We start from the raw sequence: 230,686 nt of genomic DNA on the forward strand, positions 1-230,686 counted from the left end.
GGGAGAGGACCAAGAGAGTCGTATGCGTTTCCGACAGTCCTCTTGGCAATTTTGCGGTTGGCCATCGTGCCCAGCACCGCACCGATACCAAACGGCAGAATTTTGCCAATCCATGCCGAACGGAAACGCTTGCTTACTTCCTTCACTGCGTAGCGCATCAGTCGGCCGTTGACTTCCATCAAGCCACCGATATTAAACCGGGAAATCGCAATGCCCGGCGCGTGGTTTTTCTTGGATAAATCACCGACGCCTGCGTCAACAATGGCTTTGCCTGCGGTGCCCAGTAGAACCACCAAAATCAAACCACGTCGGCGTTCAGGATGGCGGATGTCGATGCCACGCAGGTGCGCGGATGCCATGGTGTAAAACGCAGCAGCATCCAAAAACACCAAAGATTCAGCACCAACGGCAAGAGCACCCGTGACAAAGCCAATGCCTGGCACGGCCGCAGCCATGCCCACACCAGCGCCAGAGCCGGTAGCAAGGCGCATAAAATGCTTGTCGACGAGTACCTGCAGCTGCGCCGGTGTTTTCTCCGGATTGTGCTTCCGAAGCCAAGAAATGTATCCCTCGATGGCACCTGTTTGCATATGAGCTGCCTTGTCCAGGGCACGGATTAGGTACTTTCCGCTGAACCCGGCGTTGTCTTCTAAAACAGCGGGGTCGGAATGTACTGCATCCGTGATGATGGCGTTGTGTTCAGCCATGTGGTGCCTCCTAAAAATAGGATAGGGGAGAGAAATTTACTTGGAGAACTCCTCCGCAGCAATGATCTGCTCGTTGGTTGGAAGAACTCCGGTATAGAGGTGGAACTGCTCTGCTGCCTGAAGAGCGGCAACTTCTCCGCCGTCGATGGTTTGCTTACCCTTTTCCTTGGCCAACTTAATCAGTGGGGTCTCGACGGGGAATGCTACGCAGTCAAAGATTACGTCGGCTCGGTCTACTTCATCCTCACCAAAAGATACAACGTCTTGGTCAGGTCCATTCATTCCCATTGGGGTGACATTAACCAAAATTTTTGCGTCTTCCGGAACAGTTGCGGAGTATTCCCAACCGTAACGGGAAGCTAGCGCAGAACCGGTGGTGTGGTTGCGGGCAACGACGGTGCCACTCAGACCATAATCAGCAAGAGCTGCAACAACAGCATTGGCCATGCCGCCGGATCCCTTGATAGCTACTCGTGCATTGGGGTCCACGCGGTGTTCTTCAAGGAGGTGGTACACAGCAGTGTAGTCGGTGTTGTATCCGACAAGGTGTCCGTCATTGTTGACGATGGTGTTAACAGAACGGATGCGCTCTGCGGAAGGATCCAACTCATCGATGAGTGGGATGACATCGCTCTTGTATGGCATGGAGACACCTGCGCCGCGAATGTTCAGACCACGGATACCTGCGACTGCAGCGGTGATATCTGCTGGGGCAACAGCCTTGTACAGGTAGTTCAATCCAAGTTCAGCGTAAAGCCAGTTGTGGAAACGAACACCATGGTTGGATGGACGAGCAGCGAGAGAGATGCACAGGGTTGTTTCCCTGTCGACGTAGTTGACCATGACAGTGATTTTATACTCATGCGGAGCAAAGGAAGAGCAAATGCCTGATTGTGTGGGATATGGCTTGATTATTGGTGGAAGTTTTCGGGAAATTCCTGCCCATTTGTGTGCGGTTGGTTTTTGAAAATCCTGTAGATGTCCGGATAGCTGTGGATTTGCCGAGCCGACAGATTGGCGACGATCCTTGCGCGCATAACTGCATATTCATCAAAGCGTTGCCGGTCACCTGCTTCGTGCCTAGCCTGGGAGGCATGAATAGTTCGACGTGGACACCTCGTTACTCACCGCATATGGCTAACAGTGCAGCGGGTTCGGTGTTGGCGGATGAGATGGTGGTTCCCACCTCAACAGGGTTTGTTAAAGGCGTCAAAGGACCAGGGCTTAAAACCTGGAGGGGAATTCCCTACGGCCGAAACACTGGCGGAAAATATCGCTTCCGGGCACCCCGGCCCGCCAAGAAATGGGACGGCGTGCGCGATTGCTCAATGTTCGGTGAAGTAGCCTCTCAGCCAACGTACTCCTGGACAGATAAGATTCGCGGTTCAGAAGACTGCCTTAACCTCGATGTCGTGCGGCCTGATTCCGAAGAAAAGCTTCCTGTTGTGGTGTATCTCCACGGCGGTTCCTTCATCATGGGCTCATCAAGCGAAAAAGCGCTGCGCGGATATAACCTCGTCACAAACATGAACGTGGTCTACGTGTCCGTTAATTTCCGCCTCGGCGCTTTGGGCTATCTAGATCTGCGTTCCGTGGGGGAGGATTGCGTAGCCAACCCCGCGCTCCACGATCAGCTCCTGGCCCTGCAGTGGGTCAGCCGTAATATCGAAGCATTCGGTGGGGATCCTGACAACGTCACCCTCATGGGCGAATCCGCGGGCGCTGCAGCAGTGGTTGCACTCATGTGTGTGCCCGCTGCAGGAGGACTATTCCACCGCGCCATCGCCCAATCCGCGCCGGTCATCTCTGTGCACTCATCTACCCAAGCAAAATTCTGGGCACGTGAACTGATCTACCGCATGGCATTGCCCAGGGAAACGACCTTGGATGAACTGCGCCAAGAATCCGCCGATGATCTAGTGCGTGCCGGGCAGTCGATGATGTGGCGCTCCGGCGAACTGCTCCAACTCAACTCTTGTTACGGGCCCACGGTGGATGGTTCCTTGCTACCCGAGCACCCGCTCACCATGTTTGAACAGGGAAGACAACACCGCATTCCCTTCATGATCGGTACTAATAACGGAGAAACTTCTTTCTCCAAAGCCTTTTATTTAAGAAGCTCTGCCCGACGTCGCTCTGCCTTACGCATGCTGTCTGTGTATGATCCCCACAATGCAGAACGCGTGGTTAGCGCCTATGGCGGAGGCGAGGCACGCACAGACTTTTCTGAACTACTCGCTGACGCGCTGTTCTGGGCACCGTCGGTTAGATTGGCGCAGTCGCACGCCTCCCAAGATGAAGACACCTGGATGTACCGCTTCGATTACGCCCCACAATCCATGCGGAAACTTGGCCTCGGCGCGATTCACTCTTTCGAACTCAACGCTGTCTTTGGCGATCATGAATCTTCTCGCTCCATGAACCTCGCGAAAATTGCCGGCGGCATGGATCATTTGGATAAAGTCACCGAACTTGTCCAAGAGCATTGGAAGCAATTCATCTACTTCGGCAGGCCCGGTGAAGGGTGGAAGGCTTACCGCGGCCGCAGCGATACCGAACCGGGCCGTGCTACATTTGTCATCGATATCAACTCCCGAATCGCGTGGGATCCACGCCAGGACAAACGCACGGCGTGGGAAAATTACGACATGCTCGAATGGGGCACAGGCCGCCCAGATCTAGCCAACGAACTTGATTTCATCGAGCCGGAAGAGACAGAAGAAGAGCAGCAATTGAAGTGGCTTAGTCTTATGCAGTTTTTTGGAAGTAGATAAATGAGCATCTGGAAACGTCTGTTAGTGCAGTACCCGCGCTTCGCCGACACCCTCACAGCCGGCCAACCCATCACGCTCGAGGAATTAGCAACCCGGGAAGTGATCTTAGAAGCGGTTGCTAAAGGCCAAGAAATTTTCGGCATCGAGCAGCCAAAACACGCAGCACAACTCTGGTTTCACTCCCTGTGCACCGCAATTGTCGGCCCCGCCGTCACCGCCATGGTGGAATTCGATGTCATCCCCAGCCTCGACATACGTCGAGGTCAGCTGCATAACATCGACGGTTACTGGTTCGGCTTCAGGCCGGAGGAGATGCTTGTCGACGCCTCCCTCCACCTGTCGGGCACCCAATTCGGCGAGAGTATCCGCGTGGTGATTGATGCATTATGCGCTGCCACGGATCTGCGACCGGCACCCCTGTGGGCGGTTGCCTCAGATGCGTTGGGAATCGCAGCTAGCGGCGCAGGTGTCGAGGCCTTTGAAGAAGAACATGCCCGCGAGGTGGCGGAAGCCCTCATTGAAGGAATGAATAGTGTGAACTCAGTTCCATCGCCGCGGTTTAACGACGACGATTATTTCATCCGAGCTGGATGCTGCATGATTTTCCACTCACCACGAGCTGATTTTTGCACGTCGTGCCCACAGAAGAGGTGAAAGGCTAGGCGCGGATTCGTTGTGGACGCTAGGCTTGTCGGCAGTGTCTTTGGGGGACGTCCCCAGCACAAACCAGATGGAAGGTCATCAGAACATGAGCTTTTTTGAGGACATCGCGGCTGGACTTGATAGTGACGGTATCGAGTCCCGCGTAAACGGCGACACAATGTTCGTTCCGATCACCTCTGACTTGGAAATCCAGTTCGTGGAGATCGATTCCCTCCTACCTGCAGCAAACGTTTATATCGCTGCAGCCAATGTTGATGAAGACGATGATGAGTTCGAGGCAGTTCTCGTTTCGGTGGTGTTCTCTGTTGAGGATGCTGTCGCTGCTGTCGCAAAGCATGTTGCTACTGATCAGGTGGTGACTGTGCTGCGTGATCTACTTGAAGGAACTGATGAACGCATCCAGGATTTGGAGTTTTTCCAGGATGCAGTGAATGCAAATTTGGTTCGTGCGGAAGTCGGCCAGAATTCTGAGCTTCAGGTTTTGGTCGAGGTTGAAGACGGCGTCCCAACCGCAACGGTCAATTTCATCGCGATCGGTGAGTCCTTTGAAGATCTGATTGATCAGGCCATTGAAGAATTGTGGGAATCCGACGGCGACGCAGTTCTATCGGATGAAGATCGCCAGCGCATGTTCGCTGATTTGACCTCCGAGTTGGAATTTGTCACTGACGAGGTTCTTGATTTGGGCACCTTCACTGATTTTGATCGACTTTTCGATATCCTTTCCCTCGCCGATGACCAGGCTGAGGATTGGGAAGCACAGCTCGTTCCTTTTGAGGACGAGGAATTTGATGAGCCGGATGTTTATGACCTTTTCGTCGATGACTCTGAAGAAGACGACGATGAGGATGACGACGACCTCGATGATGACGAGGACGATGAGGATGATGACGAAGACTAGATTTTAGCCTTTGTCGCGGTGCCCTGGATTCTTGGAATCCAGGGTTTCGTCATTTTCTAGGCTGCACTTTTGGAATATTCGAAAAGGAAGGAAGGGGAACGCACCGGATCAAAGTGGGCGTCGACAAGCCAGCAAAACGTCGGTGCCGGCTCATCGGTGAGCTGGTGGACAGTGCCGCTGTGCGCGGTGCTGAGAATTGCGCGGATCCAGCCTTCGGCGAGGCGGGTGGATACTTTGAAGCCCTCTGGGCTGGTGATGCGGATGGTGATGAGATAGGCGGGTTCACGTTGCTCACCGAACTCGCGGATGATTTGGCGGGCGGCGGGGCCTGCGCGGTGACGTGACAAGGTGAGGGTGAGGGGATCTTCGCCGGGAAGTGACGGTAGTGGGAGGCTCGGCGGGCGCCACGTGGGTATGGCTCTGGCCAGTGATCGAGGGTGGCGCATCATGGATTGAATGTCATCCAGGGCGGTGGGGAAGACGCTTTTGAAGTGGGCGGCGTAGCGAGTTGCGGAGTAGATGGAAGACATTAGGCGGTTTCGGTGTTTGATCATAGTGGGAAGTGTAGAGCACCCAAGCGACATTGTTCGATAATATGTTCTATTATTGGTATTAATACTGGTCAGCTAGATATAAAAGGGGTGCAGGGCTAGCCTTGGGTGTGAAATGTTAACTCAAAAAATAGAATTAGAGGCTAAACCAAAAATCCCAGAGCAGATCTGGGTGCTGGTTGTGGCTGCGTTTATTATTGCGCTGGGCTATGGCCTGATTGCGCCGATTTTGCCACAGTTTGTGGTCGGTTTTGATGTAAGTTTTGCAGCTGCCAGTGCGGTGGTGTCCATCTTTGCGGGCGCCCGGTTGTTGTTTGCGCCGATGTCGGGAAGTTTGATCGATAAGATCGGTTCCCGTCGTGTGTATCTCACTGGTTTACTTACCGTGGCTATCACCACGGGGCTTGTTGCGTTGGCGCAGGAATACTGGCAGATTCTGCTGCTTCGTGGCATCGCAGGTATTGGTTCCACCATGTTTACGGTCTCTGCCATGGGCCTGATCGTGAAGATGGCGCCGGTGGAGATCCGTGGGCGGTGTTCGTCGGTATATGCCAGTTCGTTCCTGTTTGGCAATATTATTGGCCCGGTTGTGGGTGCTGCGATGTCCGGTTTGGGCATGCGGTGGCCGTTCGCGATTTATGGTGCTTCCGTTGGCTTAGCTGCACTTGTTGTGTGGTGGCGGATGCCGAAAACCAACGATTCACTTCGGAAGGCTGATAGCAATAGTGTGCCGGCGTTGCGCTTTGCTGAGGCAATTAAGGATTCTGCCTACCGCTCGGCGTTGTTTAGTGCTTTTGCCAATGGTTGGTCGAACTTTGGTGTGCGTGTGGCGGTTCTTCCACTGTTTGCCGCAGCTGCATTTAGCAATGGCGGAGCTATTGCGGGTTTTGCCATGGCTGCGTTCGCCGCTGGAAATGCTGTGTGTTTGCAATTCGCGGGCGATCTCTCAGATCGCATTGGCCGTAAACCGATGATTATTTCCGGGCTGATCGTCAATGCAGTGTTCACGGCAATGATCGGATTCGGCACAGAAGTGTGGATCCTGATCATGGTATCTGCGTTGGCAGGTGCTGGTGCGGGCTTGCTTAATCCAAGTCAGCAGGCGGTGCTCGCTGATGTTATAGATTCCCGCCCCGGCGGAAAAGTCTTAGCGAATTTCCAAATGGCGCAGGATTTCGGTGCGATTGTTGGCCCGATTCTCGTAGGCATGATCGCAGAACAGGCAGGCTTCCAAATCGGATTCATGCTGTGTGGTGTGATCAGTTTGCTGGCTGCGGTCGCATGGATCTTCGGCCGGGAGACGCTGCCAACGGCGAAAGTCGAGCAGGTATAAATGACGCCGATTGTGGAGTCCAGGGCGTGGAAAGCTCTGGGTGCTTTAAGTGTTGGGCTGTTTCTCACACTGCTTGACCAATCGTTGGTGGCTGTCGCGCTGCCAAAGATTCAAGAGGATTTGGGTGCGAGCCTGAACCAAGCGGTGTGGGTGTCAGCGGTTTATTTGCTCACTTTTGCGGTGCCACTGTTGATTACTGGGCGCTTGGGTGATCGTTATGGACAGCGAAATATTTATCTTGCCGGCATGGCTGTGTTTACTCTCGCGGCGTTGGCCTGTGTATTTGCACCAAGCATCGAATGGTTGATTGCTGCTCGCGCGATGCAGGGCCTGGGCGGATCTCTTCTTAATCCGCAGCCCCTGAGCATCATTCACAAGATTTTCGCGCATGATCGTAGGGGAGCCGCCACCGGGGTGTGGAGTGCTGTTGCCTCATCAGCTGGACTTTTCGGGCCAGTTATCGGTGGTGTTCTGGTGGGGTGGATCAGCTGGCGTGCTGTGTTCTTGGTTTATGTGCCGCTCGGATTGATCTCCCTATTTATGGTGGCGCGTTATGTGCCTAAACTTCCCACGGGAACCTCGAAGATCGATTGGCTCTCGGGTGCGGTCTCACTTGTTGCTGTACTTGGTGTGGTTCTTGCCTTGCAGCAGGGGCCAGAACTTGGGTGGGGAACACTGATTTGGGTGTCCCTTGCCGTTGGTATTGCTGCAGCTGTGCTCTTTATATGGATGCAAACAAGATCCAAGGCGCCACTGATGCCGTTGAGGATTTTCAAGACGCGCAACTTCGCGATCGGTGCATTTTCGATCTTCAGCCTGGGCTTTACGGTGTATTCCGTTAATTTGCCCATCATGTTGTATCTGCAAACAGCTCAGGGAATGTCGTCGCAGTTGGCCGGTTTGATGTTGGTTCCGATGGGCATCATCTCTGTGGTGATGTCACCAGTAATTGGACGATTGGTGGATCGCCTGGCGCCAGGAATGATTTCTAAGTTCGGCTTTGGCGCGCTGATTTTCTCGATGGCGTTGATGGCTGTCTTTATGATCGCCAACCTATCGCCGTTGTGGCTGCTCATCCCGATTATTTTGTTCGGTAGCTCCAACGCGATGAGTTTTGCACCGAACTCTGCGATTGCTCTGCGTGATGTTCCGCAGGATTTAGTGGGCTCTGCTTCTGGTTTTTACAACACCTCACGCCAGGTGGGCGCTGTTTTGGGCGCCGCTACCTTGGGCGCTGTGATGCAAATAGGAGTGGGCACGGTGTCCTTCGGTGTTGCCATGGGTGCGGCAATCCTGGTGACACTCGTGCCCTTAATCTTTGGGTTCCTAGCGGTAACCCAATTTAGATAGTTGCTCCGATTTTCTCACGAGCCTGCTTAGCGGACTCAACGAGAACCTTTAGGGAAGCTTCCACTTCTGGCCATCCACGGGTCTTCAGACCACAGTCTGGGTTGACCCACAGCTGGCGAGGATCCACGGACTGCAGTGCAGCCTCGAGGAGACCGTCCACTTCCTGCGCGGAAGGAACGCGCGGGGAGTGGATATCCCACACACCAGGTCCGACGCCGAGCTCGAAGCCGGAAGATTTCAGAGCAGCGAGGACCTGCATGTCGGAACGTGCTGCTTCGATGGTGGTGACATCGGCATCCAACGCGATGACCGAGGAGATCACTTCGTTGAACTCGGAGTAGCACATGTGGGTGTGGATTTGGACGTCGTCGGGTGCGCCGGCAGTCGCCAGGCGGAAGGAGTCCACGGACCACTGCAGGTAGGCAGGCTTATCGACGTCTCGTAGCGGCAACAGTTCACGAATCGCAGGCTCATCCACCTGGATGATCTTCGCGCCAGCCTCGATGAGATCGTTAATTTCATCGCGCAGTGCCAGTGCAACCTGGTCAGCAGTGGTAGCCAGCGGCTGATCATCGCGAACGAAAGACCATGCAAGGATGGTGACTGGACCGGTGAGCATTCCCTTGACATGCTTCTGGGTCAGGCTCTGTGCGTACTGGAACCACTTGACAGTCATTGGCGCTGGGCGGGAAACGTTTCCGAACAACACTGGAGGACGAACACAGCGGGAGCCGTAGCTTTGGACCCAGCCGTTGGCGGTTGAGAGGAAACCGTCGAGAAGTTCAGAGAAGTACTGAACCATGTCGTTGCGCTCTGGCTCACCGTGAACCAACACATCAAGACCAAGTTCTTCCTGCTTGGCGATGACCAGATCGATTTCTTCGCGCATTGCCTCTTCGTACTGCTCCAAAGTGATGGATTCCTTGCGCAGACGAGCGCGAGCAGAACGAATGGATGGGGTCTGTGGGAAAGAACCAATGGTGGTGGTTGGCAGAGCTGGAAGCTCCAGTGACTTCTCCTGCAGCGTAACACGAGTGTCGAAGGATCCACGGCTACGGCCAGGGAGTTCCTGCGTGATTGGTGCGGTGCGTGGGGAGGTGCGTCGAGAAGCAATTGCTGCGGACGCCGCATCGAACGCAGCCGCGTCGATGTTGCCGGCTAGGGCGTCGGCAAGCAGCTTGACCTCGGTGATCTTCTCCGAGCCGAAGGCGAGCCAGTCGCGGACCTCAGGCTCAATGTTCTCAGCCTCGAGGGTGTAAGGAACGTGCAGCAGTGAACAAGAGGTAGACACTGCGATAGGGCCGCGAGCTGCCAGGCGCTTCAGGGAAGCAAGAGCAGCACACAGGTCGGTGCGCCAAATGTTACGACCATCAACGATGCCCGCAACCAGCAGCTCCTCACCCTTCCACGCAGCAAGCTCAGTGACGCCATGGGTGACCAAGTCAACGCCAATCGCGCCAAGGCCAATACCCGCAAGAGTGTTCAGCGCCTGATCGCCAGAGCCGAAGTAAGTATTGACAAACACGCCACCGCGCTTAGCCAAAGTGGTGTAACCAGCGCGGACCTGCTCCAAAACCTCAGGAGCAACATCGGTGACCAACGCAGGCTCATCGATCTGAACCCACTCAGTATCGAAAGACTTGATGAGGCGCTCGTAGACCTCAAACAGTGCAGGCAGGTGATCCAAAGGATTGGAACCATCAGTGGTGCGAGCAAGGGAAAGGAAAGTCAGTGGACCAACCAGAACAGGGCGGGCATTAACGCCACGAACCTGCTGGCAACGGAGATCCTCAATCAACGCTGACGCATCCAAAACGAAACGTGTATCCGCAGACAACTCCGGCACGAGGTAGTGGTAGTTGGTATCAAACCACTTGGTCATTGCCTGTGCAGGCAGGGTCTCAGTACCGCGAGCAGCGCCGAAGTAGCGGTCAATCCACAGTGGGAGACCATCGTTTTCATGATCAGCGATGTCATCAAAACGCTCCGGCAGCACACCCAAAATAGCGGCGGTATCGAGCATTGCGTCGTAGTAGGAACGTCCTGCAAACGGAACGGAATCCAATCCAGACAAAGAATCCGATGCAGTGTTAACCAATTGGCGGGCGGTCTGCGCAAGTTCGCGACCTTCAATTGATCCATTCCAGAAGCCTTCGAGCGCGAACTTCAGTTCACGCTTCGCTCCGATGCGAGGAAGACCAGCGACAGTGGAAGAAAAGTTGGAAGTCATGTGAGTTAAAGACTTTCTGCTTGAGCCGAACGTGCGGATCCCGGCTAGGACGCACGGCAATCTTCTGACGATGCTTCAAGGTTCGCGAAATCACCGGGTGGCAGACAGCTGCCCCGGGGGTTTCCTCGCCTTTTTGTAATCGAGGTCGTCCCACTTAACGCTTAAAATTTCCATTCAGAAACCTTTGGCGTTCCTCATCATCCGGGGCTCCAGGGAGAGGATTAAAAGTGAACCGATTGCGTTTTCAACCAAACCCTAGACTGCTCGGTCTGTCAAGAAGTTCCGGGGAATTAAATTCATGGTGCCGTTTTGGGCTCCCGTTGTCTGCGTCGGGTGGGGAAGTGGCGTAAAGGTGTGCAACCTCATAGTCAAGTTTTCGAGGGAGGGGAGATCGCATTTTACCCCCGCTGTTTTTGGTGAAGTTGTTTTGACCTGGGCTTTTGCAAAATGCAACGCGGTGATGTGTGTTTACACCCGTTGATGGTTGGGTGGTGGGTCACAGTTTAGAAAAAGTGACTTCAAATCACGTCGAAAAGAAATTGAAAGTACTTAAGAAACATGTCACGCTAGGAGACGTGATAATCATTGCAAGCGTTGTTTTCCTCCTCGTTGGCGCAATGTTGGCGAATGCTGCCGCTGCGCTCTTTAGTGCCAGCGAGCCATTCGGACGAATTTCCTACCTCATTGGCCTACCTAACGAAGACGACTTCGTGCCGTACTCACTACGGTTCGTGGCCTTTTTCCCACTGATGCTCTCCGCATCGATGGCAGCATCCTTCTTCGGGGTGTGGGCAGTACTAATCATTCCTTTCGGTTACTTCCCATCACTGATGATGGTTCATAAGCACAACAAGCAGGTACAGCGAACCTGGGATTCCGTCACCGTTGCTGACTTCTACGAGGATTCCACCCCTCTGGTCTAATTTCTTTTTCTTCATAATCAAATTGGCCGCTTTCCACTCATGTTTTTTGAGCGGGAGGCGGCTTTTTGATGTCTTGGGGTGGGTTTCTGGGGTTTTATTTGAGGTTTTGGGTTCGAAACGGGCTGTGGGAGTGCATTTCGATGCCTCGAAAGGGGGATGCGAGGGCGGGGTTCTTGCGCAACCAAACCACAGTGCCCACGGAACTCGAAAATGCGTTTCGTGGGCACTGTGGTTTGTTTTATCGCCCTCGATACCGGCCACAGATGCCCAAGTTTTGGATTTGAGGGGTTCGTGGGCACGCCTGTCTGGTGCCCACGAAGCGGGGTAAGTTGCGAGCTCGCGCCTAAAAACTTTGCCCTCTCAGAATCGCTTCTAAGCGCCGTTCATGGCTGTGTCCTTACAAGCGCACATTCAGAAAATTGAGGCCCTTAAAACGCCATACAGCACCTCTCTCGAAATGCGCAACCACGGCAAAACAAGCAATCGACAATAAAAAAGTAAAACTTATTTAGAATCCCACTAAAATTCCCAAAATCCCGCAACAACCAGCAAATTTACATAAACCGCATGACTGATTAAATAGGTGTTAAATATTAAGAACTAGCGAGCCCTGAATTGATCTGTTAAGGTCCTACATGGACTTCAGTTAGTTGAGGCTGAAGTTTTTGACATGTATGTCTCGTCCGAGTTCGCCGCCATCCAGGTGGTGCACCGAGGTGGATTCATGGTGAATCCTTAATCGAGTGAGGCCCCAGACCAGGGAAGCCTGCCGCATTAAGTGAGTTCCTGATGGCTTCGGGTGGAGGATGTAAAACTTTTTGTACATGGTCTGTGGCACGCATTGTTTCGTTTGCCCTGCCATGTTGGTGTTTTAAGTGAAGGCCGCCTTTTGCGGAATGGGTATAGGAGGCATTCATGGAGATGGTTGTGAAGAATAAGCGCGTTGCGATTATTGGTGCAGGTCCGAGTGGTATCGCTCAGTTGAGGGCGTTTGAGTCTGCTGAAAAGCAGGGTCATGAGATCCCTGAGCTGGTGTGTTTTGAAAAGCAGGATACCTGGGGTGGGCAGTGGAATTATTCTTGGCGCACGGGAACAGACTCTTATGGTGAGCCTGTGCACTCAAGTATGTACCGAAACCTGTGGTCAAACGGTCCGAAGGAAGTTCTCGAATTTGCTGAGTACAGCTTCGATGAGCACTTCGGAAAGCCAATTTCTTCTTACCCTCCACGTGAAGTGTTGTGGGATTACATTGCAGGTCGTGCAAAGAAGTCGAACGTTGAGAAGTACATCAAGTTCGCGCATGTTGTTCGCTGGGTGAGTTTTGATGAGGCCACCAAGCTGTTCACCGTGACGGTGGAGAACCTCCGCACCGGTGAGACCAGCAGTGATACTTATGACAACGTGATTGTTGGCGCTGGACACTTCAGCTTCCCGAACGTCCCTCACTTTGATGGTGTGGAGACTTTCCCAGGTCAGATCTTGCATGCTCACGAGTTCCGTGGTGCAGAGGCTGTTGCTGACAAGGATATTTTGTTGATTGGTGCAAGTTATTCTGCGGAAGATATCGGTACCCAGGCGTACAAGATGGGTGCTCGTTCGGTGACTTTCTCTTACCGCTCAAAACCAATGGGGTATGAGTGGCCTGAAGAGATGACTGAGCTTCCTTTGGTTGAGCGTTTCGACGGCTCCGAGGTTCACTTTGTCAATGGTGAAAAGCGCAAGGTTGACATCGTGGTGTTCTGTACTGGTTACTTACACCATTACCCATTTATGCCGTCTGAGCTGACTTTAAGCTCACCAAACAACCTGTACCCGGATACGCTTTATCGTGGCGTGGTGTCCGAGGCTAATAACCAGCTGTTCTGGTTGGGTGCTCAGGATCAGTGGCTGACGTTCAACATGTTTGATGCTCAGGCTTGGTATGTTCGCGATGTCATTTTGGGCCGCGTGGCTCTTCCTTCCAAGGAGGCGCAGCGCAATCACATGGATCAGTGGCTGTCACATTTCGAGGGCCTGAAGTCTAAGAATGATCAGATTGATTTCCAGTGCGATTACGTCGAGGATCTTATCGATCAGACCGATTATCCTTCGTTTGATCTGAAGGAAGTTGCGAACATCTTGAAGGGCTGGGTGAAGTCGAAGAAGGAGGATATCCTCAACTACCGTGATTACACCTATACTTCCGTGATGACGGGCACCACCTCTGTTGAACACCACACTCCGTGGATGATTGAGTTGGATGATTCTTTGAAGCGTTACCTCAGTGAGCCACAGGAAAATGAAGCTCGTCAGGTTTACCGTGGCAAGAAAGTCCGCGATAAAGCCTAAGGAAAAGGCCTAAGCATCCCTTGCATAAAATAGCGGTGTGCTGTCAGAATTAGCGCATGACAATCATAGCGAGTGTTGTGTTCCTCATTGCGGGGACTATTCTCGCAGCCATCGCCACCGCCCGTTGGAGCATGCTCGAACCCTATGGATTGATTCCGTATTTCATAGGTCACGATATTGATTTCGAGCAAAAAGGCCAGTTCTTGGTCTATTTTCTCCGCGCGGCGGGCTTTTTCGTTTTGATTGTCGCAGCGGCGTTTGCGCAGCCTTTCTTTGGGCTGTGGGCACTGTTGCTTCTGGTGGTGGGTGGGTTTCCTTCGGGGATGATGGTGCGTCAACACAATCGTCGGGTGCGTGCGATGTGGCGGCCCCGCGAGACATAGATTAAGGACTACTCTCGAACACATGCCTCAAATCCCTGCCCAGAATTTTGATGATGTTGCGTTGATCATTGAGGGCGGTGGAACCCGAAATTCTTATACTGCTGCGGTGATTGATCAGTTGATCGCCAACAATATTCATTTCGGTTGGGTCGGAGGAGTCTCAGCGGGCGCGTCGCATACGGTGAATTATCTTTCGGCGGATCGTTTCCGCACGGTGTCGAGTTTCGTGGAGTTCGCGGCTGATCGCCGTTATTCAGGAATTCAGCCATTGGTGCGCGGTCGGGGCTATTTCAATGCGTTGGATATTTATGAGACCTCCACGCAACCTGACCAGGAATTTCCTTTCGATTTTGACACTTTTTCAGCCGACCCCACGCCGTTTCAACTCTCTGCGGTGCGTGCCGATACCGGCGAGACCGTTTTTTGGGGCAGGGAAGACACCCCGGATTTGAGCGCTCTGATGAAGCGGGTTCGCGCGTCGTCGACCATGCCTGGTTTCATGCCGATCACCTACATCGACGGCAATCCATATGTCGATGGCGCGGTCGGGGAGACCGGCGGTTTGATGCTACAGCCGGCCATCGATGCGGGCTTCACCCGCTTTTTCGTTATCGCCTCCCGCCCGCGCGATTATTGGCGCAAGGAGATCGGGCGCCCGGGTTTCATCAAAGCTGCTTTACGACGTTTCCCCACAATCGCCGACCTCACCATCGCGCGTCCTGCACTGTATAACTCGGTAAAGCAACAGATCCTCGACCTAGAGAAACAAGGCAGCGCCTACGTGTTCTTTGCGGACAACATGAACATCCAGAACACGGAAATCAATTTGAAGAAACTCCGCGCATCTTTCGATGCAGGCATGCAGCAGACCCGCAAAGATTGGCCGGAGATCATGAGCTTCCTGAACCAAACCAGATAATGAAGGTTTTTAGTCCAACCGCAGGTCATCGCGAAGGTGTTGTGGCCACCGCGCGACTTCCGCTGGGGTGGTGGCGATGCGGAGTTGGGCGTTTGGCATGAGGCGGGTTAGTTCGATTGCTGTGGATACGGGGTGTCCGGGGTCATCGATCCAGCTCAAGATGGTGGTGGGGACTGCTATTTTGGTGATTTCTTCCTTGGAGGGTAGGTCGCTTTGGGCGGCACCTCTGTAAGCCCAGGAGAGAAGTTCGGCGGATATGTCGGGGACTGTGTCGGGGGTTCCTACTGTTGCTGGTGGTTGGGCGTGGAGTTTTTCGGCGTTGAGGAAGGCGTCCATGCCGTGGGTTTCTAAGAATTCTGCGCGGGATAAGTATTCGGAGGCTTGGGCTTTTCGGGATTCCCAGGCAGTGGGTGGGAGCATGAGTGTGAAGCCGCAGAATCGGTCGGGGTTTAATACGGCGGCTTTGAGGAGGGTGGCGCAACCCATGGAGGGGCCGACGCCGTGGACTTGTTCGTGGGGGAAGTGGGCGTCGAGAAGCATTAAAAGGTCACCCGCTAGGGTGTCCCACTGGTAATCAGTGGAGGCAGCGCGGCCGGTGGAGGTGCCGTGGCCACGGGCGTCGTAACGCAAAAGGCGCGTGCCGGAAAGGCCACGGCCGAGGTCGAGGTCAAGGAGGCGGTCGCGTTGGCGGGATGAGGTGAGGCCGTGGAGTTGGATGACGGCTTGGCCGTGTTCGTCGCTGTAGGAAGTGGAGAGTTGCGCGCCGGGGACGGGGAAGGTGCTGTGTTGGAGGGGAGTGTTCATGGAAACTTCCTAAATTATTTTCTATTAATCTATAGATACTAGGGCTATTATAGTGCCATGAGACTGACACATGTAGATCAATTAAACCTTCCGTTTGGTACGTTGAGCAGCTATCACCCTTATGCATCGGCTCCGGGTGAGGCGGTGCCGGTCTCCTTTGATCAGCAACGACACGTGGGCGCCGGGGAGCGTCCGGGCAGCTGGATGGCGATTAGTGTTTCTATGCCCAAGGCAGTCAGCCGTGAGGAATTGGAGCGCGCGTGGCTTGAGGTGATTGCACGGCACGGCACCTTGCGCACAGTATTTAGCACGGGAATGGGTGGGGAGGTGCAGCAACACCGCATTGATGTGGGCCCGGGGAAATGGATTGATCATGCCGTTGCGCCTGGTGAGAGTATTAATGAGGCACTGCGGGCGGAGTTGAATCGGCAGTGTTCGCCATACTCGAGGCCAGCGCATAGTTTGTGCATTATTGATGCGCATCCGCGTCCCACGGTGATTATTGGCAGTGATCATTCGCATGTGGATATGTGGTCCATGCTGGTTATTGTGCGCGATTTGTTGGCTGCGCTCGATATGGAACTTCCTGTTGAGCCACCGTTGGCGTTCGAATCGCACACAGCGGAACTGCTAGCGGCCCCGCCCGCACCGGAGCAGATTCATCAGCGGTGGCGCGAAATTTTAGAAGCGGGCGGCGGCAAAATGCCTCAGTTCCCGCTACCGCTTGGCGATGCCATCTCCATGCCTGAACGCGTTGAAGTCCGCGACATTTTCGGGGTCAATGGCTTGGCGATTTACTCGGCACGTGCCCGCGCACAACAGGTAAGCTCCCTGGCCTTGACTATTTCAGTGATGGCTGATGTTACAGCGGCACTGGCGGACCTTCCGTTGCGTGCTGTATTCCCAGTCCATAGCCGTTTCGATCAGCGCTGGCACGATAGTGTCGGGTGGTTTATCACCAATTCGGTCATTGAGGTGCCAGATTCCGATCCTCACACTGCAGCCCAGGCTGTTCGCGAGGCTGTTTCTTTGGGGAGCTACCCGTTGGCTGAGCTGCTTGAACCGTGGGGAGGGATGCCTGAAACGCCGGGAATGTTTGCCATTTCTTGGCTTGACCTGCGCCGACTCCCAGTGAGCATTGACGATATTGGCCTCGAAGCCCAGTATGTCAGTGCCTCACTGCGCACCGATGGTGTGATGCTGTGGTTTATTTTGGATCGCTCCGGCGCGCACCTTCGCTGTCGTTATCCTGACTCTTTGGTGGCGCGGGAAAATGTGGGCCGCTGGATTGATGCGATTGTTGCTCGAATGCGTGCCGAGGCCGGGACTGTAAATCTGCAGGCTGGCGGGGAACAGCTGACACTTCGGCATGGAACTCGCGCCGATATTTCCGAGATCGCCCCGCTGCTTGCCCGAAACGCAGCCGACCCTTGTGAGCTGGTGGATCTTGAACATGCCCTTGACCTGCTGACACACGAGTCTTCGCATTTCCTGGCGGTGGTTCGAAACGCTCGTGGCAGGATGATCGCAGCGATGCAGCTAACTATTGTTCCGGAGTTTTCCCGCGGTGGTGCGCTTCATCTTCACATCGAGGGGCCGTTCATCATTCCGGAATATCGCACCACCGATTTGGATAAAAAGCTGCGCGCCTGGGCTGTGGAGCATGGGCGTGCGCGAGGGGTGAAGGTTGAGGAGGTGGTGGGGTAGTTCGGTTCTTGGCGCCTTGTTGTGGAAGGCGATTTAAGGGGTTGAGCTATCCCAAATGGGTCTGTGTCTGGGTTGATGTTGTTTGAGGCCTTAAACGTGATTCTAGGAGGCCGACATTTTGGGACCAGTGGGGCAGATGTGAAACCTGGGTGTTTGCTGGTCAAGGACTCACCACAAACAGGCCTGGCCCTTTCTGTTTAGCTGAATGTGAAGCAGTCAAAACCAGCTAAGGAGACAATCCATCATGACCGTGAACATTCCCACCGTCGACACAGCAGAGCTCACCCCGGAGCAAAAACGAGACCACGTCATCGCCTACCTCTCCCGCCCCCACGGCACGAAAGGTAGATACCTCGCCCAGCACAACCTGTCAGCATCAACGATTGCGACATGGCGCAGGGGCCTGGCCGATGGTGATCTTGAACGTGGGCTGATTCCACGCCAGACTGGACGCATGACCTTCAAGGAAGTCCGCGAAAACATCGCACTGCGCGCCCAGCTCGAAGAAATGCAAGCCAAGCTCGACGCCTCTGAGGCGCGGAATAATTCTTCCGACACAACGATTGCGAAACTGAAGAAAAACAATGAGGAGCTCCACACCGCAATTGATGCGTTGGGAAAAGCTATCGCGATAATGCACAAGGATGGCGCGGAATAAGACGAGGAGGCGCAACACTATCCACATCACAGCGCAGCATGTATCAGAGCAACCTTGATCTTGAAGAGCACCTGATTAGCTGTCTACGCCGAAGCGGGTATTCCAAAAAGAATGCACTTGCTGTTCTAGGGCTATCGGAATCTAGTTACTACTACCGACACCATCCCAGGTCGCGGGTGAAAAACCCGATCCCGCATACTAAGCGCAGTGGGTCTAAACGCATCAGTGATGCTGACCGCGCCCAGATCGCCGTGCTGCTGTCTGCCGGGTTTGAGCAGGGGTTGAGTGTGCGACAAATCTATTACCAGCATCTTGATAGTGGCGAGCGGCTTTTAGCTGGTGAGCGGATGTTTTACCGGATTGCGCAGACCTTGCGTGATCCGGTGGTTAAACCTGCGCGACGTACTCGTGAACCAGCAACTGTGCCGACGGTGACAGCGACAGGTCCTGGTCAGGTGTTTGTGTGGGATGTGACGTGGGTGAAGGGATCACATACGCGGGTGTTGTATGCCTTGCATGTGGTGATGGATTTGTTTTCCCGCAAGATTGTGGGGTGGACGTTGCAGTCACGTGAAGACAAAAATGTGGCTGTCATGTTGATCGAGGAGACGATCAAGCAGGAAGGTTTAGGTCGTGTTGAGGTGGTGCATTCCGATAACGGTTCAATTATGACGAGCAAGGATATGGCTAGGATGCTTGAGCGTTATGGGGTGGAGCAGTCGTTGATTCGGCCTGGGGTTAGCAATGATAATCCGCATTGTGAGTCGGTGAATCATACGATTAAGCATCATCGTTTGGGGTTGGAGGTTTATGATTCGATCACTGATGCTGATGAGAGTTTGGGGTTGGTGATTTCGGCGTATAACACCACGGATTATCACAGTGGGATTGCGAATTTCATTCCGGAGCAGGTCTTTGATGGCAGTTGGGTGTCTACCGCGCAGCAGCGTCGGGGTGTGTTGCGGCGTTATTATGCGGCTCATCCGGAGAGGTTTCATCGTCCACCGAGGGTGAAGGTGCCGGCGCGGAAGGTGAGTATTAATGCGAGTCGGGTCGGTGATGAGTATCTGTTGATTGAGTGATCAGTATCTGAGAAATCCTACGTCATTCTTCACATTTACTTGACAGGCCGCGTGGAAAGTAAAAATCGAACAGATTTTTGCACATTCCGGGGGCTAAGTTGCAAAAATCAACCACAGAAGGATGGAAATCTCGAATCTGTGGTGGATATTCGCACATTCTTTCCCCTATGACCTAAGTCGACAACGGCCACCGACTAACATCATTCTGGTCAGAAGACAGCGGGGCAAAATTACCTCACATGCCTCACAATCACCACGGTGCGCCTAGCCCTTTTACCTGGGAGCTCATCGGAGGCCAGCATAGACAAGATTTCAGAGGAGCCTGCAGTGTCGAGGTGCTCGGTGGGTTCATCCAAAAGCAGAATTGGTGCATCACTTAGTAGTACGCGGGCAAGGAGCAGGCGGCGGCGCTGACCTCCCGAGAGACTATCGGCACCTGAATCAAGGACAGTGCCAAGACCATCGGGTAAACCTTGAACCCACTCTGACAAACCAACATGTCCCAGGATCGATGTCATTTCCGCGTCGGTTGCTTCCGGTGCTCCGAGTGCTAGGTTATCTCGGACCGTGGTGGCAAAAATGTGGGCATCTTCTGGACTGAACAGCACGGCGTTTTTCAACTCGGAAGGATTGGTGCCGTCGATAAGCACTTGGCCTCCACGAGGTTCCAACAGTCCTGCAAGTGTGAGCAGCAGGGTCGTTTTGCCAGTTCCAGAGGGCGCGATGATTTCATGTCGTGAACCAAAGGTGAGATCCAGGTTGCTCGTGCCTAGGTCGCTGTCCCATCCATAAACTAGATTCTCGGCGCGTAATACGGGCTGGTCAGAGGCCGTGCGAAGCTCAAGAGAGACAGATTCTGGCAGCGCCGAGATTTCCGCAAGCCTCCTGGTGGCATCTGCGGCGCGGGTACGAGCAATCGCAGCATCGGGGAGAACAGAGACAGCCTCGAAAGCTGCGAGTGAAAGCAGCACCAACACACCAAACCACTGCGGTGAATGGCTTCCATCTGCATACAGTGACGCGGAAACCATGAGCACACCAATGACAGTGAAACCGTGAATCCACAGGGAACTCGCTGCGCCAATGGCAGTGTCTTTCGCGCCTGCCTCCAGTGAAGAAGAATAGGAACGCGCAGCCACATCCGCCTTGGACAGAGCGGCCGGCATTTCACCACGAACACGAAGCGCCGCCTGGTTGGACAGCACCTGATCCAAGGAACTCAAGTAGGCTTCGCTGGATTCAGCGCGCCGGGCTTCGGCTGTTTTAACTCCGCGGACAGCAAGCAGAGGAGGGATAATCGCAGCAGCAATCAAACCAATAGCCAGGACAAGTGCTGTTGCGGGGCTGAGGATCGCGGTGAAGATGATCGCGAAAACTCCGGTGAGCAGGGCAACTCCGGCAGGGATGATGGCGCGGACGATGACATCGGCAACCGAATCGATATCCGCACCGAGGCGGCTAAGCAGTTCGCCGCGGCGCATCGTCAACGCAGAGTTTGGCGACGAAGCCAGGCGTTGATATGCACTCGAACGGGCTCGGCTGGCTGCCTTCAACGCCAAGTCATGCGAAACGATTCTCTCTATATAACGGAACACCGCACGGCTAATGCCCAGGGCGCGCACAGCGGTGACCGCCACGGTCAGATCCATCACTGGCGGCATTTCCCAAGCTTTGGTGATCAGCCAGGCCGACACCACCGTCAGGGTGATGGAGGCGATCATCGTCACGCTACCTGCAACAACGGCGGGAATTAGCTCGCGGAAACGAAGTTTTACCAGGGTGTTCATTTGACCTCCACCACTTCATCGGCAGCCGCACGCAGCAACGGATCGTGCGAGACTGCTAACACAGTGGTGCCGCGGCGGGCTTCATCCTGCAATTGCTCGATCATGATCGCAGCGTTGTCTGGATCCAGGTGCGCGGTCGGCTCATCCAACAGGAGCAATTGCGCCCCAATCTCACGTTTCAGCGCAAGCCGTTGGCGCTGCCCAAGCGAAAGTTCCGCATAATCACTGACACTTTCCGGATCAATGACCGGCCGCTGCGGCAAATATGCGCAGTGCTCCCACAATGCGCTGTCCTTAAATTCCTGGCCAGAGGCATCCTTGACGGAAACCTCTCCAGTGATGCCTTCCGTCGCCAAGCCCAACACCGCTAGCAAGGCCGTGGATTTGCCGCTGCCGTTTGGCCCCCACAGCACCGTCAACTGCCCAGGCTTTGCGGTGAACGACAAATCAGCAGGCCTCGGCCCATCGCGTCCATCAGCGCGAAGCTTTTCGACGCTCACCTCCAGCCCGCCTGCAACGTCGCGGGGTGTGTGGGTAGGCGCGTCGACAAGCGAAGAAACGCTGAGTAATTTTAGGATCTCATCGGTGGCAACCAGGCCGTCTTGGGCGTCGTGGAAGCGGGTGCCGACTTCGCGGATCGGCGCGTAGACCTCTGGGATGATGATCAGTACGGTCAGGCCGATGGCGAGGGTGAGATCGCCCGCAAGCAGGCGAAATCCGATGCCAACCGCTACCAATGCGACCGATAGTGTGGCCAAAAATTCCAACACAAAGCTGGAAAGGAACGCGATTTTCAGCACGCTCAACGTGGAGCTTGCATGTTGGGAGGATAGTCGCGTGACCTGAGCTGCCATGTCTTGGTGGCGCCTGAATGCTCGCAAGGTGGGCAAGCCTGCGATGAGATCAAGCAGCTGACCTCCCAAAATGGCTAGGTCGCTGAGGCGTTGTTCGGTGCGACCTGCGGTGAGTGTTCCCACCAGCCACATGAACACCGGAATGAGGGGGAGCGTGATGATCGCGATGACCATGGACCCAACATCCAGCCAACCCACGACTGCGAGCATGACCGGGGTGGCAATGATCGTGGCGGCCAGTGCCGGCAAAAATCCGGTGAGGTAAGGCCCCAAACCATCAAGGCCAGAGGTCAAACGGGTGCGCCACAAGGCTTGATCGATGGTGCGGGGATCGCTTTGTGCCAGGTGCCGCAGGGTTTTCTCCCGAAGATCCACAGTCACCTGGGACGATGCCCGTTCCGCGAACCGGTTCTGTGCCCACGCAAGAAGTCCGCGCACAACCACCGTGATGGCGAGCGCGATGAGTTCCATTCGGGGCAAAGAACTTCCCGAAACCTCAATGATGCCCGCTGCCATCTGTCCGATGAGCAAGCCCATTGCGACTGTCGCGAGGGTTTTCAACGCGGTGAGAACACCTGCGATTATCACCCAACGGCGGGTAGCGGGGGATAGGCGCAAAAGCCGCGGATCGACGGGGCCTGTGCGGCGACTAGCCGGAGCGTCAGATCTAGTACTCAATTTTTCCAACTTTTAGGCAGACACTGGCTCGGCGTGAAGTCGTTTGCGGAACACCCAGTAGGTCCAGCCTTGGTAGAGGACAACCAGCGGTGCGATCACAGCGGCGGTCCAGGTCAGGATAGTAAATGCGTAGTCGCTTGCGGAGGCGTTCCAAATATCCAGGCTCACGCCATCGGCAAGCGTTGTTGGCATGACGTTGGGGAATAGGGAACTAAACAGCAGTGCAACTACACCGATGACAGCGACGGAAGTGGACAGGAAGCTTAATCCATCGCGGTCTTTGATCAGTGCGAAAGCTCCACCGAGAACCGCTGCGATGATCAGCACTGCGAGGATCCAGGACCAGGAACGGCCGTATGCGATGGCAGCCCACAACACGAAAGGTCCACCAGTCACCGCAGCGAGAAGTGCGACGACTGGAGCTGCCTTCGCCGCATCGGTGCGCACCCGACCAGCAGTTTTCAGGCGGATGAATGCGAGACCATGAAGGGCGAACAGTGCGGTGAACGCAAGTGCACCCAGAATGGCGAAGACGTTGACCATGCCAGGAAGGGCTGCCGCAGCATTGATGGTGTGATCCGCCTTGATGGGCATGCCACGCAAAATATTGGCGAAGATGAATCCCCACATCAGCGGTGGAGTCCAAGAGCCAATGAAAATAGCCCGGTCAGACCACTTTTGCCAACGAGGATCATCGACTTTTTTGCGCCATTCAAGGCCCACCACGCGAATAATCAAGGACACAAGCACGAGGAACAGCGGCAGATACATTCCGGAGAACATCGTTGCGTACCACTCAGGGAATGCAGCAAACAAGGCGCCACCTGCCACGATCAGCCACACTTCATTTCCGTCCCAGACAGGGCCGATGGTGCGGATGATCGTGTTTTTAGCGGCGGGATCTTTGCCGATGATGGGCGCTAAGATTCCGACGCCGAAGTCGAATCCTTCGAGGAGAAAGTATCCCGCAAACAAAAATGCGATGAGAATAAACCAAAAGGTATTGAGATCCATGGTTATTCCTTTTCACCTGTGGTTGGGGCAGCGGCAGTAAATTGCAGCGGTGTCATGGGCATATCTGAACCAATTGGAGTTGCTGGTCCAGTCTTTGCCTCCACGGATGGAGCGCCTTCCTCTGGTGGTCCGATCAAAACTGCGCGGCGAATCAGCCACACCCACACCACGAACAAAATGAGATAGAGAATCGTGAAGCCAATGAGAGTCAGCCAGACTTGCCATGGCGCATGATCAGAAACACCCATATCAACAGTCATCCGGATCATCTCTGTTCGGGCATCGCCGGCAGATTCAGGATTCGGGTGCACCACCCATGGCTGGCGGCCCATCTCAGTGAAGATCCAACCAGCAGAGTTAGCCAAGAATGGGAACGGAATGGCAATGAGGCTGCCGATCTGGAACAGACGAGCAATCTTTCCAGTTGGTGTGCGCTTCTTACGCAGCAACAGCCACGCAATCGCAGCGATAGCCAAAGAACCAAGCATCAGGCCGATCATTGCGCGGAATGACCAGTAGGTGACAAACAAGTTAGGGGAGTAGTTGCCAGGACCGTATGCTTGCTCCGCTGCAGCTTGGAGCTGGTTTACACCCTGCAAAGTCACACCGGTGAATTTTCCTTCAGCCAAGAATGGAAGCACAAACGGAACATCGATCAGGTGGGTTACCGTATCGCAGTTGTTGTGCGTACCAATTGTCAGAATGGAGAAGTTTGGATCTGTGGCGGTTTCACACAAGGATTCCGCCGACGCCATCTTCATCGGCTGCTGCACGAACATGAGCTTCGCCTGGATATCGCCAGTGATGAACAGTGCCACGGAAGAGACAACTGTGGTCCACCAACCAACCCACAACGCCGGCCTGTGCATCGAATGCTTCGACTCGATTTCCGACTCAGCCTTCTTCGCCTGGCGGTGCGCACGAATAATCCACCAACCCGAAATTCCGAGGACGAAAGTTCCAGCTGTTAAAAAACCACCGGCAACAGCATGCGGGAATGCAGCCAGCGCGGTGGAGTTTGTGAGAAGAGCCCAGAAATCAGTAAGCTCCGCCCGACCAGTCTCAGGGTTATACTCAGCACCCACCGGATGCTGCATAAACGAGTTGGCCACGATGATGAAATAGGCAGAAATATTCGTCGCAATAGCAACGATCCAAATGGACGCAGTATGCAGCCATCCGGGAATCTTCCCCCATCCGAAAATCCACAGACCTAAGAACACAGACTCAAGGAAGAACGCGACGAGCCCCTCTAAAGCCAGCGGTCCGCCGAAAACATCACCGACGAAACGCGAGTACTCCGACCAGTTCATACCGAACTGGAACTCCTGCACAATGCCTGTTGCGACACCAACCGCGAAGTTGATGAGCAGCACAGTGCCAAAAAATCTTGTGGCCCGATACCAGTGCTCTTTGCCGGTAACTTGCCAAAACGTTTGCATGATCGCGACCAGCGGCGCTAAGCCAATGGTCAGTGGGACAAAAATGAAGTGATAGACGGTGGTAATTCCGAATTGCCACCGTGCGATGTCGACGACATCCACGCTAGGTACACTTCCTCTTCCATTGCAGGTTGACAGGAACAGCCTTATTAAGCCAGGAAACCGATTGTATTTATCGATACAAAACGAAGAACCAATAAGAGCTTCTTAAAGGTTGTCGTTGAAGTTTATTCCTAAGTTCCCGCTCACAGCTTAACTTTATAAAGGTTAACCCCGATTGTGGTCAACCTTTTCCTGTCAATGACTGATTTTACTCCCCCTTGTTGACAAGTCACCAAAAAAGCGTCGAAAAGATTTTGCTTTTCGACGCTTGGTTGCGGTGGGGCCTACTTTATATGGGCGGGGCAGTGTTAGGGGCTAAGGTCTTTTGGGTGCAAAAGTATGAGAACTTTTGAATTTATTGGATAGATTTTCAATTTCGACTAGACAAGAGATCTAGATAGTGGTTATATATTGGCTATATAACCGATATGTAGCCTAAGTAAGGGGTTTGCAGTGGTTGAAGAGTCGAAGAAGCAACGCTTCAGACGCCTCGCTAAAAGTCGTGGAGATCGGTTACTTAAAGAGATCAATCTTTTGGGAAATTTGGCGAACAAAAAGAATTATGAATACGACCAACCGGATGTAGACGCACTGTTTTCTGCAATTGAGGCAGAACTGTGGGAGACGAAATCCAAGTTTGATCCAGGGGTCAAATCCGAAAGAAGGGTAGAGTTTGATGGCTAAAAGCGATTATGGTTTTCTTTTCGAGAAAGCAGGACGTTCAAGAGCTTATGGTGCAACGTCCTCCGATGAGGAACATTTCAAGGGCACTTCAATTGCTGAGTCCTTGGTGAGGGAGCTCGGACAGAACTCTCTAGATGCAGTCGATCCAGATGGTGACGGAGTGGTTCGACTGGAATTTGAACTCGCTGAAGTTGAGACTTCCACCATCCCTGATGTAGAGAACTTGCGCCAACACATCATCGCGGCTGATGAATCCACTCGATCCATCGACAAGAGAAATACACGACTGAAGGATGCTGCAGAGGCAATCCAACAAAAGTCCCTCATGGTTCTGCGTGTTGGAGATTATGGAACCCGTGGACTAACTGGATCCGAACGAAGGGACGGAAAGGGTCCTTCTCCTTTGGCCGCACTAACCCGCGGTGCGGGCATTAGTGCTGACAAAGATGGTGGCGGAGGAAGCTTTGGTGTTGGCTCATCTGTGGGTACCTTGGCTTCAGACGTCCACACTGTATTTTGGACTTCCCTTCCAAAGGGTGTTTCTGAAGTTGTCTTCGCTGGTTATAGTCAGTTGGCGACACATCGACTTCCGGGTGGCGAGGATCTGCAGCCTGACGGATTCTTCATCGATCGCAAGATTGAAGATGATTTTAAGTACCTCAGGTCACCGAGCTCACTGGGACCATTCGAGACCAGAGATAAATTTGGAACCGACGTATACATCTTGGGGTATGCAGCAACGGATGAAGATAGGAATCTTGAAGACATCCGCAATGCAATCATCAAGAACTTTTTGGTAGCCATTCACCGCGGAAAATTGGTCGTTTCAGGCAAGACCAGTGGCGGAAATTGGACTCTGGATCAAGAATCACTGCCTATGTATGTCAAGAGCTTAGAAAAAGTATACCCCTTCTACCAGGCGTTATTAGATCCAGAACCCTATGTCAGGACTATTAAAGGCTTGGGCGAACTGAAGCTTTATGTCGAGGTCAATGACAATTTTCCAGAAAAGTACCACACGATTGGTATTAGAAAACCACTGATGATGATCACTGAGTTTCGCCACACCTCGATTCGCATGAGGTACGCCGCAATTATGGAGTGCTCGAATGATGAAGGAAATGAAGTACTTCGTGCTCTGGAATCACCTCGACATGACAAGTGGGAGGCTTCCCGGCAAAGAGGTGGTAGCGCAGCCATCAAAAAGGTCAAGGACTTCATTCGCGATGGATTGAAAGAAAGAATGGACGAGGTCGTCGGAGATACCGTCGAGATTAAAGGCTTGGAAAAATACCTGCCCACGACGGTTGATGTAGAGCAGCTTGGAACATTTGAAGCCAAAACTGTTACTGCCCCCAAGAATGGAGAAGGCACCACAACTGAATCAACTTCTACCCAGGGCACCCCTGATGGTGAAACAGAGAAAAAGCCAGTTACTCGAAGGAAATCTGTTTCGGTAAAGATCCAAAAGAATGGGGAACCAGGGGGAGATATGCCTGGCACTGAGGGCAAAGATCGCGGTGGCTCCTCCGAACGGAAGAGCTCTGGTGGCGACATTCCAGGAAATGCTTCACCAGGTGACGGAAATTCGAAGATTCCGGCAGGTGATCTAAGGGCTCGTGGCTGGTTCACCAGTGAAGTTGAGAAATCTGTATTTAATTTGCGCCTGTCCTCCCCGAACCCGGAGTTTGGAAATATTAGCCTTCGAGCGTTGGGTCCAGGTGGAGAAGTAGACGACAATTTTGTACTACCTATTAAAAAAGTTGTTCTCAAAACCGTGACTGGTGATAAAGAACTTGAATTTGAGGGAAACATGGTAAAAGGCGTAGACATAGCTGGAACGCCGGCTTCTGCAAAGCTGAGCATTGAATTCCTGGAAGACCGACGATTCTCCGTGGCGGTGGTCTAATTGGCAACTATTGTTGGATCTTACCCACATCCAGTTCTTGGAAACCAAGATGATGTCAGTTCAAATTTTCAACTGCAGAATGCGCAATTTAAGCCTGATGTAGATGATATTGAGATCAGTTTTCGAGTTGCTAGTGATGATCCTGACCTGACAAGGATGCTCAAGTCCGGAGAAGCAGAGCTTATGGCTCGTTGGGATTGTCCAGTGACTATGAGTAATGGTTATCTCGAACTTGACGTTGTTCGCCAGCATGCTGATGGTACATCGTTCAAAGGCTGGCTTGATCAGCGGGAAGTTCGAGAGGACGTACGGATTGACATCTTCGTAGTAGCGTCTAAAACGATTTCAGAGTTTTCTTGGCAGAATCAGCATGAAGACTACGCACAAGACAAATTTGAAATCAGAAAAGGCGATCTTCTAGCCAACGGTGGATTTTTCACGATAAAGGTTGGAAAGCTCTACGATCCGATGGATCCGCCAGTAGGGTCTTGTTTCCGCATCACTGTTGATCCAATCCAAAAACGTGAGATCAAGGTCAATTTTGATGATGACGAACAGGTAGTCATTCTGATGTCAAAAGAAATGGCTAGTGGATTTCAGGAGCTTTCATTTCGTCCCGATCTGCAAATCTCTCTTGTCATTCTTCCCGCTCTTATGGAGACAATCAGCTTTATTCAGAAAAATCAGAGCGATGATAGCGAAGAAGACTTAAGCGATAAGACTTGGTTCCAGACTGTTAGTAGTCTTCTGCGTTCAATTGATTCGGAGACGTCTCCGATTGCCATCGCACAGCAGCTTTTGGGCGATGTTGTTACCAAGGTCTTAACAGTTTCACTATTCACCGAGGAGGACTAAATGGAAACTCTAACTGTTCAAAATATCTTCAACTTATCTGCATTAGACATCTTGAGTGAGCGCTTGAAAACAGCTGCCACCTCTAAAGATTTTTTTGCTGAAGTTGATGAGATTGCATCAAACCCTGAATTATTGCTACCACTGCCAGCACCAATTGAGTTTCCATTTCAGCTAAACTCCGAAAAAGCAGGAGACAGCGGAAGTGCCATTACTTTATTGGAAGCAGTTGGACCCCTGAATCCCGCCGACGCGGCCGATCCTCGACTTTGGAGTTACCTTGCACTGGTGACACTCAGATCGTATATGGAGTCTCGATGGCCTGTCGAAGGAGAAGAGAAATGGCAGAATAAAGTAAAAGAACGGTGGCTTCTGGGTAAACCAAGTCGTCGTCGCCTAATACGTCATGGCATTTCGAGGCTTTGGTGGGTCGCGTCTTTGACCCACGATGCTGATCTTGAGTACCAAGCCAGCAGAGAGTCAAATGATGAATTTGCATACGTCAAATGGGCATTTGAAAATCAAAACCGAATTCAATCGATTTTTGAACGACAATTGGGATCGAATAAGAGAGTGCGCTGGGCGCTTCTTGAAGCGATGCAAAAGTCGAAGGCCAAAGATCAAAGCAAAGAAATCAAGCGGATTACCAAAGAAATGAACTTGGAATCTGGGTTCAGGCAATTGGATGTACTGGATTCCGATGAGCTGGAAGCCCTGATTAGAGTCGAGGTGTAGTAGTAACGGGGCAAGGCTGTTTTTACAGCGTTGCCCCGCAGCATTTTGTAGCCTTCTAGGCTAAAAGAAGCGCGGAATCGACACGTTGACGGCTGATTACTCGATGCTGCGATAGAAGAGTGAGCCGTTAGGAAGCTTTAAGTTTGGAACCCATATTGGCGAAGATGACCAACCTAAGCTCTGATCGATTCGATAAAGAGTGAGGACTGGATCCAAGGTAATAGCATCGCCTGACTTGCGGTCATTCTCAGATAACAGGCTACCTGTTCCTTGTTTTACTTTGCGTCCTCTGCGAATGAACAACCAGCTTTGATCTGCGGGATTCTTATTGAGTCTATCAGAGAGAATTCCGATAAAAGCCTTTAATGGAAAATCGTTGTGGTCCGCTTCAAACTGCTTAAGAATGGTTGAAACCTGACGGGTACTAATTTTCAGATCAGTATCTTGTGTGGAAAATTTGTCGAGAATCTCGTCTAAGTTCTTCATGTCTGGAACAACCGGATCTGTTGAAAAATAGTTGACTCCACCTACAAGAGTTTTTAGATAGTCATTATTCAACACGGTGCGTCGCGTTGGTCGGACGCTTGAGTCCAAATCAATATTGATTTCATCGATATTAGGATTATTGGATAGCTGACGTTTGATCGCTTCATTGCCTTTATGGACTTCGTGAAAGGTTTTTAATACGTCGCCGGGCATGAAAATTCGGAGGAATTCGAGACGCCGATCATATCCAAACATGCGCGCATGCTGCCAAAGAGTGTCTGCTTGTGGCGACTTGGATGTTCGAGAATAGAACACTGTCTGTAGTTTCGGGATGGTGAGCCCTCGTCCGAGAGAGTCGCCGCCGATAACTACATTGAAGCCGGTCTTTAGTGCATCGTCCTCTTCAATTTTGTTGTCAGAATTGACGATGACAGTTTTAGGCTCGGTATTCTGTAAGAAATCGTGGAGCAGCTCAACAATTGAATCGACTGAATTGTTCAATTTACAAAGAGGCTGTAATTCAGACTTCCAAATGTTGGATATTAAGGCTTTGGTCTCTTCTGTATCGAGGGTCTTTCGGAACTCGGAGATTGCATCTTCGACAGTTTCTGCCGCGGAATCGTGGAACTCACGCTGGCGACTGTTGTGGATAAGCATATTGCAGCCGGATTCACCCAGGTCTTTTAGCAAAGCGGAAGTTATGAGGAAAGTAACGATGGCATCGTTGAGCGTTTTGCTCTCAGCATGTTCGCCTGATGCGAAGCCTCTGACATTTGGATTCGGAATGTCGTTAAATAGTTGGGTACCACCGATGTAGCTGTCACCTGGTCCAAAGGAGAGAATTGAATCTGGACGCCATCCGTCCAATTTCGCCTGAAGAAGATTAGCTTGTGGTGTGCCGGTCACCTGCAAATAGATACATGACGGTGCAAAGTTTCGAATTTCTTCTAGAACCTTATTGATTGCCGTCTGTTGGCCTTGGTTCACTTTTGCATTTAGGCTCGCCGCATCGGCCTCATCGTCAATGATCAAGAGGGGCTTACCATGAATGGCTGAAGTTGTTTCGAATATCTTCTTCCATCGATTTAGCACCGCTTTGTTCTTATTTAGGACAACCAAGACTGGTTGGTCATTTTTATGATTTTTGACAGTGCTGCGAAAACGTAGATCATCATTGCCATTACATACTGAGACTGATGGAAAGGCTCCAAGAATACGCTCAAAAGTTTGATCAACTAGTCGTGTGTTGTCGGAAGTGAGAAACAGCGCAAAACGGATTCCCTCGTCAAATGCCCGTCCAATGATTCCGAGGACATGAGAGGTTTTTCCGCTTTGGACATCTCCGTACATGAGACATTGGCGGAATGAAACCCAGTCGAATTCATCGAGAATCTTCTCATAGAAAGTGTCGGTGGTTTCCGATATTGCTTTCGCATAAGTGGGTTGATCAATTTGCGAAAGATAGCGATCGAAATATTCGGTATTAGCCATTTGCTACTCCAGTCCTAAAATCCATAACCCAGCGCTTCGTTTCTTCAAAGTACATAAAGTCAACTGTTGAGCGACCGTATTTTTCCAAGACTTCAGCAGTCACTTTTTCGCCAGGTTTTAACAGACCATTCGCTTCAAGGTGGCCCTTTAAATAAGCACCCAGAATGGATAGGGACCCAGATGAGCGTAGGTTCTTATTGCCGTCTTGACCATTCACATTGCACTTAAACTTGAAACCGTTGTCAGTGACAACATCGAACTCGGCTTTGTTTTGAGGGTAATTCTTGTTTCGGGTAATCGCAGTTCCCGGAATGAGTTCAGCTTCGTACCAAGGGCGGGAAAGAGTTCTCCCTGTGGCTTTGTGTTCGCGACCCTTCCCGAAAAACACATTCAGGTTGCTCTTCTCGGTGGCCTTGATCGGGATAGCAAATTTGTATGTCGGAGTCAGTTCCCGAACTAGCTCGGCCGGAACGCTTTCCTCAGTTTTCTCGACGGTATCCATTTTTTCTAACGGAGACTTGAGAACCCTATTTGTAGGCTTGATTTCGAGTTCTTTAAGAGGGGTTCCAAGTCTAAAGAGAGTGGACTGGATGTAGTCAACAATTGGCCTACTACCTTCAGAAACTAAGACTCCTGCTTCATATGTTGAAGAGTAACTTGGTGAAATAGAGCTTAGATTTCCGCTGCCTACATAGACGCATTCGCTGGGCGAATTGGCTCCAAACGAGTACAACTTGCCGTGATAATGAACCCGAGTGGAAATCAGTATGTTTCCGAGCTGCTCCTCAAGGAGTCTATCGGCTAATGCGTTAAGTGCTGACAGTTGAGGAACGGTAAAACCCTCGAAATATTGCATTCCAACTAAGAGGTTTAGTTGGATTTTTGAATTCTCTTCAATGTATGAATTTAGTTCCACTAAGGAAGCTACATCTACATATCCAACCGCGATGTCAAGCCGATTAGTTTGACTAGCGAGTGTCCAAAAGCGATCTCGAAAAGGCTTAAATGGTGACTTTGGATTTGGAGAATCTGCAATAAACTCGAGGGGCATTAATCTAATCTACTTCCATCTCAGCATCTTTGATGCGTTCTGCGATGGACATTGCCTGAAGACGAGCAACTTCAGCAGTTAGATCTACCGGAGTGTAGTCACCAGTAAATACCTTCATCAATCTCTCTGCCAATGCTTGAACGCCACGTGGCGGAACCGCATTGCCAATCTGACGTCGAACTTCCGTCGGTGAACCCAAGAATTCATAGGTGTCGGGGAAGGATTGAAGACGAGCTCGTTCACGGTTGGTCAGGGCGCGTGGTTCAGGGTAGTGGTATCCCCAAGTGCCACCGCCACCAGCAGCAATGATTGTCTTTGCAGGCTCGTCGCGGTGAATGCGACGGTAAACGTGGCTGATCATTCCTTTGACGTAAAGGGGGTGGTCTTTTGGAATATCAGTGAAGTTGCCACCCTCCGGAATCAAATCAATGATTTGCTTCGTGCGTGGCATTTGCTTATGCAGAGTGTTGTTGAAAGGTACCTTTTCAACTCCTTCCAATGCCTGACCAGCGGTTACATAGGGAGTTCCTTCGCTTCGAGGGCCGTGGGTTGGCTTTGGGTGTTTGAAATTGAACCCAGTATCGAGTCGAATACCGACAATGAGTACACGTTCGCGGAACTGGGGAACTCCGTACTCTGCGAAGTTGTAAAGGCGTGGCTTCACCATATAGCCGGGTGCCACTGCTTCAAGATCTTCAACAATTGTCTTGATTGCCATTTTTTTATTTGCTGTGAGAAGACCTTTTACATTCTCTGCAACGAAGACCTTAGGCTGCTTTGCGGCAACGAAGTCGCGGAAGTTTTTGTAGAGGCCTCCACGTGAACCGTCAAGACCAGGGCGTTTCCAGATGACTGAGAAGTCTTGGCATGGGAATCCGCCAGTGACTACATCGGCGTCGGGAATGGTCTCGTCGGTAAAAGGGTCAATTTCCGTAATATCACCGTGGACAATGTGGTCGCCTAGGTTGTGGCGGTAGGACTTGCATGCGAGCTCGTTGAAATCGTTGGCCCAGACAGTCTCGAAACCTTCTTCTTCGAAACCGATGTCAAGGCCACCACAACCAGTGAATGTGGAAACAACTTTTGGTTTGTTAGTCATGTAAACGATTACTCCTTCGGGAATTCGATTGAAGACCCGTTCTAAAACTCGAATGATGTTGATGAACGTACTTTGAGGGGACGACATCAACCATAGCCACATTAGAAAATGTGTTTGATTTGGGTGGGAAGTGTTCTCCGGAAAGAACCGCAATTAAAGCACTTCTCAGAAGGTTCAAGTCTATGTCATGCGCAGAAAATTCCATGCATGGGATTCCAGATGATGAGTTTATTTAAGTTGAGGGCGGAATATGACTCGTTTAACAAATAAGTAGGGCCTGAACGAAAGTTCAGGCCCTACTTATTTGGAAAAGGATTAATCGCGTCGCGGATCTAATTCTTCATAGTTGATCGGAGCGATCGCTTTTGGTCGGCCTGTGGCGTAGTAAAGGATTGTCATCAGGACAAGGAATCCAACGCCGACGGCGAGTGGCAGGTGGTAGTTGTCGTACCAGACCATGATGCCGAAGGTGAAGGCGATAAATAGGATCGCGAAGTATTGTCCGAAGGGGTAGAAGGGGACAGGGAACTTCAGGGACTTGACCTCGTCGGCCGGCATGTTTCGGCGGGATCCCACCTGTGCGAGCAGGATCATCAGCCAGACGTAAACTGTGGCGAAGGTTGCTAGGGAAGCGACGATCTCGAAGACGCGCTCAGGAAGCACTGCGTTGAGGATTACTCCCACGATCAAGACGATGATCATGATGGTGGTGGTCATGACTGGAACGCCGTTCTTGGCGATCTTGCCCATGGCCTTTGGTGCGAGGTTCTCCTTCGCAAGACCAGTGAGAACGCGGCCAGCCCCGAAGAGGTCAGCGTTGATGGCAGACAGTGCAGCGGTGATGACCACGGCGTTGAGGAGACCAGCAGCCCAGTTGACGCCGAGGGTGTCGAAAATCTGGACGAATGGGGATTCTTCGCCGGTGATGGAAGGCCAAGGATTAAGGGCAAGGATCACCAGGATGGCACCCACATAGAAGAGGAGGATGCGTACTGGGACAGTATTAACAGCCTTGGGGATGGACTTCTCAGGATCTTCAGCTTCAGAGCCTGCAACACCGATGATTTCGGTGCCACCGAATGCGAAGAGAACAAGGATGAAGGCTGCGATCATGCCTTCAACACCGTTGGGGAAGAATCCGCCGTGTTCCCAGAGGTTGGATACGCCGGCAACTTCAGCGTTGGCGCCGAGACCGAATGCGAGGATGGCTGCGCCGCCGACGATCATGGCGACAACTGCGGTGACCTTAATGATGGTGAAGATGAACTCGAGCTCACCGAACCAACGCACTGATGCGAGGTTTGCGCCACCGACAACAAGAAGGGTGGCTACCACCCAAGTCCATTGTGGGGTGCCGGGGAACCAGAAGTTCATATAGATGCCGATGGCTGTGAGGTCAGCCAGGCAGACGATGAGCATCTCAAACGCGAACATCCAGCCGGTGATGTAGCCTGCCCATCCGCCTAGGTGTGCGCGGGTGTAAACGGCAAAGGAGCCACGGACTGGGTGGTGGACAGCCATCTCGCCGAGTGCGCGCAGCATGAAGTACACGACGGCGCCACCGAGAAGGTAGACCAAGAGTACTGATGGACCAGCTGCTTGGATTGCGCCAGCGGAACCGTAGAACAAGCCGGTGCCGATCGCGGAACCCAGCGCGATGAAGTGAATGTGTCGAGCCCGCAATCCTTTAAAAGATCGGGTTGGGGCAGGGGAGGCATTCATCGAGATGCTGACCTCGTTTCGGGTGAATAGCGGACATTTTTTGACGCAGATCACCTTACTCTGAAGGATAAGGATTCTTAGTGTCGGTGCACTTTTACTGATGTTTCACTGTGGAGGTCAACGACTCAAAGTCGAGAATTGGTGGCGCGTGTCACTGGGATTGACGCGTGAATGGGGTGGAAGTGGACGTCGAAAAGCATTTTTGAGACGTTTATGTGAGCAATGTCCCATTTTCCCTGCTCACCTGTATGGGCACCCGCGGCGGAAGTGGAATTGCATATGGAGTTTTGATGATATTTAGCGTAACTTAAAGGAACAATGAGTAATACCGAGAACGTCAACGGCGACGTAGAACAGCCGAATAACGTCATTTCGTCGGAATCTCAGGAAACCCCGCAGGGTGACTCAGCATCAGCTGACTTCGCTCTCGAAACCCCAACCAACACTGTTGAAGATGCACCAGCATCTGAGGGTAGCGAAGAGATCACCAGGGTTGCGGATACTTCTGAGGACGCCGACTCTGCAGATGCAGACAACGCGAGCAATGTAATCAATGAGAATGAGGACTCCTCGGAAGGTGCTAACCAGCCTTCAAACGAGTCATCCTCTACGGAAGCCAAGTCCGGCTTCGATGCACTCGGACTGCCAGAGCGTGTTCTTGACGCTGTGCGCAAGGTGGGTTACGAAACTCCTTCCCCAATTCAGGCACAAACCATCCCAATCCTCATGGAGGGCCAGGATGTTGTTGGTCTAGCACAGACCGGTACCGGTAAGACCGCAGCTTTCGCGCTGCCAATCCTTTCCCGTATTGACAAGTCCGTGCGCAGCCCACAGGCACTTGTGCTTGCCCCTACCCGTGAGCTGGCACTTCAGGTTGCTGACTCCTTCCAGTCCTTCGCTGACCACGTCGGTGGCCTGAACGTTCTGCCAATCTATGGTGGACAGGCTTACGGCATTCAGCTCTCTGGTCTGCGTCGTGGCGCTCACATCGTCGTGGGTACCCCAGGCCGAATCATTGACCACCTCGAAAAGGGCTCCCTGGATATCTCCGGACTGCGCTTCCTCGTGCTCGATGAAGCAGACGAGATGCTGAACATGGGCTTCCAGGAAGATGTCGAGCGCATCCTCGAGGACACCCCAGACGAGAAGCAAGTTGCACTATTCTCCGCAACGATGCCAAACGGCATTCGTCGCCTGTCCAAGCAGTACCTGAACAACCCTGCTGAAATCACCGTTAAGTCCGAGACCAGGACTAACACCAACATCACCCAGCGCTTCCTCAACGTTGCACACCGCAACAAGATGGATGCACTGACCCGTATTCTCGAGGTCACCGAGTTTGAAGCAATGATCATGTTCGTGCGCACCAAGCACGAAACTGAAGAAGTTGCTGAAAAGCTCCGTGCACGCGGATTCTCCGCAGCAGCCATCAACGGTGACATTGCTCAGGCACAGCGTGAGCGCACCGTCGACCAGCTGAAGGACGGCCGCCTGGACATCCTCGTTGCAACCGACGTTGCAGCCCGTGGTCTTGACGTTGAGCGCATCTCCCACGTGCTTAACTTCGACATTCCAAACGACACCGAGTCCTACGTTCACCGCATCGGCCGCACCGGCCGTGCAGGTCGTACCGGCGAGGCAATCCTGTTCGTGACCCCACGTGAGCGTCGTATGCTTCGCTCCATCGAGCGCGCAACCAACGCACCACTGCACGAAATGGAACTGCCAACCGTCGATCAGGTCAACGACTTCCGCAAGGTCAAGTTTGCTGACTCCATCACCAAGTCCCTCGAGGACAAGCAGATGGACCTGTTCCGCACCCTGGTCAAGGAATACTCCCAGGCCAACGACGTTCCTCTAGAGGACATCGCAGCGGCACTGGCAACCCAGGCACAGTCCGGCGACTTCCTGCTCAAGGAGCTCCCACCAGAGCGCCGCGAGCGCAACGACCGCCGTCGTGACCGTGACTTCGACGACCGTGGTGGACGTGGACGCGACCGTGACCGTGGCGGCCGCGGAGATCGTGGCTCACGCTTCGACCGCGACGACGAGAACCTGGCAACCTACCGCCTCGCAGTGGGCAAGCGCCAGCACATCCGCCCAGGCGCAATCGTTGGTGCACTCGCCAACGAAGGTGGCCTGAACTCCAAGGACTTCGGCCGCATCACCATCGCAGCCGACCACACCCTGGTTGAACTGCCAAAGGACCTCCCACAGAGCGTTCTTGACAACCTGCGCGACACCCGCATCTCCGGCCAGCTCATCAACATCGAACGCGACTCCGGTGGACGCCCACCACGCCGCTTCGAGCGCGATGACCGTGGCGGACGCGGCGGATTCCGCGGCGACCGTGATGACCGCGGTGGACGTGGACGCGACCGTGACGATCGTGGAAGCCGTGGAGGTTTCCGCGGTGGACGTGACCGTGACGATCGTGGCGGACGCGGTGGATTCCGTGGACGCGACGACCGCGGAGACCGTGGTGGCCGTGGCGGTTACCGTGGCGGACGCGATTAAGAGTTCGCTTTAGCTTCAGCTCAGGTTTTCGCCTGAGTCTGGTGCTTAGCTAGAAAAATCCGTTGCTCTCTCTTTGTTGAGAGGGCAACGGATTTTTTCTTATGAGGGGCGGGATGGGCGACTCACAACAGGATTCTTCCGTGTAGCGTGCTCGTTTTCTTGATGTGGGAAGTGCTGATATGGGGCAGCGTGCCTAGTTGAAGAGTACTTAGTGATTAGGCCTAAAACTGCTGGGTTTTAAGCTGCACTCGGTTGGCAGCAGAGCAGTCTTCGGATCTGAGCAGCAAAAAACCACCAAGAAAAAGTTCTTGGTGGTTTTGGCAATTTGAGATGTGTTAGATGAACATCAGCACAGCGATGATGACCCACAGCAGAGCCCAGATGCCGCCGAACATGGACAGCTGGCTCTTCGCCTTGTCCCAGTTTTCGATCTCGTAAGTCTTTGCAGCCTGCTCGTCGTCCTCCAGGAGGCCGAGAGCGCCCATCATCTTCTTCTGGCGTGGGAAGATGACGAAGAGAAGCAGCGCCCAGGTGATAACACTGAGAGCGATTGCTGCGTGGAACTGGCCTTCAGACTTGTAGAAGGACCAATCGAGAAGCATGATGGCGATACCCAGCAAAGGCACGAGCAGGGACAGCATGCCGTAGGACTGGGAGATCTTGAAAAGGGTTTTTGCGGAGCCAGCGGCTTGGGTGTTGCCGTTGTGTGCATCGAATGCGCGGACGTGGAACTGAGAGTTAGCTACTGTTGCTGGTCCTAGGAACAGGATTGCTGCAATAGCGTGAATAGCGATCATGATGGTGGTCACGGGCTGGTGGACCTTTCAATTATGGTTGTGCAAAAAGAAAAATGCTTGATATATACACTAACTAGATCACCAAGGTTTGGCGAACCCGCACTGTTTTCGGCTAACCCGAATGTCGTCTTCTGGTAGGGGAAGTTCGTAGGCATTAGCGACGGCGAAAAGGCGTTCCACATACCAACATCGTGCGTGTCGATCAGAGGGGAGCCACTCGCTGGGAAGCTGATCGGATTTTTCTTGGTTTTCAGCTTTTGAGACGAGCACGAGGTTGAGGGGGTCGTTGGCAAAGCTGATTCTCTCGCCAGCGCTCCACCGGTGTGCGCCTAGATCCCAGGCGGCGCTGAGCGGGAGAATATGATCCACCTCGGCACTAGAGAGGTCTAATCGATTCCCGGAGTATGGATCAGTGTCGCCGGCTTCATCCACGATGCCTTCGCGCACGCCACCCAACCATCCGCCAAACATGGAGGCTCTGTCATAGCCTAGGACTGTGGCTCGTTGGGGGATTGCTGTAACTGGTGCAAGGTCTCCAGGACCTCGGCCAATGTGAGGAGCAACGGTATATATACAGAGGAAAACACTAAAGGCGATGAGTACCCGAATAAAGTTCTTCATACTCGGGTTAGACTCATCACCTTGGCGTTTGGTTCCCTCTAAGGCTTAACTTTCTTTCGAAAGCTTCTTAGCTGCGTCAGCGAAATCAACATCCTCGTTTGATTCCACAGCGGCAGCCAGATCCTTGGCGGTTTCAAACTCGTTGAGGATTTCTTCGGAGGGTTCCTTTGTCAGGAGGGAAACAACGACCATCACGATGGTTGCCAAGGCGAAACCTGGGATGATTTCATACAACGTATCGCTTAGTGGGGACATACCCCACGCGATGGAGACAATAGCACCAGTAATCATGCCGGAGATAGCGCCGGCGGCGTTGAGACGCTTCCAATAAAGGCTAGCAAGTATGATCGGACCAAATGCAGAGCCGAATCCTGCCCACGCAAATCCCACCAATCCGAGGATGGAATCAGACGGGTTAATAGCCATGGCTGCTGCAATGATCGCCAGAATGATGACTGTGGCACGAGACAGCATGATCAGGGTGCGTTCGCTCAGCGAGTCCTTTTTAACTACCTTCAGCAGGTCCTCAATCAGGGAAGATGCGGTGACCAGCAGCTGTGACGACATGGTAGACATGATGGCCGCGAGAACAGCAGACAGAATAAGTCCAGCGATCAATGGGTGGAACAGCATCCGGGCAAGATCTAGGAAGATGGACTCATAAGCCCTTGTGTCAGTGATGTTGGCGTCGGGGTTTTGTACAAAGAAAACTGTGGAGATAATTGCGGTAAAGGTTGCACCAATCAGGCAGATTATCATCCAGGAAATACCGATGCGACGACCTTGCTTTGCTTCAGCTGGTGTGCGAAGTGCCATGAAACGAACCACAATGTGTGGCTGGCCGAAGTATCCAAGACCCCAACCTAAGTTACCAATGATTGCTGCTGCAGAAATGCCACTGATCATGGAGAAGTAGGTGGGATTGCCAATTCCATCGGTGTGCGGGCCGTAATCATTAGAGCTTGCAAAGCTCCAAATATCCATGGGGTTCGCTAGTGCGAAATATGCCAGGATTGGCACGATGATCAACGAGAAGAACATGATAGTCCCCTGAACTGCGTCTGTATAAGACACAGCAAGGAATCCTCCAATGAAGGTATACAGCACTGTCACACCTGCGACAATGGCCATACCGAGTAGATAATCTCCACCAAACGTGGACTCCCAATACACTCCACCAGCAACCATGCCTGAAGAAATGTAGAAGGTGAAGAACACAATGATAATTAGTGCTGCAACGATGCGAAGCGCGCGAGATTTATCGCGAAGTCGGTTCTCAAAGAATGAAGGCAGGGTGATTGAGTTGGCCGAGATTTCGGAATAAGAACGAAGACGAGGTGCCACCCACATCCAGTTCGCCCATGCACCAATGGTGAGTCCGACTGCGATCCACAACTCGGACATGCCGGTGACAAACAGCGCGCCGGGCAGACCCATGAGCAGCCAACCTGACATATCTGAGGCACCTGCGGACATTGCGGCGACAAAAGGGTTGAGCCCGCGGCCGGCGAGCATGTAGTCGTCGTATTTTTCTGTCTTGCGGTAACTCCAATAGCCGATGAGCACCATGACCAACATGTAGATGACGATGGCTATGATGAACCATGTGTTATCACTCATTAGGTTTCTCCTTTTGGGTAGGGGACAAACGTGCAAAGATACAAATAAAAAATAAGCACTGTGAACTACAACGCTAATCGACGTGGGTGTCTGAATATACACAAGCATGAAAATCACCCCTATCTGCGCGGGTGGCGCGCAACCCGGGCCGGGGCGGGTGAGGGGTGGCGTCGACAAGCAAAATCTTTTAAGCAGTGGTGATTTTTCAAATAACCGGTAGGCTGGAGTACTTGTCCAATGGTTTCGCACAAGGTTACGAGAAACCACTCTTCAACATAGGTGAAATGAATTCATGACTTCTCACTTGCTTCACGGTCTCTGGATCAAAGATCGCGGTCTGCAACTGTGGATTGAGCAGGTCGAAGGGCACCGAATTGTGCTTCCAGAGGCGGTGGAAAAAGGCACGTTCCCGCCGGTAGTGGAGCAAATCCTTGACGGGAAAACCTTCCGCGCGCGCATGAATGTGCATCTGCGCACTCCGAAAGGGCGCCATGTTGAGCTGCCCACGCCAACAGCAGCTTTTACCCCTGAAGAAGCAGTCACGGTTTTCTCACAATTAAGTTTTTTGAAAGCAGAAACCCCTGCCGCCACCCGAGCGCAACGTGACTCCATTGCGCCCGATCTGTGGTGGCTGATTGCCATGTATCAAGGCCTGGCGCGTTTTGTGCAGGCCGGCCGCGTCACGCTTCGCACGGTGATGATGGATAATGCCTGGTGGCCGCAGTGGCAACTATCTGCCAGCCTGTCGGAGCGTGGGTGGCTCGCGGAAATGAACCATGCCGCGCCGGGTATTTTGCGGATTAATGGTGGCCGAGATTTGGCCGGAAGCATGTCCAATGAGCTTCCGCACTGGATCGCCAACGCCATTTTGCGTGATTACCGCGATGAAACCATGCCGTATGCGCGCCATGAGTTTGTTGAGGCGTTGCTGTTTAACCATTCGCTGCGCAAGGGCTCGACCATGCTCACCCATGCGCTGAATCAGTGGAAAAACACCATTACATCTGCGTCTTTGCAGCTGGTGATTTTGGTGGAGGAGCCCCCTGCGGAATCGGATTATGAAGATCCGATGGATTCCGTGTGGCCGGTGCGTTTGATGGTGCGCACGGGCGTGGATGCGCCACAGGCGATTCAAAAAGGATCGATTGATAGCGGGGGAATGGAGAAACTGCGCTCCCAATACGAAACCGCAAAAACCACCTCCATGCTGCTGGATCCTGCGCGCGAAGACGCGATGCTGGGGCATATGGTGGACATCGCCCAAAACGGTGACTGGGATATTTTCTTAACCACCGAGGAGATCGTCAACTTTATCTCCCACGATGTAGCCAAGCTGCGCAAAGCCGGCATTCCCGTCATGCTGCCCAAAGCCTGGAGCACCTATGAAACCCGCGCGCAGGTGGAAGCGCGCACGCCGAATGATGCCGCGGACTCTTCAACCAAGGCAATCATTGGCCTTGACCAGCTCGTGGAATACAACTGGCGCATCAGCGTCGGCGATATTCAGCTGTCCGACGAAGAGATGCGCGAACTCATCGATTCCAAGACAGGCCTCATCCGCCTGCGCGGCGATTGGGTCATGGCGGACCAAGACGCGTTGCGACGCATCACCAGCTACATGGAGGAACTATCAAAGTCCTCCGAAAAACGCGCGCGCACCGAAATGGAAAAAGTGGCCATGCAGGCCAAACTCGCCGAAGCAAACGGCGAAGAAGGTTGGCAACTCCTGGCTGCCAAGGCTGAAACTCTCCGCAAGGAATTCAATGAGAAATTCAGTGGCGATGGACAAGGCGAAGTAACCCTTGCTGAACTGCGCGAAATCGCACTGAAAGCCGCCGAAAACGAACCAGTGGAATTCACCGGCTCGCAATGGTTCAACTCCTTGCTCGGCGGCACCGAAACACCCGCGCCGGTGCGCGTCGACATCCCCGACACGGTCCTTGCTGACCTGCGCGAATACCAGCGACGTGGCGTGGACTGGCTGTACTGGATGTCCGCAAATAATTTAGGTGCAGTGCTTGCCGACGACATGGGCTTGGGAAAAACCCTCCAGTTGTTGTCCCTTTTGGCAGTCGAGCGCGCAGAAAACCCAGAGTTGGAACGCGGCCCGACGCTCGTGGTGTGCCCAACATCTGTGGTGGGAAACTGGGCAGCCGAGGCGGCTAAATTTGTGCCTTCACTAAAGGTATTGATGCATCACGGCCCGCAGCGTTTGAATGATGCCGATTTCCTGAGTCAATCCAAGGGCATGGACTTGATTATCACCTCATACGGTGTGATCACCCGCGATTTCAAACTCATGGGCCAGGTAGGTTTTGAACGCGTCGTGCTCGATGAAGCGCAGGCAATTAAAAACTCTTCCACACGCGTATCAAAGGCAGTGCGCTCGTTGCCTTCCCGCCACCGCGTTGCACTGACTGGCACGCCCGTGGAAAACCGCCTGTCTGAAATGCGCTCCATCTTGGACTTCTGCAACCCCGGCGTGCTGGGTTCTGCATCGTTTTTCCGCAACCACTTTGCCAAGGCCATTGAGCGTGAACAAGACGACACCATGACTGAGCGCCTCCGCCAGCTCACCGCACCGTTTATTTTGCGACGCCTCAAAACCGACCCGAATATCATCGACGATCTGCCTGAGAAAACCGAACAGATCATCCGCGTGGATATGACCACCGAACAGGCATCTCTGTACAAAGCGCTGGTTGAAGATGTGCAGAAACAACTCGATGAACGCCAAGGAATGTCACGTAAAGGCCTGGTCCTGGCGACCATCACGCGCATCAAGCAGATCTGTAACCACCCAGCGCACTTCCTTGGCGACGGCTCAGAGGTGACACTGAAAGGTAAACACCGTTCCGGCAAGGTGGAAGCGCTCATGGAACTGATCGATACGGCAGTAAAAGAAGAGCGCCGCATGCTGATCTTCACCCAGTACGCAGCCTTTGGCCGTATTTTGGCGCCGTACCTGTCTGATCGATTGGGAACGAATATCCCATTCCTGCACGGCGGCGTGACCAAACCAGGACGCGACCGCATGGTGGCGGAATTCCAATCCGAAGACGGACCACCGGCAATGATCCTGTCTTTGAAAGCCGGCGGTACTGGCTTGAACCTGACAGCTGCATCCATCGTGGTCCACATGGATAGATGGTGGAACCCAGCCGTGGAAAACCAAGCAACTGACCGTGCCTTCCGCATCGGCCAGCGCAAAAACGTTGATGTATACAAGATGATCACAGTCGGAACCATGGAGGAATCCATCCAAGATATCCTCGATGGAAAAACACACCTGGCCAGCGCCATCGTGGGCGAGGGCGAAGGCTGGATCACCGAACTCAACCCAGAAGAATTGGCTATGCTGATGAGTTACCGCGAAAAGGAGGGTGCAGATGACTGAATCACGCCGCGTGAAAATGGATAACGTTATTTACGCCAATTTTGGCAGCAAACAGCGCGTATCTACTCCTGATGACCGCACCCAGGTGATTAATAAATCACGACACAAACAATTCAGCCCAGCGGGTACTCGTACCGTGATGTTGACGGAGAAAAACGCCGACAGCGGACGACGGTCCCGCGGTGAGCAGTACTACCGAAACGGCAATGTCACCGGCATGACTGTGCTGGAAGGCCGCGTGGAATGCACTGTCGCGGGCTCCCAAAACGAGCCGTTTGTTACCACAGTGACCTTCCCATACCGAAGCTCGGAAAAACTCCGCGAAGCCTACGCAGCTATTGCGGATACTCCCAATGGCCTGCGGCTTGTGCGTGATGGGCATCTGACCTCCTCCATGCTGGATCACTTGGTGGGAAGTCCTGATGAGTCGATTTATTTTGACTGCACCTGCCCCGACCGATCGCTTGTGTGTAAACATGCCGTTGCCAGCGCGTATCACGTTGCCGAGAAGATGACCGCGGACCCCGGTCTGATCTTGGATATTCGTGGTCAAGGGATGGCTGGATTAGAAGCACTTATTCGGACCTATCACACCAAGGTTGAAACTGAACCTGAAGACAATGACAGTTTTTGGAACGGCAGGGAACTTCCTGCTTTGCCTGATCCAAAGATTGCCCCTGCTATCGACGATTCCGATATCAACTACCTCCACAAGGCTTTAAGGATGGTCTCATACACCTCCCTGGAGCAGCTTCGTGCGGTCAGTGATATTGAAGATATGTACGAGATTTTGGTAGCCAACCACCCTGATAACCAGCAAGTGTATGAGGAAGAAGACACTGATTAACCAGGGCTTATGGTTGTGGGCTACCCCCGAATAGGAAACCATGTCCACCGTGCATGATGAGATGGGCGTTATGAATACAACAGTAAAGTTTTTACACTCCTCGGACCTACAAATAGGCATGACACGGTGGTTCTTATCCGATGAAGCCCAGGCCCGTTTTGACGATGACCGGATTAGGGCCATCGAAAAGATGGGCAAGATCGCACGGAAAAATCAGTGCGAGTTCATTGTGCTCGCCGGCGACGTCTTCGAGCACAACTCTTTAGAACAACGCACCACTGGACGTGCCTTAGAAGCCTTACGATCCTTAAAGCTGCCGGTTTATCTGCTGCCGGGTAACCATGATCCTTTAACAGCGGATTCGTTGTTTTACCGCGCCAAAGATATTGATGGCGTGACAATCTTGTCGGACACCACCGTGCATGGGGTGGCCTCTGGGGTGGAAATTATTGGAGCACCCTTGCTGCACAAGATGGCTACTTCAGATCTAGTGGCAGAAGCATTGAAAGATTTGGAACCAACCTCCAACATCCGTATCGCTGTGGGGCACGGCCAAGCAGAAGCTCGCACCACTGACCACCGGGCTGACTTAATCGATCTGAACACTGTTGAAGCCAAATTGGCTGACGGTACGATTGATTACCTCGCTCTCGGCGATACCCACTCGGCTCAGCCAGTAGGTACCAGTGGAAAAGTCTGGTTTTCTGGAGCTCCAGAGACCACAGACTTCCATGACTTAGATCCAGACCGCGTGGGCGGTGAGGTGAACTCTGGCAAAGTTCTCATTGTCAGCGCCTCAAAGGGTGACGTTTCAGTCGAAGAAGTCGAGGTGGGGAAGTGGACCTTCCACGCTTTATCTAAAGAAATCACCTCGGGTACCGATGTGGAAGATTTCTTGGATACCTTGCAGGCATACCCTGATAAATCTCGAACAGTCATCAAATATGGTCTCCGCGGAACCATCACCCTGGAACAAAACAGGCGTTTGGAAGAAGGCATCGCTGGGTTAGAAGACGTCTTTGCCTCACTCAAGCCTCGGGAACGCACCACTGACCTCGTGCTGGAGCCAGGGGAGGAAGAATTAGCCAATCTCGATGCCACAGGTTACGCCGCTGAAGTATTGCGAGAGCTCGCTGACTCTGTGGTCAATGGTGCAGCGTCGGAACAAGACCGCGATGCGCTCAACCTATTGTTCCGACTAAGCCGGGAGGTCTAAGACATGCGTATTCATGAAATCATCATTGACAATTTCCGAGCCATCGAACATCTAGAACTTCGTGACATCCCTGACCAGGGCGTTATCGTGATCCACGGTGACAATGAGCAAGGCAAATCTTCAATCCTTGAAGCCATAAAAACAGTTCTGAATAGTAAACACAGAACCACCAGCAAGACGATCAAGGCCATTCAGCCTGTTGATCGTGATGTTCCCATCAGCATCACCCTCGAGGCAACCGTAGGCACGGTTCGATTCCGCATACACAAACGCTTCCTAAAATCCACAGCCGCAGAACTGCAAGTCATCGAGCCACGTCCATCCAACCACCGTGGACTAGAAGCCGAAGCTGCACTGGCGGAAATACTGGAAAGCCATTTGGACACCTCTTTGCTTGACGCATTGTTTATGAAACAGGGTGAAGTAGAAGCAGGTATCAGCGCTGTAGGAATTCCTACCCTGACCAGCGCTTTGAACGCTCAAAATGGCAATACCGAAGATGCCACCGAAGACACCGCACTCATGGAGGCTGTAGAAAAGGAATACCTAAAGTTCTACACCAACTCCGGAAAGGCGAATACGAGGTTCCTACAGTTTTCCAAACAGGTGGAAACCCTTCGTGCTGATTTGGATCAGGCAAACGCTGAAGTAGCAAAGCTCTCCTCCCATGTTGACCGAGTTAAACGATTGGAAATTGATCGGGATCAGGCCACAGCACAGTTACCCAAGGCAGAGGAAGAACTCGCAGGGAGGAAAGCAGAACTGGAGGAAGCCCAAAAGGTTAAAGCTCAAGCCACGGAAATCCTTGCGCAGTTTTCCCGGGCGGAAGAACAGTTAGAGCAGGCAACAGGAGCTCAGAAACGACGTAAAGAACTCCGCAATAAGCTGGAATTAGCACAGACAGAAGTCGAAAAGGCTGAAGCAGGGCAAGAGAACCTGGCGCAAGAAGCTTCCCGTGAAGCAGAAGAATTCCTAGCCTTAAGTGAAAAGTTCGAGGCAGCGCGCGCAGCTGAAACTCTGGCCGTTGAAAAGGTGAAAGCAGCACGTCAATCGGTTGCTGGAATCAAAAACCGTGACCGTAAAGAACACCTCACGGTTATGCTTGGTGAACTTGATCGAATTGGGCAGCGCCTCTACGAATTGCGCAGCGTCCAGCACTCATCGGTGCGTGTGAGCCAGCGTGATATTGATGCTCTGCAAAAGGCGATCACCGAGGTCGATATCCAAAGGACGCTTGTTGAAGCGCAGCAGGGAAGTATTACCCTCAGTGCTTCCACACCCACCGACATTCAACTAGGTGATGACACCGTTTCAGCTACCGACGCTGGAACCACAGTTGCCCTCGACCGAGAACTCACCGTCGTGGTCGGCGATGTCACCTTGGTGATTAACCCAGGAAAAACAGCAGCGGAAAGTCGCACCGATTTTGAATCCGCCGAGGCAGCATTGGCGGAGCTGCTTGATCAACTCGACGTCTCAGACTTGGACCAGCTCAGGGAACGTTTCACTGCCCAAGAGCAACGAGACGCGGATATTGCAGAACTGGTTCGCGAACAACAGCGCATGAGCGGTGGGACAGAAACAACAGTTTTACGTGCCGAGCTAGAAGGCCTGCACGTCCCAGAGGATCTAGACCCATCAATTTCTGTGGATGATGCGCAAACTCAGTTGAATGAGGCAGAAGAATCCAGAGAGCTCGCTGCGGAGGCGCATAAACACGCAAATGCAGCACTTGATGGATTGCGTTCGCGTCCCGTAGATAAAGCTCTGACAGTTTTCAACGCTCAGCTCGCAGCACTGCAGAGAAACCTCTCTTCCACACAAGTTGAATTAGACCGTGCAGTGGCAGAAACCTCGGATGACGAAGTTGATGCTGCTGTACAGCGGTGCGCTGAAGCTCTAGCTAGGGTGCGGGTACAGAAGCAGGAGATTGAACAGGTCTTGGCAAAAACCAACCCAGACATGGCTCAACGCTTGTGTGATGCTGCTGAAGCAAATGTGCGATCGTATAAAACGGCAGTGTCTGATGCCACCACAGAGTTGGTGCGCCTGGAAGGCCTCATCGGTGTAGCTGCAGGTGCGAAAGAACGACTAGATAAAGTTAAGTCTGCGCTGACAGCAGCTGAAAACCGGTTTGAATCAGAACAGCGTCGCGCCCACGCTGCACGTCGTCTCTTTGACCTCATGGTGTTCTACCGAGATGAATCCCGAAAGCGCTACGCAGCACCCTTCGCGGACAAACTATCCAGGCTGGCAGCATCCGTATTTGGAGAATCAGCAGACTTTGATCTTGATGATGAGCTGAAGATCTCCAGTCGTTCCATAGGACCACGAACAGTGGACCTTGCCAATCTTTCTGGCGGCGCAAAGGAACAGCTGGCAATCCTCACCCGCTTTGCTATCGCCGAATTGGTAGCAGAATCCTCCGCGCAAGATGCTGTGCCTGTGTTTATTGATGATGCATTGGGAAGCACAGACCCAGAGCGACTGACCCGCATATCTACTCTGTTTAGTGATGCAGGCAAGGACTCTCAGGTGTTTGTTCTCACCTGTGTTCCAGACCGGTACAACTATGTAGAGGTCACCCAAAAGCACAGCATCGAGTCATTGAAAACTGCCAACGCTCTGCTGTAGCTGAGCAAAAAGCCAAGCAAATAGCCAAGCAAGTAGCTGATCAAGTAACCAACCCCTGCAGCCACTCATGCAGCGAAACGGAGCATTTCCCATGAGTCTTCATCCAGAACCCAGCATTTTGTTTAGCTCATCTCTAAAGCTCCTGATCTGGATACGAGGACTCCTGCGGAAAACCGTGTGGCTAGTGAAGCTACCCGGCATCTCATGGGGGAGAAGACTCCTGTTGCGTATGTTCACGATGTTCTGATCAAGGGCGTGCCAGTGCGGATATACAGTCCGCACCCCAACGACGGGCCGCTTCCTGTCTTTATCTACTTCCATGGTGGCGGATGGGTTTTGGGGGACCTTGAATCAGTGGATTCCACCGTGCGCGATATCGCCGTTGCTTCAGGCGCCCTGTGTATCAGTGTAGATTATCGCCGTGCACCGGAACATCCTTTTCCCGCTGCATTGGATGATTGCCAAGTAGTCACGGAAGCTGTCCTCAATGGTGAACTCGCCAGTGCTAACCAGCAGCTAGTGACAGTCGGCGGGGACAGCGCCGGTGGCAATATTGCGGCGGTCATCGCTCAACAGCTGCGCGATCAGATCACCCACCAAGTTCTTGTGTATCCGGTGATGGACGTAATCTTGCTGGTGATTTGTTCTATCATTACCACTGGTTTTGCGCTGCGCATGCATCCAAAGAGCAAGGACAAGACGGAGACGATTTCTGATGAATTCCGCGTTCGACCCCTGCTGAAAAAGCCAATGCGAGCCGCTGGATCATGTACTTCGTTGGCGGAATTGGCCTGCTCTACAGCGTGTTCAGCCTGTGGACAGGTGGCGTAACCGGACTGACGTTGAACTCCTTCAACTTCCTGTTCCTGTCACTCGGCATGGTGCTCACCGCTAATTACGGGCCAGAATATTACGCAAAGCTTATTCGCGAAGGCATCCAAGGAACGTGGGGATTCATTCTTCAATTCCCGTTCTACGCAGGCATTTTCGGGTTGATTTCCTTCACCGGTCTGGGTGTTGTGATCTCCGGATTTTTTACCTCGATTTCCACGGCAACCACGTGGCCGGCCTTTGCGTTCCTTTACTCCGGGCTGCTGAACATCGCGGTTCCTTCAGGTGGCTCGAAATTCATCATCGAAGCCCCGTACATCATCCCAACCACAGTGGATTTTGGCGCTGACATGGGCCTTGTCCTGCAGGCTTATCAAATGGGTGATGGCGCGACCAACCTGCTCATCCCGTTCTTCGCGCTGCCATATTTGGCCAATTTCAAGATCAAATTCAGCCAAGTGGTGGACTATACAGTTCCGCCGGTCCTCGTTGTTATCGCCGTGACCTGCATTTACCTGTTCCTGCGAGCATCAATGATGTAAAAAGATGCTTCTCGACGCCAAAAGCCGCGGCACCTTCAGCAATTACTGAAGGTGCCGCGGCTTTTCGTTTGTGGGCGCTTAAGCAGCCTTGATTGCGGAGCCGTCGATCTCGATCTTGATCTTCTCAGAAACCAGAACGCCACCGGTGGAGAGTGGAGCCTGGAAATCTACGCCGAAGTCCTTGCGGTTGATTTCGGTGGAGGCTTCGAAGCCAAGGCGGGTGTTGCCGAATGGATCCTCAGCAACGCCACCAACCTCAACGTCCAGAATGACGGACTTGGTGGTGTCACGAATTGTGAGGTCGCCGGTAACGGTGCCTTCGTTTTCGTTCTTGATAACAAAGGAAGTAGCTTCGAAAGTCATTTCAGGGAACTTGTCTACTGCGAAGAAGTCGTCGCCCTTAACGTGTGCATCGCGGTCTGCGTTGCCGGTGGTAACGGAAGCGGTCTTGATAACAACCTTTGCAGAGGAGTTCTCTGGGTTTTCAGCATCTACAACAATGGAGTCGGTGTACTCGGTGAATTCACCGCGAACCTTGGTAACCATTGCGTGGCGAGCCACGAACTTGATTTCGGTGTGTGCAGGGTCGAGGGTCCAGGTGCCAGTCAACTTGCTCATTGTGAAGTCCTTTTCGGTGAAAGTGTGTTTCGTTTTTAACGGTACCGACACTCTTGCATCTGTGCAGTTTGTGTCGCTGCCGTTGTTCGTTTCTATCCTAATCAAGATTGATGACGTGTCAACAATATTTCTAAAAAACTTGATGTGGAAACTAAAATCCGCAGGTGGGGGCGTGAATAAAATTGTTTGTTGGGCCGGAGAGTGGGCTGCTGTGTATCGAGCTTTTAACAGGGGGTTCTTTGAATAAATCTTCAGGAGCAGGCTAGGGTAGGTGATATGACAACACCACGATGGCTCTCCACTGAAGAGCAACAACTCTGGCGCATGATCTTGTCTGCAACCCGCAAAATGGAACGCACACTAGATGAGACCCTCGTGGAAAACCACAACCTGACCACTTCAGAATTTGCAGTACTAGTTACTCTTTCTGAGGCAACAGGTCAGCAAATGCGCCTGCGAGACATGTGCCAAGAACTAGATTGGGACCGCAGTAGAACCTCCCACCAAGTCACCCGCATGGACAAAAAGGGCTTAGTGGCCAAGGTTAAATGCGCAGGTGACGCACGAGGTGTGAACGTAGAAATCACCCCGGAAGGTGAACGACGCCTCAAGGATGCCGTACCTGCTCATGTAGAAACAGTCCGCCAACTAGTTTTCGACCCCATGGAAGAACGCCACATGGAAGGACTTCGTTCCTACCTCACCGCAGTGTTGAACTCCAACACCTGCATTGAGATCAACAACCAACGCGCGGCAGAGCTGTAAGGGTTTACTTGGAGCGTTTTCTCAGGGGTTTTTAGGGGTTGGGAGAGGGGAAATCCCCGATGTGCTCTAGGTTCTTATTGGCGATGATTGAAGAAGAAAGAAAAACTCAATCAGCCATAAAGGAGCTTGATCCCGATGACTTTCCCAGCACAATCTCGACGACTCGCCCGCAGCACCACCGACAAATGGATCGGCGGCGTCGCTGGTGGCCTTGCAGAGACCTACGGTTGGAATCCGGCCTATGTGCGTCTCGCGTTCGCGGCCTCGGTTCTGTTTCCACTGCCAGGTTCCCAGATCCTGTTCTACGCCCTAGCGTGGCTGATCATCCCATCCCGAGAAAATCGCTTCTAACGTGCGTTGCATAACGCAGGAAGCCTGCACCAGAAGTTGGGGCAGGCTTTTTTAATATGCAATTGGTGGGGTGGGACTAGCCAACAAGGCGGGCGAAGCAGCGCGACACCTGAGCCAAACCCTCATTGTCATCAATATAAAGCTCGGAAAGAGGCCAGCTGCGCTTCGGGGTATGAATTTCCAGAAGGGAGTGAACTGCTTGTCCTTCGGAATGGCCCAGTGCGTCAACCTCTTCATTGCCCAGGGCAACTACTGACAAAGTCAGGTTGAAAGGTGAAATGACGGGGATCATCACCTGGGTTGCGCCATTGTCGAGGTGCTCGCGGGCGTCAGCATAAAGCTCGGCAACTGAGGTGCCCGTGGTGATGGGAACGACTGGAGTTAGTGGGTCGATCTTTTGCATGACGTCGTGGACTTCATTGAGTGCTTTGAAGTACACGGTGGCTGTCAGGAGTCGAAGCTCGGTGGTCTGCTTGGCGGAAGCCGGGTGCGTCTTCATGTTCATCTTTCTCAACAATCTATAAATATTCGCAACAACTTAGGGGCAGTCGGTGGGAACTTACGCAAAGTACTTTCAAGCGGTACCGACTCGAATCCAATTCTTAAAGCTTGCTTAAGGGAATTGTAATCTAACTCTTATTATTTGGCGTCGCTGTCCAAAAGCTTAGAAAAAGGTGTTTTCATTAAATTAGATTTTCTATCCGTTTAGAATAGCCTGTCACAAGCGCTGAACCAATTAAGAGGACAGCGTGTTGGCTGTCTTAATTAAATACACGTGGAAGTACCGATGTGATTGAATTCGCTAATCTTTAAGTGACCAAATTCGCCCCCATACAGGGTTTCGTTGAAATTGAAGTTTATGGGGCAAATGAAAATATCCTGAGTAGCATGGGCTTATGAGCACTGATAGCCAAAACCCTGTGAGAAAATCCTGCGCACAGCCACATTCTTGTTCCCAAGAGGTGCGATTGAAAGCGATGTCCAGGTCACCGCTTACCAAAGATCTAAATCAACTTGAACACCTCGAGTTAGATAAGTCACTAACTGCGTGGTCGTGGGCAGAAGATGATCCTTTGTACCTCGCAGGTGAGAACTTAAACGGCAGTTACCTCATTGTCGCAGGACGAGTGCGGGTCTCTCGCGACACCATCGACGGGAAAGAACTCACCGTTGATATTGCAACGCCCGGCGATGTTATTGGTGCGATAGATACAGAACCTCAGCCGGCAGTAGATTCCGCTTGGGCAATAGAAACGACCTGTGCGCTGTTTCTTCCAGCAACCGCGTTGGCAACTGTGATTGAACAGCATCCAAGTTTTGCTTTGGCGATGATTCGGATGCAGCAGCAACGTTTGGCTACAGCCAGAGATCACGAAATTAACCTGACTACGACCACAGTTGAGCAACGAGTAGCTATTGCAGTGAGAACTCTGGGACGAAAAATCGGGCAACGACGACCCGATGGAATCTTGCTCATTCAAGTTCGAATCCGGCGGGAAGATGTTGCGGGTTTAGCAGGCACCACCGTGGAATCTACTTCTAGAGTTTTGGCGCGATTACGTAAAGAAGGGGTCATTGATAGCGGTAGGGAATGGATTGCCGTGGTCGATGAACGGCAGCTAGATGCCATAATCGGGGAGGACTTTTAGTACTTTCCGCTTGTTTGATCTAGGTCAAGGAACTCCCCTCGGCTAGTCCTTAGAGTCAAATGTGTTCAGACAAACACTGGCACCGTAAGGCACCGAAAGTTACCGAAAGGACTGGTTCCCATGACCGCCCCAAACACTCTCAAGCAAACAACTCTTCGCTCTGATGAGTTCTCTTGCCCATCCTGTGTCTCCAAGATTGAAAACAAATTGAATGGATTGGATGGCGTCGACAATGCAGAGGTGAAGTTCTCCTCGGGAAGAATCCTTGTTGATCACGACCCCAGCAAGGTCTCTATCAAGGATCTAGTCGCTGCAGTCGCAGAGGTTGGCTACACCGCAAAGCCATCAGCAATCTAAAACTCTCAGTTAGACCATTACAAGCCACCGGAGCCACAAGTTGGACCGGTGGCTTTGTCGTCTATTCGGGGAGTGGCTGTTTTTGGAGCTCTTTGACGCAGGTCAAGGAAGTTCAGTGAGCGCAACCATAACGTTAAAGGTAAGGAAAAGAGAGAAAGGGAGAAATCATGAAAACGTGGAAGACCTGGGGGGTCGTCGGAGCTTCAGGCCTCTTGATCATTTTGTCGTGGTTGAGTTCATCGAGCCCGATGCTGGCAGATGCATTCATGATCGCGGCTGCAATTGTTGCAGGTTGGCCGATCGCGCAGTCTGCATATCAGGCACTTCGAATTCGAATGGTCTCGATTGACTTACTGGTCGTTGTGGCTGCCGTTGGTGCCATGTTCATCAACAACTATTGGGAGTCTGCGGCGGTGACGTTCCTCTTTGCCCTTGGCAAGGCACTGGAACGCGCGACAATGAACCGCACACGAAAAGCATTATCGGATCTGGTGGATGCAGCTCCAGAAACTGCAACAAGGCTCAACGCGGATGACTCAACAGAGGTAGTTGAGCTGTGGGAGCTGGAGCCCGGTGACATCGTCTTGGTACGCAATGGCGAACAAATTCCCGTCGATGGACACGTGATTGCGGGTGTCGGTGGAATTGATGAATCCAACATCACGGGTGAATCAATGCCGGCTGAAAAGGGTCAAGGCTCTGATGTGTATGCAGGAACCTGGCTGCGATCTGGTGTTTTGAGAGTCGAGGCAACAGGAATTGGTTCAGACTCAACCTTGGCAAAAATCATTCACCGCGTTGAAGACGCCCAGGATGACAAAGCCCGCACACAAACATTCTTAGAGAAATTCTCTAAGTGGTACACCCCGGGCGTCATGATCGCCGCCGCAGTGGTGGGACTTATTACCTGGGACGTAGAACTAGCACTGACGCTCTTAGTGATCGGCTGCCCCGGCGCGTTGGTTATCTCCATCCCGGTGTCCATCGTCGCAGGCATCGGCCGTGCTGCACGCGATGGCGTGTTGATCAAGGGTGGAGAATACCTAGAAACCGCCGCGAAAGTCGACGTCGTTGTCGTGGACAAAACTGGAACGCTGACCACCGGCCGCCCAGAACTCACCGACGTAGAAGTCATCGAGCCCGCCTACAGCCAGGGCGAGGTGCTGGAGCTCGCCGCGCGCGCCGAGACGGCTTCAGAACATCCGCTTGCCGACGCCATCATCCGTGGTGCCCAGGATCGGGGGCTGTCCACAACATTGGTGGAAGCAGCTGAAAACATCACCGGCCGAGGCATTATCGCAAATGTTGATGGACAGGCAGTTGCTGTTGGATCTGCTGAGTTACTTGATCATGAACCAGACTCGACCAGGATCCTGGAGCTAAATGCCGAAGGAAAGACCGCGATGTTTGTCGGAGTGAACGGACACGCCATTGGAATCGTGGCCGTCGCCGACGCCGTTCGTTCAGACTCGTCACCAGCAATTAAGTCACTGCATAAGGCAGGTATCCAAGTTGTCATGGCGACTGGCGATGCTCACCGTGTTGCACAAAACGTAGCCTCCAAACTGGGAGTGGATGAAGTCCACTCAGAACTATTGCCTGAGCAGAAATTAGAGCTGGTGCGTGATCTGCAAGCTGCCGGTAAAACGGTCGCGATGGTGGGCGACGGAGTCAACGACACCCCAGCATTGGCAGCTGCTGATATCGGAGTAGCGATGGGCGTGGCAGGTTCCCCTGCAGCCATTGAAACCGCTGATATCGCACTCATGGCGGATCGTCTCCCACGGCTGGCACATGCAGTGACCTTGGCAAAACGCACCGTAAGAACCATGCGCATCAATATTCTGATTGCGTTGGCTACCGTGATGGTGTTACTAGCTGGCGTCCTATTTGGCGGAGTTACCATGTCGGTTGGCATGCTCGTTCACGAAGCAAGCGTGCTGCTTGTTATCAGCATCGCCATGCTGTTGCTGCGTCCAACACTTAAAGAAGATGCTGCGCAAGCAAGCGATATTAAACGCTCGGAAATACAACAGATCGCATAACCAATGGCTGGGTACTGATGTGGTGATCAGTGCCCAGTTTCTTCTTTCTACTAGTGTCGGATAGAAGTACCCCCCAGTCCAGAATGACGGTCACCACCAATGTCAGAGAATTTGCCAGCGCCCGAGAATCTCCTGGACGCCGAGAGAATTCAGATGATCAAGAACTTCCGCAACGAATTAACGGGGTTCATGCTCAACTACCAATTTGGCATTGATGAGATCCTGACCAAGATCAACATCCTGAAAACTGAATTCAGCCAGCTGCACGAATACGCACCTATCGAGCACGTATCTTCACGATTGAAGACACCAGAAAGCATCGTCAAAAAGGTCATCCGAAAAGGAGACGAGCTCTCCCTCGCAGCTATCAAAGACACAGTGTTTGATATCGCAGGCATTCGAATCGTCTGCAGTTTCCTCAAAGATGCCTACGCAATCGCCGATATGCTGACCAACCAAAAAGACGTCACGGTCATCGAGGTCAAAGACTACATCGCTAACCCAAAGCCGAACGGCTACAAGAGTTTGCACCTTATCCTCCAAGTGCCTGTCTTTTTGTCTAATTCCGTGGAGAAGGTCAATGTTGAAGTCCAGATCCGCACCATCGCCATGGACTTTTGGGCAAGCCTCGAGCACAAGATCTACTACAAATTTGAACAAGAAGTTCCTCAGTCAATCCTTGATGAGCTCAGTGAGGCCGCGGAGATCGCCAGTGCCCTCGATGTAAAGATGGAAAGAATCCACGGGGAAGTGAAGTCACTTAAACCTCCAGTTGAAACCACTGACAGCGGAGAGGCGAAGTTACCCTCTGCGATAACTTTCAACGAGATTTTTGGTCGAGACTTCAGCGCTTGAAAGAGAATTTGATGCACAAGGATTTTGAGAGAGCCACTGCGAAATGTAGTAGAGACGTCTTTTGGATCCCAAGCCCGGGGGTAGATCCAAGATTGTCGATTTCCTCGTTCGCCTAGAAGCGTTGAAAAGCCCCTTGAAACTGGCATTAAAGGAAAATGGTCCCCATCACTGTAATAGGGATGGGAACTATTTATTAAGTCTATTTGCGGTTTGTTCTGTTTTTAAGTTTGGCTTCAGAAGTGACAAAACCAAAGTTGATTCGACGCATATTTGCGAAGTATAGATCCGGGTCCTCTTGAAGAAGCAGAATGCGATCGACACGGTGAGCATCAATCACCTTATCTTTCTCACGGCTCATCCTGATGATCCATTCCTAGAGTGGGACTACCTCCATCTTATAGCTTTCCTTGGATGGAGGGGACCCCATTATGAATAGCGAAAACCTCCAACATACTGCGCAAACAGCATGTTGGAGGTATTTAATGTGCCCCCGATAGGAGTCGAACCTACGACCTTCGGTACCGGAAACCGGTGCTCTATCCACTGAGCTACGGAGGCGAACCGTCACCATCTCCTTTAGTGGGTGATGACAACGGTGTGATTCTATCACCATCTACTAAGTGGAAAGCAATTAGCCAGCCGTAATTGGGGTGGGTGTGTTGCCTTCGACCCAGGTGGCGTCGGTGTGTCCGGTGCGGAGGTAGTCCACAACAATGTCGTTGATTGCTTGGTTGGTGCCGCCGATGGATTGGCCGTGTCCTGGTCCGTTGACGGTGACCACGTGGGCGTTCATGGCGTCGGCAAGCTCGTTGTGGGTCCAGTATGGGGTTTGTGGGTCGCTGGTTCCCTGGAGGAGCAGTGGTTGGACTGCTAGTTGAGATCCGTCGGTTGGCTGGCGGCCGCTTGTTGGGGTGATGCCGGAGCAGGCTTGTCCGGAGCTGAATTTAACGGAGTAAATGTCAAAGACGTCGCCGGTGACCATGCTTGTCCAGGCCATGCGTGCCATTGCTACTGGGTCTGGTGCGACGGTGTTTTCGTTGCACATGACCATGCGCTGCATGTTGACGCTGGCGTTGACGCTTTCGATGACGTATGGGTCGTCGCCGGTGTCGGTTACATCAGGGATGGGTGTTTGCCCTGAGATGGCGCCTGCGAGCATTGGCCAGGTTGATGGCTGTGGGATGTAGGCGCGGGTGACGTTGAGCAGAGGGCTCAGTGACTGGTTGGATCCAGGGTTTAGGAGCTGGGTGGCAAGGCCCTGGAGTTGCACGGAGGTTGGGTTGTTGGCGGTCATGATGTCGGCGCCTGCTTGGCCGGCCCATGCGAATGCTGGTGGGACATCGCCAACTTGTGCTGGTGGTGGAGCAACGGTTGGGTTGGTTCCGGTTTCGGCGACGATCTTGTTTGACCAGTTTTGGTACACGGCTAGTGGGGTAGCGCCGAGGCCATACGTGTCGTTGTTTTCTGCAACCCAGGTGAAGAAGTCGTTGAGGGAGTTTTTGTAGCCCTGTTCTTGGGAGGCCATGATGCCGTTCCATGCCAGGCTGGGTGCCATTGCGGAATCGAGGACAACCTTGTCGGTGTGCTGTGGGTAGCGGGTGGCGTAGACCGATCCGAGGTAGGTTCCGTAGGACAGTCCGAAGATGGAGATCTTGTCATCGCCAAGTGCTTGGCGGACGCGTTCCCAGTCGTTGGCGGTGTTGTCGGTGGTCAGGCTGGAGGTGTAGCCGGGGGTGCCGATCTCGCAGGATTCTTTAACGAAAGCGCCTTCGCGGGTGAGCAGCGAGAGGAAATCGTATCCTGGTGCGATGTTGTCGCAGTTAACCGGTGTGGAGCCGACCATTCCGCGAGGCTGCACTGCAACGAGGTCGTAGTTTTGGTACATGGCTTCTGGCCAGTTCATGGATTGGCTGCCGAAGAAGCTATAGGCATCGCCACCAGGGCCACCGGAGTTACCGAAGATGGTGCCGTGCTTTTCGCCTTGGGCAGGGACCTTGACAAAGCCCACGCTGATATCGCCAAGTGAGGGATCAGAATAGTGCATGGGCACGTCGATGCTGCCACATTGAGCGGAGGCAATATCTACCTGAGGTGGGCATTCTTCCCAGCGGATGTTTTCTTGCGCTGCTGCAGTGGGCATTGATACCAAAAAGGGGCTAAGCGCAGTCGAGGCGGCAAGAACTGCTACTACCTTTTTTATTGTCGAACGGGGCATTACGGCTCCAAGGACGTTTGTTTTCTGGGTTAGTTACCCCAAAGAGCATATACAGAGACCAATGATTTTTCATTAAAAAGGCAGGGATTTGTTATAAGTATGGGTCGTATTCTGTGCGACGGGTGTACCTCGGCTAGAATTTCTCCCCATGACACCAGCTGATCTCGCAACATTGATTAAAGAGACCGCGGTAGAGGTTTTGACCTCCCGCGAGCTCGATACTTCTGTTCTTCCGGAGCAGGTAGTTGTGGAGCGTCCGCGTAACCCAGAGCACGGCGATTACGCCACCAACATTGCATTGCAGGTGGCTAAAAAGGTCGGTCAGAACCCTCGGGATTTGGCTACCTGGCTGGCAGAGGCATTGGCTGCAGATGACGCCATTGATTCTGCTGAAATCGCTGGCCCAGGCTTTTTGAACATTCGCCTTGCTGCAGCAGCACAGGGTGAAATTGTGGCCAAGATTCTGGCACAGGGCGAGACTTTCGGAAACTCCGATCACCTTTCCCACTTGGACGTGAACCTCGAGTTCGTTTCTGCAAACCCAACCGGACCTATCCACCTTGGCGGAACCCGCTGGGCTGCCGTGGGTGACTCTTTGGGTCGTGTGCTGGAGGCTTCCGGTGCGAAAGTGACCCGCGAATACTACTTCAACGATCACGGTCGCCAGATCGATCGTTTCGCTTTGTCCCTTCTTGCAGCGGCGAAGGGCGAGCCAACGCCAGAAGACGGTTATGGCGGCGAATACATTAAGGAAATTGCGGAGGCAATCGTCGAAAAGCATCCTGAAGCGTTGGCTTTGGAGCCTGCCGCAACCCAGGAGCTTTTCCGCGCTGAAGGTGTGGAGATGATGTTCGAGCACATCAAATCTTCCCTGCATGAGTTCGGCACCGATTTCGATGTCTACTACCACGAGAACTCCCTGTTCGAGTCCGGTGCGGTGGACAAGGCCGTGCAGGTGCTGAAGGACAACGGCAACCTGTACGAAAACGAGGGCGCTTGGTGGCTGCGTTCCACCGAATTCGGCGATGACAAAGACCGCGTGGTGATCAAGTCTGACGGCGACGCAGCCTACATCGCTGGCGATATCGCGTACGTGGCTGATAAGTTCTCCCGCGGACACAACCTAAACATCTACATGTTGGGTGCTGACCACCATGGTTACATCGCGCGCCTGAAGGCAGCGGCGGCGGCACTTGGCTACAAGCCAGAAGGCGTTGAAGTCCTGATTGGCCAGATGGTGAACCTGCTTCGCGACGGCAAGGCAGTGCGTATGTCCAAGCGTGCAGGCACCGTGGTCACCCTAGATGACCTCGTTGAAGCAATCGGCATCGATGCGGCGCGTTACTCCCTGATCCGTTCCTCCGTGGATTCCTCCCTGGATATTGATCTTGGCCTGTGGGAATCCCAGTCCTCCGACAACCCTGTGTACTACGTGCAGTACGGACACGCTCGCCTTTGCTCCATCGCGCGCAAGGCAGAGACCTTGGGTGTCACCGAGGAAGGCGCAGACCTATCTCTACTGACCCACGACCGCGAAGGTGATCTCATCCGCACACTCGGAGAGTTCCCAGCAGTGGTGAAGGCTGCCGCTGACCTACGTGAACCACACCGCATTGCCCGCTATGCTGAGGAATTAGCTGGAACTTTCCACCGCTTCTACGATTCCTGCCACATCCTTCCAAAGGCTGATGAGGATACGGCACCAATCCACACAGCACGTCTGGCACTTGCAGCAGCAACCCGCCAGACCCTCGCTAACGCCCTGCACCTGGTTGGCGTTTCCGCACCGGAGAAGATGTAACAATGGCTACAGTTGAAAATTTCAATGAACTTCCCGCACACGTATGGCCACGCAATGCCGTGCGCCAAGAAGACGGCGTTGTCACCGTCGCTGGTGTGCCTCTGCCTGACCTCGCTGAAGAATACGGAACCCCACTGTTCGTAGTCGACGAGGACGATTTCCGTTCCCGCTGTCGCGACATGGCTACCGCATTCGGTGGACCAGGCAATGTGCACTACGCATCCAAAGCGTTCCTGACCAAGACCATCGCCCGCTGGGTTGATGAAGAAGGTCTGGCACTGGACATTGCATCCATCAACGAACTGGGCATTGCCCTGGCCGCTGGTTTCCCAGCCAGCCGTATCACCGCGCACGGCAACAACAAAGGCGTAGAGTTCCTGCGCGCGTTGGTCCAAAACGGTGTCGGGCATGTGGTGCTGGACTCCGCGCAGGAATTGGAACTGCTGGATTACGTTGCCGCTGGTGAAGGCAAGATCCAGGACGTGTTGATCCGCGTAAAGCCAGGCATCGAAGCACACACCCACGAGTTCATTGCCACTAGCCACGAAGACCAGAAGTTCGGATTCTCCCTGGCATCCGGTTCCGCATTCGAAGCAGCAAAAGCCGCCAACAATGCAGAGAACTTGAACCTGGTTGGTCTGCACTGCCATGTTGGTTCCCAGGTGTTCGACGCCGAAGGCTTCAAGCTGGCAGCAGAGCGCGTGTTGGGCCTGTACTCACAGATCCACAGCGAACTAGGAGTCGCCCTTCCTGAGCTGGACCTCGGTGGCGGATACGGCATCGCCTACACTGCAGATGAGGAACCACTCAACGTCGCAGAAGTCGCCTCCGACCTACTCACCGCAGTCGGAAAGATGGCAGCTGAACTGGGCATCGACGCACCAACCGTGCTTGTTGAGCCCGGCCGCGCCATCGCAGGCCCCTCCACCGTGACGATCTACGAAGTCGGCACCACCAAAAACGTCCACGTAGACGACGACAAAACCCGCCGCTACGTAGCCGTGGACGGAGGCATGTCCGACAACATCCGCCCAGCACTCTACGGCTCCGAATACGACGCCCGCGTAGTATCCCGCTTCGCCGAAGGAGACCCAGTAAGCACCCGCATCGTGGGCTCCCACTGCGAATCCGGCGATATCCTGATCAACGATGAAATCTACCCATCTGACATCACCAGCGGCGACTTCCTCGCACTCGCAGCCACCGGCGCATACTGCTACGCCATGAGCTCCCGCTACAACGCCTTCACACGGCCCGCCGTCGTGTCCGTCCGCGCTGGCAGCTCCCGCCTCATGCTGCGCCGCGAAACCCTCGACGACATCCTCTCACTAGAGGCATAACGCTTTTCGACGCCTGACCCCGCCCTTCACCTTCGCCGTGGAGGGCGGTTTTGGGTTTCTGGGTTTCTTTGCGAACTTAAGGTATCTAGGGGTCTGCAGTCGAGGCCTCAGAGGTTTTATTGCTCGACTTCACGTGTGCTGACTTCGCGTGCTCAACTTCTCATGAGGCGACATCAGTCGAAAAGCCGGTCATTGTCGAATGAAGTCTGCACACGAGAATTTGAGCGGAAGAAGTTGGTGTTAAGAAGTCGACCGCGTGAAGTCGCCCTTTAGGAGAATTCTGACTAACTGGAGCCCTACGTTGTATCTCGCACTTGTTGCAGCGGAAGCGACTCGGTTGCCGATGTCGCCGTATGCAGTGAACGTGGCGTTTCCGAGGGGAACTTGATCAGAGGAATACACCATGGAGTCGATGTCAGAGGCGACTGCCGGCAGATCCTTTTTGAAGCTGTTTCACAATTTCTTTGCCCAGTTCGCGGCGGATCTGGAACCACTTTTGCATGCGATCGTCGTCAGAGTGGTTCATGTGAAAAATACACTCACCATCTCAATGGTCATGGTGAAGGCCTGTACTGGCTGCGACAGCATGGAACTCAGGGTAATGGCTGTAAGGCCTGCACCAACAATGATTGAGCGAAGCTCCAAAATGCCCTCCCCGGGTTGATATTAGATTTCATAAATATACTAAAAATCTTGAGAGTTTTTCCGTTGAAAACTAAAAAGCTGGGAAGGTGAATCGAATTTCGGGGCTTTAAAGCAAAAATGAACAGCTTGGTCTATAGTGGCTAGGTACCCTTTTTGTTTTGGACACATGTAGGGTGGCCGAAACAAAGTAATAGGACAACAACGCTCGACCGCGATTATTTTTGGAGAATCATGACCTCAGCATCTGCCCCAAGCTTTAACCCCGGCAAGGGTCCCGGCTCAGCAGTCGGAATTGCCCTTCTAGGATTCGGAACAGTCGGCACTGAGGTGATGCGCCTGATGACCGAGTACGGTGATGAACTTGCGCACCGCATTGGTGGCCCACTGGAGGTTCGTGGCATTGCTGTTTCTGATATCTCAAAGCCACGTGAAGGCGTTGCACCTGAGCTGCTCACTGAGGACGCTTTTGCACTCATCGAGCGCGAGGATGTTGACATCGTCGTTGAGGTTATCGGTGGCATTGAGTACCCACGTGAGGTAGTTCTCGCAGCTCTGAAGGCCGGCAAGTCTGTTGTTACCGCCAATAAGGCTCTTGTTGCAGCTCACTCTGCTGAGCTTGCTGATGCAGCGGAAGCCGCAAACGTTGACCTGTACTTCGAGGCTGCTGTTGCAGGCGCAATTCCAGTGGTTGGCCCACTGCGTCGCTCCCTGGCTGGCGATCAGATCCAGTCTGTGATGGGCATCGTTAACGGCACCACCAACTTCATCTTGGACGCCATGGATTCCACCGGCGCTGACTATGCAGATTCTTTGGCTGAGGCAACTCGTTTGGGTTACGCCGAAGCTGATCCTACTGCAGACGTCGAAGGCCATGACGCCGCATCCAAGGCTGCAATTTTGGCATCCATCGCTTTCCACACCCGTGTTACCGCGGATGATGTGTACTGCGAAGGTATCAGCAACATCAGCGCTGCCGACATTGAGGCAGCACAGCAGGCAGGCCACACCATCAAGTTGCTGGCCATCTGTGAGAAGTTCACCAATAAGGAAGGAAAGTCGGCCATTTCTGCTCGCGTGCACCCGACTCTATTGCCTGTGTCCCACCCACTGGCGTCGGTAAATAAGTCCTTTAACGCAATCTTTGTTGAAGCTGAAGCAGCTGGTCGCCTGATGTTCTACGGAAACGGTGCAGGTGGCGCGCCAACCGCGTCTGCTGTGCTTGGCGACGTCGTTGGTGCCGCACGAAACAAGGTGCACGGTGGCCGTGCTCCAGGTGAGTCCACCTACGCTAACCTGCCGATCGCTGATTTTGGTGAGACCACCACTCGTTACCACCTCGACATGGATGTGGAAGATCGCGTGGGCGTTTTGGCAGAATTGGCTAGCCTGTTCTCTGAGCAAGGAATCTCCCTGCGTACAATCCGACAGGAAGAGCGCGATGATGATGCACGTCTGATCGTTGTCACCCACTCTGCGCTGAAATCTGATCTTTCCCGCACCGTTGAACTGCTGAAGGCTAAGCCTGTTGTTAAGGCAATCAACAGTGTGATCCGCCTCGAAAGGGACTAATTTTACTGACATGGCAATTGAACTGAACGTCGGTCGTAAGGTTACCGTCACGGTACCTGGATCTTCTGCAAACCTCGGACCTGGCTTTGACACTTTAGGTTTGGCACTGTCGGTATACGACACTGTCGAAGTGGAAATTATTCCATCTGGCCTGGAAGTGGAAGTTTTTGGCGAAGGCCAAGGAGAAGTCCCTCTTGATGGCTCCCACCTGGTGGTTAAAGCTATTCGTGCTGGCCTGAAGGCAGCTGACGCTGAAGTGCCTGGATTGCGAGTGGTGTGCCACAACAACATTCCGCAGTCTCGTGGTCTTGGTTCCTCTGCTGCAGCGGCGGTTGCTGGTGTTGCAGCAGCTAATGGTTTGGCGGATTTCCCGCTGACTCAAGAGCAGATTGTTCAGTTGTCCTCTGCCTTTGAAGGCCACCCAGATAATGCTGCGGCTTCTGTGCTGGGTGGAGCAGTGGTGTCGTGGACAAATCTGTCTATCGACGGCAAGAGCCAGCCACAGTATGCTGCTGTACCACTTGAGGTGCAGGACAATATTCGTGCGACTGCGCTGGTTCCTAATTTCCACGCATCCACTGAAGCTGTGCGCCGAGTCCTTCCAACTGAAGTCACTCACATCGATGCGCGATTCAACGTGTCTCGCGTTGCGGTGATGATCGTTGCGTTGCAGCAGCGTCCTGATCTGCTGTGGGAGGGTACTCGTGACCGACTGCACCAGCCTTATCGTGCAGAAGTGTTGCCCGTTACCTCCGAATGGGTAAACCGTCTGCGCAACCGTGGCTATGCAGCGTACCTTTCTGGTGCTGGCCCAACCGCCATGGTGTTGTCCACCGAGCCGATTCCAGACAAGGTTTTGGAAGATGCTCGCGAGTCTGGCATTAAGGTGCTTGAGCTCGAGGTTGCTGGACCAGTCAAGGTTGAGGTCAACCAGCCGTAGTGCCACTAAGAAGGCCCCCTTCGATCGAGAAGGGGGCCTTCTTAGTGGCTGAATTACTCGCTGAACACGTGAACCTTACAGGTGCCCGGCGCGTTGAGTGGTTTGAGTTCCAGCTGGATGCGGTTGTTTTCACCGAGGCTTTCTTGGATGAATCCGGCGTGGATGGCGCAGACGAAGGCTGATGGGCGTTTGTCGTTGACCACAAATGGGCAGCTGTGGAGAGCGAGGGAGTTTGCTTCTTCGGTTTCGGTGGGGTCAAAGCCCATTTCGCGGAGGCGGTTAATGAGCGGGGAGAGGGCTTCGTCGAGTTCTTCGGCTTCGGCGTGTTTAATGCCCATGACGTGTGCCCACTGGGTTCCGATGGAAAGTGCTTTGGCGCGGAGGTCGGGGTTGTGCATTGCGTCATCGTCGACATCGCCGAGCATGTTGGCCATGAGTTCGATCAGGGTGATGTATTCTTTGGCGACAGCGCGGTTGTCGGGGACGCGTGTTTGGAAGATGAGGGAGGGGCGTCCGCGACCTTTGGCTGCTGCGGTGACTACTCGGATGGCTTCTTTTGCTACGAGTTCTTCGAGGTGGCCGCGGGCGGTGTTGACGTGAAGGTCGAGTTTTTTGGCGACATCGATCGCGCGGGCACCGTCAGGGAAGGTTTGTAGGGCATCTAAAACTTCGCGCTGCTTTGGGCTGAGTTTGTAGGACTCGGCAAAAAGATCGGCGGCTGCGGTAGGGGCGGTTTGTGTGGTCACGTCGGGCTCGCTCTGGTGGGGTTCTTCTCGTATCGGTGCTTAGCAGATGTTATGGAGAAAAGTGTATTAGTTGATTAATTAAATAAAGAGAATCATACCATATTTAATACTGTAAAACCCTAAACAATGTTTTGTTTACCAGGCAACAAGCCCCCTGAGATTAACTAGGGGGCTTGTGAGGAATTTAGGCGCCGTGCCATTTCGAGTCATTGTCGAGCTGATTTTTGACCGAGCGGATCGGTTCCCAGGCGACGTTTTGGCGTGCCGGTTCAGAGGTGGTGTCGCGGGTGCGATAGACCACGTAGGGGCGGGTGACGTATCCAACTGGTGCGGAGAACGCGTGGACTAGGCGGGTGAATGGCCACAGTGCGATGAGGGTGAATCCAGCGACGATGTGGACCTTGAATTCCCAAGGGACATCTGCCATGAGCTCTGGTTGAGCGTTGAAGATGAGCAGTTGGCGCAGCCATGGGGAGATGGTCTCGCGGTAGTCGTAGCCGTGTGCGCCGCCGAAGACCTGGGTGGAGACGGTGGCGATGAAACCGGACAAAATTGCAGCGCCGAGTAGCACATACATCACTTTGTCGGAGCGTGAGGTGGACAGGAAGACGGTTTTGTTGATCACGCGACGGATAATCAAGCCGATGAGTCCAAGGACTGCAGCGATGCCGGCAATGGTGCCTGGGATGGTGGCGATGAGGTGGTAGGCGGCGTCAGAAATTCCTACAGCTTGGGTCCAGCTCTTGGGGATGGCAAGCCCCATGAGGTGGCCGATCACCACGAACACCATGCCCCAGTGGAAGAGTGGGGAGGCGATGCGGAGGAGTTTGGATTCGTAGATTTGGGAGGAGTGGGTGGTCCAACCGAATTGGTCGGCGCGCCAGCGCCAAGAAATGCCGATGATGTAGGCGGCGATACACAGCCAGGGGTAGGCAACCCAGAGGAACGTTTCAAAGTTTGACATAGTGTGTCCTAGTGAATGTCCGGTTGTGAGGTGGGGAACGGTAGAGGCGTGCCGATGCCCACCATTTCTGCTGGTGGACCGCTGCGGATGAGCTCCATGTAGCTGTTGGCGGTTTCTTCATCGATTTCTGGCAATGCCTGGCACAAAGACATGATCAGGTATCTGTAGGGCGAGTCGAGGTTGTCGAGGGCTGCGCGCAACACTTCGATGCCGTCACGGTGAGCTGATAACACCTGGGTGGCGGCGTCGAAAAGCGAAGAATCAGCAAGTGCTGCGGCCTCAAGCACGACGCAGAGGTGGTCCGGCAATTCGTCGCGCTCGGATTCAAATCCGAGCTGGTGCAGCGTTTGACGGAAGGTGAGGATCGCCGTGCCGCGCTGCCGGGTGTCGCCCACAGCGTAGTAGGTGAGAAACAGTGAGCAGCGTCGGCGCTGGTCAAAGGTCTCAACGTAGGCTTCCTGCATGGCGCGTAGCCCAGCGACGCGTGCCGCGTCAAGGAACTCGACCACGTGCGCCGCGACGGGGAGCGGAAGGACATCAAGCTGCGCCTCGACGGCATTTAGCTTGTCGACGAATCCCTCCTCTGGATAATCCAACAGCAAACTATTCAGCATGAACACCACGCGCCGCTGCTCCTCCGTCATGGAGATGCGAGGCACAAAGTGATCCGGAATTTTGCCAGTATGGGTGCGCATCCGCCTAGTCCTTCCTTGGTGGGAACATCGCAGCGGGGCGTTCGCCAACGTTCCACGAGGTCAGACTCACCTTGCCGCTGGGAGCTCCCGTGCCACAGGCCTCTGGAGCGCCTTCGCCCAAACCGATGTTGAGCTGCTCGGTGGCTCGGGCTGGATCGACATCGCCGAAAGGATCCAGGGAAGAAATTCCGCGCGGGGTCTCAGGGGAGGCGGTGGGGATGACATAGCGATCGTCATACTTGGCAATGGCCAGGATGCGATACATTTCCTGCACCACCTTGCCGGTCATTCCGACAGCCTCTGCGATTTCTTCCTGAGGTTCGCGGCCCAAACTGATATCGCGCATATATGATCGCATGGCGGCTAGGCGTCGGAGGGATTTTTCCACCGGCCTGGTATCACCGGCAGTGAACAATCCAGCCAGGTATTCCAGCGGGATGCGCATGGTGGACAGCGCGGTGAGCAGGATCTTGTGGTCTTCGCCGTCGTTGCCGGACGCGGTCACCTCATCAACGATGGGGCTTAGTGGCGGAATGTACCAAACCATCGGCAAGGTGCGGTATTCAGGGTGAAGCGGGAGGGCAACCTCGTATTTGAAGATGAGATCATAAATTGGGGAGTTCTGCGCAGCTTCGAGCCAGGAGTGCGGGATGCCGTTGCGTTGGGCGTCGGCGATCACCTGTGGGTCGTGGGGATCTAGGAAGAGGGTCTTTTGGGCTTCGAAAAGATCCTGTTCGTCTGGCGTGGCGGCGACTTCAGCGACACGGTCGGCGTCGTAAAGCAAAACGCCCAAGTAGCGCAAGCGACCCACGCACGTCTCGGAGCACACGGTCGGCTGGCCGACCTCGAGGCGCGGATAGCACAGCGTACACTTTTCGGCCTTGCCCGATTTGTGATTGAAGTAGACCTTTTTGTAGGGGCAGCCGGAAACACACATGCGCCAGCCGCGGCATTGATCCTGGTCAACCAACACGATGCCGTCTTCGGCGCGCTTGTACATGGCACCGGATGGGCAGGAGGACACACAGGTGGGGTTGAGGCAGTGCTCGCAGATGCGGGGCAAGTAGAACATGAAGGAATCTTCGATTTCTTTTTGCACCGTGAGGTTCATCTTCTCCAGGACGGGATCCTGATCAAGCGTGGTGGTGGATCCGCCCAGGTTGTCATCCCAGTTGGACGACCACTCAATTTTATCGATGGGACGGCCATCCAACTGACTGACCGGACGCGCAGTGGGCTGTGTTTTCTGACCCGCTGGCGCCGAGAGCAACTTGTCGTACTCATAGGTCCACGGCTCGTAGTAATCATCGATGGTGGGCAGCTTCGGGTTGTGGAAGATGGTCGCCAGCTTCTTCAACCGACCACCGGCCTTCGGCTTCAACTTGCCGGAGTTGGTGCGGACCCAACCGCCTTCCCATTTATCCTGATCCTCCCAACCGCGGGGATAACCCACGCCCGGACGGGTTTCCACGTTGTTGAACCAAATGTATTCCGTACCTTGACGGTTGGTCCAGGCCTGCTTACACGTGACAGAACACGTGTGGCAGCCAATGCACTTATCCAAGTTCATGATCATTGCGATCTGAGCCATGACCTTCATTAGTACTGCACCTCCTGGGAGCGGCGACGAATTCTGGTGACCTCATCGCGGTTATTTCCGGTTGGGCCGATGTAGTTGAAGCCATAGGTTAAGTGGCCGTAGCCACCGGCAACATGGACCGGCTTAATCATGATTCGAGTAAGAGAGTTGTGAGTTCCGCCGCGCCTGCCCGACTTCTCGTTCAGCGGGGTGCCAGCGGTGCGTTCCTGCGCGTGGTTCATAAACACGGTGCCTTCAGGAATACGGTGGGAGACAATCGCACGAGCAGAAACAACGCCGTTGCGGTTATAAGCCTCGATCCAATCGTTGTCAGCGATACCGAGTTTCTCTGCATCCTTGTTGGACATCCAGATCACCTGGCCGCCACGGGAAATAGAGAGCACATGTAGGTTGTCGTAGTACTGCGAGTGAATCGACCACTTGTTGTGGGTGGTCAGATAGCGCACGGTTACTTCTGGTTCGCCGTCGGTGCCTGTAACCGACTGGCCAGGGCCGACCTCACCATTGATGTGGATCTTGTCTAACGGTGGCCTAAAGATTGGCAACTGCTCGCCGTAATCAATAAACCAATCGTGGTCGAGGTAGTAGTGCATGCGACCAGACAGGGTGTGCCACGGCTTGTCGTATTCAATGTTGATGGAAAACGCGGTGTAGCGACGTCCGTCCTTCTTGGAACCAGTCCACTCCGGTGAGGTGATCACCTCGGCGGGACGTTCTTTGACCATGTCCCAATTGATGCGGGTACCTTCGTGGTCTGCAATCAGATCCATCATGTCGGTGCCCACGCGTGCACCCTGATTCTTGAAACCTTCGGCGGCAACCTCACCATTAGACACGCCACTCAAGTGCAGAATCATCTCAATGGCCTTGACTGCGGAATCAAGTCGGGGGCGTTCACCAGCAGACTCCGTGATGGAGGTGCCGTTGATCAGCGCCAGCTCCTCGGTTTGCTTGGTCACGTTAAACGCAGTGCCGTGGGTTCCGGTACCCGCTTTGGCGGTGAGTGGTCCCAAGTGTGTCCACTTTTCATACACCTTGGAGTAATCACGTTCCACCGGGATGATCTTCGCCATCGTCTTGCCAGGGATCAGCCCGACCTCATCAATATCTGGCACGATACCGCCAGGCATATTGAGCTCATCCGGGGAGTCATGGGCAATCGGTGCGGTGATCACATCGGTTTGGGTGCCCAACCAGGTTGCTGCCTGTGAGGAGAATTCTTTGGTGAGATCGTGGAAGACCTCCCAGTCAGTACGCGTCTCCCACGGTGGGTTGATCGCAGCATTGAACGAGTGGATGAAGGGGTGCATATCCGTGGTGGACAAATCATGCTTCTCATACCAGGTGGCTGCCGGCAGCACGATATCCGAGACCAAGGTGGTGGAAGTGTTGCGGAAATCTGTGGTCAGCATCAAATCGAGCTTTCCTTCCGGAGCCTCATCCCTCCACACAATGGAACTTGGACGATCCTCCGGCGCGTTTTCTTCAGCAGATGCATCAGAATCCACACCCAACATATGGCGCAAGAAAAACTCCGTGCCCTTAGCTGAAGAGCCCATCAGGTTTGTGCGCCAGTTAAGCAGAATGCGTGGCCAGTTTTCCGGTGCATCCGGATCCTCGCAGGCGAACTGCAAGTCACCATCGGTGAGCTGCTGAACAATATGGTCAGAAACAGACACGCCCTTTTCTTCCGCCTCCTGGCTTAAGATGAGGGGATTGCGGTTGAATTGCGGGAATGACGGCATCCATCCACGTTTCATGGATTCCACCAAGGTATCCGCCGTCATTTTGTCACCCACGGTGCCACGATTAGCCAGTGGGGAAGCCAGACGATTCGCACGAGTGTTGTCATACCTCCACTGATCCGTGGTGAGGTAGTAGAAACCAGTGGTGATCATCTGACGTGGTGGACGCTGCCAGTCTGTAGCAAAGGCATACTGTGCCCAACCATTCATTGGACGGAGTTTCTCCTGACCAACGTAGTGAGCCCAACCGCCACCGTTAACACCTTGGGTGCCACACATAGAGGTCAGCGCCAAGAATGTGCGATAAATAGAATCCGCATGGAAGTAGTGGTTCACACCAGCACCCATGATGATCTGGGAACGGCCCTTGGAATCATCAGCATTCTGAGCAAATTCCCGACCCAAACGAATCGCCTGATTAGCAGGAACACCCGTGAGCTCTTCTTGCCACGCAGGAGTACCCATGACTGGATCCTGGAAATCCTTAGGCCACTCACCAGGAAGGTTGAGCTCTTCGCGGTTCACACCGTAGTGTGCGAGCAACACATCAAAGACAGTGGTGTACTTTCGGCCATTCAACGTGATGGTGGGAACGCCCCGGCTGATGGTGCCAGCACCAATGGGGCCTTCTTGGGTGGCAGTTGCTGGGAGATCGAAGCGGGGGAAGAGGACTTCCGCAGTTTCGGTGTCAGTCTGTACATCTGCAATAGTCATCACTGGATCCACGCCGTCTAAGCGCAGATTCCACTTACCCATGCCTTCTTCACCCCAACGGTCCGCGACAGTGCCACCGGGATCTACAACTGAGCCATCTTTTTGCAGCACAAGGAGACGGTGGGTGGCATTTGGAGTGGCGGCAAGCGCTGGGGAGATATCAGCTGCGCGGTCTGCAGTGAGGAATTTACCTGGGGTGTAGGTGCCATCGCCGTGCTCATCTAACTCCACGAGGAAAGGAGAGTCCGTGTATTTGCGCATGTAGTCCATGAAGTACGGCGTCTTCTTGTCAACATGGAATTCCTTCAAGATCACATGGCCCATGGCAAAGGCGAGTGCGCCGTCAGTACCAGGGTGGATGCGTGCCCATTCATCAGCAAATTTGGTGGAGTCAGCGAAATCCGGGGAAACCACAACAACCTTGGTGCCCTTGTAGCGGGCTTCCACCATGAAGTGGGAGTCAGGCGTGCGGGTCACCGGAATGTTGGAACCCCACATCATGAGGTAGCTGGAGTTGTACCAGTCGCCAGATTCCGGAACGTCAGTTTGATCGCCGAAAGTTTGTGGTGATGCTGGTGGGAGGTCGGCGTACCAATCGTAGAAGGACAGCGCCACTCCGCCGATCATCTGCAAGAAGCGAGTACCAGCACCGTAAGACACCTGCGACATTGCGGGAATAACGGTGAATCCATGAATGCGGTCAGGGCCGTATTGGCGGATGGTGTACACATGGGCTGCCGCAGCAATCTCCATGGCTTCCTCATACTGAACGCGGATGAGGCCACCTTTGCCGCGCTGGGATACATATGCTTTGCGCTTTTCTGGGGTTTCTACAATGTCGCGCCACGCCAGCACCGGATCGCCCAGGCGTTCCTTGGCTTCGCGGTACATATCAACTAGCACGCCACGGATGTATGGGTAGCGGATGCGGGTTGGGGAGTAGGTGTACCAGGAAAATGATGCACCACGAGGGCAGCCACGTGGTTCATAGTCGGGCATATCCGCACCGGTAGTTGGGTAATCCACTGCCTGAGATTCCCAGGTGATCACACCGTCTTTTACATACACTTTCCACGAGCAGGAGCCCGTGCAGTTCACGCCATGTGTGGAGCGCACGACTTTATCGAAAGCCCATCGGTTGCGATAAAACACATCGGCTTGGCGTCCGCCCTGAAGGAAAATCTGCTGGCCTTCAGAACCGACGGTGCCTTTTCTTAGGAAACTGCCGAGCTTGAAGAGGGGGTTGATCTTTTCAGAAGACTGTTCAGAAGACTTCCCAGAAGAAGTAGTTGTAGTCATGGATTGGCCTTTCGGTTTATCCCGGGAATGGAGCGTTCGGGCGGGCGTAGTAGATCCAGGTCAAAGCGGTGGCGATGATGAAGAACACCACGCAGCCCCAGAAGAACGCGACAGTTGGAGTGAAGGAGAGCAAGACACCGACGATGAAGGGGCCGAAGGCACCAATGGCACCGGTCCAGCCGATCACGCCACCTGCTTGGCGTTTGGGCAAAATCATGGGCATTTGTTTGAATGTGCCGGCGTTGCCCAGTCCAGTGAAGAAAAACAGGGCAAGCATGGACCACAGGAATGGCCAGAAATCATCAGGTGTCTCCGCTCTGCTTAGGAAGATTGCGGCAGCTGCAGTGGCGATAGTCATTCCGATGCCACCGACAAAGGTCCAGATAGCTCCACCGAATCTGTCACACAGCGGACCCCATGCAGCACGCACCAAAGCACCAATCAAAGGTCCAAGAAACGCGAACGTAGCACCGGCGTGAAGCATTTCAGCTGGATAAGTCTCTGCCATGGGGGAGGCAATGCCGAAGTTGTTGTTGATGATCAGACCGAACTGCGCGGCGAAACCGGCGAAGGCACCGAATGTCATCAGGTAGATAATGGACAAAATCCATGTGTTCTTGTTGCCAAAGATATCGATCTGTTGCCGGAAATTGGCGGTGACTGGGACATCTTTAAGAAACAGGAATGAAAGTACAGCAGCAAGAATCGTCCACGGGACCAACACAATCGCAGCATTGTGCACAAACACCGTGGTGCCTTCAATGGTGCGCTGCGGGGTGAGGAAACCAATGCCCAGCAGACCGAAACCCATGACCCATGGGCCCATGAACTGAATTATCGAGACGCCGAGGTTGCCGATACCTGCCTGAATGCCCAGCGCAGTACCGGATTTTGCCTTGGGGAAGAAGTATCCCGTGGACGGCATATATCCAGAGAACACGCCACCACCAATGCCAGTGAGTGCAGCGAGTATGAGAAGCCACCAGTAGGGAGTGCTTGAATCTTGGACAGCCAGGAACCACCCAAACATGGGGATCAAAAATAGACCGGAGGAAATTCCGACCAATTTGCGGGTTCCAAGAATCGGTGGAAGGAACATGTAAATCAATCGGATTAATCCGCCGGCCAAACCGGGGATAGATGCGAGCCAATAAAGCTGACCTGCTGAGAGATCAAATCCAATTCGATTGAGTAGGGGAGCGATGGCAGAAACCAAATACCACACGCAGAACCCAATAATCATGGAGAAGGTGGTAATCCACAGGGTTCGCCATGCAATTTTCGAGTCCCAATGTTCAGGATCTTCTGGATCCCACCCTTGCAGAACAACGCCTTTGGTGTTGAGTTGTGTCACGTGATGCCTCTTCATGGTTACGCGGAAAGGCTTTCCGTCAAGCCCGCCCTATGGCTGTGATAAGTACTAAGATAACAGCTCTGACCTGCGCCCGCATGTTTTTCAACGGGGTTTTCCGTATTTATTTAGGCAACATATTTGTGTCGTAATTCACTTTATGCAGGTAAATGAATTTGTGTTTGTATCAACATTCGTGATTCGGCAAAATTAATTAAACTGAAAAAGGGGATTAATTACCCCCACTTGAGGAGAAATTGATGCCCGCACAGAACAAGAACCTCCCAGGATCCGTCATCGTTGTGTCTGATCGGATTAAATCGGGAGAAAGAATTGATAAAGCAGGACCCGTAGCAGTAGACCTTCTTCAGGAATCAGGCGTGGAGATTTCCACATTCACCGTCGTGGAGGAGGGCTTTGAACCTGTCCATCAAGAATTGGTTAAGGCGTTGGCGCGCCGGGATCGCGTCATCATCACCATCGGCGGAACGGGCGTGGGGCCTAGAAATCGGACGCCGGAGGCCACGGAACCCCACATTGATACGTTGTTGCCGGGCCTGATGACGCAGATTTTGTTCTCGGGGCTGTCCAACACGGCGCAGGCGGGGCTGTCTCGCGGGCTAGTGGGTTTGAGTTCCCGCGATGCGACTGCCGCGCTCATCGTCAACGCGCCGAGTTCTTCCGGGGGCGTGCGCGACGCGCTCGGGGTGGTCTGCCCGCTTTTCGGTTCCATTTTTGAGCGTCTTTAAAAGATTTTTGCTTATCGACGCCTCCCTCCACTTCAACAATGTTAAGGCGCGCAAAAACCCCACGGCGATAAAGCACGCCGTGGGGTTAGCGAAGGCTTAAAAGGTTGAACATTTCCTTGATTGCTGGTGGGAAACCAAACTGGGTGAATGCACCGAAGATCAGTGCTGCAATGCCACCCAGGGCTGCCACGATGGCAAGAATTCCGCCAGCAGAAGAGCCAGTTTCCTTTACGTCATCAGAAGGTGCACCTGCAGTAATCGCGGTGGATAGAACACGGGCACCAATAACATCAAGCGGGGAGTGCATGCCCAGCTGGATGCGGCTTTCGCCGATTTCCGCTGCGGTCATGAGCAGTTCATCGTATTGCTGTGGGAAAGCGTGAGCCAGGCCGTTGGTTGCCATGCCGCCTGCGGAGGTGTGTCCGGAAGGGAAACCGCCATCGCTGGCAGCTTCGGATTCATCCTTGCGCAGTGGGTTTGCATACTCTGGCATGTCAACGCCTTCGCCCCAGGCTTCTGGTTCGATGGATTCAGTCCAGCGGTAGGGGCGTGGGTATTGGTAGTACGCCTTGGCATTGTTGCTGGTTGCGGCATGCTGACGGATAGCTTCAATTAGATCGACGGTAGATCCAAGTTCTCCGCCGGTCTCTGCCCAGTTTCCATTCGCATTGCCGCCGTCGTTGTACTTCACCGTGGTGGCATCAGCTGGAACAACGTCAGGGATGGTGGTGCCTACCTGTGCGGTCTCGCGGTAGCGATCTGCGTATGCGCCAAGACCGTCGGTTGCGGTGTAGTTCTGGTTGCGGCGATCAATAACCCATGCACGTTCTTGCTGGGCATCGGTTGCCTGCTGGGAGATTGCTACAGACTGTGCGATGTTGGTATCCAGCACAGTGGGGTCAACCTTGATGCCGGTGTTCCATTCTTCGCCTGGGGTCCACAGCTCAAGCATTTCCTCCAGTACGCCAACAGCTGCGTTACTTGATGGATTCAGATCAGTGGAAACGTTGGTGTCCCATGCATCAACGTAGTAGCCGTAGCTGGCGGCATGTGGGGCGATGGCGGAGGCGTCGAGAAGCGCTGGCTCCTGGGCGGACGCTGCGGGAACGGTGATGATCGTTGATACCAGTGCGGTGCACAGGATGAGGCCAAGTGGCCGGAAAGAGGTGCGCATGATGTCTTTCAAAGTGAAGGGGTCCCACAGTGCCTGTTGAGTTTTTATGAAAAACGCTGGCGCTGGGGCCACGAACTTAAAGGAGAGGGAGCCTTGAGAAAAGGGCCCGGCGGATTAAGTTAGGCTTCCCACATGTCCATTAAGTTAACTTTGCAATACTTGTTAATTAACTTGTAAACATAGTTTTGTGGAGCGTGTTGTTTCTCTTTAAAAACTTGTTGTACGTTCAGCGCACCTCAAATTAGCTACACCGATGCAGGCCACAGGTATTTCAAGATGTCATCCCAAGTTATTACACCAAGCACCGTTTTCCCATCAGCGGAAAGCACCGCGCTGATCTGCTCGTTATGCTCCCGCATGTATTCCAGCGCTTGGTGTAACGTGTCGGTCTCAGCAACAGTGAGAATCGGGCGAGACCACTTCGAAGCCTTCTCGTCTGGCGAGGCACCAAGGGTGTCTCGCACATGAATGACGTGTGGGAAAAGGTGGGAGGGGGCGTCGATAAGCACACGCAAGCTGCCGCTGCGCTGAGCTGCGGCTTGCACCTCAGCAACCGTGGCGCTGGCGCTGTGCGTAAATGGAGATGCGGTCAGGGTTTGGCCGACCGTGATTTTCTCCAGCTTGATGATTCCGCTGATTTGGGCGGCGGATTGCTGATCCAGAGCGCCAGTTTCTTGAGAATGCTCAATGAGGGCATGGAGGGTATCGGTGTCATAACCACCAGCGGCAGCTCGATCAACGGGAGTTTCACCAACTTTGCGGACCAAATCGTTCGCCATTTTGTTGATCCACTGCAGCAATGGACGAAACAGGTTAATGAAGCCCCGTGCGGGAATCGCGATAGTTCGAAGTGCCGTCTCCGGATGCGCGATTGCCCAGGATTTCGGAGCCATTTCGCCGATGACCAAGTGCAGAAATGTCACGATAAACAGCGACAAAATAAACGCAATGACATCTGCCATAACCAGCGGTATACGCGCCCATTCGAAGAGCGGCATCAAAGCATAATGAACCCACGGCTTCGTGATAGCACCCAACGCGAAAGTCACCATGGTGATTCCCAACTGCGCGCCCGCGAGCATGAGAGTAAGTTCATTGAGGCTTCGCAACGCAGCGCGGGAAGACCGCGAGGTTTCCACAGTCTCCTCTAACCGGTTCCGCCTAGCTGCAAGCAAAGCGAACTCAATGATGACGAAAAACGCAGACAGCGCGATGAGTAGAATAGTGGCGGGTAAAACGACATACCATTCAGTCATGGCTTAGCGATTCTCCTTCGGAGCGGGGTGATTGTCTGGGTGGTCTTCGAGCAGAGCGAGCGCCAGTTTTACAGGCACGTTTCGCTCTACCTCTAAAACAGTGATGCGCAAAATACGCTGCGTAGGGGAGGTGTTGTTCAGGTAATCCTCTGGCTCAAAATCCAGAGGTATTTCTATGACATCCCCAGTCTTTAGAAGGGCATTCGCATGGTCAAAGAGCAGTCCAGAAATCGTCTCGTAATCGCCTTCAGGTAGCTCGTACCCGATGGCGCGCTCAACCTCGTCAAGAGGGGTATCGCCATCAATTAGCCATTTGTCAGGGCTCGTTTCCGTAATATCTTCAGAGCTGAAAACATCGTGCTCATCGTTGATATCGCCGAGGACTTCCTCAGCTAAATCTTCTAATGTCACAATGCCAATGAATCCACCGTATTCATCAATCACGCAAGCAAGCTTGTCTTCACGATTGTGCAGTTCGGTCACCACGTCAGGCAAAGACATAAACTCTGGAACGATCACAGGCTGATGCATGAACTCAGTGACTTTCGCGGAATCTGAAATTTCGGCGCCGTGAATATCGGTTCCAAGAATATCAATCAGATTGATCACCCCAATGGGCACATGGTTGTCATCGATGATGGGGTAACGCGTATGCGCTTTCCTCATGAGGGCCTTAACCTCAGCGATGGTTGTCTCCGGATCAACCACACCCACACGCGAACGCGGAATCATAGCGTGTCCCACATCATGCGACGGGAAATCCAACAACCGATCAAGTGACAAAGACACCGAATCATTCAAAACGCCACTATCCCTAGATGACGCCACAATATGCGGAAGGTCTTGTGCAGTGGCAGACGAATCAACATCTTCCACCGGCTCTATTCGAAAGAGTCGAAGCAATGCGTTGGATGCAAAATCAAAGAATGTGATCAACCAACCAGCGAGTTTCAAATACCACGTGGTCGAAGGCGCAAGCGCCAGCGCAGACTTCAACGGCGTGGCAAGGGTGTAGTTCTTGGGGAAGAGTTCACCAAAAATCATTTGGACAACCGTGGAGAACGCTAGCGCCAACACAGTGCCCACAGAGATTGACACCGCAGCGGGAACCCCCACCCCTCCTAGCAGAACACCTAACGCGTTACCCACCAGAGGTTCGGCCACAAAACCCACCAAAAGTCCGGTGACGGTGATACCCAATTGCGCACCAGAAAGCATAAAGGAAGTGCGCTTAGTGATGCTGAGAGCACGACGGGCTTTTTTATTTCCAGAGTCAGCGAGTGCTCGCAGCTCATTTCGATCAACGGACATGTAGGCAAATTCCTGAGCCACAAAATATCCGTTGAGGACGATGATCACCCCAATGACCACCAAACCAGCAACTAAAGTCAAGATAGCTGTTAACAAGGTTCCACCTGCCTCAACACAAATAAATCAGTGTGGACAGGCCAGATAGATCGTGCGGGAGGCTCCATTTGGAGTCTAAACCTCATTCATTTAAGTCGGTGATGCCCCGTGTTCGGGAATATGAAACAGTGTACAGAAAAAGCGGAGCTCACGTTTCTCATCAGTGGGCTTTAGGGAGCGTTACGTTGCCCAATACCTCCAGTTCAGCCACCGTATCGTAGTCTATTTCAGTGCCATCGCCACCCACTTCCACAACGTGTCCCGCTTGCTTCAGTAACGCTTTTGCAGGTCGATTTCTAGTCTCGCCCAGGCTGTGAATCGCCGCTTCTAGGCTGCCACTTCTCCACAGCGCGCACAAAGGTTGCACCCAGCCATCGGCAGCAAGGGTCACTGCAGCATCGGCCTTGCCAATCTGTGTCTGAAGGAGAGGCAGCATTGCTGCAGAATAAGGCGCGTCCACGGCAAGAATCGCAGTGAATTCATGGGCGTGCTCAAAAGAATTCAGCCCTGCCTCGATTCCCGCGACCGGCCCGCCAAGCGGAGGTTCCTCGCAGACAGTCGTGATTCCGTCGATGATCGCGGGGGAAACCACCACAATGTCATCTTCTGGATTTAGCTGTGAAAGCAGGATATCCAGCAGCGTGCGACCATCCACCGCCACTGCAGCCTTATCCACCCCACCCATGCGTTTACCCTCGCCACCAGCAAGAATGATGATATTCATTTACATTCTCCCCAGCACAACATCAACCAGACCGTCCTCGGCAATCGACGAAGTCACCAGTGCAATACCGCCACTTCCAGCCAGTGCACCGACCATATGGGATCGATGTGCCTGAGAATTTGCCATTCTTTTCTCCCAATCAATCGCCACCGGAATCGCCAATACGGCGCCCTCCCGCGCCTTCAGTGCCCGGTTCGAGCGCAGCGCCACCACGGGAATCTCGCTTATCGACGCCACCCTCTTTCCACCCCCTAATCTCTCTATTACCGGAACAACAAAGAGCCTAAAACTAACCCACGCCGCCACCGGGTTTCCCGGCAGACACACCACTTTTGCGTCGCCCCACTGCCCATGACCTTGCGGTTTACCCGGCTTCATCGCAATGGGGAAGAACTCAAAACAACCAGCCTTAGTTCCCACGGCTTTGACCACATCGAACGCACCCGCCGAGATCCCACCCACAGTGATGATCACATCAGCAATCTCCGCCGCCTTATTGAAGGTCTCTTCGAGCGCTCCCTCATTGTCATCGGAATGGAAATGCTGCGGATCCTTAATCCCCACGCGTTTTAGCTCTGCAACTAACATTGGCCCATTGGAATTAGGGATACCCCAGGGATTTCCCTGGTTTAGCTCATCACCGGTAGTGATCACCGCAACCCGAGGGCAAGGATGGGCTTTTACAGTGTCATGGCCAACTGAAATCACCGTCGACACAGTGCCCGCATCAAATGCCGTCCCCGCAGCAACCGCAATTTCGCCTTCTTTAAGATGCTCACCAGCATGGCGAATATTATTCCTCTCACCTGGTAGCTCATTGATCGTGATTTCTGTAGGAAGCGAGTGATCCACCGGAGCATTGGTGAGCTCCACTGGAACCACGATCATGTCCTTGTTGGTGGATGGGACGGGTCCACCTGTCATCACACGGATGACTTTTCCATTATTAATGCTCACCGGCGCAGAACCCGCCGGAGTATCACCGCCCACAAGAAATGTCCACGGCCCGCTGCCATGGATGTCTTCTTTCAAAATGGCGTAACCATCAACAGCAGAATTAGTAAATTTCGGGATAGGAATTGTCGCGACAACATCCTCTGCAAGGTGACTTAACGGATGCGCGCCGAGGATAGGGGTTTTTACTGGCGGAAGCGGTGCGACGCTGTCTATCAAAATGGAAAGATAGTCATCGACGCTGCGTTGCTGTGTCACTTGAAACCCCTTTTTCGACAATAAACACTCAAATATATAGGGTAGTTGCCAAATCAATAGTCTGCGCTGTTTTAAGAGGTTGAGATTCTCAAACGGGTGTTTGTATAGATCACATTGCGATCGTGCCTTAGACGCGATTCTGAAAGGGCAACTTTTTTGAGTTCCGGCTCCAATTTTAAGCTCGACCAAACCACAGTGCCCACAAACTGGAAATTCGACAACTCTGGGCATTTGTGTCTGGTTTCAAGCCGTCGAAACCAGACCACGCTGCCCACGAACCGGGAAAACCTGAGCCGTGGGCAGTGTGGTTTGGTCATGGCGTTCGAATGCTGATTCGGGCCAGACAGGCGTGACAAGATTGGCGAAAAGTCTACGATTTTGGCACACCTGTCCGGTTATCGGGACCAAAAACCAGACACACGTGCCAAAAGCTGTGGAAATTCTCGAATCTTGTCACGCCTGTCTGGTTAGGGCTGGTATGGGCTAGCCACCGATGGCAGACATGGGGCGATCTGGTTGGAGGAAGCCTTCATCGTCGATGCCATGGCCGGGTTTCTTCTCCCACATGGCGCCTGCCCACAGTTGCGCGAGCTCATCGTCGGAGGCACCGTCGCGAAGCGCGTCACGTAGGGGAGTTTCAGTGCGGGAGAAAAGGCAGTTTCGGATGGTGCCGTCGGTGGTGAGGCGGGAGCGATCGCAATCTCCGCAAAATGGGTGCGTCACCGAGGCGATGATGCCGATTTGTCCAGTGATAACAGGATTGGATTTATCTACCACATTCCACAGCGCAGCAGGTGCAGCTCCTCGGGGTTCCTTGGCGGGGGATAAGGTGAATTTTTCTTCCAGGCGCGCCAGGATTTCTTCGGCTGTGACCATATCGTCGCGTTTCCACTGCTCGCGCGGGCCAAGTGGCATTTGTTCGATGAATCGCAGTTGGGCGCCTTTGGAAATGCAGTATTCCGCAAGGGGGACAATATCTACCTCATTGACCCCAGGCATGACCACGGCGTTGATCTTCACGGGATGCAACCCCGCAGCAACAGCGGCATCGATGGACGCCAACACACCGGACAATCGATCACGCCTGGTTAGCGAGACGTAGCGTTCGGCGTCGATGGTGTCGAGTGAAATATTGACCCGGTCAAGGCCAGCTTCTTTCAGTCCTGCGATGCGTTTGTCTAGGCCAAGGCCGTTGGTGGTGAGAGCGATGTGAACTTTTTCGCCTTCGTCGGTGCGTAGGGCTGCGGTGCCGGCGATGATGTCTTCCAAATTTTTCCGCAGTAAAGGCTCGCCGCCGGTGAATCGAATTTGACGAATGCCCAGCTTAATCACCGCAATGCGGATGAGTCGCAGCACCTCGGCGTCGTTAAGCGTCTGCTCGGTGGGCAGCCACTCTAAACCCTCCGCGGGCATGCAATAGGTGCAGCGGAGGTTGCATCGGTCGGTCAGTGACACCCGCAGGTCACGCGCGATGCGTCCGAATCTGTCCACAAGCACGCGATTGCCGTCTGCGGGTGGCAGGTACGCATCATGTTTGATGCTCGCAGAAGTGCTTTTCGACGCCCCCTCCCGATCATTTCGGGGCGGCGTTGGCGAAAGATAAAGGCGAGTAGTCATCTTCTTGCCCATCCTAGAAAGAGCTGCGGAATAAAGCCAGTAAAAGCCGGAATAAATAGGGAAGTTATTTTTCACCTGGCCCTTTAAGCTTAATTACTTCGAATTCGCCGTTGCGCAGGTGGTTGCGGAGGTCCTTCTTGTCATATTTACCGACGGAGGTTTTATCCACCTCATCAACAAATGTCCAATATTCTGGCAGCATCCAGTTGGGTAGGCGGTCGCGAAGTTGATCGCGGAGGCGCTCGGCGGTTTCCCGGGTGCGTTCAATGCCGGGGTAGAGCATGGTGACTGCGAGGGGACGTTCCACCCACTTGTCATCGGGGAAGCCAATGACGGCGCATTCGACAACCTCTTCCGTAGCCACGATGAGGTTTTCCAGCTGAGCGGAGTAAATCCACTCGCCGCCAGAACGGATGACATCGCGGGCGCGGTCTTGGATGGTGAGGAATCCATCGCTGGTGACAGATCCAACGTCCCCGGTGCGCAGCCAGCCGTCGGCGGTGAAGAGCTCATCGTTTTCCTCTTCAACGTCATGGTCGCGGAATGTTGAGGCGGTGCCACCTTCTTTTTCCACATCGGGGTGGAAGTAACTTGCAGTCACCCACGGACCGCGGACCTGAATCTCGCCCTCGTTGCGGTCGGTGGACGCCATGACCTGGCCGTCGTTGACAATGCGGTACTGCAGGGAGGCGGGGAATCGGCCCTGGGAGACTCGATAATTCCACCTGGTTTCACCAGAAACACCTGATGGTGGGCGAGACACAGTACCCACGGTGGAGGTTTCCGTCATGCCCCACACGTGGACAACATCCACGCCATAGCGCTGCTCCCACATGGTGATCACGATTGGAGGCACCGCAGAACCGCCCACGTATAGCTCACGCAGAGACATACGCTCTGGGGGATTTTTCAGGTAGTGAACCATCAGCTGAATCCACAGAGTAGGCACGCCATGCGCCACGCGAGGCAGCGTGGTGGAAATGATCTTTGCCAATGTCGGCGCAGAAAGATCCGGTCCAGGAAGCACCAGGGGAGTGCCGGACATAAACGCTGCGATCGGCACGCCCCAGCTGAGGACGTGGTAAATCGGCACACAGCACAGGAACGTTTCGCCGTGTTCCACTGCGAGGGAATCCGTGGTGCGCAAGCTCAACGACTGTAAATAAAGCGAGCGGTGGGAATACACCACACCCTTCGGCGGTCCCGATGTACCGGTGGAATAGCAAATCGCAGCAGCAGTGCGTTCATCCTGCTCGGGCCAGTTGTAAACAGTGGAACGGCCGTCAAGGAGCGCTTCATAGGAATACAGCTTCATTCCCTCCGGCATGTGGGCCGCCGCGCTAGAGAAATCATTCGGTCCAATAAACACCACGGCACGAACTTTTGGTGTTTCTTTTAAGATCTCGCCCAATTGTTCAGCCATGCGCGGATCAGCGATAACCACTTCAGCTTCAGAGTGATTGAGAATGAACACAATCTGATCATTCATCAACTGCTTGTTCAGCGGATTAAACACGGCACCCATGCATGCGACTGCAAACATAGTTTCCATGTGTTCCGCGCAGTTATAGAGCATCGACGCCACTCGCTGATCCCCAGTAATACCTAAAGAATCATGCAGTGCATGAGCCAAAGCCGCAGCTCTAGCCCCCACAGCACTAAAAGTTTGCTGTGCTTGTTCAATGCCATCGGCACCGCCCCACGTGGTGATCAAAGTATCACCGTGAACAGTGGACCCGTACTCGAGGATTCTGGTTAATGACAGTGGGACGTCCTGCATCGTGCTGAGCATGCAATCAACAATAGCCGGGGCATGCGACACGCAACGACAGTGCAAGCAATCAACTTTGAAAACGTCGAAACTTTATGCAGCTTTTAGCGAGGGGAATGAGACATAGGGCAATACCATGCGCTAGAATTATCGACCAAGGCCGGGAACAGCTTCCCGGTGCACACAAATTCCCAGGCAAAACGCACAAATTAGCGTGCAGCGGAAGCAATAGAAAATTCCGTGTGACTGAGAATTGCTGAAGGGGCACCCGGAGGGTGTGAAACTTAAAACCCATTAGTTTTTAAGATCACATCTCGGCCTGGAAGAAAACACACAGTTGCGCGGTTCCTGCGTTACAGGTGAGTCAACTTCTAATATTTGTGTCATCCTGCGCGATCGCTTTCAACGTGCGTAGACAACTCGCATGTGCGACCACCATTTGGGTGCCACGTTCAATTACACAGAAGCCGAGTTCAGCCATATTTTTCGCCCGTCATATGAAAAACGGGTACATCACCGCAGCTTGGTCTGAACTGCAATGAAAGGAAATCTGTGACAACCACAGACAACACCGCAGCGAATCAGGGTGAACTGACCGCCCTCCGACTGCCGGATCTGCGCAAAATTGCCGCCGACCTTGGGCTCAAGGGAACCTCGGCATTGCGTAAGGGCGATCTGATCAACGCCATCTCTGCAGCCCGCGAGGGTAAGCCAACCGCAGCTGCGAAGAAGACTTCCCCACGCAAGGCCCCATCACGCACCCGTGTGACACAGCCTTCCGCACCGGTTGAGCAAGCACAAGAAGCTCCCGCGCAAACTTCAACTGCACCTGCTTCAGCACCATCTGAAGAGACTCCCGCAGCTCCCGCTCGTCGTGGACGTCGCCGTGTAACCACCACCGCGACCACCCCAGAGCCAGCAGCGCCTGCACAATCCCAGCCTGCAGAAGCTCAACCAGCACAGACTCAGGCTGCACAGCAAGAAGAACTTCCTGTTGCAGCGAAGGAGTCCGCACCAGCTACAGAAAACACTCACGGCCAATCCCAGGGCCAAGCTCAGGGCGATGAGCACGATGATCGCTTTGAGTCCCGTTCTGCTGCACGCCGAGCACGCCGCAACCGTCAGCGCCAGATCCACCGCGATGGCGATGACAGTGCGAATGCAAACACAGAGTCTGAGCAGAACACCCCTGCCCAGAACGCAACCGCACAGGCTGAGTCTGAGCAGACTGCAGCTCCTGCACAGGCTGAAGCAGCTAAGCAGAACCAGAACGATAACAGCGAGTCCTCCGAGACCCGCAGCGATAACTACCGCAACAACAATCGTCGTTCCCGCAACAACCGGAACAATCGCAATTACCGCGATAACAACGAGTCCTCTGATAATGCAGGACAGTCCAGCAATGATGATGCCGACAACAATCAGGCACGGTCTGAGGACAATAACGACGATCGCCGTTCTCGTAATAACCGTAACAACGACCGCAATGATCGTAACGATCGCAATGACCGCGACAACCACAACGACGACAACGATGATCGCCGCAACCGTCGCGGACGCCGCAACCGCCGTGGACGCAACGACCGTAACGATCGCGACAACCGAGATAACCGGGATAACCGCGACAACAGCAACGATGGCGACAACAACCAGCAAGATGAGCTGCAGCAGGTAGCAGGCATCCTGGACATCGTGGACCATAACGTCGCATTCGTGCGCACCACCGGTTACCACGCTGCACCTTCTGACGTGTTTGTCAGCAACCAGCTGATCCGCCGTATGGGTCTTCGTTCCGGTGACGCCATTGAAGGTCAGGTTCGAATGAACCAGGGTGGTGGCAACCACAACAACCATGGTCGCAACCGTCAGAAGTACAACAACTTGGTGCGCGTGGAGATGGTTAACGGTCTTCCTGCTGAAGAGACTCGCAACCGTCCTGAGTTCGGCAAGCTGACTCCTCTGTACCCGAACCAGCGTCTGCGTTTGGAAACTGAGCAGAAGATTCTTACCACTCGTGTGATCGACTTGATCATGCCTATTGGTAAGGGACAGCGTGCTTTGATTGTGTCGCCACCTAAGGCTGGTAAGACCACGATCCTGCAGAACATTGCGAACGCTATTTCCACCAACAACCCAGAGTGCTACCTCATGGTTGTTTTGGTTGATGAGCGTCCGGAAGAAGTTACTGATATGCAGCGCTCCGTCAACGGCGAAGTGATTGCTTCTACTTTCGATCGTCCACCATCAGAGCACACTGCGGTTGCTGAGCTTGCGATTGAGCGTGCGAAGCGCCTGGTGGAGCAGGGCCAGGACGTCGTTGTTCTGCTTGACTCCATTACTCGTTTGGGCCGTGCGTACAACAACAGCTCACCTGCATCGGGACGTATTTTGTCCGGTGGTGTGGATTCCAATGCACTGTACCCGCCGAAGCGTTTCTTGGGTGCTGCTCGAAACATCGAAAATGGTGGATCTTTGACCATCATCGCAACTGCCATGGTGGAGACCGGCTCTGCTGGTGACACCGTGATCTTCGAGGAGTTCAAGGGCACTGGTAACGCTGAGCTGAAGCTGGATCGTAAGATCTCTGAGCGCCGCGTTTTCCCAGCTGTGGATGTTAATCCTTCTGGTACTCGTAAGGATGAGCTGTTGCTCAACCCGGACGAGGCTCGCATTATGCACAAGCTGCGTCGTATTCTGTCTGCACTTGATAATCAGCAAGCCATTGATCTGTTGATCAAGCAGCTGAAGAAGACCAAGTCCAATGCGGAATTCCTCATGCAGGTTGCTTCCAGCGCTCCAATGGCAGGCACAGAAAAAGAGGAGGATTACTCCTAATGGCATCGCAGGTTTCTGCAGTTGACGATATTTTGTCGGAGTACCACGGTCTGGAACAGCAGATGGCTGATCCGGAGTTGCACAATGATGCGGCAGCAGCGCGCCGGGTAGGTAAGCGCTACTCGGAGTTGCAGCCGATCATTAACGTGCACCGTGATTTGGTGTCTGCCCAGGAAGATCTTGAGGCAGCCCGTGAAATGGCACATGAGGACCATGAGTTCCAGGCCGAGGCTGAGCGCCTTGAGGTGGAAGTTGTGGAGTTGGAAGAAAAGCTCGCTGATCTTCTTGCACCTCGTGATCCTCATGATGGCGAAGACATCGTGATGGAAATCAAGGCTGGCGCAGGCGGCGAAGAGGCAGCGTTGTTCGCTGGCGATTTGTTGCGCATGTACCAAAAGTTTGCGGATAAGCACGGCTTTGTCGTGGAGGTTTTGGACTCTGCAGAATCTGACCTCGGTGGTGTCAAGGACATCACCTTGTCTATTCGTTCCCGTCAGCCATCCCGCGATGGTGCGTGGAGCCAGTTCAAGTTTGAAGGTGGCGTGCACCGTGTTCAGCGTGTGCCTGTTACTGAATCTCAGGGACGCATCCAGACCTCTGCTGCTGGTGTCTTGGTTTACCCAGAACCAGATGAGGTGGAAAACGTTGAGATCGATGAGAAGGATATTCGCGTCGATGTGTACCGTTCCTCAGGTAAGGGTGGTCAGGGCGTTAACACCACTGACTCCGCTGTGCGTATTACCCACTTGCCAACTGGTTTGGTGGTGACCTGTCAGAAGGAGCGCTCCCAGATTCAGAACCGTGCGCGTGCAATGCAGGTTTTGGCTGCCCGTTTGCAGGCGATGAAGGAAGAGGAAGCGGCGGCTGAGGCTGCTACGGGACGTGCTGCGCAGATCCGCACCATGGACCGCTCTGAGCGCATCCGTACCTACAACTGGCCGGAAAACCGCATCAGCGATCACCGTATTGGTTTTAAGGCGAACAACCTTGATTCGGTTCTCGATGGTGAATTGGATGATCTGTTCACCGCGTTGCAGGCTGCTGAGCGTGCAGAACGTCTTGAGTCCGAGGGCTAAATGCTGACCCTTGGGGAAGCTTTGCGCGACGCCACCGCCACCCTGGAAAGGGCGGGGGTGGCGTCGCCACTTGTGGACGCTCGTTTGATTGCGGCTCATTTGCTGGGTTGCGGTCCGCTCGAAATTGCATTGCGCATGCGTGATGAGGTGCCGGCTGGGTTTGCGGCGGCGGTTGAGCGTCGTGCGCGACGCGAACCGCTGCAGCACATCTTGGGCACGGCACCCATGGGCCCGTTGGATTTGCATGTGGGACCGGGCGTGTTCATTCCGCGCCCGGAAACCGAGGTGCTCGCGGACTGGGCCGTGCGGCAGGTGGCTGGCGACGTCGAAAAGCGAAAAATCGTTGACCTGTGCACCGGATCCGGCGCGCTTGCGGCCTACATCGGGCATGCGCTTATCGACGCGACCCTCTACGCTGTCGAACTCGATCCGGGGGCAGCGACCTGGGCGCAGCGAAACTTCGATGAATTTGCCCCGCAGGTGAAGCTCATCCACGGTGATGTAACAGATCCGACATTGTTGGCTGAGGTGCATGGCACGATCGATCTCGTTGTGTCAAATCCGCCGTATGTGCCTGAATCTGATGATTTGGATCCAGAGGTCTACCAAGATCCACACATGGCGGTATTTAGTGGCGCTGATGGCATGGATGTCATCAACAAGATGGTGCACCTGATCTTCAATTTGCTGAAATCTGGTGGGGCAGTGGGCATCGAACATGACGACACCACTTCCGACGCCGTCCGCCAAGTTTTTTCTCAGCACGGGGGATTTGGCACTATTGAAGTGCTTCATGATCTCACCGGCAGAGCGCGTTTTGTTACAGCGCGTAAACTGTGACTTTGAAAAATTTTTGAACAATCCGTACACCAACTCTAGGAGAAAAACAGTGAGCAGAATCTATGACTGTGCCGACCAAGACTCCCGTGCAGCAGGCCTAAAGGCGGCTGTCGATGCAGTCAAAGCCGGTCAGCTCGTTGTCCTTCCCACGGATACCCTTTATGGACTCGGCTGCGACGCTTTCAACAACGAGGCAGTAGCCAACCTTCTGGCCACCAAACACCGTGGCCCCGATATGCCCGTTCCAGTGCTCGTCGGCAGCTGGGACACCATTCAAGGACTTGTGCACTCCTATTCTGCGCAGGCAAAAGCGCTTGTGGAGGCGTTCTGGCCTGGTGGACTGTCCATCATCGTTCCGCAGGCACCAAGCCTTCCGTGGAACCTTGGCGATACCCGTGGCACCGTAATGCTGCGAATGCCACTGCACCCAGTTGCCATTGAATTGCTGCGCCAAACCGGACCAATGGCTGTCTCCTCCGCCAACATCTCCGGACATACTCCTCCAACCACCGTGCTGGAAGCTCGTCAGCAGCTCAACCAAAATGTCGCTGTCTACCTCGACGGTGGCGAATGTGCGCTGGCCACCCCTTCAACCATCGTGGATATTTCAGGCCCTGCACCAAAGATTTTGCGTGAGGGTGCCATCAGCGCAGAACGCGTTGGCGAAGTACTTGGAGTGTCGGCAGAAAGCCTGCGCTAAATGGGAGTCGGTTTCGCGGGAATCCCGCTGCGCGAATTGGGATTGGTTATCCTCGTTGCAGCGGCCATCACGTATCTCAGCACGGGCATCATCCGCACCGTCATGGTGAAAAGTGGTCGCCTCAATGAGATTCGTGAACGAGACGTCCATGTCATCCCCAAACCACGGCTTGGTGGCGTGGCGATGTTCAGTGGATTTCTCGGCGCAGTATTCCTTGCGGACCAGCTTCCCGCCTTGACTCGCGGGTTCATGCCCATCACCCCGGAGATGAATGCCGTTATTTGGGCAGGCTTTGTCATTGTGGTGGTGGGCGCACTGGATGATCTTTTTGATCTTGATGCCATCACTAAATTGGTGGGTCAAGTAATTGGTGCGGTGACTATGAGTTTGCTTGGTCTCACGTGGTCCATCCTCTATGTTCCCTTCGGTGGGGGCACCACATTGCTTCTCGACCAAGTCCAGTCAACAATCTTGACATCCCTGTTCACCGTGGCGTTGATTAATGCTCTGAACTTCGTTGACGGTCTTGACGGCTTGAGTGCCGGCGTAGGAATGATCGCGGGTGCAGCCATCCTGCTGTTCTCCCTGACGATTCTCTTTGACCAAAACGGCGCCGTATCGGCCTATCCGCCGGCCATCATCGCGGCGGCTCTCGTAGGAATTTGCGCGGGAGTTTTGCCCCATAATTTTGAGCCCTCGCGAATATTTATGGGCGATTCCGGTTCCATGCTCATCGGCCTGCTGTTGGCTGCAGCATCGACCTCAGCGTCGGGAAAAATCAACATGAGCCTGTATGGCGCAGCTGATTTTATCGCATTGATCTCACCCATCATCGTTGTTCTCGCCGCCGTGGCCATCCCACTGCTCGACCTCGTGATGGCAGTGGTTAGGCGCGTGGGCAGGGGAGCATCACCCTTTTCTCCGGACAAAATGCATCTGCACCACCGACTGCTGTCCATCGGACACACCCATAGGCGCGTGGTCCTAGTGCTCTACACCTGGGCGAGCGCCGTGGCATTCGGCGCAGTGAGCTTCTCCGTCGTTCCGCCACTGTTTGCCACCGGATCGAGCATCTGTGGCCTCCTCATCGCCGTCGCTGTCACAGCCGTGCCAGTGATGAAAAGCCGGCGAGCCGCCAAACTTGATTAAGTGATTGTCACTTTGGATTGTCATATTGGGCGAATAAACCGGTAGGATTCCCCTTCGTGAGCGCCGAAAATACCGAGAACACAGATTCCCCATTTGAAATCTCCGAGTTTGATGATCACCGACGCCCCCTCCAGCGGGCCCTCAAATTCGGTTCCATCGCCCTAATTGTCTTCACCCTGATCTCCCTGGCGATCTGGGGTGCTACTCGCGGCGTGCCCGGCGTATGGGGAGTTGTTATCGGCGCAGCAGTTGGCGGAGGCTTTGTCCTCTTAACGGCTCTCAGCGTCCTGTTTACAGCTAATTCCAACGTCACCACCACCGGTGCGGTGGTGCTCGGTGGCTGGCTGCTGAAGATCGTTATTCTGATCATCGTGCTTGCAGTCATCAAAGACATGACCTTCTACGACAACACCGCCCTTTTTGTCACAGTGGTGATTGCCTTAGTAGTTGTCCTGCTGACTGAAGTCTGGGGAGTCGTGACCTCTAGGGTTACATACGTCGGATAAGCAATCGGTCATTTCAACGCCCCCACACCCCTTGAAACAGGGGAGTGGGGGCGTTTTAATACCTGCCCCCGCTACCCATTGTTGACTAGGTGAGTGGGCTTAGGTGTCTCAGGGCACAGTAGTCGGACATTAGAGAGCTGCACCGCAGTAAAAGGCCACGATGTAGGAGGTGGGCGGAGTGTCCGTGCTGGGAAACTGGCGGGGAACTTTTAGAGATAACCCTCCGAATTGCTGGCAAATTTCTGATGAAATTTCTCAGCGAAGCCCACATGAACTACCCCCGTTTACCCTCAAAATAAGCCCTGTGACACACATAACACCCCCTAATCGTACCCGCTCACACGCTATTTTCGAGGTGTGGTTCGCCTTCGGAAACGAATGCCCCCGCCCCACTTGGATAAAAGACGAATTCACCTGTTAGTCTATAACGCGGGTTGAACCGAGAAACCCCTCAAGGCAGCAGACAATAGCCGCAAGGGGTTTTGCGGAGCACGTCCCCTGTGATCGTTGCGCTGATGTGCGACGGAGTCCGTAGCGATTACAGCGAGTTTTTCAGACGTCCATCGCACCGTGCACAACAACATTTCAGGTGCACGGCCCGAACACGGGAGAGAACGCTGAGCGTTACAACACTGTCCATGAAGGGCGAATTCCACGCCCCCGATTTGGACAAAGAATTTTTCCCGGGGCACGTAACCGATAGTGGTGAAGTCGTGAACATGCTGTTCACCGATTTCGCTAATGGTTGGTTCGCAATGGACCGCATCGTATTGATCCGTCTTCTTATGACGGCAGTCGTTGTGGTCTTCTTCCTTTGGGCTATGCGCAAGCCAAAGCTTGTTCCGCATGGCGTCCAGAATTTTGCAGAGTACGCACTCGATTTCGTTCGTATTCACATCGCTGAAGACATCCTCGGAAAGAAGGAAGGTCGTCGGTTCCTGCCGATCCTGGCCACCATCTTCTTCGCGGCTCTGTTGATGAACCTTGCAACGATCATCCCGGGACTAAACATCTCCTCCAACTCACGTATTGCATTCCCAATCGTGATGGCGGTAGCTGGTTACATCGCGTTTATCTACGCAGGCTCTAAGCGTTACGGATTCTTCAAATATGTGAAGTCTTCTGTTGTGATTCCGAACATTCCACCAGCACTTCACGTCTTGGTGGTTCCAATTGAGTTCTTCTCTACATTCATCTTGAGGCCAGTCACCCTGGCACTGCGTTTGATGGCCAACTTCCTTGCTGGCCACATCATCCTGGTTCTGCTTTTCTCCGCAACGAACTTCTTCTTCTTCCAGTTCAACGGATGGACAGCAATGTCCGGCGTAACCATCTTGATGGCAGTACTCTTCACGGTTTACGAGATCATTGTTATCTTCCTGCAGGCATACATCTTCGCTCTGCTGGTCGCTGTATACATTGAGCTTTCACTCCACGCGGATTCTCACTAGATGAAAAAGGTCGCTATTAAAAGCTTCTTGCACAAGTCGCCCAGATAGCGAGCGGACCACTCGGTCAACTGAATAACCCCACTAAACACTTCACAGCCCGAACACACGGGCACCAGAAAGGGAACGACACCTCATGAACGAGATCATCCTGGCACAGGACGCAACCGAGTCCACCATCACCGGACTTGGCGCTGTCGGCTACGGCATCGCAACCATCGGACCTGGCCTCGGCATCGGCATCCTGGTTGGTAAGGCTCTCGAGGGTATGGCACGTCAGCCTGAGATGGCTGGACAGCTCCGTACCACCATGTTCCTGGGCATCGCCTTCGTTGAGGCCCTGGCACTGATCGGCCTTGTTGCTGGCTTCCTGTTCTAATCAGCTAACTTAACCGAAAGCTGGTAAACCATGGCGAATTCGATTTACAATTTGGCGCAAGCAGATGCGCTGCCTTTGGAGAGCGGAAACTCAATTCTGTTCCCTCCTCTGTATGACATCGTCTGGTCCCTCATCCCGTTTTTGATCATCCTGATCGTATTTTGGAAGCTTGTTCTTCCGAAGTTCCAGGAGGTCCTGACCGAGCGTGAGGACCGGATCAAGGGAGGCATTCAGCGTGCCGAAGCCGCTCAGGTTGAGGCCAAGGCTGCCCTTGAAAAGTACAACGCACAGCTCGCTGAGGCCCGTACTGAAGCTGCTGAGATCCGTGAGCAGGCGCGCGAGCGCGGCAAGCAGATCGAAGCAGAACTGAAGGACAAGGCTAACGAAGAGAGCAACCGCATCATCGAGTCCGGTAGCAAGCAGCTTCTGGCACAGCGCGAGCAGGTCGTTAACGAACTGCGCCGCGAAATGGGCCAGAACTCCATCAACCTTGCCGAGCACCTTCTTGGAGATCAGCTCTCCGATAACGTGAAGCGCTCTGGCACGATTGATCGCTTCCTCGCTGACCTCGATACCGTGGCACCGAACGGAAAGTAGGCGACATGCACGCAGCAAGCCGCGAGGCACTGGCAAAGGTTTCGTCCGATCTGGACGCTGCTCTAGCAGCAGACAACACCATGGCAGTTGCCGCCCAGGCTGGAACTGAGCTTTTCGACGTCGTCGACATTCTCGACGGCGACCGAGCTCTGCGTGTTGCTGTTGCCGACTCTTCTAAGGACGCACACAGCCGAGTCGGCCTCATTGAGGCTGTCTTCGGTGGAAAAGTGAGCCCATCTGTTCTCGAAGTCCTCAAGGACGCCGCAGAGCAGACCTGGTCCACTCCACGCGAGTTCCGCGCTGGACTAGTCCAACTTGGCCGTCGCGCCCTTCTTCGCTCTGCGGAGAAACAGGGTCAGCTTGGTCAGGTGGAAGATGAACTGTTCCGACTCAGCCGAATCCTGGATCGCGAAAGCAAGCTGACTCAGCTTCTTTCAGATCGCACTCAGGAAATTGGCGGTCGACGTGACCTCCTGGCTAAGGTGCTCTACGGCAAGGTAACTGCTGTTACCGAAGCCCTCGCACTGCAGGCTATTGGTCGCCCTGAGCACAACCCAATTGACGATATCGCAGCTTTGGCTGGCGCTGTAGCAGAGCTACAGGGTCGTTCCGTTGCACATGTCGTTACCGCAGTTGAACTCAACGAGGGACAGCAACAAGCGCTAGCTGAAAAGCTGGGACGTATTTATGGTCGTGCGATGAGCATCCACTCCGAGGTTGATACCAGCCTCCTCGGTGGAATGATCATCCGCGTCGGAGACGAAGTAATTGACGGCAGCACCTCGGGCAAACTCGAGCGTCTGCGGGCAAGCTTCGCATAAAGACACGACGAATTAGACAACATTAGCAATGCTGGAAGAAACAACCGAGAGCAGGAAGAACATGGCGGAGCTGACGATCTCCTCCGATGAGATCCGTAGCGCGATTGCGAACTACACCTCGAGCTACTCCGCGGAGGCCTCCCGTGAGGAGGTCGGCGTGGTTATTTCGGCCGCTGACGGTATCGCCCAGGTTTCGGGCCTCCCGTCAGTAATGGCGAATGAGCTCCTCGAATTCCCGGGCGGCGTCATCGGCGTCGCACAGAACCTTGAAGCTGACCGAGTCGGCGTCGTGGTCCTGGGTAACTACGAGCTACTTAAAGAAGGCGACCAAGTTCGTCGTACTGGAGACGTTCTGTCTATCCCAGTCGGCGAGGCATTCCTTGGCCGCGTTATCAACCCCCTTGGCCAGCCAATTGACGGCCTGGGCGAAATTGCATCCGAAGAGGACCGCGTCCTCGAGCTTCAGGCACCAACCGTGCTTGAGCGCCAGCCTGTCGAGGAGCCTTTGGCAACCGGCATCAAGGCTATCGATGCAATGACCCCAATCGGCCGCGGTCAGCGTCAGCTGATCATTGGTGACCGTAAGACTGGCAAGACCGCAGTCTGTGTCGATACCATCCTTAACCAGAAGGCCAACTGGGAGACCGGCGACAAGACCAAGCAGGTTCGCTGCATCTACGTCGCAATCGGTCAGAAGGGCTCCACCATTGCAGCCCTGCGTAAGACCCTCGAGGAGCAGGGCGCTCTCGAGTACACCACCATCGTGGCTGCACCCGCTTCCGATGCTGCAGGCTTCAAGTGGCTTGCACCATTCGCTGGCGCTGCTCTCGCCCAGCACTGGATGTACCAGGGCAACCACGTCCTGGTCATCTACGATGATCTGACCAAGCAGGCTGAGGCATACCGTGCCATCTCCCTGCTGCTGCGCCGCCCACCAGGCCGCGAAGCATACCCAGGTGACGTCTTCTACCTGCACTCCCGTCTGCTGGAGCGCGCTGCGAAGCTGTCCGATGAACTAGGCGCAGGTTCTATTACAGCACTGCCAATCATTGAGACCAAGGCTAATGACGTTTCCGCCTTCATTCCTACCAACGTGATTTCCATCACCGACGGTCAGGTATTCCTTGAGTCCGACCTGTTCAACCGTGGCATTCGCCCGGCGATCAACGTCGGTGTATCCGTCTCCCGTGTCGGTGGCGCAGCTCAGACCAAGGGTATGAAGAAGGTTGCCGGTTCTCTCCGTCTGGATCTGGCTGCATTCCGCGACCTGGAAGCATTCGCTACCTTCGCATCTGACTTGGATGCTGCATCCAAGTCTCAGCTTGAGCGTGGCCAGCGCCTCGTTCAGCTGTTGATTCAGTCTGAGAACGCACCTCAGGCTGTTGAGTACCAGATCATTTCTCTCTGGCTTGCAGGCGAAGGCGCATTCGACAACGTTCCTGTTGAAGATGTTCGTCGCTTCGAGTCCGAACTGCACGAGTACTTGGGCTCCAACGCTGCACAGGTCTACGAGCAGATCGCTGGTGGTGCTCAGCTTTCCGACGAGTCCAAGGAAACCTTGCTCAAGGCAACCGAAGATTTCAAGAGCGCTTTCCAGACCACCGAGGGCACCCCTGTCATCAACGAGCCTGAGGTTGAAGCACTCGATGCAGGCCAGGTCAAGAAAGACCAGCTCACCGTTTCCCGCAAGGTCAGCAAGAAGTAAGGCAGCGAGCCTACACTAAATGACTGTCCAAGCAACTGAAGGGAGGCGTGTGAACCATGGCAACAATTCGTGAATTGCGTGACCGAATTCGTTCGGTTAACTCAACCAAGAAGATCACCAAGGCTCAAGAGCTCATCGCCACCTCTCGCATCACCAAGGCACAGGGTCGCGTCGCGGCAGCTGCGCCGTACGCCGAGGAAATCCAGCGCGTGCTGGAGCGCCTCGCGTCGGCAAGCTCCCTAGACCACCCAATGCTGCGTGAGCGTGAAGGCGGCAAGCGAGCCGCCGTGCTCGTGGTTACTTCTGACCGCGGCATGGCTGGTGGCTACAACCACAACGTTCTGAAAAAGGCAGCGGAGCTGGAAAAGCTTCTTGCTGAAAGTGGATACGAAGTGGTTCGTTATGTCACCGGCAAAAAGGGCGTCGACTACTACAAGTTCCGCGCTGAAGATGTGGCTGGCGCCTGGACTGGATTCTCACAGGATCCAGACTGGGCAGCTACCCACAACGTGCGCCGTCACCTCATTGATGGTTTCACCGCCAGCTCTGAAGGTGAAGCTGCATGGCGCGAGGGACTGAACCTACCAGAAGGCCAGGATATCCAGGGCTTCGACCAGGTTCACGTGGTCTACACCGAGTTCATCTCCATGCTGACTCAAAACCCAGTAGTGCACCAACTGCTGCCTGTTGAGCCAGTCATCGAAGATGAAATTTTCGAAAAAGGCGAGGATCTGCTGTCCTCTTCCGGCGAAGTCGAACCCGACTACGAGTTCGAGCCGGATGCAGACACTCTGCTTGAGGCACTGCTTCCGCAGTACGTCTCTCGTAGGCTGTTCTCCATCTTCTTGGAGGCTGCAGCTGCAGAGTCCGCTTCACGTCGAAACGCGATGAAGTCTGCGACTGACAACGCTACGGAACTGGTCAAGGACCTGTCCCGTGTGGCCAACCAGGCACGTCAGGCACAGATCACCCAGGAAATCACAGAGATTGTTGGTGGCGCAGGCGCGCTCGCCGACAGCGGAGAAAGTGACTAATTATGACTACAGCTCTTGAAGAGCAGAACGCACAGCAGGCAGCCACTGCCGGCCGTGTCGTGCGTGTCATTGGTGCGGTCGTCGACGTGGAGTTTCCCCGCGGCGAGCTGCCAGCACTGTACAACGCACTTACTGTAGAGGTAACCCTCGAATCAGTTAAGAAGACCGTTGTTCTCGAGGTTGCTCAGCACCTCGGCGACAACCTCATCCGCACCATCGCTATGGCACCAACCGACGGACTTGTCCGCGGTGCTGCTGTAACCGATACTGCACGCCCAATTTCCGTACCAGTGGGCGATGTTGTTAAGGGCCACGTATTCAACGCTTTGGGCGACTGCCTAGACGACGTTTCCCTGAACAACAACCCAGAGATCGAGCGTTGGGGCATCCACCGCGAGCCACCATCATTCGATCAGCTTGAGGGTAAGACCGAGATCCTGGAAACAGGCATCAAGGTTATCGACCTTCTCACCCCTTACGTTAAGGGTGGAAAGATCGGCCTCTTCGGTGGTGCAGGTGTGGGTAAGACCGTTCTTATCCAGGAAATGATCACCCGTATTGCACGTGAGTTCTCCGGTACTTCCGTGTTCGCAGGTGTTGGTGAGCGTACCCGTGAGGGCACCGACCTCTTCCTCGAAATGGAAGAAATGGGCGTTCTCCAGGACACCGCCCTGGTGTTCGGCCAGATGGATGAGCCACCAGGAGTCCGTATGCGCGTGGCTCTGTCCGGCCTGACCATGGCGGAGTACTTCCGAGATGTTCAGAACCAGGACGTGCTGCTGTTCATCGACAACATCTTCCGTTTCACCCAGGCAGGTTCTGAGGTTTCCACCCTTCTGGGTCGTATGCCTTCCGCCGTGGGTTACCAGCCAACCCTGGCTGACGAGATGGGTGTTCTCCAGGAGCGCATTACCTCCACCAAGGGCCGTTCGATTACCTCTCTGCAGGCCGTTTACGTTCCTGCCGATGACTACACCGACCCGGCTCCAGCGACCACCTTCGCTCACTTGGATGCAACCACCGAGCTTGACCGCTCCATTGCTTCCAAGGGTATTTACCCAGCAGTGAACCCACTGACCTCCACCTCTCGTATTCTCGAGCCAGCAATCGTTGGTGAGCGTCACTACGAGGTTTCTCAGCGTGTCATCGGCATTCTGCAGAAGAACAAGGAACTTCAGGACATCATCGCCATCCTTGGTATGGACGAGCTTTCTGAAGAGGACAAGATCACCGTTGCACGTGCGCGTCGCATCGAGCGCTTCCTGGGTCAGAACTTCTTCGTTGCAGAGAAGTTCACCGGTCTTCCTGGCTCCTACGTGCCACTGACCGACACCGTCGACGCTTTCGAGCGTATTTGCAACGGCGACTTCGACCACTACCCAGAGCAGGCTTTCAACGGCCTCGGTGGTTTGGACGATGTCGAAGCTGCATACAAGAAGCTGACCGGAAAGTAAGGTAGAGACACATGGCTGAAATCACCGTTGAACTGGTGTCTGTAGAGCGCATGCTGTGGGCCGGCCAGGCCTCCATCGTGACTGCACAGACCACCGAGGGTGAGATCGGCGTGCTGCCCGATCACGAGCCTCTTCTCGGCCAATTGGTTGAGAACGGTGTCGTGACCATCCAGCCGATCGACGGCGAAAAGCTTATCGCCGGCGTTTCGGATGGATTCCTCTCCGTATCCAAGGAAAAGGTGACGATCCTCGCGGACTTCGCCGTCTGGGCGAATGAGGTTGATACCGCATCCGCCGAGGCTGACCTTAATTCGGACGACGAGCTGGCCAAGGCACACGCCGAGGCTGGGCTGCGCGCGGTCCGCCGCAGCAGCGAAGGTCTCTAAACCTCCGTTTAGCTGAAGTAGTAAAACCCGCTGATATTTCTAAATGAAGTATCAGCGGGTTTTGGTATTTCTGGGTGTCGCATTAGCCCCGCTGTGGGGGTGATTTATTGGGAGTACCTAGGTTCCTGACAACCTATGATCCTTGACCTCGGCAGGATCAACGACGGCGGTTTCACGCCAGGCGACATTGTGAGTAGGATCGTCTAAAATCGTTTTCTTATCGCAGGAAGGACTCAAAAAGGCCGTGGAATATTTGACCTGGGGTTTGGTGATTGTTGCAGTGTCGGCAGTTCTTCTTGCTGCCTGGCGGTTTTTCACCTTACGTTCTCGGGGAACCACTGTGATTCTGCGTGAGTTGCCACAAAGCGGTGTGCATGGCTGGCGCCATGGATCATTTCGCTACAACGGCAACGACTTGGAGTACTTCAAGCTGCGCTCTTTGTCTCCCATGGCTGACCTTATTTTGAACCGCCTTTCAGTAACTTTGCTTGATCGTAGAGATCCAGCTGCTGATGAGGCGGTTTTTATGTCTCAAGGCTTAAAAATTCTGCACATTAAATCCAAAAATGATCAGATTGAATTAGCTTTGGACGCCCACGGGGAGATGGCGTTTACTGCCTGGTTGGAAGCAGCACCAGATGCGCGGGCGGAGCATTCATTGAATCCACGTGATTTCAACCGCTTTCGAGCCAGCAAAGACACCCGCAAAAACCGCTAAGTAGACGTCATTGTTATGGTGGGTGCATGCGTTTAGTCATCGCCCGTTGCTCAGTTGATTATGTTGGCCGTTTGGAAGCTCATCTTCCGTCCGCCGATCGCCTTTTGATGGTTAAGGCGGATGGTTCTGTATCCATCCATGCCGATGACCGTGCCTATAAGCCACTGAACTGGATGACACCTCCATGTTCTTTAGTTGAAACTCCCATCACTGATGAAGATGGTGAGGCAACAGGTGAGAGCCTGTGGGTTGTGGAGAACAAGAAGGGGGAGCAGCTCCGCATTACCGTGGAGAAGATCCATTCGGAGCAGAACTTCGACCTTGGTGAGGATCCAGGTCTGGTTAAAGATGGCGTGGAAGACCATCTGCAAGAGCTTCTTGCAGAGCACATCACTACGTTGGGTGATGGGTACACATTGATTCGTCGGGAGTATCCAACAGCTATTGGGCCTGTCGATATTTTGTGTCGCAACTCTGACGGCGAGACTGTCGCTGTGGAGATCAAGCGTCGTGGTGGCATCGACGGCGTTGAGCAGTTGACCAGGTATTTGGAATTGCTCAACCGTGATGAATTGCTCAAGCCTGTTCATGGAGTGTTTGCAGCCCAGGAGATTAAGCCTCAGGCAAAGACTCTCGCGGAGGATCGTGGCATCAAGTGCGTGACGTTGGATTATCAAGCGCTTCGTGGCATTGAGTCCAATGAGCTGACATTGTTCTAAGAACATGGGCCGAAAAAATAGAAGAACCAATATTCAGCCAGCTAGGGATCTGCCGGTCGATGGTACCTCCTATTGGGGAACTCAAACTCAGGAGGGCCCTAGCTGGACGTTTGGTGAGCCGTATTTGGTGAGACAGATTGGTTCATCGGCGGCGAAGAAGTTTTATATTTGTCCCGGATGTAACCAGAACATTCCGCCGGGTGTAGCTCATATCGTGGCGTGGCCGAAGGAAGCCGGCGGGCGCGCTGATGATCGCCGACACTGGCACAAACCTTGCTGGGAGCGTCGATAAGCAATTAGCTTTGAGGCTGCGTGATCTCGAGCAGCACGCCGCCCGCGTCCTTGGGGTGCAGGAAGTTGATGCGGGCACCGCCGGTGCCGTTTTTGGGTTCGGGGTAGAGCAGGCGCACGCCTTGGCTGCGCAGGTGCTCGGAGAGCGCATCGATGTTGTTGGTGCGCAGGCACATTTGCTGGATGCCGGGACCTTTCTTTTCGAGGAATTTGGCGATTGTGGAGTCCTCGTTGAGCGGCGCGATGAGCTGAATCATGCCTTCTGTGCTTTTAATGTCTTTGGGGCCGATCATGGCCTCTGAAATGCCTTGTTCCTCATTGATTTCTTGGTGGTGGTTTACCCAGCCGAATGCGGAACGGTAAAATTCGATGGCTTCCTCGAGGTCAGGGACGGCGATGCCAACATGATCGAGGCAGATGACGTATTCGTGGGGGATATTCAAAGACTGTTCGGTAGACATGGCTTAATTTTAGACATAGCAGGTGGGGGAATATTGAGGATTGGGCAAGCTAGTCATCACATGCCAACCCCAAGGTAGGGTGGCAGATATGATTGTTGCTTTTTCTGTAGCCCCGACTGTTACTGATAATCCAGATGCTGAGATGGCCGATGCGGTCACGGAGGCGATTCGAATCGTCCGCGCATCGGGTCTGCCTAATGAAACTAACGCGATGTTCACGCTCATTGAGGGGGAGTGGGATGAGGTGATGGCGGTGATTAAGGAGGCCACTGAGGCGATCTCTAGGGTATCTCCGCGAACATCGTTGGTAATTAAGGCTGATATTCGTCCGGGACACACTGGCCAATTGACGAGGAAGGTGGAGGCGGTGGAGGAACGCCTAGCTAGGGATTAGCTTTGTACTTAAACTTGTTGTTTTTAAGTGGATTTCCACAAAGTGTTAGAAAAAGTCATTCGAGAAGAAGGCGTGAGTTTTAATCGTGACGTCCCCGCATAATTTTGTCAGTGGTGCTATTGATCTGGGTGAGGTGAAAGCGCGTGCGGATGCGCGCCAGAAGGCCCATGAGCAGGGGCCGGTAACTCAGGGCATTGCTAGTTCCCTTGATGTGACCATGGAGAACCTGGAGAATGAGGTGCTGCGTCGTTCCACGCAGGTTCCGGTGATTGTTCTCGTGGGTACCCCGCGCAGCCCTGATTCGGAGCAGTTGAAGTCGGATCTGACCACGCTTGCTGCTGAAAGTGGCAGGAAGTTCATTTTCGGTTATGTCAATGCTGATACCGATGCTGATGTGGCCCAGGTGTTTGGGGTGCAGGGCTTGCCGTCGGTGATTGCTGTGGCAGCGGGACGCCCTCTGGCTGATTTCCAGGGCGGACAGCCAGCGGATGCACTAAAGCAGTGGACTGATCAGGTGGTTCAGGCTGTGGGTGGACAGCTGGAAGGACTGCCAGAGGAGGCCGCAGACGGCGAACAAGAAGAAGCTCCTGTGGAAGATCCCCGCTTCGATGCTGCCACTGATGCTCTAAACCGTGGCGCTTTCGATGAGGCGATTGCGGTTTATGAGTCCATTTTGGCGCAGGAGCCAAACAATGCTGATGCGAAGCAGGCACGCGATACCGCAAAGCTGTTGGGCCGGCTTGCCACGGTGGATCCTTCGGTGGATGTTATCGCTGCTGCAGATGCTGATCCAACAAACGTTGATCTGGCCTACACAGCAGCGGACGCGGCTGTTGTTGCGGGTGATCCTGAGGCTGCCTTTGATCGTTTGATTGCTCTGCTGACCATCAGCGCGGGCGATCAGAAGAATCAGGTGAAGGAACGTTTGCTGGAGCTGTTTGGCATGTTTGAGACCGCCGATCCAGGTGTGCTGCAGGCGCGAGGAAAGATGGCCAGCGCGCTGTTCTAAAACCACTCTCAATCCAGAAAAATATAGACCGCTTAGTCTTTTCCAGGACTAAGTGGTCTACATTTTTACCCAAAATGCCAGCTCACACAATAGACACTTCGGTCTATATACCTGCCACCTTCGCGCCCTGCAAATCCCCACACTACTTATATCCAGCCCGAAAATAATACTTCTCTCTAGACGAAGCGGTCTGTTTAAGTATGTGCCATGACATTAACTTTCCATTGGTTCCTATCCACTTCAGGCGATTCCCGCGGCATCATCGGCGGCGGTCACGGTGCAGAAAAATCCGGCACCTCCCGCGAATTGAGCCACAGCTACCTCAAGCAGTTGGCGTTAGCTGCCGAGACCAACGGTTTTGAATCTGTCCTGACACCAACGGGCACGTGGTGCGAAGATGCGTGGATTACTGACGCTTCTTTGATTGAGGCGACAAAACGCTTGAAGTTCCTCGTTGCGCTTCGCCCTGGGCAGATTGGACCTACGCTGTCTGCTCAAATGGCTTCTACTTTCCAGCGTCTGTCTGACAACCGTTTGCTGATCAATGTGGTCACCGGTGGGGAAGATGCGGAGCAGCGTGCGTTTGGTGATTTCCTGAACAAGGAGGAGCGCTACACCCGCACCGGAGAATTCTTGGATATCGTGAGCCGCTTGTGGCGAGGCGAAACCGTCACACATCTCGGTGAGCACCTGCAGGTGGAGCAAGCTAGCCTTGCGCATCCGCCAGAGATTATTCCGGAGATTCTTTTTGGTGGATCGTCGCCAGCTGCAGGTGAGGTGGCTGCACGTTATGCGGACACCTATCTCACGTGGGGTGAAACTCCCGATCAGGTGGCGCAGAAAATCAACTGGATCAACGAGCTAGCAGCACAGCGCGGCCGGGAACTGCGCCATGGAATCCGCTTCCATGTGATCACCCGCGATACGTCTGAAGAAGCATGGGCGGTGGCAGAGAAGTTGATTAGCGGGGTCACTCCAGAACAGGTCGCTAAGGCTCAAGCCGGGTTTGCAACGTCTAAGTCGGAGGGGCAGCGCCGGATGGCTGAGCTGCATAGCAAGGGTCGTGCCTTTACTAGTGGCTCAACTGCTCGTGATCTGGAGGTGTATCCCAATGTGTGGGCAGGCGTCGGTTTGCTTCGCGGAGGTGCAGGAACAGCCCTTGTGGGCTCGCATGAAGAGGTAGCCGATCGCATCGAAGAATACGCAGCACTCGGCTTGGATCAGTTTGTACTGTCGGGTTATCCAAACTTGGAGGAGGCCTTCCACTTCGGTGAGGGTGTCATTCCGGAGCTGCTGCGCCGCGGTGTGGATATCAAAAATCAAGAATCACGAGTTTTGGAACCTGTTGGGTAAACGGGAAGAACGAGACGTCGATAAGCAAATTTCTTAAGGAACCTGACATGACTACAACCTTGACTCGCCCCAAAATCGCGCTGCCCGCGCGCATCTATTCACCGCTTGCGGTGCTGGTCGTTTGGCAGCTCGGCTCGAGCCTGGGCGCCATCCCGGAGCGGATTCTGCCGGCACCCACCACGATCTTGGCCGCCGGCTGGGAGGTCGCCACAAACGGCACGCTTCTCGACGCACTCCTCGTCTCAAGCCAACGCGTCCTTCTAGGCTTCGCCCTCGGTGCTGTCCTAGGCATTTCCCTAGGTGTATTGACAGGCATGTCCAGATTTGCCGACACCGCCGTTGATCCGCTCATTCAAGCTGCCCGCGCGCTGCCTCACCTGGGTCTTGTGCCGCTGTTTATCATCTGGTTCGGTATCGGTGAGCTGCCGAAAGTACTGATTATTAGCCTCGGCGTGCTGTATCCGCTGTACCTCAACACCGCCAGCGGGTTCAGACAAATTGATCCAAAGCTTCTGGAAGCCGGCCACGTGATGGGCTTCGGATTTTTCCAGAGGTTGCGGACCATCATCATTCCTTCTGCCGCGCCGCAACTTTTTGTCGGCCTGCGCCAAGCAAGTGCGGCCGCCTGGCTCTCACTGATCGTGGCGGAACAGGTCAACGCCCGCGAAGGACTCGGCTTCCTCATCAACAATGCGCGCGATTTTTACCGCACCGACCTCGTTGTTTTCGGCCTCATTGTCTACGCCACCCTCGGTCTGCTGTCTGAAGCGCTGATCAGAGCTTGGGAACGTCACACCTTCCGCTACCGAAACGCATAAGAAAGTTGCTCGCCATGACTGCCACATTGTCACTCAAACCCGCAGCCACCGTCCGTGGATTGCGCAAATCATACGGAACTAAAGAAGTCCTCCAAGGAATCGACCTCACCATCAACCGCGGCGAAGTAACCGCGCTGATCGGACGCTCAGGTTCAGGAAAATCCACCATCCTGCGCGTGTTGGCGGGCCTATCTAAAGAGCATTCCGGCTCTGTAGAAATTTCCGGAAACCCGGCCGTTGCCTTCCAGGAGCCTCGCCTGTTGCCGTGGAAAACGGTGCTTGATAATGTGGCCTTTGGCCTCAACCGCACTGATATTTCCTGGTCAGAAGCACAAGAACGCGCCTCGGCACTGCTTGCAGAAGTCAACCTTCCCGACTCCGACGCCGCCTGGCCCCTCACGCTCTCCGGCGGCCAAGCCCAGCGCGTCTCCCTTGCGCGAGCGCTCATCTCCGAGCCAGAGCTTTTGCTTCTCGACGAACCCTTCGGCGCCCTCGATGCTCTGACAAGACTGACAGCCCAAGACCTGCTGCTCAAAACCGTGGACACCCGAAACTTGGGAGTTCTGCTGGTCACCCATGATGTTTCCGAGGCCATCGCCCTGGCCGACCACGTCCTTCTTCTTGACGACGGCGCCATCACACACAGTTTGACTGTAGATATCCCCGGCGATCGCCGCACCCACCCCTCCTTTGCCTCCTACACCGCTCAACTCCTTGAGTGGCTCGAAATCACCACACCTGCCTAGAAAGAAATCATGAAATTTAAGAAAATCGCCCTCGTTCTCGCCTTCGGTCTAGGCCTTGCATCCTGCTCATCAGCTTCTGGCGATCCCGCCACCAACGCCGATGGATCCATCGATCTGAGCAAAGTAACCCTTAACATCGGTGATCAAATCGCCGGAACAGAACAAGTGCTCCAAGCTTCAGGGGAGCTAGATGATGTCCCTTATAAAATCGAATGGTCATCATTTACCTCTGGGCCACCCCAAATCGAAGCACTAAACGCAGGTCAAATTGATTTCGCGATCACCGGAAACACCCCACCGATCATCGGCGGCCCCACCAACACCAAAGTGGTCTCCGCCTACAACAACGATGCTTTAGGTGATGTCATCTTGGTCGCCCCGGATTCTTCAATAACCTCGGTGGCTGACCTTGCTGGAAAGAAAGTGGCTGTCGCCCGCGGATCCAGCGCCCACGGACACCTCATCCAACAACTAGAAAAAGCAGGCGTGAGCGTTGACGACGTAGAAATCAACCTCCTCCAACCCTCCGACGCCAAAGCCGCTTTCCAAAACGGCCAGGTAGATGCGTGGGCAGTGTGGGATCCCTACAGCTCACAGGCGGAACTGGAAGGAGCTCAAGTTTTGGTCAGGGGAGCGGGACTGGTCAGTGGGCACGGATTTGGTGTCGCAAGTGATGAAGCGCTCGATGACCCCGCAAAGGAAGCCGCCTTGGCAGATTTCCTCGATCGCGTGGCCGACTCTTATGAATGGGCTGAAGACAACACCGATGAATGGGCGACGATTTTCAGCCAAGAATCCGGCTTTGATCCGGAGGCCTCTCAACTGAACACCCGCAGCCTGCGCCACCAGGTGCCGCTCGACGAATTAGTGAACACCTACCAGAATGCGCTTATCGACGCGTTCGTCTCCGCGGGACTCGTTGAGGACTTTAATTTCGAGGACACCGTAGACACCCGATTTGAGGGCTAAGTATGTCTGAGTATGGCAAAGGGGCGTTGAGGTGCTCAGACGGCCATACAAAGCATCGTAGTTTGTGCATATGAGGGCTGCTTTTTGCCGCTGTGAGTTGGCTGTTCAAGAATCCGTCCTCGGGTTGGGGAGAGGGGCTGAAACCGAACGAATATTCGCATAAATCTTTCGAATTGGCGCGAATATTCGATCCCGCTGGCCTCCGAACTAGCCATTTTGGTAGAAAATTTGCATCCTTGAGCCGGTATTGGCCCAAGGATGCATTTTCCTGTGTCCTACTTCTGCAGTGAGTAGAACTGAGCACTCATCGCTGGGACATGCAGTGAGAGTGAGTAGGCGAAATTATCGCGTGGCCTCGCTGCTGCCTGAACGGAAGTAGCGATATCGTTTTCTGCACCGAGGAATTCAGCATCATCAGTGTTGAGAACGAGCTTCCATTCGCCACCCGCTGCAACACCGAGCTGGTACTCAGGCTGGGAGGTTCCAGACAGGTTGAATACACACAGCATCTGGGAGCCGTCGCTGCCGAAACGCGTGAACGCCAAAATGTTGTTGGTGGCGTCGTCGCCCTTATTCCATGTGAAGCCTTCTCCTGTGAAATCCTGAGTGTGCAGCGCAGGGGAGTCTGAGTAGACACCGTTGAGGGAGCGGGTCAGAGTGCGGATGGCTTCGTGGTACTCGCCTTGCCAGCCGTCGACAATATCCCATGGCAGTCCCTGGCCTTCAGCCCACTCTTCACGCTGACCAAACTCCTGACCCATGAAAAGCAGCTTCTTGCCTGGGTGCGACCACATGTACGCAAGGAAGGTGCGAAGACCAGCGGCCTTGTTCCACGTATCGCCAGGCATACGGTCCCACAGGGAACCCTTGCCGTGGACGACTTCATCGTGAGAGATCGGAAGTACAAAACGCTCAGAGAATGCGTACACCAAGGAGAAAGTGAGCTCACTGTGGTGGAATGCGCGGTGCACAGGGTTTTTGGAGAAGTACTCTAAGGTGTCGTGCATCCAGCCCATGTTCCACTTGAGGGAGAATCCCAAGCCGCCGTCCCACGTTGGTGCGGTCACGCCAGGCCATGAAGTTGATTCCTCAGCGATGGTGAGCGCACCAGGGTGCAGTCGCAGCACCGTGGCGTTCATTTCCTGCAGGAACTGCACTGCCTCGAGGTTCTCGCGACCACCGTATATGTTTGGTTCCCATTCGCCGTGCTCACGGGAGTAATCGAGGTACAGCATGGAGGCCACGGCGTCGACGCGCAGACCATCGATGTGGAATTCTTCAATCCAGTACAACGCATTAGCGACGAGGAAGTTGCGGACTTCGTTGCGACCGAAGTCAAAGACCAGGGTGCCCCAATCCTTTTGTTCGCCGCGCCTCCAGTCAGGGTGTTCATAGAGGGCTTCGCCATCAAAGCGGGCAAGAGCCCAATCATCCTTAGGGAAGTGGGCAGGAACCCAGTCCATGATCACGCCAATACCGCGGGCGTGGAAAGCATCGACTAGCGCACGGAACTGATCTGGGGTACCCCAACGAGAGGTCGGTGCGTAGTAGCCGGTGACCTGGTAACCCCAGGAACCACCGAAGGGGTGCTCTGCGACAGGGAGGAATTCCACGTGGGTGTAGCCAAGATCTGCGACGTAATCGACCAGCTCAGTAGCCAAATCCTCATAGTTCTTACCCCAGCGCCAAGAACCGAGGTGGACCTCGTAGACACTCATTGGCTTGGATGCGAGATCAGTTTGGGAACGCTCATGCAACCAGTCCGAATCCTGCCACTGGTACTCAGAGGCAGCGACAATAGATCCGGTTGCCGGTGCCAGTTCTGCGCGACGAGCCATTGGGTCAGCTTTGTCGCGGCGCTGGCCTTCCTTGGTTTGGACGGCGAATTTGTACACTTCGCCTTCCTCAACGCCTGGGATGAACAGCTCCCACATACCCGAACCACCCATAGACCGCATCGGATGCTGGGATGCATTCCAACCGTTGAAACCACCAACGACTGCACAGCCAATTGCGTTTGGAGCCCACACTGTAAATGCGGTGCCACGAACAGTGCCAAGCGCAGTTTGGTAGGTCTTGATGTTGGCACCGAGAACCTCCCACAAACGCTCATGGCGTCCCTCAGAGAAGAGGTAAATATCCATCTCGCCCACGGTGGGGAGGAAGAAGTATGGATCGGCCTTGATCTGTGGTTCCTGATCAGGCCAGGTGATTTCCAAGCGGTAGTCGGCCCGCTCACGGTGACCTAAATCAATGGCGAAAATGTCATCACCGATAGAGGTCATAACGTGGGAGGTGCCGTCGATAAGCAAATTAACCTGCGTCGCGCCGATCTGGCGCGTGCGGATAACCGAACCAGCTTCGGTCTCATGCCAACCATAAAATCCATGAGGATCGTGATGGTTGCAGTGGCGCAGGCGGGCCAGATCTGCCTCAGGGATGGTGATGTGGCTCGCGGGGTCAACGGTCATGATGATAATCCTTGATAGAAGGTACAGAGATGGGAAATTACGCGCGGTAGGTTTTGATTTCGCGCCATGCAAGACGTTCACGGCGAGACGCTGGAAGTTCAGGAAGAACAAAGATGTGGGCGACATCGCGTAGGGGCTCGAGGCGGACAAAGTTCGTCTCTGACCACAGGTAACGGGAGTCGGTGATCGCATCGCGCACCTCAAACTGTGCACCCGCTTCTAAGCCAAGCGCTCCAAGATCAAGGCGAACAGTAGCCTCACGAGCACTACGTGGATCCAAGTTGACCACAATCAACACGGTATTTCCGGTCAAAGCATCAACCTTGGAGTAGGCGATGATCTGATCATTGTCCGCTTCGTGGAAGTGGATGTTGCGTAGCTGCTGCAAGGCAGGGTTCGCGCGACGGATCTGGTTGAGCAGAGCGATGTAATCCTCGAGAGAATCGCCACGCTCCAGAGCGCCCTCGAAATCGCGGGGACGCAGCTCATACTTCTCAGAATCCAAGTACTCCTCCGAACCAGGCTTCACTGCCTCATGCTCAAAGAGCTCATATCCGGAATATACGCCCCACACAGGAGACATCGTGGCGGCCAATGCGGCGCGGATAGCGAACATTGCGCGTCCACCATGCTGCAGAGAAGCGTGCAAAATGTCGGGAGTGTTCACAAACAGGTTCGGACGAGAAATATCCGCCATGCGGGCGATCTCAGTAGCGAACTCGGTGAGCTCCTCCTTGGTGACCTTCCACGTGAAGTAGGTGTAAGACTGGGAGAAACCAATCTTGGCCAAGCCATACAGACGTGCCGGGCGAGTAAACGCCTCCGCTAGGAAAATGACCTCAGGGTTTGATTTATGGATGGCAGAAATAAGCCACTGCCAGAAATTAGCGGGCTTAGTGTGCGGGTTATCCACGCGGAATGTGGTCACACCCAAATCCACCCAGAACTTCACCACACGATAGACCTCTTCATAGATCTTCGGAGCATCATTATCAAAGTTGATGGGATAAATATCCTGGTACTTCTTCGGTGGGTTTTCTGCATACGCAATGGTGCCATCAGCTAACACCGTGAAAAACTCGCGGTGTTCCTGCGCCCATGGATGATCAGGGGCAGCCTGCAGAGCTAGATCGAGTGCAACTTCCAAATTGAGTTCCCGTGCGCGAGCCAACAACGCCTGGAAATCTTCAATGGTGCCCAACCGCGGATGCGTTGCATCATGCCCACCATCTTTAGAACCAATAGCCCACGGCGAACCCACATCATGAGGTTCCGGGGTCAGCGTATTATTGCGGCCCTTGCGGTTGACCTCGCCAATCGGATGGATCGGCGGGAAGTAAACAGTATCGAAGCCCATCTTCGCGACACGCTCCAACGCCTGAGCAGTGGTAGCGAAAGTGCCATGAACGGGGGTGCCGGACTCATCCCAACCACCTGTGGAACGAGGGAAAAGCTCATACCAAGAGTTGACCAAAGCGGCACGACGCTCGACACGAACCTGCAGGTTTTCACCCATCGTGACCAACTCACGCAACGGGTTAAGTTCTAAAAGATGAGTGACACTCGCGGTGAGCGCTGGGGCGAGACGTGCGCGTACATCGCCGCCACGCCGCAGAGAGGAGGCGACGTCGAAAAGCGCAGTCCTATCCTCTTTAGACAAATTCTCCGCAGCACGCTCAAACAGCTGAGCCCCGTGCTCAAAGTCGTTATACAACTCATCCGAACCCTGACCGGCCTCAATCTTAGTGGTAATTGCATGACGCCACGTAGCCATAGGATCCGACCACGCATCCACACGAAAAGTCCAATTACCAGGGACATCAGGAACGAAAAATGCATTCGACTGATCCTGATTATCAGGAGTGGGGCGCATATGAATCTGAATAGGCTCAGCCGCCACTGAAGAATCCTCCGGACCGGAAACATTCAACGTCGCGGCAATTGCATCATGGCCTTCACGCCACACAATAGCCGAGACAGGAACAATCTCACCCACTACTGCTTTCGCTGGATTTCCATCCAAAATCCGGGGACGAACATCATCGATACCGAGACGGCCAGTCACAGTTTTCTCCTCAACATGCAGTGTGAAGTGCGAACAAACGCACACAAGCTTAAAAGTTCGATCAAGCAGACACACCGGCAATTAGCCGGGGGTATGTCTCCATTATGAAAGCTTAACGGAGCTGTGTCACTTCCACACGGAACCGGAGAAATCAGTCAAGATGGGAGATGTGACTAACTCTATAAATAACTCTGCAGCTGCATCTTTTCCCTCTGATTCGAGTGAACTCAATGACGAATCCAATGAAGACCTCCTCATCGATTTCCAAGGAGTTTTCTTTAAGAGGGATGGTCGAAACCTCGTCGGCCCCGTCGACTGGCAAGTAGAACTAGATGAACGCTGGGTAATTATCGGACCAAACGGAGCCGGCAAAACCACACTCATCCGCATGGCATCCGCCGAAGAATTCCCCTCCGGAGGAATGGCACGCCTCATGGGAGAACGTATCGGCAAAACTGACATGCGCGACCTCCGCTCCATGATCGGCGTCAGCTCCTCCGCATTAGGCAACCGAATCCCCTCCGAAGAAAAAGTCTCTGACCTAGTCATCTCCGCAGGCTACGCAATCCTCGGCCGCTGGCGCGAAGACTACGACGAAATGGACTTCGGACAAGCCACCGAAATCCTCGAACAAGTCGGAGCCATGCACCTAGCCGACCGCACCTGGGGAACCCTCTCCGAAGGCGAACGCAAACGAGTCCTGGTCGCACGCGCACTCATGACCAACCCGGAACTCCTCATCCTTGACGAACCAACCGCAGGAATGGACCTCGGCGGACGCGAAGACCTCGTCGGCTACCTCGGAGAACTCGCCATGGACCCAGACGCACCTGCCATCGTCATGATCACCCACCACGTCGAAGAAATCCCCGCCGGATTCACCCACGCAATGCTCCTCGACGAAGGTGAAATCGTAGCCCAAGGCCTGATCAACACCGTCATGACAAACGAGAACCTATCCAAAGCATTCCACCAGCCAATCCAAGTAGACCGCATCGGGGAACGCTACTTTGCCCGCCGTGTGAGAACCGCCAGGAGTCATAGGGCTCAGTAGGTTTTTTGGAGTTGTGGGCCGGTGTTGGAGGGGTGGTTGTTTAATAGGCGACTTCACGTATGCGGACTTCATGTGCGCTGACTTCTTGCGCTCAACTTCTCATGTGCTGACTTCACTCCGGATTGCTGGAATTTAGTAGTGGTGTCGTGTGATGAGAAGTTGAGTATGCGAAGTCGGTACCGAGAAGTCGACCTTTAGGACATTTTTAGAGGAGTCCACGCAGAGACTCTGTCTCCGTAAGTTCGATTTCACGGTTACGATTTCGAACTGTCGATATCCCGGGTGCGGTTTCTCAATTACAATTTCGCACTTCCAATTTCTCAAGAGCGATACCACTAGGAAAAGTGCCATTTTCCGACTGAAATCGCCGTTGAGAAATTGAGCGCAAGGTATCGAGTTTGCGAAATTGGTAATAAGAAATCGTAACCGTGAAATCGTAACCGTGAAATCGAACTTTAAACCCAGATGGCCGAAAAAGTTCAAACCAACAAGCATCAAGTGACACATTCTCGTGCGGACTGCGCACGGAATCCATAGACTGGTCTGCAGAAGTTTTACGTGTGGGTTTGCTTCGGATGGGGCTTTAACAAGCTTCACAGATGTTGGTTTTTCATAGGCAAGCTATCCAGAAGCGGGCTTTACAGAAAGTCAGGGTGTGGCAATGGTGATGCAGGGCATTGGTGGTAGGAAGCTGGCGGCGACGGTGCTGTTGGTTCGGGATGGGATCATCAATGGGCGTCCTGATGTGGAGGTTTACATTCAGGAGCGTGTGTCTACTATGGCTAATTTTCCTCGGGCGACGGTGTTTCCGGGTGGGGGTGTTGATTCTCGGGATTTTGCGGATGGTCACGGTAAGGAAGTGTGGAGGGGACCTAGCTCGGAGGAGTGGGGTGTGCGTTTAGGCGTGGAGCCTCGTGTTGCGTATGCGTTGGTTTTTGCTGCGGTTCGTGAGTTGTTTGAAGAGGCCGGTACGTTGCTTGCGGAGCATACGGATGGTTCTGGTTTGGTGAAGAATGCTGGTCAGTATCACGGATATCGGGAGTTGTTGGAGACTCATGAGATGTCGCTGACGGATATGTTGCAGAGTGAGAATTTGGCGATTCGTAGTGATTTGATTGTGCCTTTTGCCAGGTGGGCGAGCCCTGAGGGTAATAGGGAGCAGTTTGATACGTTTTCTTTTGTTGCTGTGGAGCCGGAGGGGCAGTGTGCGGATGGTAATACGTCGGAGGCGTCTTCGACGGGGTATTTTCCTGCACGGCTGATTTTGGATGGTTGGCGCGCCGGGTTGTTGAGGTTGGTTATTCCGACGTGGGCGTCGTTGTTTGAGTTGTCGCAGTTTAAGACTGTGGAGGAATTGCTGGAGTACAGCGCGCAGGTTGATATGTCTCCTGTGTTGGATGATGCGGTGGATAATCCGAGGTATGCGGAGTTTTATCAGGCGATGCGCACGGAACGGTTTTGATCATTTAAGGTTCATTCATGAGCTTTAGTGCGGATGAGGTGCGTTTCCTGGCGCAGTCGGAGCGGGAAATCGCGGAGATGACTGCGGATCTTGACTTGAGTAAGAAGTCGATGATTTCGGATGTGGCGACGCTTCGGAAGCACTTCGGTGACTTCGGGAGGGCTGTTGCAGAACTAGCGGGGGCGAGGCGCAGCGCGGTGGGGAAGCTTCCGCAAGATTGGCTGATGTGTCAAGAATCTGCGCAGCAAACCACTCCGCCTGCGGTGTCAGCGGAGCGCGCCCGGCGTTTGAAAACTGCACTTGGTGAGAACGCGATTGTTCATGATGTCACCTGTTCCATCGGTACGGAGGGGCATGAACTTATCGATGCCGGCCTTCGCTACCTGGGTTCTGATCTAGATTTCTCACGCACCCTCATGGCAGCCCACAATCTCCAGGGCAAAAACGCCCTGATTTTCCGCGCCGACGCGCTCCAGCCCGCAAGCAGGGGAGCCGACGTCATCATCGCGGACCCTGCCAGACGCGCCGGGGGCAAGCGCATTACAAATCCGGCACAGCTCCTGCCACCTCTGCCTTCGCTTCTCGACGCCTGGATCAACCAACCACTCGCCGTTAAATGTGCCCCCGGCCTTGATTTTTCGGAATGGTCAGGTCTCGTCAGTATTGCCAGCGTTGATGGAGGCGTGAAAGAAGCATGCCTCTACACTACGGATCTGGCAGATGGGGAAACTCGCGAAGCTATCGTGATCAAAGATGGGCTCATTGACCGCATCACCAACCTTGAAGACGATGCCACGGGACAAGACCTTGCGGCTGCACCTGGTGAGTTCATCATCGACCCAGACGGTGCCATCGTGCGCGCCGGGTTGGTTCGCCACTATGCAGTGCGTGAGCAGCTGTGGATGTTGGATGAGCGGATCGCATACCTTACGGGCAATCGGATTCCAGAGGGGACCAGCGGTTTTAGGTTTATTGAAGAGGTTCCGCTGAAGAAGCTGAAATCGGCGATGGCAGCACATGATGCGGGGGCGGTTGAAATTTTAGTGCGTGGTGTTGATGTTGATCCTGATCAGTTGCGGAAAAGATTGCAGCTGAAGGGTACCAAGGCGATGTCTGTGGTGATTACTCGAATTGGCAGCCGAGGAGTTGCATTGATTTGTGGTCCTCGCGAGCGCGCCTAAAGCCGATGCAAATAAAATTGCCCTGGAAATTGTGCACATCGCGCTGGATTGCTTAGTCTGTTCTATATAGACTGGTTTGTCTGTCAGCGCGTGTGTTTATAAAGTTGCGTGAAAACCGACGGTAGGTAGGCGTCGAAAAGCAATGGGCGAAGCCCGCGTAGTATGGGCGGGCAACGCTAAAAGCGCCAAAACGCCAAAAATCGTGAATTGAAAGGTGAGTGTGGATGTCCACAATCGTGGTTCTGGTTAAAAATGTTCCAGACACCTGGTCTAAGAGGACTCTGGAAGCTGATTTCACCCTTGACCGTGAGGGTGTAGATCGAGTCTTGGATGAGATCAATGAGTTTGCTCTGGAGCAGGCACTGCGCTTGCGGGAGTCCAACCCGGATGCTGGATACCGCGTTGTTGCGCTGAGTGCTGGCCTTGCCGGTGGGGAAGAGGCGCTGCGTAAGGCGCTGTCCATGGGTGCTGATGAAGCAATCCAGCTCAGTGATGATGCCTTGGCTGGTTCTGATCTTTTGGGAACCGCTTGGGCGCTGAACAACGCTATCAACACCATCGCGGATGTTGTTCTCATCGTGACGGGTTCGGCTTCTTCCGATGGTTCCATGGGTGCGCTTCCTGGCGTGTTAGCTGAGTACCGCCAGGTCCCAGCGTTGACTAACTTGTCTGCGCTGAAGGTCGAGGGTGCTTCTATTACTGCCACTCGCATTGATAACCACGGCACCTATGAGCTGCAGGCTGCACTTCCTGCAGTTGTGTCGATTTCCGATAAGGCTGACAAGCCACGTTTCCCTAACTTCAAGGGCATCATGGCTGCTAAGAAGGCTGAGATCAAGAAGCTTTCCTTGGCTGAAATCGGCGTGGCTCCAGAGCAGGTTGGTCTGTCTCACGCGGCAACTGCTGTTACTGCTGCAGCTGATCGTCCTGAGCGCTCCCAAGGTGATGTCATTGGTGCATCGGGCGCTGCCGAAAAGATCGCTGAGTACCTCGCTTCAGAGAACCTCATCTAGCCACTATCTTCACAAAGGAGAACATTTAAATGTCTATTTCTTATGTGCTGGTTGAGCAGCTAGATGGCCGCCCAGAACCAGTTACCCTTGAATTGATCACTGCTGCTCGTGCACTCGGTGACGTTGTTGCCGTTGTCGTTGGCGAGCCAGGTGCCGGCGTAAACCTTGCTGCTGAGCTCGGCAATTGGGGTGCAGCTCAGGTTGTTTCCGCTGAAGTCTCTGGCGCTTCCAACCGTTTGATCTTGCCTGCTGTTGATGCGCTGCACATTTTGGCTGCGAACAACCCAGGTCCAATTGTTATCGCTGCAACTGCAAGCGGTAATGAGATCGCTGGTCGTTTGGCTGCCCGTTTGGCTTCTGGTGTGCTCACCGATGTCGTCGGAATCAATCCCGACCGCACCGCACAGCAGTCCATTTTCGGCGACACCATTCAGGTGTCCGCTGCAGTTGGTGGCGCTTCACCGCTGTACACCCTGCGTCCAGGTGCCCTTGATGGCGTGGCTGTTCCTGCAACCGGTGAATTGGCAACCATTGAGATCCCAGGTGCAACCGCCAAGGATGTCACCATCACCTCCTTCACGCCAAGCACCCAGAGCGATCGCCCTGAGCTGCCACAGGCAAAGGTCGTTATCGCAGGTGGACGTGGTGTCGGAAGCGAAGAAAACTTCCGCAGCATCGTTGAACCACTGGCAGATGCATTGGGCGGTGCCGTTGGCGCAACCCGCGACGCTGTCGATCTGGGCTACTACCCAGGCGAGTACCAGGTTGGTCAGACCGGTGTCACCGTGTCCCCAGACCTCTACATCGGCCTCGGCATTTCCGGTGCAATTCAGCACACTTCTGGTATGCAGACCGCAAAGAAGGTTATTGTGATCAACAACGATGAGGACGCGCCGATCTTCCAGATTGCGGACCTCGGTGTCGTTGGCGACCTCTTTGACATCGCCCCTGCGCTCATCGAAGAGATCAACAAGCGCAAGTAGGAGTTTTGAACACTTTTTATCTGGACCATGCAGCCACCACACCAATGCGTGAGGTGGCCGCAGCTGCGTGGATGGAAAACGCGCAGGCATTGAATCCCGCGAGTCAGTACGGTTCGGGGCGTAAAGCGCGCAGCGTGGCGGATTCGGCTCGTGAAGAAATTGCTTCTTTGCTGGGCTGCGAACCCATCGAGGTTGTGTTTACCGCGTCTGGCACGGAGGCAGATAACCTCGCTGTGCAGGGGTTATTCCACGCATCGCCTCTCAATCGGATTATTTCTACGCCGATCGAGCACCCCGGGATTCTGGAAACCGTCAAGGCTCTAGAACTTGGCGGGGCAGAGGCGGAGCTCATGCCGATCGGTCCAGATGGACGAGTGTCTTCCTTCGAAGCGCTGGACAAGCCTGCCGCGGTTGCCACTATGATGTGGGCGAACAATGAGACCGGCGCGATTCAGCCGGTTTCTGAGTTCATCGCCGCCGCGCAGGCGTCCGGCACGCCAACACACATCGATGCGGTTCAGGTCGTTGGCCATCTGCCGGTCAATTTTGATGAGCTCGGCGCCACCACTTTGGCTGCCTCCGCGCACAAATTCGGTGGACCACGTGGCGTCGGCCTGCTGTTGGCGAGGCGCTCACCAGCACCTTCAGCCGTATTGCACGGAGGTGGTCAGGAGCGCGGCATCCGTCCAGGCACCCTTGATGTCGCCGGCGCAGCTGCCACCGCAGCCGCATTACGCGAAGCAGTGGCCGAGCTTGACAGCGAAGCCACCCGCCTGCGCGGACTTAAAAAGATGCTTCTCGACGCCATCCTCCACACCATCCCCAACGTACTGGTCCACACCACCGAACCATCCCTGCCAGGACACCTGCACCTCTCCTTCCCAGGAGCAGAAGGCGATAGTTTGATCATGCTGCTCGACTCCTTGCGGATCGAAGCCTCCACAGGTTCGGCCTGCTCCAACGGTGTAAACCGTGCCAGCCACGTGCTTTTGGCCATGGGAATTTCCGAAACCGACGCCCGTGGTGCCATCCGATTCACCCTCGGTAGAACCACCACTGAAGAATCCATCAAGGCAGTGATCGCCGTGATCGAAGACGTAGTGACCAGGGCTCGTACTGCGGGAATGGCTTTTTAGCGACCGTAAATCGCATAGTGCAGTTCCGTTGCCAGCGGGCAGATCACCTGCTGGTGAGACAGCGGAACATTTTGGCAGTCGCCAACAACGGGAGATCCCGTGGACAGCACGATCGCACCAAAGAGTCCGTGAAACATCACGGTTTCTTGGGAACGATTCAACCCAGTCGATGTCATGGTTGGTCCATAGGGATCCACCATGTCGTGTTCTGGAAAGTGCGAGGAAATCGTGTTGGCCTGGGCACTTGGAGCGAACAGCACAGCGCTAGCGATAGTCACAGCAGCGATTGTTGATAAGTATTTCTTGATCATTGTTTAGACCTTAATGGTTTATGCTGATTGATTCTCCGCAAGGCGAAACAAAAGTAACTTTAGTTTCGGCTTGCGTTCCAATACCGTCCTATTTGACCAGAAATCAGTTCCGCGAAGATTTCTGGTCATATGGTCTGGTTTTGACCCCAACTAACCGTCCCAGGTGACCAATGCGCGCTGAGGTGGAGAGTTTTCGGTCACCTGGTTTGGTCCGTGGCGGGACAATAGAAAAACTACCCCGGCGCCTACAAAAAGTGGCCTGTCAGAATCGTCTCTGAGCGCTTAAAACTACCACTGTCATGCCTTTACTCATTTAAGTTTTTCGACCTCTTAAACAGGCGAATTAAGCTCCCCATGCACTTCGTCGATGTTTGAGAACCCTGGCCAGATCTCGATTCATCCGTGTATCAAAATTTCCCGAAGCAAGAATTGTCTCTGCGGCATTTTCTGTTGCCAACAGTGCAGCGTTCGCAACCGACATGGCTGTTTTTTCTGGTAGTCCGATGGATGTACAGAATTTTAGGAACTTCTTTTGGCTGAGATCCTTTTTGGATCCCCGGATTTCTAATGCCATCGTGGTGTCGCCATATACTGCGGTGGAAGGGATGTCATCGATGGGGCTGATCTCAAATCCGCGGCCTTTGTTGATAATGGAGATGTTCTTGGCATGAAGATCACCATTGCCGCTGAGCCACGCGACTGCGATTTGGAAGGCGAGATTGCGCATCGCCAAGATGGGGGAGGCGCACGCTTTAGTGAGGGCTTGTGCGATGTCCTCGTAGCTCACTAAGTATTTATCTGCAGGCCAGATTCCCAGGACCTGTCCTGCATCCTCGACGGGGATTTTGCCTTTGGGTGTGTGGTCAAAGCGGTGAACTAAGAGTCCGGACCTGCCGTGTTTGTCATGGAGAACTTCTACTTTGGACAGTTCAATGCGAAGCTTATTTTTGGTCAGCAACTGGTAACAAGCTGCTTCGTTTTCCACCAAGTAAGGGTATTCAGGCGGGGAGAGTTTCAAGATGGCATCGCTTGCAACGGGGACCGCGATGGTGCGTGCAGAGGCTTTGTCTTGGACACCGGCCAGTGCAACGGGATCCGCAATCCCGGACTCGGTTAGTGCAGCCGAGAAATCAAGTTCATCGTCAAAATCGACTGTGGGTGGTGCAGGTTGTGGATTTTCACCATGGGGGAAGATAGCGACTGCACCAACAGGATCAGCTCCCACTGCTAGAAGGAGTGAAAGTTCATCATCGGCAGAGGCTTTAATGTTTCTCCGAAGTGAACTTAAGCGACGACCTTCGGGGAGTAATCCCGCGAAAAATGGTGGGATTGCTCCAGAGCGCGTAATCACGGGTTCAGAATTGATTGGCAGGGACGTGGCAATCGGTGGACCTGCGTAATCAGCTGTGTAGGAGAATGTGGTCTGGTCGCCGTCGCGTGTGAAATGAGCAGCCAAAGTATCTTTAAACCAGATATCGGCAGTGGGGGTCATTGATTAACCTTGAGGGGATCGTGAATTCCAACAGAAAGCTCGAGTCCAAGGACGCTGAGTACATCGATGACTTTGTCCAGGCGAACGGTAGTTTTTCCCTTTTCGACATCGCGGATGAATCGTTCAGAAACTCCAGCCAGGTCTGCGAGTTCTCCTTGTCTAAGGCCTAGCTCTTTGCGTCCGTTGAGCAGCGCCATTCCGATTTCTTCTGCGTTCATGTGCATCCCTTGGATCTAGTTTTCGGCATGATCGTGCCGTTTTTTGCAGTATACAACCGTTTCGGGACCTGGACAAGGAAAACCGGCAAGATCGTGCCGAATTTCCGGTTTGGATGGGGTTTGGGATGTTAATGGGAGAGGATCGGCGTAATCGTGCCGGTTTTTCTTGCGTTGGTAGTCTTGGGGCTATGAGCGCATTCCACATCCGAGCGGAACAATCGCACGATATCAGCGCGATTCATGATGTTACTGAAGCGGCCTTTACAGGAATTGAGCATTCAGATGGAACAGAGCAAGATCTCGTCGATAAGCTTCGTGCTGCAAAGGCGCTGAGCCTTTCGCTCGTCGCTGAAGCGGATGGCGAGGTCATTGGGCATATCGCTGCCTCTGAGGTGCTGATCGGCGGTGGGGCGCAGGGCTGGTTTGGCATTGGGCCTGTCAGTGTTCGGCCCGATAAGCAGCAGCAAGGCGTGGGTATTGCGCTGATGGGCAGCGCGCTTGATCAGTTGCGTGCGGAGGGTGCTGGCGGCGTCGTGTTGCTGGGGGATCCGGGCTATTATCGACGCTTCGGTTTTGAGGTCGTGCCCGGGCTGGTCTATCCGGACGCGCCAGCGGAATTTTTTATGGCTGTGTGTTTGAATGCTCCGGCGTTTCCGCAGGGTGTTGTGGAGTATCACTCGGCATTTGGAGGGTAGAGACCCCATCGTGGCGGGCCTGGGCTCCCGAGGCGAATTTCCGCACCCAGGATTCATCCTTGTACTGCGCTGGAACGCCGCCGCCAAGTAGCTCACGGGTAATCGCGGACGCTTCCGTGCTGTTGGAGCTAAAGAATTCGGTGTCTGAACCCATCAAAATGATGTTGCCGTAACGGCGCCCTTTAAGCATCGGGGGATCGGCGATGACTGCGACGTGCTCGAACACCTCCATCATTCCCGCGAGCTCAGATTTAGCTCCGCGCAGATCAGAATGATCGCCACAATTGGCAACGTACAATCCGCCGGGAGCAAGGCCACGGTGACAGTGCTCAAAGAACTCCACGGTGGTGAAGTTCTGCGGAGTGACGGCTCCGGCGAATACATCACGGATGATCACATCGCGGCTTGCGGGAGTGAAAGATTCTGCCACCATTCGGGCATCATCCACACGAATCTTTACCCGTGGCGCGCGCGGAATGTCGAACCATTCACGCGACAGGCGGGCAAGCTCTGCATCCAATTCCACGACAGTGTTGCGTGACTGCGGGTAAACATCCGCGAAATACCTGGCCATCGTGCACGCACCGCCGCCGAGGTGAGTAATCCGCAGCTTGGATGCATCCTGATGCGCATCGATGAACGCCCGAGCGCCGGTAGCGATCCACCGCATGTACTCAAATTCCAGTGCCTGCGGTTGACCCAGGACAATATGAGAACTGGGCACGCCATTAATGCTGATCAACCAGCCATCGGTGGTGTAGGAATCGGCCTCCAACTCGATGACGGAATATTCACCCTCATAGGTGCCAGCAATGGGAGTGTTGGCAGCTTGGGAGCGGGATTGATCGGACGAGTTTTTTTTACGGGCCACGAAAAAGCTTTCTTTACTTTAATGCTGTTTTAGTGCTTGTGTCTTATGTGATTGGTCGGTGGTGCGGGCTGTTGAGGAGGTGCTCGCGCATGTACGGCAAAGTGAAATTGAGGAAACCGTACTTGGGAACCTCTACGAGACCTCTGCTGAGAAGTTGCTTTCTCTGCATCGACAAGGCGTTGGGCTTGACGCCCATGAGGTGTGCGATATCTCCAGTAGACACCATCTCGCCGTTTTTTGACAGTTGGGCAATCGCGTACAAAATGGTCAGCTCACCATCAGGGACCTGGTGCAGGCTTGGCTCGTGGACTTGCATGCCCATGCGGCGCACAACCTCGTCGCGGACAGCATCTACTTGTTCGGCCTGGATGGTATCGGAGTTGTCAAGAGTACTTCGCGCCCATGCCAGAGAACCAGTCAGCTGCATGGAGTAGGGATAACCCTTGCTGATCTGCGCCGCGAGCTCGGCGGCCTCGGAAGTCATGTGGCGTTGGCCTTCCGCGGCGGTATCCAGGAACATCTCCACCGAATCTTCATGGTTGACAGGATTGAGCAGGATTCTTTCGGCTCGGCGGATAAAGGTTGTGCCCTCATGCTGGAGAAGACGATCGATTCCCTCTGGCAGACCCGCTGCAACCAATGCGATATCGAAATCATCCCGTAGGAGATCCTGGACCGCAGTGGCCAACACATGCAAAAGATCCACATTGGCGCTTTGGAGTTCATCAAGGGTGATCAAAATTCCGGAGCCGTGCTTTTGCAAACGAGTAGCCAACTCGCGGAGCCTGGAAATCAGCGTGGGAGTGGGATCCTTCTTGGTTGGATCAGCAATGGCCGTCACCGTAGCGATACCAGGAATGGCCACACCACTGAGCATTCTTTTGGACTGCGGTCCGTCAAGATTCTGTAGCGCCTCCGGGATGGCGGAATTAACTAAGGCATCCACCATGGAATTATCCGGATAGGCGCGCAGCGTGATCCACCCTTGAGACGCAGCTGCATCTTCAAATTCATTGAGCAACACAGTTTTACCCATGCCACGAGATCCCGAAATCAGCAATGCTCTAAAGGGGCTTCCGGGGCCTTCCGCGAGACCAAGTTTGAAAGACTGCAGAAGTGAGTCGCGGCCTGCAAGTACGGTGGGGGAAACTCCGAAAGTGGGGCGGAACGGATTGCGAGCTGACATAGAAGACACCTTGGATGGTCTAGTCGGGTTTGCGGAATGCAGTGCTGGCTTGTGTTGGAAATGAACTTTAGATCTTTTAGAAGTCTAGCGTGAGTTTAGATCTTTTAGAACCCCTGTGAGGGGTTAGATCCTTTAGAACTTTCCCTGTTGTGGGATAAGCAACGCAATAGTAGAGGCGGAAGCAATGAGATTTGAAACAGAATATGTCGAGCGGCTTTATGTATTTTCTACAACCCAACAGGCTCAAGAGATTTCCGAAGAACTAGCAGTTGAATTTTTGAAAGAAAACCCCGATATCTCACACCATGAAATATTGGTCCAACACTCAGTGGAAGACACATTTGAAGTTGAAAAGGTCTGGGTGGAAATGTTCGGAGACAGCACAGACATCCAAGACCGCACAATTTCGCTCATTGAATATAGGTTCACTATCAATTCAAATGCGGATGAAGACATGGATGAACTCAGCATGGGTATTTACGCGGTCATCCGGGCTCTAATAAAAAAGCACTCAAAGGTGGAGTATTTCAGCATGTTTTCGCTTGCATCAGATTTACTTGCGTCAGATTTAGAGGAAGAGTGAATGCTCAACCGCGAAAGCTTGAAAATCCTCCCCAAGTAAAAGAAATTCGGGATTTCGGGAACATGCGGATACGCTACGTTGTTGAGATTAATTAAGTAAACGTAGGCAGAAAGCTTTGTAGAGGGGAGATCATGCGGGTTCTTGCAGCAATGAGTGGAGGCGTTGATTCCGCCGTCGCGGCGTCACGCGCGGTCGCAGCTGGTCATGAAGTGGTTGGCGTGCATTTGGCGTTGTCGCAAGATCCGCAAACGGTGCGTGAGTCTTCGCGCGGTTGCTGCTCTCTGGAAGATTCCGCTGATGCTCGTCGCGTGTGTGACAAGTTGGGTATCCCGTTTTATGTCTGGGATTTCTCGGATCGTTTCAAGGAAGATGTGATCGACAACTTCATTGATTCTTACGCGATCGGTGAGACTCCAAACCCTTGCCTGCGTTGTAATGAGAAAATCAAGTTTGCCGCCTTGCTTGAGCGTGGCATCGCGCTTGGTTTCGATGCAGTGGTTACCGGCCACTACGCGCGCTTGACCCAGCCTGCTGATGGTGGCGATGGCTACTTGCGTCGCGGAGTTGATCCCAACAAGGATCAGTCTTACGTGCTTGGTGTGCTTGGCGCTCATGAGATCGAGCACTGCATGTTCCCAGTCGGCGATACCATCAAGCCTGAAATCCGTGAAGAGGCCAGTGCTGCAGGTTTCTCTGTGGCAAAGAAGCCAGACTCCTACGACATTTGCTTCATTCCGGATGGCAACACCCAGGCGTTCTTGGGCAAGCACATCGGTATGCGTCCGGGCATGATCGTGGATCAGGAAGGCACGCAGCTCCGTGAGCACGCTGGTGTCCATGAATTCACCATTGGTCAGCGCAAGGGCCTTGACATTAAGGCTCCAGCAGCCGATGGTCGTCCACGTTACGTCACCGATATTGATGCCAAGACCGGCACCGTCACCGTTGGTACTCGCGAAAACCTGAAGATCAGCACCATCCACGCCGATCGTTTGAAGTTCCTCCATCCAGCGATGGACGGACAGATCGATTGCGAAGTCCAGGTCCGCGCACACGGTGGAGTAGTTTCCTGCTCTGCGACGATTGATCGTGACGCTGATTTCATGGTGCTCAACCTCAATGAACCTCTTCAGGGTGTTGCTCGCGGCCAGGCAGCAGTGCTGTACCTGCCTGACGCGGATGGTGACATCGTTCTTGGATCAGGCACCATCTGCCACACGGAGTCTTAAGAAAATTGGGCGCTTATGGTTTAGGTGAGCTTCCTGGAAAATCCGCCGCGGAAGCCGCCGACATTATTCAGGGTGAAACGGGCGATCTTCTCCATATTCCTCAGCTTCCGGCGCGAGGTTTGGGTGCTGATCTGATCGGTCGAACCGTCGGTCTGCTGGACATGATCAACGTTGATCGCGGGGCCCGATCTTGGGTGATGAGCACACGCCCCAGCAGATTGACGCACCTGACCGGCGATTTCCTTGACATGGATTTGGATGCGTGCGAGGAAACCTGGGGAACGGGCGTCGACAAGCTAAAAATCCAAGTTGCTGGTCCCTGGACTTTAGGTGCGCGCATTGAGTTGGCCAATGGCCATCGCGTTTTGTCTGATCGCGGTGCGATGCGTGATCTCACGCAGGCGCTGATCGTCGGCATCGATGCGCATGCACGCAAGGTTGCTGGGCGATTTCGCGCCGAAGTGCAGGTGCAAATTGATGAGCCGGAGCTGAAATCGCTTATCGACGGCTCCCTCCCTGGCACTTCCACCTTTGACATTATTCCTGCGGTGAATGTCGCTGATGCCAGTGAACGTTTGCAGCAGGTCTTTAGCTCGATTGAGGGGCCGACATATCTCAACCTCACCGGCCAGATTCCTACTTGGGATGTGGCTCGGGGTGCGGGCGCCGATACTGTGCAGATTTCCATGGATCAAGTCCGTGGAAATGAACATTTGGATGGTTTTGGTGAAACCATCACCAGTGGAATTCGTCTTGGTTTGGGCATTACGACAGGAAAAGATGTCGTAGATGAACTGCTCGAGCGACCGCGGCAAAAGGCCGTTGAGGTAGCACGCTTTTTTGATCGTTTAGGTGTGGGCCGAAACTATCTCGTGGATGCTGTTGATATTCATCCGGGTGAGGATTTGGTGCAGGGGACCATCACTGAGGCCGCGCAGGCTTATCGCATGGCCCGGGTGATGTCGGAGATGTTGTCGAAGGATTCAGGCGACCTTTAAGGCTTTACCGGCGCTGGGTGTGCATTTTTTCCTGCCATCGTTGATGCCACAATGCCGATAACCAGCACCGCAGCGGCAAGTAGAAGTGCTTGACCAAAAGCTGCGCCCTCATCGCCTGCTGCCAGTCGAATCTGCATTACTGCGCCGATGGCAGCGGCGCCGATGACTGAACCTAATTGGCGGGTTGTATTGAACACTCCAGAGCCCGCTCCCATGAACTTGTGTGGCAGGTCGCGCATAGTGGAGGTCGAGTTCGGTGCCCACACAAAGGCGTTTCCGATGCCGAGCAAAGTCATCGAAACAAGTGCCCAGACTAGACCCGTATCGAAAATCATTACCATTGACAGCAGTACAATGGACACAGCCACTGTGCTAAAACCGAGGGCTGCCATGAGTCCAGGGTTGGATCGATCAACCAGCTTTCCAACAAATGGTGACAGTACTGCTGCCATGAGAGCTTGAGGAACCATCATGAAACCCGCTTCCATGGCGTTCATTCCGTGTGCTTGCTGGAAGTACAACATGATGGGCAGAGGAGTACCAGCCACGGTGAATCCCATGGCCATGATGCAGATATTGCCGAGGCTGAAGTTTCTAAACTTGAAAATCTCCAGTGGGACGAGAGGATCGTTTCCGGATTTCTCGGCCCTGCTTTGTTGGTAGATAAACCACGCAAAGAGCGCAAAGGCGGCAACGATCATGATCCACACCCATGCTGCCCAGCCAGCGCCTTCGCCTTCCTGGAAAGCAAACACCAGGAAGAATACGGCCACGATGGACAACACGATAGAAAGCGGATCAAGCGGTCGGGTCAGCGGTGGGAATTCAGGAACGTACTTCATTACTGCGATCACCGAGATCACGCCGATGGGCACGTTGATGTAGAAGACCCATTGCCAACCCCAGTTTTCGGTGATGACACCACCCAGGATCGGTCCTGCTAGGGATGCAAGGCCAGCTGTAGAACCCCACACTCCAAGAGCTGCACCGCGGCGCTCAAAAGCAAAGATGCGGTTGATTGTTGCCATGGTTTGTGGAGTCAAAAGGGCTGCGCCCAAACCTTGAACGCCACGAGCGATAATCAACGTGAACATGTCTGGGGCCAAACCACAGGCCAAAGAGCTCACTGTGAAGATAACCATGCCTGCGACATAGACATTTTTCGGACCGTACTTGTCGCCCAAACGGCCAGTAACAAGCAGTGGCACCGCGAAAGTGAGGAGATACACCGAGGTTACCCAGATGACCTCGTTGTAGGACGCGCCCATGTCTGCCTGTAACGCTGGGGTAGAGACGGCCACGATGGTTTGATCCAACAGGATCATGAAAAACCCAATGCACAAGGCAATTAGAGCTGGCCAAGCTTGCTTTTCAGGCAAGGGCATCGCGGGGTAGGCCTTGGTTTGGGGTGCAGCACTACCTGCTGCGGAGGATGTTAGATCCTGCTTTTTGTCAGACACGTTGAGTTATTCTTTCACGCACGAGGGCGCCTGGAAAAGGCCTTCAATTCTTTGAGGTAGAAATCTGGCGCGGTTTAGGATGCGGGGTCAGTTTGCACTGGCCATGAAGTGTTCACATCGCTGGCATCGCGGCCTTGCCCGATGAGATAGCTACGGAAGCTCTTTTGTTGCTCGTAATAGTTGACTGCTTGGAACTCCATGAGTTCTTCGCCTGTCATCTTGGTGAGTTCTGGCCACAGGCGGACCTGCTTCCAGGCGATGCGAGCGGCTGCGAGCGCATCTGAGGTGGCTTCGTGGGCGTTGCCTAATTGAACGTCGTAGTGAGCACACATATCAGTGAGTGTGCGCTTGCCTTTGCGGTAACGGTCTTTGACTTTGTCGATAACGAAGGGGTCATAAACTAGGCCGTCGATGGTGAAGCTTGGATCATGGTTTCTTAATACGGTCAGGTCATAGGATGCGTTGAAGACAATGACCGACAGTCCTGCCTGCCAGCCGGCGCGCAGCCTGGAGATGGTTTCGGCTAACACCTCATCGTGCGGACGGCCGTTGGCGCGGGCATGTTCGGTGGTGATGCCGTGGACTGCAGTGGCGGCCTCGGGGATTTCGATGCCGGGGTCAGCCAATAGCTCAATAGGCTCAGCGCCTTTGCTGGTGATCGTAACCATTGCGGAGGTGACGATGCGGGTGTCAAAGGGATTGACGCCCGTTGTTTCCAGGTCGAAGGAGAGCATCTTGGTGGTGTCGAAGCTTGGGACGGTGGGAGATGGATTGCTTGGTGAGTTCATGGTTCCTAACCCTAATAGTCGCATGGGACACCGGGTGCCCCCGGTACGGTTTTAAGCAGGTCTGCACCCATTCATACGCGAATTTTGACGTGAGTTTTAGCTTTCCGAGCACCTGTGCGAATGGCCGTGTCCACCCTTAGGGTTAGAATCGGGAACCGTGACTGAAGATAATGCTCAACTGCGTAGAACGTGGAACGACTTAGCCGAGAAGGTTCGTTATCACCGAGATCGTTATTACAACGAACAGCCAGAGATCCCTGATGCTGATTTTGATGCGCTTTTTAAGCAGCTTCAGCAGTTGGAAGAAGACCACCCGGAGCTCGCCGTCCCTGATAGCCCCACCATGGTTGTGGGCGCTCCGGTGGCAGAGCAATCAAGCTTTGACAATGTTGAGCACTTGGAGCGAATGCTCAGCTTGGACAATGTTTTTGATGAGCAGGAGTTGCGTGATTGGTTGGGCAGGACGCCAGCCAAGCAGTATTTGACGGAGTTGAAAATTGATGGCTTGTCCATCGACTTGGTGTATCGCAATGGCCAGTTAGAGCGTGCGGCTACTCGTGGTGATGGTCGCGTGGGTGAGGACATCACGGCCAATGCTCGCGTGATCGAAGATATCCCGCACCAGCTTCAGGGCACTGATGAATATCCTGTGCCTGCTGTGCTGGAGATTCGCGGTGAGGTGTTCATCACTGTGGAGGATTTCCCAGAGGTCAACGCGCAGCGCATTGCTGATGGTGGCAAGCCGTTTGCCAACCCGCGTAATGCTGCGGCTGGTTCTCTGCGTCAGAAAAATATTGAGGACGTGAAGAAGCGTCGCCTGCGGATGATCAGCCATGGCATCGGTTTCACTGAAGGCTTTAGCCCTGCGTCTCAGCATGATGCGTATCTGGCATTGGCTGCCTGGGGTTTGCCCACCTCGCCGTACACAGAGGCTGTGACTGATCCAGAAGATGTGGTGAAAAAGGTCAGCTACTGGGCTGATCACCGCCACGACGCACTCCATGAGATGGATGGCCTGGTGATTAAGGTCGATGACATCGCATCTCAGCGTGCTTTGGGTTCCACCAGCCGCGCGCCTCGCTGGGCCATTGCGTACAAGTACCCTCCGGAGGAGGTCACCACCAAGCTGCTTGATATTCAGGTTGGCGTTGGTCGCACCGGCCGTGTCACCCCATTCGCGGTCATGGAGCCTGTTCTTGTTGCAGGATCAACGGTGTCAATGGCGACGCTGCATAACCAGAGCGAAGTCAAGCGTAAAGGCGTGCTCATTGGTGACACCGTGGTTATCCGCAAGGCGGGCGAGGTTATCCCAGAGGTGCTTGGCCCTGTCGTAGAGCTTCGTGACGGCACAGAGCGCGAGTACATCTTCCCAACGCTGTGCCCAGAATGCGGTACCCGTCTGGCGCCCGCGAAGGCCGATGACGTGGATTGGCGTTGCCCCAACATGCAAAGCTGTCCAGGTCAGCTGTCCACGCGTTTGACCTACCTTGCTGGTCGTGGCGCTTTTGATATTGAAGCATTGGGCGAAAAGGGCGCTGAAGACCTCATCCGCACCGGCATTTTGCTTGACGAGTCTGGCCTGTTCGACCTCACAGAGGACGATCTGTTGAGCTCCAATGTCTACACCACCAACGCCGGCAAAGTAAATGCCAGCGGCAAGAAACTGCTGGACAACCTGCAAAAATCCAAGCAGACCGACCTCTGGCGAGTCCTCGTGGCACTATCTATCAGGCACGTAGGCCCCACCGCAGCGCGCGCCCTTGCAGGTCGCTACCACTCCATCCAGGCGCTTATCGACGCCCCCCTCGAGGAACTCTCCGAAACCGATGGAGTAGGTACCATCATTGCCCAATCCTTCAAGGACTGGTTCGAGGTTGATTGGCACAAGGCCATCGTGGACAAGTGGGCAGCCGCTGGTGTGACTATGGAGGAAGAAGTAGGGGAGGTCGCTGAACAAACCCTTGAAGGCCTAACCATCGTGGTCACCGGAGGATTGGAAGGCTTCACCAGAGATTCGGTGAAGGAAGCCATCATCTCCCGTGGCGGAAAAGCCACTGGATCTGTCTCGAAGAAAACTGACTACGTGGTGGTTGGTGAAAACGCAGGTTCCAAGGCCACCAAGGCAGAAGAACTAGGGCTGCGCATTCTGGATGAGGCAGGATTCGTCCGTTTGCTAAATACCGGCTCAGCTGACGAATAGTCGCACATGAAAATGCCCCAAGGAACATCTTCCTTGGGGCATTTTTTAAACAGCTCAGATTATTTTTGAAGCATTGCTCCGATAATGTCACCGACTTGGCCTAAGTGCTCTACTTCGCTGGCCAAGAAATCAGGGCCACCAGGGCGACCGATAATCAGAGCCAGGCCGTGCTTGCCGATCGGAGCGATGGCAAGGGAAGAATCAAGCAGTGTCCAGGACTCTGGAATCCACGGATCGTTTTCCGGGTTGAGCATGCGAGCTTCTTTGAGAACGATGTTCTCCGGAACGGTGCCGTCATCTTCGGGCGCAGCTAGGGAACCAGCGATGCGAGTGATGGGTCCTTTTAGGTCAATGACCAAAGCCCAACCAGAGGTCATGGTGCGGGGGATGACATCGACCATTTCTTCCATCGCTGCGGTGATATCGCGGCGTTGGTGAGCAACAGCAGCCAGCATTTGGATCTGTCCGCGGCGGTCAACAGTCCCGGAGAATGGGCGGATGGAATCGATCTCCACGCCGTCGACTTCTTCAGCTGCGGTGATGATGGTGTCTGCCATGACATCGCGAGGGATGGAGATCACCAGATCGTCCATGACCGTGCCATTGGGGAAGCGTTCCACCACGTCCACGGATTGAATATTGGCCTCTACAATCCCAAGGGCTTCAGCGAGTAACGCGAGGCTGCCTGGGGTGTCGGACAACAGGACGCGGATCAGGAATGACATTGGCTCGCTTCCTTCTTTTCAAAACTAGGGGATGATTGGTTTCGACAGTACCACCGTATTTTTACCTCAGGCTGAAAAACACCTTATTGATTTTGGCTCATGGTTATACCCTCGCCGATGCGTGTCCACCTCGTGCAGTAAGATAAACCAACAGTTGCGCATGCGTGCGCAAGTTAAATTTTCTTGTACCCATTGTGACTAGCGAAGAGGATCAGAAACCAAGTGCCTGAGATTTCGCGCGACCAGGTCGCTCACCTTGCCAAACTTTCCAGACTGGCGCTCACTGAGGAAGAACTCGAGCAGTTTGCTGGACAGATCGATGACATTGTCGGATATGTTTCCGCAGTTCAAAACGTCGACGCCGCAGGTGTTGAGCCTATGAGCCACCCGCACAGCATCGCCACCACCATGCGTGAAGATGTCGTGCACAAGACCCTCGATGCTGCGGCTGCGTTGGACCAAGCGCCCGCTGTCGAGGATGGACGTTTTATGGTTCCACAGATTCTGGGTGAGGGCGACTAATAATTATGACCAACAAGTACCTGGTTGAAGGCTCTGAAAACGAGCTGACCACAAAGACCGCAGCAGAGCTGGCAGGTCTTATTCATTCCCGCGAGGTAACTTCCCGCGAGGCTACTCAAGCGCACCTAGATCGCATTGCTGCGGTTGACGGCGATATTCATGCATTTCTCCACGTTGGCCAGGAGGAGGCCCTGAACGCGGCGGATGACGTCGATAAGCGTCTAGACGCTGGAGAGGCACCTGCCTCGGCTTTGGCTGGCGTGCCGCTTGCGCTGAAGGATGTCTTTACCACCACTGATGCGCCGACCACGGCGGCATCGAAGATGCTTGAGGGCTACATGAGCCCTTATGACGCGACTGTGACCCGCAAGATCCGTGAGGCTGGCATCCCAATTTTGGGTAAGACCAACATGGATGAGTTTGCGATGGGTTCCTCCACTGAGAACTCCGCATACGGCCCAACCCACAATCCGTGGGATCTGGAGCGCACCGCAGGTGGTTCTGGTGGTGGCTCTTCGGCTGCTCTTGCTGCAGGTCAGGCGCCACTTGCGATTGGTACTGACACTGGTGGATCCATCCGTCAGCCAGCTGCGCTGACCAACACTGTTGGTGTGAAGCCAACCTACGGAACCGTATCCCGTTACGGTCTGATTGCGTGTGCGTCCTCCCTGGATCAGGGTGGCCCAACCGCTCGTACTGTTCTGGATACCGCGCTTTTGCACGAGGTTATCGCAGGCCACGACGCTTTTGATGCGACTTCCGTGAATCGTCCGGTTGCTCCTGTTGTGCAGGCTGCCCGTGAAGGCGCGAACGGTGACCTGAAGGGCGTGAAGGTCGGTGTGGTCAAGCAGTTCGACCGCGACGGCTACCAGCCTGGCGTGCTTGAGGCATTCCACGCTTCTGTTGAGCAGATGCGCTCCCAGGGTGCGGAAATCGTTGAGGTTGATTGCCCTCACTTTGATGACGCTCTTGGCGCGTACTACCTGATTCTTCCTTGTGAAGTTTCCTCCAACCTCGCGCGTTTTGACGGCATGCGTTACGGTTTGCGCGCTGGTGATGACGGAACTCGTTCCGCCGATGAGGTCATGGCGTACACCCGTGCGCAGGGATTCGGCCCTGAGGTTAAGCGCCGTATCATCCTCGGCACTTACGCGTTGTCTGTTGGTTACTACGACGCGTACTACCTGCAGGCTCAGCGCGTTCGTACCCTCATTGCACAGGACTTCGCCAAGGCTTACGAGCAGGTCGACATCTTGGTGTCCCCAACCACTCCAACCACCGCGTTCAAGCTGGGGGAGAAGGTCACCGATCCGCTGGAGATGTACAACTTCGACTTGTGCACCCTGCCACTGAACCTGGCTGGTCTCGCGGGCATGTCCCTGCCTTCCGGCTTGGCATCAGATACTGGTCTGCCTGTTGGTTTGCAGCTGATGGCTCCTGCTTTCCAGGACGATCGTCTCTACCGCGTCGGCGCTGCTTTTGAAGCTGGACGCAAGTAGGTTCTAAACCCTTTTTAAGAAATTGGCTGCCCTCGCATGACTGTGCGCGGGCGGCCAATTTTTTCTTTTGTGGGGGTGCCTCTTACGCATTTCCTGAATTTTTGTTAGGCTTGCCTAGGTCAGTTAAAGATATATCGATAAGAGGTTTTCCATGAACACTCCAGCGCCCCGCAAACGACGCGAAATGAAAATCAAGACAGCAACCGTCACTGGTGTGCGTCAAATTTCCCCCGATCTCATCCGCTTCAGCTTCGACTGCCCAGAAATCGTTGGCGCCGACCTGGGGTTCACGGACCATTACATCAAGATCCTCTTCGTGCCAGCAGGTGCGGATTACTCCTGGCCTTTCGACATGGCAGAAATTGCGGAAACCCAGCCCCGCGAGCTGCAACCAGTGCGCCGCACCTACACTTTCCGCACGGTTGACACTGTCGCAGGCACATTTGACATAGATTTCGTTGCGCACGGCACCGACGGCCTTGCCGGTCCTTGGGCGCAGCAGGCACAGGTAGGTGATGTCATCGCGTTCGGTGGCCCAGGTGGCGCATGGAAGCCAGAAACCACCTATGAGCACTACGTTCTCGCAGGCGATGAAGCCGCAGCACCCGCAATTTTCGCAGCCTTAGAACACCTACCCGTCGGCACCACCGCCAAAGCCTTCATTGAAATCTCCTCCAACGAAGCGCGTTTCAACGCCCCAGCCAGTGACAACATCGAGGTTGTCTGGGTGTCCCGCGACGGCGCCACCCACGGTACATTGCTTATCGACGCCCTCCGCCAGGACGGCTACCCAACCAAGAAAACTTCCTGGTTCATCCACGGCGTCGCCGAAATGGTGAAGGAAACCCGCAAATTCCTCTTTGTGGAAGGCAACGTAGACAAAGCTGATGCATCCATTTCCGGATACTGGCGCCTTGGCATGACCGAAAACCAGTGGCAGGCCTCCAAGCGGGAGTTCAATGAGCAAAATGAGGCAGAAGAACTCGCGCTCAGCAAGGCATAAGGGCAAGGGGTTCTAGAAAGACCAACGGACGTGTTTTCCCAGCTCCCATTGGTTTAAAAAGCTCGTTTCGAGGCCTGAAAAACGTGCGAATCAGGCCAAAACTCGAGTAGCCCGGAATGATTTTGGTTTCCTTCTGCGAGTTCGCCATGTGACTGCGGTAAAACTGCCCCGGAACCGGAATATCTCGACGCCACAGAACGCCATTTGCGGGCCTTAACACCCCGTGGGCATACCTTTTACCCATTCCAGATATTCGGTCGCTTAAATTGCCTAGTGTGATTCCAAACAGAAATCTGGGGCGACCTCTAATAAGAGTCGCGCCGATAAGTTTTTTACCGTAATTATTACTGGGAGTCAGATACTGCGTAAGCAATCGCAGCAGCGCCAGCGGTCACAGTAAGAACTGCAGGCCACGCGCCAATCTTCTTGGCAAGTGGGTGGGACAGGCCAAATGCACCAACGTAGGTTGCCAGCAGGCCAGTAGCTACTGCAGGACCCTTCTTTTCATTCCAGCTTCGTGCAGCAAGCGCTCCGGATGCTGCCAATGGAATGGTGCCCAGTGGGCGAATGCCGGATTCACGGGCAGTCAACCAACCGCCGATCAAACCTGCTGCGACGACGGTGGCAGTGCTGACCTGGGATGCCTTTTTCAATTTCATTTCCATGGTGAGCCAGTCTAGAGACAAAATTTTTCCGCGGGGTTTTCTTGATCTGATCCGACAGCCCAATGGGGGCAAAAATGTGTCCGACCAAAAATTGTGCAGTACACCACATGCCCGCTCGGACAATGTCGATTTGTTAATGAAACTGCAGCTCCGGCGGTTAAATAAGGTGGTCAGAGACAGTTTTTCGGCCTGTCAACCCCTGTGATTCTCTTATTTTTGCGTGATTGTTCCGGCGCGGGTGTTGTGATGGGTTTAATATGGAAGACATGCGAATTGCTACTCTCACGTCAGGCGGCGACTGCCCCGGACTAAACGCCGTCATCCGAGGAATCGTCCGCACAGCCAGCAATGAATTTGGCTCCACCGTCGTTGGTTATCAAGACGGTTGGGAAGGACTGTTAGCCGATCGTCGCGTACAGCTGTATGACGATGAAGATATTGACCGAATCCTCCTTCGAGGCGGCACCATTTTGGGCACTGGTCGCCTCCATCCGGACAAGTTTAAGGCCGGAATTGATCAGATTAAGGCCAACTTAGAAGACGCCGGCATCGATGCCCTTATCCCAATCGGTGGCGAAGGAACCCTGAAGGGTGCCAAGTGGCTGTCTGATAACGGTATCCCTGTTGTCGGTGTCCCAAAGACCATTGACAATGACGTGAATGGCACTGACTTCACCTTCGGTTTCGATACTGCTGTGGCAGTGGCTACCGACGCTGTTGACCGCCTGCACACCACTGCTGAATCTCACAACCGTGTGATGATCGTGGAGGTCATGGGCCGCCACGTGGGTTGGATTGCTCTGCACGCAGGTATGGCCGGCGGTGCTCACTACACCGTTATTCCAGAAGTGCCTTTCGATATTGCAGAGATCTGCAAGGCGATGGAACGTCGCTTCCAGATGGGCGAGAAGTACGGCATTATCGTCGTTGCGGAAGGTGCGTTGCCACGCGAAGGCACCATGGAGCTTCGTGAAGGCCACATTGACCAGTTCGGTCACAAGACCTTCACTGGAATTGGACAGCAGATCGCTGATGAGATCCACGTGCGCCTCGGCCACGATGTTCGTACGACCGTTCTTGGCCACATTCAACGTGGTGGAACCCCAACTGCTTTCGACCGTGTTCTGGCCACTCGTTATGGTGTTCGTGCAGCTCGTGCGTGCCATGAGGGAAGCTTTGACAAGGTTGTTGCTTTGAAGGGTGAGAGCATTGAGATGATCACCTTTGAAGATGCCGTCGGAACCTTGAAGGAAGTTCCATTCGAGCGCTGGGTTACTGCCCAGGCAATGTTTGGATAGTTTTTCGGGCTTTTATCAACAGCCAATAACAGCTCTTTCGCCCATTGAGGTGGAGGGGCTGTTTTTTCATGCCGTAAGGAAAGTGCAAGTAAGTGAAATCAAGTGGCATAGATCCATTGATGCTTAGACTGTGACCTAGGCTTGACTTTCGTGGGGGAGTGGGGATAAGTTCATCTTAAACACAATGCAATCGATTGCATTTACGTTCCTTATCCCATAATAGGGGTACCTTCCAGAAAGGTGGTGAGGAGATGGCTTCCGAAACCTCCAGCCCGAAGAAGCGGGCCACCACGCTCAAAGACATCGCGCAAGCAACACAGCTTTCAGTCAGCACGGTGTCCCGGGCATTGGCCAACAACGCGAGCATTCCGGAATCCACACGCATCCGAGTGGTTGAAGCCGCTCAAAAGCTGAACTACCGTCCCAATGCCCAAGCTCGTGCATTGCGGAAGTCGAGGACAGACACCATCGGTGTCATCATTCCAAACATTGAGAACCCATATTTCTCCTCACTAGCAGCATCGATTCAAAAAGCTGCTCGTGAAGCTGGGGTGTCCACCATTTTGTCCAACTCTGAAGAAAACCCAGAGCTGCTTGGTCAGACTTTGGCGATCATGGATGACCAACGCCTCGATGGAATCATCGTGGTGCCACACATTCAGTCAGAGGAACAAGTCACTGACTTGGTTAACAGGGGAGTGCCAGTAGTGCTGGCAGACCGTAGTTTTGTTAACTCGTCTATTCCTTCGGTTACCTCAGATCCAGTTCCGGGCATGACTGAAGCTGTGGACTTACTCCTGGCAGCTGACGTGCAATTGGGCTACCTTGCCGGCCCGCAGGATACTTCCACTGGTCAGCTGCGTCTTAACACTTTTGAAAAACTATGCGTGGACCGCGGCATCGTCGGAGCATCTGTCTATTACGGTGGCTACCGCCAAGAATCTGGATATGACGGCATCAAGGTGCTGATCAAGCAGGGAGCCAATGCGATTATCGCTGGTGACTCCATGATGACCATCGGTGCGTTGTTGGCTCTTCATGAGATGAATTTGAAGATCGGTGAGGATGTGCAGCTCATTGGGTTTGATAACAACCCAATTTTCCGGCTGCAGAATCCACCGCTGAGCATCATTGACCAGCACGTACAAGAGATCGGTAAGCGTGCGTTTGAGATTCTGCAGAAGCTGATCAATGGGGACACCGCGCAAAAATCTGTGGTGATTCCAACGCAGCTCAGCATCCATGGATCAACGGCGGTTTCCCAAAAGGCCGCCGCAAAGGCAGCAAAAGCAGCCCAAAAAGCAGCCGCGAAAGCCGCACAGAACACGCAACACGAGGTGAGCCTAGATGGTGAACTCTGAACAAGCGCTTCACCAGCATGATCCTGCACCAATCCTTCAGTTGGATAAAGTTTCCAAGTCGTTTGGCCCAGTCAACGTCATTAATCAGGTGAGCATCGATGTTCGCCCTGGCAGGGTGCTTGCGCTGTTGGGTGAAAATGGTGCGGGTAAATCTACGCTGATCAAGATGATGTCGGGTGTGTATCAGCCTGATGGCGGGCAGATTTTGGTGGATGGAAAGCCCGCGACTTTGCCTGATACGAAAACTGCTGAGTCTTTTGGCATCGCTACGATTCACCAGGAATTGAATCTGGTGCCCACGATGACGGTGGCGGAAAACGTCATGCTGGGTCGCACTCCGCGGAAGTGGGGTTTGGTCAATTTCAAACATTTGCGCAGGCAGGCACAGGCGGCGCTGGATCTCATCGGCGTGGATGTGGATCTGAATGCTCAGGTGGGTTCTTTAGGAATCGCTAGGCAGCAGATGGTGGAGATCGCCAAGGCGTTGTCCATGAATGCGCGGATATTGATTTTGGATGAGCCCACTGCAGCGTTGACTAGTCGTGAAATTGATCAGTTATTCAAAGTGGTGGATCAGCTGAAAGAAAAAGGCGTGGCCATGGTGTTTATTTCGCACCACTTGGATGAGATCGCGCGCATCGGCGATACCGTCTCTGTGCTGTGTGATGGCCAGTTCATCGCGGAGCTGCCAGCGGATACTGATGAAGATGAGCTGGTGCGGCTGATGGTGGGTCGTAGCATTGAAAACCAGTATCCGCGTAGTGCGCCATCGCGCGGCTCGGGCACACCGATACCTGGGCAGTGGCAGATTGCGGATTGCCCATCCCAGAACACGTAGAGATCATCGATTTGGCACTCGTGTTTGGGATCCCCACCTTTGAACAAGTACTGAATGCTCTCAAGCCGGAAGTCGTTGTGGAAGGCGCGGTGATTGCCGAAGGGACACCCGAACGTATCCGCGAAATGGTGGATACGGATGTGGAAGTTGTCACGCATGAAGAGCTGAAAGCCCAGCTCGCGGGATGTGCCTTTGTCATTCGAACAGGGGAGACCACTGCGTATGCGAATGTGATCTTCAAATCAGGCGTAGCTTTCTAAGAAAGTGTCGTTTTTGTGCACCTGTTTTGCGGCGCCCCAAGCGCTGCAAAACGGGTGCATTTTGACGTCGAAAAGCAATGAATTTAATGCTTTTAACCTGGATTTTCTCTAGAAATAGGACAAAACGCGATTCTATGACTATATTCATCTCATGCAATTCGCACAAAACCCGCGTCTGACGAACGACGCGGTGATCTTAGAACCACTGTCACATCAGTGGACTCAGGATCTCCAGGAAGCTGTCGCCTCACAAGAATTGTGGCGCCATTGGTTCGTCGCTCTACCCACCCCAGAGGGCATGGCGGAGGAAATTGACCGCCGCCTAGCCGAACATGCGGACGGACTGTGTGCGCCTTGGGCAATCATTTCCGCTGCAACAGGCCGTGCCGTTGGCATGACCTCATTTCATACCTTTGACCATGCGAATAAACGGCTGGAAATTGGACGCACATGGATGGCTGCCCATGTCCAAGGAGCCGGCATCAACCCCTCGGTGAAATTCCTGCAGTTGCAGCGCGCTTTTGAAGACCTCGGTGTCAATGCCGTGGAATTCCGAACGAACTGGCACAACCACCGCTCCCGCGCCGCAATCGAACGACTCGGAGCAAAACAAGACGGCGTACTACGCAAACATCGCATCCACCCTGACGGCACCGTCCGCGACACCGTCATCTATTCCATCACCAACGATGAATGGCCTGCCGTCAAACTGACGCTCATGGAGCGACTGTACCGTCACATGCAGGTTCCCATCATTCCCAACGAGGCATCGCTTTTCGACGCCAGCTAGCCCCTTTGTTCACCCAAACCGGCGCTTACTGTGAATTCATCATTCACAATGGGCGCCGGTTTTTTTATTTGGGATTGGTGGTTTGCGTTTTAGGAGGCGACTTCAGTAGGGAATCGGGACTTTGTTGACTGAAGTCGTGTGATGAGAAGTTGAGCGCGCGAAGTCGAGGGGTGAAGTCGCCCATCGGGGGCTATTTTTGGCGCCCGATCACAGTATTCTCGAACAGGTTAGGTAAGGTTTGCATACTTTATTCTTATCCTGAGGGGACGAGTGCCAATGAAAAAGCGTGTCAGTTTATTTAAGTCAGCTGCATCGATTGTGGTGGTTGCGGGAATGGCGTTGGGTATGGTGAGTTGCTCATCGACCGAATCGGAGAGTGAATCTAGCGCTAACGTGACATCATCTGCCGATGGGGCATACCCAGTGTCCATCGCGACCAAATTCGGTGATGTCACTGTGGAAAGCCAACCAGAACGCGTCGTTGCCCTGGGTTGGGGAGATGCTGAGGCTGCGCTGGAATTCGGTGTGCAGCCTGTGGGTGCATCAGATTGGCTCGCATTCGGTGGTGAAGGCGTGGGACCGTGGATTGAGGATTCTGCCTACGATGAAGCGCCAGAAATAATCGGAACCATGGAACCGGAGTATGAAAAGATTGCAGCGCTTGAACCGGATCTGATTTTGGACGTGCGCAGCTCTGGCGACCAGGAACGCTATGACAAGTTGTCTTCAATCGCACCGACCATCGGCGTTCCAGAAGGCGGCGATAGCTACCTCACCCCACGCGCTGAGCAGGTAACGATGATTGCCACCGCTCTGGGGCAGGCTGAACGTGGTGAAGAAGTGAACGCTGAATACGAGCAGCTCACTGCTGATATTCGTGCAGCTCACCCGGGCTGGTCTGAGAAGACCGCGGCTGCTGTATCTGCAACGGCAACCAGCTGGGGTGCATACATTAAGGGTTCCAACCGTGTAGATACCTTGTTGGATCTGGGCTTCCAAGAAAACCCTGAGCTGGCTAAACAGGAACCTGGCGATACGGGTTTCTCCATCAAATTCAGTGAAGAGACCTTCGGCGTTGTGGATTCCGACCTGGTTGTCGGCTTTGCCATCGGTATGACTCCTGAGGAAATGGCAGAGCAGGTGCCATGGCAGATGTTGACCGCCACTCGCGACGGCCGTTCCTTTGTGATGCCCCGTGAGATTTCCAATGCGTTTTCTTTGGGCTCCCCGCAGTCCACTCGGTTCGCGTTAGACGCCTTGGTGCCACTTCTGGAGGAGCACGCAGGGGAATAGTGGTCCAGTGGTGCGGGCAGGGGGTCGTGGTCAAATTATTTGCCTGTGGGCATAATTTTGAGACAAAATAATAGAAACGTCTCAGGTATTGGGAAGTTCTTCACGCTATAAGTTAGGGAGCACATGAGTACTCAAGTTGAACTCAAAACACCGAAATCGGAAGACCGGGCAGCATATATCGCTGCATTAGGATTCCCGGTCTTGGTCATCATTGGCGGCATCATCGGATTCACAGCCTCGGATGTTGTGCTCAATATTTCTTCGTGGGTCAATCCTTTGCTGGGAATCATCATGTTCTCCATGGGCCTGACCTTGAAGCCAGTTGACTTCGCACTCGTTGCTAAACGCCCACTCCCAGTTCTTATCGGCGTGATCGCCCAGTTTGTCATCATGCCCCTGATCGCATTGCTGGTGGTCTGGGTTTTGCAGCTGCCTGCGGAAATTGCGGCCGGTGTCATCTTGGTTGGTTGTGCACCTGGCGGAACTTCCTCCAACGTGGTGTCTTACCTGTCCCGTGGTGATGTTGCGCTGTCTGTCACCATGACTTCCATCTCCACGCTGCTTGCTCCAATTTTCACTCCACTGCTTACCCTGTGGCTGGCGGGGCAATACATGCCACTTAATGCCGCTGATATGGCTGTATCCATCGTCCAAGTTGTGCTGATCCCAGTCGTGGGCGGACTTGTTGTGCGGTTGATCTTCCCGACACTCATTGGCAAGGTTTTGCCTCTTTTGCCATGGATTTCAGTCATTGCGATTTCATTGATCGTTGCCATCGTGGTCGCTGGCTCAAGGGACAAAATCCTCGAAGCAGGACTGCTCGTGCTGGCTGCCGTGATTATTCACAACACCCTCGGCTACTCCCTGGGATACCTCGCTGCGAAATTCACTGGGCAGCCTGCTGCAGCTCGACGCACTACCGCGATTGAGGTCGGTATGCAAAACTCCGGCCTCGCAGCTGGACTCGCATCCCAGTACATGTCACCAATGTCTGCTCTGCCAGGCGCTATCTTCTCTGTCTGGCACAACCTTTCCGGAGCACTTCTTGCTGCATTGTGCAGGGCGTCCGATAAGAGGGCTGCGGAGAAGGTGGCTTCAGAAAAGGCTGCCTCGGAGAAGGCCGCTTCTTAAAAGGCTTCGCTCCTAAAACTCTTTAAGAGTCAGGCCAACTAGCCCGCCCGGTTTTCTCGTGAAAATCAGGCGGTCTTTGGCTTCTCTAAAGTGTTTCTAAAGCCACCTTCGACCTCAATTAAGCAGCAATCCGAGCCGGGGGAGCGCTGTCAGAAATGGACCGTGCCACCCCATGACAACATGCTTGCACAATGATGACTAGAATAATGACCCATGACTGCAGCCTTTTATGATCTGATGGACTTCGATGAAGTTCTAGAGAAATATGACCCGGTGATGGGACTTGAGGTCCACGTCGAACTGGGCACTGAGACCAAGATGTTCTCTGCATCTTCTGCACACTTTGGCGCTGAACCCAATAGCAATGTTGACCCAGTTTCTTTGGGTCTCCCAGGCGCACTTCCTGTTGTTAACGCCAAGGGCGTGGAGTGGGCAATTAAGATTGGACTGGCGCTGAACTGCAGCATCGCTGAGTCCTCACGCTTTGCACGTAAGAACTACTTCTACCCGGATCAGCCTAAGAACTACCAGATCTCCCAGTATGACGAGCCAATCGCATACGACGGCTACCTGGATGTTGTTCTGGAGGACGGCACCGAGTGGCGTGTGGAAATCGAACGCGCTCACATGGAGGAAGACACCGGAAAGCTCACCCACCTGGGTGGTACTTCTGGTCGTATTCACGGCGCAACCGCTTCTTTGGTGGACTGCAACCGTGCAGGCGTCCCTCTGATTGAGGTTGTCACCAAGCCAATTGAAGGCGCTGGCGCTCGCGCTCCAGAGATCGCTAAGGCTTATGTCTCCGCACTGCGCGATCTGGTTAAGGCGCTCGGCGTGTCCGACGGCCGCTTGGATCAGGGTTCTATGCGTGTCGACGCCAACCTGTCCCTGCGCCCGATCGGCCAGGAGGAATTCGGCACCCGTACCGAAACCAAGAACATCAACTCCCTGAAGTCCGTTGAGCAGGCCATCACCTTTGAGATGCAGCGCCAGGCTCAGGTGCTGGACAACGGTGGCGTGATTGATCAGGAAACCCGCCACTACCAGGAGGCCGACGGAAGTACCTCCAAGGGTCGTCCAAAGGAAACCGCTGAAGATTACCGTTACTTCAACGATCCTGACCTGCCTCCAGTGATCGCGCCTCGCGAGTGGGTGGAAGAAATCCGCGCAACTCTTCCAGAGCTGCCTTGGGTTCGCCGTGCACGTATCCAGGAAGAGTGGAAGCTTTCCGACGCCGAGATGCGCGACCTCATCAATGCCAATGCACTCGACCTCATCATCGAGACCGTGGAAGCGGGTACCACTCCTGATGAAGCTCGTGCTTGGTGGGTTTCTTACATCTCCCAGAAGGCCAACGAGTCTGGTGTCGAGCTCGACGCTCTCGGTGTTGCGCCAGCTCACGTTGCTCGCGTCGTTGCGCTTGTTTCTGAAGGCAAGCTGACCAATAAGCTGGCACGTCAGGCTATCGACGGCGTTATCGCTGGCGAAGGCGACGTTGACGCAGTTGTTGCTGCTCGTGGACTGGAAGTTGTTCGCGATGACGGCGCAATTGAAAAGGCTGTCGATGATGCCTTGGCCGCAAACCCAGACATCGTGGAGAAGTACCGCGCAGGCAACACCAAGGTCACCGGCGCCATCGTTGGTGCTGTCATGAAGGCGACCCGCGGTAAGGCTGACCCGGCTCAGGTGAACCAGCTGATCGCAAAGAAGTTGGCTTAAGCTTTTTTGCCGTTGAGCTGCTAAAAGTCTCGCATTAAAGGACTGCTTCCCTTCGGGGGAGCATTTCTTTTTAACTAATTGCTTGACGCATCAAGTAATTAGGGTCTAGTGTTGTGTTCATGATCAAAGAACTGCTCAACAAGCTCTTCGGAAACAAGAAGGCTTCCCCGGCAATGACACAATGTGAAACCATTTCACACAAGGAGAACAACACAATGACCACTTACACCATCTTCGGCCGCGGCAACATGGGCACCGCAATCGCAGGCGTCCTCACCAAGGGTGGTGCAACTGTAGAACACATCGGCTCTGCAGATTCTGGCACCGCAACCATCAACGGTGACGTTGTTATCCTTGCTGTTCCTTACCCAGCAGTAGAGTCCATCATTGCAAGCCACAAGGATGCTCTCGCAGGCAAGACCGTTATCGATATCACCAACCCACTTAACTTCGAGACCTTCGATTCCCTCGTAGTTCCAGTTGGTTCTTCTGCAACCGCTGAGATCCAGGCTCAGCTTCCAACCTCCCGCGTTTTGAAGGCTTTCAACACCAACTTCGCAGCCACTTTGGCTACCGGCAAGGTTAGCGATATCACCACCACCGTTTTAGTTGCAGGCGATGATGAAGACGCAAAGAACGCTCTTATCACCGACGTCAACGCTGGCGGCCTCGACGCCCTTGACGCTGGTTCCCTCAAGCGTGCACACGAGCTTGAAGCAGTTGGTTTCCTGCAGCTCACCCTTGCAGGTTCCGAGAAGATCGGATGGACCGGCGGATTCGGCCTGGTCAAGTAACACCCAGCCTCAAAAGCACTGATAAAAGCAGTCAACCCACCTCGGGTTGGCTGCTTTTTTGCATCCAGATGCACAAAGCCGTGGCACAAACGAGACAAACTGAGCACAATGGCAGTCATGGCATATCAACCAGCAGACAATCGCTATGACGACATGATCTACCGCAGGGTGGGAAATTCTGGGCTGAAGCTTCCGGCAATTTCGCTTGGGCTGTGGCACAACTTCGGTGATGACAAGCCGCTTTCAACGCAGCGCAGCATTATTCACCGCGCGTTTGATAGGGGAGTCACCCACTTCGATTTGGCTAATAACTATGGCCCTCCAGCAGGTTCCGCAGAGACAAACTTTGGCAGGATTTTGCGTGAGGATCTCAAAAACCACCGCGATGAGTTGATCATTTCTTCCAAGGCGGGTTGGGATATGTGGCCTGGACCTTATGGTTTTGGTGGTTCCCGAAAGTATCTGGTGAGTTCCCTTGATCAGTCCCTGACTCGCCTCGGCTTGGATTACGTGGATATTTTCTACCACCACCGCCCGGACCCAGACACTCCTTTGGAAGAAACCATGTACGCATTGCGTGACATTGTTGCGTCTGGAAAGGCTCTTTACGTGGGTATTTCTTCCTACGGTCCAGAGCTCACAGCGGAGGCTGCTGAGTTCATGGCGGAGGAGGGCTGCCCGTTGCTGATTCACCAGCCAAGTTATTCCATCATTAATCGTTGGGTAGAGGAGCCAGGCGATGACGGCGAGAATCTGCTGCAGTCAGCTGCCAACAATGGTCTTGGCGTCATTGCTTTCTCACCACTTGCGCAGGGCTTGCTCACGGACAAATATCTCGATGGAATTCCAGAGGGTTCCCGCGCCAGCCAGGGTAAGTCCCTGTCTGAGGGCATGTTGAACGTGAACAATATTGATATGGTCCGCAAGCTCAATGACATCGCTCAGGAACGCGGGCAGTCACTTGCGCAGATGGCGCTTGCATGGGTGCTGCGCGAGCAAGGAGAGTACGGCGCGGATACCGTGACCAGTGCATTGATTGGTGCTTCGTCAGTTGAGCAGCTGGACAACAGCCTTGATTCACTCAACAACTTGGAGTTTTCCGACGCCGAGTTGGAGGCGATCGATGAGATTTCCCACGACGCCGGCATCAACATTTGGGCGAAGGCCACCGATTCCAAAACCCGCGAAAACTAACCCATCAACATCAGTTTGATGGCCAATGCGGTCATCACAACTGCCACGACGACGTTGATCCAGCGCCACACCTTGGGGCTGGACAGCGGGCGTGACAATGCTGCTGCGCCGAAACCCACCAGCGGGAACCAGATCAGGCTTGCCGCGAACGCGCCAGCGGCGAAAATCCACCGTCCGGTGTCGCCGTATTGCGCGCCGACGCCGCCGATAAACACAAACGCGTCCAAATACGCATTCGGGTTCAACCAGGTCAGCACGATTGCCATCAACATGGGCTTTACCCAAACCCGCTGCTTATCGACGCTCACCTCCACCCGCACCCGGTTGCGCGTGTCAGTGGCCACCGCCGAACCGCCCAAAGGCGTGTCATCGGGCACGGTTGGTTCTGTTTCTTCAATGATCTGTGGCGCTTCCACCTTGTTTGTCATGGCGTCTTTCGCTGCCATGACGGCAAACCATAACAGGTAAGCGATACCACCCCAGCGCATAATATCGAGCACGATCGGCGCGGCATTGGACAAAAGATCAACGCCCAAGGTGCCGGCGATGAACAAAAAGACGTCAGAAATTAAACACACGAGAAGAACCGCAATGAGTCCTTCGCGCTTAATTCCTTGTTTAATCACCAGTACATTCTGCGGTCCGATGGACAGCAAAAGACTGGCCCCCAAAAGCAGACCTGTAATGAAGATTTCCATGATCACCATCGTGACCTATGGAGGTACTTAAGTAAAATGATTGGTTCTTAACATGGTTTAATATAGCTTCATGAACCCCATTCACCTGGACACTTTGCTCTCAATCATTGATGAAGGCAGCTTCGAAGGTGCCTCTTTAGCCCTTTCTATTTCCCCCTCGGCGGTCAGTCAGCGCGTTAAAGCCCTCGAGCATCAGGTAGGGCGAGTGCTGGTATCGCGCACCCAACCAGCTACAGCAACCGAAGCAGGCGAAGTTCTTGTACAGGCAGCGAGAAAAATGGCACTGCTGCAAGCAGAAACCAAGGCGCAACTCTCCGGACGACTCGCTGAAATTCCGTTGACCATCGCGATTAATGCCGATTCACTGTCCACGTGGTTTCCTCCCGTGTTCAATGAGGTAGCCTCTTGGGGTGGAGCAACGCTCACGCTGCGCCTGGAGGATGAAGCGCACACATTGTCCTTGCTACGACGTGGAGATGTCTTGGGGGCGGTAACTCGTGAAGCTAATCCAGTGGCGGGCTGTGAAGTGGTAGAACTTGGAACCATGCGCCATTTAGCAATTGCAACGCCCACGTTGCGGGATGCCTACATGGTTGATGGGAAACTTGATTGGGCAGCGATGCCCGTCTTACGCTTCGGTCCCAAAGATGTGCTTCAAGACCGTGACCTGGACGGGCGCGTCGATGGTCCTGTGGGGCGCAGACGCGTATCCATTGTCCCGTCGGCGGAAGGTTTTGGTGAGGCAATTCGCCGAGGCCTTGGTTGGGGACTTCTTCCCGAAACCCAAGCTGCTCCCATGCTAAAAGCAGGAGAAGTGATCCTCCTCGATGAGATACCCATTGACACACCGATGTATTGGCAACGATGGCGCCTGGAATCTAGATCTCTAGCTAGACTCACAGACGCCGTCGTTGATGCAGCAATCGAGGGATTGCGGCCTTAATTACTTCTGAAAAGGTTCAGGGTTTTTCACTTCTTCGCCCGCAGGAATTGGGTCAGGAAGAGTAACCCCTTCAGTAAATGGGGAGCCACCGAGCTTTTCACGGCCGTGTGGTGTCGCGAAACCAGACAGATCTGGTCCGACTGGAACGATCCGGGTCGGGTTAATCTCTGCGTGGGTGATGTAGTAATGCTGCTTGATTTCGGTGAAATCGGTGGTGTCGCCAAAGCCTGGGGTCTGGAAAAGATCCCGCAGGTAGCCCCACAGATTCGGCATTTCGGTGATCTTGTTGCGGCCACACTTGAAGTGTCCGTGGTAGACGGCATCGAAACGCACGAGGGTTGGGTAGAGGCGGATATCCGCCTCGGTGATGTGATCCCCCATGAGGTAACGTCGCGTCGATAAGCGATCTTCTAGCCAGTCCAATGCAACCCAAAGCCGCTTGTACGCCTCGTTGTGCGCTTCCTGGCTACCGGCAAAGCCGGTCCTGTATACGCCGTTGTTGACCTCGGTGAAGATGCGCTTCATCACTGGCGCCATCTCCTCGCGCAGCTCCGCGGGGTAGAGGTCAGGCGCACCCTCACGGTGGAACTGCTTCCACTCAAGATTGAAATCGATGGTGATGGAAGGGTAATCGTTGGTGACGACCTTCTTAGACGATTCCTCCACGAGCGCTGGGACGGTAATGCCGCGCGGGTAATCGGGGAAGCGGTTGAAATACGCGTCCTGTAGACGAGGAATCTGCAGCACGGGATCAAGATGGTTTGGATCTAAATCGAAAGTCCAGGAACGAACGTCGTGAGTCGGGCCGGTCAGACCAAGCGAGATCACGTTCTCCAGGCCGAGAAGACGACGGGTGATAACGGTGCGGTGTGCCCATGGACATGCGCGGGCAGCGACTAAACGGTAGCGACCAGCCTCGACAGGCCAATGGAAAGTGCCATCTTCCTGAGCAATTGGTTCGGATCCCGCTGGAACGTCTGCGACGATGCGGTCATCGATGTAGTTGGTATCGCGAACGAACTCGCCGTCTGCTGATGCATTTTGTGGGGCGCCTGCCCAATCGGATGACGTGTTAGTCACTGTGTGGTGTCCTCTCTTGGAAATTTAGATGATATGTCAACAATATTACGAAGTGGAATGAAAATCAACGATTGAACAAATGTTCGGGGTGATTGCAGACGTGTCCTGCACAGTTGATATGGTGTGAAACCATCATGGCTCGATCACAAAAAAGAACACCTGCTAGCAGGTCAACCAAAAAAGTTAAAAGTGTAATATCCAGCATCATCACGATTGCCGTGGCTGCAGTCGCTTTTGCAGCTTACGTTATAGATGGTGGGGTAGAAGAGGCGTCTGGAACACCGACGTCTTCGGAAAGCTCGGTAGCGGCAAATGCTCCAGCGGCATCTAGCGAGACTGCGGCTGAATACCGTGCGATGCTCGCTTCCCTTGACGTTAAAGGTCGTGCCCCAGGAACAGGATATGGCCGCGAATTATTCGGACCCGCATGGACCGACACTGTTTCCGTGGAATATGGGCACAACGGCTGCGATACCCGCAACGACATCCTGCAGCGCGATTTGGACGACATTCAGCTGCGTGAAGGAACAAAAGACTGTATCGTCACGAGTGGCCTGCTCAGCGATCCATTTTCTGGCGAACTTATTGATTTCGTTCGCGGTGAACGTTCCGGCGACGTGCAGATCGATCACCTGGTCCCATTACATGACGCATGGGTCAAGGGAGCACAGCAGTGGGATGAGCAAACTCGAAAGAACTTTGCCAACGATCCCGACAATCTTCTCGCCGTTAAAGGTACGCTTAACCAGCAAAAAGGTGCGAGCGATGCAGCAACCTGGCTTCCACCAAACACAGCTTTTAGGTGCGATTACGCAAAGAAGATCATCACCGTTAAAGATCGCTACAAGGTGTGGGTGACTGAGGCTGAAGCAAGCGCCCTGGAACGCCAATTAGATACGTGTGCTGCATAACAGTCACATAAGCTTTTGGGGCGCGCCGAAGTTATATCCACATTGCGGAAGTTAATTCGCATATTCTGGGGCACATGACTGATAACTCGCGAAATTCAAATCAGAATTTTGATCAACCAGACCTGAACGATCTCGATGATGATTCGGCCATCCCTACTTACAAGGGACCATCGCCTTCCGCGAATTCCTCCAACGCTACCGAGCGCCTCGGCAGTGTTTACGACCGAACTGGCCGTGCAGCGCCCCAAAATATTCCGCCAGCATCCGGGTCGGCTGAAACCACAGCATTTGAGCGTCCAGATAATCAATCTGCAAAGCCAGTGGCTTCCGAAGCTCCAACAACTATTACGCCGGCAAGCTCTGGTGCATTAGCATCCGATGCTCCGACGTCTTATGTTCAGGCGCAGCCTTCCCAGCAGCAGACTCCTCAGCAAGTTCCGCCAGCTCCGCCGACACAAGTTACTCGTCAGATTAGCCGTCCTGAAGAGCCTGTTTACCAGCCAGAACCGTCTTATTCGGAGCCTTACACTGACTCTGATTTCGCGCCAGCAGGTGCGGCCGCTGCGGCAGCTGCAGTAGCTCCACCAATGATTGCGGAACAGCCACAAATTGTTGAAGATGCCCGCCGAGGTACCCTCGATTTCGGCCTGTTGATTATCCGCGCAGTCATTGGTGTCTATTTGATCGTCCGTGGAGTCTTTACATTCTTCACCCTTGGAGGATCTGCCGGTCTTGCTGGCCTCGAGGCAGAGTTCGCTGGTTACCAGTGGCCTGAAATCCTCGCGATCCTGCTTCCATCTATTGAACTTGCAGCTGGTGTCTTCCTGCTCCTTGGTCTGATGACCCCAGTGGCAGCAGCGGTAGCCACGGTGGCGACATCCTTTACCACCCTTCACCAAGTCAACACTCATGAAGGTGGTTGGGGTGAACTTAGTGAGCCATTGATGCTGGCACTGATCCTCACCATCGTAGTTGTCGGACTTCAGTTCACCGGCCCCGGCAAGATTTCCCTTGACTCTGGCCGAGGTTGGGCAAAGCGTCCACTGGTGAGCTCGTGGATCTTCGTGGTCATCGGCATCGCAGCGGCAGTTCTGCTGTGGTGGTTCGGTGCGGGTGTGAACCCAATCGCGTAGCCAAAGTTTTAGAAAAAGACCCTCCTGGTGAGGGTCTTTTTCATGCCTGGGTTCGGTTTGGGGCATGGTGCTGTAGAAGGCTGTTTAAGGATTCGTAATTGCCTAATGGGTTCAAGTGTGGGGAGAGGTGTTTGAGGCGCTTAAACGGAAGAATAGGGCCTATCCACTTTGGGGTCAGTGGGGTAGTTGTGGTTCCTGAAAGCTTCCAGGGCAAGGACCCACCACAAACAGGCGTTCGCCCTTTGGAATCGGTCCGAAAGTTGCACGCATAGGGCTATAAAGCGGGAAAATCCACCACAACCAGCAGAAATCCTGCAACTTGTGGTGAGTATTTGCAACGGGGAGCTCCACCACGCCCACACAGCCCAAGACATGAAAAAGCACCGGAACCCAAAGTAGGGAACCGGTGCTCAAACACTTACAAAGGGTTAGTCGACCTGACGGACTGCACCCTTATCAGCGGAGGTAGCCATCTTTGCGTATGCGCGCAGTGCCTTGGTGACAACGCGGTTACGGTTGACTGGCTGCCATGGCTTCTCGGAGGCGTTCATAGCGTCGCGGCGGCGCTGGAGTTCCTCGTCGGAGACCTGAACTTCGAGCTTGCGGTTGTGAACGTCGATGGAGACGATGTCGCCGTTTTCGATCAGACCAATGACTCCGCCGTGTGCTGCTTCTGGGGAGACGTGGCCGATGGACAGTCCTGAGGAACCTCCGGAGAAACGGCCGTCGGTGATCAGTGCACACTTCTTGCCCAGGCCGGATCCCTTGAGGAATGCGGTTGGGTGAAGCATTTCCTGCATGCCTGGTCCACCTGATGGGCCTTCGTAGCGGACGACCAGAACTTCGCCAGCTTGGATGGTCTTGGTCAGGATGACAGAGACTGCCTCTTCCTGGCTTTCGACAACTCGTGCTGGTCCGGTGAAGTTCCACAGCTCTTCTTCGATACCTGCGGACTTGATCACTGCGCCGTCAGGGGAGATGTTGCCGCGAAGAACAACCAGGCCGCCGTCGGCGGTGTAGGCGTGTTCAACGTCGCGGATGCAGCCCTTGGCAGCGTCGGTGTCGAGTTCGTCCCAGCGGTTCTCGGTGGAGAATGCTTCGGTGGTGCGGATGCCACCTGGGGCTGCGTGGAAGAGTTCGGTTGCTACTTCGGTGGTCTTGCCAGAGCGGATATCCCAGTCATCCAACCAACCTTCAAGGTCGTTGGAGTGAACGGAGTGGACGTCCTTGTTCAGCAGGCCACCGCGGTTGAGCTCGCCGAGCAGTGCTGGAATGCCACCGGCGCGGTGGACGTCTTCCATGTGGTAGTCGGAGTTTGGTGCAACCTTGGACAGGCAGGGGACGTTTTTGGACAGTTCGTCGATGTCTGCGAGGTCGAAGTCAACTTCGCCTTCCTGGGCAGCTGCGAGGATGTGGAGGATGGTGTTGGTGGATCCACCCATGGCCATATCCAGTGCCATTGCGTTTTCGAATGCCTTCTTGGTGGCAATGCCACGTGGCAGAACGGATTCGTCTTCTTCACCGTAGTAGCGGCGGCACAGTTCAACGACGGTTTCGCCGGCCTTTTCAAACAGTGCGCGACGTGCTGCGTGGGTTGCCAGAGTGGAGCCGTTGCCCGGGAGAGAAAGTCCCAGAGCTTCGGTGAGGCAGTTCATGGAGTTCGCGGTGAACATACCAGAGCAGGAGCCACAGGTTGGGCATGCGGATGCTTCAACGGCTGCAAGGCCTGCGTCGTCGACTGCATCGCTTGCGGATGCGGAGATCGCGGTGATGAGGTCGGTTGGTGCGTGTGCAACGCCGTCAACGACGACAGCCTTGCCAGCTTCCATTGGGCCACCGGAAACGAAGACCACTGGGATGTTCAGGCGCATTGCTGCGTTGAGCATGCCTGGGGTGATCTTGTCACAGTTGGAGATACACACCATGGCGTCGGCGGTGTGTGCGTTGACCATGTATTCGACGGAATCGGCGATGATTTCACGGGATGGCAGGGAGTACAGCATGCCGCCGTGTCCCATGGCGATGCCGTCATCGACGGCGATGGTGTTGAATTCCTTTGGAACGCCACCGGCTTTGCGCACTGCATCTGCCACAATATCGCCGACGTTCTTAAGGTGAACGTGTCCGGGCACGAACTGGGTGTAGGAGTTCACGATGGCAACAATTGGCTTGCCGAACTCATTTTCCTTGGTGCCGGTGGCACGCCAAAGGGCGCGAGCGCCAGCTGCATTGCGACCGACGGTGGTGACTTTTGAACGAAGTGGGATCATGATGCGCTTTTCAAATCTGCTCTTAAAGAGCGGCGGGTGGTTGTCAAGAATCAACGGCACTTTGAAAACTTGGGTGAGCTTCTACTCGTGCAGAGGTGTGGACCTTTGGTTCGGACGGCTTATTACACTCTAGTGCTGTGACGCAGGGTTATCACGATGTGAGGTTTCAGACGCGGCTTGTCCGGTCTCTTGGGATTCAACGCTTTCTGTTTGTGTTGTATTCCCATCGGTGCCGTCATCGAAGTTCAACTGAACTGGCTTGCCCAGTGCCTTTTGGCGCTCCAAGTACTCTTCCTTGGACATCATCACGGAGTAGCCGTCTTCTTGAACGACTACAACCTTGCCATCGGCTGCTTCCTTGCTTGCGGTGATCGCATCGGGGATGCGGCCGTGGGAAGCAGCTTCAAGGCGGGGAAGGGAGTTGAAGGTGACGCCGGGGAGGGTGACTTCTGCATCGGAGGTGGTGCGAGCGAAAGTGCGGGCACCCTTGAATCCGATTCCTGCGAGGTCTTCCCAGGCCACAACCTTTTTGCCCTTGAAGGCGTAGTTTGCGGTGATGCCCTGTTCATCAACGATCGTGGATGATTTTAGAACCCAGTAACCGAAGATGACAGGGAGCGCGAGCAGCCAAAACAGGTACTGAGGGGCTGCGCCGATGACTAATAATGAGATCAGGCCAAAAACAACGGCGCCCAAAATATGGGTGCGTTCTGGGTGAAATTTTTCGGAAAGCTCCACGGATGCCTTTTCTGCGTCTGAACTCATAATTTCCAATAGTAGTAAAGAAATGGGACACGTCTGTAATCAGCGTCCTAAGGGGTGGACGTCGGCGCAACTGTCTCTTGAACCGCGGTTGCTGGAGACTGCGTCTGCGACGCAGTCGTTTCCTCCTGCGACGTGGCTTCCTCGGTCGGTTCGATGGTGTCGGCTCGCTGGGGCGTTGCGGTTGCAGGGGTTGAGGTTTCCTGCTGCGTTTCGACGCTAGATTCCATCGTTGGGGTCTCCTCCACCGTAGTGGGCACTGTCATCGAAGAAGTGCTTACTGGCGCGGAAGTTTCGGAGGTGGTCACCGCAGTTGAGGTGGCAGTGCTTGGTGACAGCCATCCACTGGAGTTTTGCCAATTCTCACTTGGTTCCACAGTCATGACCTTAAATAGTGACAGCAAGAGCAGCGCACCCAACAACAGGGAAGTGCTCATGCGGACACGTCCGCCAAACGACAGGATCTTCTGCCACCGATTTGGGTAGTAATCAGTGCGGAAGAAGCCTCGGAGAGAGTGATCTGGTTTTGCTGTTTCTTCCGGTTCTTCGCTGGAGAGTTCTTGTTCCAGCACATCGGAATCAAGTTCCTTCTCTGGATTGCCTGCATTGATCGCCGAGGCGTCTGCATTGTCTGCATCGTCGTTAGACGATGCAGCTAGCGATGCAACCGTCGCCGCAGCCTCCGGCTTCGGTTCCTTAAGAGCCTGGGGGGAGGCGTCGATAAGCGAGGTCTTTGGCTCTTCATGCTCAACGTGTAAGGAATCAATGAGGGTTCCCGATGTAGTGGTTGCGCTGCCGTATTCTTCCCAGAATTCGTTGATGATTTCTGTGCGGATGGCGCGTTCGACCAGCCATTGATTGCCGGCGGTGACTTGCACGAGGAAACGCATGGTGACCATCCACGGCATGCCGACCACCGTTGGCGGTGTGACTTCCGTGGCTGGGTGCACATCGAGTTCACCGAGGATTTCCGGTGCGATTTTCTCCTGGCCAAGTGCGCGACGAGTCGCAGCTTCAGAGCGCGCGATGACATCTGTGATGTTTTCAGAACCCAACATGGGGATCGGAATAACGACAACCGCACGCGACCAGTTATTAGAATTGTTGATGCACACTTTCGCCGTGGAGTTGGGGATGATCACGGTCTCTTGTGCAATCGTGCGAATTTTGGTCGCGCGCATGGTGATCTCAATGACGGTGCCTTCGACAACGATGCCGTTGCCCTCAAAACGCACCCAGTCACCCACGCCGAATTGCTTTTCCGTCAGGATGAAAAATCCGGCCAAGAAGTCCGCAACAATCGACTGCGCACCAAGGCCAATGGCAGCTGACGCAATGGTTGCCGGAATCGCAGCGCCCGCGAGAGAGAAACCAAAAGCCTGCATCGCGGAGACGGCAAGCATGAAAAACGCCACAATTTGCGCGATATAAACGCCAACGCCAGCGAACGCGAGCTGGTTCTTAGTGGTGTCCGCATCGGCTGCAGACTCCACTCGCCGCTTGATAATACGCATGGCCAGTCGGCCGATACGTGGAATCAAAAACGCCAAGACCAGGATAATTGCTACATCAAAACCGGTATCGACAATCCAATTCCACAATGAATAGAGCAAATATTGAATGGGTACGCCTAAAATCATGAGCCAAGATTAGCGCTGAAAAGTAGCGGGAGCCTGCCTGAACTTTGTGAGAATCCTGATTCCTTAACCGAAGTGGGGGAGTTTTGGGGGTGGGAATTTTCGTGCGTTGTGGAATTGGAAACTCGATGTGTGTAGCATGACACACCATGACCATTATTCGACTTGTAGTAGTAACCGCGCGGCGCCTGCCGTAACGGCCTTCCAAGTCGTCTCGTCAAGCGCCCTCGACAACACTCACCACAGTGTTGGAACGAGGGCTTTCTTGTTGGTTATGACCCAAGTAGCCAACTTTGCAACAGACATCTGTCGCACTGCGTGCACACGCATCCGCGTCGGAACAATTTTAAATGAGGGCTTTGTCTTTAGGCTGAGTTGAAATCGGCTTGGCTTGGACGGGTCCTGTGAAAATCCTTATTTAGTAAAGGAGCCAGAAAGTCGTGAATGTGGCAGCTTCTCAACAGCCCACTCCCGCCACGGTTGCAAGCCGTGGTCGATCCGCCGCCCCTGAGCGGATGACAGGTGCACAGGCAATTGTTCGATCGCTCGAGGAGCTTAACGCCGACATCGTGTTCGGTATTCCTGGTGGTGCGGTGCTACCGGTGTATGACCCGCTCTATTCCTCCACAAAGGTGCGCCACGTCCTGGTGCGCCACGAGCAGGGCGCAGGCCACGCAGCAACCGGCTACGCGCAGGTTACTGGACGCGTTGGCGTCTGCATTGCAACCTCTGGCCCAGGCGCAACCAACTTGGTTACCCCAATCGCTGATGCAAACTTGGACTCCGTTCCCATGGTTGCCATCACCGGCCAGGTCGGAAGTGGCCTGCTGGGTACCGATGCTTTCCAGGAAGCCGATATCCGCGGCATCACCATGCCAGTGACCAAGCACAACTTCATGGTCACCGACCCCAACGACATTCCACAGGCATTGGCTGAGGCATTCCACCTCGCGATTACTGGTCGCCCTGGCCCTGTTCTGGTGGATATTCCTAAGGATGTCCAAAACGCTGAATTGGATTTCGTCTGGCCACCAAAGATCGACCTGCCAGGCTACCGCCCAGTTTCTACTCCGCATGCTCGACAGATTGAGCAGGCTGTCAAACTGATCGGTGAAGCCAAAAAGCCAGTCCTTTACATTGGCGGCGGCGTTATCAAGGCTGATGCACACGAAGAACTGCGTGCATTTGCTGAGTACACCGGCATCCCAGTTGTCACCACCTTGATGGCATTGGGTACCTTCCCAGAGTCCCACGAGCTGCACATGGGTATGCCAGGCATGCACGGCACCGTGTCCGCTGTTGGCGCACTGCAGCGCAGTGACCTGCTGATTGCTATCGGTTCCCGCTTCGACGACCGCGTCACCGGTGACGTTGACACCTTCGCACCTGATGCCAAGATCATTCACGCTGACATTGATCCTGCCGAAATCGGCAAGATCAAGCAGGTTGAGGTTCCAATCGTGGGCGATGCCCGCGAGGTTCTTGCTCGTCTGCTGGAAACCACCAAGGCAAGCAAGGCAGAGACCGAGGACATCTCCGAGTGGGTTGATTACCTCAAGGGCCTCAAGGCACGTTTCCCACGTGGCTACGACGAGCAGCCAGGCGATCTGCTGGCACCACAGTTTGTCATTGAAACCCTGTCCAAGGAAGTTGGCCCCGACGCAATTTACTGCGCCGGCGTTGGCCAGCACCAGATGTGGGCAGCTCAGTTCGTTGACTTTGAAAAGCCACGCACCTGGCTCAACTCTGGCGGCCTGGGCACCATGGGCTACGCAGTTCCTGCGGCTCTTGGAGCAAAGGCTGGCGCACCTGACAAGGAAGTCTGGGCTATCGACGGCGACGGCTGTTTCCAGATGACCAACCAGGAACTCACCACCGCCGCAGTTGAAGGTTTCCCCATTAAGATCGCACTAATCAACAACGGAAACCTGGGCATGGTTCGCCAATGGCAGACCCTATTCTATGAAGGACGGTACTCAAATACTAAACTTCGTAACCAGGGCGAGTACATGCCCGACTTTGTTACCCTTTCTGAGGGACTTGGCTGTGTTGCCATCCGCGTCACCAAAGCGGAGGAAGTACTGCCAGCCATCCAAAAGGCTCGAGAGATCAACGACCGCCCAGTAGTCATCGACTTCATCGTCGGTGAAGACGCACAGGTATGGCCAATGGTGTCTGCTGGATCATCCAACTCCGATATCCAGTACGCACTCGGATTGCGCCCATTCTTTGATGGTGATGAATCTGCAGCAGAAGATCCTGCCGACATTCACGAAGCCGTCAGCGACATTGATGCCGCCGTTGAATCGACCGAGGCATAAGGAGAGACCCAAGATGGCTAATTCTGACGTCACCCGCCACATCCTGTCCGTACTCGTTCAGGACGTAGACGGAATCATTTCCCGCGTATCAGGTATGTTCACCCGACGCGCATTCAACCTCGTGTCCCTCGTGTCTGCAAAGACCGAAACACTCGGCATCAACCGCATCACGGTTGTTGTCGACGCCGACGAGCTCAACATTGAGCAGATCACCAAGCAGCTCAACAAGCTGATCCCCGTGCTCAAAGTCGTGCGACTTGATGAAGAGACCACCATCGCCCGCGCAATCATGCTGGTTAAGGTCTCTGCGGATAGCACCAACCGTCCGCAGATCGTCGACGCCGCGAACATCTTCCGCGCCCGAGTCGTCGACGTGGCTCCAGACTCTGTGGTTATTGAATCCACAGGCACCCCAGGCAAGCTCCGCGCACTGCTTGATGTGATGGAACCATTCGGAATCCGCGAACTGATCCAATCCGGACAGATTGCACTCAACCGCGGTCCGAAGACCATGGCTCCGGCCAAGATCTAAACAGCAATTAATCTGATTGCACCTGCTGCATAAATGTGACTAGTCAAACACCGTCTAATTGCATGTGTGTGGTAGAACAATAATGTAGTTGTCTGCCCAAGCGAGTTTAACTCCCACGATTTACAGTGGGGGCAGACATCTTTTCACCAAAATTTTTACGAAAGGCGAGATTTTCTCCCATGGCTATTGAACTGCTTTATGATGCTGACGCTGACCTCTCCTTGATCCAGGGCCGCAAGGTTGCCATCGTTGGCTACGGCTCCCAGGGCCACGCACACTCCCAGAACCTCCGCGATTCTGGCGTTGAGGTTGTCATTGGTCTGCGCGAGGGCTCCAAGTCCGCAGAGAAGGCAAAGGAAGCAGGCTTCGAGGTCAAGACCACCGCTGAGGCTGCAGCTTGGGCTGACGTCATCATGCTCCTGGCTCCAGACACCTCCCAGGCAGAAATCTTCACCAACGACATCGAGCCAAACCTGAACGCAGGCGACGCACTGCTGTTCGGCCACGGCCTGAACATTCACTTCGACCTGATCAAGCCAGCTGACGACATCATCGTTGGCATGGTTGCGCCAAAGGGCCCAGGCCACTTGGTTCGCCGTCAGTTCGTTGATGGCAAGGGTGTTCCTTGCCTCATCGCAGTCGACCAGGACCCAACCGGAACCGCACAGGCTCTGACCCTGTCCTACGCAGCAGCAATCGGTGGCGCACGCGCAGGCGTTATCCCAACCACCTTCGAAGCTGAGACCGTCACCGACCTCTTCGGCGAGCAGGCTGTTCTCTGCGGTGGCACCGAGGAACTGGTCAAGGTTGGCTTCGAGGTTCTCACCGAAGCTGGCTACGAGCCAGAGATGGCATACTTCGAGGTTCTTCACGAGCTCAAGCTCATCGTTGACCTCATGTTCGAAGGTGGCATCAGCAACATGAACTACTCTGTTTCTGACACCGCTGAGTTCGGTGGCTACCTCTCCGGCCCACGCGTCATCGATGCAGACACCAAGTCCCGCATGAAGGACATCCTGACCGATATCCAGGACGGCACCTTCACCAAGCGCCTCATCGCAAACGTTGAGAACGGCAACACCGAACTTGAGGGCCTTCGTGCTTCCTACAACAACCACCCAATCGAGGAGACCGGCGCTAAGCTCCGCGACCTCATGAGCTGGGTCAAGGTTGACGCTCGCGCAGAAACCGCTTAAGTTTCGCCCCTTTGACGGCTTAACCGCCGCATAGGAAATGCCCTCCGGACTAATTGTCTGGAGGGCATTTTTGCTACCTGCTGTGCACTTTGTACATAAGGCAACAAGATTTTGGCAAAATGGTGGCCAAAATCAGGAAATCTTGGTGCCGAAAGTACGCGCGGAAGAAAAAGGCCACCCTTTTCAAAGGGTGGACTTTAAAAGACGTGTTAGAAACTAGTGCTCCAGCAGATGCAGCATCCGCTTACGCAGGGCTGTGGTCTCGGCTTCAACAGAAGCGTCTTCACTCAGTTCGTGTCGGGGGCGGGGAAGATTCACTGGAATATCGGCGATGATGGTGGCTTCGGGGCTCTTGGACATCACGAGAACTCGGTCGGAGAGCAGGATGGCCTCGTCGACGTCGTGGGTGACCATGACGACGGTGCGGCGGGAGGCTTCCCAAATGTTGAGTAGTTGGAGCTGGAGTTCGCGGCGGGTGAGGGCGTCGAGGGCGCCGAAGGGTTCGTCGAGAAGCATGATTGGTGGGTCGATGGCGAAGGCGCGTGCGATGCCGACTCGCTGTTGCATGCCGCCGGAGAGGCGGGCGGGGCGCCGTTCGGCGGCGTCGGTGAGGCCTACTTGTTCGAGGTGGGTGCGGGTGATGTCGGCGCGTTCGGTTTTGCTCAAGGAGGGGCGCGCGGAGCGGAGGCCGAAGTCGATGTTGTCGCGTGCGGTCAATCAGGGCGGGAGGGCGTGGTCTTGGAAAACCATGCCTCGGTCAGGTCCTGGTCCTTTAATTTCTTCGTTGCCTGCGCTGACTGTGCCGGTGGATGGGGAGGCCAGTCCGGCGATCATTTTGAGAATTGTTGATTTTCCGCAGCCGGAAGGGCCGAGGAGGGAGACGAATTCACCGTCGTTGATGGTGATGCTCGTATCGCCAATGATAGTGGTGGAGCCGTAGGACTTGGTGATCGCATTCAGCTCGACGGAAGCGTTTGGTTTAGTCATAGCGAACTACTTTCTGCAACGCACCGATGAGGTGGTCAAGGATTAAGCCGGTGATGCCGATGATCACGATGGTCCATCCAGCAACGCGGCAGGCTGGTTGAGGTATTTTTCCTGCGACAGCGTGCGTGCCGACGAATCAAATTGTGCCGGATTGCTCAAAATTGCGGAGGCTTCCTCCAGCGCATTAAGCACACCCTGAGCCGCCGTGGGGTGTTCAGCTTTCCACTCTTTGGCCATCGCCACGGCGCAGCATGGATGTTTGTCCCACAGTTGTTTGGTCAGCAGCCAAATCCGGCAGGAGCCATTGCTGATGGCGCGTTCATTAAACGGCCCAGGCCCAATGAATCCATCGATGCCCTCAACTGTTAATTGTGCGACCATATCGGCAGGTCGGAGCAGGTGAAGCTCAAGATCGGCGATGGGATCAACTGCGTTTGAGGCGAGATAATCGCGCAGGAGCAGCGCATGGACTGAATATTCAAAAGGAATTCCCAGCACCATGCCTTTAAGATCCGCCGCTGAATTGACTGAACCATAGTGCTTTGACGCCAGGGTAATTGCTTGCCCATTGGTGTTCTGGGTAAACGACAGCTCCGTCGGGCGCGACGCGTTGGTCACTCCAGCATTAATCGCCACAGTCATCGGCGACAGCATGTGCGCAACATCAAGCTGCTCTGTTGCATAGGCGGTCCACAGGTCGGACCAGCCTGAGTACTTCTTCAACGTGACATTCACGCCGTGTTTCTTAAACAGCCCTAGCGCATCTGCGATAGCAATCGGCGCCGAGCCCGCAATAGGCACGTAGCCAATGGTCAGGGGAGTGTTATCCGCAGGTTCATTATTGCTTGTCGACGTCACGTAGCGGGCCGCTCCGGCCAATGCGGTGCTCAAGGACGCAAAAGCGCCCAGTTGCAGAAAACGCCTGCTGTCTAAGAGGATATGTGTCACGGTTGCAGCATCCTTAAATCAGGCGCCATACCGAGTGTTCTTTGAATTTGAATAGGCTGGTCTGTATTCATTAGGCGATGTCTTGTGAGATTAGTAAATGGCCACAGCTCTAGCCCCTTATCCACTTGACTCCCCGGTTCTAGAAAAAGACCTCATCGACACAGTGGTTGCTAACGCAAAAGCTGTAGACAAAGCAGAACTTGATGCCCGCTACATCCTGAAACTCCTTGCGGAGCAGGGGAAGATCAGCGTTGGAGCCCTCGCAACACCGACGGTAGTCTCTTGGAAATGGCGCGCACCGTGCGTGAGCTTTCCCGCTAGGACCTGTCTACTGCCTTCACTTTGTGCGAACACCGCATGACCTTGGATTACTTCAAGGCATCCGGCACTGACTATGCTTTGGGATTGGCTGCAGAGTCGGAAGCGGCACGACGCACTGGTATCACCGGCATGGCGAGTGCATTCAAGGAGTTTGCTGGTTGTGGTGAGATCGACCTTGAAGCAACCAGAGTAGAAGGTGGCCTCAAAGTCAGTGGAAAGCTTCGTTGGGCTTCCAACTTGTGCGAAGATCCAGTGATTGTGCCTGCTGCAAAGACCGCAGAGGGCGTACAACTACTGTTCGCCTTGGGTGCAGAAACCGAAGGTGTCACCCTCGGTTCTTCACTTGCTCTACTCGGTTTGAACGCAACTGCTTGCGCTTGGGTGAGCTTTGAGGATGTCTTCATTCCTGGGGCTCAGATTCTAAGCCACGATTTCCTTACCTTGTGGCATCGGTGCGCCCAACCTTCGTGATCTTACAGATCTCTGAATACTTCGGTGTCGCTGAAGCTGCGATTAATGCAGCCACTGGACGTCTGACCAGCCTCAACGAAGTGTTTATCGACAACGCTGCCGAGATCCAAGACAACCTTTCTTCGCTGGTCCCGCTTCAGAAAGATTTGGCACAGCGAGTCAACGTTGAAGGAGTCAATCCTGTTACTCCAGTTGATCTACTGGAACTTAGCCTCGGTTCCGCGCAGCTGGCCGTTGCTGCAACTGCCATTGAGGTTCGTGTTGCTGGAGGAGCAGGTTATGTAAAGTCTTCATCAACGTCTCGTCGTTTCCGTGTTGAAATGGGAGCTTGCACGGGTCCGTGATCTACAGGCCACGCAAAACTAAATCACTTTAAATATCAACACCCTGTTCACTGTCTGGTGCTTTCTGGGCAGCGGATGGGGTGTTTGTTCTTCTTATTCAAGTTTTTGGAAAGATAATTAACTATGACTTTAAAAACAGTAAACGGAACGCAGCTGCGCGACACTGTCGGATCGTTCCCTTCAGGTGTCACGGTGGTCACCACTACCGATGGGGAAGTGGACCACGGGTTGACGGTGAGTGCGTTCGTGTCCTTGTCGTTGGAGCCTGCCATGGTGTTGGTGAGTATCGATAAGAAATCAAGCGTTGTGCCGTTTTTGGAGCAGGGTTCACCAGTTGCTGTGTCTGTGTTATCGGAAGAGCAGAGCGATTTGGCCATCACATTTGGCCGTCATCTGGAAAACAAATTCGACGGCGTTTCCATTAAGCGTTCAACAAACAGGGCAGCGGTCTTGGAAGGTGCGTCAGCATGGTTGAGTGGCGCTGTGGTGGATAAATACCCAGGTGGAGATCACTTTATTATCACCATTGCCGTGGAAGAGTGTGCTCACGACGAGGAGCAAAAGCCACTTCTTTACCACCGTGGCAGGCTTTTTCGGTGGCAAGAAGATTAATTCTCCACCCCTTCGTTTTCAATAAGCTTTCAATAAGGGGAGAAGTGTGCTTAGCTGGGGTCATGGAAAGTCACGATCTTCAGCAGCGCAGTTATGCGCACAATCCCGATGGCCACGACCACAGCCATGACGGACTCGGACACTCACATGCTCCCAGCTCCCTCAAGGCTCTTTTTGCGGTCATCATTTTCACCTCGATCATCTTCCTAGCGGAACTAATCGCCGGCCTTGTTTCCGGATCTTTGGCACTGCTGGCTGACGCCATGCACATGCTGTCCGACTCCACTGGCTTGATCATTGCGGCTGTCGCCATGCTCATTGGTCGTCGGGCACGCACGTCCCGCGCGACCTACGGATACAAGCGTGCGGAAGTCTTGGCAGCGATGGTTAACGCCACCGTTGTTACAGCACTGTCTGTGTGGATCGTCGTTGAGGCCATCATGCGTCTGGGCAAGGACGTGGAAATCCAGACCAACCTTATGCTCATCGTCGCGGTCATTGGTTTTGTCACCAACGGAATTTCCGCCCTGGTGTTGATGCGCCACCAAGATGGCAATATCAATATGCGTGGAGCATTCCTTCACGTTCTCAGTGACATGCTGGGTTCCGTTGCCGTCATTATTGCGGGCCTGGTGATTCGATACACGGGATGGATGCCGGCCGATACCATTGCTTCGATTGCGATTGCTGCGATTATTATTCCTCGCGCATTCAGCCTCCTGAAGGAAGCTCTCAATATCTTGTTGGAGCGTGTTCCTACAGGTGCGGAGCCTGCAGAGGTCGACGCAGCCCTTCGTAAAGTCCCAGGTGTCAGCGATGTGCATGATCTTCACATTTGGAGCATTGACGGCAAGGAAATCCTGGCCACGGTGCATTTGGTGGTGGATTCGTCTACAAATCAGCTGCATAGTTGTGGCGTGTTGGATCGGGCAGAAGCGGAACTATCCAAACTTGGGATCTTGCACTCAACAATTCAGCTGGAAAGTGCAGATCACAGTGATCATGAAAGTGTGTGCTGATATAGAGTATGTCCCATGGGGTTTTCCACACCAAGCTATCCGCTAAATGATCTGTTCGCCCGCATTGACCGAGGCGATATCCAACTTCCCGATTTTCAACGGGATTACGCTTGGGATGTTGATCGCATCCGAAGCCTTATAACCACTGTTCTTCGTGGTTTTCCAGTAGGTGTGCTGATGGCACTAGACACCCGCGGCGAGGAAATGCGTTTCCGGCCACGCGCGCTGTCCGGTGCCCCAGATACGGGCAAGGATCCAGGTCTTTTGCTTCTCGACGGACAACAGCGCCTCACCACCCTTTATCATTGCTTCAGTGGCGATGGCTATGTAAATACGGTGGACTTCCGATCAAAGAAAGTGACCCGGAAGTTTTATATTGATGTTGCCAAGGCTGTTGAATCTCCGGTCATGTCCGATGAGGCTATTTTTTCAGTCGACGAAACCGGCAAAATCATCTCCCACTTCGGTCCAGTGATCGACGGCGGCATCACCGATTTAGAAACAGCACTTGCTCATGGTTGCCTTCCAGTTTCTGTGCTGCTGGATCAAAATGGCACTGACTTCCTCTTTGACCTCGCCGATATGGCAGGAGAAGGCGCTCGCGAACACGCGAAGCGCTTCCAATCACAAATCGTTAAGACCTTAGTTAGTTACGACATCCCAATGATCCGACTGGATCGTGAAACAGCCAAGGGTGGAATTGGTTCCATCTTTGCTCAGGCCAATAGCTCTGGCTTGCAGATGGATGTCTTTGATTTGCTCACCGCGGTGTTCGCAGCCGATGAATCGGTGGAGACCGAGTTCTCACTGCGTGATGACTGGGTGCGGGTTGAACGAAACCTTCGCCAACACTCCGCACTTGATGGCATCGGCAGCACGGAGTTCCTCACCGCAGTAGCCCTGTTGGTCAGTGCCCGCAAGGGACATGCGTCTGGTTACCGTGAAGATATCTTGAACTTGACGCTGGCTGAATACACTCCTGCTGCCGATGAAATGATCAAGGGCTTCGACGAGGCGGCTGAATTCCTGCGTCAGCGATGCATTTTGAGCCTCGACCAGGTTCCATACACCGCGCAGATTGTTCCACTGGCCGTGATCCTCACCCTGCTTGATGCAGAAGAAATGGCCACCGCACGTTCATGGGATCGTTTGAATCAGTGGTTCTGGAGCGGTGTCTTGGGTGAGCTTTATGGCTCGCCTGCTGTGATCGCACGTTCCGGTCGCGATACCGATCAAGTTGCTGCGTGGATTCGTGAAGGTGCCGGCGAAACTGCGGTTGTGCCAAAGACTATTCGCGATACCGTTTTCCACGAATCACGTCTTCTCAGTGCAACCCAAGACACCGGAGTGTGGAAGGGTATCTTCGCACTGCTCATGGGCAGGGGAGCACGCGACTGGCGCACCGGACAGCAGTTTGATCGCTGGACTTTTGATGAGCTGGGTTGCAATTTCCACCAGATTTTCCCCACCAAATGGTGCAAGGAACGCGGCATCGATCCTGTCCTTACGGAATCAGTACTGAACCGCACCCCGATGGGTCGCCGTACCGAAGTAGTCATCGGCGATACCCCTCCATCCCGCTACCTGTCTCGTGTTCAATCCAAGTCGCTCATGGGTGATGAGGAATTCGATCAGATGCTGGATACCCACCTGCTCAGCGCGGAAGACCTGCACAGTTCCAACACCACGCACTTCTTTGCTTCTAGACGCACCAACTTCATCGACATGGTCGAGGATGCCATCGGTAAAGCGGTGATCAGGGACGTCAACGAGTCAGATCTCACCGGTGGACACGATGGTCCCGATGCATTTGGAGACGCTGCCGAGGAGTAGTGTCCACCTGCTCGGTTAGGATTGACCGAAAGAGTACTTCAACCTTTAGGACATCCATTTGGCACATCTTGTTTTTCCGGTACGTCGCATTATTGCAGCAACCACCACAGCAGTGGTGGCGCTAGGCCTGGTTTCCTGTTCAACGGACAGCAGCCAGGAAGGCGCCAACGGTGCTGCGGAGGTGATGGCGGAGGGCGCGTCGACAAGCGAAGTTGTCGACGATTCGCCCTACCGCGAAGCGCGCGCTGAAAACGTGGCGCGTGTGGTGTCGGAGGATTTTCCGAGTACCCCGACGGTGATCAGTGACGCCGACTACTCCGGAATCAAGGCTAGCGAGTTGTTTTTTGATTCCTCTGACAATGTTGTTGTCGCTGGCAATGGTATTGCAGAGGAGCTGCGCGCGGCCTCGATCGGTGTGGTTGCGCATGCGCCGGTTCTGCATGCGCGCGGTGATAATAACGCCGCAGTCATGGCGGAAATTAAGCGTCTCGGCGCTTCAACGGTGTTGTTGATTGGCGATGCGCTGCCAGAACTTGCCGAGGATGAGACGATCACCAAAGTCATTCATGACGACGGTACCGAAGAAGGATTAGCGCAGCTCACCGCTTTACAATTTGAGAAGAAACAGGTTGACACGGTGGAGGATCTGGTTCGGGAAACCGCCAGCCTCACCCCTGAGGATCAAACACTGCTCGTACCTGCGTGGGGTGGTGTGGCGCCGACGCCTTCCGACGACAAGCTGGCTGCCTTCCCGCTGCAGTCCAAACGTGACGGTGAAATGTCGCCGATCGTGATTGCCAGCCCAGAATCTGGAATCTCCGCTGTGGCGACTGCGCGTGCATTCGGCGCAGAAATTCGATTCATGGATTATCCCGACCCGCGATTCAACCAAGAGCAGATGAAGATGGTTGCCGGCCTGTCTGACCGTCCTTTGCTTGCACTCGGTGATCAATTTGGGACCGGCGAACAGCTCGCGGAAAAGATCAAGCGTGGGGAAGAAGTAACCACTGAACTACCCGGCGGTGGAGGACTTGTTTTCCCAGGTCGACGCATGGTGGCACTGTACGGACACCCATCCGGACCAGCTTTAGGCGCACTTGGTGAACAACCAGCCGCCGAAGCCGTGGCGCGCGCGACCGACATGGCTGCGCAGTACCAAGAGTTCGAAGACCAGCCCGTGATTCCGGCATTCGAAGTAATCGCAACGGTTGCCTCTGAATTCGCAGGCGACGACGGCAACTACTCCAACGAATTCCCCGTGGAAGATCTAGTCGGATACGTTGACGCCATCACCGAAGCCGGCGGATACGCAGTCCTGGACCTTCAACCCGGACGCGCCAACTTTCTCGACCAAGCCAAAATGTATGAAGAACTCCTCAAACGACCAAACGTTGGATTGGCGCTAGATCCCGAGTGGAAAATCGGACCCGATGAGCAACCCATGACCCGAGTGGGCTCTGCAGATGCCGCCGAAATCAACGAAGTATCCCAGTGGCTCGCCGACCTGACCGCCGAGAACGATCTTCCACAAAAGGCATTTGTGCTGCACCAATTTCAATTGGCAATGCTCACCAACCGGGATCAAATCAACACCGATCACCTGGAACTGGCTGTCGTGTTGCACGCAGATGGACACGGAAACGCAGGGGATAAGTACGCAACTTGGAACATGCTTCGCGAGGGACTGAGCCCGAACTACTTCATGGCGTGGAAAAACTTCTACGACGAGGATTTCCCGACCTTCACTCCGCAACAAACCTATGAAGAGGTCGATCCGCGGCCATGGTTTGTGTCGTATCAGTAGTTTCGGGGAGCTTCGGGCTCGCTTGTTGGCAATGTGAGCGGTGAGTTAGCTTTCGACCAAACCACACTGCCCACGAATCCTAGAAATGGGATCCGTGGGCATTCCTGTCTGGTTTAACGGCCTTGAAACCGGACAGGATTGCCCAAAGTAGTCGAATTTCCAGTTCGTGGGCATGTGTGTTTGGTCAGGTTTAGTCGGGTCGAAAAATGAACTCGGAACCGGTAAAAAGTGACCTCACAGAATCGCTTCTAAGGGCCGTTCAAAGTGTTGCCTATACAAACACATGTTCTGACTGCCCGACCTCTTAAAATGGCGTTAAATGGCGCGAAATGGAAAACGCCTCGTGGCCTGGATGGAGCGTTAGTACGAGACCAGTACGAGACCAGACACACGTGACAAAAAATCCTGAAAAGTGGAATCATTGTCACGCCTGTCTGGCTTAGCTCTGGTTCGGGACGGGCGTGGAATGGAGGCAGCGCACCGAGACCTTGACCCGCGGCCCGACAAGCCAAAAGTCCCCAAAACAAACCCACCCCGCCGGAGACGTGAATAAAATTCGCAGCTCATTCCATCAGCGTAAACGCAGCTTTTTGCATGGCGAGACACCTTTGGGGGTAAATCTCACAGCATGAATCTCTGGGTTAGATGACTTTCTGGGTGGGGGAGGGTTTAGAATGTTTCTAGTCGCACGCCAAAACCCGGCGTGGACACGTCTGCAGCCGACGCGGTCGTGCCTGTTGTAGGCGGACATTCCTAGTTTTTCCAGGAGTAACTTGTGAGCCAGAATGGCCGTCCGGTAGTCCTCATCGCCGATAAGCTTGCGCAGTCCACTGTTGACGCGCTTGGAGATGCAGTAGAAGTCCGTTGGGTTGACGGACCTAACCGCCCAGAACTGCTTGATACAGTTAAGGAAGCGGACGCACTGCTCGTGCGTTCTGCTACCACTGTCGATGCTGAAGTCATCGCCGCTGCCCCTAACTTGAAGATCGTCGGTCGTGCCGGCGTGGGCTTGGACAACGTTGACATCCCTGCTGCCACTGAAGCTGGCGTCATGGTTGCTAACGCACCGACCTCTAACATTCACTCTGCTTGTGAGCACGCAATTTCTTTGCTGCTGTCTACTGCTCGCCAGATCCCTGCTGCTGATGCGACGCTGCGTGAGGGCGAGTGGAAGCGGTCTTCTTTCAACGGTGTGGAAATTTTCGGAAAAACTGTCGGTATCGTCGGTTTTGGCCACATTGGTCAGTTGTTTGCTCAGCGTCTTGCTGCGTTTGAGACCACCATTGTTGCTTACGATCCTTACGCTAACCCTGCTCGTGCGGCTCAGCTGAACGTTGAGTTGGTTGAGTTGGATGAGCTGATGAGCCGTTCTGACTTTGTCACCATTCACCTTCCTAAGACCAAGGAAACTGCTGGCATGTTTGATGCGCAGCTCCTTGCTAAGTCCAAGAAGGGCCAGATCATCATCAACGCTGCTCGTGGTGGCCTTGTTGATGAACAGGCTTTGGCTGATGCGATTGAGTCCGGTCACATTCGTGGCGCTGGTTTCGATGTGTACTCCACCGAGCCTTGCACTGATTCTCCTTTGTTCAAGTTGCCTCAGGTTGTTGTGACTCCTCACTTGGGTGCTTCTACTGAAGAGGCTCAGGATCGTGCGGGTACTGACGTTGCTGATTCTGTGCTCAAGGCGCTGGCTGGCGAGTTCGTGGCGGATGCTGTGAACGTTTCCGGTGGTCGCGTGGGCGAAGAGGTTGCTGTGTGGATGGATCTGGCTCGCAAGCTTGGTCTTCTTGCTGGCAAGCTTGTCGACGCCGCCCCAGTCTCCATTGAGGTTGAGGCTCGAGGCGAGCTTTCTTCCGAGCAGGTCGATGCACTTGGTTTGTCCGCTGTTCGTGGTTTGTTCTCCGGAATTATCGAAGAGTCCGTTACTTTCGTCAACGCTCCTCGCATTGCTGAAGAGCGTGGCCTGGACATCTCCGTGAAGACCAACTCTGAGTCTGTTACTCACCGTTCCGTCCTGCAGGTCAAGGTCATTACTGGCAGCGGCGCGAGCGCAACTGTTGTTGGTGCCCTGACTGGTCTTGAGCGCGTTGAGAAGATCACCCGCATCAATGGCCGTGGCCTGGATCTGCGCGCAGAGGGTCTGAACCTCTTCCTGCAGTACACTGACGCTCCTGGTGCACTGGGTACCGTTGGTACCAAGCTGGGTGCTGCTGGCATCAACATCGAGGCTGCTGCGTTGACTCAGGCTGAGAAGGGTGACGGCGCTGTCCTGATCCTGCGTGTTGAGTCCGCTGTCTCCGAAGAGCTGGAAGCTGAAATCAACGCTGAGTTGGGTGCTACTTCCTTCCAGGTTGATCTTGACTAATTAGAGATCCATTTGCTTGAACCGCCTTCCCATCTTTGAATTCATTCAAGGTGGTAAGGCGGTTTTCGCTCTTTTAATACAGTTTTAAAGGTAGATTTGGGAGAGAAGATTTCCCTTAAGAAAGGTTTTTAACAACCATGCCGCCTGCGACGCTGTCCAATGTTTTGACTTCAGCTGGACTTGACCCTCACCAGTCAGGTGATGCCATTGTTGTCGAGTCTGCCCATTTCACATTGACGTTCACGTGGGATGAGTGGCTGCGAGCTCAAGCGACGTGGGTGGGGGAGTTGAGTGCGTCGGATTATGTGCGTTCTATTGTGGCGATTAACTCTGCCCATGATGCACGGGCAACGCCGAAGATGATGTTGGATGCCCCGACTGGTCTGACAACGGTGCTCAAGGCGGATAAGGGTCAGTTGCAGGCGTTTGCCGTGGAGGCGTTGCCGATTGGCGATGGCCTCAGCGAGGCTCAGTTGGCGGGGTTTGTGGCTGCCGCGTTTGATGGCGCCATCGACCTCACTCGTGAGTTCCATGCACTTTACCCGGAGCGCTCGCCGCAGGAGCGCGGCTCAATGCTCAACATTAAGCTTGTCGACGCCTCCCCCTCCCAAACAGTTACGCCCGTGCGAGTAGCTAACTGGTTCATGGATCAGGGCGTGGAGGAAGTTCCTTATGATGCAGCTTCTGGGCGCATCAGCTTTGAGCTGGGTGACACCCCAGTGGATGTGATTTTGGATGACCCCGAGTTGTTGAAGATCCAAGCCGTGGTGGTTTCTGACCGCGATGTGGAAGCCACTGAAGTTTTACATTTGTGTAATCGAGCGAACCTGGATTCTGATCACTCCACCATTTTTATGCGTTCGGATGGGGATGATGTGGATTTCGTCGCCACGGTTGCGGTGCCGATTCGTGCTGGTCTGAACGATTTCCAGTTGAGTCAAGCCCTGCATGATGGGGTAGTGGGGGTTGTTGGGCAGGTACGAGCTGTGATCAATCAGCTACACTAGTGAAGTCCATATAGTGAGAAGGGAATCCCACAACATGAAACTTGCTGTTATTGGTGGAGACGGTATCGGCCCAGAGGTTACTGCAGAAGCCCTCAAGGTTCTAAACGCTGTCCGCGACGACATCGAGACCACCGATTATGACCTTGGCGCACGCCGTTACCTCAAAAATGGCGAGCTGCTCACCGACGAGGATCTGGCATCCCTGCGCGAGCATGACGCGATCCTTCTTGGCGCTATCGGTGCACCAGGTTCCGTCCCTCCAGGAATTCTCGAGCGCGGTTTGCTGCTGAAGATGCGATTCGCACTGGATCACCACGTGAACCTGCGCCCATCCAAGCTGTACGACGGCGTGGAGTCCCCACTGCGTAACCCAGGCAAGATTGATTTCGTTGTGGTCCGCGAAGGTACCGAAGGCGCCTACACTGGCAACGGTGGAGCAATCCGCGTGGGAACCCCTCACGAGATTGCCAATGAAACCTCCGTGAACACTCGCTACGGCGCTGAGCGCGTTATTCGCTACGCATTCGAGCTGGCACAGAGCCGCCGCAAGAAGCTCACCCTCGTGCACAAGACCAACGTCCTGGTTCACGGTGGTGGCCTGTGGCAGCGCACCGTAGATGAGGTTGCAAAGGAATACCCAGAGGTAGCCGTCGATTACAACCACATCGATGCAGCAACCATCTATCTGGTCACTGATCCTTCCCGCTTCGATGTGATTGTTACCGATAACCTCTTCGGCGACATCCTCACCGATGAGGCAGGCGCAGTCTCTGGCGGAATTGGCCTCGCAGCATCCGGCAACATCGATGCCACGGGCACCAACCCTTCCATGTTCGAGCCAGTCCACGGCTCTGCACCAGATATCGCAGGCCAGGGAATCGCAGACCCAACGGCAGCAATCCTATCCGCTGCGATGTTGCTGCGTCACTTAGGTGATGAGGACAACGCAGTACGTATTGAAACAGCCATCGCGGCTGATGTGGCTGGCCGAGATAACTCTCAGCCGATTTCTACAACTGAGGTGGGAGACCGCGTCGTTAGGGCGCTGCAAAGCTAAATTTCGAGGCCTAACCCCTTATCTTTATGGTGAGGGGTTCACTTTTCGGTATGGGTTGAATTGGTTGGTGTAAATACTTGCTGGATTGATATCGGGGACGTCGTATTGGCGGTCAATCCAGTGGGACCACATGCTGAACTCCCTATCACTGAGCACTCCACCTCGGGTTGCGATGCCCGAATGCTCCCAATATCTAAAGCTGGATATTCTATCACTCTGACCATGGGCTTCGAGGTAGTTGAAATAAACTTCGCGCACTTCTTCAGGGGAGTGGGATCGTTCAAACTCGATTGCCTGAGCTACTCCATCCACTAATTCTCCAACCACTGCGGGGTGCTCGTCGATGAGTTTTTGCGACACCACCATGCAGCCAGTGTTGAGTTCCTGCACAAGGTCTGAATCCTCTGCCAAGATCCGAAAATCTCCAGTTTCAAGCGCTTGGTGTTTAGCGCTATCGGTGACCCAAATTGCATCAACTTGCCCCTGGTAGAGGCGTTGTTCTAAGTACTCACCGGGTAATGCACGTTGAGTGACGCTCACGATCTCAGGTTCGGTGAGACCGGCGTCGAATAGATGACGCTCAACCATCGCAGATCCCAGAGCACCGAGGGTGTTTATGCCAACTGTTTTGCCAATGAGATCGTGCACTTCGTGTATCTCACTGTCTTTAAGGACTAGAAGTGCAGAAGAAGAATCGTGGGAAATTCCGTAACTTGCGGCCACTGCTTTGATGGGCGCACCGGTGGCTATCTCTCCTGCAACAAGGCCAATGAAAGGGACTGCCGCGAAGTCAATGTCATCCTTTTTGAGCGATTCAATGGACTCAACGCCGCCTTGTACAGATCCGACTACTTGGAGCTCAATGTTGTTCAAATACCCAAGCGCAACTGCTAATTCCACGAAGTTTAGATTGAAATCAGAGACCTGATACCGCAGCACAGTGGATTCTTTAGTGTAGGAGTCAGGAGGCTCTGGAACGCATGACACTAACAACGTGATGCCAAAAAGTACGAAAAAAGTACGAATGAAAGTGAAGCTCATCGAACGTTGATGCATGGAAGTTACTTTCGCTAAAGCAATATAACGCACTTTAACATATTTCCCCCCCATCTTTTTGTTCTCAAATTTATTTGTACTCGAATGCAGGATTTCGAGACAATGAGGCAGTTTTTCTTTTATGGTTAATCTCATGTCGGTCGAACTCGAAGAAATCCGAGATTTCTTAGCAGGATTTGAACCTTTCGCGCAGCTACCAGCCGAGGAACTAGATCAGTTACCTGGAAAAATGAGCTTGCGCTATTTTCGGCGTGGGGAAGAGATCATCCCAATTGGTGTGCCCAATCATTACATGGGGGTAATCAGATCGGGTGCCATTGATGTTCTTGATCAGGAGGGCGTACTGCTGGATCGCCGTGACGCGGGGCGCTCGTTTGGCTATTCCACGATGGGGCCAGAACGAAATTCTCGGTACCGTATGGTTGCCGTGGAAGATTCCTTGGTGTTGCGTCTGGGGCGTGATGATTTTGATGAGTTAGCTAAGCGCAACCCTGATCTGAACCGTTACTACTCCAGCTGGTCGAAGCGTATCCGCGCCGCTGCTGATCAATTGCGCCAAGAATCTAGTTCGAAGGTGCTGCGCACGAAGTTGGGGGAGTTCAAGATCGCCAACCCGATTTCCTGCAGCCCGGACACCACGATCATGGATGCTGCCATCAAGATGGATGAGTTCGGAGTGTCTTCGTTGCTGGTGCAGATCGATGGGGAACTCAAAGGCATCATCACCGATCGCGATATGCGCAGCAGGGTGGTGGCGAAGGATTTGGATATTCAGCTGCCGGTCTCTGAGGTGATGACGGTGGATCCGCGTTGCGCGACCTCGCAGGGGTTGGCTTTTGAGGCCATGTTGTTGATGTCGGAGCTGCGTATCCACCACTTGCCGATTGTGGATGATGGCCAAATCTCCGGCATCGTCACTGCAGCTGACATCATGCGCTTGCTGCGCCACGATCCGATTTACCTCACTGCTGATCTGTCGCGAAAAAACTCCGTGGAGGAATTGGCCAACACCTTCCAATCGGCAGCGGAGGTGGCTTCGAGATTCATTGATCGGGGAGCTTCTGCGGAGGAAGTCAGTAGCTTGCTCACCGTGGCTGCGGACTCTTTGGCAAGAAGGCTCCTTGTTCTTGCCGAGCGGAAATTTGGTGCACCGCCAGTGCCGTATTGCTTTGTGGTGGTGGGCTCGCAGGGCCGGAAAGAAATGGGACTGGCCTCTGATCAAGACAATGCCCTTGTTCTGGACAATTCCTACAATGACCGCGAGCATGGACAGTATTTTGCAGCGCTGAGTGAATTCGTGTGCCAGGGCCTCGACCGCGCAGGACAGGTGCTGTGTCCGGGTGACATGATGGCATCCAATCCGGAGTGGCGGAAAACTGCTGACCAGTGGATCTCCACCTTCCATTCCTGGATTACAGCGCCGGAGCCGGATGCGTTGCTGCATGCCCAGACATTCTTTGATTTCAGGGGAATTTACGGCGAAGTTGAGATGGCCAAGGAAGTCCATCAAAATGCTGTGAATATGGCCAGGGGTGCGCGTCGAATGCATGCACACTTGGCTAGTCTTGCGGCCCGGCGCGATCCTCCGCTGGGGTTTTTCCGTGGTCTTGTGGTGGAGCGTTCTGGTGAATACGGCGCGACGATGGATATTAAGAAGGGTGGCACCGCGGGCATCGTGCAGATGGCGAGGCTGTATGCGCTGGCCACGGGTAGTGATGCGATTGGGACTCGGGAGCGGTTGATTGCTGCGTCGGGCCATGGTCAGGTGTCGCGTAAGGGTGCGCAGGATTTGTTGGATGCCTTTGATTTCTTAGCGGCGATGGCGTTCCAGCACCAGGCGCGGTTGATCAAGGTGGGGGAGAAGCCGAACTATCACATTGATCCCAAGACGTTGGGCAAGATGGATCGGGAGCATTTGCGCGATGCATTTTCCATTATTAAAGATATGCAGTCGGCGTTAGCTACTAAATATCCGGTGAGGAACATCTAGTGTTGGGGCGTCGAAAAGCGAAAATACGGCGCGCAACCGGCGCGTTGCAGGAGTTTTATTCTGTGCCGCGGCCGGGTGCGTCGACAAGCATTAAAGACCTGAAGCTGCTGGCTGTGGACGTGGAAACGACGGGCCTGAAGCCCCACCGGCATCAAATTGTGTCGATTGGGTGGGTGCCGATTAACGGCGACGTGATTGATCTGAGTGGCGCGGGGTATGTGGTGATTCGCGGCAGCGAGGGGTTTTCGGTTGGCTCGTCTGCGGTGATTCACCAGCTCACCGACGATGAAATCGCCGCGGGTATCGACATCAAAGACGCGCTTGGCCAACTGCTGCAGGCGCTCCAGGGGCGTGCCATGCTGGCGCATTTTTCGCCCATCGAGCGCGATTTTATTTCGGCCGCATGCCTCAAGCATTTCGGAACGCTTCTCGACGTCCCCCTCGTGGATACTTTTGCCATGGAACGCCGCCACATGGAGAGGATGTCCACCTACCCACGTGGCGAAGACCTCCGGCTTGCACGTATTCGACAACGATATGGTCTTCCCAATTACTCCAATCACCAGGCATTAACCGACGCTTTGGCGTGCGCCGAGGTGTATTTGGTGCAGATCACGCACCTTCGGGCGAACACCCTCAAAGATATTTGGGAATAGGGGTCATCGTGCAGGCCCCCACACCCAACGCGTAACATAACGGTCATGCGTTTTGGACGAATTGCCACCCCAGATGGAATGTGTTTTTGCTCAATTGAAGGCGAAGGCGATGATGTAGCTAACCTCACCGCCCGTGAGATCGAGGGTACCCCCTTCACTGAACCAAAGTTCACCGGTCGCGAATGGCCACTTAAAGATGTACGCCTGCTGGCACCAATGCTGCCAAGCAAAGTCGTCGCGATTGGCCGTAACTACGCCGATCACGTTGCTGAGGTGTTTAAGAAGTCCGCAGAATCACTACCACCAACCCTGTTCCTGAAGCCACCAACAGCTGTCACCGGACCAGAGTCCCCAATCCGAATCCCTTCCTTTGCCACCAAGGTGGAATTCGAAGGTGAGCTCGCAGTAGTTATCGGCAAGCCCTGCAAGAACGTCAAGGCTGATGACTGGAAGTCTGTCGTTTTGGGCTTCACCATCATCAACGACGTCTCCTCCCGTGACCTCCAGTTCGCCGACGGCCAGTGGGCACGCGCTAAGGGCATTGACACCTTCGGCCCTATCGGACCATGGATTGAAACTGACATCAACTCCATCGACCTGGACAACCTGCCCATCAAGGCACGCCTCACCCACGACGGCGAAACCCAGCTGAAGCAGGACTCCAACTCCAACCAGATGATCATGAAGATGGGCGAAATTATCGAGTTCATCACCGCCTCCATGACCCTGCTCCCAGGCGACGTTATTGCAACCGGCTCTCCAGCAGGCACCGAAGCAATGGTTGACGGCGACTACATCGAAATCGAAATTCCAGGCATCGGCAAGCTGGGCAACCCAGTTGTGGACGCCTAAAATGGATCACCACCATCACGATCATGGGGAGAAGCGTCCGTACGACCAGGTCACCCCAGAATCCATGGAGAATCAATACACCACCACGGAACAAGTCTGGAGCGGCAACCCCAACCAAGCACTCATCGCCTACTTGGGTGAAGAGCCAGCTGAAGGCACCGCACTAGACATTGGCTGTGGCGAAGGCGCTGACCTCGTGTGGCTGTCCTCCAAGGGATACGCCACCACCGGCATCGACTTCGCACCAACTGCAGTGAAGCGCGCGAAACAAAACTCCCCATCAGCCGAAGTCCTCTTGGTATCATTCACCGAATTCGCCATCGAATCCGGTCGCCAATTCGACCTCGTCAGCTGCTCGTACGGCCAAATCCCAGCCAACGACACCTCCGTCGCGCAACTGGAAAACCTCGTCGCACCCGGCGGAACCCTCCTGTTCACCCACCACGACTTTGAATCAGAATCCGCAGCAACCCCAAAGTGGCTGTCGGAAAACCTGAGCGAAGCCTTCCGTGTCGAACTAGTGGAATCCTTCGAACGTGACATCAAAACCGGCGCTGGCGCACACCACCACGTGGACATTGTGCTCAAGGCAACGAAGGTTGATTAAGGTTTTTTAGTGGGTTTTTGAGGCCACCCGGGATTACTCGGGTGGCCTTTAGTCACGTTTGGGGTCTCTATTAAGGGCTTATGGTGACTTGCGGGGCTTTCCGAAGCGTTAAGTTCGATTTCACGGTTTCGGTTTCTTATGCTCAATACCTTCCGCTCAATTTCTCAAGCTCAATTTCAGTCGGAAAATGGGGTTTTTCCTAGCGAAATCGCCGTTAAGAAATTGAGCGCGAGAAATTGGAATTGAGAAACCGCTCCCATGAACTTGCCAATGAGAAATCGTCACCGAGAAATCGTCACCGAGAAATCGAACTTAAGGAGGGGAGAGCTCCCCTAAACCCAGCTCACGTGAAGTCAGTGTTTTAAGACCACATCTCACAAACCAAGCGAGCGCATGATGGTTTGGAGCTTCGCGGTGGTTTCATCAAACTCTTCTTGGGCATCTGATTCGGCGACGATGCCTCCGCCTGCCCATGCTCTGGCCCAGGTTCCGTCTTCGGATACTTCGGCGCAGCGGATGGCTACCATGTATTCGCCGTCTCCGGTGGAGTCACACCAGCCGACTGCTCCGGCGTAGAAGTTTCGGGGGGATTCTGCTTCGATGATGAGGGCTTCGGCGGCGTCGGTGGGGGTGCCACAGATCGCGGGGGTGGGGTGTGTGCGGATGGCTAGTTCTAGTGCGGTGATGTGTGGGTACTTGAGGGTGCCAACGATGGGTGTTGCGAGGTGCCACATTTCGTTGGTTTTGGTCAGTTCAGGAACTGTTGGGGCGTCGAATTGTGAGCACAGTGGTTCCAGGATGGTGCGAAGGTGGTTGACCACGTAGGAGTGTTCTTTCAGGTTCTTGGCACTTGCCAGGAGGTTTTGTCCTTGGGCTTCATCGCGCACTGGATCGGCAAGCCGTGGTGCGGAGCCGGCCAGTGGGTATGCGGTGATGGTGGAACCTTGGCGTTTGATCAGGACCTCGGGGGAGGATCCCACCAACATGTGGCCGTCAAAGTCGGGGCCTGCAGGGGTCAGGTCGGCGATGAAACCGTCCTTGTTGTGGGAGTTATCAATCAAACGGGCGGCCACCAGCAGGGGATCAACGGGTGGCTCGAAGGAGATGTCCACGGCGCGCGCGAGCACAACTTTGTTCAGGACAGTGTTGTTGATGGTGCTGATGGCTGCATTGACGCGTCGTAAATGCTCAATCGGTGAGGGATCAATTCCTGCGACGCTGGCGTGCAGTACTGAGCCTGGTCCAAACCGGTAGTAGGCGTGGGGTTCTAGGGGGCCGTCTTCGCGGATGATGTGTTCTGGGACAGTCAGCGCTGCTGGTTTGTCCCGTTCGAAGGGCAAAGCACCCACCACCATGGCTACGCGCCCTTGTTTAAGGGCGTCTACTGCCTCCCAGGGATCGGTGAATACTTCTTTTGATCCTTGGGTGCGCACAGACCCGTGGCCCCTGGATAAGAGGAAATCTGGGGCGGTGTTGGGGGCAGAGGGGTTGCGGTGGGCAGACATGGTTAGCCATTCTAATCCCAGTAGAACTGGGGTAAACGCGCGGGCGGTGGGTGCGGGCTATTAACATGGCCTGCATGACTGATGTTCGTGTTCGTTTCTGCCCATCGCCCACCGGCACCCCACACGTTGGACTTGTGCGCACCGCGCTGTTCAACTGGGCATATGCTCGCCACACTGGAGGCAAGTTAGTTTTCCGTATTGAGGACACTGACGCTGCCCGCGATTCCGAGGAGTCTTACTCCGCCATCATCGATTCCCTGCGCTGGTTGGGAATGGACTGGGATGAGGGTGTGGAAAAGGGCGGCCCGCATGAGCCCTACCGCCAGTCACAGCGCAAGGACATCTATCAGGATGTGCTGAAGCAGCTTATCGACGCCAGCGAGGTCTATCCTGCTTACTCCACTGCCGAAGAGGTTGAGGAGCGACACAAGGCTGCTGGCCGCGATCCTAAGCTTGGCTACGACAACTTTGACCGTGATCTCACCGAAGAGCAGGTCGCAGCATTTGAGGCTGAGGGGCGTAAGCCTGTGTGGCGTCTGCGCATGCCAGAGCAGGATTGGAAGTGGACTGACCTGGTCCGCGGTGAAGTTGAGTTCAAGTCGTTCACCCAGCCTGACTTCGTGGTTGCTCGTTCCAACGGTGAGCCTTTGTACACCCTGGTCAACCCTGTTGATGATGCGTTGATGGAAGTCACCCATGTGCTGCGTGGTGAGGATCTTTTGCCATCGACTCCTCGTCAGCTTGCTCTGTATGAGGCGCTCAAGCGCATTGGCGTGGCAAAGGCCACCCCAGCCTTTGGTCACCTGCCATTCGTGATGGGTGAGGGCAACAAGAAGCTGTCTAAGCGTGATCCACAGTCCAGCCTGTTCAACCACCGTGACAACGGCATCATCCCAGAGGGCATGCTCAACTACCTGGCGCTGCTGGGTTGGTCACTGTCTGCTGATCAGGACATTTTCGGTGTCGATGAGTTGATCGCTAACTTTGATGTCGCTGACGTGTTGGGCAACCCAGCTCGCTTTGACCAGAAGAAGCTTGAGGCTATCAATGCGGATCACATCCGACTTCTGGAGCCTAAGGATTTCGAGGGTCGCCTGCGCGCGTACATGACTGAGTACACCGAGTTCCCAGCGGATTACCCAGCTGAGAAGTTTGCCATTGCTGCGGAGCTGGTTCAGACCCGCATCAAGGTGCTCAGCGAGGCCTGGGATCTGCTGAAGTTCCTGGTCACCGCTGACGAAGATCTGGTGCTCAATGAGAAGGCAGCCAAGAAGAACCTCAAGGAGACCGCTGTTGAGCCTCTCAACGCAGGTATCGCAGCGCTGGAGGCAGTGGAGGAGTGGACCACTCCAAACATTGAAGCAGCGTTGAACAAGGCTCTCATTGAGGATCTTGGCCTGAAGCCTCGCGTGGCGTTCGGTGCGTTGCGCATTGGTATCTCCGGCGAGGCTGTATCCCCACCACTGTTTGAGTCCATGGAGCTTTTGGGCAAGGAATCCACGTTGGTTCGTCTGAAGGCTACTCGTGAGCAGACCCCATTCGTGGTCGCTGAGTAAAACCTGTAGATGAACAAAAGCCCGCCTCCGTTCAGAATTTCTGAGGGAGGTGGGCTCTTTGCGTTTCGGGTTTAGTTGTGGAGGGAGACGTCGTAACGCAAAATGTCGCCCGGCTGGCAGCCGAGCTCGCGGCAAATGGCCTCCAATGTGCTGAAGCGTATCGCTTTTGCGCGCCCGTTTTTTAAGACCGAGAGGTTGGCTGGGGTGATGCCGATTTTTTCGGCGAGTTCGCCGACGCCCATTTTGCGGCGGGCGAGCATGACATCGATGTCGACGGTGATGGCCATTTAGATCACCGATTCCAGTTCTGTGGAGAATCCGATGGCGCGGGCCAGGAGTGTACGCATGATTTTTACCAGCAGGGATACGCCCGTGATGAGCATTGCGAGGATGAGGCCGAAGACGATGGCTCCGGGGGCGTCGTCGACTTCTGCGACGATGTAGGCCATTGGGAGGAGGAGAACGGCGCCGGCTGCGATGGTGATGGCGATGCGATCAACCCAGGCGAGCGAGTGGGCGTCGAAGATTTCATCGTCTTCCACGAGGCGCAACAGTGCGAACAGGCAGACGATGATGAACTGCACGAGCCCGAAACCGATGATCACGAAGCTCGCGAGAATGGTGAGCGGGATGGGGGAGAGTTCGCCGGAGTTGAGGCCGCCGCGCACGATTTTGATGGCGAGTAAGACTTGCAGCACCAACAGGGCGAGGAAGGCTGCGCCGAAAATGATGCGAAGCAGCATGAGGATGCGGGGATTCATGGGGAACCTTTCAGACATGCGCCGTGGATGGTCATATCGTTTCAAGATGTAAATCTATCGAAAAACGATATTTCTACGCAAGCTTAAAACCCCCACGTTATGTAGGGGTTGGAGGTTTACTCGGCTTCGATCAGTGCTTTTAGCTGGCGATTTGAGTTCTCTTTAATCCGGCTGATGCTGGCCAAAAACGGCACTCCGGGGGACAACACGCCACTGAAAGACATTGATTGATCCACCTCGGTGCGGCCATCTTCCAAAGGCTTGAGCTCGATCGTGTCGGTGACGGTGAGCAGCCAACGCGCAACAATTTTGGTGGACCACGTCAGTTCACGATGCGGACGCAGCACGTCGATGGTGGGGCGAAACTTCAAAGTGAGGCGATTGGTCTCTGGATGCCGCGTTTTCATCTTGAGCTTCATGCCCTGCTCGATCTGACCAGGCGCCTGTACGTACAGAATGTGCTCATTCCACTCCGGCACGCGATTGGTCTCCTCGATGAAATCCCAGACCTTTTCCACCGGCGCATCAATCTCAATGGAATTATCGGCGCGCAGCGGAAGTGCACGGCTGACCGCCCAAGAGGACAAAGCTGCAATTCCTGTCCAGAAAATCAGCGGCAACAACAGTGCTGGAAACGGCATTGGGGGAGGTTCCCTTCAACTTCGGGGCTTAGTAGAGACCGGATAGGGGCTTGCGATCTCCCCACAGCATAGCGCCTTTTTGCTCAGTCTTGGTTGAATACTTGTGTGTCAAATGCCCGCGCGCCGATCTCCCACATGCCATCCGCGGGGGATCCATTGTTGGGGCCGGCGAATCGGGCGTCGATCTCCAGGATGGCCATGCCGTGCGCGAATGCCCACAGTGCTTGACCCTTGATCGGATCATGGCCGGTGACCAGGTAAAACGGTGTGACCGCCCAAGTTTCTAAACCCTCTGGAAGTAGCTCGCGGGGGAACTCTGAACTGGTGAGAAGCCGGTAAATATTTGGATTTTCCCGAGCCATGGAGCGGTATTCCGCAAGCAAATCCTCCACACTTTCACAATGTTCATGCGGTCTTTGCCCCAGCTGAATAAATGCCTTCGTGGCGATGTGTGCGGCGATATCCTCGCGCGTTTTTACATGCTTGTACAGCGATGGCGCCTTGATATTTAGCTCCGCGGCCAGGGTTCGCATGCTCACATTCGCCCAGCCACATGTTTCCACCAACCGCCACGCGGTATCAATAACTTCCGCTAGGCGGCCAGTGGGGGGATCGGGAAAAATCACTGCTTAGACTCCACAAAATTTGCAAGTGCTTTATTGGATGTCTCAAATGATGCCCCCAAATCCATAAACAGTGGGGCAAACATCCCGAGAATCCCCGTAAAACTCTCCGACTGCGTCACCTTCGTGCTCTCGTCTGCAGGCTCCAGCACAAACGAATGGTTGCCGTCCATTAGCCCGGGAAACGCCACATGTCCCAGCCAGAGCAGCTCGCGGGCGGGTTCCGCCGCGAGGATGGTCGGAGTAAAGCTTATCGACGAACCCCCTCCTCGTTTGTAAATGCCACGGTGTTCCCAACCACCGCTTCACCACTGAAAGACGTGATGGTGGGATGCCACTGCGGGAAGGACTCTAGATCACTCAACACCTCCCACACCTGATCTGGTTGGGCATCGATGGTGATTTCTCTGGTGGTGGTTGCAGGTAAGAGCTGGCTTAAGCCAAAGGAGAGTGCGGGTAGAGCTATGACAAGGCCAAGTGCGATGAACAAGATGCGGGACTGCTTCTTTGTTTTCATGAGCTTTCATCTCTCGTGATGTGTTGGGCAACTAATCTCCGGGCTAACGGTGTTGGCTAATTTTGGCTAGAGGGTATTTCCTGCAATTTTCTAACCCGGCAACCTGCAGATTTGGCCGTATTGCATGGTTGTGGTTATAGTATTCCTCGTTGAACAGCGCGCCATGCGAGTTGCTTGGAGCGTGAATTATTAACATTGGCCTATGGTGTAATTGGCAACACAACGGTTTCTGGTACCGTCATTCTAGGTTCGAGTCCTGGTAGGCCAGCTGCGATCAGCTGGATAAACAATTGATCGTGTCCTAATGCCCCGTTCGTCTAGCGGCCTAGGACGCCGGCCTCTCACGCCGGTAACACGGGTTCAAATCCCGTACGGGGTACTCCGCATCATCTATTGCGGTAAGTTTTTAAATGTTTTACAAGGTTTACAATCTTGAAAAACGATTGGCCTATGGTGTAATTGGCAACACAACGGTTTCTGGTACCGTCATTCTAGGTTCGAGTCCTGGTAGGCCAGCTGCGATCAGCTGGAAAACAATTGATCGTGTCCTAATGCCCCGTTCGTCTAGCGGCCTAGGACGCCGGCCTCTCACGCCGGTAACACGGGTTCAAATCCCGTACGGGGTACTCTTAAAAGCATCCACCCTTCATCAATTGAGGGTTGGATGTTTTTGTGTTTGCTAACACATCTGACATCACCCCCTCCCAGGACAAATGTACGGGCTCATGTAGCAGGGGATTTTAAAAATGCGGGGGTGAAAGATCTCCAGCGGTTGCGGAGTTAAATCGCAAAAGCCTTTACCGAGATTCGGTCTCGGGTTAAAGTCAGGTTCATACAGAGAAGTTCATAGCCGATCACCAACAAGTTGTTGCTCTAACCAGCACAAATGCAACTTTGGAGGCTTCGGAAAGGGCGCTCTGGAGTCAATGGAACCGACCAGTAAAAGGAGAGTGTATGGCAGTAAGTGGAATGAAAAAGAAGTTCGGACGCAACGACGCCGTCCTCCCGGCAGCTGGCATCGCCATAACCAAAGATTCCAAGCGCTAGAGATGCGTGAATCAGGAGCTCGCCCCGACATGACACATCGTTGCAGCCAACTGACACCCAACTTCTCCTTCTTCAACAACCCACACTCGGCACATTAAGCCCGCAGCGGGCAACAGCGGACGCAACGACGAGAACAATTAACTCGAGTTGACGAAACCTCCGCACCGACGCCGGAAAGCGGTGGCAGCAGGTTGAAGCCACTGTGAGGAGTTGAGAGGGTCAGTCAGAGAACTACACAACGACCCTTATAAGCCCAGACACCTTCATTCGAAACCATTATTCGAAAGAGGGTGTCGTTACAGGTTTTAGGGGCCTCTTATCTTCATTGGGTATCGTCACAGTGTGGATTATGGGCAGTTTGGGGGAGTGCTCGAAATGGGGCCTGGGGGTCCATTTAAGCAGTAGCGCCGGAATACTTTTTCAACCAGAGCGTGCAGTAACTCAATAAGATCTCCACGCAATTCGAGCTCGATGCCCGCAGGCGCGATTTAAGAACTGTTCTAATACTTGTGTGCTTTGAATTTTGCTGAACGTCCCGCAAATCAAAAAACAAGCCATGCGGAAGTATCGGTATTCGTCATTTCACGAAGAGATAACGACAACTAGCGATCACCGACTCTGAGATCTGTGCTGGGGCACGCCATTATGGGGCTTATACATCACGGATCTAGTTAGATTCCAGGATGGGAAACTGGAGCCGCTAAGAAATTCTTCATCAGCCAATGTGCAGAAGTTACTTCGCGACCGTGAATTCTTGATGGAGCAAGTTGTTGGTCTGGGCGCAGAGCTGCATGCCCTAGGATGTGAAAACCCAACGTTGATCGCGATGGGCAACGTTGTTTTCTAGGCATTGTCCAAACCGGATGTGATTGATGAGCTCAGAGCAAAGCTCGGTTCAGATACAAGGGCTGTCAAAGTAACGCATTACTCGAAAGGCGCTGGAATTTATCACGATGACTATATGGCACGAGTTTTTGGAGAGCTGAAGCATCATGGGACCATGTGGGGTGGGGAAGGGTCTAGCTGTTTTTACGGGTTTATAACTCACTGGAAAAAAGTCACCTGACCTCGTTATTTGTATGAATAGCATTTCGTGGTTTATTGTTATCGAGTCGTAAAAAACGAACAAGCCCCGTTCGTCTAGCGGCCTAGGACGCCGGCCTCTCACGCCGGTAACACGGGTTCAAATCCCGTACGGGGTACAAATTAAAGAAGCCACTCAGTGAATTTCACTGAGTGGCTTCTTTTTTCATTGGGTAACTCTATCGACTTCAGAACATTCTAGATAGAACATGGTTATAGATAAGGAGTGTCTCACGCCTTCAATAAAGGTGTTGTGCTGACTCCATCAACAAATTGCACCACTCGAGAGCAACCATTCAGAGCGCAAATGGAAGAACGAGCACTGCAATTGAAAGCGCAAGCAATCCAAGGTAGTTAAATCAAAATGCCTGTCCAAGGAAGCGTGCTCGTATATGAGCAACGGCAGGAATTAAGAAATAGGAGATCACTCCGATGTTGGCTGCTAGGGCAATACCGGGTATCCAAATCCCAGCGATAAGTCCAGTTGCAGGGAGTAGTTTGATGGCAATTAGTGTCCACCACCAATCGCGTGGGGGAGCCGGCACGCTGGGTATGTTCGCTCTCGATCATCGTGTCGAAAATCTGTACTACTAGTGCATTTTTGTCGCCTACTGCCATTAACTGTTCCAGTGCTTACACCAGCTAATTCAGCGATTCCTCGAATTGTTATGGCAGCAAAGACCAGTTCCTGGAAAAGTTGCACTGCAGCCTTGAGAACACGTGCCTGCGTCGCCTGTTTAAGCCGCTTGCAGTTGGAATCTGCTATTAGTCATCCTTTGAATGAACATGTTCATTTTAGTATCAGGTTCGAGACAGAGATAGCCCATCACTTTCGGGAGGATTTCAATTATGTGGTGGCCAATTACAGCTAGTATGAAGCAAATGAATAACTCCGTAGATCAACAAATCGCCCTCTTTGGTCAATCTGGTAGTGGCAAAACCGCCCTACTTTGCTCTTTTTATGGCGCTGCACGAGATTCAACTCAAAGTGAAGGTCAGCTATTTGAACTCAGTGCAAAAGATGATCGGCATACCAAACTAATGAAGATGTATCTGGGAATGAAAGAAGATTCCCTAGCGCCACCCCAAAATAGATTCGAGTCTCATAAGACTGTCTTTTCCCTAAAACAGAAAAACATCCCAATTAAGGATGCTGCTAAATCTGATCAGGTGAATCTCACTTGGCATGATTATCCAGGTGAATGGTTTGAGGGTGGAGCTGTAACGGACTCGGAAAAGCAGGATAAAGTTGAAACGTTTAGAAATCTGCTGGGCTCAGATGTAGCGCTATTTTTAGTTGACGGTCAAAAGCTGCATGATTACGCCAATGAAGAGGAGCGCTATCTTAGCTATTTATTTGATGGATTCATTGAAAACCTAAATCAGATCAAAGATGCAATCCTGGAGGATGGGAAACAGCTCCAACAGTTCCCACGAATTTGGGTAATTGCTTTATCCAAAGCTGATCTATGGCCAGATCTCCAAGTAAAAGATTTTGAGAATCTACTTAGAGATCGCGCGGATAGGTCAGGGTTGTTGGGTCGGGCGAGTCTCCCAGCGATAGGTGCACCAGGCCTCCCGGACCAGCCGGCGAACAACGATCACGGCGTTGGCTAAAGAAATGAACGCTTCAATGACCCGGATGCGACGTTCGGTACACACCTGCAGTTTCTTGAACCCGCGGTTATGCCACGAGTTCGTCCGTTCCACCACCCACCGGGCCCCGGCCTGCAACGGGACCCCTTTCTGGCTGATCACCCACTCGCAGCCAAGTTCGGTCAACAGACTGCGGGTCTTGCTTGAGTCGTATCCGGCGTCCAGATGCACGGTGATTTGATCGGGCAGGGCGAGTCCGAACCGGCCTAGTTTCTCCAATGTCGGGCGCAACAACGGTGAGTCATGCCGGTTGGCACCGGCGACCACGCACCCAAGCGGGATACCTGCGCCGTCGACCAGCAGGGAGCGTTTCGTGCCTTGTTTGCCCCGGTCAACCGGGGATCGCCCGGCGGCTTCACCACCGCAGGGGGCTTTGACGATGCACCCGTCCACGCTTAAGTTTTCCAGATCGAGTCCGACGATACGGTCGTAGAATTCCAAACAGATCTGTTCCAGCTGCTCGAAGATGCCAGCGGTGATCCACTCGTCCCGGCGGGTGCGCAAGGTGGTGGCCGAGCATGTCGTGTCGGCGATCTTGGCATAGGAGGCGCCGAGGACGAGGACCTGGATGAGCTTGTCGAAGATGATCCGGTCCGGGATGCGTGGGCGGTGGCACCGAAGTGGGTGGGTGTCGGTCACGGGTGGGATCAGCGCGGCGAACTGGCACCAGAGGGGGTCGATGATAGAGGATGGAAGGGCAGGCACGAGTGCTCCTGAGTGGTGTACGTTTTCTTGGTCGAATCCGTATCTACCAGGCCTCGTGCCTGCTCTTGTTCACCACCCCACCGTGGCCCCCTGTATCTTTCTATCCGCGCAATCTCTTAGTGGCATTTTTCTCAATCCAAGAGGCGACATTAAAAACTGCTGAATCAAACATATTGAGGTTCCTATCGTCGACGTCTAAATGGGACTTGCTGAGCGGTGATAATTTTCCCAGGAGAATCGTTTGTTTTAGTTCTTCTTTTGGCGGTTGTTAGAGCTTTTTTGAACTGTTGAGCAAATCTAAAATAGCTATCATCTTCAAACCAGAAGGGGCCACGAGCAGATCGTAATTGGGCGTCAACCCTGTTTCTTAAAAGCACTTCTACATGTTGTATATCTTCTAAATATGGTTTAGATAACTGGGTATTCCAGATGTAAAAACCTTCGGGATTTTCAGAATTTCGGTATGTATTCATTCTAGGGATGGAGAACCACTGTTCGAGCTCTGCGATAGATGTAGGGGAGTTGCCAGTCACGTCTCCAAGGTCTTACACTTAGGATTCCTAAGCCCCGGAGTGATCCCTACCATTTTGGTACATCACCGGGGCTCTTGTTTTTTCTTCAAGCGCTCGTATCTGATGTCCTGAATAGAGTGGCTAGGGTATCGGTGAATCCATCGACACAAAAGGATTGGGACATTATAAATTCGGCTTGCATCTAGACCAAGCTGTCTGCTAATGTCGATTTTACGATCAAGAAGATCAGCCGCAAGCCCTTCGGCAGGCTGACTGGCAACCGCGCATCGCGCACGGTGCCCCCGAAGGAAGATCGGCTCTGTACTCAAGAGAATGCAGAGAAGAGCGATTTTTTGAAGGAGATTCCCATGGGGAATATTTCTGCTAAGCCTCCATTGCCCAATAGCTGCGGACATCATTTACCAGGACACGAACCCTTCTACCTACAAGTAAAGGTTTTGCGCGAAAGGGCGACATGGGAGCCAGTTACTAACCTGCGTATGGATGGCCAGTTCGTCGAGTTTGATGCTGGTGGGGAACATATTCGCGGTTGGAATCATGATCCGGCTCGGATGGAATGGTTTGTAAAAAATGGTGGTCCGGCTGAATGGAGTGGATCTAGTCCAACCAGTCGTCTCATGCGTTTTGAGTCCAAAAATGGGCATTACATGGTCAGTATTGGTCCGAAGTACGACCGCAATGGTTGTTATGGCAATCTTTCCCTGGGGATAGTGCCAACAAGCCCGGGCCTGGATTTTCACGAAGGATTTAAACAGGCTTTAGAGGCTTTCAAGTATGTTCAGCGGGAATATGGCACTGAACAGGATTAGGTAGAAATAACCGCGCGGTTTGATCAGGCGCCTCCCGCGCGGGAAAACTATTTTTCAGGGGCACGAAGCGCGCTTTTCCACGAACCCCTTGCCATTGTGGGAAATAAGAATGCCGATCAGCACTCGTCGAAAAGCCCTCTTTTAAACCCCTTAACCCCAAAAAACGGCTAACCCAAAAGGGTTAGCCGTTTGTTAGAAGCGGAGGTTAAAACCTACTTCTTAACAGCAGGAGTTGGCTTGAGCTTCCAGATCTCGGTGGCATAATCGCGGATGGTGCGGTCGGAGGAGAAGCGGCCGGACTCGCAAATGTTGATCCAGGCCATGCGCGCCCAACCCAGGGGATCGGAGGCGTAGTCGGTGGCCATGCGGTCGCGGGCTTCGCGGTAGTCTGCGAAATCGCCAAGCACGTAGTAGGTGTCGCTGGCGTCTTTTCCATAACCGTGGATCAAGGAATGCTTGAGGTCATAGAACAAGCCACTGTTGTTGTCGTTGAGGGTGCCGTTATCCAGGGCGTCCAATGCGCGCTTGAGGCCAGGGACGGTCTCATAGAGCTCATATGGCTGGTAGCTTTCGCGCAGGGCTGGCAATTCTTCCACGCGAGCACCGAAGATATAGGCGTTTTCCTCGCCCACAGAATCCACGATCTCTACGTTGGCGCCGTCCATGGTGCCCAGGGTGAGGGCGCCGTTCATCATGAACTTCATGTTGGAGGTACCGCTGGCTTCCTTGCCGGCGGTGGAAATCTGCTCGGAGACATCAGAAGCAGGCAAGATGTGCTCAGCAGGGGAGACGTTGTAGTTCTCTACAAAGACCACCTTGAGCAGCGGGGAGACCTCAGGATCGTTGTTTACCAAGTCAGCAATAGAGTTGATGAGCTTGATAATCGCCTTGGCGCGAACATAACCCGGTGCGGCCTTTGCACCAAAGATGACAGTGCGTGCTGGGATGTCGGTGAGGCCATCTTCCTTAATGCGGAAGTAAAGGTCCAGAACGTAGAGCGCGTTCATGAGCTGGCGCTTGTACTCGTGGAGGCGCTTAATCTGCACGTCAAAGATGGATTCTGGATCAATCTCAATGCCCTGGCGCTCGAGGATCCACTCGGCGAAGTCTTGCTTATTAGCAGCCTTGATAGCGCGGAGTTCTTCAAGCACGGACTTATCGTCGGCATAGGAGCGCAGCTTCTTCAGCTCATCCAGATCGGTTACCCAATCATCGGAACCGGAGAGGCGAGTGAGCAGGTCAGACAGGCCTGGGTTGATCATGCGCAGCCAGCGGCGAGGGGTAACACCGTTAGTCTTGTTGTTGAACTTCTCTGGCCACAGTGCGTACCAGTCAGCCAAGGTTTCGGCCTTGATGATCTCGGTGTGCAGCGCTGCCACGCCATTGATGGAATATGCTGCGTAACAGGCAATCCATGCCATATGAACAGTGCCGTGCTGGATTGGAGCCATGCGGTTGATGGTCTCTTCATCCAGTCCATCGGCTGCGCGCTCCAAACGGAAGCGACGATCGATCTCTGCGATGATTTCCCACACACGCCAGAACAGCTGCTGGAAGATCTGCTGATCCCACTGCTCAAGAGCTTCGGTGAGCACGGTGTGGTTGGTGTATGCGAAGGTCTTGGATACGATTGCCCAGGATTCTTCCCAGCTCATGTCATGCTCGTCTATGAGCAGACGCATAAGCTCAGGGATAGCCAACACTGGGTGAGTGTCATTGAGCTGCACGGAGTGGAATTCGGCAAAGTTGCTGAGGTCCTTGTGGTGCGCCAGGTGGCCCTGAATCATGGCCTGCAGGGAAGCAGAGGTGAAGAAGTACTGCTGGCGAACGCGCAGCTTCTTGCCCTCGTAGGTGGTGTCATTAGGGTAGAGCACACGGCAGATATCGGAAACGCGCTCGCGCTCGATGATGGCGTCGGTAAAGCGCTGTGAGTTGAAGGCATCGTAATCGAATTCTTCCCACGGCTCCGCCTTCCACAGGCGCAGAGTTCCCACGTTGTGAGTGCCATAGCCGGTGATCGGCATGTCATAAGGAATAGCGCGGGTTTTCATATCGTCAAAGCACACAACCAACTGGTTGGATGCACGACGAATGGTAAAAGGATATTCCTCTTCGCGCCATGGGTCTGGCTTTTCTACCTGGAAGCCCTCGTTAAAGGACTGACGGAAAAGACCGAAGCGGTAGAGCAGACCATAACCAGTAACGGGGTAGTCCTGGGTAACAGCAGAATCGAGGAAGCAAGCGGCGAGGCGGCCCAAGCCACCATTGCCCAGTGCTGCGTCATTTTCGATTTCCAGGATGTCGGTGAGCTCATGGCCCAGCTCACGGGTAGCAGCTGCAGCCTCATCAACCAGACCTAAGTTGGTCAGGTTGTTCAGCAGTGCACGGCCCATGAGGAATTCAGCGGAGAAATAATGTTGCTGGCGAGCAGCACCATAAGCTTCGCGGGTGCGCTCCCAATCATCGGCAATGCGCTCCTGGACTGCACGGGAAAGACCAGTCCAGAACTTGCGATCAGTAGCGAGGTCCGCGGGGGTGCCAGCAGCGGCACGAACATGGCTGCCGACGAGGTCGGCGGGGAGTGGCTGTTTTTCAGTCATAGCAGATAAGTCTAAAGGAAAATGTCCGAAAATGTAGCCCAATCGGGCATAACTGGGACTATTAAATTCGATAATTGCTTCCGATTGCTAAAAACACTGCGCTTTTCGACGAAAAACTCTTGCCTGCGGCGGTGGGTTTGCGTCGAAAAGCAAAAAACGGCCAACCCCCGGAAGGATTGGCCATATCTGGCATGCTTAGCCGAAAAGCTTGGAAAGGAAGCCCTTGGAAGGCTCTGCCTCGTGGCCCTGGCAACGCTGGGAGCTCGGAACATTTTTCATAACCTGATCAACGTGCTGGCCGCAGCCTGCCCAGGTGGTCTTTCCGCACTTCTTACAAGTAACTGCGCGACACATAATGTGGCCTCTCTTAAAAGGGGTGATTGTTTAGTTGATACAGCGCCGGATCTAAAACTAGACGGCAGTCTGCAAGTTTTTAGGATTGGCAGCTGATTTTTCCCACGCGGCGTAGCTGCCCTCGAGCTCGATAACGGTGAATCCGGCGCGTCGCAAAGCATTGGCTACCACGGTATTTCGCGCTCCTGATTGGCAGAAGGTTACCAAAGTGCCACCCGCAGGCAGCTCATTGAGGCGCCACATGGCCGAACCTCCAGAAAGCTGCTGCGCGCCGGGAATGCTGCCAGCGGCAAATTCGGACTTTGCACGGATATCAATCAGTGCGTCATAGGTGGTCTCAGCTAGCTCAGCGGGGGAGATGAGTTCTGGCACAAAGGTAGGCAATCCATCGATACTGTTGGTGAAATAACGCACAGTGTCGATGCCAACCCGCAGCAAAGCGTCGCGGAAATCCGCAGCGGTATTGGCGTCCGGAGCCAAAACAATAAGGTCCTGAGCATCCTTTTGAGGATCAATAACCCACGCCGCAAAATTGGACGCCTTGGCGCCGCGCGGAATATTCAATGCCCCAACAACGGTTCCGAGATGGACTTGGTTTTGCTCGCGGGTGTCCACAAATACTGCTTCAGAACCAAGCTTTTCGACGACTTCCTCGGCTTCTAGCTTCACAAGCGGGGATAATGTACCAAGTACTGCAGGTCCCTGCTTGTTCTGCTTTTTCATGCGAGCAAAGTAAGCGTGGGCATCTGGCTGGCCGTCGAGAAGCTCTTCCACAAAGCCGGCTTCATCATCACTGCGCAGATATGGAGCCCACCAGGCATTAGCCTTTTCATATCCCACGGTGGTGCTAGGGATCGCGCCCAATGCCTTGCCACAAGGGCTGCCAGCACCATGACCTGGATAAACCTGAATGTGGTCGGGGAGTGTAAGGAACTGCTCTTTTAGGCTATGGAAGAGTTGCTGTGCTCCGGCGAAGCGGGTGTCCACACCGCCAGCTGCCTCATCAAGTAAATCTGGACGTCCCACGTCACCTACGAAGACGAAGTCACCGCTGAGCATAAAACCGGGATCCTTTGAGACCGCACCATCAGTGATCAAAAATGACAGGTGCTCTGGAGTGTGTCCGGGAGTGTGCTTGGCTGTGATGGTGATATTTCCCAGCTTGATGGTGGAATTGTGCATCAAGGTGGTGCCTGTAAAGCCATATTGCCAATCAGCTCCGCCTTCGCCAGAGAGGAAAATCTCGGCGCCGGTGGCAGCTGCAAGTTCGCGAGTACCGGAGAGATAATCGGCATGAATATGGGTTTCGGTTACGGCGCTAATGACCATGTTGTTTTTTGCTGCAAGGTCCAGATAGGTCTGGATATCTCGGCGAGCATCAACAACAATCGCTTTGCCTTCGCGTTGGCAGCCAATGAAATAGCTGGCTTGGGCGAGGCCTTCTTCGTAGATGCGTTCAAAAAGCATGTGACACCTTAGATCAAAGTTGATGGGATACCCTTGGGGGTATATGTAGAGCCTAAAACATCGAGCTTTAATCTGTCAAGATACCCTGGGGGGTATATGTTGAAGTTTTAAAAAAGGTCCGGGAAATTCTGAAATCCCATATAGATCGAAATGAAGATCAAGAAGCCAGCAAAACCTAGTTGCAGTGATGATACTTTGACCTTTTTGGCTAGTTTTACGCCACTAAAAGCGCCCAATACGGTGGTGATGATAATTGGCGAGATCACTGATCAGTCAATACTTGCCAAATCGGAATATCTAAATCCCATGGCAATAGCGCTGTTAACGGCGATCACCACTAGGGAAGTGGCGCTAGCCTGCCGCATGGAAAAACCGAGCGCAAAAATCAAGGCTGGCACAATGGCAAAACCGCCACCCACACCAAAAAATCCCGTCAAAAATCCCACGCCGGTGGCACTAAGGGCAATGGCAAGGATGCTTGGCCTTCTGGTTATGTATTCTCGGGTGCTTCTTAATTTAGAAATCATGGTCAACGCCACCACGAGCGTGAGGATGGCAAAGCCGCTCAGGAGTAGGGAATCGGGGATATTGCTAGCAAGGTGACTGCCCACAAATGAGCCGACCAACCCTAAAAGGCCAAAGCTTAGACCCTCTTTAAGGCGGACGTGCCCGGCAGCGTATTGACTGATCAGGCCAATGAGGGCGCCTAGTCCGACGATGATTAATGAAGCTGCAGTAGCTTGCGTGGCGCTAAAAGAAAATCCATAAATAAGCAGCGGAATGGCAAGGATGGCACCGCCACCACCGAGCATGCCAAGAAGTAGGCCTATTATTAGGCCGCCAAGAAGGGCTAGAATCACCTGGCTAACAATACCCTGGGGGGTATTATGAAACCAAGCTCACGTTCCTAGTAAAAATAAACGCTGGCGTTAGTGTTGCTACGGCATGCACTTACTTTCGCACTCTCATTAGTGCAGCTCATCTGATATTCCTGGCCAGTGACGGGGCTGGTGACATTAATGTCCATCGGTAAAAAGTCGCGGATATCTTCAGTGGTGGCATTTACTCCGGTTACTAATTTTTGATGCACCGCGCCGACAAACTCGCAGCTGGTATCCGTCCCTGCGAGCCAGGTAGTGGTGCCGTATCCATCGCCACAAATGCATACTGTGGCTCGCGAAACTTCCAGGTCTACAGAATCGCCCAGCTGTGCATCTGGGGGAACTGGGTTCGGGGCGGATGTAGTGACCGTTGTGGTGAGCATGGTCGTGGCGGTTGTGGTGATTGTTATTGGTGACTGAATGGGATCGGATTCCTGGCTGCATCCACTTAAAGTTGCAAGCATAGAAACTGTGAGGATTAAGGCTCTAGACTGGAATTTCAACATCTATTCCTCCTGCGATTTGCATGGGATATATATTAAAAATTCTAGCCGAAAGTTTCCTGCGTGAATACACTTTCCCCGCGCCTTCGTAAAGCTATGAATACTGCCGCGTGGGCACACCGCCACCACGTGCGCAAAGGCGGTGGAATTCCCTATGTCAGCCATCTTTATTCAGTGATGTACTTGCTGGCCAGCGTCACTAATGATGAAGATGTACTCATCGCCGGGCTGCTCCACGACACCCTCGAAGACGTACCCGAGGAATACAATTCTGCCCAACTTGAAGCTGATTTTGGTCCGCGGGTGCGCGGGTTGGTGGAAGAGCTCACCAAACAGCCCTTAAAAAGCTGGAAAGCGCGTGCCGACGCTTACCTCCTGCACCTCAGCGCAGGTGCCAGCTTAGAGGCTGTCTTAATCTCCACCGCAGATAAACTGCATAATCTCATGTCCATCTTGGATGACCTTGAAATACACGGTGAAGATTTATGGCAACGCTTTAACGCTAGCAAAGAGCAGCAAATCTGGTGGTATAGCGAGGTTTATCAGATATCTCTCCAGCGCTTAGGGTTCAATGAGTTGAATAAACAACTGGGGTGGTGCGTCGAAAAGCTCTTAAAGCAAAGCGCCTAGGCGCTCGGCGGCGTCGATAAGCTCGGTGCCCCACATGGCGGCGGGGTGGGGTTTGAGGCGCTCGGCCACGCCGGAGATGGACAGTGCTGCGATCATGGATCCGTTGGAATCAAAAACAGGGGAGGAGAGGCTAGCAAGGCCGAGTTCGCGCTCGCCCACGGACTCCGCTAAGCCGGTGGCGCGCACCTGGTCAAGCTCCTCGCGGGAAAAGACGCTGGCAGAGGGGATGGGGAGGTAGGCGGCAAAAACGCGCGCTGCTGACCCTGCATTTAAAGGCATGCGAGTGCCCACGGGAACCACGTTTTTTAGCCCGGAGCTGGGCTCTTGGCTGGCCACACACGTGCGGGTGGTGCCGGTGAGGCGATAAAGCTGAACGGATTCGCCGGTGCGCTCCATAAGGTCGGCCATAATTGGTACGGCCGTATCGATGAGGGTGTCAGCGCCGCGTGCACCCAATGAGGCAAGCCGTGCGCCGATGGTCCATCTATTATCGCGGGAGCGTGCCAACATGCCGTGTACCTCAAGCGCTGAGGCGAGGCGGTGGGCTGTAGCCCTGGGCAGATCGGTGGCAGCTGCGAGCTCTGCCAACGATCGAGGCTGTTCTGCGATGACATTGAGGATTAATACAGTGCGGTCTAAAACCTTAATACCGCTCTCGGTGGAGTCCTCGATAATTTCTTGCTGTCCCATTCTTTGAATCTTACATTTCATAGAGTGAGACGCTTGCAGGTTGGGGTTTAAACGTTGTGGATATCGATTCCCTGCAGGGGAGCTGTATAAAGTGTGAGGTAAATCTAAAACGCAGGACGTGACATTTTTGGCGCGTTTTAGGTTATACTGTCTCAGACAACGAAACTCTTGTCCCACATTGTGAGATTTGCTTGCTAGAATGTGGGCTAGAAATTCCTGAAAATTTTTACGCACTGTAAGGACGGTGAGTTCCATGACCAGCCCCGTGGAGAACAGCACCTCAACTGAGAAGCTGACCCTGGCAGAGAAGGTGTGGCGCGACCATGTCGTGTCCAAGGGAGAAAACGGCGAGCCCGACCTCCTCTACATCGACCTGCAGCTGCTGCATGAAGTGACCTCACCACAGGCATTCGACGGCCTGCGCATGACTGGCCGCAAACTGCGCCACCCAGAACTGCACCTGGCCACCGAAGACCACAACGTGCCAACCGAAGGCATCAAGACTGGCTCACTGCTGGAAATCAACGACCAGATTTCCCGCCTGCAGGTATCCACCCTGCGCGACAACTGTGAAGAGTTCGGTGTTCGCCTGCACCCAATGGGTGATGTCCGCCAGGGCATCGTGCACACCGTTGGCCCACAGCTGGGCGCAACTCAGCCGGGCATGACCATTGTGTGCGGTGACTCCCACACCTCTACTCACGGCGCGTTTGGCTCCATGGCATTCGGTATCGGTACCTCTGAGGTTGAGCACGTCATGGCCACTCAGACCCTGCCATTGAAGCCTTTCAAGACCATGGCCATTGAAGTTACTGGCGAACTGCAGCCAGGTGTTTCCTCCAAGGACCTGATCCTGGCGATCATTGCCAAGATCGGCACCGGTGGTGGACAAGGCTACGTTCTGGAATACCGCGGCGAAGCAATCCGCAAGATGTCCATGGATGCACGCATGACCATGTGCAACATGTCCATCGAAGCTGGCGCACGTGCCGGCATGATCGCCCCAGACCAAACCACCTTCGACTACGTTGAAGGCCGCGAAATGGCACCAAAGGGCGCCGACTGGGACGAAGCAGTTGCTTACTGGAAGACCCTGCCAACCGACGAAGGCGCAACCTTTGACAAGGTCGTAGAAATCGATGGCTCCGCACTGACCCCATTCATCACCTGGGGCACCAACCCAGGCCAAGGTCTGCCACTGAGCGAAACCGTGCCAAACCCAGAAGACTTCACCAACGACAACGACAAGGCAGCAGCCGAAAAGGCACTGCAGTACATGGACCTGGTACCAGGAACCCCACTGCGCGACATCAAGATCGACACCGTCTTCCTGGGATCCTGCACCAACGCCCGCATCGAAGACCTGCAGATCGCCGCTGACATCCTCAAGGGCCACAAAATCGCCGACGGCATGCGCATGATGGTCGTGCCTTCCTCCACCTGGATCAAGCAAGAGGCCGAAGCACTCGGACTGGACAAAATCTTCACCGACGCTGGCGCTGAATGGCGTACCGCAGGCTGCTCCATGTGCCTGGGCATGAACCCAGACCAACTGAAGCCAGGCGAGCGCTCTGCATCCACCTCCAACCGAAACTTCGAAGGACGCCAAGGACCAGGAGGCCGCACCCACCTGGTATCCCCAGCAGTCGCAGCCGCCACCGCAATCCGCGGCACCCTGTCCTCACCTGCAGATATCTAAGGAAGGCTAGAAAAAGAATGGAAAAATTTACCACCCACACCGGCGTTGGCGTTCCACTGCAGCGATCCAACGTGGACACCGACCAGATCATCCCCGCCGTCTACCTCAAGCGCGTCACCCGCACAGGCTTCGAAGACGGACTGTTTTCCAACTGGCGCCAAAACGACCCCAACTTTGTCCTCAACACCGACACCTACAAGAACGGCTCCGTTCTCGTAGCAGGCCCTGACTTTGGCACCGGCTCCTCCCGCGAGCACGCCGTCTGGGCACTCATGGACTACGGCTTCCGCGCTGTCTTCTCCTCACGATTCGCCGACATCTTCCGCGGCAACTCCGGAAAAGCTGGCATGCTCGCCGGCATCATGGAACAGTCCGACATCGAACTTCTGTGGAAGCTCATGGAACAAACCCCGGGCCTCGAACTGACCGTGAACCTGGAAAAGCAGATCGTCACTGCAGGCGACGTAGTGATCAGCTTCGAAGTTGACCCTTACATTCGCTGGCGTTTGATGGAAGGCCTCGACGACGCTGGCCTGACCCTGCGCAAGCTCGATGAAATTGAAGACTACGAGGCTAAGCGCCCTGCGTTTAAGCCACGCACTAACGCTTAAGTTTCAGTCTGATAGCGAAAGCACCCCGCAACCTTCATTGTCGCGGGGTGCATTTGTGCGTCTTGGTGGGCGAGTGGAGTGGGCATGTCTGGAATAGACCAAGAGGCCCTGGATTCCCTTAAGGTCTTGGTCTTTTTCGTACGTTTTGAGGCCTGGGAAGTGCATATCCAGACCAAGGGACCCCGGCAAGCCAAGACCCTTGGTTTAATATGACGTTCCGCCCCGAGCAAGCCGAAACCATTACCTAGAACGCATGAAAAGTGCCCCTCTAGGATGGGTTCTAAGCCCCTAACAGGCTCAAACCCAAGCCCATGCCCGCTCGCCAAACCGGAGGCCTTAAACGCGCTCCTATTTAACCGGCAGGGAACTCGCCAGGTAATCAGCGCCGGTGAACACACCGTCGTGAAAGCTCAACACCCACACGCTGCCCTTTTTCGCCTTGATCTTCTCATCGATAGGGAGGGTGCCGTTCTCGGAGAACCATTTGATCATTTCCGGAATGATGTCGCCCTGCCCAACGATCATCGGCACGCCACCTTGTGCAACCACGTCGGTGAAGCGCTTCTTGCAGGCCTCGGGATCGGTTTCCCAGGCGTCGTCGCCGAACAGTCGGTTGACGGACACGTCGAGGCCGAGCTCATCGGCAAGGGGGAGCGCGGTGGCTTGGCAGCGATCGGGCACCGCCGAGTAAATTGCGGTGGGTTTGAAGGGCAACAACATGGGTACGAGCATTTCTGCTTGTCGACGCCCCTTTTTGTCCAATGGGCGCTTATTGTCGTCGCCACCCCAGGTTTGGCGACCATGTGCATGAGCATGGCGAACATACAGCACCCGAGTGGTGGAAGGAGTGCGAAAACGCTTTGCTGCCTTGGCCAGAACTTCGGTATCTACTTGGTAGCTGAGCAACTCGCATGCTTCATCAACAGACAGCCAACGGATTTCATCAACTTCATCGTTGGGGACAAACTCTCCACCAAGAACCTGGGCAGTCCAGTAGTAGACCACTTTGGTTCGGTCGAGCACAGGGTAAGTAACCTTGCCGATCAGCTTGCCCAGACGGATGTCGTAGCCAGTTTCTTCAAGGATTTCACGGGCCGCGGTGGTCGGAATAGACTCGCCGGGATCGACTTTGCCCTTGGCCAGGGACCAGTCATCATAGTGCGGGCGGTGGATGACAGCGACCTCGATGCTGTCCAGGTTGGTGATGTCGCCGCGCCACAGTACTGCACCTGCTGCAAGAGTTGGGCGGGTGAATTCCTCAGTGGGACGCGCCGGGATCTGTTGCAGGCGACCGTTGATCAGCATGGCTGAATCTTGGTCTTTGTCCACCTCATGAGGCTTATTGTTCTTATTTGCCATTGGGTGCGATTCACCTTTCGCGTTGTGGTGCACACAGTTCTTGGTAGAAACCAGATTAAAAACGCGCACATAAGTGAATGAAAAACTACTTCTATCTATTGTTCACCAGCGACCCGCTCATTGCACATTCTGGACTCGGCGTGTGGCGACATTTTTGGATGATTCCTGGCAAATTCTGGGCAGCAGCGGCAGGTTTCCAGGAGGTTTCCATGCGGGTGGCTTGGGACATAGGCTAACCTGAGACGGTTAAATATCGTTTTCGAAAGGTGGGTTTCGCGTGGTTTCTGTAAGCGTGATGGGTGCAGGTTCCTGGGGAACCACGTTGGCCAAGGTCTTCTCTGATGCTGGCAACGCTGTGACGTTGTGGGCGAGGCGGGAAGAGTTGGCAAGCACCATCCGTGACAGCCATGAAAACCGTGATTATCTTCCGGGGATTACGTTGCCGGAGTCGCTGCAGGTCACATCATCGGCAACGGAGGCTTTAGAGGGCGCAGCCATTGTGGTGTTGGCGATTCCTTCGCAGGCGTTGCGTGGCAATTTGGCGGAGTGGAAAGAGACGATCCCGCAGGATGCGACCTTGGTGTCCTTGGCTAAAGGTATTGAAAAGGGCACGCACCTGCGGATGAGTGAAGTGATCGCGGAGGTGACGGAAGCGGATCCTTCACGCATCGCGGTGTTGTCGGGGCCAAACCTTGCTCGTGAGATCGCGGAGGGGCAGCCTGCAGCTACGGTGATTGCTTGCCCTGATGAAAACCGAGCGAAACTTGTGCAGGCTGCAGTGGCTGCGCCGTATTTCCGCCCGTACACCAACACTGATGTGGTGGGCACCGAAATCGGTGGTGCGTGTAAGAACGTCATCGCGCTGGCCTGTGGTATTTCCCACGGTTACGGCCTGGGTGAGAACACCAATGCATCGTTGATTACTCGTGGCCTTGCAGAGATCGCACGCCTCGGTGCCACATTGGGTGCGGATGCGAAGACTTTTTCTGGCCTTGCGGGAATGGGCGACTTGGTGGCTACGTGTTCATCACCGCTGTCGCGTAACCGCAGCTTCGGTGAGCGTTTGGGTCAGGGTGAATCCCTGGAGAAGGCTCGCGAGGCAACCAATGGTCAGGTTGCGGAGGGTGTTATTTCCTCGCAGTCGATTTTTGATCTTGCCACCAAGCTTGGCGTGGAGATGCCAATCACCCAGGCTGTCTACGGTGTGTGCCACCGGGATATGAAAGTAACTGACATGATTGTGGCTCTCATGGGCAGGTCTAAGAAGGCTGAGTAGTCTTAGGTTGTAAGCTTCAATGCTGTGAGCAACTCTAATTCCGGAAAAGTCCGCGTCGCAGTCGTTTATGGTGGTCGCAGTTCTGAGCACTCCGTCTCCTGCGTCTCCGCTGGTGCCATCATGGCCCATCTTGATCCTGAGAAGTACGATGTGATCCCCGTCGGCATTACTGTCGACGGTGCGTGGGTTGTTGGTGAAACCGATCCGCAGAAGCTAACTCTCATCGATCGCACTATGCCTGAGGTGGAGCATCGTGAAGAAGTTCGCCCAAGCCTGGATCCCGCACACCGTGGAGAGTTCCACTTTTCCGATGGCAGCCTGTATGCCACCGCTGATGTGATTTTCCCTGTGCTGCATGGTCGTTTTGGTGAAGACGGTACTGTGCAGGGTCTGTTTGCACTGTCTGATATTCCGGTCGTTGGCCCAGGTGTGCTGGCCTCTGCTGCGGGAATGGACAAGGAATACACTAAGAAGCTCATGGCAGCGGAAGGCCTGCCCGTTGGCCGTGAGGTGATTCTACGTGATCGTACCGAGCTGACCGAGGCAGAAAAGAACCTGCTGGGCCTGCCTGTATTTGTGAAGCCTGCGCGTGGTGGCTCATCGATTGGTATCTCTCGTGTTACTGCGTGGGAGGATTTTAATAAGGCTGTGGGGCTTGCTCGTGCCCATGATGAGAAGGTCATTGTGGAATCAGAGATCGTTGGCTCTGAGGTGGAGTGTGGCGTGCTGCAGTATCCAGACGGTCGTATCGTGGCGTCTGTTCCTGCGTTGCTGTCTGGCACCGAATCAGGCGCTGGTGGATTCTATGACTTTGATACCAAGTACTTGGACAACGTTGTTACTGCAGAGATCCCAGCACCGCTTGATGAGAAGACCACGGAACTGATCCAGTCTTTGGCTGTGGAATCTTTCCAGGCTCTTGCGTGTGAAGGCCTTGCCCGCGTGGACTTCTTTGTTACCGCCAATGGTCCTGTGCTCAATGAGATCAACACCATGCCAGGATTTACCCCCATTTCCATGTACCCACAGATGTTCACAGCATCAGGCGTGGCCTATGAGGAATTGTTGGATGTGTTGGTGCAGCAGGCGTTGCACCGCGATAATTAACCTCAAATAAAAAATAGCCCCACCTCAAAACTCAAGGTGGGGCTATTTTTTATGTCTTATTCCGCAGGAACCGTGTCTTCAATGAAACCGGAGATAGTAATCAGGGAAGAGGAAGCAGCCTGAGGCAGAGACACGGCGATGTCGATCTCGCGTCCAAGGGCATACCAGGTAGACGAGGTGGTACCGGAGGCCAAAATGGTGTCCTCGAACCACGGGATGTCATCGATCTGCTGCAACATGGCACCGGCTGCGTAGTTCTCAGAAGGCTCCACGCCACAACGAATCACGATGGGCTCTAATCCCGGCGCGTCCCATGCGACTGCGTCGTCGGAGTATCCGGCGGCCTGCATGCGGTCCTCCTCGATGCGTTCGTACGTTGTGCCGTCGTCGCCGCCGACTTCGAGTTGGCGGGGGAGGGCGTCGAAAAGCGAAGTGCATGTGGTGCCGGCTGAGCTCAAGCCGGTAAGTGGGGCGTCGAAGGGCTGGCCGTCGCGCTTTTCTAGCTTGTCGACGGCGCTGCTGAAGGGGGTGACGGGGTTGTCGGCGCTGTCGGTGCTGATGTCATCGGCGGTGATGGCGACGACGGGGAAGCGGTTGACGGAGTACCAGGTTTCCAGGGAGGAGCCGGGGGTCATGTCGGAGACAGGTAGCCAGGTGGTGCCGTCGACGTCGACAGTGTTGGCGAGCGCGGTGTACTGGAATGGCATATCGACGCCACAACGCAGCGTCACACGCTCGAGGTCTGAGGTGGACCAGGCGGCAGCGCCCGGTGGAACAGGATCCATGATTTCTGCACGGGTGTGCCCGAAGGCCTCGCCGGGGAGATCCTCGAGTAATGCGGCGCACTCAGCAGATTCTGCGTCTGGGGCGGGAAGCCCACTCATGGCTATCTGTTGCTGGCCGGCGGGGCCAAGGAGGACTCGGGCGCCGAACAGCACCGCGAAAACCAACACAATAGATAACACTAGGGCAATAATCATGGGGGTTTTGTTAATTCCCCCGTTGGCTGGGCGACCAGCACTGTTCACGGCACTCATGTGTCCTGAGCCTACCTGTGGGGCGATAGACTAGAAAAATACTGACACTTGAACCAAGGAGTTGACTTTGGCGCACTCACTTTCATTCCCGGATTCGCTTCGCGACGGGCCAACCGTTGGAGACCTTGGGGAATTTGAAGTGATTCGGGTGATCACGGAGCAAGCTGGATCATCTCTCAACGGCGATGACGCAGCTGTGCTTCGGCATGCATCACCCAATTCCAGGGCTGTTGTCACCACCGACATGTTGGTTGCGGGTAGGCATTTCCAATTGGATTGGTCCACCCCGGAACAAATAGGGCAGAAGGCGATTGTGCAGAACTTTGCTGATATTGAGGCGATGGGTGCACGTCCAGTAGCCGCATTGTTGGCGATTTCCGCCCCCACACACACCCCCGTGGAGTTTGTCCGAGGCTTAGCCCGTGGCATGAATCAACGCTTGGAGGAGTACTCCGCAGAACTTGTTGGCGGAGACATCACTAGTGGGGACTCCTTGGTTATTTCTGTTACCGCGATTGGTCAACTGGGTGGATCCTTGCCAGAGCTGACGTTGGGACGTGCCCGACCAGGACAGACCCTGGTGGCCCACGGAAAGATTGGTTACTCTGCAGCGGGACTTGCTCTACTGCAGCACTTTGGTCCAGACAACGTTCCAGAGCACCTTCGCCCCTTGGTGGATGCACACTGCGCACCAGTTCTCACCCCAGGCCGAGGCATGGTGGCACGCGCTGCTGGAGCGACCGCCATGACTGATAACTCGGACGGGCTGATTGTGGATCTTAACCAAATGGCCATGAAGTCTGGTGTGCGCATCGATGTGGATTCCTCTAGCATCAGCCCCGATGAACTCCTTAGCGAAGCCGCTTCCGTACTCGGAACAGACGCCTGGCGATGGATCTTAAGCGGCGGGGAAGACCACACCCTGCTCTCTACGACGTTTGGCGATGCCCCCTCTGGATTCCGCACCATCGGCCACGTCACTAAAACACGCCACGAAGACCTCGTCACCGTAGATAAGAAAACCCCCGCATTTTCCGATGGATGGAGAAGCTTCTAATGACCAACACCCTATGGAATTCAGTAGACGAACTCCCCATCCACGACTCCTGGAAACCAGTACTCAAACCAGTCGAAGACACCATCCGAAAACTCGGTGCATTCCTCGCGGAAGAAGAATTCCTTCCACCAGTAGATGACGTATTCAGAGCATTTAGCTACCCCTTTGACGCAGTAAAAGTACTTATCATGGGACAAGACCCATATCCCACCCCAGGACATGCCATGGGACTGAGCTTTTCCACCCAACCAGACGTACGACCACTGCCACGGAGCCTGAACAATATCTTCAAAGAGCTGGTGAGTGATGTCGGCTCTTTAGGCGATTCGGCGTCAGAGCAGGGGGCCTTGGACTTAGGTATTAACGCGCCGGGCTCTGTTGCTGGCACACAAGTTGCCTTGCCCGCGGACGGCGACCTCCGTGCATGGAGCAACCAGGGCGTCGCATTGTTCAACCGCGTACTCACCGTCCACCCAGGGCAGGCCGGAAGCCACAAGGGTAAAGGCTGGGAAGCGGTAACCGAACAGGCGATTAAAGCCTTGGCGGAGCGGGATCAACCCTTGGTGGCAATCCTGTGGGGTAAACAAGCCCAAGAGGTACAGAAATTCCTTGGAGATACGCCGTGTATCTGCTCAGTGCACCCATCACCGCTGTCGGCGTCGAGAGGCTTTTTTGGCTCTAAGCCTTTTAGTCGTGCAAACGAAATCTTAAGCAGCCTCGGTGCCACCGAGATCGATTGGTCGCTGTAAGGTATCTGATTATGTCCAGTTCCGAAAGCTCGAGTTCCGAAGGCTCGCAGCCAGCACCGTCTGTACAGCCTGAACACCGTGCTGATTCAACGGGGGCTCCTGCGGCAGCTTCCAAGGAAGCTTCCCAACAAATGGACGCTGCCGGAGTTCTTGAGTGGGCCAGGACCGCTGTCGAGCAGCTTTCTGAACGTCGTGCAGAGATCAATGCACTGAATGTCTTTCCTGTTCCAGATGCAGACACTGGATCAAACATGACCTACACCATGACAGCTGCGTTGGATGAAGCGCTGAAACTGGGGGAGTCGGGTGATGTCGCAAGGATTACTGAGGCTTTGGCTGTTGGTTCTGTGCGTGGAGCCCGAGGAAACTCTGGAGTAGTCCTTAGTCAGGTCCTTCGCGCTATTGCTCAGGCAGCTGCTGACGGGGTTATTGATGGCCACACAATCCAAGAAGCGCTATCCATTGCTCGCTCCCTAGTTGATCGCGCAATTACAGATCCTGTGGAGGGCACTGTTGTCACTGTGTTGCGTTCTGCAGCTATTGAGGCCGAGCATCTTGTGGAGGCAGGACACACCGCTTTGCCCGATGTTGTCAACGCAGCAGTGAAAGCAGCACGCACCGCGCTTGCCAGGACGCCATCCCAACTAGCTGTTCTCCGAGAAGCCGGAGTTGTTGATGCCGGGGGACAAGGCCTAGTTATTCTCCTGGAGTCCCTTGCCGAACAAATCAACGGAAACCCACCTCACCATCCATCGAACCACAGTGAACCAGCCGAAGAACCCTCCTTCCACGGCAAAACCGGCGACCTAGAAGTGATGTTTTACATTGCATGCGACTCCGCCCAAACACTCGATGCTCTCCACAACGAACTTGAAACACTAGGCGACAGCCTGCTCATCGCCCGAGAAACCGATACCCGCGGCACCGTTCACATCCATTCGCGCCGGGCAGGCGAGGTCATCCAAAAAGCATTTGCAGCAGGAGACGTCAGCGAACTCCGCCTTGAAATCCTCCCCGATACTCCCGGCAGCTTCACGGAAGAACCACGCCGGGTCCTCATGGCTGTTGCACCCGATGGCCTGGTGGCAGAGCTGTACCGCAGCGCAGGTGTCAAAGTGGTAGCCCGCAACATCGCGCAATCCAAGTCTGATGATGTGGTGGCAAAGATCGTTTCCATCGCGCGCAAGTCTGGTGCCGATGAGGTGATCTTGCTGCCCAATGGCCTGCTGACTAAGCGTGAGCTGGTTTCCATTGAGCGTTCCAGCCATGCTTTTGAGCAAAGTGTGGTTATTTTGCCTACTGCCACGTTGGTTGCAGGTCTTGCAGCGGTGTCCGTTCATGAGCCAGCGCAACCCCTGGCGGTGGATTCCTATGCCATGGCAGAGGCCGCCGGCGCCATGCGCACGGCCACGATCCGCGCAGCCGCCAGCGCCGCGCTCACCCAGGCTGGCGCCTGCTCCAAGGGTGACCTGTTGAGCTTCATCGGCCCGGAGATAGCTCTGGTCTCCGAGGAGCTCAACGACGCGCTATCGCGCACCGCTTTAAGGCTTCTCGACGGCTCCAGCGAGCAAATTACCCTTCTCATTGCGCAAGACCGTCAGTCCGCCTTCGACGAAGGTGTTTTCCGCCGTGGCCTGGGAACTCACACGGATGTGGAGATCACGGTCTATCCTGCTACTGGAATGGAGAATCTGGTAGAGATCGGAGTGGAGTAGCCACATGTTGGGTTGGCATGACGAGCGTTTGCTCAAAGACATCCTTCCGGCAAAGGAAGCCACAGCGATTAAAAAGGCGCTGGGCTATACCACTGCGGAAGAGTTGCTCCGCCACCATGTGCGCAAATACTCCCACCACGGCTCTGGCGTGGGAATTGGTGATGCCACTGAGGGCGATCTTGTTACCATCGTGGGTCAGGTCGCCTTTGCCAAGCAGTCCTATACCCAGTCCGGCAAGATGCTGTACAAGGTTACAGTCTTGACTGAGACGGAACGCATCGGCATTTCCTTCTTCGGAGCCAAGCACATTCCGCGTCTTCTCCCAGAAGGCACTCGTGCGCTTTTTACCGGCAAGGTGAAGTTTTTTCGCAACGAACCTCAGCTATCTCATCCAGAGTTCATTGTGATCCCAGATCCTGGATCAGGCCGCCGACTCACCGCCACTGGCGGTATGAAATCTCTGGCTGCCTACGGCGATGTGGAAGAAGTGGCACTTCGTTTGGTGGATCGCGAATACATCCCGATCTATGCCGGCACCGCCACCATGACTACCTGGCGGATCATGGCTGCGGTGCAACGGGTACTGGAAACCATGCCGGTGATCAAAGAACCACTGAACGTGGTGCCCGAAGGCATGCCCAGTTTCGACGAGGCCATCCGCGGCATTCACGATCCAGGCCATGAATCTCCCAGCACTTTTATCAACCGTCTGAAATACAACGAAGCACTATCGCTGGCCACGGTGATGGCGATCCGGCGTGCCGATACCAAGAACCGCAAAGCACCACCCATGCCGCGCGCGCTTAAAGGCCATCAGCACATGCTCATTGATGCCCTCAACTTTCAGCTCACAGCGGGACAGAAGCAAGTGATCCGTGAGATCAGCGCGGACATTGAACAACGCGTTCCCATGTCTCGTCTGCTCCAAGGTGAGGTTGGTTCGGGTAAAACCATCGTGTCGTTGATAGCGATGCTGCAGGCAATTGATTCCGGTAGGCAGTGCGCCATGCTCGCCCCGACGGAAGTGTTGGCCACCCAGCATGCCCGCAGCCTGAGCAAAACTCTCGACGACGCAGGCCTTGATATCAACGTTGTGCTCTTGACAGGCTCGATGCCCACGGGAGCCAAGAAGGAGGCTCTGCTGGAAATCATCTCCGGTGACGCAGACATTGTGGTCGGCACCCATGCGCTGATCCAGGACACCGTGGAGTTCTTCGACCTTGGACTCGTGGTGGTCGATGAGCAGCACCGTTTCGGCGTGGAGCAGCGCGATCAGTTACGCACCAAAGGTAGGGAAGGTCTGACCCCTCATCTGCTGGTCATGACTGCGACCCCAATCCCGCGCACCATCGCCATGACGGTGTTCGGCGACTTGGCGGTGTCCACGTTGCGTGAGCTTCCAGGCGGGCGTCGGCCGATTCAAACCTCGGTGATTCCCGATCACAAACCTGGCTGGGTTAAACGCGGTTGGGAACGCATCGGTGAGGAAGTCCTCGCCGGACGCCAAGCCTATGTGGTGTGTCCCCGCATTGAGGGCGAAGGCGGCGTGCTGGAAATCCACGCATATCTTTCCGAACAGGTGTATCCAGGATTGAATGTTGGCATGCTGCACGGTCGCATGGACACGGATCTCAAAGATTCGGTCATGCAGGAATTCGCCCAAGGTGAGATCGATATTTTGGTCGCCACCACGGTCATTGAGGTCGGTATTGACGTTGCCAACGCCACCGTCATGCTCATCCGCGAGGCGGAACGCTTCGGCGTTTCCCAGATCCACCAGCTGCGCGGCCGTGTTGGCCGTGGACAGCACGATTCCCTCTGCCTGCTGCACACCACCTTCGACGAGGACTCCCCACAAGGCCAACGCCTCGCCGCAATTTCCACCACAACCGACGGTTTTCAACTCTCTGAACTTGATTTGCAGGTACGCCAAGAAGGCGACGTGTTGGGCACCCGCCAGTCCGGCAGCGACACCAAACTCCGTCACCTCTCGTTTATCAGCGACCAAAAAATCATCGAGCGTGCGCTTATCGACGCCACCGAGCTGGTTGCCGCCAGCCGTTCCAGGGCGCTTGAGCTGGTCAGCGACATCGCAATGATCAACCAGGAATACCTGGAAAAGAGCTGATATTGATAGGGTTTAAGTCATGAAGATCTACGCACCTTTTGCTGGAATCGTCCACTATTTTGTCGATGAAGGCGATCCCGTGGAAACCGGCATGCAACTCGGAACGGTAGAAACCATCAAACTCGAGGCACCAATCATGGCACCGGGACCTGGCATCGTAGCCAAGGTTTCTTTTGATGATTTCTCCGACGTCACCGGCGGCGATGAACTCCTCGAATTGGAGGCAAAGAACTAATGGGTCAAACCCGCATCATTTCCGGCGACGCACGCGGCCGCAAGATCGAAGTACCACCAGCAGGTACCCGCCCCACCTCTGACCGCGCACGCGAAGGTCTCTTCTCCTCACTGCAGGTCCGTTTCGGATTTGAGGGCCAGCGCGTCCTCGACATTTTTGCCGGCTCCGGCGCACTCGGATTGGAAGCTGCCTCCAGGGGTGCCGATGAGGTAGTTCTGGTCGAGTCGAATCCTAAGGCCGTAGAGGTAATTCGACGGAATGTGGACGTCGTCAAGCATCCTCGCGTAACCGTCGCAGAGATGAAAGCATCCACCTACCTTGCGTCCGCACCCGATAAGTTTTTCACGATGGTGCTCGCCGACCCGCCCTATGAGCTTGCCGACGACGCCGTCACCGAGATGCTCACCGCATTGACGCCTAAGCTTCTCGACGGCGCCGCCGTGGTCGTGGAACGCCACGTAGGCTCGCCAGAAACCGCATGGCCCGCCTGGCTGGTACCCACCACCCAGAAACTTAAAAAACGAACCTACGGCATAGCACGCATGGACATGGCCGTTTTCGACGAATCCCTGCTTCAGGAGTAACCAATGAAAGCCGTTTGCCCAGGATCATTCGACCCCATCACCCTCGGCCATCTCGACATCGTGACCCGCGCCGCCGCGCAATTTAGCGAAGTCACCATCTTGGTCACCGCCAACCCCAACAAAAACTCAGGACTGTTCACCGTCGCAGAACGCATGGATCTCATCCGCGAATCCACCGCACACCTCGACAACGTAAAAGTAGACACCTGGGCCTCACTGCTCGTGGATTACACCACCGAACATGGCATCGGCGCCCTAGTCAAAGGCCTGCGAAGCTCCCTCGATTACGAATACGAGCTTCCCATGGCACAGATGAACAGGCGACTCACCGGTGTAGACACCTTCTTCCTCCTCACCGACGAGAAATACGGCTACGTCAGCTCCACACTGTGCAAAGAAGTTGCCCGCTTCGGTGGCGATGTCTCCGGCCTCCTACCTGAGGTAGTGGCAAAAGCCGTGACAGAAAAATACAGCAACCAGCACTAGTTTCTTTTGCATCAAGCGTCTAGACTATGGAACCGACTTATCACAGACACGTGAAATAAGGAGGTGACAGCGATGGGTGTGGACCGACGGATGTGGAAAATGAGTCCTGAACGACTTCAGGAACATCTGCAACTGAAAAACCGCGCACGACAAATCCCGGACAAGAAGAAGCAACAAAACAAAAGGGCCTGCCGAGACAATTCTCGGCGGGCCTCCCGCAATTCTGGGGTATTTCCACGTGGTCGCTTGTTGCCTTCACCCTGTTGGGTGGGGCAGATTTCCGCAACCGTCAGAATTAGGCCAAATCCCTAAGTGACTGAGCGTCCCTTGGTCTGAAAATCGCGTTTACAGGCTGAAATCGCTCGCTGCCAGGGGTTTGTGAACCAGGGGGGCGATAAGAACACGTGCTAACTCAAGCACTTAACAGCGACGCTACACCACCAACCCTCTCCTGTACAGACCCATCATCACGCGCACCATTAAGACGCACCACACCAGCAACTTCCTGAACCACCGGCTGTCCCACATACCGCTGCGGGAACTGCCGGTAATGGGCATCCAACGCCTGCACACGCAACCGATGCACCGCCCTCCAACTACCATCAAACACCGACTGTGGAGTATGCCCAGCCACACCAGAATGCGGATGAACCGTGTTGTAATACACCACAAACTCCTCCACCCACACCCGGGCCTGATCCATCGATGCAAACACCTTCGGATAAAACGGCCGATACTTCAACGTATGAAACACCGACTCCACAAACGCATTATCATCACTCACCCGCGGCCGAATCAACGACAACGCCACACCATGATCCGCTAACAACCGCCGCACCCTCGTCGATGTCATCGCCGACCCATTATCCGAATGCACCGTCACCACACCCGGATTATCCGCTAACACCTGCGTTAACAACTCCACCGCGGTGGAGGTATTTTCCGTCGGCGCGACCTTCGCCCCAACAATCTTGCGGGAAAACAAATCAATCGCCAGATGCAACGCATAGGTCTTACCACGTACCAGCGACGGCAAGAACGTCACATCCCAACACACCACCTGACCAGGCTGTGTTGCTTCCAACCTCGGCTTAACCCGTGGCGTTGGTGATCGTTTCACCGGGGACAGGGCACTGACTCGGTCTTTGTGTAACAACTTGTGCTGCTTGGCAACACGCCACCATGTACGTAGTGATGCGCGGTAGATGCCTTTGTTAAACAACATGTTAAACACCCCACTAACGCTCAGTTGTGGGTACGCGGTGATCGCATCAACAATGAACTGGCGTTCGTGTTCTGCCAACGCTTGACGCACCGACGACACTGCTGGCTCCTTCCCCTGCCAAGGCTCTGGTGTGGGTTCCACACCAGGTGCTGCTAGTTCCACACCAGGTGCTGTTGGTGCTGGCACGGCCTGCAGGACAGGTTTCGGTGCAGGACAGGGACGCGCTTGTTGCGGTAATACGCCGTTGATTTCGACAGCTTGATCAGCCGTAATGCCTTGTTATGGCTCAGCCTGGCACAGGTGGTGAGATCTGTGATCAAGGTGTTTTCTTCCTTGAGTCCTTGATCAAAGGCGCGTTGCTCATCCACGTTTAGGTGGCGTCCTCCTCGTCTAAGCCCTCGCCAGGATTGGGCCTGGTCCCAATAGCTTTTCCCAAGATATCGATCACCATTTGATTCTGATGGTCTTTTTGCTTGTAGTGCGCGAGTTCTTTCTTCAGCGCTGCGATTTCTTTGAGGTACTCGTTTTCCATGATCGTGGCTCTTTCTAGTTGTTGGGCAATCATGTGGCGTAGTCGAACGATTTCGACCACGGTTCGGGTGGTCATCAACCCGATCTTGCGGGGTGAGATATCAGCGTCTAAGTCCCCGTCGGTCATAGCGGCGCACCAGGCCATGATGGTGTGCTTACGGAGTTGGTAAAACGTGAGGAATTGCTGGCCCTGACCGTGTGGTTGAGCTAAGTATCCTATGACCAGGTCACGTTTGTCATCAGCCGTTAGTGTGGTGACATCGTCGACTGGGGTGGTGCGTTCGATCCCGAAGCGGTGGGCATCATCAAAAGCATGGGGAAGCCGGCTGAAGGTGCTTATTGCTGCTAGCCAGGTTCGAACGGTGCAGTGGCCGATGTTGTTGGCTGTGAGGAAGGGCTGGCGGTAGCCGTGCGGCAGGGTGGTGTAGATCCGCATGAACTCGAGTCGTGTTTGTGGCTCGTAGTAGCGTCGCCCGTTGGCGGAGATTCGATCTGGTGGGAAGATCGGCCACTCGATGCTGTGTGGGTCCGGCGCCGGTGGTAGCTGGGGTGCTGTGGGGGCAGGGGCCGGGGGCTGTGGGATCTGGGGTAAGGCTTCGGGACTGATCAGATCCAGGTAGTCCTGAAGGACTGAGAAGGGGATGGACATGATGAACTCCTTGCTAAGGATGGTGGTTCACCACTGACCTGACACTGAGAGAAATACTGCAGATCGAGACCAAAACCTCGTCGGCAGTAAGCTCCCTTGGTCTCGATGGGACGGTTAATGGATTCAAAAACCCGTCCAGTGTGAGTTCGAGTCTCACCAGGGGCGCCAGTATCAGTGGGATGCCTTCATTTCCGAGTTCTTGGGTTATCTTGAACGCAAAAACCTGTGAGCCGATAATGACTCGCAGGTTTTTTAAGACCCGAAAAGGTTAGAGCAGAGAAGACAGGAAGTCTTTGGTGCGCTGTTCCTTCGGATTGTCCAGAACTTGTTCAGGGGTTCCGGCTTCAACGACAACTCCATCGGCCATGAAGACGACCTGGTCGGCGACTTCGTGGGCGAAGCCCATTTCGTGGGTCACAACAAGCATGGTCATGCCGTCGTCGGCGAGCTGTTTCATCACTCGCAGGACTTCACCGACGAGTTCAGGGTCCAAAGCGCTGGTGGGTTCGTCGAAAAGCATGAGCTTTGGCTCCATGGCGACGGCGCGGGCAATCGCTACGCGCTGCTGCTGACCACCCGACAGCTGGACGGGGTAGGCGTCCGCCTTGTGGGCGAGGCCGACCTGTTCGAGCAGTTCCATGGCACGTGCGCGGGCCTTGCTTTCGGGCTGCTTCTTCACGTGGATGGGAGCTTCGATGATGTTCTCGATCACCGTGCGGTGGGGGAAGAGGTTGAAGTTCTGGAACACCATGCCGATATCGGAGCGCTGCTTGGCGGCGTCCTTCTCAGAGATTTCGTACAGCACGCCATCGCGCTCGCGGTAGCCAATGAGATCGCCATCGACATACAAGCGACCCGCGTTGACCTTTTCCAGGTGGTTAACGCAGCGCAGCATGGTGGATTTACCGGAACCAGAAGGACCGATCAAGCAGGTGACGGTACCTTTAGGAACCTGCAAGTCAATGCCCTTGAGCACTTCCAAGCGTCCGTAGTTTTTGCAGACCTGCTGAGCATCAATCATCAGTTGCGACATTTACTAGTTCTCCTTGGAAGTTTCAGGAACAACGGTGACATTGCCCGGGATTGCGCCTTCAGCATCAGCCAACGCAGCGAGCTGACGTGCGGTCAGGGTGCGGGTGCTGCCCTTTTCGAAGTGCTTCTCCAGGTAGTACTGACCAACCATAAGAATAGAGGTGATGACCAAGTACCAGCTCGCAGCAACCAGAAGCATTGGAACTGGCTCGAAGAGGGAGTACGCAATATCCATGCTGCGGCCGTACAGCTCGAGAGAATAAGGAATCGCAACAACCAGAGAGGTGGTCTTGAGCATGGAGATCAGTTCATTGCCGGTTGGCGGAATGATGATGCGCATGGCCTGCGGCAAGATGGTGCGACGCATGGTCATTGACCAGTTCATACCCAAAGCTTTCGACGCCTCCATCTGGCCCTCAGGCACCGCTTGGATGCCCGAGCGCACGATTTCCGCCATGTACGCAGCCTCGTTGAGACCCAGACCGATCACCGCGAGCAGGAACATATTAGACAGCAAGCTTTGCAGATCGATCTCTGCGAAACCGAGGTTGATCGACTGGTACAAGGAACCCAGCAGGCCCCAGAACACCAACTGCACATAAATTGGGGTGCCGCGGAAAATCCACAGGTACAGCCACGCTACGCCCTGCATGACAGGGTTGCCGGACATACGCATGACGGCCAAGATTGCGCCGAGAACCACACCCAAGATCATGGACAGCAAGGTCAGCGCAATGGTGTGAAGTGCCGCGGTGGCAATGCGGGTGTCAAAAAGATACGAGCGGTAGGTATCCCAACCGTAGGCCTCATTGTTGAGCGCGCTGATGATAAACCATGCGAGCAGTGCCACGATGATAGCGGCTGCGACCCACCGGCCAGGGTGGCGTAGTGGCTTGGCTTCAATCGGTTTCGGTTGGGCCGTTGAAGCTCCAGGCCCTTGATTAAGATCTGACATCTGTGAAGTAATCCTTTAATTGTTTTTAGTTGCTGGAAGGCTCTAGTTGAGTGGCTGTTCGTTGATCAGGGCCTCATCAAGAAGGCCTTCTTCAATGCCCCATTGCGCCATGATGCGCTGGTAATCGCTGGTGTCAATCAAGTGTTGGAACGCCGCAGCTGCTGCTGGGGTGAGGTCAGATTCTAACGGGAATGCGAAACCAAATGGCGCAGCCAAGTACATATCGCCCACAACTTCGATGCGGCCTTCGGAGCGCTCTGCAGCCCAAGCTGAAACAGGGGAGTCCGCAGCAAGTGCGTCTGCGCGTCCCAGGATCAATGCGGTAGCTGCAGTATCTGCGGTTTCATAAGACAAAATGGTGATCGGCTCTTTGCCTTCGGCTTCACATTGAGCTGAGCGAGGACGGACATCGTCGGTCTCTGCCACGGTTGTGCGCTGTACAGCAACGGTGAGACCACAGGCGTTTTCCGGATCGATTGGGGTTTCACGATCAGTTGCCTGCGCCCACTGCACACCTGCGAAGAGGAAATCGATGAAATCAAAGTTCTCGCGGCGTTCCTCGTTGTCAGTGAAGCCAGAGGCTCCGATATCAAGGGTGCCAGCTTGAACCGATGGAAGGATGAGGGAGAAATCCTGCTCCTGAGGGCTGAACTCCAAGCCCATCACCCCCGCCATTGCACGCACGAGGTCCATTTCCACACCGATAATCTGACCATCGGAATCTTTAAACTCAAACGGTGGGAAAGGTGGGTTGGCACCGGCGGTGAGCACACCGCGCTGAGCCAGAGCTTCGGGAACCATCGCCTGAATCTCCGGTACAGGATCTGGAACGATCTGCTCCCAGCCATCTGGGTTGCCCTGCTCCTCATTGGTGACACAAGAAGCCAAGGTGAATGAGGTTGCCACGATGCCGACGGTCGCCGCTACAGCGCGCTTGGGGATTTTGGGGAAACGCAAAGTGCTATGCAGTAGCCGTTTCAGAGGCGGTGTCTGCGAAATTCGCAATCGGGTGAAACTCTCAATCATGGGCAAAATACTACCTGCCATGGTGCAATAACCTTAAGTGAGGCTGGATTTTGCGTTGGCAGGCGCTCGGGTTTTGTTTTATCCGGCATGGGCTCGGGAGGGACTTTAAAATAAACAGCTATGTCGAGCCAACAAACGATCTTCATCATTTTGCTCTTTGCCGCAGTGATTCTCATTTCCATAGTAATGATTACAGCTGCCTTCAAAACCCGGAAAAAGCGCTTTGCCGCGCGGGCTGAAGGAATGGCCAACCCTACAATTCCTGCGCCAACTGTGCCGTGGCAGCGCTTCGCCGGAGCACTTGCAGCCTTGTACGCTAGGCCTGAATGGCACAAGACCCGCGGAGCGAAACGAGTGTACTCAGCTGAACAGACTTATTTTGGGTTTGTCTCAGCAATGCCACTGGGGATGGTGCAAAACATGCTGCAAACAGACTGGGGTGTGAAAAAGTCTGAGCATGCAGTTGATCAGCTTTCTAAAGGAGTGGAAGTGATCGTTGGGGTAGCCGCAGGCAACTGGCGTAAAAACGGAGTATCACCCGCACAAGTGGAAGAGGCAGGCCAGCGGTTAGCAGCTGAAGGATTGGCTCATCCACACTTTGTTGTATTCCAAAAGCAGCTTCAACAGGCAGATCCAAATGCAGAATATGATCTCGATGTGCTCGCATTTGATATCGCACGCGTAGCCAACCTCCTTCGCTGGGCTGCTTATACAGATCTGTTGCTCCCTGCAGAAGCCCGTTGGTTCCAAGACCAGCTGGGAATTGCGGCTGCTGTGTCCTTTGGGAGCTGGGAAGAATACGGAGAGCGATACGTCCGTGGACTACAGAAGAACTTCAAGGGCGGAAACAAGCCATATATCGAAGGAGAACGCTGGCTCAACACTGAGGCTGAAAGTCCATGGAAGACCCAAAAGTGGATTAGCGCCTAACTGCTCATGAGCTAAGCGGCAAAAAGCCCCGAGTCTGCCTTCAAACGGCAGATTCGGGGCGATTTCTTTGTGGAGTTCTTCTTTAGCGCGGCTGCTCTTCTGCCACGGTCTCAGAATCAATGTTCTTGGAAGACACACGCTCAGCAAACATCAAAGCAGCGACAATCGCGCCACCAAGAATGATGATGCTGAAAATCATCACGGCGTTATCGCCAGGAGCAAGTAGATTAGCGTCACCGTCCTGCCAAGGCCACAGCGCACGAAGTGAACCCAGCATGAGACCAGCCATGATGGTCAGCGTGATGGTGCGGTGGTGCTCGAGAACATAAGACAAAACCTTCACAAACAAGATCACACCGGTGAGCGCGCCAAGCAAGAACACGCCGATGACCGACAAGTCACGGTTGGACAGAGATTCCATGATTGGCGCGTACATACCGACCGCCAGCAAGAAGAATGATCCTGAAACACCAGGAAGAACAAGAGCACACACAGCGATCGCAGCACAGATGAAGACAAAGATCAGTGAAGGATCGGTGCGAGGCGCACTAGTGAAGGATGTTCCAAAGAATCCCAGCATGGCGCAGATTATAAATAGCGGGATGACGATTGCGAGGCGCTTCTTGGCATCCCGCATATCCATCATTCCCAACGGAACAAGGATAGACACGGCAACCATTCCAAGGAACAGACCGCGAGTGATCTCTGGGTAGTCCTCAACAACTGTATGCAAAATCGATGACATCGAGAAGACCATCACGACCATGCCAACGCCGATAGCGCCGAGGAACCACCAGTCGATTTTCGCCGCAGCTTCCTTAACCTTCGAGCGGTCCTTGATCAACACCTTGATCAGATCAATGAGGAGATCACCGTTGTGCAGTGCGCGCTCATAAATTCCAAGAACCAAAGCGACAGTTCCGCCGGAAATTCCTGGCACCAACTCCGCCATTCCAATCAAACCACCGCTAATGATGTTGAAAATCACCGCAAGTGGAGTCTTTTTCGTCTTGATGGGATAGACGTGCTGCACGTCTAGGGCATCAGGGTTGGTGGCGCTCATAGGTAATCCAATAATCTTTCTTTGGCGTCTGGCAAAACGCCTCCCACTATACGTGTTACGAAACTAAGTCGGTAGCTGGCAAAGGGTGATCTGTGCTGAAAACTGGGCGTAGGGTGCAGAAAGTTGGGTCTCTCAACTCAGACGCATTTGTGGCCAATTTGAAGGCTCTAATGCTTCGCACGGGCAAATAGTCGGGGAGAGGTTTTACAGGCCGTTAGATTGGATTCTGTGGCCTCATGATTTTTCGGCATCGAAGCATCAACTCGGGCAGACCAGACTGGTTATAAGTGGTCGAAACCAGCCAGGGGTGACAAGAGAAGGCCGAAATCCAAAGTTTTGTCACGTGTGTCCGGTTTGGGGAGATTGCACTAGTCGATCTTGAAACTACCCCCAAGTTTCTGGGCGATTTTTGTCGAGTTACCCCAAAAATGAAGAAATCCCACTGCTTTAACCGCAGTGGGATTTGATTTCTAGAACATCTTGGCCGAAATCACTTCTCCAAGTCGGAGTTTCCGCTGGTAGTGGTGCCTCTGGTGAGACTCGAACTCACGCTGGACGGGAGTGAGACCAGATCATTTCTGTCATGTAATTGAGTGTTTATTGCTGTTGTTGCAGCTCGATGTTAACTAAAAATGCAACTATTGCGTCTATTCTTCTTCTTTAGCTTCTTTATTTGGAGACTTTTTGGAGACTTTTCGTGCCTCTTTGAGCGCTTGGTTGACGACATCACCAATCGGAACGTCTTTGTCAGTTTTAGCGATGTAGACCCGTTCTGTGAGTCGTGAGTCAGCATGGCCGAGTACGTCTGATGCGGCCTTGGAATCAAGGTTCTCAGAGACAATTGATGCAAGGGTTTTCCTGATGCTGTGCACGGTCACCCAATCATATGCAGTACCCTTTCGGTGTTTTCGCAACAATTTGTTGAAATTGGACTCATAAATATATGTGCCTCTAGCGGAAGGGAACACCATTTCGAGATGTTCGGCGTAGAGTGCATGTCTTTTGCGTAAGACGTCTGAGGCAATTTCTGGCAACTGAATGACACGCCTACTGCTGGTCGTTTTTGTTTTATCTTGTCTGTGGTTACCTTTTTCTTTGTTGTAGACAATGGTGCCTCGGATAAAGATTCTTGGATGCTCCTCGTCAAGCACCACGTCTACCCATCGCAGGCTCAGTGCTTCCCATGCTCGCAACACTGTTCCAAGGCAGACATCGACAACGTCGATGAGAGTCAATTGTTTTGAGGCCGCAATAACAGCGTGAAAGGGTTGAATGTCAGCAACCTGCAGTGCTTGGGGCTCGTTGGTTTGTGCTTTTACAGGTCGCACTTCAGCCATAGGGTTAACATGTACAAGCCCGTAGGGGGTTTCCCCACCGAGTTCAGATTTGTCGTGAGAAAAGGGCATTATGACCGTTACAGGAATGAAGGCTGGGGATATTTAAAAAACTATTGCAAACACAACTTCGCCAACCACGCTATGGCTGAGGCCGTAGTAGATAAAGCGGTGATTGATTATGGCTCATCGCCAGGAACCAGCTATTACAAGTTCGAGAAAACGGTGTACTTTCTAGATTGCAGAACTTATACATTCAATAAGAACTCAGGATGTAAAGAAATGCACGCTCCGCAATGGGTGACTATTATTTACAATCCTCATACTTTCACTGGAGCAAATTCGAACAGACCCAAGGGGGTAATTTCAGCATGGTGTAACTCAACCCCACCTGGTGGAATCGAACACGAGCCGGAAATTTCCCAATGTCCTGATCATGTGAATCTTTATAATAAGCTTCGCATATGACAGAACCCCATCAACTGTGCATCTACACTAAAGGCCATAAAACTTCCGGATTTCGCTTTATCGGGCCATCGCTAAGTCTAGATTTTCTACTCATCAACATCATGGGAAAGTGGAATGCATTTTCTAGAGTGACAAAAAGGGACGGTAGTTCATTACCTTTCCCAGGTAATGTATTTACTAATCAGCGCATAGTCGGAGCTGTTCGGCAGTGTCTTTTTCAAGCGATCGTTGCTGAAAAATGGTCACTTTTCTCGTCCAATATAAGATCCTTAGTAGCTGATCTACCGGATGTGCTCACTGTATCTGAGTTACAGGAATGGTTAGAGTTCTTTGTGCAGCACACCGGAATTGGTGTCAAGGTTGGGCGTGCGCTGATTGTTGATCCTGATCAGGAGTGGACGCAGCTAGCTGGACGTTGTGAGCTTGTGGGATATTGTGCACTGAGTCCTGGTTGGCCCAGTCCTATTAGCTCGGTTTTCGAAAAGACAGATCTTGAATTGTGGGAGTCAGCATTAGCGACGAGTTGGATGATGCTGGGGCCTTTTATAGCTGAACGTTATACCTATCAAATGCCGGTTGAGGAGTTTTATTGGCGTCATGATGCGGAGTTGCGGTGGTGGGAGAGCTTTGTCAACGGCTGTTTTGACGATTTAACAAGTTTGCAGAAGCTTTTGAGTCTGTTACTGGCTAAACACTATTTATCGAGAGATTACCTAATGGTGCGCGTTTTCACAATTGATTAGTGCGCCGGGTCAAAGATAATAGTCGCAAGCGCCGTCGTTTAAAAGTATTGTCGTTCAGTAGCCGGATATACCCTCCGACTGCTGACGGTTAAACAAGAGCTGAGGTGAGTTCCCCAACGAGAGTGGAGAGTGAAGCTTGAAAAGAGGCAGGAGAGGTAGGCTTCCTGCGGCTGAAGTTGATAAGTTGAGCTCATGGGATTTAGCGCGTTGGAGCTGTGGTCGACCGAGCTAGGCATAACTGTTTCGGTCACGCCTGAGCCACAGAACAGTGATTATGAATCAGGATTAGCACAGGTTGAAGGCCATGAGTGGCATGTCCGGACTGCACGGAACACGCCGTCGAAGCCGGGTGCCTTTGTTGCCTTTTGGCAGCGAGGCGTAGGAGGACAGACCCAGCCGTTTAGTGACGACGGGATGAATGCCGGTCTTCTTGTCTTTGTGAGGAACGATGTTCGGCGCGGAGTGTTTAGGTTTTCCGCTGGTCATCTTGCAGAATTGGGGATTACCGCAGCAGACGGACAGCCGGGCAAACGTGGATTTCGCGTTTACCCCTCCTGGTGCGAAGGGCTCAATTCGCAGGCGAGGGCCACGCAGCGAGCACAATCTAGCGCATTCGAGGAGTATTGAGATCACGTCGTGCTCACCCCCAGTGGAGGGTGGCGACGATGTTGTGACTCTGGAGGTTTTTCTGCAAGAACTGCTGACATCGTTAGTAAACTTAGGTCTGTTCTGCCGGTGGGCTATCTGAGGTTTATATAGCAGGAAACAACGCGCTGAGCACAGCCCAGATCTCATTGGCGATCACGTCTCACTGCATGCACATGAGCGTTTAGTGCAGGAACTCCAAAACTTTTGGTCACACACTCTAGCGTTTTTGGGCACGGTATTGTTGTGCGGTATGAACAACGCGAGTTAATACACGGAAAGCTCCTGAGAATAGTTCTTTCTCAGGGCTTGAAGCTTGAGGGCTTGAAGCTTGAGGGCTTCTAGAAAGCAGGTATGAGGAAAGTACTTTCCCACATGAATCAGAAGAAAGGTACAGACTGGTATGAACAAGGCTGATGAAATATTCCTTTGCGAAGGCGATATTTTCGCTCCCTTGATTGCGGGTTTAAGTAGCGATAACAGCGCGATCCGCTCTGCCGCAGTTCATCATGCGTTTAGATCTATGGATCGCGCTGCAGCAACGGGTACAACTTATGGAGCAAGTATCGTTCAGTCACTGTGTGACATTGTTGTTACGCATATGTATGTCGAATCAGATTCTCAAGTTTCAATTGATTCTGGGGTTGTAAGTGCATTGACGATTGACGGGAAAGAAGTCTCTCTCGATCTCCCCAATAAGGAACTTGAATCATTAGGGTTAGATGAATACTCAACCTCGCCTAGCGGTGCTTCCATTGCAGTTACGAATGAAGGAGGGGGAGCTTTCCGATCTCTAATTCATATTCCTAACCTGGAATCAAATGGTGAGTTCGAATTTTCATTTTCTAATGATATGACTCTTAGTTCCTTGCCTGATGGCGGAGTCACAGTTCGAGATAATAAGGGGGATATCTTAGGCACCCTTGATGCACCTTGGGCTATAGATGCGACAGGGGCCTCGGTTAAAACATGGTATGAAATTCGTCAAAGCACGATAGTTCAACATGTCGCACCAACTTCTTCAACGCAATTTCCCGTCGTAGCAGATCCCTTCTGGATCCCATTCTTAGGTATCATGGGTGGCCATCTCACGCGTCATGCGTTAACCCAGATGGCTAAGCGAAAGATCACTAAAGAGCTAGTTGAGCACGTTATAAAAACAGGCAGAGGAAGCAAGGGCAACGGGAATACTACAGTATTTAACGGCAACGGGATTCGAGTTATTGTCGATAATGTGAGCGGAAATGTGATTACTGTTACGAAAGGCTAATTATGAATTTTGAGTATGACCCAGAAGCTGATGCAGCCTATCTAACCCTAACGCAGTCGGGTGTCCTTCCAGAACAGCAGATATCAGCAATAACTACAGAAGGAATGGAAGGAGAAATAGAGATAGACGTTGATGAAAATGGCAAAGTTATTGGTATTGAGTTCGTGAATGCTTCTTTGATTCTTCCTTCAGATTTCCTCAAAAAATCAAACCGGATATCATAATCCCATCTAAAGGGTTGCCACCAGACAGAAGATCTGTCCCCTGCTCAGGTTACTGTAAAAAATAGCGTGGAATCACGACACGGCCATAGTAGTGGACGAAGCTGGTATGGGTTCTGGCCCTTATTTATGGAGTTACAACACCCATAAATAAGGGCCAGAACCCATTACTGCCTGTATAAAGAGCACTACAAAGCCACAGACTAACCCGGCTTACAGGCCCATCCCATGATCATGGCTACGGCTCGGATTCATCCTGAATTGCTGATCCGCACTCCGACCAGCACCCAATGACTTAGAATCTGACGACGCATTCACATTAAACGTCCTCGGCTGTAGCTCTTCCGTAAACGCCACCGTTGTCCGTGCACAGACGTGCTTCCCGTTCTTCACGCGGCGTAAGGAACCAACTTCCTGATAGTGGACACAAGGGTCTAATTAGGTAGCAGATTTCAGGATAGCAGGACCGCGCTCCTCAAAACACTGCTGGTGCGAGATATTTACACCAGGAATGTCGGCGTACCGTGTTGTAACGGGTACACCAGCGCAAGGCGTCCGGGCAGCGGATCGACCGGGGAACCAAAAGCAGCACGTTTAAAGCCCTGCGCTGGTTTAAACCAGTGCGGGGCTTGATGTGTTGAATGCTTAAAGCTAGTTGGTAGGTTCCCAAACATTGTTTTTCAGGTTGAAGACAAAATCGAGCGTAGAGTCCGTGGGTCGAAATGATATGTCGTAGTCAGACAGCACAGGGCAAAGATCAACAATGTGGGTCCTTTTGAAACTAATCCACTCGGTATTACTGCTAGTGGATTTCAGAACAAGTATGCTTTGCGTCTCATCAAATCCAAATCTAGGTACAGGCGTGTCTTCTAACTGAAGTTCTGCCTCGACAGTATCTTTTGGCGCATATGGGCAGACTATAGCGAATTCAACCCATTCATCGCCATAAATACTTCTAAGATTGAGAGACTGATGGGACGACTGATCTGCTGAGCTTAGATGACTCTCCAGGGCATTTTCTGTGCTGCAACTAGCGAGGGTCAGAGCTGTTAAGGGGATGATGACTGCTAGTCGCTTTTTTAGCATCAGAGGGCACCTTGCTTATTTTAGAGTTTTTAGTCTACCGAGATTTGTCCACAGCGCGCATATCGCGAGCGCGCTAGTTTCATCCTTACTATTAATGAATCCGGCTCCGATCTGTCGGCCTTGTGCATTATTGAATAGGTCCATTGCATTTTCATCGGCCGGACCGTCCCCGATTGTCTCGTGGTTTGTTGCAATTCTTTCAGCTCCATTGCTCCCGATTCGTATCGTCATCAGAGCGTTCCATGAGCAATGCCGAAATGCATCGCCTTTGCCGTTGCGAAGGGAATCGCCTGGGTATCGTGCGACAGCCTCATTATTTGCTTTGGTTGCTGGAGCCCGACCCCCGGAGAGTAGACACAGGGGATTTAATCAGGAAGCAGATTTCAGGATAGCAGGACCACGCTCCTCAAACACCGCAGGCGCAAGATATTTACACCAGCAATCTCGGCGCACCGTGTTATAGCGGGTACACTAGCGGAAAACATCCCGGCGGCAGATCAACTAGTTCGCAAAAGTCTTAGAATCTTGGAGGACTTCCCGCCTGAGTGCGGCGTTGAACGACTCCGCTAACGCGTTGTCAGCACTGGTGCCAATTGATCCCAATGACTGCCTCATTCCGAGGCTGTCTATATAATATTTGTAGGGTTATATTTGTTGTCTATTTCCCTTCTAAAACAGCACCTGTTCGAAAGCGTCGACGCGACTGGGGAAAGCATCAACGCTTACGTCTCGGTCATCCATGATCAAGAGTTCAGCAGCTTCTTCAAATTTCTCTATGTCATTTAGAATGACCACAGTGTAAACATCGCACAGAATATGGTTTTCTGGATATTTACCGTTATGCTCCATCTGATATTGGTCGGAAAGTGACTCCCATCCATAAGCTTTTTCAGCCTGCTGAAGGTTTTTAGAAACTGAAATTACATCAACACCGTCCAGAGCCAATAGATTCTGAACTCGTTCGCGATATCTGCTGTAAGCGTTACTTTCATTGCCGTTTTCTACAATAAATTGAGTTAGAAAAACATAAGTCTTTCGCATGAGTTGATTCGCCTAGTCCTTTAACTTCGGTTAAGACCTTCAAACGGAAAGCGGTCAATAGGTACCGGAAGGCAATGGCGTTTAGTATGACCAAATGGGACGAAGGTATTGGCCCTTTTTTCAGCCTCAACCTTAGAATAGGCATGACCAACTACGACCCAACCGTCATAGTTGTTCAAGCTTGGAACCGACCAAATTTTGTGGACATTGCACTTTACTGCAATTCGATCCATGGCTTGAGGCGCGATTATTTCATTCGCCTGAATAGTAGGGGTGATTGCAAGTGATAATGCTATTGCAATACCAATCGAAGCTAGTTTCCTCATGTCACATTCCAATCGGTGTGGTGAGTGTGTGTGGAGTTGGCAAGTTGCGGAACGATCTTGCCTGATTTCTACTGTTGCATATATTTTCGCGAAATGAGCCTTAATCTATAAAATCCCCTAATTGTTATAGGAATGATATTGTTTTATTTTGTTTTGGCATTGTTTCGTCTTATTAATCCATGCTTGCAATTGGTTAGATTCGGGTCGTGGCTAACCTAAGTGAGGTTGTGTAGATTTACTGGGTTATTCAATAATGAGTGTTTGGTGGTTGAGTGGCTTATCCCTTAATAATTCTCCTTGCAGCCTATAAGCGTTAGGCTTTACCTACACACCCGGAACACCCTTACACCAGCGCGAGCTACAGAAGATTCACAGATTGGGAGCCCTTCGATGAGATTCTATGTGACCAATAGGGACACCGATCCTCCCATGGGATCGAGGGGAACCTGGGTTAATCTACTCCGGGACAATTGGGATGACTATGGGTTCAAAACTTCTTTTCATGTAAAACTATATCGGGACAATGGCGAGACAATACAGCTCGGAATGGTGAAGATCCTGCGTGCCGGACAAATTGAGTTTTTACTGACCTAGGGGACCGACTGAGGAAGTCGCACAGTGCCTTTTGTCATGCAGGGCGCTGAAGAATAAATTTGTTTACAATTTTAGTGTAGGAAATGCGCGCGAACAGCGTCGAAGGTATGCTCATTTACGTATCCTTGCCCTCGTAGCCATCCCCCGAGCGCTATGCCTGAGGCAGGGGCACGTCTGGTTTCTGCTCAAGAATTTTTCGTAGCATTCCATAGTTGCGTCAGATGGAAGCTGGCGTTGCTGAGTTAGTCAGTCGAAGGGGAAAGGTTCAATCGTCCAGTTTGATGTGGAGATATTACCGTCATATGGAATCCAGCGTTCATCATCCCACGGTGCAGCTGAAGGGGGTTCCGGGCTGTCCCATCTCCACTGCTGCCAGTCAATAGGTAGTCCCGATCCCAAGCGTCGTGAACCTGCAGCTAGATGATGCCCTGAGGGAGTGCTATAGGACCACCAGTAGGAAGTCGAATCGGCTGCTCCCCGGGTAAAATTGCTGCGACTTAGGTTCCGTTGTTCTATGAATTCGAAAGCCTTTTTCTGCCATGCGTCCGGTTGTGAAGTCGGAAAAATCACTTGGGAATGGATGAAACTGTCGAGGTCCGCAGCCAGAAAGTAGAGTTGGTCAAGGTGCCTATCGTCTCTTAGGCGTCCTTCTTCGTTAGTTCCGGTTAGTTTCGAGACTTCGAGCTCATGCTTTCTGCGATGTCGCTTGGCTACTTGTGCTGCGCGTTCCTCAAGATATTCGACGAGGGCGCCGAGAAGGACGAGCGTTTTCGTCGAATTGGTCTGCGTACCGAAAGAGAGGTCACGTCCGTGAGCCGCGCCGTGTCTTGAGAGCTTGCCGTAAAACCCGGTGGCGTTGATGGCCTCTTTGAACAGGTCGCGAACAATCGGCAGATTCGAAGCTATACCTGCGAGAGTCGAATCGTCCAGATATGGGTCATTAGACGAATTAGAGAAGAATGTTGCTCCGGTTATATCTCGGGTAAGCCCATCGATTTGGGAAAAGTCAGAAGGATAGCGGCTGCGTAATTACCATTCTCATGACACTTCACTGCCTGGTCGATGAGATTTCCTCGTTGAAATTGAAGTCGCTGAAAGCTGTAATCAATACCTCGGCCATAACGCCGAAGTGGAATGGCTACATGGTGAAGAAAGGATTCACTGGTATTGTTCCACTGTTGTGTAACAAGGGCATCGATCTCCGCGCTGTCAGTACCACGGCGAGCAAGCTCCACAATCTGCTCAGTGCCGCGCCGATGCCACAGCCCGTATGACGCCCATCCAAGAGGTGCAAGGATTTCTACTGCAGGTCCGATGAGGTTGTCTCGGTTTAGTGCAAAGTATTTCATTTACTCATCCTCCCAGTTTTGACCAAAGTGTGCACCTACTGGTGCCACTGGAAGAGCGCCGGAGAGGAAGGGCTAAGTGGCTATCCGATGCTACTGTGTACTATCACCCACAAAATATCAAGGATCTTGTTGCACTGGCATAATGCGACGGGGTATGGCTGCACCCAAGGATTAACGAGATCGCCCATGGTTAGCAACCATGATAGAGCCCTCTAATCTTGATGATAAACCTCAGGGATTGCTCCTGAGGCAATTGGATTAGGAACTGAGAGGGGATAAAGAACTCGAAAAAGTTGCCGAAGGTTGATCCTCAGCGATTCGGTATCGAGATCGAAATCCCTCGAACGCTCGTTGTTCTTCTTCTACAGAAGTACTATTTTCCGAACTCATAATTTGATGTATCCATGCAGTGTGGGGCGAAATAGCAGAATGCCACATTTTTTTACCTTCCCCCGGTGAGCAGTCAAAATTGATCGCTCCGGCTGTATGTACTGCATGAATCGTATTCCCTGCAAAGACTGCTCCTCCGGAATCACCGTTACAGCTTCTAGAATCAGTTAAAGAAACAGTTTCCAGTACATCCAAATAATAGGTACTGAAACCTACATTGAATTTATCTAAGTGCGCTACTGACTCAACTCTCGCAATTGAAGAAAAATCGTTGCTACCGCCGTACCCAATGAGCGTCAGAACTTTTCCTATAGCGATCTTTTCTTCGGGGAGATCAAAAGTTTGAGCAGAAATACCTCTCCCCACCTTGATTAAAGCTAAATCATGGTGCTCTGAAATTGTGTAGGTATTTTCAACACCTGCGACTTCACCATCGGATTGCTCCAGGTATCCAAGGAAGTCTTTCTCGGAGGTAACGCAGTGCCGTGCGGTTATCCAAAATTTTCCCTCGATGTGATTAGCAGTACAAGAACGAACAACCTTTTTGGTATCTTCGGCCTCAGGATCGAACTGCCACAGCGCGGCGATTCTATTGTCCACTACAGGATGAGTGCTAGTGGCTTCCAGATTAATATTTGAAAGATTAAAAGGAGGATATGCCTCCGGGTTCTGCTGCAATTCGCGGTATTCAGAAATAGTATTCGGCCATTTTCCACCACTATCCTGCTCTTTCGTTATCTCTTGCGCATGTACCGGAATGGTGAACGGCATCAGCCCTATCAACAGAGCTCCGACAAAAGAGAAAAAGCGACTACACATACAACGTGCTCAATTCGACTACATTATGGGATGAAAACCGCCATGACCTCTAGAGGAAAATGTCAGAGGTCATGGCAGCTAAGGAATGGATCTCGCTAGGGGATTTAACCGTTTTGAGGCGGGGAGAGTTCGTCTTTCGTCTTTTCACGCTGAGCCTCAATTTTTCTTTGAAGCTGAACGAAAACTGGCTGCATCAAGATCGTAAGTATTACTAATGCGATGAGAGAGCCGGTAATTCCTATGGAATCAGACTGTAAAGCTCCAGAGAAAATCACAACCGAGAGCACAATGATCGTTGTCACTGCAAGAGCTGTGTACGCTTTCACATTAAGAGTCTGCTTGTTGCCCCGCGCTAGTAACTGGACCCCAAAAAAGAGAACCACCGCTACTGCCAGCATGATTACAATTCCCATTATTTCTCCTTAGCAGTTGGCGACAGCGCCAGTGCCATATCCAGCAAGTCCCCCTGCTGCAAGCACAGCAAACCCCGTGCCACCTGTGGCAACTCCCAAAGCGGCGAGAGCTAGACCAGTTGCCACCACACCTGCTACCCCGCCTGACAAAGCGCCGACTCCGCATCGCCAGTCCTGTAAATCTGGCACCTCATCTGGATTCATGGTCAACAAAGCAGTATGGGAATCGACTTTCTCGATTGAGAAGCCTGGTTGGGCTTGAAGTTCAGCTGTCAAATTCTCCAGAAGAGTGCCCTTATTATCTTTCATTAAGATTTCGCCGTTAACATCTTCGACGACGGCGTTAGAAAGCTTAATAAGTAGTTGGTTTTCTGCCACGTAAAGCAGGTCTGCGGTAGCTTCACTGGTGTTTGCTTCTGCGTCTGCTTCTGGAGCCGATGATGAAGAGAATGCAGGTGTAATCGCTTGAAAGCTAGTTGGAGATTCAGCTGCAGTAGCTACGGATGTGAGAATAGATGCTGAAACGGTAATGCCAGCAATTAAAGCAATAGGACGATAAAACCCGAAGAACTTCATAAGTATTCCTTTGAGCTAGATAAGCGGAGATTACACGAGCCGGAACTTCTGTGACCGGTGTGTTACTAACTTCAGGTGAACCGGAAGATAGCCTAGTGATTCTTTTATGTCGATCTTCAGTGTGGTCGAGAACAAATAAGAATGTTTTTATGCTAGCAGTATGTACGTATTCAGGTATTAAGTGGATATGCTTAAGCTCTGGTTCACTTATGGTGCGCCCTTTTAGATAAAGGTTGGAAAGGGTGCTGGTGTAATTATCCCAGCAGGCGGAGAGAAGATAGACAGTGAGCTCATTGTGAGTTGAGGGTTTCACAGCTATTGCTGCATGTGCCAGGATTTAGCACGGTACAGTGCTAAAAATGGACGGACTGTTTACCCCGTTTTCAGATGCGTCATTAAACAACACGGTAAAAACTGATGGAGATTCAGTACCTGGTCAAGACTTACCTATTACGAAGATCTCTGAGGATCGATTCGAGCGTTCTGCGTATGCAGCCCAGCTAGCGAAGATCACGTGCGATGTGGCCTCTCAGGGAGAGTACACAGTTTTCGGTCTCACTGGTCAGTGGTGTTAATTATGGTGTTCATGTTCTGCTTCTTTGCGTTGTCGGAGGTGCTGAACTTAGCCACGGCGCTCTGAATCCCGGATCTCTCGGATAGCCCAGATAGTGCTGCCGGTGATAAGAACTGCCTGCAGTAGCATCGCAATAAGGAAGCGGGTAGTAGTATCCGCTGTTTCTGGCCAGGATGGTACTGCTACAAGCCAGAGCATGGTCTCGGCTAGCACATCTCCGCCCAAGGTTATTGAGATAACTGTCCACAGCACGGTTGCAGCGATAGCTACCCCTGATCCGAAGCGGATTCGTAGGGCGGTAGAGACCATAGCCAGTAAGATTCCGGTCAACACCCACAACACCAGTCGGGCAGTTTGAGTGACATCACCACCGGCCAGCAGATAGGCACCACCTGTACCTAGCGCAAGTAGTAAGAGAACAATCGCCTGCCAGGTAAGATATATGCCTCTGATACGGTGATTCTCGATGACAGTAATAAGCTAAGTGTCAAGCCCGTGTACTGCTTATATTGTACGGAACTGATTCCGTCCGTATAGCTCAGACACGTGAACGAGTTAGTAATTTTTTTATGCTTTTTTGTACTGCCGGGTGGTTATCTCGCAGTGGAATATAAATTCGATTGCGAGTTTTTTTCAGGCTCTCAGAATTGCCCCCATGTGGGCGGAAAAAAGGTGAATAAATTCCCTTTTTTAACCCAGAATTTTCAGCCACAAGAGGGGTGCGGATTGGGGTCAAGAATCATATTTCAGCCACAGCTGCGGGTGTAAAAAAATGGCTCATGTCCGGTGATGGAGCTACGAAACCGGGGTAGCGGTGGCGTTCTAAAATGTGATGCAAATCATAATAATACCCCCGTAACATGAAGATGTTACGGGGGTATTATTGCGCTTAATGCCCATTATCGCTGATTATCATGCGATTAATATTTAGACACTTTTTGGACACCTAAGCCCTATTTGATCTTATATTGTCAGCGTTTCCGCTGGTAGTGGTGCCCCTGGTGAGACTCGAACTCACACTGGACGGGTTTTGAATCCGTTGCCTCTGCCAATTGGGCTACAAGGGCATCAATCAATTGCAGAACTAACCCGGTTGTTTCCGAGCCAGTCTGAATGACTGAAAGCAATATTAGACCATCAATGATTAGGAATGGAAATTAGGGGTCTGGTTTGGGTGAATGTGTCGCTAATTTTTCCACTCGCCTACACTCGGGAGTCGTGACTGAGAAGACTGACCAGACTTTAATGCTTATCGACGGCCACTCGATGGCTTTCCGCGCATTCTTTGCTTTGCCGGCTGAGAATTTCTCCACGTCGGGCGGGCAGGCCACCAATGCTGTCTACGGCTTTCTCTCGATGCTGTCCACGTTGTTGAAGGATGAGCAGCCTACTCATGTGGCGGTGGCTTTCGATGTGGGGCGTAAGACGTTCCGTACCGATATGTTCCCGGCGTATAAGGCGCAGCGTGATGCAACGCCACCTGAGTTTAAGGGCCAGGTGGAAATCCTCAAGGAGGTGTTGTCCACTTTGGGAATTACGACTATTGAGAAAATCGATTTTGAGGCTGATGATGTGATCGCCACGTTGTCTGTGGCGGCGAAACCTTTAGGCTTTAAGACGCTGATTGTTACGGGTGACCGTGATTCCTTCCAGTTGGTCAATGACACCACCACGGTGTTGTATCCGATGAAGGGCGTGTCTGTGCTGCACCGTTTCACGCCGGAAGCAGTGGAGGAGAAGTATGGACTGACACCGAGGCAGTATCCGGAGTTTGCAGCGCTGCGTGGTGATCCTTCCGATAACTTGCCTAATATTCCTGGCGTGGGCGAGAAGACTGCTACCAAGTGGATTGCCCAGTATGAAACTTTGGATAATTTGCTTGATCACGCTGATGAGATCAAGGGCAAGGTTGGCGCCAGCCTGCGTGAGCGCATTGAGCAGGTCCGGATGAACCGCAAGCTCACGGAGATGGTGAAGGATCTGGAGCTGCCGCTTGGTCCGGACGATTTTGAGATGAAGCCTGTGCAGGTTGCGGAGGTTGCGGCGAAGTTTGACGATCTGGAGTTTGGTACCAATTTGCGTGAGCGGGTGCTGGC

At 53.7% G+C, this 230,686-nt stretch carries 208 protein-coding genes, 7 tRNA genes, 4 pseudogenes and 1 riboswitch (2 of these 220 cut by a window edge); of the genes and pseudogenes, 130 read left to right on the forward strand and 89 right to left on the reverse strand.

Annotated elements, in window-relative coordinates:
* Positions 1-707, reverse strand: the 5' portion of a protein-coding gene (locus tag KW808_RS06215) for a hypothetical protein (RefSeq protein WP_003854977.1). The gene continues 13 nt to the left of window position 1, outside the view; only the first 707 of its 720 coding nucleotides appear in the window; its start codon is at positions 705-707; its stop codon lies beyond the left edge, outside the window.
* A 36-nt stretch (positions 708-743) separates the two neighbouring features.
* Entirely contained in the window at positions 744-1,550 is an 807-nt protein-coding gene (locus KW808_RS06220) for a shikimate 5-dehydrogenase (RefSeq protein ID WP_003854975.1), read from the reverse strand.
* Between the two features lie 290 nt (positions 1,551-1,840).
* On the opposite strand from KW808_RS06220, the gene KW808_RS06225 reads away from it, so the two are divergent.
* From KW808_RS06225 to KW808_RS06235, 3 genes are all read left to right on the forward strand, one after another.
* Complete coding sequence (locus KW808_RS06225) at positions 1,841-3,481, forward strand: carboxylesterase/lipase family protein (protein WP_003863807.1); 1,641 nt, start codon at positions 1,841-1,843, stop codon at positions 3,479-3,481.
* A complete protein-coding gene (locus KW808_RS06230) occupies positions 3,482-4,135 on the forward strand; it encodes a (2Fe-2S)-binding protein (RefSeq protein ID WP_003863808.1) in 654 nt (217 codons plus the stop codon).
* 94 nt (positions 4,136-4,229) lie between these two features.
* Positions 4,230-5,045: a hypothetical protein gene (locus tag KW808_RS06235; RefSeq protein ID WP_003863809.1), complete on the forward strand. Its 816-nt coding sequence runs from the start codon at positions 4,230-4,232 to the stop codon at positions 5,043-5,045.
* A 56-nt stretch (positions 5,046-5,101) separates the two neighbouring features.
* Here KW808_RS06235 and KW808_RS06240 read toward each other — a convergent pair whose 3' ends face one another.
* Complete coding sequence (locus tag KW808_RS06240; protein WP_003863810.1) at positions 5,102-5,599, reverse strand: hypothetical protein; 498 nt, start codon at positions 5,597-5,599, stop codon at positions 5,102-5,104.
* A 112-nt stretch (positions 5,600-5,711) separates the two neighbouring features.
* Here KW808_RS06240 and KW808_RS06245 point away from each other — a divergent pair, with 112 nt between their 5' ends.
* Both KW808_RS06245 and KW808_RS06250 read left to right on the forward strand, forming a co-directional pair.
* Positions 5,712-6,929, forward strand: a complete 1,218-nt coding sequence (locus KW808_RS06245) for an MFS transporter (protein ID WP_003863811.1) — start codon at positions 5,712-5,714, stop codon at positions 6,927-6,929.
* Positions 6,930-8,279, forward strand: a complete 1,350-nt coding sequence (locus KW808_RS06250; protein WP_003863812.1) for a DHA2 family efflux MFS transporter permease subunit — start codon at positions 6,930-6,932, stop codon at positions 8,277-8,279.
* Here the strand turns inward: KW808_RS06250 and metE are convergent.
* Positions 8,272-10,509 carry a 5-methyltetrahydropteroyltriglutamate--homocysteine S-methyltransferase gene (gene metE / locus KW808_RS06255; protein WP_003863813.1) on the reverse strand — a complete coding sequence of 746 codons (2,238 nt, stop codon included), beginning with the start codon at positions 10,507-10,509 and terminating at the stop codon, positions 8,272-8,274. The genes KW808_RS06250 and metE overlap by 8 nt on opposite strands.
* A 575-nt stretch (positions 10,510-11,084) precedes the next feature.
* Here metE and KW808_RS06260 point away from each other — a divergent pair.
* The 4 genes from KW808_RS06260 to KW808_RS06275 all read left to right on the forward strand — a co-directional run bounded on the left by KW808_RS06260 (position 11,085) and on the right by KW808_RS06275 (position 15,062).
* Positions 11,085-11,432 carry a hypothetical protein gene (locus tag KW808_RS06260; RefSeq protein ID WP_003863814.1) on the forward strand — a complete coding sequence of 116 codons (348 nt, stop codon included), beginning with the start codon at positions 11,085-11,087 and terminating at the stop codon, positions 11,430-11,432.
* A 915-nt stretch (positions 11,433-12,347) separates the two neighbouring features.
* Positions 12,348-13,760: a trimethylamine monooxygenase gene (locus KW808_RS06265; RefSeq protein ID WP_003863815.1), complete on the forward strand. Its 1,413-nt coding sequence runs from the start codon at positions 12,348-12,350 to the stop codon at positions 13,758-13,760.
* 56 nt (positions 13,761-13,816) lie between these two features.
* On the forward strand, positions 13,817-14,143 hold the full coding sequence (locus KW808_RS06270) for a hypothetical protein (RefSeq protein ID WP_003863816.1): 327 nt from the start codon (positions 13,817-13,819) through the stop codon (positions 14,141-14,143).
* 22 nt (positions 14,144-14,165) lie between these two features.
* Positions 14,166-15,062, forward strand: coding sequence for a patatin-like phospholipase family protein (locus KW808_RS06275; RefSeq protein WP_003863817.1), 897 nt, complete (start codon positions 14,166-14,168; stop codon positions 15,060-15,062).
* 9 nt (positions 15,063-15,071) lie between these two features.
* Here KW808_RS06275 and KW808_RS06280 read toward each other — a convergent pair whose 3' ends face one another.
* Positions 15,072-15,866, reverse strand: coding sequence for an alpha/beta fold hydrolase (locus tag KW808_RS06280; RefSeq protein WP_003863818.1), 795 nt, complete (start codon positions 15,864-15,866; stop codon positions 15,072-15,074).
* A gap of 204 nt (positions 15,867-16,070) precedes the next feature.
* Here KW808_RS06280 and KW808_RS06285 point away from each other — a divergent pair, with 204 nt between their 5' ends.
* From KW808_RS06285 to KW808_RS06295, 3 genes are all read left to right on the forward strand, one after another.
* Positions 16,071-17,573, forward strand: coding sequence for a peptide synthetase (locus KW808_RS06285; RefSeq protein WP_003863819.1), 1,503 nt, complete (start codon positions 16,071-16,073; stop codon positions 17,571-17,573).
* 244 nt (positions 17,574-17,817) lie between these two features.
* Positions 17,818-18,231: a hypothetical protein gene (locus KW808_RS06290; RefSeq protein WP_006285365.1), complete on the forward strand. Its 414-nt coding sequence runs from the start codon at positions 17,818-17,820 to the stop codon at positions 18,229-18,231.
* Between the two features lie 38 nt (positions 18,232-18,269).
* Positions 18,270-19,313 (forward strand): transposase, encoded by a 1,044-nt coding sequence (locus KW808_RS06295; RefSeq protein ID WP_499652871.1) that lies wholly within the window; start codon positions 18,270-18,272, stop codon positions 19,311-19,313.
* A 230-nt stretch (positions 19,314-19,543) separates the two neighbouring features.
* On the opposite strand, the gene cydC is transcribed toward KW808_RS06295, so the two are convergent.
* The 4 genes from cydC to KW808_RS06315 are packed head-to-tail and all read right to left on the reverse strand — an operon-like array spanning position 19,544 to position 25,190.
* The gene (gene cydC / locus KW808_RS06300) at positions 19,544-21,100 is read right to left on the reverse strand and encodes a thiol reductant ABC exporter subunit CydC (protein ID WP_003861230.1); all 1,557 of its coding nucleotides are present in this window, start codon (positions 21,098-21,100) and stop codon (positions 19,544-19,546) included.
* A complete protein-coding gene (locus tag KW808_RS06305; RefSeq protein ID WP_193352736.1) occupies positions 21,097-22,632 on the reverse strand; it encodes an ABC transporter ATP-binding protein/permease in 1,536 nt (511 codons plus the stop codon). The genes cydC and KW808_RS06305 overlap by 4 nt, the downstream gene beginning before the upstream one ends.
* 12 nt (positions 22,633-22,644) lie before the next feature.
* Positions 22,645-23,646 carry a cytochrome d ubiquinol oxidase subunit II gene (gene cydB / locus KW808_RS06310; RefSeq protein WP_003861234.1) on the reverse strand — a complete coding sequence of 334 codons (1,002 nt, stop codon included), beginning with the start codon at positions 23,644-23,646 and terminating at the stop codon, positions 22,645-22,647.
* Positions 23,647-23,648: 2 nt separating this feature from the next.
* Entirely contained in the window at positions 23,649-25,190 is a 1,542-nt protein-coding gene (locus KW808_RS06315; protein ID WP_003861236.1) for a cytochrome ubiquinol oxidase subunit I, read from the reverse strand.
* 453 nt (positions 25,191-25,643) lie between these two features.
* Here KW808_RS06315 and KW808_RS06320 point away from each other — a divergent pair, with 453 nt between their 5' ends.
* The 4 genes from KW808_RS06320 to KW808_RS06335 are packed head-to-tail and all read left to right on the forward strand — an operon-like array spanning position 25,644 to position 29,370.
* Entirely contained in the window at positions 25,644-25,874 is a 231-nt protein-coding gene (locus KW808_RS06320) for a hypothetical protein (protein WP_003861238.1), read from the forward strand.
* A complete protein-coding gene (locus tag KW808_RS06325; protein WP_003861240.1) occupies positions 25,867-27,783 on the forward strand; it encodes a hypothetical protein in 1,917 nt (638 codons plus the stop codon). Before KW808_RS06320 ends, KW808_RS06325 begins: the two co-directional genes overlap by 8 nt.
* On the forward strand, positions 27,784-28,638 hold the full coding sequence (locus tag KW808_RS06330) for a hypothetical protein (RefSeq protein ID WP_003861242.1): 855 nt from the start codon (positions 27,784-27,786) through the stop codon (positions 28,636-28,638).
* A complete protein-coding gene (locus tag KW808_RS06335) occupies positions 28,639-29,370 on the forward strand; it encodes a DUF6339 family protein (protein ID WP_003861243.1) in 732 nt (243 codons plus the stop codon).
* 96 nt (positions 29,371-29,466) lie between these two features.
* Here the strand turns inward: KW808_RS06335 and KW808_RS06340 are convergent, their stop codons facing one another.
* From KW808_RS06340 to KW808_RS06355, 4 genes are all read right to left on the reverse strand, one after another.
* The gene (locus KW808_RS06340; protein ID WP_003861245.1) at positions 29,467-31,347 is read right to left on the reverse strand and encodes a Z1 domain-containing protein; all 1,881 of its coding nucleotides are present in this window, start codon (positions 31,345-31,347) and stop codon (positions 29,467-29,469) included.
* Positions 31,340-32,398 carry a restriction endonuclease PLD domain-containing protein gene (locus KW808_RS06345; RefSeq protein WP_003861247.1) on the reverse strand — a complete coding sequence of 353 codons (1,059 nt, stop codon included), beginning with the start codon at positions 32,396-32,398 and terminating at the stop codon, positions 31,340-31,342. The genes KW808_RS06340 and KW808_RS06345 overlap by 8 nt, the downstream gene beginning before the upstream one ends.
* Before the next feature lie 4 nt (positions 32,399-32,402).
* Positions 32,403-33,497 (reverse strand): DNA cytosine methyltransferase, encoded by a 1,095-nt coding sequence (locus KW808_RS06350; protein WP_003861250.1) that lies wholly within the window; start codon positions 33,495-33,497, stop codon positions 32,403-32,405.
* A gap of 315 nt (positions 33,498-33,812) precedes the next feature.
* Entirely contained in the window at positions 33,813-35,219 is a 1,407-nt protein-coding gene (locus KW808_RS06355; protein ID WP_003861251.1) for an amino acid permease, read from the reverse strand.
* Positions 35,220-35,537: 318 nt separating this feature from the next.
* On the opposite strand from KW808_RS06355, the gene KW808_RS06360 reads away from it, so the two are divergent.
* Positions 35,538-37,736 (forward strand): DEAD/DEAH box helicase, encoded by a 2,199-nt coding sequence (locus tag KW808_RS06360; protein ID WP_040072671.1) that lies wholly within the window; start codon positions 35,538-35,540, stop codon positions 37,734-37,736.
* A gap of 335 nt (positions 37,737-38,071) precedes the next feature.
* Here KW808_RS06360 and KW808_RS06365 read toward each other — a convergent pair whose 3' ends face one another.
* From KW808_RS06365 to putP, 3 genes are all read right to left on the reverse strand, one after another.
* A complete protein-coding gene (locus tag KW808_RS06365; RefSeq protein WP_003861254.1) occupies positions 38,072-38,545 on the reverse strand; it encodes a hypothetical protein in 474 nt (157 codons plus the stop codon).
* A gap of 66 nt (positions 38,546-38,611) precedes the next feature.
* Positions 38,612-39,154 (reverse strand): HNH endonuclease family protein, encoded by a 543-nt coding sequence (locus KW808_RS06370; protein ID WP_003861257.1) that lies wholly within the window; start codon positions 39,152-39,154, stop codon positions 38,612-38,614.
* Between the two features lie 45 nt (positions 39,155-39,199).
* On the reverse strand, positions 39,200-40,774 hold the full coding sequence (gene putP / locus KW808_RS06375) for a sodium/proline symporter PutP (RefSeq protein ID WP_003861259.1): 1,575 nt from the start codon (positions 40,772-40,774) through the stop codon (positions 39,200-39,202).
* Positions 40,775-41,066: 292 nt separating this feature from the next.
* Here putP and KW808_RS06380 point away from each other — a divergent pair, with 292 nt between their 5' ends.
* From KW808_RS06380 to KW808_RS06405, 6 genes are all read left to right on the forward strand, one after another.
* Positions 41,067-44,171 carry a DEAD/DEAH box helicase gene (locus KW808_RS06380; RefSeq protein ID WP_462574541.1) on the forward strand — a complete coding sequence of 1,035 codons (3,105 nt, stop codon included), beginning with the start codon at positions 41,067-41,069 and terminating at the stop codon, positions 44,169-44,171.
* Entirely contained in the window at positions 44,164-45,018 is an 855-nt protein-coding gene (locus KW808_RS06385; protein ID WP_003861264.1) for an SWIM zinc finger family protein, read from the forward strand. Before KW808_RS06380 ends, KW808_RS06385 begins: the two co-directional genes overlap by 8 nt.
* A 40-nt stretch (positions 45,019-45,058) precedes the next feature.
* Complete coding sequence (locus tag KW808_RS06390; RefSeq protein WP_034983683.1) at positions 45,059-46,234, forward strand: metallophosphoesterase family protein; 1,176 nt, start codon at positions 45,059-45,061, stop codon at positions 46,232-46,234.
* A gap of 3 nt (positions 46,235-46,237) precedes the next feature.
* Positions 46,238-48,868, forward strand: a complete 2,631-nt coding sequence (locus KW808_RS06395; protein ID WP_003861267.1) for an AAA family ATPase — start codon at positions 46,238-46,240, stop codon at positions 48,866-48,868.
* Positions 48,869-49,045: 177 nt separating this feature from the next.
* Positions 49,046-49,699: an alpha/beta hydrolase fold domain-containing protein gene (locus KW808_RS06400; protein WP_230622927.1), complete on the forward strand. Its 654-nt coding sequence runs from the start codon at positions 49,046-49,048 to the stop codon at positions 49,697-49,699.
* Positions 49,636-50,241, forward strand: a complete 606-nt coding sequence (locus tag KW808_RS06405) for a TIGR00366 family protein (protein ID WP_074495474.1) — start codon at positions 49,636-49,638, stop codon at positions 50,239-50,241. Before KW808_RS06400 ends, KW808_RS06405 begins: the two co-directional genes overlap by 64 nt.
* 78 nt (positions 50,242-50,319) lie before the next feature.
* Here KW808_RS06405 and KW808_RS06410 read toward each other — a convergent pair whose 3' ends face one another.
* Positions 50,320-50,859, reverse strand: coding sequence for a YceI family protein (locus KW808_RS06410; protein ID WP_003861273.1), 540 nt, complete (start codon positions 50,857-50,859; stop codon positions 50,320-50,322).
* 276 nt (positions 50,860-51,135) lie between these two features.
* Here KW808_RS06410 and rosR point away from each other — a divergent pair, with 276 nt between their 5' ends.
* Entirely contained in the window at positions 51,136-51,624 is a 489-nt protein-coding gene (rosR, locus tag KW808_RS06415) for a MarR family transcriptional regulator RosR (protein WP_003861276.1), read from the forward strand.
* A gap of 135 nt (positions 51,625-51,759) precedes the next feature.
* On the forward strand, positions 51,760-51,975 hold the full coding sequence (locus tag KW808_RS06420; RefSeq protein WP_003861279.1) for a PspC domain-containing protein: 216 nt from the start codon (positions 51,760-51,762) through the stop codon (positions 51,973-51,975).
* A 76-nt stretch (positions 51,976-52,051) separates the two neighbouring features.
* On the opposite strand, the gene KW808_RS06425 is transcribed toward KW808_RS06420, so the two are convergent.
* Positions 52,052-52,474 carry a hypothetical protein gene (locus KW808_RS06425; RefSeq protein WP_003861281.1) on the reverse strand — a complete coding sequence of 141 codons (423 nt, stop codon included), beginning with the start codon at positions 52,472-52,474 and terminating at the stop codon, positions 52,052-52,054.
* 478 nt (positions 52,475-52,952) lie between these two features.
* On the opposite strand from KW808_RS06425, the gene KW808_RS06430 reads away from it, so the two are divergent.
* From KW808_RS06430 to KW808_RS06445, 4 genes are all read left to right on the forward strand, one after another.
* The gene (locus tag KW808_RS06430) at positions 52,953-53,624 is read left to right on the forward strand and encodes a Crp/Fnr family transcriptional regulator (RefSeq protein ID WP_003861283.1); all 672 of its coding nucleotides are present in this window, start codon (positions 52,953-52,955) and stop codon (positions 53,622-53,624) included.
* 120 nt (positions 53,625-53,744) lie between these two features.
* Positions 53,745-53,981 (forward strand): heavy-metal-associated domain-containing protein, encoded by a 237-nt coding sequence (locus KW808_RS06435; RefSeq protein WP_003861284.1) that lies wholly within the window; start codon positions 53,745-53,747, stop codon positions 53,979-53,981.
* A gap of 167 nt (positions 53,982-54,148) precedes the next feature.
* The gene (locus KW808_RS06440) at positions 54,149-56,026 is read left to right on the forward strand and encodes a heavy metal translocating P-type ATPase (protein ID WP_003861285.1); all 1,878 of its coding nucleotides are present in this window, start codon (positions 54,149-54,151) and stop codon (positions 56,024-56,026) included.
* Positions 56,027-56,125: 99 nt separating this feature from the next.
* On the forward strand, positions 56,126-56,881 hold the full coding sequence (locus KW808_RS06445) for a GTP pyrophosphokinase (protein ID WP_003861286.1): 756 nt from the start codon (positions 56,126-56,128) through the stop codon (positions 56,879-56,881).
* Between the two features lie 199 nt (positions 56,882-57,080).
* Here KW808_RS06445 and KW808_RS06450 read toward each other — a convergent pair whose 3' ends face one another.
* From KW808_RS06450 to KW808_RS06460, 3 genes are all read right to left on the reverse strand, one after another.
* Entirely contained in the window at positions 57,081-57,239 is a 159-nt protein-coding gene (locus KW808_RS06450) for a hypothetical protein (protein WP_003861287.1), read from the reverse strand.
* A gap of 127 nt (positions 57,240-57,366) precedes the next feature.
* Positions 57,367-57,439, reverse strand: a tRNA-Arg gene (locus KW808_RS06455).
* Positions 57,440-57,512: 73 nt separating this feature from the next.
* Positions 57,513-59,021: an alpha/beta hydrolase gene (locus tag KW808_RS06460; RefSeq protein WP_003861288.1), complete on the reverse strand. Its 1,509-nt coding sequence runs from the start codon at positions 59,019-59,021 to the stop codon at positions 57,513-57,515.
* Between the two features lie 223 nt (positions 59,022-59,244).
* Between KW808_RS06460 and argS the strand changes: the two genes are divergently transcribed.
* The 4 genes from argS to thrB all read left to right on the forward strand — a co-directional run bounded on the left by argS (position 59,245) and on the right by thrB (position 65,391).
* On the forward strand, positions 59,245-60,897 hold the full coding sequence (argS, locus tag KW808_RS06465) for an arginine--tRNA ligase (RefSeq protein WP_003861289.1): 1,653 nt from the start codon (positions 59,245-59,247) through the stop codon (positions 60,895-60,897).
* A 2-nt stretch (positions 60,898-60,899) separates the two neighbouring features.
* The gene (gene lysA, locus KW808_RS06470) at positions 60,900-62,237 is read left to right on the forward strand and encodes a diaminopimelate decarboxylase (RefSeq protein WP_003861293.1); all 1,338 of its coding nucleotides are present in this window, start codon (positions 60,900-60,902) and stop codon (positions 62,235-62,237) included.
* An 876-nt stretch (positions 62,238-63,113) separates the two neighbouring features.
* Positions 63,114-64,451, forward strand: coding sequence for a homoserine dehydrogenase (locus KW808_RS06475; protein WP_170844362.1), 1,338 nt, complete (start codon positions 63,114-63,116; stop codon positions 64,449-64,451).
* Between the two features lie 10 nt (positions 64,452-64,461).
* Entirely contained in the window at positions 64,462-65,391 is a 930-nt protein-coding gene (gene thrB, locus KW808_RS06480) for a homoserine kinase (protein ID WP_003854896.1), read from the forward strand.
* Between the two features lie 53 nt (positions 65,392-65,444).
* On the opposite strand, the gene KW808_RS06485 is transcribed toward thrB, so the two are convergent.
* The 6 genes from KW808_RS06485 to KW808_RS06510 all read right to left on the reverse strand — a co-directional run bounded on the left by KW808_RS06485 (position 65,445) and on the right by KW808_RS06510 (position 74,508).
* Positions 65,445-66,137: a helix-turn-helix transcriptional regulator gene (locus KW808_RS06485; protein WP_003861298.1), complete on the reverse strand. Its 693-nt coding sequence runs from the start codon at positions 66,135-66,137 to the stop codon at positions 65,445-65,447.
* A gap of 184 nt (positions 66,138-66,321) precedes the next feature.
* The gene (gene narI, locus KW808_RS06490; protein WP_003854891.1) at positions 66,322-67,101 is read right to left on the reverse strand and encodes a respiratory nitrate reductase subunit gamma; all 780 of its coding nucleotides are present in this window, start codon (positions 67,099-67,101) and stop codon (positions 66,322-66,324) included.
* Between the two features lie 8 nt (positions 67,102-67,109).
* Entirely contained in the window at positions 67,110-67,796 is a 687-nt protein-coding gene (gene narJ, locus KW808_RS06495; RefSeq protein ID WP_003861299.1) for a nitrate reductase molybdenum cofactor assembly chaperone, read from the reverse strand.
* Positions 67,797-67,800: 4 nt separating this feature from the next.
* Positions 67,801-69,396, reverse strand: coding sequence for a nitrate reductase subunit beta (gene narH, locus KW808_RS06500; RefSeq protein WP_003861300.1), 1,596 nt, complete (start codon positions 69,394-69,396; stop codon positions 67,801-67,803).
* Positions 69,396-73,154: a nitrate reductase subunit alpha gene (locus tag KW808_RS06505; protein ID WP_003861302.1), complete on the reverse strand. Its 3,759-nt coding sequence runs from the start codon at positions 73,152-73,154 to the stop codon at positions 69,396-69,398. Before KW808_RS06505 ends, narH begins: the two co-directional genes overlap by 1 nt.
* Before the next feature lie 16 nt (positions 73,155-73,170).
* On the reverse strand, positions 73,171-74,508 hold the full coding sequence (locus KW808_RS06510; protein WP_003861304.1) for a nitrate/nitrite transporter: 1,338 nt from the start codon (positions 74,506-74,508) through the stop codon (positions 73,171-73,173).
* 257 nt (positions 74,509-74,765) lie between these two features.
* Between KW808_RS06510 and KW808_RS06515 the strand changes: the two genes are divergently transcribed.
* On the forward strand, positions 74,766-75,254 hold the full coding sequence (locus KW808_RS06515) for a MogA/MoaB family molybdenum cofactor biosynthesis protein (RefSeq protein ID WP_003861306.1): 489 nt from the start codon (positions 74,766-74,768) through the stop codon (positions 75,252-75,254).
* An 85-nt stretch (positions 75,255-75,339) separates the two neighbouring features.
* Here the strand turns inward: KW808_RS06515 and KW808_RS06520 are convergent, their stop codons facing one another.
* The 7 genes from KW808_RS06520 to KW808_RS06550 all read right to left on the reverse strand — a co-directional run bounded on the left by KW808_RS06520 (position 75,340) and on the right by KW808_RS06550 (position 84,436).
* The gene (locus tag KW808_RS06520; RefSeq protein ID WP_230622928.1) at positions 75,340-76,428 is read right to left on the reverse strand and encodes an acid phosphatase; all 1,089 of its coding nucleotides are present in this window, start codon (positions 76,426-76,428) and stop codon (positions 75,340-75,342) included.
* Positions 76,429-76,673: 245 nt separating this feature from the next.
* A complete protein-coding gene (locus tag KW808_RS06525; protein WP_003861308.1) occupies positions 76,674-77,684 on the reverse strand; it encodes a CNNM domain-containing protein in 1,011 nt (336 codons plus the stop codon).
* 3 nt (positions 77,685-77,687) lie between these two features.
* Positions 77,688-79,091, reverse strand: coding sequence for a hemolysin family protein (locus tag KW808_RS06530; RefSeq protein WP_034983685.1), 1,404 nt, complete (start codon positions 79,089-79,091; stop codon positions 77,688-77,690).
* Between the two features lie 160 nt (positions 79,092-79,251).
* Positions 79,252-79,815: a molybdenum cofactor guanylyltransferase gene (gene mobA / locus KW808_RS06535; protein WP_003861312.1), complete on the reverse strand. Its 564-nt coding sequence runs from the start codon at positions 79,813-79,815 to the stop codon at positions 79,252-79,254.
* On the reverse strand, positions 79,816-81,027 hold the full coding sequence (locus KW808_RS06540) for a molybdopterin molybdotransferase MoeA (RefSeq protein WP_003861314.1): 1,212 nt from the start codon (positions 81,025-81,027) through the stop codon (positions 79,816-79,818). It lies immediately after the preceding gene.
* A 483-nt stretch (positions 81,028-81,510) separates the two neighbouring features.
* Entirely contained in the window at positions 81,511-82,644 is a 1,134-nt protein-coding gene (moaA, locus tag KW808_RS06545; RefSeq protein ID WP_003861315.1) for a GTP 3',8-cyclase MoaA, read from the reverse strand.
* A 64-nt stretch (positions 82,645-82,708) separates the two neighbouring features.
* Positions 82,709-84,436, reverse strand: coding sequence for a long-chain fatty-acid--CoA ligase (locus tag KW808_RS06550; protein ID WP_034983687.1), 1,728 nt, complete (start codon positions 84,434-84,436; stop codon positions 82,709-82,711).
* Between the two features lie 531 nt (positions 84,437-84,967).
* Here KW808_RS06550 and rho point away from each other — a divergent pair.
* The 17 genes from rho to KW808_RS06635 all read left to right on the forward strand — a co-directional run bounded on the left by rho (position 84,968) and on the right by KW808_RS06635 (position 101,074).
* Positions 84,968-87,250, forward strand: a complete 2,283-nt coding sequence (gene rho, locus KW808_RS06555; protein ID WP_003861319.1) for a transcription termination factor Rho — start codon at positions 84,968-84,970, stop codon at positions 87,248-87,250.
* A complete protein-coding gene (gene prfA / locus KW808_RS06560; protein ID WP_003861320.1) occupies positions 87,250-88,326 on the forward strand; it encodes a peptide chain release factor 1 in 1,077 nt (358 codons plus the stop codon). The genes rho and prfA overlap by 1 nt, the downstream gene beginning before the upstream one ends.
* A complete protein-coding gene (prmC, locus tag KW808_RS06565) occupies positions 88,327-89,166 on the forward strand; it encodes a peptide chain release factor N(5)-glutamine methyltransferase (RefSeq protein ID WP_046552182.1) in 840 nt (279 codons plus the stop codon).
* 49 nt (positions 89,167-89,215) lie between these two features.
* Entirely contained in the window at positions 89,216-89,866 is a 651-nt protein-coding gene (locus KW808_RS06570) for an L-threonylcarbamoyladenylate synthase (protein ID WP_003861324.1), read from the forward strand.
* Positions 89,867-91,015 (forward strand): MraY family glycosyltransferase, encoded by a 1,149-nt coding sequence (locus KW808_RS06575; protein WP_003861326.1) that lies wholly within the window; start codon positions 89,867-89,869, stop codon positions 91,013-91,015. It begins immediately after the preceding gene.
* A gap of 56 nt (positions 91,016-91,071) precedes the next feature.
* A complete protein-coding gene (locus KW808_RS06580) occupies positions 91,072-91,521 on the forward strand; it encodes a Cg1360 family ATP-synthase-associated protein (RefSeq protein ID WP_003854858.1) in 450 nt (149 codons plus the stop codon).
* A 638-nt stretch (positions 91,522-92,159) separates the two neighbouring features.
* Positions 92,160-92,972, forward strand: a complete 813-nt coding sequence (gene atpB, locus KW808_RS06585) for a F0F1 ATP synthase subunit A (RefSeq protein WP_003854856.1) — start codon at positions 92,160-92,162, stop codon at positions 92,970-92,972.
* A 133-nt stretch (positions 92,973-93,105) separates the two neighbouring features.
* Entirely contained in the window at positions 93,106-93,348 is a 243-nt protein-coding gene (locus tag KW808_RS06590) for an ATP synthase F0 subunit C (RefSeq protein ID WP_003854855.1), read from the forward strand.
* 30 nt (positions 93,349-93,378) lie between these two features.
* The gene (locus KW808_RS06595; RefSeq protein ID WP_003861329.1) at positions 93,379-93,945 is read left to right on the forward strand and encodes a F0F1 ATP synthase subunit B; all 567 of its coding nucleotides are present in this window, start codon (positions 93,379-93,381) and stop codon (positions 93,943-93,945) included.
* Between the two features lie 5 nt (positions 93,946-93,950).
* Positions 93,951-94,766 carry a F0F1 ATP synthase subunit delta gene (locus KW808_RS06600; RefSeq protein ID WP_003854845.1) on the forward strand — a complete coding sequence of 272 codons (816 nt, stop codon included), beginning with the start codon at positions 93,951-93,953 and terminating at the stop codon, positions 94,764-94,766.
* A 61-nt stretch (positions 94,767-94,827) separates the two neighbouring features.
* Positions 94,828-96,471 (forward strand): F0F1 ATP synthase subunit alpha, encoded by a 1,644-nt coding sequence (gene atpA / locus KW808_RS06605; RefSeq protein WP_003861332.1) that lies wholly within the window; start codon positions 94,828-94,830, stop codon positions 96,469-96,471.
* Between the two features lie 56 nt (positions 96,472-96,527).
* Complete coding sequence (locus KW808_RS06610) at positions 96,528-97,505, forward strand: F0F1 ATP synthase subunit gamma (protein WP_003861334.1); 978 nt, start codon at positions 96,528-96,530, stop codon at positions 97,503-97,505.
* Between the two features lie 2 nt (positions 97,506-97,507).
* Positions 97,508-98,959: a F0F1 ATP synthase subunit beta gene (gene atpD / locus KW808_RS06615; protein ID WP_003854838.1), complete on the forward strand. Its 1,452-nt coding sequence runs from the start codon at positions 97,508-97,510 to the stop codon at positions 98,957-98,959.
* Positions 98,960-98,970: 11 nt separating this feature from the next.
* Positions 98,971-99,345 carry a F0F1 ATP synthase subunit epsilon gene (locus KW808_RS06620; protein WP_003861337.1) on the forward strand — a complete coding sequence of 125 codons (375 nt, stop codon included), beginning with the start codon at positions 98,971-98,973 and terminating at the stop codon, positions 99,343-99,345.
* A gap of 244 nt (positions 99,346-99,589) precedes the next feature.
* Positions 99,590-100,063, forward strand: coding sequence for a DUF2550 domain-containing protein (locus KW808_RS06625; RefSeq protein ID WP_003854831.1), 474 nt, complete (start codon positions 99,590-99,592; stop codon positions 100,061-100,063).
* Between the two features lie 26 nt (positions 100,064-100,089).
* Positions 100,090-100,782 (forward strand): endonuclease NucS, encoded by a 693-nt coding sequence (gene nucS, locus KW808_RS06630; RefSeq protein ID WP_003854828.1) that lies wholly within the window; start codon positions 100,090-100,092, stop codon positions 100,780-100,782.
* A gap of 4 nt (positions 100,783-100,786) precedes the next feature.
* On the forward strand, positions 100,787-101,074 hold the full coding sequence (locus tag KW808_RS06635) for an Rv1322 family protein (protein WP_011014206.1): 288 nt from the start codon (positions 100,787-100,789) through the stop codon (positions 101,072-101,074).
* A 4-nt stretch (positions 101,075-101,078) separates the two neighbouring features.
* On the opposite strand, the gene mce is transcribed toward KW808_RS06635, so the two are convergent.
* The gene (mce, locus tag KW808_RS06640; RefSeq protein WP_003854826.1) at positions 101,079-101,534 is read right to left on the reverse strand and encodes a methylmalonyl-CoA epimerase; all 456 of its coding nucleotides are present in this window, start codon (positions 101,532-101,534) and stop codon (positions 101,079-101,081) included.
* A gap of 88 nt (positions 101,535-101,622) precedes the next feature.
* On the opposite strand from mce, the gene KW808_RS06645 reads away from it, so the two are divergent.
* From KW808_RS06645 to KW808_RS06670, 6 genes are all read left to right on the forward strand, one after another.
* Positions 101,623-101,928, forward strand: coding sequence for a thiamine-binding protein (locus KW808_RS06645; RefSeq protein WP_003854825.1), 306 nt, complete (start codon positions 101,623-101,625; stop codon positions 101,926-101,928).
* Positions 101,929-102,013: 85 nt separating this feature from the next.
* Positions 102,014-102,937 (forward strand): thioredoxin family protein, encoded by a 924-nt coding sequence (locus tag KW808_RS06650; protein WP_003861342.1) that lies wholly within the window; start codon positions 102,014-102,016, stop codon positions 102,935-102,937.
* Between the two features lie 207 nt (positions 102,938-103,144).
* Entirely contained in the window at positions 103,145-104,290 is a 1,146-nt protein-coding gene (locus KW808_RS06655) for an LLM class flavin-dependent oxidoreductase (RefSeq protein WP_003861344.1), read from the forward strand.
* A 47-nt stretch (positions 104,291-104,337) separates the two neighbouring features.
* Entirely contained in the window at positions 104,338-105,108 is a 771-nt protein-coding gene (locus KW808_RS06660) for an ABC transporter permease (protein WP_003861347.1), read from the forward strand.
* 14 nt (positions 105,109-105,122) lie between these two features.
* Positions 105,123-105,854 carry an ABC transporter ATP-binding protein gene (locus KW808_RS06665; protein WP_003861349.1) on the forward strand — a complete coding sequence of 244 codons (732 nt, stop codon included), beginning with the start codon at positions 105,123-105,125 and terminating at the stop codon, positions 105,852-105,854.
* A gap of 9 nt (positions 105,855-105,863) precedes the next feature.
* The gene (locus KW808_RS06670; RefSeq protein WP_003854814.1) at positions 105,864-106,823 is read left to right on the forward strand and encodes an ABC transporter substrate-binding protein; all 960 of its coding nucleotides are present in this window, start codon (positions 105,864-105,866) and stop codon (positions 106,821-106,823) included.
* 275 nt (positions 106,824-107,098) lie between these two features.
* Here the strand turns inward: KW808_RS06670 and glgB are convergent, their stop codons facing one another.
* Positions 107,099-109,294: a 1,4-alpha-glucan branching protein GlgB gene (glgB, locus tag KW808_RS06675; protein ID WP_003861351.1), complete on the reverse strand. Its 2,196-nt coding sequence runs from the start codon at positions 109,292-109,294 to the stop codon at positions 107,099-107,101.
* A gap of 37 nt (positions 109,295-109,331) precedes the next feature.
* Complete coding sequence (locus KW808_RS06680) at positions 109,332-111,359, reverse strand: alpha-1,4-glucan--maltose-1-phosphate maltosyltransferase (RefSeq protein ID WP_003861353.1); 2,028 nt, start codon at positions 111,357-111,359, stop codon at positions 109,332-109,334.
* A 160-nt stretch (positions 111,360-111,519) separates the two neighbouring features.
* Between KW808_RS06680 and KW808_RS06685 the strand changes: the two genes are divergently transcribed.
* The 6 genes from KW808_RS06685 (at position 111,520) to KW808_RS06710 (ending at position 118,188) form a co-directional block, all read left to right on the forward strand.
* On the forward strand, positions 111,520-112,413 hold the full coding sequence (locus tag KW808_RS06685) for an ABC transporter ATP-binding protein (RefSeq protein ID WP_003861355.1): 894 nt from the start codon (positions 111,520-111,522) through the stop codon (positions 112,411-112,413).
* 661 nt (positions 112,414-113,074) lie between these two features.
* The gene (locus KW808_RS06690) at positions 113,075-113,875 is read left to right on the forward strand and encodes an NUDIX hydrolase (protein ID WP_003861358.1); all 801 of its coding nucleotides are present in this window, start codon (positions 113,075-113,077) and stop codon (positions 113,873-113,875) included.
* Positions 113,876-113,892: 17 nt separating this feature from the next.
* Positions 113,893-115,056 (forward strand): THUMP-like domain-containing protein, encoded by a 1,164-nt coding sequence (locus KW808_RS06695; protein ID WP_003861360.1) that lies wholly within the window; start codon positions 113,893-113,895, stop codon positions 115,054-115,056.
* A 224-nt stretch (positions 115,057-115,280) separates the two neighbouring features.
* Entirely contained in the window at positions 115,281-116,069 is a 789-nt protein-coding gene (locus KW808_RS06700) for an electron transfer flavoprotein subunit beta/FixA family protein (RefSeq protein WP_003861363.1), read from the forward strand.
* A 29-nt stretch (positions 116,070-116,098) separates the two neighbouring features.
* Entirely contained in the window at positions 116,099-117,052 is a 954-nt protein-coding gene (locus KW808_RS06705; protein ID WP_003861366.1) for an electron transfer flavoprotein subunit alpha/FixB family protein, read from the forward strand.
* A gap of 5 nt (positions 117,053-117,057) precedes the next feature.
* Positions 117,058-118,188: a cysteine desulfurase family protein gene (locus KW808_RS06710; RefSeq protein WP_003861369.1), complete on the forward strand. Its 1,131-nt coding sequence runs from the start codon at positions 117,058-117,060 to the stop codon at positions 118,186-118,188.
* On the opposite strand, the gene KW808_RS06715 is transcribed toward KW808_RS06710, so the two are convergent.
* The 3 genes from KW808_RS06715 to KW808_RS06725 all read right to left on the reverse strand — a co-directional run bounded on the left by KW808_RS06715 (position 118,185) and on the right by KW808_RS06725 (position 120,209).
* Entirely contained in the window at positions 118,185-118,499 is a 315-nt protein-coding gene (locus KW808_RS06715; protein ID WP_003861370.1) for a hypothetical protein, read from the reverse strand. The two genes, KW808_RS06710 and KW808_RS06715, sit on opposite strands and share 4 nt — an antisense overlap.
* 343 nt (positions 118,500-118,842) lie before the next feature.
* Positions 118,843-119,991 carry a type II toxin-antitoxin system HipA family toxin gene (locus KW808_RS06720; RefSeq protein WP_003861372.1) on the reverse strand — a complete coding sequence of 383 codons (1,149 nt, stop codon included), beginning with the start codon at positions 119,989-119,991 and terminating at the stop codon, positions 118,843-118,845.
* A complete protein-coding gene (locus tag KW808_RS06725; protein ID WP_003861374.1) occupies positions 119,988-120,209 on the reverse strand; it encodes a helix-turn-helix transcriptional regulator in 222 nt (73 codons plus the stop codon). Before KW808_RS06725 ends, KW808_RS06720 begins: the two co-directional genes overlap by 4 nt.
* Before the next feature lie 188 nt (positions 120,210-120,397).
* On the opposite strand from KW808_RS06725, the gene KW808_RS06730 reads away from it, so the two are divergent.
* Positions 120,398-120,904, forward strand: coding sequence for a GNAT family N-acetyltransferase (locus KW808_RS06730; RefSeq protein WP_034983968.1), 507 nt, complete (start codon positions 120,398-120,400; stop codon positions 120,902-120,904).
* Here KW808_RS06730 and KW808_RS06735 read toward each other — a convergent pair.
* Together KW808_RS06735 and KW808_RS06740 are read right to left on the reverse strand one after the other, a co-directional pair.
* Positions 120,831-121,775 (reverse strand): spermidine synthase, encoded by a 945-nt coding sequence (locus KW808_RS06735; protein ID WP_003861377.1) that lies wholly within the window; start codon positions 121,773-121,775, stop codon positions 120,831-120,833. The two genes, KW808_RS06730 and KW808_RS06735, sit on opposite strands and share 74 nt — an antisense overlap.
* A 43-nt stretch (positions 121,776-121,818) precedes the next feature.
* The gene (locus tag KW808_RS06740) at positions 121,819-122,961 is read right to left on the reverse strand and encodes a DUF8462 domain-containing protein (protein ID WP_003861379.1); all 1,143 of its coding nucleotides are present in this window, start codon (positions 122,959-122,961) and stop codon (positions 121,819-121,821) included.
* Between the two features lie 184 nt (positions 122,962-123,145).
* Here KW808_RS06740 and KW808_RS06745 point away from each other — a divergent pair, with 184 nt between their 5' ends.
* From KW808_RS06745 to KW808_RS06755, 3 genes are all read left to right on the forward strand, one after another.
* On the forward strand, positions 123,146-123,544 hold the full coding sequence (locus KW808_RS06745) for a hypothetical protein (RefSeq protein ID WP_003861380.1): 399 nt from the start codon (positions 123,146-123,148) through the stop codon (positions 123,542-123,544).
* 131 nt (positions 123,545-123,675) lie between these two features.
* Complete coding sequence (gene mnmA, locus KW808_RS06750) at positions 123,676-124,773, forward strand: tRNA 2-thiouridine(34) synthase MnmA (RefSeq protein WP_003861382.1); 1,098 nt, start codon at positions 123,676-123,678, stop codon at positions 124,771-124,773.
* Positions 124,774-124,778: 5 nt separating this feature from the next.
* The gene (locus tag KW808_RS06755) at positions 124,779-125,771 is read left to right on the forward strand and encodes a uroporphyrinogen decarboxylase/cobalamine-independent methonine synthase family protein (protein ID WP_003861384.1); all 993 of its coding nucleotides are present in this window, start codon (positions 124,779-124,781) and stop codon (positions 125,769-125,771) included.
* Here the strand turns inward: KW808_RS06755 and KW808_RS06760 are convergent.
* Together KW808_RS06760 and KW808_RS06765 are read right to left on the reverse strand one after the other, a co-directional pair.
* Positions 125,768-127,231 carry a DHA2 family efflux MFS transporter permease subunit gene (locus KW808_RS06760; RefSeq protein ID WP_003854772.1) on the reverse strand — a complete coding sequence of 488 codons (1,464 nt, stop codon included), beginning with the start codon at positions 127,229-127,231 and terminating at the stop codon, positions 125,768-125,770. The genes KW808_RS06755 and KW808_RS06760 overlap by 4 nt on opposite strands.
* 74 nt (positions 127,232-127,305) lie before the next feature.
* On the reverse strand, positions 127,306-128,019 hold the full coding sequence (locus KW808_RS06765; protein WP_003861387.1) for a 3'-5' exonuclease: 714 nt from the start codon (positions 128,017-128,019) through the stop codon (positions 127,306-127,308).
* 157 nt (positions 128,020-128,176) lie between these two features.
* Between KW808_RS06765 and ligA the strand changes: the two genes are divergently transcribed.
* A complete protein-coding gene (ligA, locus tag KW808_RS06770; RefSeq protein WP_003861388.1) occupies positions 128,177-130,219 on the forward strand; it encodes an NAD-dependent DNA ligase LigA in 2,043 nt (680 codons plus the stop codon).
* A 59-nt stretch (positions 130,220-130,278) separates the two neighbouring features.
* Here the strand turns inward: ligA and KW808_RS06775 are convergent, their stop codons facing one another.
* The gene (locus KW808_RS06775) at positions 130,279-130,944 is read right to left on the reverse strand and encodes an ACT domain-containing protein (protein ID WP_003861389.1); all 666 of its coding nucleotides are present in this window, start codon (positions 130,942-130,944) and stop codon (positions 130,279-130,281) included.
* A 222-nt stretch (positions 130,945-131,166) separates the two neighbouring features.
* On the opposite strand from KW808_RS06775, the gene gatC reads away from it, so the two are divergent.
* From gatC to KW808_RS06790, 3 genes are all read left to right on the forward strand, one after another.
* A complete protein-coding gene (gene gatC, locus KW808_RS06780; RefSeq protein WP_003854761.1) occupies positions 131,167-131,466 on the forward strand; it encodes an Asp-tRNA(Asn)/Glu-tRNA(Gln) amidotransferase subunit GatC in 300 nt (99 codons plus the stop codon).
* A gap of 5 nt (positions 131,467-131,471) precedes the next feature.
* Positions 131,472-132,965 carry an Asp-tRNA(Asn)/Glu-tRNA(Gln) amidotransferase subunit GatA gene (gatA, locus tag KW808_RS06785; protein WP_003861392.1) on the forward strand — a complete coding sequence of 498 codons (1,494 nt, stop codon included), beginning with the start codon at positions 131,472-131,474 and terminating at the stop codon, positions 132,963-132,965.
* Between the two features lie 151 nt (positions 132,966-133,116).
* Complete coding sequence (locus tag KW808_RS06790) at positions 133,117-133,968, forward strand: siderophore-interacting protein (RefSeq protein WP_003861394.1); 852 nt, start codon at positions 133,117-133,119, stop codon at positions 133,966-133,968.
* Between the two features lie 344 nt (positions 133,969-134,312).
* On the opposite strand, the gene KW808_RS06795 is transcribed toward KW808_RS06790, so the two are convergent.
* Positions 134,313-134,633 carry a hypothetical protein gene (locus KW808_RS06795; RefSeq protein ID WP_011014230.1) on the reverse strand — a complete coding sequence of 107 codons (321 nt, stop codon included), beginning with the start codon at positions 134,631-134,633 and terminating at the stop codon, positions 134,313-134,315.
* Positions 134,634-134,899: 266 nt separating this feature from the next.
* Here KW808_RS06795 and KW808_RS06800 point away from each other — a divergent pair, with 266 nt between their 5' ends.
* The 10 genes and pseudogenes from KW808_RS06800 (at position 134,900) to mgrA (ending at position 145,311) form a co-directional block, all read left to right on the forward strand.
* On the forward strand, positions 134,900-135,931 hold the full coding sequence (locus KW808_RS06800) for a 6-phosphofructokinase (protein ID WP_003861398.1): 1,032 nt from the start codon (positions 134,900-134,902) through the stop codon (positions 135,929-135,931).
* A gap of 251 nt (positions 135,932-136,182) precedes the next feature.
* The gene (locus tag KW808_RS06805; protein WP_003861400.1) at positions 136,183-137,292 is read left to right on the forward strand and encodes a LacI family DNA-binding transcriptional regulator; all 1,110 of its coding nucleotides are present in this window, start codon (positions 136,183-136,185) and stop codon (positions 137,290-137,292) included.
* Positions 137,279-138,070: pseudogene (locus KW808_RS06810) on the forward strand (ATP-binding cassette domain-containing protein); the annotation flags it as partial. The gene KW808_RS06805 and the pseudogene KW808_RS06810, both read left to right, overlap by 14 nt.
* Positions 138,061-138,390, forward strand: a complete 330-nt coding sequence (gene rbsD, locus KW808_RS06815; RefSeq protein WP_044394345.1) for a D-ribose pyranase — start codon at positions 138,061-138,063, stop codon at positions 138,388-138,390. The pseudogene KW808_RS06810 and the gene rbsD, both read left to right, overlap by 10 nt.
* Positions 138,391-138,541: 151 nt before the next feature.
* Positions 138,542-139,180, forward strand: coding sequence for a GNAT family N-acetyltransferase (locus KW808_RS06820; RefSeq protein WP_003861405.1), 639 nt, complete (start codon positions 138,542-138,544; stop codon positions 139,178-139,180).
* 276 nt (positions 139,181-139,456) lie between these two features.
* Positions 139,457-140,473: an iron-siderophore ABC transporter substrate-binding protein gene (locus KW808_RS06825; RefSeq protein ID WP_003861407.1), complete on the forward strand. Its 1,017-nt coding sequence runs from the start codon at positions 139,457-139,459 to the stop codon at positions 140,471-140,473.
* A gap of 123 nt (positions 140,474-140,596) precedes the next feature.
* On the forward strand, positions 140,597-141,604 hold the full coding sequence (locus tag KW808_RS06830) for a bile acid:sodium symporter family protein (protein ID WP_003854741.1): 1,008 nt from the start codon (positions 140,597-140,599) through the stop codon (positions 141,602-141,604).
* Between the two features lie 213 nt (positions 141,605-141,817).
* Positions 141,818-143,323 carry an Asp-tRNA(Asn)/Glu-tRNA(Gln) amidotransferase subunit GatB gene (gene gatB, locus KW808_RS06835; protein ID WP_003861409.1) on the forward strand — a complete coding sequence of 502 codons (1,506 nt, stop codon included), beginning with the start codon at positions 141,818-141,820 and terminating at the stop codon, positions 143,321-143,323.
* 215 nt (positions 143,324-143,538) lie between these two features.
* The gene (locus tag KW808_RS06840) at positions 143,539-144,117 is read left to right on the forward strand and encodes an NADPH-dependent F420 reductase (RefSeq protein ID WP_170844363.1); all 579 of its coding nucleotides are present in this window, start codon (positions 143,539-143,541) and stop codon (positions 144,115-144,117) included.
* A 108-nt stretch (positions 144,118-144,225) separates the two neighbouring features.
* Positions 144,226-145,311, forward strand: coding sequence for an L-glyceraldehyde 3-phosphate reductase (mgrA, locus tag KW808_RS06845; RefSeq protein WP_003861413.1), 1,086 nt, complete (start codon positions 144,226-144,228; stop codon positions 145,309-145,311).
* Here mgrA and lysE read toward each other — a convergent pair.
* Positions 145,308-146,018: an L-lysine exporter gene (lysE, locus tag KW808_RS06850; RefSeq protein WP_003854734.1), complete on the reverse strand. Its 711-nt coding sequence runs from the start codon at positions 146,016-146,018 to the stop codon at positions 145,308-145,310. The genes mgrA and lysE overlap by 4 nt on opposite strands.
* A 61-nt stretch (positions 146,019-146,079) precedes the next feature.
* Between lysE and KW808_RS06855 the strand changes: the two genes are divergently transcribed.
* A complete protein-coding gene (locus KW808_RS06855) occupies positions 146,080-146,952 on the forward strand; it encodes a LysR family transcriptional regulator ArgP (protein ID WP_003861415.1) in 873 nt (290 codons plus the stop codon).
* On the opposite strand, the gene KW808_RS06860 is transcribed toward KW808_RS06855, so the two are convergent.
* The gene (locus KW808_RS06860) at positions 146,953-148,032 is read right to left on the reverse strand and encodes a glutathione S-transferase family protein (RefSeq protein ID WP_003861417.1); all 1,080 of its coding nucleotides are present in this window, start codon (positions 148,030-148,032) and stop codon (positions 146,953-146,955) included.
* Between the two features lie 134 nt (positions 148,033-148,166).
* Here KW808_RS06860 and KW808_RS06865 point away from each other — a divergent pair, with 134 nt between their 5' ends.
* The gene (locus KW808_RS06865; RefSeq protein WP_034983696.1) at positions 148,167-148,943 is read left to right on the forward strand and encodes an HNH endonuclease family protein; all 777 of its coding nucleotides are present in this window, start codon (positions 148,167-148,169) and stop codon (positions 148,941-148,943) included.
* A gap of 74 nt (positions 148,944-149,017) precedes the next feature.
* Positions 149,018-150,076: a DoxX family protein gene (locus tag KW808_RS06870; protein WP_003861420.1), complete on the forward strand. Its 1,059-nt coding sequence runs from the start codon at positions 149,018-149,020 to the stop codon at positions 150,074-150,076.
* Positions 150,077-150,504: 428 nt separating this feature from the next.
* On the opposite strand, the gene ilvD is transcribed toward KW808_RS06870, so the two are convergent.
* The 3 genes from ilvD to KW808_RS06885 all read right to left on the reverse strand — a co-directional run bounded on the left by ilvD (position 150,505) and on the right by KW808_RS06885 (position 154,748).
* Entirely contained in the window at positions 150,505-152,346 is a 1,842-nt protein-coding gene (gene ilvD / locus KW808_RS06875) for a dihydroxy-acid dehydratase (RefSeq protein WP_003854128.1), read from the reverse strand.
* 129 nt (positions 152,347-152,475) lie between these two features.
* Positions 152,476-153,111, reverse strand: a complete 636-nt coding sequence (locus KW808_RS06880) for a PH domain-containing protein (protein WP_003861423.1) — start codon at positions 153,109-153,111, stop codon at positions 152,476-152,478.
* 47 nt (positions 153,112-153,158) lie between these two features.
* On the reverse strand, positions 153,159-154,748 hold the full coding sequence (locus KW808_RS06885) for a mechanosensitive ion channel family protein (protein ID WP_034983703.1): 1,590 nt from the start codon (positions 154,746-154,748) through the stop codon (positions 153,159-153,161).
* Positions 154,749-155,185: 437 nt separating this feature from the next.
* Between KW808_RS06885 and KW808_RS06890 the strand changes: the two genes are divergently transcribed.
* The 3 genes from KW808_RS06890 (at position 155,186) to ilvC (ending at position 158,794) form a co-directional block, all read left to right on the forward strand.
* Entirely contained in the window at positions 155,186-157,066 is a 1,881-nt protein-coding gene (locus KW808_RS06890; RefSeq protein ID WP_003861427.1) for an acetolactate synthase large subunit, read from the forward strand.
* A 13-nt stretch (positions 157,067-157,079) separates the two neighbouring features.
* A complete protein-coding gene (ilvN, locus tag KW808_RS06895; RefSeq protein WP_003861429.1) occupies positions 157,080-157,598 on the forward strand; it encodes an acetolactate synthase small subunit in 519 nt (172 codons plus the stop codon).
* A gap of 179 nt (positions 157,599-157,777) precedes the next feature.
* Complete coding sequence (gene ilvC / locus KW808_RS06900; protein WP_003854117.1) at positions 157,778-158,794, forward strand: ketol-acid reductoisomerase; 1,017 nt, start codon at positions 157,778-157,780, stop codon at positions 158,792-158,794.
* 216 nt (positions 158,795-159,010) lie between these two features.
* Here the strand turns inward: ilvC and KW808_RS06905 are convergent.
* Together KW808_RS06905 and KW808_RS06910 are read right to left on the reverse strand one after the other, a co-directional pair.
* Positions 159,011-159,781 (reverse strand): annotated as a pseudogene (locus tag KW808_RS06905) (ABC transporter ATP-binding protein).
* 69 nt (positions 159,782-159,850) lie between these two features.
* Positions 159,851-160,729: pseudogene (locus KW808_RS06910) on the reverse strand (ABC transporter substrate-binding protein); the annotation flags it as partial.
* Between the two features lie 97 nt (positions 160,730-160,826).
* Here KW808_RS06910 and KW808_RS06915 point away from each other — a divergent pair.
* The 10 genes from KW808_RS06915 to KW808_RS06960 all read left to right on the forward strand — a co-directional run bounded on the left by KW808_RS06915 (position 160,827) and on the right by KW808_RS06960 (position 171,565).
* Positions 160,827-161,090 carry a hypothetical protein gene (locus tag KW808_RS06915; RefSeq protein ID WP_003861438.1) on the forward strand — a complete coding sequence of 88 codons (264 nt, stop codon included), beginning with the start codon at positions 160,827-160,829 and terminating at the stop codon, positions 161,088-161,090.
* Entirely contained in the window at positions 161,087-161,521 is a 435-nt protein-coding gene (locus KW808_RS06920) for an acyl-CoA/acyl-ACP dehydrogenase (protein WP_003861440.1), read from the forward strand. Before KW808_RS06915 ends, KW808_RS06920 begins: the two co-directional genes overlap by 4 nt.
* Complete coding sequence (locus KW808_RS06925) at positions 161,518-161,865, forward strand: hypothetical protein (RefSeq protein WP_003861442.1); 348 nt, start codon at positions 161,518-161,520, stop codon at positions 161,863-161,865. The genes KW808_RS06920 and KW808_RS06925 overlap by 4 nt, the downstream gene beginning before the upstream one ends.
* Before the next feature lie 123 nt (positions 161,866-161,988).
* Positions 161,989-162,477 carry a flavin reductase family protein gene (locus KW808_RS06930; protein ID WP_034983704.1) on the forward strand — a complete coding sequence of 163 codons (489 nt, stop codon included), beginning with the start codon at positions 161,989-161,991 and terminating at the stop codon, positions 162,475-162,477.
* Between the two features lie 62 nt (positions 162,478-162,539).
* A complete protein-coding gene (locus KW808_RS06935) occupies positions 162,540-163,496 on the forward strand; it encodes a cation diffusion facilitator family transporter (RefSeq protein ID WP_003861445.1) in 957 nt (318 codons plus the stop codon).
* 15 nt (positions 163,497-163,511) lie between these two features.
* Positions 163,512-165,329 (forward strand): GmrSD restriction endonuclease domain-containing protein, encoded by a 1,818-nt coding sequence (locus KW808_RS06940; protein WP_003861446.1) that lies wholly within the window; start codon positions 163,512-163,514, stop codon positions 165,327-165,329.
* A 58-nt stretch (positions 165,330-165,387) separates the two neighbouring features.
* Positions 165,388-167,133 (forward strand): hypothetical protein, encoded by a 1,746-nt coding sequence (locus KW808_RS06945; RefSeq protein ID WP_003861448.1) that lies wholly within the window; start codon positions 165,388-165,390, stop codon positions 167,131-167,133.
* A 775-nt stretch (positions 167,134-167,908) separates the two neighbouring features.
* The gene (gene serA, locus KW808_RS06950) at positions 167,909-169,501 is read left to right on the forward strand and encodes a phosphoglycerate dehydrogenase (RefSeq protein WP_003861451.1); all 1,593 of its coding nucleotides are present in this window, start codon (positions 167,909-167,911) and stop codon (positions 169,499-169,501) included.
* 137 nt (positions 169,502-169,638) lie between these two features.
* Entirely contained in the window at positions 169,639-170,508 is an 870-nt protein-coding gene (locus KW808_RS06955; RefSeq protein ID WP_003861453.1) for a YbjN domain-containing protein, read from the forward strand.
* A 34-nt stretch (positions 170,509-170,542) separates the two neighbouring features.
* A complete protein-coding gene (locus KW808_RS06960; RefSeq protein ID WP_003861455.1) occupies positions 170,543-171,565 on the forward strand; it encodes a 3-isopropylmalate dehydrogenase in 1,023 nt (340 codons plus the stop codon).
* Positions 171,566-171,589: 24 nt separating this feature from the next.
* On the opposite strand, the gene KW808_RS06965 is transcribed toward KW808_RS06960, so the two are convergent.
* On the reverse strand, positions 171,590-172,606 hold the full coding sequence (locus KW808_RS06965) for an ABC transporter substrate-binding protein (RefSeq protein ID WP_003861456.1): 1,017 nt from the start codon (positions 172,604-172,606) through the stop codon (positions 171,590-171,592).
* A gap of 136 nt (positions 172,607-172,742) precedes the next feature.
* On the opposite strand from KW808_RS06965, the gene KW808_RS06970 reads away from it, so the two are divergent.
* From KW808_RS06970 to KW808_RS06985, 4 genes are read left to right on the forward strand one after another with little or no spacing between them, the layout of a single operon-like run.
* Entirely contained in the window at positions 172,743-174,611 is a 1,869-nt protein-coding gene (locus KW808_RS06970) for a CBS domain-containing protein (protein ID WP_003861458.1), read from the forward strand.
* Positions 174,611-175,267, forward strand: a complete 657-nt coding sequence (locus KW808_RS06975; protein ID WP_003861460.1) for an exonuclease domain-containing protein — start codon at positions 174,611-174,613, stop codon at positions 175,265-175,267. Before KW808_RS06970 ends, KW808_RS06975 begins: the two co-directional genes overlap by 1 nt.
* A gap of 45 nt (positions 175,268-175,312) precedes the next feature.
* A complete protein-coding gene (locus tag KW808_RS06980; RefSeq protein WP_003861462.1) occupies positions 175,313-176,119 on the forward strand; it encodes a fumarylacetoacetate hydrolase family protein in 807 nt (268 codons plus the stop codon).
* Position 176,120: 1 nt separating this feature from the next.
* The gene (locus KW808_RS06985; RefSeq protein ID WP_003861464.1) at positions 176,121-176,726 is read left to right on the forward strand and encodes a class I SAM-dependent methyltransferase; all 606 of its coding nucleotides are present in this window, start codon (positions 176,121-176,123) and stop codon (positions 176,724-176,726) included.
* A gap of 374 nt (positions 176,727-177,100) precedes the next feature.
* Here the strand turns inward: KW808_RS06985 and KW808_RS06990 are convergent, their stop codons facing one another.
* On the reverse strand, positions 177,101-178,231 hold the full coding sequence (locus KW808_RS06990; RefSeq protein ID WP_003861465.1) for an isochorismate synthase: 1,131 nt from the start codon (positions 178,229-178,231) through the stop codon (positions 177,101-177,103).
* 65 nt (positions 178,232-178,296) lie between these two features.
* On the opposite strand from KW808_RS06990, the gene gltX reads away from it, so the two are divergent.
* Positions 178,297-179,787 carry a glutamate--tRNA ligase gene (gene gltX, locus KW808_RS06995; protein WP_003861467.1) on the forward strand — a complete coding sequence of 497 codons (1,491 nt, stop codon included), beginning with the start codon at positions 178,297-178,299 and terminating at the stop codon, positions 179,785-179,787.
* Positions 179,788-179,858: 71 nt separating this feature from the next.
* Here the strand turns inward: gltX and KW808_RS07000 are convergent, their stop codons facing one another.
* The 5 genes from KW808_RS07000 to KW808_RS07020 all read right to left on the reverse strand — a co-directional run bounded on the left by KW808_RS07000 (position 179,859) and on the right by KW808_RS07020 (position 182,329).
* Positions 179,859-180,074 carry a helix-turn-helix domain-containing protein gene (locus tag KW808_RS07000; RefSeq protein ID WP_003861469.1) on the reverse strand — a complete coding sequence of 72 codons (216 nt, stop codon included), beginning with the start codon at positions 180,072-180,074 and terminating at the stop codon, positions 179,859-179,861.
* Entirely contained in the window at positions 180,075-180,548 is a 474-nt protein-coding gene (locus KW808_RS07005; protein ID WP_003861470.1) for a DUF2975 domain-containing protein, read from the reverse strand.
* A gap of 116 nt (positions 180,549-180,664) precedes the next feature.
* Positions 180,665-181,189 carry an SRPBCC family protein gene (locus tag KW808_RS07010; RefSeq protein ID WP_003861472.1) on the reverse strand — a complete coding sequence of 175 codons (525 nt, stop codon included), beginning with the start codon at positions 181,187-181,189 and terminating at the stop codon, positions 180,665-180,667.
* An 83-nt stretch (positions 181,190-181,272) separates the two neighbouring features.
* Positions 181,273-181,815, reverse strand: a complete 543-nt coding sequence (locus KW808_RS07015) for a TetR/AcrR family transcriptional regulator (RefSeq protein WP_003861474.1) — start codon at positions 181,813-181,815, stop codon at positions 181,273-181,275.
* Between the two features lie 247 nt (positions 181,816-182,062).
* On the reverse strand, positions 182,063-182,329 hold the full coding sequence (locus tag KW808_RS07020; protein ID WP_003861477.1) for an SRPBCC family protein: 267 nt from the start codon (positions 182,327-182,329) through the stop codon (positions 182,063-182,065).
* 196 nt (positions 182,330-182,525) lie between these two features.
* On the opposite strand from KW808_RS07020, the gene KW808_RS07025 reads away from it, so the two are divergent.
* From KW808_RS07025 to KW808_RS07050, 6 genes are all read left to right on the forward strand, one after another.
* A tRNA-Gln gene (locus KW808_RS07025) sits at positions 182,526-182,597 on the forward strand.
* A gap of 38 nt (positions 182,598-182,635) precedes the next feature.
* Positions 182,636-182,708: transfer RNA gene (locus KW808_RS07030), tRNA-Glu, on the forward strand.
* A 65-nt stretch (positions 182,709-182,773) separates the two neighbouring features.
* Positions 182,774-182,845, forward strand: a tRNA-Gln gene (locus tag KW808_RS07035).
* Positions 182,846-182,882: 37 nt separating this feature from the next.
* A tRNA-Glu gene (locus KW808_RS07040) sits at positions 182,883-182,955 on the forward strand.
* Between the two features lie 1,145 nt (positions 182,956-184,100).
* Positions 184,101-184,223: a hypothetical protein gene (locus tag KW808_RS07045; RefSeq protein ID WP_003861478.1), complete on the forward strand. Its 123-nt coding sequence runs from the start codon at positions 184,101-184,103 to the stop codon at positions 184,221-184,223.
* 282 nt (positions 184,224-184,505) lie between these two features.
* Positions 184,506-184,578, forward strand: a tRNA-Glu gene (locus KW808_RS07050).
* 389 nt (positions 184,579-184,967) lie between these two features.
* Here the strand turns inward: KW808_RS07050 and KW808_RS07055 are convergent.
* The gene (locus KW808_RS07055; RefSeq protein WP_157676144.1) at positions 184,968-185,162 is read right to left on the reverse strand and encodes a hypothetical protein; all 195 of its coding nucleotides are present in this window, start codon (positions 185,160-185,162) and stop codon (positions 184,968-184,970) included.
* Positions 185,163-185,341: 179 nt separating this feature from the next.
* Here KW808_RS07055 and KW808_RS07060 point away from each other — a divergent pair, with 179 nt between their 5' ends.
* Positions 185,342-186,076: a TRAFAC clade GTPase domain-containing protein gene (locus tag KW808_RS07060; protein ID WP_230622929.1), complete on the forward strand. Its 735-nt coding sequence runs from the start codon at positions 185,342-185,344 to the stop codon at positions 186,074-186,076.
* Here KW808_RS07060 and KW808_RS07065 read toward each other — a convergent pair.
* Both KW808_RS07065 and KW808_RS07070 read right to left on the reverse strand, forming a co-directional pair.
* On the reverse strand, positions 185,987-186,820 hold the full coding sequence (locus tag KW808_RS07065; RefSeq protein ID WP_003861479.1) for an IS5 family transposase: 834 nt from the start codon (positions 186,818-186,820) through the stop codon (positions 185,987-185,989). The two genes, KW808_RS07060 and KW808_RS07065, sit on opposite strands and share 90 nt — an antisense overlap.
* A 182-nt stretch (positions 186,821-187,002) precedes the next feature.
* Positions 187,003-187,353 carry a hypothetical protein gene (locus KW808_RS07070; protein ID WP_144290611.1) on the reverse strand — a complete coding sequence of 117 codons (351 nt, stop codon included), beginning with the start codon at positions 187,351-187,353 and terminating at the stop codon, positions 187,003-187,005.
* Positions 187,354-187,567: 214 nt separating this feature from the next.
* Positions 187,568-187,684, forward strand: a riboswitch (SAM riboswitch).
* 16 nt (positions 187,685-187,700) lie between these two features.
* Here KW808_RS07070 and KW808_RS07075 point away from each other — a divergent pair.
* Entirely contained in the window at positions 187,701-188,162 is a 462-nt protein-coding gene (locus KW808_RS07075; RefSeq protein ID WP_170844364.1) for a hypothetical protein, read from the forward strand.
* A gap of 212 nt (positions 188,163-188,374) precedes the next feature.
* Here the strand turns inward: KW808_RS07075 and malP are convergent, their stop codons facing one another.
* From malP to KW808_RS07100, 5 genes are all read right to left on the reverse strand, one after another.
* Positions 188,375-190,762, reverse strand: a complete 2,388-nt coding sequence (malP, locus tag KW808_RS07080) for a maltodextrin phosphorylase MalP (protein WP_040072693.1) — start codon at positions 190,760-190,762, stop codon at positions 188,375-188,377.
* A gap of 195 nt (positions 190,763-190,957) precedes the next feature.
* A complete protein-coding gene (locus KW808_RS07085) occupies positions 190,958-191,116 on the reverse strand; it encodes a DUF8730 family Cys-rich protein (RefSeq protein ID WP_003861489.1) in 159 nt (52 codons plus the stop codon).
* A gap of 57 nt (positions 191,117-191,173) precedes the next feature.
* Complete coding sequence (locus tag KW808_RS07090) at positions 191,174-192,583, reverse strand: MBL fold metallo-hydrolase (RefSeq protein WP_003861492.1); 1,410 nt, start codon at positions 192,581-192,583, stop codon at positions 191,174-191,176.
* 269 nt (positions 192,584-192,852) lie between these two features.
* Positions 192,853-193,443 (reverse strand): sulfite exporter TauE/SafE family protein, encoded by a 591-nt coding sequence (locus KW808_RS07095; RefSeq protein WP_230622930.1) that lies wholly within the window; start codon positions 193,441-193,443, stop codon positions 192,853-192,855.
* A gap of 47 nt (positions 193,444-193,490) precedes the next feature.
* Complete coding sequence (locus tag KW808_RS07100; RefSeq protein WP_003861494.1) at positions 193,491-193,970, reverse strand: hypothetical protein; 480 nt, start codon at positions 193,968-193,970, stop codon at positions 193,491-193,493.
* 60 nt (positions 193,971-194,030) lie between these two features.
* On the opposite strand from KW808_RS07100, the gene KW808_RS07105 reads away from it, so the two are divergent.
* Positions 194,031-194,597 carry an HD domain-containing protein gene (locus KW808_RS07105; protein ID WP_003861495.1) on the forward strand — a complete coding sequence of 189 codons (567 nt, stop codon included), beginning with the start codon at positions 194,031-194,033 and terminating at the stop codon, positions 194,595-194,597.
* Here the strand turns inward: KW808_RS07105 and ltbR are convergent.
* A complete protein-coding gene (gene ltbR / locus KW808_RS07110) occupies positions 194,580-195,287 on the reverse strand; it encodes a transcriptional repressor LtbR (RefSeq protein ID WP_003861499.1) in 708 nt (235 codons plus the stop codon). The genes KW808_RS07105 and ltbR overlap by 18 nt on opposite strands.
* Positions 195,288-195,540: 253 nt before the next feature.
* Between ltbR and leuC the strand changes: the two genes are divergently transcribed.
* Complete coding sequence (leuC, locus tag KW808_RS07115; RefSeq protein ID WP_003861501.1) at positions 195,541-196,986, forward strand: 3-isopropylmalate dehydratase large subunit; 1,446 nt, start codon at positions 195,541-195,543, stop codon at positions 196,984-196,986.
* Positions 196,987-197,003: 17 nt separating this feature from the next.
* On the forward strand, positions 197,004-197,597 hold the full coding sequence (gene leuD / locus KW808_RS07120; RefSeq protein WP_003861502.1) for a 3-isopropylmalate dehydratase small subunit: 594 nt from the start codon (positions 197,004-197,006) through the stop codon (positions 197,595-197,597).
* Between the two features lie 348 nt (positions 197,598-197,945).
* Here leuD and KW808_RS07125 read toward each other — a convergent pair whose 3' ends face one another.
* A complete protein-coding gene (locus KW808_RS07125) occupies positions 197,946-198,956 on the reverse strand; it encodes an NUDIX hydrolase (RefSeq protein ID WP_003861504.1) in 1,011 nt (336 codons plus the stop codon).
* Between the two features lie 277 nt (positions 198,957-199,233).
* Between KW808_RS07125 and KW808_RS07130 the strand changes: the two genes are divergently transcribed.
* Positions 199,234-200,232, forward strand: a complete 999-nt coding sequence (locus tag KW808_RS07130) for an NAD(P)H-dependent glycerol-3-phosphate dehydrogenase (RefSeq protein ID WP_003858849.1) — start codon at positions 199,234-199,236, stop codon at positions 200,230-200,232.
* Between the two features lie 24 nt (positions 200,233-200,256).
* Positions 200,257-201,339 (forward strand): D-alanine--D-alanine ligase family protein, encoded by a 1,083-nt coding sequence (locus KW808_RS07135; RefSeq protein WP_003861506.1) that lies wholly within the window; start codon positions 200,257-200,259, stop codon positions 201,337-201,339.
* 56 nt (positions 201,340-201,395) lie between these two features.
* On the opposite strand, the gene KW808_RS07140 is transcribed toward KW808_RS07135, so the two are convergent.
* Entirely contained in the window at positions 201,396-202,376 is a 981-nt protein-coding gene (locus tag KW808_RS07140) for a DUF3515 domain-containing protein (protein WP_003861507.1), read from the reverse strand.
* A 67-nt stretch (positions 202,377-202,443) separates the two neighbouring features.
* Between KW808_RS07140 and KW808_RS07145 the strand changes: the two genes are divergently transcribed.
* The 8 genes from KW808_RS07145 (at position 202,444) to KW808_RS07180 (ending at position 209,642) form a co-directional block, all read left to right on the forward strand.
* Positions 202,444-203,433: a thiamine-phosphate kinase gene (locus tag KW808_RS07145; RefSeq protein ID WP_003861508.1), complete on the forward strand. Its 990-nt coding sequence runs from the start codon at positions 202,444-202,446 to the stop codon at positions 203,431-203,433.
* Positions 203,433-204,182: a uracil-DNA glycosylase gene (locus tag KW808_RS07150; protein WP_034983708.1), complete on the forward strand. Its 750-nt coding sequence runs from the start codon at positions 203,433-203,435 to the stop codon at positions 204,180-204,182. The genes KW808_RS07145 and KW808_RS07150 overlap by 1 nt, the downstream gene beginning before the upstream one ends.
* Positions 204,183-204,193: 11 nt before the next feature.
* Positions 204,194-205,897, forward strand: coding sequence for a DAK2 domain-containing protein (locus KW808_RS07155; protein WP_003861510.1), 1,704 nt, complete (start codon positions 204,194-204,196; stop codon positions 205,895-205,897).
* 4 nt (positions 205,898-205,901) lie between these two features.
* Positions 205,902-208,025 (forward strand): ATP-dependent DNA helicase RecG, encoded by a 2,124-nt coding sequence (locus tag KW808_RS07160; RefSeq protein WP_003861511.1) that lies wholly within the window; start codon positions 205,902-205,904, stop codon positions 208,023-208,025.
* 19 nt (positions 208,026-208,044) lie between these two features.
* Positions 208,045-208,260, forward strand: coding sequence for an acyl-CoA carboxylase biotin carboxyl carrier protein subunit (locus KW808_RS07165; RefSeq protein ID WP_003858832.1), 216 nt, complete (start codon positions 208,045-208,047; stop codon positions 208,258-208,260).
* Positions 208,260-208,844: a 16S rRNA (guanine(966)-N(2))-methyltransferase RsmD gene (rsmD, locus tag KW808_RS07170; RefSeq protein WP_003861513.1), complete on the forward strand. Its 585-nt coding sequence runs from the start codon at positions 208,260-208,262 to the stop codon at positions 208,842-208,844. The genes KW808_RS07165 and rsmD overlap by 1 nt, the downstream gene beginning before the upstream one ends.
* A 3-nt stretch (positions 208,845-208,847) precedes the next feature.
* Positions 208,848-209,330 (forward strand): pantetheine-phosphate adenylyltransferase, encoded by a 483-nt coding sequence (gene coaD, locus KW808_RS07175; RefSeq protein ID WP_003858828.1) that lies wholly within the window; start codon positions 208,848-208,850, stop codon positions 209,328-209,330.
* Positions 209,331-209,402: 72 nt separating this feature from the next.
* Positions 209,403-209,642, forward strand: coding sequence for a hypothetical protein (locus tag KW808_RS07180; RefSeq protein ID WP_499652944.1), 240 nt, complete (start codon positions 209,403-209,405; stop codon positions 209,640-209,642).
* A gap of 100 nt (positions 209,643-209,742) precedes the next feature.
* Here KW808_RS07180 and KW808_RS07185 read toward each other — a convergent pair whose 3' ends face one another.
* From KW808_RS07185 to KW808_RS07210, 6 genes are all read right to left on the reverse strand, one after another.
* Complete coding sequence (locus KW808_RS07185; protein ID WP_499651907.1) at positions 209,743-210,741, reverse strand: IS3 family transposase; 999 nt, start codon at positions 210,739-210,741, stop codon at positions 209,743-209,745.
* Entirely contained in the window at positions 210,708-210,923 is a 216-nt protein-coding gene (locus tag KW808_RS07190; protein ID WP_499651905.1) for a hypothetical protein, read from the reverse strand. Before KW808_RS07190 ends, KW808_RS07185 begins: the two co-directional genes overlap by 34 nt.
* Positions 210,924-210,925: 2 nt before the next feature.
* On the reverse strand, positions 210,926-211,735 hold the full coding sequence (locus KW808_RS07195; RefSeq protein WP_034983451.1) for a hypothetical protein: 810 nt from the start codon (positions 211,733-211,735) through the stop codon (positions 210,926-210,928).
* 268 nt (positions 211,736-212,003) lie between these two features.
* Positions 212,004-212,768 carry an amino acid ABC transporter ATP-binding protein gene (locus KW808_RS07200; protein WP_003858826.1) on the reverse strand — a complete coding sequence of 255 codons (765 nt, stop codon included), beginning with the start codon at positions 212,766-212,768 and terminating at the stop codon, positions 212,004-212,006.
* A gap of 3 nt (positions 212,769-212,771) precedes the next feature.
* Positions 212,772-213,722: an amino acid ABC transporter permease gene (locus tag KW808_RS07205; RefSeq protein WP_003858824.1), complete on the reverse strand. Its 951-nt coding sequence runs from the start codon at positions 213,720-213,722 to the stop codon at positions 212,772-212,774.
* Between the two features lie 42 nt (positions 213,723-213,764).
* Positions 213,765-214,769 carry an ABC transporter substrate-binding protein gene (locus KW808_RS07210; protein ID WP_040072700.1) on the reverse strand — a complete coding sequence of 335 codons (1,005 nt, stop codon included), beginning with the start codon at positions 214,767-214,769 and terminating at the stop codon, positions 213,765-213,767.
* A gap of 99 nt (positions 214,770-214,868) precedes the next feature.
* Between KW808_RS07210 and KW808_RS07215 the strand changes: the two genes are divergently transcribed.
* A complete protein-coding gene (locus KW808_RS07215; protein ID WP_003858818.1) occupies positions 214,869-215,678 on the forward strand; it encodes a DUF1266 domain-containing protein in 810 nt (269 codons plus the stop codon).
* Positions 215,679-215,760: 82 nt separating this feature from the next.
* Here the strand turns inward: KW808_RS07215 and KW808_RS07220 are convergent, their stop codons facing one another.
* Both KW808_RS07220 and KW808_RS07225 read right to left on the reverse strand, forming a co-directional pair.
* Positions 215,761-216,741 carry a DUF368 domain-containing protein gene (locus tag KW808_RS07220; protein WP_003861517.1) on the reverse strand — a complete coding sequence of 327 codons (981 nt, stop codon included), beginning with the start codon at positions 216,739-216,741 and terminating at the stop codon, positions 215,761-215,763.
* Positions 216,742-217,388: 647 nt separating this feature from the next.
* Positions 217,389-218,078, reverse strand: coding sequence for a site-specific integrase (locus KW808_RS07225; RefSeq protein WP_003858814.1), 690 nt, complete (start codon positions 218,076-218,078; stop codon positions 217,389-217,391).
* A gap of 461 nt (positions 218,079-218,539) precedes the next feature.
* On the opposite strand from KW808_RS07225, the gene KW808_RS07230 reads away from it, so the two are divergent.
* The 4 genes from KW808_RS07230 (at position 218,540) to KW808_RS07245 (ending at position 221,425) form a co-directional block, all read left to right on the forward strand.
* Positions 218,540-219,286 (forward strand): hypothetical protein, encoded by a 747-nt coding sequence (locus KW808_RS07230; RefSeq protein WP_003861519.1) that lies wholly within the window; start codon positions 218,540-218,542, stop codon positions 219,284-219,286.
* Positions 219,287-219,478: 192 nt separating this feature from the next.
* A complete protein-coding gene (locus KW808_RS07235; protein WP_003858809.1) occupies positions 219,479-219,913 on the forward strand; it encodes a MepB family protein in 435 nt (144 codons plus the stop codon).
* 421 nt (positions 219,914-220,334) lie between these two features.
* Positions 220,335-221,201: a DUF4258 domain-containing protein gene (locus tag KW808_RS07240; protein WP_003861521.1), complete on the forward strand. Its 867-nt coding sequence runs from the start codon at positions 220,335-220,337 to the stop codon at positions 221,199-221,201.
* 2 nt (positions 221,202-221,203) lie between these two features.
* Positions 221,204-221,425, forward strand: a complete 222-nt coding sequence (locus KW808_RS07245) for a DUF2283 domain-containing protein (protein WP_003858801.1) — start codon at positions 221,204-221,206, stop codon at positions 221,423-221,425.
* Positions 221,426-222,523: 1,098 nt separating this feature from the next.
* Here KW808_RS07245 and KW808_RS07250 read toward each other — a convergent pair.
* From KW808_RS07250 to KW808_RS07285, 8 genes and pseudogenes are all read right to left on the reverse strand, one after another.
* The gene (locus KW808_RS07250; protein ID WP_373453265.1) at positions 222,524-222,868 is read right to left on the reverse strand and encodes a DUF6973 domain-containing protein; all 345 of its coding nucleotides are present in this window, start codon (positions 222,866-222,868) and stop codon (positions 222,524-222,526) included.
* Positions 222,869-222,877: 9 nt separating this feature from the next.
* Positions 222,878-223,129: pseudogene (locus tag KW808_RS07255) on the reverse strand (integrase core domain-containing protein); the annotation flags it as partial.
* Positions 223,130-223,177: 48 nt separating this feature from the next.
* A complete protein-coding gene (locus tag KW808_RS07260; RefSeq protein ID WP_003858795.1) occupies positions 223,178-223,549 on the reverse strand; it encodes a hypothetical protein in 372 nt (123 codons plus the stop codon).
* Between the two features lie 20 nt (positions 223,550-223,569).
* Positions 223,570-223,875: a hypothetical protein gene (locus tag KW808_RS07265; RefSeq protein WP_011265729.1), complete on the reverse strand. Its 306-nt coding sequence runs from the start codon at positions 223,873-223,875 to the stop codon at positions 223,570-223,572.
* Between the two features lie 1,565 nt (positions 223,876-225,440).
* On the reverse strand, positions 225,441-225,818 hold the full coding sequence (locus KW808_RS07270) for a hypothetical protein (RefSeq protein WP_003861526.1): 378 nt from the start codon (positions 225,816-225,818) through the stop codon (positions 225,441-225,443).
* A 258-nt stretch (positions 225,819-226,076) separates the two neighbouring features.
* Positions 226,077-226,979: a trypsin-like serine protease gene (locus KW808_RS07275; protein ID WP_227747764.1), complete on the reverse strand. Its 903-nt coding sequence runs from the start codon at positions 226,977-226,979 to the stop codon at positions 226,077-226,079.
* Between the two features lie 152 nt (positions 226,980-227,131).
* On the reverse strand, positions 227,132-227,440 hold the full coding sequence (locus KW808_RS07280; RefSeq protein WP_003858787.1) for a hypothetical protein: 309 nt from the start codon (positions 227,438-227,440) through the stop codon (positions 227,132-227,134).
* Positions 227,441-227,449: 9 nt separating this feature from the next.
* A complete protein-coding gene (locus KW808_RS07285) occupies positions 227,450-228,016 on the reverse strand; it encodes a hypothetical protein (RefSeq protein ID WP_003858785.1) in 567 nt (188 codons plus the stop codon).
* Positions 228,017-228,375: 359 nt separating this feature from the next.
* Between KW808_RS07285 and KW808_RS07290 the strand changes: the two genes are divergently transcribed.
* Positions 228,376-228,591: a hypothetical protein gene (locus tag KW808_RS07290; RefSeq protein ID WP_208396117.1), complete on the forward strand. Its 216-nt coding sequence runs from the start codon at positions 228,376-228,378 to the stop codon at positions 228,589-228,591.
* A gap of 47 nt (positions 228,592-228,638) precedes the next feature.
* Here the strand turns inward: KW808_RS07290 and KW808_RS07295 are convergent, their stop codons facing one another.
* A complete protein-coding gene (locus KW808_RS07295) occupies positions 228,639-228,899 on the reverse strand; it encodes a hypothetical protein (protein ID WP_003858781.1) in 261 nt (86 codons plus the stop codon).
* A 681-nt stretch (positions 228,900-229,580) separates the two neighbouring features.
* A tRNA-Leu gene (locus KW808_RS07300) sits at positions 229,581-229,657 on the reverse strand.
* 178 nt (positions 229,658-229,835) lie between these two features.
* Here KW808_RS07300 and polA point away from each other — a divergent pair.
* Positions 229,836-230,686, forward strand: the 5' end (the start) of a protein-coding gene (polA, locus tag KW808_RS07305) for a DNA polymerase I (protein WP_003861533.1). It continues 1,792 nt past the right edge of the window; only the first 851 of its 2,643 coding nucleotides appear in the window; it begins with the start codon at positions 229,836-229,838; the stop codon falls past the right edge of the window.

It is taken from the genome of [Brevibacterium] flavum, from assembly GCF_019317305.1.
Taxonomy (GTDB): Bacteria; Actinomycetota; Actinomycetes; order Mycobacteriales; family Mycobacteriaceae; genus Corynebacterium; species Corynebacterium glutamicum.

Excerpts from the sequence above, each read along its gene's own strand:
- KW808_RS06290 (WP_006285365.1), top strand. The coding sequence starts at position 17,818 with ATGACCGTGAACATTCCCACCGTCGACACAGCAGAGCTCACCCCGGAG.
- KW808_RS06795 (WP_011014230.1), bottom strand. The coding sequence starts at position 134,633 with ATGGAAATGAAATTGAAAAAGGCATCCCAGGTCAGCACTGCCACCGTC.
- thrB (WP_003854896.1), top strand. The coding sequence starts at position 64,462 with ATGGCAATTGAACTGAACGTCGGTCGTAAGGTTACCGTCACGGTACCT.
- putP (WP_003861259.1), bottom strand. The coding sequence starts at position 40,774 with ATGAGTGATAACACATGGTTCATCATAGCCATCGTCATCTACATGTTG.
- KW808_RS06620 (WP_003861337.1), top strand. The coding sequence starts at position 98,971 with ATGGCTGAAATCACCGTTGAACTGGTGTCTGTAGAGCGCATGCTGTGG.
- KW808_RS06720 (WP_003861372.1), bottom strand. The coding sequence starts at position 119,991 with ATGACCCCCACTGCCGATATCTGGTTTAAAGATACTTTGGCTGCTCAT.
- KW808_RS06685 (WP_003861355.1), top strand. The coding sequence starts at position 111,520 with ATGGGAGATGTGACTAACTCTATAAATAACTCTGCAGCTGCATCTTTT.
- KW808_RS06550 (WP_034983687.1), bottom strand. The coding sequence starts at position 84,436 with ATGCTCAGCACGATGCAGGACGTCCCACTGTCATTAACCAGAATCCTC.
- KW808_RS06645 (WP_003854825.1), top strand. The coding sequence starts at position 101,623 with ATGATTGTTGCTTTTTCTGTAGCCCCGACTGTTACTGATAATCCAGAT.
- mce (WP_003854826.1), bottom strand. The coding sequence starts at position 101,534 with ATGTCTACCGAACAGTCTTTGAATATCCCCCACGAATACGTCATCTGC.
- KW808_RS06940 (WP_003861446.1), top strand. The coding sequence starts at position 163,512 with ATGGGGTTTTCCACACCAAGCTATCCGCTAAATGATCTGTTCGCCCGC.
- KW808_RS07240 (WP_003861521.1), top strand. The coding sequence starts at position 220,335 with ATGAACAAGGCTGATGAAATATTCCTTTGCGAAGGCGATATTTTCGCT.
- KW808_RS06930 (WP_034983704.1), top strand. The coding sequence starts at position 161,989 with ATGACTTTAAAAACAGTAAACGGAACGCAGCTGCGCGACACTGTCGGA.
- KW808_RS06695 (WP_003861360.1), top strand. The coding sequence starts at position 113,893 with ATGAGCTTTAGTGCGGATGAGGTGCGTTTCCTGGCGCAGTCGGAGCGG.
- KW808_RS06855 (WP_003861415.1), top strand. The coding sequence starts at position 146,080 with ATGAACCCCATTCACCTGGACACTTTGCTCTCAATCATTGATGAAGGC.
- moaA (WP_003861315.1), bottom strand. The coding sequence starts at position 82,644 with ATGACTACTCGCCTTTATCTTTCGCCAACGCCGCCCCGAAATGATCGG.
- KW808_RS07210 (WP_040072700.1), bottom strand. The coding sequence starts at position 214,769 with ATGGCAGGTAGTATTTTGCCCATGATTGAGAGTTTCACCCGATTGCGA.
- KW808_RS06420 (WP_003861279.1), top strand. The coding sequence starts at position 51,760 with ATGACTTTCCCAGCACAATCTCGACGACTCGCCCGCAGCACCACCGAC.
- narJ (WP_003861299.1), bottom strand. The coding sequence starts at position 67,796 with ATGCGCACCCATACTGGCAAAATTCCGGATCACTTTGTGCCTCGCATC.
- KW808_RS07245 (WP_003858801.1), top strand. The coding sequence starts at position 221,204 with ATGAATTTTGAGTATGACCCAGAAGCTGATGCAGCCTATCTAACCCTA.
- rosR (WP_003861276.1), top strand. The coding sequence starts at position 51,136 with ATGACAACACCACGATGGCTCTCCACTGAAGAGCAACAACTCTGGCGC.
- atpB (WP_003854856.1), top strand. The coding sequence starts at position 92,160 with ATGAAGGGCGAATTCCACGCCCCCGATTTGGACAAAGAATTTTTCCCG.
- KW808_RS06955 (WP_003861453.1), top strand. The coding sequence starts at position 169,639 with ATGCCGCCTGCGACGCTGTCCAATGTTTTGACTTCAGCTGGACTTGAC.
- KW808_RS06740 (WP_003861379.1), bottom strand. The coding sequence starts at position 122,961 with ATGTCAGCTCGCAATCCGTTCCGCCCCACTTTCGGAGTTTCCCCCACC.
- lysE (WP_003854734.1), bottom strand. The coding sequence starts at position 146,018 with ATGGTGATCATGGAAATCTTCATTACAGGTCTGCTTTTGGGGGCCAGT.
- KW808_RS06870 (WP_003861420.1), top strand. The coding sequence starts at position 149,018 with ATGACTGATAACTCGCGAAATTCAAATCAGAATTTTGATCAACCAGAC.
- KW808_RS06865 (WP_034983696.1), top strand. The coding sequence starts at position 148,167 with ATGGCTCGATCACAAAAAAGAACACCTGCTAGCAGGTCAACCAAAAAA.
- KW808_RS06350 (WP_003861250.1), bottom strand. The coding sequence starts at position 33,497 with ATGACTAACAAACCAAAAGTTGTTTCCACATTCACTGGTTGTGGTGGC.
- KW808_RS07205 (WP_003858824.1), bottom strand. The coding sequence starts at position 213,722 with ATGTCAGATCTTAATCAAGGGCCTGGAGCTTCAACGGCCCAACCGAAA.
- leuD (WP_003861502.1), top strand. The coding sequence starts at position 197,004 with ATGGAAAAATTTACCACCCACACCGGCGTTGGCGTTCCACTGCAGCGA.
- KW808_RS06935 (WP_003861445.1), top strand. The coding sequence starts at position 162,540 with ATGGAAAGTCACGATCTTCAGCAGCGCAGTTATGCGCACAATCCCGAT.
- KW808_RS06395 (WP_003861267.1), top strand. The coding sequence starts at position 46,238 with ATGCGTATTCATGAAATCATCATTGACAATTTCCGAGCCATCGAACAT.
- KW808_RS06960 (WP_003861455.1), top strand. The coding sequence starts at position 170,543 with ATGAAACTTGCTGTTATTGGTGGAGACGGTATCGGCCCAGAGGTTACT.
- KW808_RS06450 (WP_003861287.1), bottom strand. The coding sequence starts at position 57,239 with ATGAGCCGTGAGAAAGATAAGGTGATTGATGCTCACCGTGTCGATCGC.
- KW808_RS06345 (WP_003861247.1), bottom strand. The coding sequence starts at position 32,398 with ATGCCCCTCGAGTTTATTGCAGATTCTCCAAATCCAAAGTCACCATTT.
- KW808_RS06430 (WP_003861283.1), top strand. The coding sequence starts at position 52,953 with ATGTCCAGGTCACCGCTTACCAAAGATCTAAATCAACTTGAACACCTC.
- KW808_RS06655 (WP_003861344.1), top strand. The coding sequence starts at position 103,145 with ATGACATTAACTTTCCATTGGTTCCTATCCACTTCAGGCGATTCCCGC.
- KW808_RS06340 (WP_003861245.1), bottom strand. The coding sequence starts at position 31,347 with ATGGCTAATACCGAATATTTCGATCGCTATCTTTCGCAAATTGATCAA.
- KW808_RS06730 (WP_034983968.1), top strand. The coding sequence starts at position 120,398 with ATGAGCGCATTCCACATCCGAGCGGAACAATCGCACGATATCAGCGCG.
- KW808_RS06235 (WP_003863809.1), top strand. The coding sequence starts at position 4,230 with ATGAGCTTTTTTGAGGACATCGCGGCTGGACTTGATAGTGACGGTATC.
- KW808_RS07285 (WP_003858785.1), bottom strand. The coding sequence starts at position 228,016 with ATGAAGTTCTTCGGGTTTTATCGTCCTATTGCTTTAATTGCTGGCATT.
- KW808_RS06220 (WP_003854975.1), bottom strand. The coding sequence starts at position 1,550 with ATGGTCAACTACGTCGACAGGGAAACAACCCTGTGCATCTCTCTCGCT.
- KW808_RS06725 (WP_003861374.1), bottom strand. The coding sequence starts at position 120,209 with ATGAACGCAGAAGAAATCGGAATGGCGCTGCTCAACGGACGCAAAGAG.
- KW808_RS06445 (WP_003861286.1), top strand. The coding sequence starts at position 56,126 with ATGTCAGAGAATTTGCCAGCGCCCGAGAATCTCCTGGACGCCGAGAGA.
- KW808_RS06440 (WP_003861285.1), top strand. The coding sequence starts at position 54,149 with ATGAAAACGTGGAAGACCTGGGGGGTCGTCGGAGCTTCAGGCCTCTTG.
- KW808_RS06525 (WP_003861308.1), bottom strand. The coding sequence starts at position 77,684 with ATGACTGAATGGTATGTCGTTTTACCCGCCACTATTCTACTCATCGCG.
- KW808_RS06800 (WP_003861398.1), top strand. The coding sequence starts at position 134,900 with ATGCGAATTGCTACTCTCACGTCAGGCGGCGACTGCCCCGGACTAAAC.
- KW808_RS06370 (WP_003861257.1), bottom strand. The coding sequence starts at position 39,154 with ATGAAGAACTTTATTCGGGTACTCATCGCCTTTAGTGTTTTCCTCTGT.
- KW808_RS06360 (WP_040072671.1), top strand. The coding sequence starts at position 35,538 with ATGAGTAATACCGAGAACGTCAACGGCGACGTAGAACAGCCGAATAAC.
- KW808_RS06505 (WP_003861302.1), bottom strand. The coding sequence starts at position 73,154 with ATGACTACAACTACTTCTTCTGGGAAGTCTTCTGAACAGTCTTCTGAA.
- KW808_RS06745 (WP_003861380.1), top strand. The coding sequence starts at position 123,146 with ATGAGATTTGAAACAGAATATGTCGAGCGGCTTTATGTATTTTCTACA.
- mgrA (WP_003861413.1), top strand. The coding sequence starts at position 144,226 with ATGGCAGTCATGGCATATCAACCAGCAGACAATCGCTATGACGACATG.
- KW808_RS06355 (WP_003861251.1), bottom strand. The coding sequence starts at position 35,219 with ATGAATGCCTCCCCTGCCCCAACCCGATCTTTTAAAGGATTGCGGGCT.
- KW808_RS07090 (WP_003861492.1), bottom strand. The coding sequence starts at position 192,583 with ATGCTTTTTGAACGCATCTACGAAGAAGGCCTCGCCCAAGCCAGCTAT.
- ltbR (WP_003861499.1), bottom strand. The coding sequence starts at position 195,287 with ATGGGACAGCAAGAAATTATCGAGGACTCCACCGAGAGCGGTATTAAG.
- KW808_RS07085 (WP_003861489.1), bottom strand. The coding sequence starts at position 191,116 with ATGTGTCGCGCAGTTACTTGTAAGAAGTGCGGAAAGACCACCTGGGCA.
- KW808_RS07180 (WP_499652944.1), top strand. The coding sequence starts at position 209,403 with ATGGGTGTGGACCGACGGATGTGGAAAATGAGTCCTGAACGACTTCAG.
- mnmA (WP_003861382.1), top strand. The coding sequence starts at position 123,676 with ATGCGGGTTCTTGCAGCAATGAGTGGAGGCGTTGATTCCGCCGTCGCG.
- atpA (WP_003861332.1), top strand. The coding sequence starts at position 94,828 with ATGGCGGAGCTGACGATCTCCTCCGATGAGATCCGTAGCGCGATTGCG.
- KW808_RS07165 (WP_003858832.1), top strand. The coding sequence starts at position 208,045 with ATGAAGATCTACGCACCTTTTGCTGGAATCGTCCACTATTTTGTCGAT.
- KW808_RS06460 (WP_003861288.1), bottom strand. The coding sequence starts at position 59,021 with ATGCCCACTGCAGCAGCGCAAGAAAACATCCGCTGGGAAGAATGCCCA.
- lysA (WP_003861293.1), top strand. The coding sequence starts at position 60,900 with ATGGCTACAGTTGAAAATTTCAATGAACTTCCCGCACACGTATGGCCA.
- prfA (WP_003861320.1), top strand. The coding sequence starts at position 87,250 with ATGGCATCGCAGGTTTCTGCAGTTGACGATATTTTGTCGGAGTACCAC.
- KW808_RS06965 (WP_003861456.1), bottom strand. The coding sequence starts at position 172,606 with ATGAGCTTCACTTTCATTCGTACTTTTTTCGTACTTTTTGGCATCACG.
- KW808_RS06820 (WP_003861405.1), top strand. The coding sequence starts at position 138,542 with ATGCAATTCGCACAAAACCCGCGTCTGACGAACGACGCGGTGATCTTA.
- KW808_RS06380 (WP_462574541.1), top strand. The coding sequence starts at position 41,067 with ATGACTTCTCACTTGCTTCACGGTCTCTGGATCAAAGATCGCGGTCTG.
- gatA (WP_003861392.1), top strand. The coding sequence starts at position 131,472 with ATGACCAACAAGTACCTGGTTGAAGGCTCTGAAAACGAGCTGACCACA.
- KW808_RS06265 (WP_003863815.1), top strand. The coding sequence starts at position 12,348 with ATGGAGATGGTTGTGAAGAATAAGCGCGTTGCGATTATTGGTGCAGGT.
- KW808_RS06920 (WP_003861440.1), top strand. The coding sequence starts at position 161,087 with ATGACCTTGGATTACTTCAAGGCATCCGGCACTGACTATGCTTTGGGA.
- KW808_RS06765 (WP_003861387.1), bottom strand. The coding sequence starts at position 128,019 with ATGAACTCACCAAGCAATCCATCTCCCACCGTCCCAAGCTTCGACACC.
- nucS (WP_003854828.1), top strand. The coding sequence starts at position 100,090 with ATGCGTTTAGTCATCGCCCGTTGCTCAGTTGATTATGTTGGCCGTTTG.
- KW808_RS06410 (WP_003861273.1), bottom strand. The coding sequence starts at position 50,859 with ATGAGCAAGTTGACTGGCACCTGGACCCTCGACCCTGCACACACCGAA.
- KW808_RS07295 (WP_003858781.1), bottom strand. The coding sequence starts at position 228,899 with ATGGTCTCTACCGCCCTACGAATCCGCTTCGGATCAGGGGTAGCTATC.
- KW808_RS06660 (WP_003861347.1), top strand. The coding sequence starts at position 104,338 with ATGACTACAACCTTGACTCGCCCCAAAATCGCGCTGCCCGCGCGCATC.
- KW808_RS07020 (WP_003861477.1), bottom strand. The coding sequence starts at position 182,329 with ATGAAAACAAAGAAGCAGTCCCGCATCTTGTTCATCGCACTTGGCCTT.
- prmC (WP_046552182.1), top strand. The coding sequence starts at position 88,327 with ATGCTGACCCTTGGGGAAGCTTTGCGCGACGCCACCGCCACCCTGGAA.
- KW808_RS06790 (WP_003861394.1), top strand. The coding sequence starts at position 133,117 with ATGAACACTCCAGCGCCCCGCAAACGACGCGAAATGAAAATCAAGACA.
- KW808_RS06690 (WP_003861358.1), top strand. The coding sequence starts at position 113,075 with ATGGTGATGCAGGGCATTGGTGGTAGGAAGCTGGCGGCGACGGTGCTG.
- KW808_RS06635 (WP_011014206.1), top strand. The coding sequence starts at position 100,787 with ATGGGCCGAAAAAATAGAAGAACCAATATTCAGCCAGCTAGGGATCTG.
- KW808_RS06825 (WP_003861407.1), top strand. The coding sequence starts at position 139,457 with ATGAAAAAGCGTGTCAGTTTATTTAAGTCAGCTGCATCGATTGTGGTG.
- KW808_RS06840 (WP_170844363.1), top strand. The coding sequence starts at position 143,539 with ATGACCACTTACACCATCTTCGGCCGCGGCAACATGGGCACCGCAATC.
- KW808_RS07270 (WP_003861526.1), bottom strand. The coding sequence starts at position 225,818 with ATGAAATACTTTGCACTAAACCGAGACAACCTCATCGGACCTGCAGTA.
- KW808_RS06245 (WP_003863811.1), top strand. The coding sequence starts at position 5,712 with ATGTTAACTCAAAAAATAGAATTAGAGGCTAAACCAAAAATCCCAGAG.
- KW808_RS06225 (WP_003863807.1), top strand. The coding sequence starts at position 1,841 with ATGGCTAACAGTGCAGCGGGTTCGGTGTTGGCGGATGAGATGGTGGTT.
- KW808_RS07220 (WP_003861517.1), bottom strand. The coding sequence starts at position 216,741 with ATGAGCGCCACCAACCCTGATGCCCTAGACGTGCAGCACGTCTATCCC.
- coaD (WP_003858828.1), top strand. The coding sequence starts at position 208,848 with ATGAAAGCCGTTTGCCCAGGATCATTCGACCCCATCACCCTCGGCCAT.
- ilvN (WP_003861429.1), top strand. The coding sequence starts at position 157,080 with ATGGCTAATTCTGACGTCACCCGCCACATCCTGTCCGTACTCGTTCAG.
- argS (WP_003861289.1), top strand. The coding sequence starts at position 59,245 with ATGACACCAGCTGATCTCGCAACATTGATTAAAGAGACCGCGGTAGAG.
- gltX (WP_003861467.1), top strand. The coding sequence starts at position 178,297 with ATGGCCTGCATGACTGATGTTCGTGTTCGTTTCTGCCCATCGCCCACC.
- KW808_RS06270 (WP_003863816.1), top strand. The coding sequence starts at position 13,817 with ATGACAATCATAGCGAGTGTTGTGTTCCTCATTGCGGGGACTATTCTC.
- KW808_RS06230 (WP_003863808.1), top strand. The coding sequence starts at position 3,482 with ATGAGCATCTGGAAACGTCTGTTAGTGCAGTACCCGCGCTTCGCCGAC.
- metE (WP_003863813.1), bottom strand. The coding sequence starts at position 10,509 with ATGACTTCCAACTTTTCTTCCACTGTCGCTGGTCTTCCTCGCATCGGA.
- KW808_RS07125 (WP_003861504.1), bottom strand. The coding sequence starts at position 198,956 with ATGGCAAATAAGAACAATAAGCCTCATGAGGTGGACAAAGACCAAGAT.
- KW808_RS07280 (WP_003858787.1), bottom strand. The coding sequence starts at position 227,440 with ATGGGAATTGTAATCATGCTGGCAGTAGCGGTGGTTCTCTTTTTTGGG.
- ilvD (WP_003854128.1), bottom strand. The coding sequence starts at position 152,346 with ATGATCCCACTTCGTTCAAAAGTCACCACCGTCGGTCGCAATGCAGCT.
- KW808_RS06295 (WP_499652871.1), top strand. The coding sequence starts at position 18,270 with ATGTATCAGAGCAACCTTGATCTTGAAGAGCACCTGATTAGCTGTCTA.
- KW808_RS07225 (WP_003858814.1), bottom strand. The coding sequence starts at position 218,078 with ATGGCTGAAGTGCGACCTGTAAAAGCACAAACCAACGAGCCCCAAGCA.
- KW808_RS07215 (WP_003858818.1), top strand. The coding sequence starts at position 214,869 with ATGTCGAGCCAACAAACGATCTTCATCATTTTGCTCTTTGCCGCAGTG.
- KW808_RS06425 (WP_003861281.1), bottom strand. The coding sequence starts at position 52,474 with ATGAAGACGCACCCGGCTTCCGCCAAGCAGACCACCGAGCTTCGACTC.
- gatB (WP_003861409.1), top strand. The coding sequence starts at position 141,818 with ATGACTGCAGCCTTTTATGATCTGATGGACTTCGATGAAGTTCTAGAG.
- KW808_RS06705 (WP_003861366.1), top strand. The coding sequence starts at position 116,099 with ATGTCTATTTCTTATGTGCTGGTTGAGCAGCTAGATGGCCGCCCAGAA.
- KW808_RS06985 (WP_003861464.1), top strand. The coding sequence starts at position 176,121 with ATGGATCACCACCATCACGATCATGGGGAGAAGCGTCCGTACGACCAG.
- KW808_RS07005 (WP_003861470.1), bottom strand. The coding sequence starts at position 180,548 with ATGAATCCCCGCATCCTCATGCTGCTTCGCATCATTTTCGGCGCAGCC.
- KW808_RS06515 (WP_003861306.1), top strand. The coding sequence starts at position 74,766 with ATGCCCGCACAGAACAAGAACCTCCCAGGATCCGTCATCGTTGTGTCT.
- KW808_RS06715 (WP_003861370.1), bottom strand. The coding sequence starts at position 118,499 with ATGATCAAGAAATACTTATCAACAATCGCTGCTGTGACTATCGCTAGC.
- KW808_RS06250 (WP_003863812.1), top strand. The coding sequence starts at position 6,930 with ATGACGCCGATTGTGGAGTCCAGGGCGTGGAAAGCTCTGGGTGCTTTA.
- KW808_RS07290 (WP_208396117.1), top strand. The coding sequence starts at position 228,376 with ATGGACGGACTGTTTACCCCGTTTTCAGATGCGTCATTAAACAACACG.
- KW808_RS06280 (WP_003863818.1), bottom strand. The coding sequence starts at position 15,866 with ATGAACACTCCCCTCCAACACAGCACCTTCCCCGTCCCCGGCGCGCAA.
- cydB (WP_003861234.1), bottom strand. The coding sequence starts at position 23,646 with ATGGATCTCAATACCTTTTGGTTTATTCTCATCGCATTTTTGTTTGCG.
- malP (WP_040072693.1), bottom strand. The coding sequence starts at position 190,762 with ATGACTGAAAAACAGCCACTCCCCGCCGACCTCGTCGGCAGCCATGTT.
- KW808_RS06520 (WP_230622928.1), bottom strand. The coding sequence starts at position 76,428 with ATGCGCACCTCTTTCCGGCCACTTGGCCTCATCCTGTGCACCGCACTG.
- narI (WP_003854891.1), bottom strand. The coding sequence starts at position 67,101 with ATGTCAAACTTTGAAACGTTCCTCTGGGTTGCCTACCCCTGGCTGTGT.
- KW808_RS07155 (WP_003861510.1), top strand. The coding sequence starts at position 204,194 with ATGTCCAGTTCCGAAAGCTCGAGTTCCGAAGGCTCGCAGCCAGCACCG.
- KW808_RS06970 (WP_003861458.1), top strand. The coding sequence starts at position 172,743 with ATGGTTAATCTCATGTCGGTCGAACTCGAAGAAATCCGAGATTTCTTA.
- KW808_RS07275 (WP_227747764.1), bottom strand. The coding sequence starts at position 226,979 with ATGCCGTTCACCATTCCGGTACATGCGCAAGAGATAACGAAAGAGCAG.
- mobA (WP_003861312.1), bottom strand. The coding sequence starts at position 79,815 with ATGAATATCATCATTCTTGCTGGTGGCGAGGGTAAACGCATGGGTGGG.
- KW808_RS06915 (WP_003861438.1), top strand. The coding sequence starts at position 160,827 with ATGGCCACAGCTCTAGCCCCTTATCCACTTGACTCCCCGGTTCTAGAA.
- KW808_RS06275 (WP_003863817.1), top strand. The coding sequence starts at position 14,166 with ATGCCTCAAATCCCTGCCCAGAATTTTGATGATGTTGCGTTGATCATT.
- KW808_RS07075 (WP_170844364.1), top strand. The coding sequence starts at position 187,701 with ATGGGGAATATTTCTGCTAAGCCTCCATTGCCCAATAGCTGCGGACAT.
- KW808_RS06665 (WP_003861349.1), top strand. The coding sequence starts at position 105,123 with ATGACTGCCACATTGTCACTCAAACCCGCAGCCACCGTCCGTGGATTG.
- leuC (WP_003861501.1), top strand. The coding sequence starts at position 195,541 with ATGACCAGCCCCGTGGAGAACAGCACCTCAACTGAGAAGCTGACCCTG.
- KW808_RS06335 (WP_003861243.1), top strand. The coding sequence starts at position 28,639 with ATGGAAACTCTAACTGTTCAAAATATCTTCAACTTATCTGCATTAGAC.
- KW808_RS06805 (WP_003861400.1), top strand. The coding sequence starts at position 136,183 with ATGGCTTCCGAAACCTCCAGCCCGAAGAAGCGGGCCACCACGCTCAAA.
- KW808_RS06880 (WP_003861423.1), bottom strand. The coding sequence starts at position 153,111 with ATGAGTTCAGACGCAGAAAAGGCATCCGTGGAGCTTTCCGAAAAATTT.
- KW808_RS06240 (WP_003863810.1), bottom strand. The coding sequence starts at position 5,599 with ATGATCAAACACCGAAACCGCCTAATGTCTTCCATCTACTCCGCAACT.
- KW808_RS06610 (WP_003861334.1), top strand. The coding sequence starts at position 96,528 with ATGGCAACAATTCGTGAATTGCGTGACCGAATTCGTTCGGTTAACTCA.
- KW808_RS06670 (WP_003854814.1), top strand. The coding sequence starts at position 105,864 with ATGAAATTTAAGAAAATCGCCCTCGTTCTCGCCTTCGGTCTAGGCCTT.
- KW808_RS06990 (WP_003861465.1), bottom strand. The coding sequence starts at position 178,231 with ATGTCTGCCCACCGCAACCCCTCTGCCCCCAACACCGCCCCAGATTTC.
- KW808_RS07150 (WP_034983708.1), top strand. The coding sequence starts at position 203,433 with ATGACCAACACCCTATGGAATTCAGTAGACGAACTCCCCATCCACGAC.
- KW808_RS06600 (WP_003854845.1), top strand. The coding sequence starts at position 93,951 with ATGCACGCAGCAAGCCGCGAGGCACTGGCAAAGGTTTCGTCCGATCTG.
- KW808_RS06885 (WP_034983703.1), bottom strand. The coding sequence starts at position 154,748 with ATGATTTTAGGCGTACCCATTCAATATTTGCTCTATTCATTGTGGAAT.
- KW808_RS06325 (WP_003861240.1), top strand. The coding sequence starts at position 25,867 with ATGGCTAAAAGCGATTATGGTTTTCTTTTCGAGAAAGCAGGACGTTCA.
- KW808_RS07160 (WP_003861511.1), top strand. The coding sequence starts at position 205,902 with ATGTTGGGTTGGCATGACGAGCGTTTGCTCAAAGACATCCTTCCGGCA.
- KW808_RS06590 (WP_003854855.1), top strand. The coding sequence starts at position 93,106 with ATGAACGAGATCATCCTGGCACAGGACGCAACCGAGTCCACCATCACC.
- KW808_RS07140 (WP_003861507.1), bottom strand. The coding sequence starts at position 202,376 with ATGAGTGCCGTGAACAGTGCTGGTCGCCCAGCCAACGGGGGAATTAAC.
- KW808_RS07260 (WP_003858795.1), bottom strand. The coding sequence starts at position 223,549 with ATGCGAAAGACTTATGTTTTTCTAACTCAATTTATTGTAGAAAACGGC.
- KW808_RS07200 (WP_003858826.1), bottom strand. The coding sequence starts at position 212,768 with ATGTCGCAACTGATGATTGATGCTCAGCAGGTCTGCAAAAACTACGGA.
- cydC (WP_003861230.1), bottom strand. The coding sequence starts at position 21,100 with ATGAACACCCTGGTAAAACTTCGTTTCCGCGAGCTAATTCCCGCCGTT.
- ilvC (WP_003854117.1), top strand. The coding sequence starts at position 157,778 with ATGGCTATTGAACTGCTTTATGATGCTGACGCTGACCTCTCCTTGATC.
- atpD (WP_003854838.1), top strand. The coding sequence starts at position 97,508 with ATGACTACAGCTCTTGAAGAGCAGAACGCACAGCAGGCAGCCACTGCC.
- KW808_RS06405 (WP_074495474.1), top strand. The coding sequence starts at position 49,636 with ATGTACTTCGTTGGCGGAATTGGCCTGCTCTACAGCGTGTTCAGCCTG.
- KW808_RS06285 (WP_003863819.1), top strand. The coding sequence starts at position 16,071 with ATGGCGATTAGTGTTTCTATGCCCAAGGCAGTCAGCCGTGAGGAATTG.
- KW808_RS07195 (WP_034983451.1), bottom strand. The coding sequence starts at position 211,735 with ATGTCCATCCCCTTCTCAGTCCTTCAGGACTACCTGGATCTGATCAGT.
- KW808_RS06980 (WP_003861462.1), top strand. The coding sequence starts at position 175,313 with ATGCGTTTTGGACGAATTGCCACCCCAGATGGAATGTGTTTTTGCTCA.
- KW808_RS07235 (WP_003858809.1), top strand. The coding sequence starts at position 219,479 with ATGGGATTTAGCGCGTTGGAGCTGTGGTCGACCGAGCTAGGCATAACT.
- KW808_RS07010 (WP_003861472.1), bottom strand. The coding sequence starts at position 181,189 with ATGCCGTTTCCAGCACTGTTGTTGCCGCTGATTTTCTGGACAGGAATT.
- KW808_RS06575 (WP_003861326.1), top strand. The coding sequence starts at position 89,867 with ATGGGAGTCGGTTTCGCGGGAATCCCGCTGCGCGAATTGGGATTGGTT.
- KW808_RS07230 (WP_003861519.1), top strand. The coding sequence starts at position 218,540 with ATGACAGAACCCCATCAACTGTGCATCTACACTAAAGGCCATAAAACT.
- KW808_RS06830 (WP_003854741.1), top strand. The coding sequence starts at position 140,597 with ATGAGTACTCAAGTTGAACTCAAAACACCGAAATCGGAAGACCGGGCA.
- KW808_RS06385 (WP_003861264.1), top strand. The coding sequence starts at position 44,164 with ATGACTGAATCACGCCGCGTGAAAATGGATAACGTTATTTACGCCAAT.
- rsmD (WP_003861513.1), top strand. The coding sequence starts at position 208,260 with ATGGGTCAAACCCGCATCATTTCCGGCGACGCACGCGGCCGCAAGATC.
- KW808_RS06700 (WP_003861363.1), top strand. The coding sequence starts at position 115,281 with ATGTCCACAATCGTGGTTCTGGTTAAAAATGTTCCAGACACCTGGTCT.
- KW808_RS06475 (WP_170844362.1), top strand. The coding sequence starts at position 63,114 with ATGACCTCAGCATCTGCCCCAAGCTTTAACCCCGGCAAGGGTCCCGGC.
- KW808_RS06435 (WP_003861284.1), top strand. The coding sequence starts at position 53,745 with ATGACCGCCCCAAACACTCTCAAGCAAACAACTCTTCGCTCTGATGAG.
- KW808_RS07000 (WP_003861469.1), bottom strand. The coding sequence starts at position 180,074 with ATGGCCATCACCGTCGACATCGATGTCATGCTCGCCCGCCGCAAAATG.
- KW808_RS06595 (WP_003861329.1), top strand. The coding sequence starts at position 93,379 with ATGGCGAATTCGATTTACAATTTGGCGCAAGCAGATGCGCTGCCTTTG.
- glgB (WP_003861351.1), bottom strand. The coding sequence starts at position 109,294 with ATGACCGTTGACCCCGCGAGCCACATCACCATCCCTGAGGCAGATCTG.
- KW808_RS07060 (WP_230622929.1), top strand. The coding sequence starts at position 185,342 with ATGAATAACTCCGTAGATCAACAAATCGCCCTCTTTGGTCAATCTGGT.
- KW808_RS07100 (WP_003861494.1), bottom strand. The coding sequence starts at position 193,970 with ATGTTGAAATTCCAGTCTAGAGCCTTAATCCTCACAGTTTCTATGCTT.
- KW808_RS06775 (WP_003861389.1), bottom strand. The coding sequence starts at position 130,944 with ATGTCATTCCTGATCCGCGTCCTGTTGTCCGACACCCCAGGCAGCCTC.
- narH (WP_003861300.1), bottom strand. The coding sequence starts at position 69,396 with ATGAAGGTCATGGCTCAGATCGCAATGATCATGAACTTGGATAAGTGC.
- KW808_RS07265 (WP_011265729.1), bottom strand. The coding sequence starts at position 223,875 with ATGAGGAAACTAGCTTCGATTGGTATTGCAATAGCATTATCACTTGCA.
- KW808_RS06390 (WP_034983683.1), top strand. The coding sequence starts at position 45,059 with ATGTCCACCGTGCATGATGAGATGGGCGTTATGAATACAACAGTAAAG.